A 191,740-nucleotide genomic window follows, 5' to 3' on the forward strand; every position below is an offset into this window, starting at 1 on the left:
CAGGGCATGGCTGTCTTCCAGTTCCTCGGCATTACCACAGGTTTCACACAGGAAAAAACAGGCCAGATGCTGGTGCGCCGGGTCGGCGCAGCCCATATAGGCATTGAGGGAAGCAATGCGGTGCACCAGTCCTTGTTCCAGCAGGAAGTCGAGCGCGCGATAGACCGTGGGCGGCGCAGGCTTGTGGCCTTCGGCAGTCAACCGGTCGAGAATGCCGTAAGCCCCCAGCGGCTGATGGCTTTCCCAGACCAGTTCCAGCACCCGGCGGCGGATGTCGGTCAGGCGTACGCCACGCGTACTGCACAGCTGCTCGGCGGCCTGCAGGGCGTCAACAATGCAGTGTTCGTGGGCATGCGGCTCAAAAGCGTCGGTTTTCATGGGTTGGTAATCCCGCGAATAAATGCAACAATATAACATCCGATTCTAGCACACGGTTGTCTGCCCCCGCATGATGAAAATCCGGACCGGTCTGCTGCTGGCCGCGCTCTCGCCGTTCGCCCACGCCGACATCGTTACCACCATCAAGCCCCTGACCCTGATTGCCGCCGAAGTCACCGCTGGCATCGAGCGGCCCGTACAACTGTTGCCGGACGGCCTCTCCGCTCACGACTACAGCCTGAGGCCGTCCGACCGGCAGTTGCTGCAGAAGGCCGACCTCGTTATCTGGGTGGGGCCGATGCATGAGCGTTTCCTGAGCGGATTGCTGAATGGAAAACCGCGTGTGCTGAACGTATCCGGGCTGCCGGATCTGAAACGCCTGCCGTTACGCCGCCTGGAAGACAGCACCGCCCTGCCCGGTTCCCTGGATACCCATGTCTGGCTGGACCCGGACAACGCCATCATCATCGCCAAGGCCATGGCTGACACTCTGGGCCGTCAGCAACCGGCGCTGGCGGCGCGTTATCAGGCCAATGCCGCCCGCTTTGCAACCCACCTGAAGCAGCAATGGGCTCCCTTGCGGCAACGGGTTGTCGCCCTGCCCCGCCGCGATTATGCCGCCTACCACGATGCCTACCAGTATCTGGAAAAAAGCCTGGGTCTGGGATTTGCCGGAAGTCTCAGCACCAGTCCGGAAAGCCGTCCGGGGGCAAAGCATCTCTGGGTGATGAAGCAGCGAATCAAGGAGCGCGGCATCACGTGCCTGGTGCGGGAACCGGCATCCAGCGCTGCGTTGCTGCAGCAAGTGGCAGCCAATGGGAGTGGTCTGGCCGTGCTCGATGAAACCTTCCGTTCGGCGGACAGTTTTGTGGCGGGGTTGACGGGGTTGGGGAAGACGATGGAAAGCTGTCTGCAACATTGAATCAGGAAGGCGCGAAGGTCTTGAACCCGCGGAATTTTGTAAATTTCCCTACTTGCCGATGCAGAACGACCCGAATATTTTCCCCAGCAAGTCATCCGCCGTGAATTCCCCCGTAATCTCCCCCAGCGCCTGCTGCGCGGCCCGCAGGTCTTCAGCCATCAATTCCCCCAGCGCCAGTCCGTGCAGCTGCGCATCGGCCGCCTGCAGGGCTTCCCGCGTGCGTTGCAGGGCATCCAGGTGCCGCCGTCGCGCAATGAACGGGCTGTGTTCCGCATCCTGATAACCCACCAGCGCCTTCAAGTGCTCACGCAACAGCGCCATGCCCTCCCCGCTGCGCGCCGACAAGGTCAGATGCCGGTAACCCGCCACCTCCCCCATTGCCACCGGTTGCCCGGCCAGATCACTTTTGTTGGCGACAAAACACAATTTGTCGGGCGGCGGCAAAGGATCGAAGAAGCGCCGCGCCAGTTCCAGCGGAATTTCACCTGTGGATAATTCTGTGGATAAGTCATAGACCAGCAGAATTCCGTCCGCTTGGTCGATCTCCCGGTAAGCGCGGCGAATTCCCTCCAGCTCCACCCGGTCTTCGGTTTCACGCAGCCCGGCAGTGTCTATGATGTGCAGCGGCAGCCCGTCCAGATGAATTTGCTCACGCAGCACATCGCGCGTGGTCCCGGCAATGTCGGTGACAATCGCCGCTTCATAACCGGCCAGTGCATTCAGCAGGCTGGACTTGCCCGCATTGGGCTTGCCGGCAATCACCACCCGCACTCCTTCGCGCAGCAGGCTGCCCTGCTTTGCTTCCTGCATCACCTGTTCCAGATGGACCATCACCGCCTGCAAGCGCCCCGCCACCACCCCGTCACTGAGGAAGTCGATTTCCTCGTCCGGAAAATCAATGGCCGCTTCCACATACAGCCGCAACTGGATCAGGCTGTCCAGCAAGGTGTGAATGCGGTTGGAAAACGCCCCCTGCAACGATCGTGTTGCCGACTTAACCGCCGCCTGCGACGCCGCATCAATCAGGTCGGCAATGGCCTCGGCCTGCGCCAGGTCCAGCTTGTCATTGAGGAAGGCGCGCTGCGAGAATTCCCCCGGCAGCGCCATGCGCGCGCCCAGTTCCAGTGTCCGCTTCAGCAGCATGTCCATCAGCACCGGACCGCCGTGACCCTGCAACTCCACGACATCTTCACCGGTAAAGGAATTCGGGCCGGGAAAATAGAGGGCAATGCCTTCATCCAGCACCTCGTCCGCCGCATCGCGGAACTGACGGAAATGCGCCTGCCGTGGTTTCAGCACACGATCCGCCCCCGTCATCTGCAAGGCCAGCTCCAGGGCGCACGGGCCGGACAGGCGGATGATGCCTACCCCGCCGCGACCGGCGGGCGTGGCAATGGCGGCAATGGTATCGGTGCTGGCAAAGGTTTTCATGAACCGGTTTCCGATCTGGTCTGTTCAGCAATGACTTCTACCCTAATAAAAAAAGGCCGTTCAGAGAACGGCCTTTTTCAGTCATCCCGCATGGCGGTCAGGCTTTCTTGACGCCATTTTCAATCTGGCGGGTAATGATCGCCTGCTGGATGATGGACAAGGTGTTGTTGACCACCCAGTACAGCACCAGGCCCGACGGGAACCACAGCATGAAGACGGTGAACATGATCGGCATCATCTTCAACACCTTAGCCTGCATCGGGTCGGTCGGTTGCGGGTTCAGCATCTGCTGCAGGTACATGGTGACACCCATCAGCAGCGGCAACACAAAGTACGGGTCCATGGCCGCCAGATCGTTGATCCACAACAGCCACGGCGCATGACGCAGTTCCACACTTTCCATCAGTACCCAGTACAGGGCCAGGAACACCGGCATCTGCACCAGGATCGGCAGGCAACCCGACACCGGATTGATCTTTTCCCGCTTGTACAATTCCATCATCGCCATCGACATCTTCTGGCGATCATCTCCGTGCTGTTCCTTGATGCGCTGCAGTTCCGGGGTCACACGGCGCATGTTGGCCATCGACTTGTAACTCTTGGCCGACAGCGGGAAGAACACCGCTTTCACCACCAGCGTCAGGCCCATGATTGCCCAGCCCCAGTTGCCCACCAGACCATGAATCGCCTTCAGCATCCAGAACAGGATCTGGCCGATGAACCACAGCCAACCGTAATCCACCGTCAGTTCCAGACCGGGAGCCAGATGCTTCAGTTTGTCCTGAACCTTGGGACCGGCGTAGAATTTCGCGGAAACCTGTTGCTGCTGTCCGGCCGGCACCACCACTTCCGGCGTTGCAAAACCAACGAAGTGGAAACGCTGGTCCGCCGACTGGCGGCTGGTTAGCTGGTTGGCGGTATGGGCATCCGGCACCCAGGCCGTCACAAAATAGTGTTGCACAATGGCAGTCCAGCCGCCCTTGACGGTCTGGTTCAACGGCTCATCCACAAAATCATCAAAGGCCAGCTTGTTAAAGGTCTTGTCCGGCGTCCCCCAGGCTGCACCCAGATAGGTTGCCATGCCCATCATCATGCCCTGATTGTTCTGACTGGGATCCGCCGTGTTGTCACGCTTCAACTGGCCGTACATAGAACCGCGCCACGGCTGGGTGGAACGGTTGATGATCTCGTAAGCCACGTTGACATCGTACTGACCGGCCTTGAAGGTGTAAATTTTGTGAATTTCCACCCCGGCGGCATCGGAAAATTTCAGCACCACCTTCATTTCAGACTGGCCCGCAACCAGTTCCCAAGAATTCTTTTCCACCTGATACAGAGGACGGCCTTCAGCCCGTGCATCCGGCCCATTGGCGCCGATCAAGCCAGACTGGGCGACAAAGACACGCTCCGGGCTGTTTTCCATTAAACGGAAAGCTTCGGCGCTGTTAACGGTGCGGGTATAGGTTGGCAACTCGACCCGCACCAGATCACCGCCTTGCGGATCAATATCCACGGACAGGACATCAGTCTTGACGTGAACCAGCCCGGTCGGAAGCGGCTGTGAAACCGCCAGGGGCTGCGCGGTTGCGGACAGCGGCGCCGGGGGGATGTCACCGGCGGCAACCGCTGCAGCGGCTGGCGCAGCGGGCAGATCCGAACCTGCCGCCGTTGTCACCGCAGCCGGAGCAGAAGCCGTTACCGGCGCCGTGTTGCCATAGTCTTTTTGCCAGGCAAGAATCAGCAGATAGCTGACAATCGCCAAGCCCACCAATATCAGGTTGCGAACCCATTGCATATTCAAGATTCCAAACGTGACCAGGAAAAGGTTTCAGGGACAGGGTCATAGCCGCTGCCTCCCCAGGGATGGCAGCGCAAGATGCGGCGCGTGGCCAGATAACCGCCATGAAGCGCGCCATGTTTCTGAATGGCTTCTTCGGCGTAAGCAGAGCAGGTTGGATAATAACGGCAGTTTGCGCCCATCAAGGGGCTAAGGGCGTACTGGTAAGCCCGAATCGGCAGGAGCAGCAGGATTTTCATGGCTGACCACTGGCTTGGGTGAAGCGCGAAAACGCCGGTTCAGCTGTTGCCAGGCCTTTTCAAGCAGGGCCAGAAAGGCGGCGTTGTCCAGCTGGTCCAGACCGTGCCGCGCCACGAACACCACATCGGCGGCGGGCAGCTCGTGCTGGTGCAGGCGAAAACTCGTTCTGACCAGACGTTTAAAGCGATTGCGTTCGACGGCAAGTCGCACTTTCTTTTTGGCGAATACCAAACCCAGTCGCGGATTTTCACCGGTATTGCCACGAACCAACATCAGGAAGGGGGGTTGCACCACCTTGCACTGCGGACTATCGAATACAGCCTGAAAATCACGCGGTGTTAGCAGGCGATGTTCAGGCCGGAAACGACAGGGGGTAACGGCACTCACACGGTCAAACGCTTGCGACCCTTGGCGCGGCGACGTGCCAGAACCAGACGGCCGTTCTTGTCGGCCATGCGAGCGCGGAAACCGTGAGTCCGTTTGCGTTTGATCACGCTGGGCTGGAAGGTACGCTTCATGATTTTTCACTCAAAAATTGTGGGCCGGGAAAAGGCCGGATATACAAAAGCCCGCCATTTTAGGCTTGGCCAAAGGGGGTGTCAAATGGATTCGCCGGAAATTTCCAAGGGCGGGGCAGGCCCGGAAATTTCGAATTCGGCTTATCCCCAGAACGGGTCGAAGCTTACTACAAGAATTTATAAATTTAAATTCAAATTTGAATTTGGAATTTATACTGGGATGTGGCAAATTCTGTGGACAAATGCGGGGCACAACGCAGGGCATTGAGAATTTGCTGTGGATAACCATGGGGACGGGATGTGGATAAGATTTTATTGAATTTCCCCGGGAAAGTTATCCACAGGCTTGTCCACAGAGGTTATCCACACAGTTATCCACAGGTTTTTATGTTTAACCCCTTGAAATACCGTAGTCCGGCTGAATTTCCAGGAAGCCGCCCTGACCGGTTGCCGGGAGTCCGCCGATGATCTGGGAACAATGCGCCGAAATCCTGCGGGACGAGATGCAGGTCCGGCTGTACGGCATGTGGATCCGGCCGTTGCAGGCCGAGGAGACGGGGTCGTCGTTGCGGCTGTTTGCGCCCAACCCGATTTTCCAGAAGCACATCGCCAAGGAATATCTGGGCCGGATTCGTGAACTGGTGCTGGAACGCAGCGGCGGCCGTATCCAGGATGTCCAGCTGGAGGTGGGGACCCGGCCGGTCCGGGCGGACGACATGCAACTGGCGGTGGCGCTGACTTCACCGACGGCCCGCAAGCCGAGGCCGTCGCTGAATCCGCAGTACACCATGGCCAACTTCGTGCAGGGCAAATCCACGCAGATGGCCCATGCCGCCTGCATGGAAGTGGTCCAGCATCCGGGGCAGGGCGGTTACAACCCCTTGTTCCTGTACGGCGCCACCGGTCTGGGTAAAACCCACTTGATGCAGGCCGTGGGCCACGCCTTGCTGGAAGCCAAGCCCCAGGCCCGGATTTTGTACTTGCCGGCGGACAAATTTGTCGGTGGCTTCGTCTCGGCGGTGCAGCGCGGGGCGACCGAGGAATTCAAGCAGTCCTGCCGCGAACTGGATCTGCTGCTGATTGACGACATTCACCAATTGGCCGGAAAAAAAGCGACGCTGGAGGAATTCTTTTATACATTCAATTCCTTGCTGGAAACCGGCGGCCAGATGATCCTGACTTCGCTGTACCATCCCAAGGAAATTCCGGATCTTGACGACCAGCTCAAGTCACGTTTTTCCTGGGGACTGGCGGTAGAACTGGAACCGCCTGAACTCGAATTGCGGGTCAACATCCTGCGCAAGAAGGCGGAAAACCAGAAGGTGGAATTGCCGAAAGCGGCGGCCGTCTTCATCGCCCAGCACATTCAGGCCAATGTCCGCGAACTGGAAGGGGCACTGAACAAGGTCATCGCCACCGCCAAATTCCGGGGACGGCCGATTGATATCGATGTCGTCAAGGATGCCTTGAAGGACATGCTGGCCATCCGTTCGCGAAAAGTGAACGTCGACAGCATTCTCAAGCTGGTGGCGGAGTATTATCGTATTCCGCCCCGGGAACTGACCGGCAAAAGCCGCCTGCGCATCTATGCCCGGCCCCGGCAAATGGCGATGGCTTTGTCCCGCGAATTGACCGATGAAAGTTTCCCCGATATCGGCGGGGCTTTTGGCGGTCGTGACCATTCAACGGTCATGCATGCCTGCGGTAAAATCGAGGAGTTGCGCAAGCTGGATAAGGAAGTAGCGCAGGACTATCACAATTTGTTGCGTTCACTTCAGGTTTAGGAACGCCAAGGAATAAAGATGAAGCTTTCAATCAGCCGTGAAATTTTACTGAAATGCCTGCAACAAGTGGCTGGCGTTGTCGAACGCAAGCACACCATGCCCATTCTGGCGAATGTACTGATCCGGATTCAGGACAATGAACTCTCCTGTACCGGCACCGATCTGGAAGTGGAACTGGTCGCCACCCATCGCCTCGAAGGCGGGCAGGTGCTGGAAGCCGGGGAAATCACCGTGCCTTGCCGCAAGCTGCTGGATATCTGCAAGTCCCTGCCGGCCAATGCCCGTATGGAATTGAGCCTGGAAGAGCAGAAGCTGCACCTGCGCTCCGGCCGCAGCCGTTTTACGCTGACTACCTTGCCGGCAGCCGATTACCCGAGCCTGGAGGACGATGAAGGCGCGTTCTCACTGAAGATAAGCCAACGTAACCTGAAGCACCTGATGGACCGTACAGCCTTCGCCATGGCCCTCCAGGACGTGCGTTACTACCTGACCGGCATGTTGTTCGAGGTCAATCACAACCAGTTGCGCGCCGTGACTACTGACGGCCATCGCCTGGCCTTGTTCGACGCCGCCGCCGAAGCCGCTCCGGCGGAACGCATCCAGGTAATCCTGCCCCGCAAAGGGGTGCAGGAACTGCAGCGTCTGGTCACTGACGATGACTCGCTGCTGCACCTGACCTTCGGGGCCGGCCACATGCAGGTGACCGTACCAGTGCTGGCCGCCAAGCCTGCGGAAGGCGAAGATCCGCATGAAGGCTATGTCGCTTTCACCTCGAAGCTGATTGACGGCAAATTCCCGGACTACAACCGCGTGTTGCCCAAGGGCGGTGACAAGGTGGTGCTGGTCAATCACGATGAATTCCGCCAGGCCCTTCAGCGCGCATCCATTCTTACCAATGAAAAGTATCGCGGTGTACGTATCTTCCTGAAAAACAACGAGTTGTTGATTCAGGCGAATAATCCGGAACAGGAAGAGGCGCGGGAAGAACTGCAAGCCGAATACCAGGGTGATACTCTGGAAATCGCCTTCAACGTGCAATACCTGCTGGATGTGCTGGCGGTGCTGCAGGGCGCCAATACCAAGTTGATCCTGAGTGATGGCAATGCCTCAGCGCTGATTCAGGAATCCGACAATCAGGACGCCCTCTATGTCGTCATGCCCATGCGTCTGTAACTGACTCATGGTCATCAGCCGCCTGGATTTTCATGGCGTCCGCAATTTGCAAGCGGGCACTCTGTCTCTGGCGCGGCTGAACCTGTTTTATGGCCTTAACGGCAGCGGCAAGAGTTCCTTGCTGGAGGCTGTTCATATCCTCGGACTCGGCCGGTCCTTTCGCTCCCCGCAAGCCCGTCACTATATTCAGGAAGGCAAGCCTTCGTGCACGGTTTTTGCCGAACTGTCTTCCACTGATACGTTGGGCATTGCCAAACTCATGGATGGCTCGCATCAATTGCGCCGCAATGGAACCACGGTGACCCAGCTGGCCGAATTCGCCAGCGACCTGCCGGTACAGCTGATTCATCCTGACGGCATGGATTTGCTGGATGGCGGTAGCCGACCCCGCCGGCAGTTGCTCGACTGGTTGGTGTTCCACGTGGAACATTCTTTCTACGGCTTGTGGATTCGCTATCAGAAAGCCTTGGCCCAGCGTAATGCTTTGCTGAAGCAGCCTGCCGCCAACGATGCCGAATTCCAGGTCTGGGAGGCCGAGATGGCGCGTACCGCCCTGCTGATTGATGCCATGCGCCAAAGTACGGTGGAGGCCTGGCGGCAACATCTGGACGCGGTATTGCCGGCGCTACTGCCTGAAATTGCCTTGAGAATGGAGTATAATGCGGGGTTCGCTGCAGACCGGGAACTGGCGGAGCAATGGCGTGAAACGCGCTTCCGCGACCGGGAACGAGGGCATACCCAACTGGGACCGCACCGCGCCGACTTGCGTCTTAAATGCGATTTGGGGCTGGTGGAGGCCGTGTTGTCGAGGGGACAGAAGAAGCTCCTGATTTGCGCCCTGAAACTGGCGCAGGTGGCCTTCCTGCATGCACAGGAACGACATTGCGTGGTGCTGCTGGACGACCTGGCCTCCGAACTGGATGCCGGGGCGCGGCAGCGCCTGCTGGCAATGTTATACCGTCTTCAGGCCCAGGTACTGATGACCTCTGTCGAGGCCGATGTGTTGTGGCCGTTGTTGCAACAGCTGGATTCGCAGGCGCGATTGTTCCACGTGGAACAGGGACAGATAACGCCCGCCCGTTTTACACCCGAGGAAACAACATGAGTGATGACAATAATTACGATTCCACCAGTATCAAGGTCCTGAAGGGCCTGGATGCCGTGCGCAAACGTCCGGGCATGTACATTGGTGATACCGATGACGGTTCCGGTTTACATCACATGGTTTTCGAGGTGGTGGATAACGCCATTGATGAGGCGCTGGCCGGGTATTGTACGGAAGTGACGGTCACCATCCATACGGATGAATCCATTACTGTCACCGACAACGGTCGGGGTATTCCGGTGGATATTCATGCCGAAGAAGGCATCTCGGCAGCCGAAGTCATCATGACGGTGCTGCATGCCGGCGGTAAATTCGACGACAACAGTTACAAGGTGTCGGGCGGCCTGCATGGCGTCGGTGTTTCGGTGGTGAATGCCTTGTCCACCCGCCTGCGCATGGTGATCCGCCGCAATGGCCGGGTCTACGAACAGGAATATGGTGACGGTGTTCCCCAGTATCCCTTGCGTGAAATCGGGGAGACCGAACGCCGCGGCACGGAAGTCCATTTCTGGCCGAGCCCGGTTACATTTACCAATATCCATTTTTCCTTTGATATCCTTGCCAAGCGTTTGCGCGAACTGTCGTTCCTGAATGCGGGCGTGCGTATCGTGCTGAAGGATGAACGCAGCGCCCAGGAAGAAATCTTTGCCTACGAAGGCGGTCTGGCCGCGTTTGTGGCCTATCTGAACACCAACAAGACAACGCTGAACAAGGTGTTCCATTTCAATGTGCCGCAAGGACCCGAGACCAACGGTATTGGCGTGGAAGTGGCCTTGCAGTGGAATGACGCCTATCAGGAAAACGTCTACTGCTTTACCAACAATATTCCCCAGCGGGATGGCGGCACCCACATGCAGGGTTTCCGGACCTCGCTGACACGCACGCTGAACAACTACATGGAGAAGGAAGGCTTCTTCAAGAAGGAAAAGGTTTCCGCCACCGGCGATGACATGCGTGAAGGCCTCACCGCCATTGTCTCGGTGAAAGTGCCGGACCCGAAGTTCTCCAGCCAGACCAAGGACAAGCTGGTGTCGTCGGAAGTGACCAATGTCGTGGCTTCCACCATGAACGAGAAGCTGGATGAGTACCTGCTGGAGAATCCCAACGTCGGCAAGACCATTGTCGGGAAGGTGATTGACGCCGCCCGCGCCCGTGAAGCCGCGCGCAAGGCCCGTGAAATGACCCGCCGCAAGGGTGCGCTGGATATTGCCGGTCTGCCCGGCAAGCTGGCGGATTGCCAGGAGAAAGACCCGGCGCTGTCCGAACTGTACATCGTCGAGGGTGACTCCGCCGGCGGCTCCGCCAAGCAGGGCCGCAACCGCAAGATGCAGGCGATCCTGCCGTTGAAGGGCAAGATCCTCAACGTCGAAAAGGCGCGCTTCGACAAGATGCTGTCCTCCGCCGAAGTCGGTACGCTGATCACAGCGCTGGGCTGTGGCATCGGTCGCGATGAATACAACCCGGACAAGCTGCGTTACCACAAGATCATCCTGATGACCGACGCCGACGTTGACGGTTCACACATCCGCACCTTGCTGCTGACCTTCTTTTTCCGGCAGATGCCCGAACTGCTGGAGCGCGGACATATCTACATTGCCCAGCCGCCGTTGTACAAGGTGAAGCGTGGCAAGCAGGAACAATATGTTAAAGATGATGACGCGCTGGAAAACTACCTGACCAACACGGCGCTGGATGATGCGGCGCTGTATGTGAATCCGGAAGCACCGCCCTTGTCCGGCGTGGCGCTGGCCAGCCTGATGACCGACTACCGTCGTGTACAGAACCTGATTCGCCGTATGGCCCGCCTGTATCCGGAGGTCATGCTGGAGCAATTGCTGGGGTTGCCGGTACTGGCCACGGAAGCCCTGAGCAACGAAGACGAAGTTAAGGTCTGGTGCGGTCATTTGCAGGCGGCCTTGGATAAGGCCGCCGACCCCAGCCAGCGTTTCCTGGTGGAAGTGATGGCTGATACCGAGCAACATCGTTTTATTCCCCAGATCGAGGTGGTGGCGCACGGCGTTCCGCATAACTACCGTCTCAGCTATGATTTCTTCGCCTCGCCGGAATATCGCCGTATTGCCGAATTGACCGCCCAGTTGCTGGGTCTGCTGGAAGAAGGGGCCTACATCAAGCGTGGCGAGCGCGTGCTGCCCGTTTCGCACTTCAAGGAGGCATGGATATGGTTGATGGCCGAATCACGTCGTGGCAGCGGCATACAGCGTTATAAAGGATTGGGTGAAATGAACCCCGAGCAGTTGTGGGAAACCACCATGGATCCCAACAACCGCCGCATGTTGAAAGTGACCATTGAGGACGCCATCGGCGCTGACCAGATGTTTACCTGCCTGATGGGAGATGCGGTGGAACCCCGCCGGCAATTCATTGAGCAGAATGCGCTGCTGGTGGCCAACCTCGATATTTGAGGCGCTGAATCCGGCAATTCAAGAAACCCTGGAAATTCTCCAGGGTTTTTTTTGCCTGAATTTTCTGGTTGGAACCCGTGATGTCATGAATTTATAAATTCGCAGAGTTTGTAAATTCGGCGAAGACCAACGGCGGTCTTGCCGGAAAATTCCGGGTTTGAATCACCAGACTGGACTTGCTGCGCAGTACATGAAAATTTTACAACAGCCTGAATGCTGCTGCTTCTTCTCAAAGGCCACTGCTGCCAGCATTTGCAGGCGTAAATTCATTCCGGTGACTCCGTGCAGACGGTACGGCAACGATGCCGGATGAATTTACTGAAACAAAGGACACAGACGTTACTGATGAATTTAAGAATGGTGTTATGAATTTTCATGATTTGAATTTGCGGAATTCATGCAAGTGCTTGCAAATGAATTTAGAAATTTACGAAATGATAAATTCTGATCTGGGGAATGGGTTGGTCATTCCGCACCGGGAACGGCGAATTTTCCCAATGAGGATATTTTTGTATTTTCAGTCAGCGGGATAAGGCGCTTGAATGCTGATATCCCAACCGATCTTTGTATTGTGTGTTTTATCGCCGGATTTTAACCTATCCCAGCGGCGGTGTGAAATTCCAGGTTTCACCCAGATACTCCTGTACTGCCAAGACCGCTTGAGCGAGGCAGGAAGCCGCATTTCCCTGCACAGGGCGCCATCGGTATCCTTCATCCTGCAAACGCGCCTTAAAACGCTCCTGCATCCATTCGCGGATGTGTTCGCCATCGCGAATGCCATCCTGTTCAAATGGCACGCTGTGCACATCCGTCAACAGGTACAGTCGGCGCGGATGATTTCCGGACATCACGGATTCCACGTCTGATGATCGTTGGCCCGTGTAGCGCTCATGCCAGATGCCGGTGGCGAAGGCATCGGTATCGGCGACCAGCAGCGGTCCGCTGAGACGCGCCTGGCGGTTTTCACGATCCTGTTGTTCGCGGGCGATGTCCATGAATTCAGCGCTCTGCCACTTCAGGTCCCCCAATTCCGGTTGCCATCCGTTCGGCTGCAGCTTCGCCTTCGCCATGGCCAGTTTTACCCAGGAGTATTCGCGTCCGTATTCCGCCACCCAATCGGTATTCTGGAATCCGGGCAGGTGTTGGCGGAAATGTTCAGCCAGATTTTGCGTCAGGGTGGTTTTGCCGGTGGATTCAGCGCCGACAATGATGATCCGCACCGACAACCATTCCTGCACTTCGGGAGCCAGAAAATTCCAGCAGGTTGCCGGGTTCTGCCGGACTCGGGTGCCGGAAACGGGATATACGGATCGCGCCTGATCGAGGCACACTGGGGCTGCATCAAAATACCGCGCCAGTTCCACGCCGTAATTTTCGGAACTGAAGACCGCATCAATCGGTAACGTTGATCCACGTTGTTGATCGGCGGCGACGATGGCTTGGTGCATCAAGCCGACATGGGCCTCCCAGATGGCGGCATTGTGATAATCGACCGGGATGTCATCCACGATGCCGTTGAACAGGATCTGTGGGAAATCCCTGAACGCCGCTCTGAGCCACTGCAGTCGCAGTTCCATCGCAATGTTTTCCCCGGAGGAGGGCATGACCACCACAGTCACCTGCCGGCAGTGACGGGCAGCGGTGCGGATCAGGAAGTGGTGACCGGCGTGCGGCGGATAGAATTTGCCGATAACCAGCCCGTGATTGAATTCGATCATAGGCCTGCCTTTGCGGATTCTTTGGAGACGTCCAGATCGTGTTTCCATGAGCGGTATCCACGGACACAGAGCAGCAGGAACACGGCGTAAAGTCCGGCAATCAGGTATAGCTGCTTGTAGGCATAAACCGGTACCGAAATCAGGTCGACACCGATCCAGAAAATCCAGTTCTCCAGCTTGCGCCGGTTGAGCAGCCATTGCGCCACCAGACTCAGTGCCGTAATCAGTGCATCGAAGACGGGAATGCTGCCTTTGGCCACCGTCAGAACGCTGAACAGGCTAAGGATGAGTAGACCGGTGATGATGGCGGTGTTCCTCCATTCCCGTTGGCTCAATGTTCCTACCGGTAACTCCGGTCCGGTTTTACCTTGCAACCACTGATGCCAGCCAAGCGCACCCAGCACGATAAACATGATCTGCAATCCGGCATCGGCAAACAACCTGCTTTCCCAGAACAGCCACAGCAATAGTGTGCAGTTGGCGATTCCGACTGGAAAATTCCAGATGCTTTTGCGCAGGGTCAGCCAGACACACCACAAACCGGTGGCGAAGCCGGCGATCTCACTCCCGCTCAGCCGGGTACCGGGAAAAATTTCGACGGACTGGTTAAGCCAGAGCAGCAGGTCATTCATGGGGGCCTTCAATTTCCGTCTATTGGGTGAGGGGGTAGTTGGTTTCCGTTAGGTATGCTAGGTCAGCATCCTGTTTTGTTCTAAGTTATCGGAACGTCGATAGTAATACACGATCCCGTTTTCTTCCCAGTTACTCTGCACAGTGACAGCGGGTCGATCATTTGGATGAATGTTCCACGTGGAACATCAGGTTGAAATCAGCAAGCCGAGTATGGGTGGGGGTGACTACATGTTCCACGTGGAATATTAAGAAATGGCAGCGATATTGCTCTTGAGTCCAGGCGGAAACCGGCAAACAATCAGCCATACCCTGTTACAGGCAACAAATCATGACAATGCCATTAATTCAACGGATGCCGGATCAAGGCTTGAAGTGGACCTTGCTTGCCTTGACCGTGGCGGTGTCGACCAGCTGCACCAGCCTGTCGCCGCAACAGCAAGCTGCCGGGAATACCGCGCAGTCTTCAACGGCGAGTCTTTCATCCGTTGCATTAAGTCAGGATGCCGCTGTCGACTGGATGTTGCAGCACAGCCCGCAGATGCAGGCGCTTCTGGCTGCCGAGATCCGTGAGCAGGGCGAGATCCGGCAGCAAGGACGTCTGGCCAATCCCGGCCTGACCCTGGCCCGCCTGAAGCGCGGCGGGGAAACCGAGACTGAACGCGCCATCAGTTTTGACCTGTTGGGAGTGCTGTCCTTGCCGGCGCGGATGAAGCTGTCTGACCGGCAGCTGGAGCGCAGCCGTTTGCAGTCGCGAATCAGTCTGATGCAGCAGGTGCTGAAGGTGAGGCTGGCCTGGACTGAGGCAGTAGCCGCCGAACAGCGGGCGCGGTATGCCGGAGATGTGGCTGAAACGGCACAGGCGGCCCATGAATTGGCGTTGCGCATGAAATCAGCAGGAAGCCTGAGTCAGCTGGATTCGGGCCGGGAAACGGCCTTCTGGCTCGAATCCGGGCTGATGAAGGAGCGAAGCCGGCAGCAAGCGCGATTGGTCAGGGAAAAGCTGGCGCTGGTGATGGGGGTGGCTGACCCATCAGGGCTGACGCTGCCGACGCAGTTGCCCGCCTTGCCGGAAGCCGCCATTCCTTCCGAATTACCGACGGACCTCACGGCGGAGCGGCTTGACATACTGGCGGCGCGCGCCGATACCTTGGCGCTTGTTTCCAACCTGAAACTGGGCAAGGCCACCCGGTTTGTGAATGTCATGGAGTTGGGGCTGAAGTCCAACCGTGCCGACGGGCAGCCGGAGCAGCGGGGGGCGGAAATCCGGCTGGAGTTGCCACTGTTTGATTTTGGCCGTACCCGCGTCAGGAATGCAGAATTGCAATACCGGCAGGTACTGGAAGAAGCGGCACAGACGGCGTTGAGCGCCCACAGTGAATACCGGTCGGCAAAGGCGGATATCGAATCCGGCTGGGCGGCGGCCCGTATTTACCGGGACGAATTGATTCCCTTGCAGAAGCACCTGCTCGACGAGGTACTGCTACGCTATAACGGGATGCTGGCGGACACTTTCACGGTGCTGACCCAGATCCGCGAACAAATCCGGACCCTCAATGACGGTTTGGACGCCCAGGAACGCTACTGGAAGTCCGCCGCCGTGTTCACTCATGTCAAAACAGCCCCCCTGCCTGCCGGAGAACAGCCATGACTTCACGACGCCGTTTACTGGGCGGCATGGGCGCCGCCCTGCTGGGTGCGGGGCTGGTATCCCGCAGCAAGGCCGATCAGATTCCGGCGCCCACCCGTCGCCACGATGCCGCCGCGCAGGCCAATCCGGTTTCCGGGCATCTGCCCTATCGCCCGGTGGTCACGCTGAACGGATGGACTTTGCCATGGAGGATGAAGGATGGCGCCAAGGAGTTCCATCTGGTGGCAGAGCCGGTGGAGCGGGAAATCGCCCCCGGCATGACGGCCCGGTTATGGGGTTATAACGGTCAAAGCCCGGGACCGACGCTGGAGTGCGTGGAAGGAGACCGGGTGCGGATTTTTGTCACGAACCGCTTGCCGGAACACACGACCATCCACTGGCACGGCATACTGTTACCTTCCGGCATGGACGGTGTTGGCGGCCTGTCGCAGCCGCAAATCAAGCCCGGAGAAACCTTTGTCTATGAGTTTGTAATGCGGCAATCCGGCACCTTCATGTATCACCCCCATGCCGATGAAATGCTGCAGATTGCCATGGGCATGATGGGTTCCATAGTCGTGCATCCGAAGAATCCCCGTTTCATGCCGGTGGACCGGGACTATATGTTTCTGCTGAACGCCTACGATATTGATCCCGGCAGTTCAGTGCCGCGTGCCTCCACCATGACGGAATTCAACCTCTGGACCTTCAACTCGCGGGTGTTTCCGGGCATCGACCCGCTGGTGGCGCGCAGCGGCGAACGGGTGCGTATCCGAGTCGGCAACCTCACCATGACCAACCATCCGATCCATCTTCACGGGCATATCCTGGAAGTGACGGCCACGGATGGCGGTTGGGTGCCGAAGTCGGCGCGCTGGCCGGAAGTGGTGGTGGATGTGGCGGTGGGCCAGATGCGGGTCATTGAATTCGTGGCGACGGCCGGGGACTGGGCGCTGCATTGCCACAAGTCGCACCACACCATGAACGCCATGGGGCATGGCATCCGCAGCACCTTGGGCGTATCGCAGGAAGGCATTGCCGACAGGATTGCTAAACTGGTTCCCGATTACATGTCGATGGGTGAAACCGGCATGGCGGAAATGAGTGAAATGCCGATGCCCCTGCCCGAAAACACCTTGCCGATGATGGCGGGGGAGGGCCCCCACGGGGCGCTGGAAATGGGCGGCATGTTTACGGTGCTGAAGGTGCGTGATGACCTCAAGCCCGGAGATTATGCCGATCCAGGCTGGTATGCGGCTCCGGCAGGCACCGTGGCGTGGCTGCTGGCGGATGAGGCCGGGATTCCGGAGCCTCAGTCCGCAGCACCCGCCATGCCGGAGAGTCCGACACCGGCTTTACAGGTGCGCAAACCGGGCGGGCATCAGCACTGATGCTCCTGATACGGGCATGGTGCCACCATGCCTGAGTAATTCTTACCTTCCCGCCATTACCGCAAAATCCCCGCAAATCCAGTCTGCACCTCATTCCCGCTACGCGGGAATGCCATTTTCGAATAAAAATTAATCACTTTTTGGGTTATAGGAGAAATCATTGGGACAGAAGTCCGCCTGCGTGTTTTCCAATCGCTTGTTTTGTCTGGATTTTTTGATTTGACGGATCAGGATTCAGGCTGGGGCCGTTGCCTGCGGACCCGGGTCTGGCACGTTTTTCAAGAATATTTTACGTAATACGTAACTGTAATATAAATTACATCATGGGTGTTTTTTGGTCGTTTTGGTGAGGCGCGGCATGATTGTGGCGGAATTCCGGCTATTCTCCAAAAAAACCGGCTTTTGCAACCGGACTTGTCCTGGATCAGCCCGGATGACCCAGCTGCCGGTAGAAATTGAAGGAAGCGCATTCCGGCTTCAGCCGGTAAAACGCAGCAGGACGTCCCGCGCCTTCCTGGGTGCTGTCCCCGGTGGCATCCAGAACCCCGGCTATTTCCAGTCGCCGCCGGAAGGCTTTCTTTTCCAGTTCCCGCCCCAGGACACTTTCGTAAGCGCGTTGCAATGTACTCAATGTGAAGCAATCAGTTGTGCCAGCATCACAGTGTACAACACCTTGCTGCGCAAGCGTTCCACGACTCTTGGCAATAATTCGGAATGGTCGAAGGCAAGGTTGAGCGCCAGCGCGTCGTCGAGGCTGAACCAGCGGGCGTCGTTGTCGGTGGGCGGATCAGCAAAAGGGCTCAGCGCAAAATAGAGCACGGTGATGGACCAGCTGCGCGGATCATAGGCGGCGAGAAATCAGGCTTCAGTCTGGCTGGCGGAGGTCATGGTTTTTTTCGCATGGATTCAGGGTGGCATTTTACCAGATACCCTACTCGTACACCCTGAACGGCAAGGGGCTGCGTTCACGATGCTCCCCTTTCAGCCGCATCATGCGTTGCAGGCCCACGACGATGGCGTAGGGAGCCGAACGCTGGATATAGTTGATGGCCCAGCCCGGCACCCGGCCGCCGGGATCCACATAGCCTTCAGCCTGAATGATGACTGTCTTTTCCGGAGTCGGGGTCAGCCGCACATACATGTCCTCGGCCTGCATCCGGATATAGCGGGGGGTGTCCGGCATCATGTCCGGAATGGCCTTGACCCGCAGGCTCAGGGAGCGGTTATCCGGAGTTTGCGGCTCGAAACGCATCAATACGGGAGCATCCCGGTCGGGCAAGCCGTGAGGCGCGCGATGCTTGAGATAGACATAGTAATCGGTGGCGGAAGATTTGCGGATCAGCCGGGAGTCGATGACCTCCCAGTACCATTTCTGGTAATTGCCGAAATCCAGCAGGATACGGATAGAGGACTCCATGGAGCCTTGCAGCACCGCCTCTACCTTGAAGGAACGGTAGCGTTTGCCATCCTCCTGCTTCACCCAGGTCTTGATGTTGTGCCGACGGTCATTCTTCACTAAATACCATTCGTTGGTCAGCTTTTGTTGCAAGGCATCCAGGTCATCCTCTTCATCTGCAGATGCCGGCAGGGACAGTGGCAACAGTGCGCCCATTAGCAACAGCGATGCGAACAATCTGGCTTTCATGAAGGCTCCTGAAAAAAATGGGACAGATTTCTGCAAGCGCTATTCTGCCAACAATGCAGGGTGATTACGTCATTAACCTGCTCCTCAATACCGACAGCGCCTATGAAACGGTGGGTGAAGAGGTGCTGACAAACCGCTGCAATCTATTACCGACGGTATACCGTAACGGGTAGCTGAGGGTGGAAGACAGCCTGGCGGTGATCCGGCAGCGGACGAGGTTTGATGTGTGAACCCCGGCCTCAGGAGCCGGGTTCCTGTGCCCTGATCTGTTGCAGCTGGTTGACGGTCTTGCCTAGTACGGATGTTTGTCCCTCCACCCGGACCCGCAATTTGTCCGGCCAGCGGAAAAACTGGTCCCGGGAAATGCAGAGGTAGAATGTTGCTCCCGACACCACGTCCGGTGCAGTCACCTGATAGTCACAACCGGCGGCAAATTCAGAACGTTGTTTGCTGACTTCCATTTCAGCCTGATAGGGGCGGCCGAACGTGCCGGTATAAAGCGCGGCAAAGCCATGCACAAAAGCCAGCCACAGCACGGTCAGGTAAAAAACAGACCGGATGCCCCCTGCCAGCAAGGTTTCAAAGGCACTGTCGGAGCTGACATAAAAACGCTGGGAGCCGTCTCGGTCTTCAATGGCCTTGGCCCCGATGACCAGGATAACCAGCAGGCTCAAGGCAAAAAAACCGCCGCCCTGGGTCCAGCCGTGATCCGGAATGAATTCCGCCTGCAGGCCGTATATGGCCAATATGAACGCAACCAGAATGATGCCGGTGATGATCTGGTGGATCGGCGTCGGTTCGCGATCCCCGTAGAGGAAGTGCCGCAGGGCCATGGCATTCAGCCTTGTTGATTTAGAAGTCGGTCTTGTTGTTGTGGATGCCGGCAAACGTGTCGCAGGTCACAGCTTTTATACGACAATTCCCGCCAAAAACAAACGGGAAGCCAACAATTCGGGCGGCCTTGAGCAGCCTTTCTTCCCCAACGACCGGAATTTGCAGACGAGCGGCAGCGCCGGGCGGCGGGGGTGGTAAGATGCGCTCCCGTTGACCAACCCCAGGTGCTGCTCATGGCGCTGAAATCGACTATTTTCAAGGCGGAACTGCACGTCAGTGATCTGGACCGGTCGTATTTCGCCAGTTTCAACCTGACCCTGGCCCGACACCCCTCTGAAACTGACCTGCGCATGATGCTGCGCCTGCTGGCCTTCACCTTATATGCCGATGAGCACCTGGAGTTCGGCAAGGGCCTCAGCAGCGAGGACGAGCCGGACCTGTGGCGCCTGAACTTGCGCAACGAAGTGGAACTGTGGATTGATCTGGGCCAGCCCGATGAAAAACGCATCCGCAAGGCCTGTCACCGGGCGCAGCAGGTGGTATTGCTGACCTATGGCGGCAGCGCGGCCGACATCTGGTGGAAGAAAAACGCTGACACCCTGACCCGTTTCGATAACCTGACCGTCATCAATTGTTCCCTGGCCGAGTCGGAAGCCTTGGGGGCGCTGGTGGAGCGCACCATGCAGCTGCAATGCACCGTCGATCACGGCCAGCTCTGGGTGTCCGCCGGTGACCGCACCGTTGAGGTGACGCCGGTGTACTGGAAAAAACCGGCGGCCTGACGCTTACAGGCTGTAGATCCAGCCTTTGTCGGCCAGTTCGGTCCAGTCGGCGGGAGCCTGCCAGTCCCGCACCCAGCCGGGGATGGCGTCGGCGGGCATGGGGCGGGCGATACCGTAGCCCTGCGCCAGGTCGCAGCCCAGCTTCAGCAGCGCCGTGCCGTGTTCAATGGTTTCCACCCCTTCCGCAATCACCTTGCGCCGGAAAGTACGCGCCAGCCCCACCACCGCTTCCACAATCGCCAGGTCGTCAGGATCTTTCATCATGTCACGCACGAAGGACTGGTCGATCTTCAGCACCCGTGTTGGCAGGCGGCGGAAGTAGGTGAGTGAGGAATAGCCGGTGCCGAAGTCGTCCAGCGCAAAGCTGACGCCCAGTTGTGAGCAGGTTTCGATGACGCCGGACACATGCTCGATGTTTTCCATGGCCGTGGTTTCCAGAATCTCCAGCTCTATCCATTCCGGCCGGATTTCCGGGAATTCCGCCAACAGCGCTTTCAGGCGGGGCACAAAGCCGTCCTGTTGCAGTTGCTCGCTGAAGACATTGATGCTGACCGGCAGTTCCAGCCCCTGCCGCGCCCACGTTGCACATTGGCGGAACGCCTCGTGCATCACCCATTCCCCCAGCGGCAGCGCCAGCTCGGAGTTTTCGATCATGGGCAGGAACAGGCCGGGCGCCAGCAGGCCTTTTTCCGGGTGCTGCCAGCGGATCAGTGCTTCGGAGCCGATGACAACGCCGCGCCGCATGTCCACCTTGGGCTGATAGTAGAGACGGAATTCGCCCGCCGCCAGGCCAGCCGAGGCCCTCGCCACCACGTCCCAGTAGGCGCGCAGCCGTTTGTCCTGTTCCGAGTCGAAGAGGTGGAAGCGGTTCTTGCCCGATTCCTTGGCGCGGTACATGGCCTGATCGGCATGGCGCAGCAAGGTGTCGGCATCGGTGTCGTCCTGCTGCGAAAAAAGCGCCACGCCAATGCTGGCCGAAACCGTGATGCTGGCCGTTCCCACGGGCTGTGGTTCGGCAATCACCGCCAGCACCCGTTCCAGCACCATCTGGCATTCTTCGGCGTTGCTGAGGTCATTCAGCAGCAGGACAAACTCGTCACCGCCCAGCCTCGCCACCGTGTCGTCGCCGCGCAGAACACTCAGCAACTGGCGGGTAATCTGTACCAGCAACTGGTCACCGGCGGCATGGCCCCAAGTATCGTTGACCGGCTTGAAACCGTCGAGGTCGAGATAGCAGACCGCCAGATGGCGGCCGCTGCGTTTGCTGCGGGCAATGGCCAATGCCAGGCGGTCGGCCAGCAAGCGGCGGTTGGGCAGGCCGGTGAGGGCGTCGTAATGGGCAATGCGGTCCAGCTCGGCCTCGTGCGCCTTGAGATGGCTGATGTCCGAAAAGACGGCGACATAATGACTGATGCCGCCTTGGTCATCGCGCAGGGCGTCGATGGCGATGCGTTCGGGATAGATTTCCCCGGATTTGCGCTTGTTCCACAATTCGCCGTGCCAGTTGCCTGCTTCGTCCAGCGTTTTGCGCAGTTGCCCGAAAAATTCAGGGGAGTGCAAACCGGATGACAGGATTTTCGGGGTCTGCCCGATGACCTCGTGACGCTCATAACCGGTGATGCGGCTGAAGGCCGGATTGACATCGACAATGCGTCGCCCGCCGTCGGTGATCATGATGCCTTCCTGGCTGCAGGCGAAGACGCTGGCAGCCAGCCGCACATGTTCCTCGGCCTGTTTGCGGGCGGTGATGTCCCGCGAGAGCATGATGTAACTGCGGGGTTTGCCGCTGACGGCCGCCTTGACCGAGGTGGAGAGTTCAAACCAGCATTCGCCGTGCGGCAATGACAACGGCATGATATGGCCATGCGATTGTCCGGCGGCGTCGACGTCTGCTTCGCGCAGCGCCGCCAGCACAATGCGGGCCGCCGTCGGCGGCAGCATCTCGGACACGGTGCGGCCGAGCAGGGCATGCCGCTTGGCGGACAGTTGCGCCGGGTCCCGAGCCCAGACGTTGAGGTAACGGCCCTCGGCATCCAGTTCGAACAGCAGGTCGGGAATGGCCTGCAGGGTGGCGTCCAGTTCGGCGTGGCTTTCCTGCAGGCGCTGCTCGGCCAGCTTGCGTTCGGAGATGTCCACGTCCAGGCAGTACATTTCCGGGTGGCCGTCGGCATTGGGCTGCATGGTGTGGCTGGAATAGACCCAGGCCGGGCTGCCGTCCTTCTTGCGCAGCACCAGCTCCCCGGCGGGTATGGGAATGCCCTGTTCCATCCAGCGCTGCACATCGGTGACGACGAGATCCCGCATTTCCGGGGGAATGATCAGTTCTTCCAGGGTGCGGCCCAGGGCTTCCTCGCGGGTATAGCCATAGAGCGCCGTGCTGGCGGGGTTCCAGTAGATGACCCGGCGATGACGGTCATAGCCCTGTACGGCAACATTGTTGACGGTTTCAAAAATGTCGCGGAAGCGGGCATCCTCCTGATGCGGGACAAAATTCTTGTAATTCATGGCTTATTGGAAGCTGACTGTCTCTACGCTAAACAATAGCACAAAAAAATCTGGGGATTGGCGAAGCTATCTTCCCTTCCCCTCAGCCGCGCCGGGATGCCGCTTGTCCGGGCGTGGTGTTTGCTGTTTGCGCCCCGACGGAAAAAACAGTATTTCTCTGACAGACAATCCGGGTGCACTCGCCTGCCGTTGCCGTGACAATTACAACAACCTGTCCTGAGACGCTGTCATGAAACCAGACCTGAGCCGCTTTCCCGGCGACAACGGCTTCCCCCTGATCGGTCACACGCTGGCCTTCGTCAAGAATCCCCGCGCCATGGCGGCCGACCGATATCGCCGTTATGGCGAGGTGTCGCGCATCAACATTGCCGGCAACAAGGGGGTGCTGCTGCTGGGGCCGGACGCCAACGAATTCCTGACCATGGACCGTGACAAGGTTTTTTCCTCACGCGCGGCCTACGAGCCCTTTCTCAAGGACACCTTCCCCGACGCGCTGGGGCTGTTCGATTTTGAGGAGCATGCTCACCAGCGACGCATCATGCAGTCGGCCTTCAAGAAGGACGCAATGCTGGATTACCTGAGCCTGTTGCAGCAGAGCGCGGCCGACGCCATTGCCGGCTGGACCGTGACTACACCCTTCCGTTTCGCGCCGCAGGTGAAGCTGCTGCTGTTCAACCAGGCGGCCTTGCTGTTCATGGGTGAAAGCCAGGGTGACGAGGCGGCGCGGTTGATCAACCATTACACCCAAGCGGCGGCGGGCACGGTGGCGCTGATCCGGCTGCTGATTCCGGGCACCAAATACTGGAAGGCGGTGCGCAGTTCGCTGCTGCTGCGGCAGATGCTGCGTGAGAAGATTCCCGGCAAGCGGGCCGATCCGGGCAAGGACCTGTTCAGCCATTTGTGTTTTGCCCGTTCGGAAGACGGTTAGCAGTTCAGTGACGACCAGATCGTCAAGCACATGCTGGGGCTGATGAGCGCCGCGCACGAAACCACCACCAGCGCCATTGTTGCCATGGCCTATGCGCTGGCGAAATACCCGTTGGTGCAGGAGCGGGTGCGGGCGGAAATGGTGTCCTTCGGCAAAGAGACACCCGCCTATGAGGACCTGGAGGCGATGAGCTATACCTCGCAGGTGTTCCAGGAGTGCCTGCGTTTGTGGGGTTCCTCGCACACCATGCCGCGCAAGGCAATCCGCGATGTGGACTACAAGGGGCATACCATTCCGGCCGGGGCGATGGTGTTCATCAGCCCCTCATTCGTGCATGTGATGCCGGAATTCTGGGAGCAGCCGGAGCATTTTGATCCCGACCGTTTTGCGGCAGAGCGCAAGGAGCACCGGCAGCACCGCCATCTGTACATGCCCTTTGGCGGCGGCGCACACAAGTGCATCGGCATGCATCTGGCGGAAATGCAGCTGAAGGTGTTTTTCTTCAACCTGTTGCGTCGTTACCGCTTGGCGCTGCCCGATCCCGATTACGTGATGAAGACCAAGTACGTGCCGGTGCCGGAGTCGGCGGACGGGTTGCCGCTGTTGCTGACGCCGTTGTAGGCAGGCGGCTCAGTCGTGGTGGAAGGTCTTGTTGACGATCCGCCACTCATCGTCGATTTTCATCATCGCCAGATATTCGGTATAGCGCAGGGCCTGGAACAGGTAGCGGGTGCGGACGCAGGCGATCTGCCCGATCTGGTCGATGCCGTCGATGCGCATGTCGTAGTCTTCATCCAGCATGATGGGCGGCGACATGTGCTTGAGGATGTTGAGGTATTCGTGCAGCTTGATGGTGACCTTGTCGCCTTCGTAGTAGCCGAAAATCTCCGCCGTGGGCAGGAAGACTTTCTGGATCAGGTCGATATTGCCTTCGTGCAGTCCCTTGAAATAGGCGTTGATCTGGGACTCGATGGCTGCAAGTTCTGACATGGGACCTCCGGAGTACCCGCCAGACAGAATCCGGGCGGGGAAACGCATCATTCAGGCAGTATCGCCCCGGAAGGCATCCGGCTCAATCCCCCTGAAGGGTTGACCGCAGGATTATCGGTGCGGACATCCGTGTCCCGTGAATCTACTCTTCATCCATGGTGCATTCATAACTGCCCGGCTCATAGCGGCAGCGCACCTTCTTCATCAGCGACATCATCCGTGTGTCGTAATAGCCTTCCCGCGTCAGCTGGATGCGGGAGTCGCGCATCATATGCAGGTATTTCTCCTGCTCGGCGGGTGGCAGGTCCAGCCAGTAGCCCGCCGGGATGGCCTGTTCCTGCTTACGGATGTAGCTGACCGCCTTGTCGATTTCCACCAAGGCGTATTCCCGCAAGCGGCTGATGCGGGCGTCCAGATCGGGAACTTCCTTCAGCAGGCGTGTACGATTGATCAGCAGTGTCCCGGTGACCTGAGTCAGTGGCAGGCGGTAGATGCCGCCGTATGCGCCCATGCCTTTGTCCAGCTCCAGCGGCTTTACCGCCAGCGCCGGGGCCATGATGATGTCCACCTCACCGTTGTTGAACCTGTTGCCGAAGCTGAAGTAATCGCTGGACACTGCCCGTGCGCCCAGGCGCTGCACAATCAGGCTTTGCGGCTTGTCGAAATCCAGCACCGCCACCTTTTTGCCCAGCGCCTTGTCAATGCTGTCGATGTGCCGGTTGTTGACCATGACATAGGATGCGCCCAGCGGCATGACGGTGACCGCCTGGAAGTCGCCGCTGATGGTGAGCGGATTGATGCGCGGGTGGTCCAGCGCGGCGGCAATGGCCTTGATGTGCCGGTAGTCCGGTGCTGCGCCGATGGAGTCGATGCTGCCGATGAACTTGTTGAACGGCCGCGCACGCAACGTCGACAGCGCGACGCCATCACACTGGCCGGCCTTGAATTCCTCGGCGGCGATGCGTTCGTCAGTATAAGAGCGGATGTTGAGGTGAATGTTCCATTGCCGGGCATCCAGTGCCAGGTCTTGGGCGTAGCGGCTGATGTCGCCGCGCGCACCCTGAATATCGAAGACGCACAGCGTCACATTCAGCGGTTTGAGGAGCGGCGTGTCCTTGCCGGCGGCGACCGCAGGTCCGGCGGTGAGGGCGATACTGGCGGCCAGCGCCAGACCGGCCTGCCACAGGGCGGGTTTCCGGGAAATTGAACGTACCATGATGCTTGACCTCGTTTTGCTATGGAGTCGCTTGCCGCAGCAAACGACGGAATCACCTTAGCACTGACATATGTCAAAACCGGGAATCCTGTCTTTTTGTTCGACAGGATGTGGCGTAAAAGGTCAAATTTTGGGAATTGGCGAGGAGAATGGAACGGGGGTGCTATTTCCCGAAGAGCTTGTGGAGCAGTCCTTTCAGCGGGTTGCTTGGGCGGGAAGCGGCCTTCTTGCGGTTTGGGGCCGGGTTACCGGAGCCGGATTCCGGACGGCTTTCCAGCACCTTGCCCAGTGCTTGCAGCGCCGGGTTGCCGGGTTCGGCGTCCAGACCGGCGCGCAACAGCGACCGGGCTTCACTGCGGTCCTGACGGTCCAGCGCCTGCTGCGCCAGCCCCCGGTAAACCTCGGCGATGCGGTGCAGGCCGGTCATGGCCTGCGGGTGTTGGGGCGACTGCGCCAGCACCTGCCGGAAATAATGCACGGCGTTGTCCTGAGCCGGTTGGGACAGCCGGTTTTCGGCAAAACGCTGTTCCGCCAGCGCCAGCCATTGCCGGATTTGCGCCTCGCGGACCTTCACCAGCCCGGCTTTGGCCGACGCATTGTCCGGGTCCAGTTGCAACGCCTGCCGGTAGAAATAATCAGCATTGTCGGCGGCCGGGGACACCAGCCGGCCTGCGGTCAAATGCTGATCGGCCTGATGCAGCGCCTGCCAGACCTTGACCTGCCGCGTCACGCCCGGCCCGCCGACAGCCAGCAGACCCGCCACCCCCACCGCCAGCAACGACAGCCGCGCGCGCCGTGACAGCGTGGGCAGACGTGCCGGGATGCCGATCCCGGATTTGGCCGGTGGCCGGTCCAGCGCATCCAGGGCGGCCAGCAATTCACGGCAACCGGCAAAGCGGTTGGCGGGCTCCTTGGCCAGCAGGCGGTCGAGCAGCGGCTGGTAGCGCTTCAGGGCGTCCGGCAGCCGCGGCGGTGTCAGGTGCAGGTGGTTGCCTACGGTCTGGGCATAGCTGTCGCCCCGGAAGGGGTTTGCGCCGGTCAGCATTTCCTGCAGCATGACGCCAAGGCTGTAGAGGTCGGTGCGCGCATCAACCGGCTGGCACTGCGCCTGTTCCGGGCTGCTGTAGGACGGGCTGCCGACGACAATGCCGTCCTGCGTCAGTTCGCTGTCGATGCCCAGGTCCTTGGCGATGCCGAAGTCGGAAATCACCACCCGTTCGGCGTCGCGGAACAGGATGTTGGCGGGCTTGAGGTCGCGGTGGATCAGTCCCTTGCCATGCACCACCTCCAGCCCTTCCGCAATCTGCCGCAGGATGGCCAGCGCCCGTTGCGGGGTGAATACCTGTCCCTTGAACTGCGACAGGTCGCCGCCGCCGACGAATTCCATGGCCAGATAATAACGTCCGTCCGGCAACCGGTTGATGTCGTGGATGGTGATGATGGCGGGGTGGTGCAGGGACGCCACCAGATGCCCTTCGTTGATGAAACGCCGGTTGAAGCTGTCGTCATCGGCGCTGAGCAGCACCTTGATGGCCACCTTGCGCTTCAGCGAATCCTGCGTGGCCAGCCAGACCTCGGCCATGCCGCCCCGGCCCAGCAGGCCGTGCAGGGTGTAGCCGGGAATGTCGGGCGGAGTGGCGTTCATGGGTCGGTCGGGCTGCGTGCTGTGGGGGTGGAACGGTCCGGGCGGCGTGAGGCCGGATTCAGCCGCGAACATTAGCAGGTTGACGGTCAAGAAGGAAACGGCGGCCGGAACTGAAGGCGGCTGACCCGGGAATTTTTCGGTCGCCGCCGACGCCGGGTGCTACCATACGCCGATTGATCCCGTCTTCATTTGTCCTCCGGAATGCCTGCATGATTGCCCTTGGCCAGTTCAATACCCTGAAAATTCTCAGCCAGACCTCCACCCATTGGTTGCTGGACGATGGTGACAGCGGAGAAATCCGCCTGTCGAAGCGGGATGCGCCGCGTGACTGGCGGGTGGGGGACGAGGTGCCGGTGTTTGTGTACACCGGCGAGGACGGTTATCTGGCCGCCTCGACCCGCACGCCGTTGGCCAAGGTCAACGAAGTGGCCAGCCTGACGGTGCTGGAAGCCAGCCGCGACGGCATCTGGCTGGATCTGGGACTTGAGGAGGCGGTGTTCATGCCCCGCGCCGAGCAGCAGCAGCGGCTGGAGCCGGGCTGGCGCAGCATGGTGATGATGACGGTGGATGAGCGGCTGGGACTGATTGCCTCGGCGCGGCTGAATGACTTCCTGGACGACGAGGCGACCGGGCTGGCCGCCGGGGAAAAAGTGGAGCTGGTGGTGGCGTTGCGCACCGATCTGGGTTTCAAGGCGGTGGTGAACAACCGCTATTGGGGCATGCTTTACGGTGATGAAGTTTTCGAGCCGTTGCGTATTGGTGACCGCCGTGACGGTTATATCAAGCGCCTGCGCAGCGACAACCGGCTGGACGTGTCGCTGGCGCCGCCGGGCTATGCCAAGGTGGACGGCGCGGCGGCGCTGGTGCTGCGGTGGCTGGAGATGGCGGGCGGCTTCCTGCCTCTGGGCGACAACAGTTCGCCGGAATCCATCCATGCGGAATTCGGCATCAGCAAGAAGGTGTTCAAACAGGCGATCGGGGCCTTGTTCCGGCAGCAGCGCATTGTCATTGAGGAAGACGGGATTTCGCTGCCGAATTGATTGGATTCCCCGTCACCGTTCGTCGGTCATTCGTCTGAGGGCGGCGCTGACACTTTGACAATCATCGAATTATTCTGTAATTTGACGGTCATCGAACTATGATGACCGCTCCGCCCCGGAGCGTCCGGAGGCAACCCCATGCAGCAATCCATCCTGATTATCGGCGCCGGTGCCGTTGGCCAAGTCTATGCCTGGCATTTCGCCCAAGCCGGCCATGACGTACACCTGTTCCTGAAAGCGAAGCATGTGGCGGAAGCCGAACGCGGCTTCACGCTCTATGACCTCAATCGCGACCGGAAGCGCCGCAATCCCATGTTGTTCAACCAATTCACCTGTCACAGCGACTGGTCGGCCGTGGCGGCGCGCCGGTGGGACCAAGTGTGGCTGTGCATGTCCAGCGCCGCCTTGGCGCAGACCGATTTGCAACCCTTGGTGCAGGCGATTGGCGACGCCACGGTGATGGTGCTTCAACCCGGCCCCGATGACATCCGCCGCGTGCAGCAAGCAGTGGGGGAGCAGCGTGTGGTGTCTGGCATGATTACCATGATGAGTTACCACGCCCCGCTGGCAGGCGAAACCGTGCCGACGCCCGGCATTGCCTTCTGGATTCCGCCGCTGGCGCCGATGGCGGTGGACGGCCGCCGTGACCGCGCCGATGCCGTGATTGCCACCCTGAAACATTCCGGCATCCGCGCGGCTTACCGGCCCGGATTCAATGACCAGGGCATGCACGCCACCGGCTTCCTGATGGTGTTCCTGGCGGCGCTGGAGTTGAGCGGCTGGAAGTTCCGGGCCATGGAGCGGACGCGTTTGCAGACGATGAAAGCGGCGCAGGCGGAGGTGCGGGCGGCGCTGGCGGGGCGTTACGGCGTCAAGGGGCCGTGGCTGCTGTCCTGCGTGCCCGCCGCGCTGATTCCCCCGGCCATGACGCTGTCGCGCCATATGACACCGGTGGATATCGAGGTGTTTCTGGAGGCGCATTTCTCGAAGGTGCGGCCGCAGACGCTGGCCTTGCTGGACCAGTACGCCGCGCATGCTGCCGAATTGGGCCTGCCGCACACAGCGCTGGACAGCCTGCGGGCGGAGCTGGCGGCGGTCAGCCACGGTCCGGATTGAACGCTCTCAGGGCTGCCTTTGTTCAATCACGGGTGTTTCCGCCCTTTCCACCCCGGAGGATGCCAGCTTGCGCAGCGTCCCGATCACATCGTCCGGTAGCAGTATGTCCGCCGCGAATAGACTGATCATCAGCACCGGCACCACGGCGGCGGAGTAACGGAAGCGCTGCTTCAGCCCGTTGAGGGGAGAGCCGCTAGCCGGAGGTTGGCTCCAGTCCCGCCACTGCTCAAGTTGGCGTTGCACTTCGCGCAGGTGCCAGCCGCCGATCAGCAGGAACAGCGGGATCAGCAGGTCCGTGAAATCGAGGCGCTCGTCGCGGCACATCAGTGCCAGCATCAGCACGGCGACCGCCGCCAGCACCGGCGGTATCTTGCCGAGGATGCCCAGCAGCTTCTCACGGTCGGCAGCGGAGACGGGCGGCCGGTCGAACCTGTCCGCCGGCACACCATCAGTGGCGGCCGTGTCCGTCGCCCAGGCCAGGGGGAAGCGCCAGCCGTTCTTTTCCGCGTCGCTCATGTGCAGTCGCAGTTCCAGACCGACCGCCTCGGGCCGGACGCCGGCGGGCAGCGGCGGCACCGACAGCGAGGAGGACCAGTGTGTGCCGTCGCGGCCGCTGTAGGTATTGCCGGGCAGGGGGACGGCCTGCAGTGAGGCCGGGACGCCGCGACCAGTGTGGCGGCTGACCCAGTGCAGGCTGCCTGTCAGCTTCTGTCCGGGCGGCCAGGTGCGGTTGAATTGCACCGACAGCAGGCCGGGCCGTCCCGGCAGCAGGTCACACGCAGGCTCCAGGAGCGGTTGGCCGAAGCGTTGCCGCAGGCGCTGGTGGCGCACCCAGATCACGATCATGAAACCGCCCACTGCAAAGAACACGCTGTAGAACAGCACCATGCCGAACAGCGCCGGCAGCGGCCAGCCCGCCCCCAGCATGAAGTAGGCGTGCAGGCTGATGAAGCCGTTCCAGACTAGGACAAAGGGCAGGGGCGGCGGCGGGGTCAGCGGCGTGGCGGCAGGGGCGGTCGGCTTCATGGCGGCGGATTCGGACGTGTGGGGAGGCGGAATGCCGTGTCCGGGATCATGGATAGTGCGGCCGCCATCGTCAATAGCGGCAGGCCTAGTCGCTGACCCGCCCGCGCAGTGCCTTGACCTGGCCGCGCTGCACCTTGCCTTCCACCCGCCGCCGTTGCGAGCCGCGCGTGGGCCGGGTGGGGGTACGGGGCGGTAGCACGTGCGTGGCCAGGGTCACCAGTTCCTTCAGGCGTTCCAGGGCGTCGTCGCGGTTCTGCTCCAGGCTGCGGAAGCGCTGCGCCTTGATGACGATGATGCCGTCGGCGCTGATGCGGTGGTCGCGGTACTGACGCAGCATCACCTTGACGCTTTCCGGCAGCGCCGAGGCATTGATATCGAAACGCAGGTGCACCGCATTGGACACCTTGTTGACGTTCTGCCCGCCCGAGCCCTGCGCCCGGATGGCGGTGAATTCGATGTCTTCCGGACGCAGCAGCTCGGCGGCGGGGCGGTGCAGGGGCATGGACGGGGAGTCTTGGCGGATATGGCCGGAATCATGCCTTGTCGTTCGGGGGAAAACAAATTGTATTGAAACGGCTGGCAGACCGCGCCGCTTTCCGCGATATTCGGTTATGGGATGAGACCGGTGTGTGCTTGATGCCCGTCAACCCTCAAAACAACAACAGCCAATATGAATATTCGGGAGCGTAGCGGATGCTAACGTGGCGTCAACGTCTGGCGGCGGTGCTGGAATGGAGCGTGGTGGACAAGAGCATCATCCTGATGGTGATCCTGCTTTCCGTCCTTTCAACCTATATGCTGGCCCTGGTGTACGTCCTGGCCCGGTCCGACCGTGAGCGTCTGGTGGATGTCCCGATCACGGAGCAGTTGCTGGCACTGGAATCCGGCATGGCCCTGGGTGCGCTGCTGATCATCGCGGCCGGCCTGTGGCTGCGCCGCCGCTTGCCGGACTTCCTGCCCCTGCAGCATCTGGCCACCCAGTATTACACCTTGACCCTAGTGTTCTGCAGTTACTTCGTGGGCACCATGACCTTCTGCACGGGCGTGGTGTTGCTGGGTGCACCGGTGTTCGGCTTCATTTTGCTCAACCGCCGCGTGGTGTGGTATGCCACGGCGTCGGGCACCGTGTCGTTGCTGGCGTTGAGCTATGCCGCCGGTTTCGGGTTCATTCCCTATGCGCCGATGGTGGTGCCGCCCACTGATGCCACCGGCAACCTGTTCTGGATCAATGCTGTCTTCCTGTTTACCGCGCCCCATTTCATTGTAATCATCCTCTTTGCCGACCTGACCCTGAACTGGTGGCGCAAGCGGGAAGACTATGTGCGCACGCTGAGCCTGACCGACCCGCTGACCGGAATTCCCAACCGCCGCAGCATTCTGGACATGCTGGACAAGGAGGTGGCGCGCACCACCCGTCATGGCCCGCCACTGAGTGTGCTGCTGCTGGATCTGGACCACTTCAAGCGCATCAACGACACCTGGGGGCACCCCGCCGGGGACCGCGTGCTGCAGGAAACCGCCAAGGTGCTGCGCAACGCCATCCGCCAGTGTGACGCCGTGGGGCGCTATGGCGGCGAGGAATTCATGCTGGTGCTGCCCGACACCCGGCTGGACGGGGCGGTGAAACTGGCGGAGCGCTGCCGGGTGCAGCTGGCGGCGACGGTGGTGACGGCAGACAACGGCGAGCCGATTCCGCTGAGCGGCAGTTTCGGGCTGGTGAGCAATGAACTGGACTTGGGCGTGGACGCCGAGGCGCTGATCAAGGCGGCGGACAATGCCCTGTACCGCGCCAAGGCCAACGGCCGCAACCGGGTGGAAGCGCTGGCGCTGCAAGCGCGGCCGACAACCTGAACCCGCTTGTTACGGGGCCGTCATGATGCTGCGCCATGGCGCCCTGTAAACATCCCTGAGTACCGTGCCCGTCCGTGATTTGGTCATCTGCGCTGCGTCAGCCGGGCATTTGCCCTCGGCCTGATAGCCCAGTGCGGTCGCCAGCATGGTTTCCTGGCGTTCACCCAGATCATGATTCAGGTCGTCGGCGGCATAGCAGGCCGGCATAAAGCCTTGGGTCGGCACGCTTTGCGACATGCTGTTCTCGCCCTTGAAGCGGATGGCGAAATACGCTTTGGCGCAATTGTCGGTCTGGTTAAACCCATAGGGCTTGCCACAGGTTTCACCGCCAATCCGGATAACGGGGATGAAAGGCGACAGTCCGTTGATGATGGCTTCGCTGGCCGAACAGGTGCCGGAAGCGGTCAGCACGAAGACGCGTTTCAGGTTCAGCATTGGCAGAGGCTGGTTATGGAAGTCCGTGGTCTGGAACATGAAATTCCGGTTTGAACGGGTGTGCTTGTCGTTGAAGATCAAGCGATTGAACACTTGGCCGGTGGTTGCCTGTCCGGCAATCATGGTGGCCAATTGTGAGGCGATGTACAGGTAGCCGCCGCCGTTGTAACGCAGATCCAGAACCAGATCATCAATCCCGGCAGCCTGGAACTGTTTCATCGCGCTGACCAAGGGGTCGGTGGCGGTGTAAATATGATCGTTGAACACCAGATAGCCGACTTTCTGTTTGCCGGCGGTGGTGATGACGCTGACATGGGAAACCGGCTTGTGCACGATTTCGGTTGAACTCAGGGTCACCGGCCGGGTGACCCCTTGATGCGGGTTATAGACTTCAAAGGTGTTCAGTGTATTGGCCTGCCGTGGATACAGGGCGGCAATGAAATCGCGTTGGGTAATGGTTTGCAGGGCATTGCCGTTGATGGCCGTCAGATAGTCGCCGCGTTCAATGCCCTGGCGGGCGGCGGGGGAGTCCGGTTCGACGTATGAGGCCCGCACCGCATTATCATGGCTGTCATTGACCCATTCCACACCGTAGCCGGTGTTGATGCCGGACTCCTGGAAGGCGTCCACTTCGGCCTGGTCGGTGACAAAACTGAACCGGTCCTTTGGGCTTACCAGCAGGGCGTAAAAGTAGTCGCTGGAGTTGACGAAATTACTTGGGGGCACATCCACAATTTCGCGGTACCACAAATAGGCGTCATCCAGATGCGCCCGCACCCAGGACTTTTCGTTTTCAGCCAAACAACTTTCGGTGGTGACACACATGCCGTTTTGCCAAGTTTGAGAAGCCGGGCAGCTCAGGGACGGGAAAGCGCCCGAGGCGTTGTTGCCGCTGGAGCCGCCGCCGCAAGCCTGCAACATCAGGCTGATACATAGCCACAATGCGGTTTGAAAAAAGCAGTGGCGCGAAAAGTCGTGATCAAGCGGCATGGGGGGAGTCCGTTCCGGAGACATGTCTTGGCATTTTATCATGTCATGGGGGTATCTTTCGCCTTTGCCGGGAAGTGACGTGGGTAAGTTGACGGTTATTCGGATTCCGGTAATGATCCGGGTTCCAGACCTTTTTCCCTTGCCGGAACGCCATGCCCCGAGTCAACCGCACCAACGCCGACAGCCCGCAACCGCCGCAGCAACGGGTGAAGCCGGTGCAGGCGCGTTCCCGACTGAAGATCGACGCCATTCTCGACGCCACCGCCGACCTGCTGCAACATCACGGCGTGGATGCCGCCACCATCCTGGCCATTGCCGCGAAAGCCGGGGTGCCGCCAGCCACGGTTTATCATTATTTTGAAAACCGGCTGGCTATTTTCGCAGCGCTGGCCAAGCGCATCATGGATGTGGTGGATGCCGACCTGCTGACGGTTCTGGCTGAAAAGCTGGACGAGCCGGAACCGGATTTCCGCACCATCCTGCAAGGGCTGTTCAACGCCTACTCGCAAGCGCCCGGTTATGTGCCGGTGCTGACCGCAATGCGGGCGGAACCGGCGTTGCAGGCGTTGGTGCGGGAGTCCAACCAGCGGTCGGCGGCGTTCATTGCCGGGCTGCTGCTGCACCGCACGCAGTTGACGCCGCAGCGGGCGCAGCGCATTGCCTGGATGATCAGTGAGAGTTGCGAGACGGTGCTGGAGGAGGCGCTGACCTCTGCTCCCGAAGAGGCGGTGGCGTTGCTGGATGAGCAGAGCGTTATGGTGGAGGTGTTGTTCCGGCATTATGCGCAGGTTTAGACCGCTTCCGCCTCCATCCCCACCTCCGCCGCCGGCTTCACCCGCACCACCCAAAACCACCCCAGCAAACTCAGCCCTGCCGCCGCCCCGAACACCGCCGGGGCCCCCAGCGAATTCCAGGCACAGCCTGCCGCCCAAGCCCCCAGCGAAGCCCCCACCCCCCACGCCATTCCGTAAACCGCCTGCCCCTGCCCCCGGTGCGCCTCCCCGAAATGCAGCGTCACCAACTGCACGCTGGCGGCATGCACGGCCGCAAAACTGGCAGCATGCAGCAACTGCATCGTCACCAGCACCCCCGGATGGTCCACCCCCAGCCCGATGCCCCACCAGCGCCCGGCCGCCAGCAGCATGGCCCCCAGCAATACCGGCCGCGCGCCCCAGCGCCCCAGCCAGCGGTGCAGCCGGGTAAAGGCCAGCACCTCCGCCGCCATGCCCAGCGCCCACAGCGCGCCGATGGACTGGTGAGAATAGCCGTGCGACTCCAGAAACAGGCTGTAGAAGGCGTAATACGGCGCATGCGCCGCCTGCAGCAAAAGGCCGCCGCCCAGAAACGCCGCCACCTCGCGACGGCGCAGCACCGCCCACACCGAGCCCCGCTGCCGCACGGGGCGGGGGCAGGGCGCATCCGGCACGCTCAGGCTTACCAGCCACGCCAGCAGCGCCGCGCCGCACAACACCAGCGGCAGCCATTGCAGCGAGACATGGTCGAAAACCACCCCCAGCCCCGCCACCATGGCCATGAAGCCCAGCGAACCCCACAGCCGGATGCGGCCGTATTGCGTGCGCCGTTCCGCCAGATGCGCCAGCGTCACCGCTTCGAACGGGGCCATCACCGCATTCTGGAAGAAGGTGCAGGCCAGCAGCCACAGCGCCAGCCACCGGTAGTCGGTGGTAAAGGCCAGCGCCAGCCACAGCAGCGCCAGCATGAACACACCCAGCCGCACCACCGCCAGCCCGCGCCCCGAACGGTCGGCCAGATGTCCCCAGAAACAGGGCGCCAGCAGCCGGGGGATTACCGTGACGGCCATCAGCTGCCCGATCAGCGCCGGGGAGAAATGCAACTCCCGCGCCAGATACAGGTTCCAGTAGGGAATGAAGCCGCCCAGCAGCGCCAGGTAGGCCAGATAGAAACCGGACAGCCGCCAGTAGGGAATGGCCGGGGGGGAATTCAGCACATCGTCGCCTCCTCTTCAAACCCGGGAGTTATGCGGCAGGTTGGATAAAGCTGACTGTATATCAGCTTTAAGGCGAAGGCATCCCTTGAGGGTTCAAAAAGCTGACCATCCGTCGGATTTTGTGGGGAAGGGGGCTCAGGCGGCGGTCATGATCCGGTTGCGCCCGGCGGCCTTGGCGGCATAGACCGCCTGGTCGGCGGCGGTAATCAGCTCGGCGTAGCGGATATCGGCGGAAGGAATCATGGCGGCCACTCCCATGCTGACGGTGATCTGCGGCGCCACGGTGGACTTGCTGTGTGGAATGGCCAGGGCGTTGATGGCCCCGGCAATGCGCTCGGCAATGGCGCAGGCTCCGGCCAGATTGGTGTCCGGCAGCAGCACCACGAATTCCTCGCCGCCATAACGGGCAGCCAAGTCGGCCGGGCGGCCCACGGCGGCGGCCAGCGCCATGCCCACCTGTTGCAACACGGCATCCCCGGCGGGGTGGCCGTAGGTGTCGTTGTAGGGCTTGAAGAAATCGACATCCAGAAAGATCACCGCCATTGACTCCTGACGGCGGCAGGCCAGCCCCCACTCCCGGTTGACGGTCTCGTCGAAGTGGCGGCGGTTGGCCAGCCCGGTCAGGGCATCCTGCCGCGACAGTTGCTCCACCTCGGCGGCGTATTCGTCCAGCCGGTCCTTTTCCAGCGCAAGCAACTGCGACTGCAGGAAGGTGACCCGGTCGCGGGATTCCAGCAGGAAGGACAGCAGGATGCCGATCACGTTCGCCAGCCCGCCATAGGCAAGGAGATAGCCGAAATTCAGCCATAGCCCCTGCTGCGCCACCGCCGCTACGGCAATAACCACCCCGGCGAGGCAGGCCACCGCCGTTTGCCGGGTGACCATGCCCGCCACGCCATAGGTGACAACAGTGGCCAGGATCACCACATAGCTGAGGAATACGTTGAAATACGGTTCCGGAAACAGCGACGCGCCGTAGATCAGCACGCCCACCGCGCCGCCACTGCTGATCGAGGCGTAAAAACGGTAAAAGCGTTCACGCCCCGGCAGGTAGGGAATGCTCAGCACGAAGGCCAGCAGCACCCCTTCCACCACCAGCAGCCAGCCCATGGCGGCCAGATTGCCGTCCCGGTATTGCGGCGCGGAGAAGCGACCCACCTGCGACCAGCCCATGACGGCGGTAATCAGGTACATCACCACCGTGATGCCCAGGCTGTCCCGCGACAGGCGCTGGGCGCGGTCGCGGACATGGGCGATGAAGCCCGCCTCCAGTTCCGGCCGGAAGCTGCGGAACTGCAGGTTGGACGCCAGCAGCGACTGGATGTCCTGAATCCTGGTTTCCCGGTCGGGGGCGGAGGGTGCGGCAGTCATGGGTGGGCGGGCCTGAAGGCGTTGTGGTCTTCAGGGAGGTTAGCGGAGGCGGGCGATCCCTGCAACGCGCACCGGACCGGCGCGACCGGCGGCGGTGCGGGCGGTGGCTTAGGGTTTTAAGGCTGGGTTAAGGGGGCCATGTTAGCGTGAAGCCATCACGTTCAGATGATTGTCGAAGGCCGCTGGGGTCTTATTACGTTGATGAACATTTTCCGACCTGCGCCATGGCCTTGGGGCGCAACGAGAGTTCACTGTCATGACCATAAAAATGAAAATCATGTTTTTGGCGCTGTTTGCAGCGCCACTGCTGCTGAGCGGTTGCAGCCATATCGGTGTTAAGCCCTGGCAACGCGATCTCATGGCCCGGAATACCATGCAGCCGGACAACGACCCGGTGGAGAGCGCCATAGATGCGCATGTCTACTTCAGCAAGGAAGCGTCCAGCGGTGGCCGCGGCTTTGGTGGCGGAGGTTGCGGATGCAATTAAATCAAGGTGGTATGATCCGGGAGGGTCTGGCTCTGGCCGTGTGTGTGCTGCTCACCGGTGCGCCGGCCCAAGCCTACGATATCGAGTCCGCAGCGGAAGACAGCGCCACCGGGAGCACCAATCTGGGAGTGCTTTCCTACCAGGAAGGCGATGGCCGGATTAAGGTCAGTAAATATCAGGCGAATGTCCGCAATGTCTGGTCGGAGGACAGTGAGTTCAGTATTGACCTGTCTGTTGACTCGTTAAGCGGCGGATCTCCCAACGGAGCCTTGCCCAGCCGCTCGGTACAGACGTTTGCCACACCTTCCGGCCGCAGCCTGCAAAAGCCGGTCAAGAAGGCGCCAACGGTGCAGACCTGCACCACCCCTTCCGGGACAACCTACAATTGCACCGCCGGCAGCTCGGAAAAAAGCAGCATCTATGATGTCAGCGCGGGTCAGTTGCCCATGGATAACTCCTTTAGCGATAAGCGCCAGGCGATTTCGATGTCATATGGCGGGTCTCTGGCGCCGTCAACCCGCTTGGCGCTGGGGGGTGCGTTTTCAACAGAAGCGGATTACCAGTCCCTGTCCGCCAATGTGGCGCTGACGCAGAGTTTCAACCAGAAGAACACAACCCTCTCACTGGGTGTCAATGTGGAGCGTGACAGCAGCAGCCCAGTGGGTGGAACGCCGCTACCGCTAAGCAATTATGCGCTTTTTCAGCGTCAGGGCGATCAGACCAAGGCCGTGAATGATGTGCTGTTGGGGGTGACGCAGGTGATGACCCGGCGTTGGCTGACCCGGTTGAATCTCTCGGCGGACAATGCCCAGGGCTATCATAACGACCCCTACAAAATTGTGTCCGCCCTGGATAGTACCGGCCGTGTGGTGGGTTACCTTTATGAAAATCGCCCGGACCAGCGTTCCCGGCGCAGCCTTTATTGGGAAAACCGCTATGCGCTGGACAGGGATACCATCACCGCTTCCGTTCGAGCCATGCGCGATGATTGGGGGATGAACTCAAAAACGGTTGATTTGCGCTACCGCTATGTCTGGTCGGATGGCGGATTCATTGAACCGCATCTACGTTGGTACACGCAAACGGCGGCTGATTTCTACCGCCTGTATGTGATGCAGGGCGATCCTTACCTGAAGGCGGTATCAGCGGACTCGCGGCTGGGCGGCTTCACGGCCAAAACTGTCGGGGTGAAGCTGGGTTACGAAATGTCGCGGGACTCGGTGTTCAGCCTGAGGTTTGAGCGATATCAGCAAACCGGGGAGGTCAACATGGCCGGACTGCCACAATTGCAGGGCCTGGATCTTAACCCGGGCTTGAGCGCCACCATAGTTTCGGCCGACCTTCAGTTCAAATTCTGAGCCGGCTTTTGGGGTCAAGGCCATGACATCATCGCGTTCTGTAAAGGTGGAGGCACGGGCCAACGGTATTATGGCGGTCAGTTTTCAGGCCATGGCCAGCCCCTGTGAAATTCTGTTCCATACCGCTGACGCTGCCTTGGCGGCCCGCACGGGCCGGGCGGCGGCTGACGAAGTGTGGCGTATTGAGGCCAAGTACAGCCGTTATCGCCCGGATAGCGTGATTGGCCGGATTAACGCGTCAGCCGGTCATCCTTTCAGCGTGGACGCCGAAACCGCAGGGCTGTTGGATTTTGCGCAAAACTGCTATCAGCTCAGCCAAGGGATGTTTGATGTGACCTCCGGGGTGTTACGTCAGGCCTGGCGTTTTGACGGCAGCGATGATGTGCCCGACCCGGCCCTTGTGGAGCGGATATGTCAGCGCGTGGGCTTTGGCCGGTTGGACTGGCGTAATCCGGTTCTGACTATGTTGCCGGGCATGGAAATGGATTTTGGCGGCCTTGGCAAGGAGTATGCGGCGGACATGGCGCTGGGAGTGGTGGATGCCATGGCCGGAGTTCCGGCGCTGGTTAATTTAGGGGGCGACTTGTGCTGCAACCGGCCGCCCCCCGGTGGCAGCTGGCAGGTGGGGGTGGAGCGGCCTGACCGTGAGCGGATGCCGGCCCGGGTTCTGGAGCTGACCGGCGGCGCGCTGGCGACCAGCGGCGATACTCACCGGTTCTTGTTGAAGGATGGTATTCGTTACAGCCATATTCTGAACCCGCAAACCGGATGGCCCGTGCCTGGCGGGCCGCGATCAGTGACGGTGGCGGCGCTGAGCTGCGTAGAGGCAGGCATGCTGGCCACGTTTGCGCTGTTGCAGGGTGATCAGGCGGAGGTTTTCCTGCAGCAGCAGGGCGTGCCATTCTGGTGCCTGTGGTAAAGCGGCGGGCGCCGCTGGAATAAGGGGGGCTCATCAGGACGCATACGCTTATGCCGGGAGCTTGCCGGTCCGGCGCACCGGCAGCGGCAGGCGGGTGCGCAAGGCCAGTTCGTCGGCGGGCGCGGATTGCGGGCGGGTCAGCCGGTCATGGCGGCGCTCCGCCTCCGGCCGGCACATCTCGGTCGCCAGCACGGCGAATTCGGTCTGGAAAGCCGCGCCGGTCCATTGCCCGAAGATGGTGTGGCCGCCTTCGTAAGCCTGCTGCTGGTATTCCTCGTTCGTAGTGACATAGCCCATGTAGTCGTTGCAGTAGGTGCAGATCAGCACCTGGGTCACCCCGGCGGGTTGCAGGGCTTCCTGCACCGCCTGCACCACGCGCCGCCCGGCCATGGTGGTGAATTCACCGGGGCAGCACACCAGCGCCAGCGGCCCCAGCCGGACGATCTGCAACGGCAGCACTGTCGGCACCATGGCGCTGCGGGTCATGGCGCCCTGTTTCGCCTGGCGCTTCATCTCCGCCACCAGCGGATCGGCAAAGCCCGGCACCATCAGTTTCGCAATCGGCTGCCCCAGGATCTGCTTGCGTCCGGCTTCCAGCAAGATGTCCTTCGGACCTTGCGCGGCATAGAGGCGGCGGTAATAGTCGCGGTCCTCGGGGCCCTGTTTTTGCGGATGGCCGAGGCGGTTCTGCTTCACCCAGCGCGCCACCTTCTTCGCCACGATGCCAATGGCCTGGGGCATGCCCGGGCCGTCCACCCGCGTGCCGGTGAAGAAGGCGACGCCATGACAGGGTTCGCTGGTGAAAGCATCATTGCGGCCCTGGGCGAAGCGCGGGTCGGCCTTGCGGGCGGTGAAGTCGAGATAGCTGAAGACGGCGTCGATGCCGCCGTCCACGGCGAGGCCGGGACCGGCGGCGAGGATGTCCAGCGCCTGAGTGCTCTGGTAACGGCCGTTGCGTTCGGCGTAGGCGTGTTCCCCGTCGCCCTGGAGGCGGCTGCGGCGGGCCACATCGCCGGGGCCCTGATAATGCGGTGAGACATCGCCGGCGGTGGCCTGCGCAAACAGCGCGACCGGGTTGGCGGCGCCTTGGGCTGCCAGTTGCGCTTCCGCCACCAGCGCCGCGTGGCCCTTGTTGTCGCCGGAGTAGCGGGTGTTGGTGTTGCCGATGCAGGTGGCATGTACGCCGAACAACGACAGCAGCGCCTGCACCTGTCCGTGGCGGCTAAAGGCCAGCACCGCCATGTCGCGGTCCAGCGCCAGATGGGTTTCACGGTCGGTGAGCGGCGTTACGTCGGGATTGCGGTTATAGGCGGCCAGCGAGCGGTTCCACGCCACGGGAACCGGTTCGTCAAAGCCGCCCCGGCCCAGCGTCAGTTCGGTTGCGGCGGCGCTCCGCCAGGCTTCGGTTATGGCGTCCACGGTGGCTGTGACTATGGCATCTACATGTTCAGGTACAAAGCCGGGCGTGACGACGTTGTACATGGCGTCGTGGCTGCAGCCGCCGGGGCCGGAGTGGGTGTGGGTGCAGGTCAGCACCAGCGCCGCCTCGTCAAAGGCGTCGCCCATCACGGCCTGCAGGTGTTCCACCACGCCGCTGCGCATGGCGTGGGTGATGTAGCCGAGGTCCAGCAGGCAGAACATCAGGCCGCGACCGGTGCCGTGCCGCAGGTAGACAGCGCGGGCATACAGCGCGGTGGCGTGGCCCCAGGCGCGGTTGTGCCACATGCCATAACCCATCATGGCGTGACCCTGCGCCTTGACCGTGATCTCACGTTTGCTCCAGCCGGCCTCGTACATCGTTCACCTCAGGTAATGGGGGTATTCCGTCTTAAAACCGATTATTGATCAGCTTTGACTGTGACAGGTCGTGCTCAACACTGTCAATCAACGGCGCTGTCACCGGGCGGATGCTGATTGACAGGCTTTTGCAAAAGCTGATATTTATTCAGCTATTGTCGGGTTTGTGCGATTTCAAGTCAATCAGGGCGGTCGGAAGACGCCGGGAGCGGGGATGGACATTCTGGTGGTGGGGGCGGGTGCAATCGGTCAGGTCTATGCACTGCATCTGGCGCGGGCGGGGCATGCGGTCAGTTTTTTTGTGAAGGCGAAATATGCGGAAGGGCTGAAGGCGGGCCTGAGCCTGCACCGGCTGCAGCGTCGCGGCCATGTCATCGAACGGCTGACGGGCTTCGGTATTCTGACCGATGCGGCGGAAGTGGCTGCCCGGCGCTGGGACCAGGTGTGGCTGACGCTGCCCTCCGACGCCCTGCGCGGCGAACTGGCGCAGCAGGTGCTGGCCGCCGTCGGTGACGCGACGGTGATCTGCCTGCAGCCTGATATCCACGACGGCGAATTCGTGCGCCGCCATGTGCCTGACCGGCAACAGGTGGTGCAGGCGCTGATTCCCTTCATCAGTTTCCAGTCACCGCTGCCGGGGCAGCCCGGCCCCGAGGGCATCGCCTTCTTCCTGCCGCCGCTGACACCGTCGCTGGCGGCGGGGGAAAAGGGCCGCGCCGCTGCCGTCACCGCGACGCTGAAACAGGCCGGGGTTCCCGCCCGGCAGGTGGCGGATTTTGCCCGCAGCACCGCCGCGTTCGTGGCCATGATGCAACCGCTGATGGCGGCGCTGGAGGCCAACGGCTGGGATCTTTATGGCCTGCCCGCCAGCCCGGCGCTGCGTGAGGGCTTGTCGGCTTCCCGCGAGGCAATGCAGGCGGCGGCGGCGGAAACCGGCGGCAGCACCTGGGCGCTGCGGCCGCTGGTGTGGCCCCTGACCTGGCGGCTGGTGCTGCCGCTGTTGAAGCACGTCTTCCCCTTTGACCTGCAGGTGTACCTGCGTTTCCATTATTCCAAGGTGGGCGTGCAGACACGGATGATGCTGGACAGCTATATCCGGCTGGGGACGGCGCGACGCTTGCCGGTGTCGTCGTTGCAGATGTTGCGGCTGTCGTTGCCGGAAACGGCCTGAGGTTCACCATGAAGAAGACTCTGTGGAAAGGGCTGCTGCTGTGCGGGCTGCTCGCCTGCCAGCCGGCGCAGGCCGCGTCCGGCGACGATGACGGGAGGCTGGACGAGTTCCAGACCCGGTATGGCAATGAATGGCACCAGATACGCCATGACAGCAAGCGCAACATCACCACCTGGATGCGGCAGGAGGACGGCAAGACTTTCCGGTCGTTCAAGGTGCAGGCCGAACTGGACGGCTCCATGGAGGCGGTGGCGCGGCTGATGCTGGACTTTCCCGGCTACGACAAGTGGTACTGGCAGGTGATGGAGGCGAAGCTGCTGAAGCAGGTGTCGGCCACCGAATACGTGGTGTATCTGGTGCATCGCGCACCGGCGGGTTTGCCGAACCGGGATGTGGTGTTGCGCGGGTCGGTGCAGCCGCAGACCCGCAGCCAGAAGACACTGACCCTGCGTATCGTTGCCGAGCCGGACTACCTGCCGCTGAAGCCGCCGATGGTGCGCATGCCTGCGCAGGAGGTCACCAGCCGCTTCATGCCGATGGAGAATGGCAAGGTGATGCTGGAAACCGAGGGCTATGTGGATCCGGGCGGCAAGATTCCGCTGTGGGCCGCCAACTTCGTGCAGCGCAGCGCGCCCTATGCCATTGTGCTGGCGATGCAGCGCCGCCTGCAATCGGGGGATTATGACAAGGGCAGGCCACTGCCGTTTCCGGTGTATGGGAGCGAGGACTATCGGCAGACCGTCAGCCGCTGAGGGTTGAGCGCGCTGACCACCGACCAGAAGGCGGTGTATCGTGAGCAGTTGAACCGGTTGAAGGTGGCGAGGATGTAAACATTTCCGCCATAAAAAAGCCGCTCCTTCGCCAGAGGGAGCGGCGTTTTGTAGAGTGTAGGTCGGGTTTCAACCCGACAACCGCCCTTCGATCGGAGAGTGTTGTCGGGCTGAAGCCCGACCTACAGGATCAGATGGAAGCCGCCAGCTCCGCCCCCTGCTTGATGGCATGCTTCGCATCCAGCTCCCGCGCTTCAAACGCACCGCCAATCAGATGCACCGACTGACCGGCCGCCTTCAGCCCGGCCTCCAGCGCCCGTAACGGGTCCTGCCCGGCGCAGACAATCACGTTGTCCACCGGCAGCACCATTTCCTTGTCACCGATGCTGATGTGCAGCCCGGCATCATCCACCTTGCGGTAGGTCACGGCCGACAGCATTTCCACGCGACGGTTCTTCAGCCCGGTGCGGTGAATCCAGCCGGTGGTCTTGCCCAGGCCGTCACCGACCTTGCTCGCCTTGCGCTGCAACAGGTACACCTGACGTTCCGACTTTTCCACCTCGCCATGGGTCAGGCCGCCGCGATGGGTGTAATCGCGGTCAATGCCCCACTCGGCGTAGAACTTGGCCGGGTTCTGCGTACCGGTCTCGCCCTCGTGGGTCAGGTATTCCGCCACGTCGAAACCAATGCCGCCCGCGCCGATGATCGCCACGCTCTTGCCTACCGGCTTCTTGTCGCGCAGCACGTCCAGATAGCCCAGCACCTTCGGGTGGTCGATGCCGTCAATCGGCGGGGTGCGCGGCTGGATACCGGTGGCCAGCACCACTTCATCGAATTCGCCTTGCAGATCCGCTTCGGTGACGCGGCGGTTCAGCACCAGCTTCACCCCGGTCAGCTCGATCTGGCGGCGGAAATAGCGGATCGTTTCGTAGAATTCGTCCTTGCCCGGCACCTGCTTGGCGACGTTGAACTGACCGCCGATCTCGGCCGCGCTGTCGAACAGGGTGACGTCATGGCCGCGCTGGGCGGCGACCGTGGCGAAGCTGAGCCCCGCCGGACCGGCGCCGACCACGGCAATGCGCTTGGCTTTGGCGGTCGGCAGGTAGTTCAGTTCCGTTTCATTGCAGGCGCGCGGGTTGACCAGGCAGGAAGTGACCTGACCTTTGAACACATGGTCGAGGCAGGCCTGGTTGCAGCCGATGCAGGTGTTGATCTCGTCGGCGCGGTTCTGTTCCGCCTTCACAATGAATTCGGGGTCGGCCAGCATCGGCCGCGCCATCGACACCATGTCGCAGAAACCGGCGGCCAGCAGTTCCTCGGCGGTTTCCGGAGCGTTGATGCGGTTGGTGGTGACCAGCGGAATCGACACCTGCCCCTTCATCTTCTGCGTCACCCAGGCAAAGGCCGCGCGCGGCACCTTGGTGGCGATGGTGGGCACGCGGGCTTCATGCCAGCCGATGCCGGTGTTGATGATGGTCGCCCCGGCGGCTTCGATGCCCTTGGCCAGCTGCACCACTTCGTCGAAGCTGGAGCCGTTTTCCACCAGATCCAGCATTGACAGGCGGTAGATGATGATGAAGTTCGGACCGACGCGCTCGCGGGTGCGGCGGACGATTTCCAGCGGGAAGCGGATGCGGTTGTCGTAGCTGCCGCCCCATTCATCGCTGCGGTGGTTGGTGGCGGCGACGATGAACTGGTTGATCAGGTAGCCTTCGGAACCCATGACTTCCACACCGTCATACCCGGCCTGTTGCGCCAGTTGCGCGCAGCGGGCGAAGTCCTCGATGGTCTGCTCGACTTCCTCGCTGCTGAGTTCACGCGGGGTGAACGGATTGATCGGTGCGCGCAGGGCGCTGGGGGCCACTGAGGTCATCTGGAAGGAATAGCGGCCGGTGTGCAGGATCTGCATCGCGATCTTGCCGCCTTCGCGATGCACGGCCTCGGTGATGACGCGGTGTTCGGCGGCTTCGTGTTCGGTGGTCAGCTTGCTGCCGCCGCCCATCACCGCTCCTTCAGGATTAGGTGCAATACCGCCGGTGACAATCAAGCCGACGCCGCCGCGCGCCCGCTCGGCATAGAAGGCGGCCATGCGTTCGAAACCGTGCGGAATTTCTTCCAGCCCCAGGTGCATGGAACCCATCAGCAGGCGGTTGCGCAGGGTGGTGAAGCCGAGGTCGAGAGGTTGAAGCAGGTGCGGGTAGGCGCTCATGGGTGTCTCCGGGGAATTATGCAACCAGTTGCATATATTTGTACGGCAATCCCGGTTACTATGCAACCAGTTGCATAACTTATTTCCATGACCCATCGTTCACGTTTGCAGGCGCCGCCATGTCCTTGCCCCATGCCCTGATGACCTCGCTGCTGGAGAAATCCTGTTCCGGCTATGACCTGACGCGCCGTTTTGAAAAGACGATCGGCTATTTCTGGCGGGCCAGCCACCAGCAGATCTATCGCGAGCTGGGGCGGATGGAGGAGGCGGGGTGGATTCGGTCGGAAGCGGCGGAGGATGCGGGCAAGTCGCGCAAGCGGGTGTACGAGGTGTTGGCCGCCGGGCGGGAGGAGCTGAAGCGCTGGGCGCTGGAGCCGGTGGACCCGCCGTCGCCGCGTGATGAATTCTTTGTGAAGCTGCGGACGGATGCGGTGATGGGGCCGTTGGGGCTGGAGACGGAGATTGAGCGGCGGATGGGGTTGCACAAGCTGAGGCTGGCGGCGTATCGGGCGATTGAGGTGAGGGATTTTGCGGGGAAGACGTTGTCGCGGTTGGGGGAGATTCAGTATTTGATTTTAAGGGCGGGGATTATGCAGGAGGAGGGGTTGATTAGGTGGTCGGAGGAGGCGTTGGGGGTTTTGGCGGGGGTTTCCGACCTCGCATGACGTAGGGGCGCACTGCGTGCGCCCTTCTTCGCCGGACAGGGTGGGGGTTTTGGGGAAACGGTGTGTTTGGGGGGAGCGGGCGCACGCAGTGCGCCCCTACGGCGGGGGCATCTCGAATTGTGCGGGGCTCTTTAAGTCCGTTAGGACAGCCACCGCAGTCCAAAAAACATATCCGTTGGTCAGAAGCCCGATTAGCATCAAAACTGACCAGAAAAACTGAGTTGCTTTGCGATGACGGCTGAAGTAGCCAGATTTAAATCCAGCATAAGCTGCAACCACAGAGATGATCCCGGCCAGTGTAAAAAGAGTGGGACCGGGGAAAATTTTTCGCCAAGCCTCGGCGAAAATCGGATCGAATAATCCCTCCGGAATAGTGTTCAGAATCAGGATGCCGAACCCAACAACGACAAAAAACCGCTCATCAAACGACTTAGGGGGCGATGCTAAACTATTCGACATTTTGTCTTCCTTGGTTTTGTATTTGCTTCGTAGGGTGGGTCTTGACCCACCACCGGTCTTCGATCAGAGGCCTGCCGGTGGGTCTTGACCCACCTTACAACCTGCGGCGTCAATCGGCCTGATTCACTCTCCCGCCAACACCACTTCCGGCCTTGCCCCCTCACGACCCGCGCGCGCCGCGAAACGCTCGTCAAAGGTCAGCATCGCCTCGCATTTTCCCGCCAGCGCCAAATGAAGCGCATCCGCTACATCCAGCCCGCCTTCCGCCCAAGCCAGAGCCTGCCGCCACTCCCCGGCGAACTGCCATGCCATGCCGGGCAAGGCCTGCGCATGGCGAAAGGCCGTGATGACATCAGTCTTGGCCACGCCTTCCGACCGCAGCACCCAGGCCAGCTCCAGCGCCACCGTGACCGGCACGAACCAGCGTTCTCCGGATTCCAGTAGTCGCGCGGCCGCTTCCGCCTGACGCAGGTCGTCGCCCAGCAGGTAACGCGCCAGGATATTCGTATCCAGTGCTTTCATGCGTGCGTGTCCCTATCCTGATCACGAATCAGCTTCAGGAGTTTGGCGTCGGGATCGTCATCGGCAATGGTTTCGCGTTTCGTCCCGGCCAGCATGCCCAACCCGGCGCGGACGTTGGTGGAAGCAGCCGCCGGTTTCAGGATGACTTCACCTTCGGCCGTGACCGTGACGTCGATTTCATCTCCGGCATGCCAACCGGTTTGCCGGATCAGGGCCGAAGGCAGGCGGACAGCCAGGCTGTTGCCCCACTTGGTGATTTGCAAGGACATGGTGTCAAGCCTCTGGGAGGGCGCGGAATGTATCACCCAATGTATCACTCTTGATTGCGGAGCGTAAAGGGTCTGGTTGTCACGCCATCCCCGGTTTTTGTTCCGCAACCATTTCCCCGCCTTCCTGCACCTTGCACCTGCCTCCGCCTGAGGCATAATCAACCCTTTCCCCATCCCCCACCGGAGCCACCCCATGACCCAGGAAATCGGCTTTGCCGGGCAACTGACGCCTGAGCAGATGCAGGAAGTCGCCGCGCGCGGCTTCAAGTCCGTGATCAACAACCGTCCCGATTTTGAGGAAGGCCCGCAGCAGCCCACCGCCGCGCAGGTGCAGGCCGCCGCCGAGACGCTGGGCCTGACCTATGTGCACCAGCCGGTGATCAGCGGCCAGATCACTCAGGGCGATGTCGAGACTTTCGCCGCCCACATCAACAGCCTGCCCAAGCCGGTGCTGGCCTTCTGCCGCACCGGCAACCGCTGCAACAACCTGTTCCAGCTGGCCAAGCAAATGGATCTGCTGGACGACTGACGCCGGGCGGGGCAGGCCGGTTCAGTCCGGCAAATGCCCCGTCTTCACCCAGATCAGGCATCCTTCCTCGCTGAACGGCGCATGCATTGACCCGTGCGGGCTGCGCAGCCAGCTCCCGGCCGGATAACGGCCGTGCTCGTCTTCAAACACGCCTTCCAATACCAGGATTTCCTCACCGCCCCAATGCCGGTGCGGGGTAAAGCGCGTGCCGGGCGCCCAACGCACCAGCGCCGCGTGTTCCGTGCCGAATTCATGCAGCGGCAATACCTTCAGACCCGGCACCATCCCCTGCCGCCACGGGGCGTTGTGGAGGTTGATCACCACCCGTTCGCGATCCTCCGCATCACTCTGATGGAGCTTGACGAAGATGGTGCAGCCTTCCCGGCTGAAAGGAGTGTGACGGCTGCCGACCGGGTTGCGGACATAGCTGCCCACCGGGTAGTCGCCCTGTTCGTCGGAGAACATTCCTTTCAGCACCAGGAATTCCTCACCGCCGCCATGTACATGCTCGCGGAAGGAGGAGCCGGCGGCGTAACGCACCAGCGAGGTGGCTCGCCCGACTTCGTCACCGATGCGGTCCAGCATCATCCGTTCGACGCCGGGCAGGGGGGAGGCGACCCAGCGGTAGTCATCCGGGCGGATCACCACGCGCTGGTTGAAATCGGCGTTGAGGCGCAGGCCCGCAGGCGGCGCGGAGGAGGGAGAGGGTGGCATGTAGTTTCCAGATTGGGTGGTCAGCGTCCAGTGTAGCGCTTAGCCGGTTGTTCACCCAGCAACAGCACCCGGACACTTTCGCACCGATCCGGTCCCGGCAATTTCCTCCTCGACACCCTGTTGATAAGGGTTCATTGTAAGGCCAGTGGCTTCTTAAAATTCTCCCCCTTGCCCCGCAGCCAAACCGGGGCGGCCGAAGACCCCCTTTATCCATCCACTCCTTCCTGATCTTTGCGGTTCGCAGACCCTGAAGAGCCTGCACAGGCCGGTCCAATAACGACAAAAACGGAGTTTCCCATGCCCGGTTTCCGCATGAATGCCTTGCCCGCCGTGATGGCGCTGACCCTGCTGGCCGGTTGTGGCGGCGGGGGTGGTTCCTCACCGCCGCCGCCAGGCGCCACCTTTACCGCCAGCGCCGGGCCCACCCTGCATGTCTCCACTCAGGCCGCCTTCCCGACCGTGCTGATGACATCGGTGGATTTCACCAGCACCACCAGCGGCGGCGTGACCACCTCGACGGTCAGCGCCGGGCCGGGCGGCACTAGCCAAAACGGTATTTTTACAGCGGTCAATCCGGCTCCCAACGGCGCCACTCTGGTCGGTGCGGTGGCCACCCAGCCTGGCACCATCCTGGTCGCCGGGACCCCGTTGGCGATGACCTCCGGTTCGCAGGCGTCAACGGTGGGCCTGACCGTCTCTGATTTCGGGATGTGGACCCTACGCGACCAAGTGCCCGCGCCGCTGCCCGCGAATTCGGTGGCGACCTACAGCGCTTATGCAGGCGGTACGCAGTTGACGACGGCCATGCCAACCACCGGACTGGGTTCCTATACCGGCCGCATGACCGGTGTGGTGGCCAAGACCACCGTCGGCGGTTCGGATGATGTCGGCGGTGTGGCGCTGCTGAACGTGGACTTTGCTGCCGGCACCATCAGCGGCACGTTACCGGCCTTGCTGACCGCGCCGGGTGTGACCACGGTAGTGGCTTATCCTGGCTATGCCGCCTCGGCGGACGTGCCGATCCGGGACATTGTGCTCAGCGGCGGTGTCATCAGCGGCAATTCCTTCACCGCCACCGCGACGTCACCGTCCTTTTCCGGGGCTGCCACGCAGACTATCAAGGGACAGTTCTACGGCACGAATGCCGACGAGATTACCGGAACCTTCACCATCAGCGATGTCACCCCCGGCCCGGCGCGCATCTTCATCGGTTCCTTCGGGTTGAAAAAGAATGCGGCGGATCTGTTTATCGGCTCCGGCGGCCCCACCCTGCGGGTGTCGACGGTCGGGATCATCCCCACGGTGCTGATGAGTCCGGTTAATTTCACCAGCTCGACAACGGGCGGTGTCACCACCTCAACCGTCACCGCCGGGCCCAACGGCACCCCCAACAACGGTGTGTTCACACTGGCTAACCCGCCGCCCAACGGCGCGTCGCTGGTCGGGGCGATTGCCACCCAGCCGGGCACCATATTCGTTGCCGGAACGCCGCTGGCGATGACCTCCATCCGTCTGGCCGGTTCGCTGGGACTGACGGCGGCGGACTTCGGTGTCTGGACCATCCGCGATGTGCTGGCCGCACCGATGCCCGCCAACGCCATCACCACCTACGGCGCGTTTGCCGGGGGCACGGCGTTGCCGGGCAGCATGCCCGGTTCGGGTACAGTGGTGTACACGGGAAGCATGGCCGGGGTAATTTCCACCACCACGGTGGGCGGTTCAGACGATGCAGGCGGCACGGTGACGCTGAACGTCAATTTTGCGGCGGGCACGGTTAGCGGCAGCATCTCGTCGATCCTGACCACCCCCGGTGTGTCGACGCTGACGCCCTACAGCATCTATGCCCCGGCCATCGACAACCCGTTCCGCGACATGGTGATCAGCGGCGGCGTCATCAGCGGCAACAGCTTCACGGCGACGGTGAGCTCTCCCACCATACCGGCGGCGACCAACACCACCATCCGCGGCACCTTCTACGGCGCCACGGCGAATGAGCTGGCCGGAACCTTCGTCCTCAGCGACCCGTCACCGGGACCGGGAAAGATCTTCATCGGTGCCTTCGGCGCCAAGCCCTGATCTGTAATCAGTAGTCTGCGCCATATATGCAACTAGTTGCATATATGGCGCTCAGGCTTTAAGCTCGGGCCCTGGCAGTTCACCGGCAGGGCGCCTCTTCCATGTCCACCCTTCGCAATACCTTCAGGTTCAACGCGGTCCGTCAGCGGCTGCAGGGCCAAATTCCCCGCGTGCATTGCCACGACAATCCGCAATCCCGGCAACTCGTGGGCCGCCTGCGCCAGCTGCACCAGCCGTTCCGCCCCACGCCCTGGCTGTTCAACACCCACCTGCAACTGGTGTTCCTCAACGCCCGTAAGAAACAGGCGGATCAGTTCTACGACCGTCTTGAACCGCTGACCATGAGCGACGGCGGCCACACCGTGCTGGCTTGGCGTGGCCATGACCTGCCTGCGGCGACGCCCACCATCGTGGTGCTGCATACCATTACCGGCAGCCCGCAAAGCATGCGCGAACTGGTGCAGGACCTGCATGAAAGCACCGGCTGGCGGGTGGTGCTGTGCGTGCGGCGCGGCCATGCCGACCTGCCGCTGCCCACGCCCAAAATCAACATCCTCGGCTGCACCGCCGACCTGCGCGAGCAACTGGCGGTAATCCGCGAACGCTTTCCCGATTCGCCGCTGTACGGCGTCGGCTCCTCGGCCGGGTCGGGCTTGCTGGTGCGTTATCTGGGGGAAGAAGGGCAGGCCGCCGTGTTCCGCGCCGCCTTTGCCTATTGCCCCGGTTACAACACCGACAACGCATTTGACAAGGCGCATCCGTTCTACAGCCGCCTGATGGCGAAGAAGCTGGTGAAGCAGTTCATCATCCCGCACGAACCCAAGCTCCGCCACCTGCCGACGGTGCAGCGGCTGGCGTCCGCCCGCAGCCTGTCCGATTTCCACGACCACATCTACGAACTGGCGGGTTATTCCAGCCTCGCCGAGTACACCGCCGCCAGCAACCCGATGCGGGTGTTCACCGCTATCACCAAGCCGATCATGATCCTGAATTCGGAAGATGACCCGGTGTGCCGCTTTGAAAACATTGACCCCTATCGTGAGGCCATGGCGCAGATGCCCAACGTCATCCTGGTGACGACGGCGCAGGGCAGCCATTGCGCGCATTACGAAGGCTGGTCGGCCAAGTCCTGGGCCGGGCGGTTGATGGGGGATTATTTCTTGACGGTCAGCCGGATGGCGCTTTCCCCCTCTCCCCTTGTGGGAGAGGGTCGGGGAGAGGGGTGCTGAGTCGGCCGATAAACTGACGGGGTGTTCGGGAGACTTTCCGCACCCCTCTCCCTAGCCCTCTCCCACAAGGGGAGAGGGAATTACCACGGTTACGTGGATTTTCAATAAATTGGAGGCTTTTTCCATGCCCGAATTCCAGACCCTTGACGTCAGCCTGACCGATGGCGTCGCCACCATCGCCCTCAACCGCCCCGACAAGCTCAACGCCATGAACGCCGAGATGTGGGCGGAACTGAAGATGGCCATGCAATGGCTGGACGAAACCCCCGAAGCCCGTGTCGGCATCCTCAAGGCCAACGGCCGCCTTTTCACCGCCGGCATTGATCTCAGCCTGCTGTTCGGGTTGCAGGGGAAAATCGCCGACGATTGCATCGGCCGCTCCCGCGAGAGCCTGCGCCGCCTGATCCTGGAGTTGCAGTCCAGCTTCAACGCCATTGAGCAGTGCCGCAAGCCGGTGCTGGCGGCGATCCACGGCGCTTGCATTGGCGGCGGCATTGACCTGACCACCGCCTGCGACATGCGCTATTGCTCGGCGGACGCCTATTTCACGGTGAAGGAAATCGATGTCGGGCTGACGGCGGATGTCGGCACGCTGCAGCGGTTGCCGCGCATTGTCGGCGAGGGCATGGCGCGCGAGCTGGCTTATACCGGCCGCAACGTCAGTGGTGCCGAGGCGCAGGCCATCCGCCTGGTGAACAAGTGCTATGACACGCCCGAGGCGCTGTTTGCCGGGGTGGAGGAGATTGCCCGTAACATCGCCGCCAAGTCGCCGCTGTGCATTCGCGGCACCAAGGAAATGATCAGCTACGCCCGCGACCACAGTACCGCCGACGCCCTCAACTACGTGGCGACGTGGAATGCGGCGATGCTGTTCTCGAAGGATCTGGAGGAGGCCGGGGCGGCCTTCATGCAGAAGCGCCCGGCGGTGTTTCGGGATTAACGGATAAGCCCCCTTCGCTTATTGCGGCGGCAGGGGACTGTTGCAGCGGGCACGGCTGACAGCCAACTCCGGGTGATCTGGTACGCTGTGGGTCAGGGAAAAGCTGAAGGCCCGTGTTGCCGCTGCCCGGTGGATGGTCAGAACGGAATTTCCGTCCGGCGTTTGGTAGCGGGCGCTGTCCAGCAGGCGCGGGTTGGGCGTGCCGCCCAGCAGCAGGCTGGAAATGTTTTCGGTAGGCTGTAAACCTTCATCGTCGCGGTCGCGCTGTACTTCTGCGCCATGGGTCAGGTTGGCCAGCGGCAGTGCCAGACTGTCCGCTTTCAGTATGCCGCCAATGACGGAAACCGGTGCATCCGGCCCCCCGTCGTCCTTGCGGCAGGCGTATTCGCCATCCGGCAGCCATTCCTGCACCCGTTTCTCGCTGCTGATCCGCGCCCGGTCGGGGAGGGCCGGGAAGCCGGTGCATTGCCACTCGTTACCGCCGCTGCGGACATGGCCGTTGCCGTTGCCGGTAAAGACCACCTCGGAAATGCGCGTGAGCCGGGCATAGAATGGAGGTAGGCAGTCGCCCAGCGCCAGCGAAATATTCACGCCGCTACGGTTGGCCGCAGCGTAGCAGGTGGTGAACAGAGCTTTGGGTCCAAACGCCGCGCCCGGAGGAGTGACTTGCGGCAGCAACCGTTCCTTGCGGCGGCCCAGCTGCCAGTATTCCGGAATGTCCCCGAGCTGTTTCCATTCCAGCAGGGCGTTGCGTCCGCCAAAGGCCATGCTGCCCCAGCCGCCTTCCATCAACCAGCCGCCGCCCTTGCCGATCACCAGCCGTGCGTTCGGTTCGCCGGTGTCCTGGGCAGCCGGGCCACAGTGCAGCGGATACTCTCCCTGCATGCTGCGCGCCAGCCAGCGCGCGGTCGGGGTGAAGCCGTATTCGGAAAAGTCCCGCACCCGTTGCGTCAGCGCGATGCGCAGGTTGTCGGCGCTGGCGCCGCCTGCATTGGCAGCATAAAAGGCATCGTCAATCATGGTAGCTGCTTTTTTGCCATTCAGCAGCCCGTCGCTGAAATCGTCCGCCATGCTTCGCACCATGTCCAGCAAGGGGTCGCAGGCGTTGTCCGCCGCGCAGTCGGGGTGTTGCGAGGTGGCGTAGTCGGCCAGCGCGGCCAGCAGGTAGGCGTGTTTGCCCTCCGGGGTTCCGGCGTCGGGGCGGTCATCCGGCGAGCCGACCAGCGTCACCGGTGCGGTGATGTCGGTGACGTTGTTGCCGCCCAGCGCAGCGGCGGTTTCATCGTTGGCCTGGCGGATCAGCGCGGCGGTCAGCGGCCTGCCGGTTCCGGCCAGGGCGCGGGCGCGCTCATGGGCAATGGTGGTCAGGGCGGTGACCGTCACCCGGCGGGAGCCGTCGGCAACGGCGGCGCTGAGCACGGCCCCGGCGGGGAACGGACGGTCCGAGCCCAGCGCTTCATCAAAATAGGTCGCCCCGGCCTTGCCGAAAACCTTGACCGTGAAGCCTTCGGGCAGCGGCTTATGGGGGTCGATGGTGACTTCCCCGAGGCTGTTCAGCATGCCTTGGCCGATTTCACTACCGGTGGCGTCATACAGCCGAACGTCCGCACCGGAAATACGCCCCAGTGACGGCGTGATGGTGACGGCGGTAGCCGGTGCGGAGTCCTTGTCGTTGCCGCCGCAACCGGTCAGGCCGAGCATGGCCAGCAACAGCAGGGGGGAAAGGGCGGAGGTCCTTGTGTTCATTGATTCTTCCTGAGGGTTTATTTCTGTCAGTGGAAATCCTAGCACAGGCCCTGTGATTTCGGGCCTCTGCCTGTCTGCATGATTCAGGCGACCCTGCCTTTTATGGCATGGGCGCGGGCGGTGCAGACGATGCGCCCGTCGCGCTCTTCGGACAGATGGGTGCGAACGAATTCGCGCATCGCCGCCACGTCGGCCGGAGCCATCTTCGCCAGCGCCGGGGCCAGCGACGGCCCCAGCAGCGCGATTTGCCAGAAGTCCTCAAAGTCGCGGAAGATGCGTTGCACGGTGATTACCGTCGTTGCTACGTCCTGCAGACCCGCGCCGGTCCACACCGCCTGCAGGGCGTCCAGTGCCGCCACGGCGGCCTGTGGCGGCATCACCGGCGAGCGGCCTTGGGCGCGCAAGGCGTCCTGCAGCATGGCGTAAGGGAAGCCGCCGCCGGGCAAGTCCCAGGCATAGGCGGAGACCGTGCCGCCCGGCCGGGTGACACGCACCATTTCCGCCACACCCACCGCTGGTTCCGGCACAAAGAAAATCACCAGCGCCATCACGCTCTGGTCAAACTGCGCCTCGGCATAGGGCAGCGCCATGGCGTCGCCCATGCGGAATTCGGCTGGGCAGGCCAGGGTGCGTTCGCGGGCAAAGCGGATTTGCGCCTCGGAAGGGTCGATGCCGTGCAGGGCGGACGGTTGCAGCCGGTCGGCCAGCAGGGTGCTGAACGCGCCGTTGCCGCAGCCGACATCCAGCCAGCGCTCGCCGCGTCCGGGCGACAGCCAGTCGAGGAAGGCGTCACCGGCCAGGCGACTCCATACCCCCATGAAGCTTTCGTAGGCGGCGCCGTCGTCAAAGCGGATGGCGGGTTCGGTCATGGCGTTCTCCGGGGCGGGAATTTGTGCGGGTATCCATCATACACGGCGGCGGCATTGCGTGAAGCGAAGCGCCGTTCATCCGACATAACATGACGTCCGTCAATTTTCAGGAATTAAATCTCATTCATTGTCTGACAATCATACCAATTGTAATTGAATTCCTGATCGAACCGGCCTAAGTTCAGGAAGGCGGCTGATTTGGCCGCCGCTGTCCCACTCTCTCCGCTGCACCCATAACCACAAAAAATTCCTGAGCATCAGCCCGGACCTCCACCCCGCCGGCCGCTGACATATTTCTGACGGATTGCCATGGCAGAGTCCGGGGGTGGATGGGTTAAACGATGAGGTGAATGACATGCGTATTTTCAGGAGTTCCTTGGGGTTGCTGACCCTGATCACGGCGTTTCACGGGGCTGCCGCGCTGGCGGTGGAAGTGAAGACCAAGCCGGAGGTGAAGCCCGAAGCCTTTCAGGCCCTGTCGTCCGCGCCGGACGGTGACTGGCGGCCGGTCAAGACCGATGCCCGGCGCGGCATCCGCACCTGGGCCAAGATGGAGGACGACAAGCCCTGGCGTTCGTTCCGGCTGGAGGCGACCCTCAACACCACCATGCCGGCACTGGAAAGCGTATTTTCCAACTTCGACCAATACCCGGCATGGTACTGGCAAGCCATGGAGGTGCGGTTGCTGAAGGCGGTCTCCGCCACGGAATTCTACCTGTACATGGTGCAGAACGAGCCGGTGAACCTGCCGGACCGCGATGTGGTGTTGCATGTCCAGATTGAACCGGTCACACAGAAGCACCCGTTTGCCAGCATCCGCATGAAGGCGGTGTCCGACTACCTGCCCGCCAAACCGCCGCTGGTGCGGATGAAGGACGAGGAATTGATGATCACGCTGCAGCCGCAGGCCGACGGGGTGTTGCTGAAGGCGGAGGGCTTCACGCATCCGGGTGGTGTCATGCCGTTGTGGGCCTCCAATTATGCCCAGCGCACCGCGCCCTTTGCTATGGCGGTGGCGCTGGAGCGCATGACGCTGCGTCAGGCGGCGTCCGGGGCGGGTACGGCTGCGACTTCAGGGCCGAAGCCATTCCGGCTGTCGCTGGCGCAATAGACCGGTGATATGCGCTGCCGGGTTCTCCCGGCGGCGCTGCATCAGTCTTGCAGGGCTTCTTCGCGCGGTGCCTGGCGAAAGACCCGGAACTGGCGGCGGCCGTTTTCCTTGGCCTGGTACAGCGCCTCGTCAGCCTGCCGTATGGCATCCTTCAGGGGCTGTCCCGGCACCGGCAACAGCGTGGTGATGCCAATGCTGACCGTGACGTGCGGAGCCGCCGAAGACGAGGCATGCGGAATGCCGCAGGCATCCACCGCCTGCAGGATGCGCTCCGCCACTTCTGCCGCCCCGGCCTCATCGGTATCCGGCATCAGCACCACGAATTCCTCACCGCCATAGCGAGCCGCCAGGTCGGCAGGCCGCAGCATGGTGTCACGGATGGCGTGCGCCACGGTCTTCAGGCACTGGTCGCCGCTCTCGTGGCCATAGGTGTCGTTGTAGCGCTTGAAGAAATCCACATCCAGCAGCAGCAAGGACAGCGCCCGTTGCTCACGCAGCGCAATTTCCCATTCCCGTTCGGAGGCGATGTCGAAGCTGCGGCGGTTGGGTATGCCGGTCAGTGCGTCATGGTGGGCAATGCGGTCCAGCTGCCGGTTCAGGTCCGCCAGTTCCTTCGACTGGTGGCTGACCATCAGTTCCTGAAGGAAGCCGAAGCGTTCCTGCCGTTCGGCAATGCCTGCCAGTGCAATGACCACAATGCCATACAACACGTAATAGTAGCCGAAGGCCAGCAGGTCAATCGGCAGGTGCATCAGCGCCCCCAGCGCCAGCCCACCCAGCCCGCTGAGGGCGTAGATCAGCGCCAGCACCTTGGTGGTGAAACGCAGGCCCAGCGCCACCAGCAACATGCTGATCATCTGGTTGAAGATGGCGTAGAGGTAATAGTCGGAGTCACTGGCGAGGAAGATGTGCAGATGGATGAGCGTGATCTGGAAGGTCGCGACCGGGAACATCACCCGGTGGAAGTGCTCACGCACGCCGGGGATGCGGTGGCCGTAAATAATGAAGAGGATGGAGACGCCCAGCGGGATTTCCACGAGCTTCAGCAGCAGGAAGTTGTCGGCGGCAAACAGCTCCCGGAACCAGGTCCAGGCCACGGCGGCAATCACCGCGAACATCAGCAGCAGCAGCCATTGCCCGGAGCGGATGTAGTACAGGCTGGCTTCCACCCGTTTGTTCAGGAACCCGGCCTTGATGGCGGGAGGAAAGATGCAAAACAACGGCCGTTCAGCCAGTGTCTGCCGGATAAATTGCTGGTCTGAGGCCCGGTTGGCGCGGATGGCCGATGTGCTCATGGGAAGTCAGGGTCTGTTCGTTGTGATTATTGTCCGGCAAGCATAGCAAGCGCCGCTATACTGCCGCCAGCCCTACTCGGAACGCCTGCCATGCCTCATCTCTTCAACTTCAGCTACCACAACCCCACGCAGATCCACTTCGGTCCGGACAGCTTTGCACTGCTGGCCACGCTGATTCCGGTGGAGGCGCGGGTGCTGCTGCTGTATGGCGGCGGTTCCATCAAGGCTAACGGGGTTTATGCCCAGGTCACGCAGGCGCTGGCGGCGCATGCGGTGGTCGAATTCGGCGGGGTGGAAGCCAATCCGACGCTGGAAACGCTGAACCGGGCGGTGGCGGTGGTGCGGGCGGAAAAACTGGATTTCATTCTGGGGGTGGGCGGCGGTTCGGTCAGCGATGGGGCGAAATTCGTGGCGGCGGCGGCGCTTTACGAGGGCGACGGCTGGGACATTGTCTGCGGTCGTTATGCGGTGACGGAAGCCCTGCCGGTGGGCGTGGTACTGACGCTGCCCGCCACCGGCTCCGAGTCCAATGCCGCTGCCGTGGTCACCCGTGCCGCCACCCGCGAGAAGCGGGTGTTCTATGCCCAACCGGCGCGGCCGCGTTTCGCCATCCTCAACCCCGGCGTCATGGTCAGCCTGCCCGACCGCCAGCTGGCCAACGGGCTGGTGGACGCCTTCGTGCATGTCTGTGAGCAGTACCTGACCGTACCGCTGGGGGCGCTGGTGCAGGACGGCTACGCCGAGGCGGTGCTGCGGGCGCTGAAGACGCTGGCGGACACCTTTGACCGCCGCCGCGAGCCGGATTGGGGGCAGAACCTGATGTGGGCGGCGAATCAGGCGCTGTGCGGCATCATCGGCGTGGGGGTGCCGCATGACTGGGCCACACACCGGATTGCCGTGCAGCTGACGGCGCTTTATGGGATCGACCACGGGCGCACGCTGTCGATTTTGCAGCCATGGTTGCTGCGGGAAAGCATCGGTGGCAAGCGTGCCAAGCTGGAGCAGATGGGGCGGAATGTGTTCGGGCTGGAGAATGCCTCGGCTGAAGCGACGATTGCGGCGATTGAGGCCTTGTATCGCCGCGTCAACATGCCGGTACACCTGCACGAGGCCGGGATCACCGATGCGGATGCCGCTGATCGGGTGCTGGCGGCGGCGCAGACGCAGGGTTTTGGTCGATTTGGCGGTGTGGCGCCGCTGAGCGAGGGGCAGGTGGAGAGAATTATCCGGGCGGCGTGCGGGGGGTGACGGGGTTCCTTATAGAATTGTTATGCGCCAACACAGGAACACACTTATCCAGTGCTGATATGAGCGCAATGCCAACCGACTCCGCGCCACTTGAACGGCTGATGGCCACCTTAAACTCGTTTCCTCTACCTTCACAAGCAGCACCCCTTCGCTTGATAGTTGGGGAGAACGTTATTACACCGTCTACTTCACTGGCACCACACAATTCTCTGGCACTCATGGTCTGTGCCCCAATGTAGCCAAAGTGATGACTAGAACCGATTTCGCTCAAGCCAGTTGACAAAATCCGGAGCATCCTCAGAGAACTGGTTGGTCTCGTGGTCCCACATAAAGATTGCTGTCGATTCTCCCACTGACCAGCAATATAGGTCACCGCAACCATTACTAGCGAAGGCGACATAGGCCCGGCTGTTAACGTAACTTTGATTTTCTAACAGTTCATGTGGAGAAAGGATTTCTGCACTGAACCTTAGATCGTTTAAACCGCCCAACCTGACAAACTCACGATACCAACCCTTGAGCTCGGTTTGCAGAGCAGCCTCTACCAGCGTGATCTCCCTTTCGGAGGGAATCGGTTCATCAAGCCGATACTTCTCGTTTTGGGCCAGAATGCTTTCAATTTGATCCATAGCTTTAGTCATAACGTAGAGTTCAGGCGTGTGCAGACGCCCTTGATTGTAGTAGTCGACCTGTCCCGCGTCGCCGAGACCTGGTCAGGCCGACTTTACTTCACTGCCCTATGAAACGCGAAACCGAAGAAGGCAAGCCGCCTTGGCTATTAATGGACTCTTCAATTGCGACCAGCCAAGGATCATTTGGTTGCCGGGCCAACGATTGGAGTTGGTGAACTAGAGCTAGAGCGTGCTGCCACGAAATTGAAGTGGAAGTACCTTGAAGCCGATCGACAATCTGGGGTGGCGAATAGCCCAGCCTTTCATTGCTACCCGGCTGACGAATCAGTTCCAGATAAAGCCAGTATTGAGCCCCATCTGCGCAGTGAAAGCTTGCCGCCAAAGATCCTCCATCTCGGATCATCTCTGCTGCAAGGAAGTTATCTATGGGAGGCAACATAAGAGGCCAACTTTGAATTCAACCCGCAATCGCGCGGCTTACTTTTTCCGGAGTGTGTGTACTGCCAACCCTGGCATCACTAAAGTGCTGATTTAATTGAAAATCAACCTACCACGGAAAGAAAACCCCGGCAACTTGATCCCTGACTTCACCCCAACCCCACTTGTTACAAGCCATTGCGCAACACCCACCACCCCGAAACGACAGCCATCCCCGGCCCGCCGCGTTGCAAGCCGTGGTAACGTTCAGTACAGTGCCTCAAAGAACCCGAACCCCTATCCCCCGCCCTGATATCCCTGCCGCCGGAGTCCTGATGCACAAACTGCTGCTCCCCCTGATCCTGCTGCTCACCGCCACCGGCGGCATCGCGGCCCTGAGCGGAGCCGGGGAGGCGGCCGACTGGCTGTGGCTGTTGGCCACCGCGCCAGTACTGCTGTGGCTGCTGCTGGAAAGCGTGCGCAAGTTGCGCCGCGGCGAGTGGGGCGTCGATCTGGTGGCGGGACTGGCGATGGCCGGTTCGCTGTTGCTGGGGCAGATGCTCACCGCCGCCGTCATCGCGCTGATGTTCGCCAGCGGCCAAGCGCTGGAAAGCTATGCCGCCAACCGCGCCCGCCGCGAACTGACCGCGCTGCTGGCGCGCACCCCCGCCACGGTGGAACGGCAGACGGCGGGGGCATGGCAGACCGTGCCGGTGGCCGAGGTCAAGGCCGGTGACCGGCTGCTGGTGAAAACCGGCGCGGTGCTGCCGGTGGACGGGCTGGTGGCGGCGGGCGGTCCCATCTCCCTGGACGAATCTTCCCTGACCGGCGAATCGCTGCCGGTCAGCCATCCCGACGGCGAGGCGGTGGCCAGCGGCACGCTGAACGTGGGGCAGGCTTTCGAACTGACCGCGCTGCGGCCCGCCGCCGACAGCACCTACGCCGCCATCGTGCGGCTGGTGCAGGAAGCGCAGACCGGCAAGGCCCCCTTCACGCGCATGGCCGACCGTTACGCCTTCTGGCTGGTGCCGCTGACCCTGGTCGTGGCGGGGCTGGCCTGGCTGCTGTCCGGCGACCCGCTGCGGGCGCTGGCGGTGCTGGTGGTGGCGACGCCGTGCCCGCTGATCCTGGCCGCGCCGGTAGCGATTGTCTCCGGCATCTCGGCCGCGGCGCGGCGCGGCATCCTGATCAAGAACGGCGCGGCGCTGGAGGCGCTGGCCGACGGCAAGCGCCTGCTGCTGGACAAGACCGGCACCCTCACCACCGGGCTGGCGCGGCTGGTGGATATTGAAACCGACAGCGGCTGGACGGCGGAGGAGGTGCTGACGCTGTGCGCTTCGCTGGAACAGGTGTCGCTGCATCCGGTGTCGGCGGCGCTGGTGCAGGTGGCGCGGGCGCGCGGGCTGGCGCTGTCGACGCCGACCGGGCTGGCGGATGCGCCCGGTCACGGCCTGTCCGGGACGGTGGACGGGCATCAAGTGGCGGCGGGTCAACCGGACTGGGTGAGGTCGGTGGCCGATGCGCCGGACTGGGCGCAGGCAGCGCTGGAGCGGGCGCTGAATGAAGGCGGCATGGCGGTGTTCGTGGCGGTGGATGGCCGGGTGGCCGGGGTGCTGCGCATGCAGGATGAAATCCGCCCCGACACGCCGCGCGCCATCCGCGCCCTGCGCGCCGCCGGTATCGAGCGCTTGTCGATGGCCACCGGCGACCGCCAGGACATTGCCGACAGCATTGGCGCGGTGCTGGGACTGGATGCGGTGTATGCCGGGCTGACGCCGGAAGGCAAGGTGGAGGCGGTGCGCCGCGAACGCGAGGGCGGGGTGACGCTGATGACCGGCGACGGTATCAACGACGCTCCGGCGCTGGCGCTGGCCGATGTCGGTATCGCCATGGGCGCGCGCGGGGCCGGGGCCAGTTCCGAGGCGGCGGACGTGGTGCTGATGGTGGACCGCCTCGACCGGCTGGCGGAAGGGCTGGCGCTGGCCCGCCGCACCCGCGCCATTGCCCGGCAGAGCGTGTTGGCGGGCATGGCGATGTCCGGCGTCGCCATGGTCGTGGCGGCGGCGGGATACCTGACGCCGCTGGCCGGGGCGGTGTTGCAGGAGCTGATCGACGTCGCCGTCATCCTCAATGCGCTGCGCGCCCTGAGGCCAATTTCACGTCCGGTTCCGGCGCTGTCGGTGGCCGAACAGGCGCGGCTGGCGGCGGCGCACCGCGACCTGCAACCCCTGCTCGACCGCCTGCGCACGCAGGCGGAAAGCCTGACGCCGGGCCGCGCGCCCAATCTGACCGGGCTGACCGACCTGACGCGGGTGCTGGCCGAGGAACTGGTGCCGCACGAGCAGGGCGATGAACGCCACCTGCACCCGGCGCTGGCGCAGCGCATGCCGGGGCAGGACCCGCTGGCGCTGTTCAGCCGCACCCACCGTGAAATCCTGCACCTGTGCGAGTTGATCCGCCGCGATGTCGATGCCCTGTCCGCCGACACCGCGCCCGACGAACGCAGCCGCCAGCGGCTGGTGCGGCAGCTGTTCGCGCTGGAGGCGATCCTGCGGTTGCACTTCGACCAGGAAAACGAGCTGTACGCCGGGCTGGCCGGGGAGGGCTGACCGTTTGTCCCCTTCCGGGGCGGTGTGCTTGCCGATAGACTGAATCCGAGATACTTGAGCGGCGGTGTTCCTGCCCCGTTCCTCATTCCCCCTGATGCCTTGACGGTTAACGATGACCCGACCATGAAAAAAACCGCTGTTGCCATCCTGCTGCTCATCCTGACCATCGGCGGCGTTCTGTTCTGGCGGCAACTGCCCGCCACGGTGCCGACCGAGCGCCTCAGCCCGCAGCCGTTCCGGCAGAGCATTGTCGCCACCGGCCGCGTGCAGACCGAGGCGACGCTGCCGGTTCGCGCCGAAACCGACGGCCTGCTGCGCAGTCTGGCGGTGGAAGGCCGGGCGGTGCAGGCGGGTGAGGTGCTGGCGGAATTGCAGGACCCCGACGGTGAAATCCAGCACGCGCAGGCCGACGCCGCCGTGCACGTGGCCGAACTCAACCTGCAACGTTTGTCGCAGCAGGAACGGCCGCAGGCGCTGTTGCGGCGCGATCAGGCGAAGGTGCTGCGGCAGCAGGCCCAGCGCCAGTTTGACTACCTGAATGAACTCAAGGCGACTCAGGATGTCTCGGCGGATGCGCTGGCCGCCGCCCGTGAAACTCTGGCCCTGCGCGACAACGACCTGAAGCAGGCCGAACTGACGCTGGCGGCGGTGCAGGAAGGCGGCATCGACACCCGCAGCCGCGCGGCGGCGTTGGCGCAGGCGCGCGAGCAGGCCCGCACCGCGCAATTGCGGCAGAGCCGCGCCCGTGTCACCAGCCCGGTGGCCGGGGTGGTGCAGCAACGGCTGGTGGAGCCGGGCGAGCGCGTGCGCGCCGGGGACAGCCTGCTGGAAATTTCCGCCGCCCAGGGCCGCGAGGTGGTGGCCGACCTCGACGAACGCTGGCTGCCGCAACTGGCGGTCGGCCAGGCCGCGACGCTGGTGGCTGATGCCTGGCCCGACCGGCCGTTCCCGGCGCAGATCACCCGCATTTCTCCCGGCATCGACAGCGTACGCGGCACCGTGCGCCTGCGGCTGGGCGCGAAGCAGTGGCCCGACTTCCTGCGTGAAGGCCTGACACTGTCGGTGCAGGTGGCCGGGCAGGACGAGGCAGCGGTGCCGACCGTGTCGGCGACCGCAGTGCAGCCACTGGCCGGTCAGAGCGGGGTGTGGCTGGTGCAGGACGGCAAGGCGGTGTTCCGGCCGGTGCGCACCGGCCGCAAGGCGGACGGACGGGTGGAGGTGCTGTCGGGCCTGACGCCGCAAGACGTTATCGTCAGCAACCCCGTCGGTCTTACGGCAGGCAAGTCGTTGCGCGCGTCGGGAAAGACACCATGAATTTCGAATGGCAGCTGGCCCTGCGCCTGCTGCGCGAAGGCCGGGCGCAAACCGCACTGATCGCCGCCGGCATCGGGCTGGGCGTGGCGGTGGTGGTTTTCCTGACGGCGCTGATCAACGGCCTGCAGGCCAATATCATCGCCCGTACGCTGGGCTCGCAGGCGCACATCACGCTGACCGCGCCTGACCGTGTCGTCATTCCCGCGCACCTGCCCGGCCCCTTTGAATTCCAGACGGTGCAGCCGCGCCCGCAGCGGGTTGCGCCCATCCTCAACAGCGCCTTGCTGCTGCGGCAACTGGCCGCCGAGCCGGAGATCACCGCCGTGTCACCGCTGGTGTCCGGAGCGGCGTTTGCCCTGCGCGGGGTCGCCGACAAGTCGGTGGCGGTGATCGGCATCGACCCGGAGGCCTATACCCGCATCATTCCGCTGCACACCCAGCTGGTGTCCGGCGAACTGCGGCTGGGCAGCGAGGAGGCAGTGATCGGCCGCCGCCTGGCCGATGAACTGGGCATCGGCACCGGTGACCGGCTGACGCTGCAAAGCGCGGGCGGCCGCAGCCTCAACGTCACCGTGCGCGGCATCTTCGAACTGGGGGTGAAGGACCCGGACCGGCGCTGGGTGTTCCTGTCGCTGCGCTCGGCGCAGAACCTGCTCAACCTGACCGGCGAAATCACCGGCATCGACCTGACCGTGCGCGAGCTGTTTGCCGCCGACACCGTGGCCGCCCGCCTGCAACAGCAGCACGACATCACCGCCGAAAGCTGGATGACCAGCAACCAGCAGCTGATGACCGGCCTGCGCTCGCAAAGCGCATCCAGCAGCGTCATCCGTTTCTTCGTGCTGGTGTCAGTGGCCTTCGGCATTGCCAGCGTGCTGGCGGTGGCGGTGGTGCAGAAGCAGCGCGACATCGGCATCCTGCGCGCCATGGGCATGCCGCGGCGGGCGGTGTTGCGGGTGTTCCTGATCCAGGGCGGCGTGCTGGGGCTGCTGGGGGCGCTGGCGGGCAGCGTCGCCGGGGCGGGGCTGGCGCGGCTGTTTGCCGGGCTGGTGCGCAACACGCAGGGTGACCCGCTGTTCCCCATTGCGCTGACGCCCGAACTGTTCCTGTCCGCCATTGCCGTGGCGGTGTTCACCGGCCTGCTCGCCGCCGCCTTGCCCGCCTCGCGCGCCGCCGCCCTTGACCCGGTCAAGGCCATCCGCAACAGCTAGGAGCGCCGCCATGACCCCCATCCTGCAACTGACCGATGTCTGCCACGCCTACGGCGAGGGCGAGAACCGGCAGCCGGTGCTGCACCACATCAGCTTCACGCTGGCCGCCGGGGAATTCGCGGCGCTGGTAGGGCAGTCCGGTTCCGGCAAGTCCACGTTGCTGAATCAGGTGGGGCTGCTGGAACACGCGCTCAGCGGCAGCATCCGCCTGAACGGGCAGGAAGTGACGACGCTGGACGACAATGCCCTGACCCGGCTACGCAACGAGCAGCTGGGCTTCATCTTCCAGTTCCATCATCTGCTGAATGCCTTCACCGCGCTGGAGAACGTGATGGTGCCGCTGAAGATTCGCGGCCGGCCGGAGAAAGCCTTGCGGGAACGGGCGCAGTCGCTGCTGGACCGGGCGGGGCTGTCCGGGCTGGAAAACCGTTTTCCCAACCAGCTGTCCGGCGGGCAGCAGCAGCGGGTGGCGATTGTGCGGGCGTTGATGGCGGGCCCGGCGCTGGTGCTGGCGGATGAACCCACCGGCAACCTGGACAGTGAAACCACGGGGCGGATTTTTGAATTGTTGCGGCAGATCAACCGCGAGGACGGCACCGCCTTCCTGATCGTGACGCATGACCACGGTCTGGCCATGTCGTGTGACCGGCAGCTGACGCTGAAGGACGGACGGCTGGTGGGGGATTCGGCCGCCGTCCGACCGGATCAGGCGGCGCGCTGAAGGGCTGGCTGATCGCCGCCGGTCACCAGTCGCAGCCACAGCAGCCCGGCCAGGGCGCTCAATACCGACGCCGCCATGATCGCAATCTTCGACGCCACCACCAGCGCCGGATCGTTGAACGCCAGCAGCGTGACGAACATCGACATCGTAAAGCCGATGCCGCCCAAGAGACCCGCGCCCAGCACATGTTTCCAGGTCATTCCGTCCGGCAGGCGGCTGAGGCCCAGCGTCACCGCCAGCAGGCTGAACAGGAAAATGCCCAGCGGCTTGCCCGCCATCAACCCCAGCATGATACCCAGGCTGTTATGACTGAACAGGCCCTCATACCAACCGGCCGGAATGACGATGCCGGTATTGGCCAGCGCAAACAGCGGCAGCACCCCGAACGCAACGATACCGGTGAGCCGGTGTTCCAGGATGTAGGACGGCGAGGCCTTGCCACCGTCACGGAACGGGACGAGGAAGGCGAGGATGACCCCGGTCAGCGTGGCGTGGATGCCGCTGTGCAGCATGCAATACCACGCGGCAAGGCCCGGCAGCAGGTATAGCCAAAGCTGACTGACACCCAGCCGGTTGAAGACGCCCAGCAGTGCAAAAATCCCGATGGCCGCCCCCAGCCAGCCCCAGGCCAGCCCATGGCTGTAGAAAATCGCGATCACGACGATGGCCCCGAGATCATCAATAATGGCCAGCGCCGTCAGGAATATTTTCAGGGCTATCGGCACCCGCTTGCCCAGCAGCATCAGCACACCCAACGCAAAGGCAATGTCGGTGGCGGTGGGAATGCCCGCGCCGCGCACCGTGGCCTCCCCGGCGTTGAACAGCCAGTGGATCAGCGCTGGAAAGGCCATGCCGCCCAGCGCCGCGAACACCGGCAGCAGCGCGGCCCGCAGGTCCGACAACTCGCCCTGATAGATTTCGCGCTCGATTTCCAGCCCCACCAGCAGGAAGAACAGCGTCATCAAGCCGTCATTGATCAGGTGCTCAACGGTATGATTGCCATGCACGGGGATATGCCAGAAATGAACCCAGGCTTGGCCGACGCCGGAATTGGCCAGCAGCAGCGACAGCAGGGTGCAGCCGATGAGGATAAAGCCGGATTTGCTTTCGCTGCGCATGAAGCGCCGCAGCAGGTCGGTGAGCTGCCAGGTTGGCAGTTTGACGGACGCCATGGTTTCTCCGGGGAATGCATGGGCCGGGCAGTCTATGGAGGAAAAAATGTTGCCCGGATCAGGCGGAGTATACCGATTTGGGTGAAAGGCCAGGTAGTCAGCGAGTCCACCGGCAAGATCTACAACGAAAGGGACGGATTCAATGGTGTCGGCAGGCCGTGAAGTCCCGCTGCGCGGGCATTCACGGCCACCGGTCTTACTTCTTCATCTTGATAGTTTCAGACTCGCCCTTGGCGGTGGCCACCACCCGGCGGTTCTTGGCGCGGCCTTCCTCGGTCTTGTTGTCGGCCACCGGCTGGGTGGAGCCGTAACCGACAGCCTTCAGGCGCGCACCGTCCACGCCCAGCTTCACCAGCGCCTCACGCACGGCTTCGGCGCGTTGCTGCGACAGGGTCTGGTTCTTGGCAGCCTGGCCGCGACTGTCGGTGTGCCCTTCAATGGCGACATTGGCATCGGGATACTTTTTCATGAAGTCGGCCACCTTGGCCAGTTCAGCGCCCGCATCCCCCAGAATCACCGACTTGCCGGTGGCAAACAGCACATTCAGGTTGATGCTTTCGCTGTTCTTCAGCACCACGTAGCAGCCCTTGTCGTCCACCACGGCGCCGGCCTTGCTGTCCGGGCATTTGTCCTTGTAGTCAGCCACGCCGTCATGGTCGGAATCCAGCGGGCAACCCTTGGCATCCACGGCCGCACCGGCCGGGGTGTTGGCGCAGGTGTCCCGGTCGTTGTTGACGCCGTCGCGGTCATCATCCAGCACCACTGGTGCTACGGGAGCGGCCGGTGCAACTGCCACCTGCTGTGGTGCAGGCTCGGCCATGGTCACGGGGGCGCTGTCTTCGTTCTTGGCGGCAAAACTGCCGAAACCGATTTCCACACCGGCCTGCGCAATCCAGTTGTTCCAGCTCTTGCCCGGCTCATGCTGATAGCGGGCCTCGGTGCGCAGGCTCAGGCGGTCGGCCACTTTCCACAGCAGGCCGCCGCCCACTTCGCCGAAACCGTTGCTGAAGGAGCCGGGACCGTTGTCCGCCTTGTAGATATTGCGGCCGACACCGGCCAGTACGAACGGTGACAGCGTGCTGTCGGCGTTGAAGCGGTACAGTGCATCCAGCGACTGCGGTGTGGCAGTGGCGCGGACATTGCCGAAGGGGGTTTCTTCATTGGTCTTGACGCGGGCCACCAAGGCCTCAATGCCGAAGGCCGGGTTGAAGCGGTAGCCGAGGCCCAGCGAGTACTGGCCATCATCCTGCATGCCCTTGGCGGGGGTGGTCAGGTCGGGCCGGGTGTCGCCATCAAAGACATGGTAACCGGCCATGGGGCTGACGGTAATGACACCGGCAACGGCTGAGCCGGCAACAGCGATCAGGCTGACTCCCAGGGCAAGGGCGTGAATACGGGACATGAAGACCTCCAGGGTTGAATCGCCCGCTTTCAGGCGGGGCGGGGGTTATGGCACGGCGGCGCATGCTAAGGTCAGACCCTGGAGCGGGCAATCGGTTTTTTGTAATGATTTTGACAAAAATATTAATATAATCAGTGGCCTATTGATATGTTGGCTGTGGGATTAACGCCATGCAAACGAACGCCGGACCCGTCCGGGATTGCCCGGCCGCCGCCGGTGCTTTATAACTTGGGGCGATATCCCTCTCCGCCAAAACTACTCCATGTCCCGCAAGCAACTCGCCCTCGGCGCCGCCCTTTCCGCCCTCCTTGCCGCCGGAGGTGCCGGTTACTGGTTCAGCCTTCACGGCGCCAAGGCCCCGGCAACCGTCACTGCGGCGCCGGGCAACCTGTCCGCCGCCGCGCAGCTGCTCGGCAAGCTGGAAGCCATCCTCGCCGACTACCGCAATATCATCGTGCTGCTGGCCCATGAGAAAGACCTGAAGGAGGACGAGCGCAAGCAGGCAGTCACCGTCGGTCAGGCGCTGTTCCACGACAAGCTGGCGCGCGAGGCGGAGCTGGCGCAGGTGCTGGAGAAACTGGTCGGCAGCGGCGGCAAGGAACGTTTCACCACGCTGGGCGAGATGCTGGACTATGTGGAATCCGCCGACGGCCTCTATGACGCCGACCGCCTCGCTTTCCGAGAAGTGCTGGCCGGCCTGCAGCAACAGGTGGCGCGTGACGGCAGCCTGCCCGCCATCCGCCTTCACCGTCGCATCGGTGACGACCTGGAGGCACTGACCGAGATCGAACGCCAGTACGACCAGGAAATCAGCCAGATCTTCAGCCGCTTCGAAACCCGCGCCATCGTACTGAAACGCGAGAAATGGGAGGACTACACCGCGCATCTCGACAGCCTCTACAACCGCGAGCAGATCCTCAAGGAATTCGGCGTCATCACCCCGTATCCCGCCGACACCGCCCCGGCGGCGGACAACGATCCCGACAAGGAGATCTTCGGCTACCAGCTGCCGCCGAAGACCGTGGCCCTGACCTTTGACGACGGCCCGCACGGCCGGTACACCGACGAGATCGTCGCCATCCTCAAGCAGTACAACGTGCCCGGCGCGTTCTTCGAGGTGGGGCGCAACCTCGGCACGGTGGACGGCAAGGGTCAGGTCAAGCTCGGTAAGTACGCCGCCATCAGCCGCCAGTTGCTGAAGGACGGTTACGCCGTCGGCAACCACAGCTATACCCACGCGCAACTGTCGAAGGCAACCGGCGATGCGCTGAAGGCGGAAATCGAGAACACCGACAAGCTGCTGCAGGCGGTGGACAAGAACCGCAGCCCCATCTTCCGTTTCCCCTATGGCGCGCGCAATGCCGAGGGCATGCAGCTGCTGGCGCAGTCGCACCTGCGCTCCATCATGTGGAACATCGACTCCATGGACTGGGCCGACCCGGTGCCGAATTCCGTGGCCGACCGCGTGCTGCGCGGTGTCGACAAGGAAGGACGCGGCATCATCCTGTTCCATGACATCCACGAGCGGGCGGTGAAGGCGCTGCCCGCCATCCTCGACCGGCTGGTGGCCGAGGGTTACCGGTTTGCCGGCTGGGACGGCCACGATTTCAGCGTGCAGGGCGAAGCCACCCCATCCGCCCGCCAGACCGTCACCACCGGCTATGCCGCTTCCTGGGCCATCGTCATCGGCATCAACGACTATGCCAAGTGGCCGAAGCTGCAATACGCCGTCAACGACGCGCAGTCGATCCGGCAAACGCTGACCGGCCGCTACGGCTTCGCCCCCGACCACGTCATTTCCCTCAGCAACGGCGAGGCCACCCGCAACAACATCCTCGCCGCCTTCCATGACCGGCTGGGGCATGACAACCTGCAGAAAAATGACCGAGTGTTCGTGTTTTTTGCCGGTCACGGGGCCACGCGCAAGCTCAGTTCCGGGCGTGATGTCGGCTACATCATCCCGGTGGACGCCGACCCGGCCGAAACTGCTACCGACGCCATCCCCATGACCGAAATCCAGAACATTGCCGAAAGCCTCAACGCCAAGCATGTCTTCTTCATGATGGACGCCTGCTACAGCGGCTTGGGGCTGGCGCGCGGTGCGGGCGGCGGTTATCTGCAGGAAAACGCCAAACGGCTGGGGCGGCAGATGCTGACGGCGGGCGGCGCGGACCAGATGGTGGCCGACGGCGGCCCCAACGGCCATTCCATCTTCACCTGGACGGTGTTGCAGGGGCTGGACGGCAAGGGTGACTTGAACGGCGACGGCTTCATCACCGCCACCGAACTGGCGGCCTATGTCGCCCCGGCGGTGTCGGGCGTGTCGGCGCAGACCCCGGCCTTCGGCAGCCTGCCCGGTTCGGAAGGCGGGGAATTCGTGTTTGAGGCCCCGGCCGCCAGCGAATTCCTCAGTGGCGACAGCCTCCAGCTGGGCACTGACGCCATAGCCATGAACCGCAAGCTCGATGCAGCCGCACCCGCCGTCACCCCGACATCCCCAGGCAAGGCGCTGACTGTGGCGCCGGTGAAGGTGGTGGACCTGCAGGGCAAGGAACAGACACTGAAGGCGACGCCGCTGGTGAACCTGTCGGCGCGGCAACTGGCGCAGCGCGCCAACGATCGCGGCCTGCAGCTGTACCGGGAAAAGAACTATGCGGCGGCGGAAGCGCAGTTCACCGAGGCGCTGAAGTTGCGGCCGGATTTTGCGCTGGCGGCAAACAACCTGGGTTTTGTGTTCTACAAGCAGCAGAAGTATGCGGAAGCGGCGCGCTGGTTCGAGAATGCGCTGAAGGCAGACCCGTCGCGGGCGGTGGCGTACCTGAATCTGGGTGATGCGTGGAACGGGGCGGGGGAGAAGGAAAAGGCGGTGAAGGCGTGGAAGACGTATCTGGCGCTGGCGCCGACGGGGGCCGGGGCGGGGTATGTGAAGAAGCAGTTGGGAGAGTAAGCGGGGCGGGGGATCACCGTCGCGGCGGTGATCGCGGGAAAGGCGGGTTATTTGCCCTGCTTTTCCTTTTTCTCGTCGCGTTTTTCCTGAGGGGTTTTCAGGGGCTTTTTCTTCGTTTCCTTTTTGCGTTCCATTCCCTTGCTCATGGCGTTCTCGGGTTTTGGTGGGTGTAAGGTCACTATACGCCTTGGCGGGGCTGGGCGGGGGGATTTCGTTTTTGGAGCGACGGGATTCTGATGGGCTGTGGCAGGTGGAAATCATGGGAGATATTCATATATGCAGTCTATACGTGTCACAACCGTTTCAAAGATAGCGTACATCCTACTTCTAGGACTGCTGATATCCGCTTCGGCGCTGGCCTATGAGCCGCAGGCGGGCGATATCGTCTTTCACACCTCCCGGTCCAGCCAGAGCCAGGCCGTCCAGGCGGCCACCCGTTCGCCTTACAGCCACATGGGCATCATTCTGCTCCGGCATGGCAAGCCCTATGTCTTCGAGGCCGTGCAGCCAGTCAAATACACGCCGCTGGAAGCCTGGCTCAATCGGGGTCAGGACAAGCATTACGTGGTCAAGCGGCTTCAGTCCCCCCTGTCCACGGCGGCGATTTCCCGCCTGCAACAGGAGGCCGCGAACTACGAAGGCAAGCCTTATGACCTCACGTTCGAGTGGTCGGACCACCGGATCTACTGTTCCGAACTGGTCTGGAAAATGTTCCAGTCAGTGAATATCGAGTTGGCGCCCCTGTCAAAACTGGGGTCCTTCAATCTGGACAGCCCGGTTGTCAAAGCCAAGCTCAAGGAGCGCTATGGCGCCCGCATACCCCTGAATGAGCCGGTGATCAGCCCGGCCGCCATCTTCGAATCATCGTTGCTGAAAACCGTGGCGGAGCGTTAGACAGTTTCAAAAGACTGCGATGGCGGTATGCCTCCCTGCCGCACCCATGTGACGCCCGGTTGTGTACGCTGCGCTCCGGGAACTCTATACTGAGTCATGGGTGCCGGTCTTTCATGCCCGGCAATGGACGATCTCATGACCGGGGAAGGATGGTGAAAGACTGTTGGCGCAATTGTACAAGGCGTGACCCATGAACAGCGGTCATGCAGCCCGGTTCTTGCTGTGGGCGCTCTGCCTGCTGGGTTTCTGGCTGGGCGCTGTGGCCCGGGCCGACGAGCTTGCCCTGCGGCAAGGCCAGTCCACCTACGAGCCCTACCCTCAAATTCGCTATTTCTGCAGCAAGCCGGAAACCGCACCCACGCTGGACCAACTGCCGGCCGACCCCGCCCGCCCGCCGTGGAAACCGGTGGGGAACACCGCCCCGACCTTCTTTACCGACGACATCTGCTGGTTCCACCTGACGGTGCGCAACCAGGATCATCCGGTGCGGGACTGGATGCTGGAAATCCCCTTCCCGTTCCTGAATGACATCCAGGTTCATATCCGCGATGAGCAGGGCCGCCGGGTGGCTGACTATGTTTACGGCCACATGCGGCCGGTCAGCCAGCGGGTCATTGCCGACCGCTACCCGGTGTTTCCCCTGACCCTGCCGCCCGGCAGCCATCAGGAGGTGTATTTGCGGGTGAAGAGTGATCACCTGCAATTACCGCTGACCGTGGTTGAACACAGCGTCCTTGACGCCCGGAACCGGGTTGTCACCCTGTTGCAGGGGATTTTCTTCGGCGGCATGGCGGTGATGTTTTTCTACAACCTCATGCTCTGGGCCTTTGTCCGCGACCGGGTCTACCTCTACTACGTGTTCATGGTCTTCGTGGTAACCCTGTTCCAGTTCGACCTGCAGGGCCTGGCCAAGCTGTACCTGTGGCCGGAAACCACGCAGTTCGCCTCCTATGCCACCCGCCTGGAACTGCCGCTGATCCTGATTGCCGACAGCCTGTTCTTCCTCAGCTTTCTGGAATTGCGGCGGCGGTCGCCGGGCTGGGCGCGCTGGATGCGCATGCTGGTGGCGATGGGAGTGGTGCAACTGCTGGCAGTGCCGCTGCTGCCCAATATCGTCACCACCACTGTGGCCTTGGGGTTCCTGCTGCTGCTGACCATCTCGGGCATGCTGGTGGGGCTGAGCCGCATGGCGGCGGGCGACCCCGAGGCGCGCATCTTCAGTGTGGCCTGGGGTTGCCTGATCTTCGGCGGCGCGCTGATGCTGTTCAACAAGATCGGCGTGCTGCCCCGTAATACGTTCACCGAGAACCTGTTCCAGCTGGGCAGCTTCCTGGAAGCCATCCTGATGTCCATGGCCCTGGCCAGCCGCATCAACCGTCTGGAAACGGCGCGGCTGGTGGCCGAGCAGGGGCATGCGCTGGCCCAGCAGAAAGCGCTGTTGGCCGACCAGCAAAACCAGGCCAAGGGCGAGTTTCTGGCCAAGATGAGCCATGAAATCCGCACCCCCATGAACGGGGTGCTGGGCTTTGCCCAGCTGATGCAGGAAACACCGCTGACGCCCGCGCAACGGAATTATATGGAGATGCTGCTGAGTTCCGGGGAAATCCTGCTCACCGTCATCAACGACATTCTGGATTACTCCAAGATCGAATCCGGCAAGTTGACGCTGGAAAGCATTCCCTACCACCTGCCGAATGTACTGGCGGAATGCGTGGCCATTTCCGGCCTCAGCGCCAGCCAGAAGTCGGTGGAGCTGGTGATTGACCTAGACCCCGACGTGCCGGTCTGGGTGCAGGGCGATCCCGTCCGCCTGCGCCAGATTCTGCTGAACCTGCTGAACAATGCCATCAAGTTCACCCCGCAGGGGACCATCCACTTGCGCGCCCGGGTGTTGTCGGCCGCCGGCGACCCGGTCGCGCAGTTGTCGCTGGAGGTGGAGGATTGCGGCATCGGCATGAGTCCCGAGCAGGTGGCCACCTTGTTCCAGACCTTCCGCCAGGCCGAGTCCTCCACCACCCGGCGCTATGGCGGCACCGGGCTGGGGCTGGCCATCTGCAAGCAACTGGTAGGCCTCATGGACGGCGAGATCGGGGTGGACAGCGTGCCGGGCCAGGGCTCCAATTTCTGGGTCAGGCTGTCACTGCCGCGCGCGCAGGCACCAACGCCCCGCAGCGAGGGCTGGGCGCGGGCGGAAATGGGGGCCATGCGGGTGCTGGTGGCCGAGGACAACCCGGTCAACCTGATGGTGATTTCCGGCATGCTGGGGCGTCTGGGCATTCAGCCGCTGGTGGCGGCGGACGGCCGTGAGGCGGTGGATCTGGTGCGCCGGCACGCCGGTGCGCTGGATCTGGTGCTGATGGATTGCGAAATGCCGGGACTGGACGGGTTTGAAGCCACACGGCAAATCCGAGCGCTGGAGCAGGCCAACCGCTGGCCGCGCCTGCCGGTGATTGCCCTGACCGCGCATGTGCAGAGTGACGAATCGCTGGCGGCGGGCATGGATGACCACCTCAGCAAGCCGTTGGTGCTGAAGGCGTTGGCGGAAAAACTGGCGAAGTGGAAGCCGCCCCAACGTTCAACCGAATAACGCCCTCCTTACCCTGCCCCCGTAGGGGCGCATCGCATGCGCCCTCGCGAACGAACAGAATGCCGGTTTACGGAATGAACTGCGTGTTCTGCGAAGAGGGCGCAAGCGTTGCGCCCCAACGCTCAGCCAAATGAAGCCCTTCTATTCCGTGTCCCTGACCCCCGTTGGGGCGCATCGCATGCGCCCTGGTGGACAAACAGGATATCAGTTTCGGAATGTGCGGCGTGTTCTGCGGAGAGGGCGCAAGCGTTGCGCCCCAACGCCATTATGTGGCGATCGTCAGGCTATTGAAGCAATCATGCTGCCAACGTGCCGGATTTTCCCGAATATATTCTGCAATCCGCCTGTATTCATCCTCATTGCGGATAACGCGGTCGTGATAATTCCGCTGCCAGATGCAGTCCAGATCGTGGATGCCGGAAACCCGTCGGATTGCGGCTGTCACGGTGCCTTTGTAGCCTCTGATGATATCCGTGATCGAAGATGGCGGAACCCCGGCCGGTGCTTCAATCAAATGGATGATGGCATGCACGTGATTGGGCATGACAATGAGGTCTGCTAACGTCACGTCCGGACGCAGGGGTGTGGTGCTATGCCAGGCTGTGTGAGCAATGGTTCCCCAGGAATTCAGAATCATCCGGTTGTCCCTGATATCTCCAAATAGCATTTCACGCTGACGAGTAACCAAAGTGATGAAATACGCCCCGCGATGCCGGTAATCATGACCGGGCCAACGGGTGCTGTTGCGGCGAAGGCGTTTTGGTTGATTCATGCTGGTTCCTCCCTGAACCAAATAACGCCATTGTAACTCCAGACCCCGTTGGGGCGCATCGCATGCGCCCTCTAGACCGAACAGGAAGCCGGTTTACGTAGTCAACAGCGTGTTCTTGCGAAGAGGGCGCAAGCGTTGCGCCCCAACGCATCTACCTGGCAACCACCCTCAAGGCTTCGCCTTCTCCTTGGCCTTCTCTTTCGCCGCCACCGCTTCCACCTGAATCCGCAACGTCACGTCCATCTTGAAGCCCCAGTCCTTGCCCGCGCTGATGCCGAAGTCATCGCGGTTGAGGGTGGCGATGGCGTCTGCGCCGCAGAAGTCACGCTTCAGCATGGGGTGCGGCATGCACTTGACGGAATTCAGGGTCAGGGTCAGCGGTTTGGTGACGCCGTGCAGCGTCAATTCACCGTCCACCCGCGACGGCACGCCGTTGGTGTAACCGGCAAAGGTGCCCTTGTAGTAGGCCTTGGGGAATTTCTTGGCATCAAACAGTTCCGGGCTGCGCGCCTTGGCGTTCATGGCGTCCAGGCCATAGTCGATGCTGTTGATGTCGATGGTGATGTCGACGCTGCCGCTGCCGCCTTCCTTGTCGATCACCAGCTTGCCGCTGGTCTTGTTGAACTTGCCGCGCCATACAGACATGCCGCCGAAATGGTCGGCTTCGAAGCTGGGGAAGGTGTGGGTGGGCTCGATGTCGTAGGTGACCGGGGCGGCGTTGGCGGTGGCGCACAGGCCGAGCAGGGTGAGGGGGAGCAGGTGTTTTTTCATGGGGTGGTCCTTGTCGGAGGTGGTTGTTGTTATGGGGGTGAACCGGTCCGATAGTACACCGGGGAAGGGACGCGCTGAAGCCCGACTACCGGTTCCGTGCCGTGGCTCCGCGCCGGGAGGTGGCGACGGCGATGGCGAACATGGTAGAAACGCTGGATTATTCTAACTTCAAGAGTCAGGTGGCGACGGTGCGGGGTGCGGGACGTGCGCATCTGCACCACGATGTCTGGCCTGTGCTGTAGGGACTTCAGAGGGATTAACGCCATGTACCATCCACGGAAAAATGACCAGGGCAAGCCGGTCACGTTGAACAAGCCGTCCACGCCCAGTGATCTGGCCACATGGCAGGACCCGGGGGCGGTTGCCTGTGTGATTCCGGACGGGGCCATGCCGGAGTCGGTCAACGGGACTCCGATCCTGTCCTGGCAGGCTCCGGCGACCACGACGGAGTGGGAGGCCTTGGCCGCCGCCATGCCGTTGGCGGAGCCGGAATTCGTGGCTCCCGGTGGTTTGCAGCGGGCGGCTGGTGTGGTGGTGCGGGAGCCGGACGGACGGGTGTGGGTGGTGGCACCCAGTAACGCGTTTGGCGGGTATGAGGCGACGTTTCCCAAGGGGCGGCTGGATGGGCGTTCGGCGAAGGCGGCGGCGCTGGTGGAGGTGTTTGAGGAGTGCGGGTTGCGGGTGCGCCTGACCGGGCATTTGCTGGATGTGGTGCGGTCAACGACATATACGCGGTACTACACGGGGGAGCGGTTGGGCGGGAATCCGGCGGATATGGGGTGGGAGAGTCAGGCGGTGTTGCTGGTGCCGATGGCGGCGTTGGCCAAGGTTGCTCATCATGTGAATGATGTGCCGATCATTCGGGCGCTCGATTGATCGAATAATCAAGTCTGCCCGTTTCCCCTGACCCTGTTTCCTCCCACCCGGATTCAGACGGTCTGCTTGAACCCACCCCTCTGAAATGACTCATAAAATTCCTGATCTTCCCAATCATCATCCAAAGCCGCCAGAATGGTTGAGGACGATGTGGTTATCAGGTTTGAGGTCCAAAGGTCTACAGGTGTGCCCTTGAGCGATTCGGCGATATTGTAGAATTCGTTCCAGCGTGTGGCGTGGATCAGATACCAGATGTAATCCTCAGGTACATAGTCCTTCGGCCTCGAGCCACCAGGCAGGCTAGTTCCGAAATGTTCCTTTAACGTGATTTCAATCAGTCCTAAAATCCATGACTTTAATGGCGGATGCTCCAGAATAAATTCGGTCGCCTTGATAAACAAAAATTCAGCATGATTGAGGCCCCACTGCTGGGTATGAAGCAGGTCAAACTGGTAGTCGAGCAAAACCCCAACGTATTTTTTGGCAGCTTCGATTTCCATGGCTTTTAAATTGCTCCTCGCAGCATGAGTTCAAATGCCTCCCATGACGAAGCCAGCTCCATTGCCACTTTTGGCTCCATTCCAATAAAGGGGAGACACACCACCGCACCATCAAGCGCAATCGCAAACATCTCGCCACCCCCGCTTGTTCCGAAGCCAAAGTAGCCGGGTGCCAGTACCGGAACTTCATACTCCTGATTGAACTGCAGTAGCTCATCCTGTTCCCAGAACTCACAGATAAATGGACTCACATCCAGTTCGCAAACCAAGGGCTTGCCATCGGCGAAATACGTCGCAAGTACTGAGGGAATATCATTCATTTCGGTTGGGCATCCGTGCAGTTAGGGCTACCCCAGTATCTTCGCGAACCGAAAGCAACTCAAGCCTTGGCACGGCGGCAAACGACACCTATCCCCCCGCATGCTATAAATCATTCCTCGGCAACCGGACCCAATCAACTTCCGATCGCCCCAAATAAACATTACAATGTAGTAACGCAAATTAATCCCGGTTTCCCTCCGCCGCCAAGTCGCCCCGGAAACCGCAAAAAACAACACCATCCCCCACACCCAAAGGGGAACCCCGGAGTCCGCATGTCTCTCCCCGCCATCCCCCCGCGCCCCGCCCGCAACAACCCCCTCACCACCCGCGCCGCCTGGGAAACCGCCCGACAGGCCTGCCAAACCGACCCCGGCCACTACCACGGCGCCATCGCCCGCCGTCAACTGCACTGGTACATCGAACAAGAAGGTCAGGAAGCCTGCTGGCTCACCGTCAACCCCGACACCCACCACTGGCAGGGCTACCACGCCCGCACCGGCGAACCCGTCCACCCCCAACTGCCGCCCGACTTCACCCCCTGGCACACCGCCCTCGACACCACCGACGCCCCGTTCTACCGCTGGTTCAGCGGCGGCCTCACCAACGCCTGCTTCAACGAAGTCGACCGCCACGTCCTCGCCGGACACGGCCACGAAGCCGCCCTCTGGTTTGAAGGCGACCGCTGGGACCAATCGCTGGACAACGGACGCGGCGGCCCCGTCGTCTCCTACCCGGTCAGCCGCCGCCAGCTGCTGCTGGAAACCGCCAAATGCGCCCTGGCCCTGCGCCGCCTCGGCCTCCAGGCCGGAGACCGGATCGCCATCAACATGCCCAACATCCCGGAACAGATCTACTGGACCGAAGCCTGCAAACGCATCGGCGTCGTCTACACCCCGGTGTTCGGCGGCTTCAGCGACAAGACCCTCTCCGACCGCATCCACAATGCCGGCGCGCGCATCGTCATCACCGCCGACGGCGGCTACCGCAACGCCCAGATCGTCGCCTACAAGGAAGCCTATACCGACCCCGCGCTGGACAACTACGTGCCCGCCGAAGTCGCGCTGGCCGCTGTCGCCGCCGCGCTGCAACCGCTGGCGCTGACCCCCGCCCAGCGCGACGCCATCCTCGACGGCGCGCAACAGGCGGTGGCGGCGGAAATCACGCTGGAACGCTCGGACGTGATGCGCGGCGTCGGCCAAGCGCTGGAAGCCTTGCCCGGACTGACGTCGGTGGAGGCCAGCCGCATCCGCACCGCCATCGCCTCGGCGCTGGTCAACACCCCGGCGCGGGTGGATACCGTCATCGTCGCCCGCCATGCCGCCCAGCCCGATCTGGTGTGGCGGCCGGAGCGCGACCGCTGGAGCGACGAGCTGACCGGCGAGGCGCTGCAAACCCTGCTCGCTGCCGCGCGGGCGCAGGGCTTCGACGTCGCGGACGAAGCCGCGCTGCTGTGGCTGGACGACCGGCAGCTGGTCGCCGCCATCTGGGCCTCCGTCCCCCCGGAACCGCTGGACAGCGAATTCCCGCTGTTCTTCATTTACACCTCCGGCTCCACCGGCAAGCCCAAGGGCGTGGTGCATGTGCACGGCGGCTACGTCAGCGGCGTCGCCCACACCTTCCGCATCGCCTTCGACGCGCAGCCGGGCGATGTCATCTACGTGGTGGCCGATCCGGGCTGGATCACCGGCCAGAGCTACATGATCTCCGGCGCGCTCGCCAGCCGCGTCACCACCGTCGTCGCCGAGGGCGCGCCTGTGTTCCCCGGTTCCGGCCGTTTCGCCAGCATCATCGAGCGGCTGAAGGTCACCATCTTCAAGGCCGGGGTCACCTTCCTCAAAACCGTGATGACCGACCCGCAGAACGTGCAGGACGTGCGCGCCTATGCGCTGGACTCGCTGCGCGTCGCCACCTTCTGCGCCGAACCGACCTCGCCGGTGGTGCAGCAGTTCGGCATGGAGCTGGTGACGCCCTGGTACATCAACTCCTACTGGGCCACCGAGCACGGCGGCATCGTCTGGACGCACCTCTACGGCAACCCCGATTTCCCGCTGCGCGCCGATGCCCATACCTATCCGCTGCCCTGGGTGATGGGCGATGTCTGGGTGGCCGACAGCGAGCCGGACGGGAAGGGCAGTGTCGTTGCACGGTCGGCGGAGGACGGGGAGAAGGGCGAAATCGTGATTGCCGCGCCGTACCCCTACCTGTGCCGCACCATCTGGGGCGACGAAGCCAATTTCAGGGTGGAAGGGCGGGTGGTGGCGCGCGACTGGCGCGGCGATTTCGGGCGCTATGAAAAGACCTACTGGCAGCGCTGGCAGGGCACACTGGCCTACACCCAGGGCGACTTCGCCATCCGTCATGCCGACGGCGGTTTCTCGCTGCACGGCCGCTCGGACGATGTCATCAACGTCTCCGGCCACCGCCTGGGCACCGAGGAAATCGAGGGCGCGATCCTGCGCGACAAGCAGGTGCGGCCGGATTCGCCGGTGGGCAATGTCATCGTCGTCGGTGCGCCCCATCCGCACAAGGGGCTGACGCCGCTGGCCTTCATCAAGCCGGTGCCGGGGGCGAAGCTGTCGGCGGAAGACCGTCGCCGCCTGATCGAGATGGTGCGGCAGGAGAAGGGGCAGGTCGCCATTCCCGAAGACTTCATCGAGGTGTCGCAGTTCCCGGAGACGCGCAGCGGCAAGTACATGCGGCGCATGGTGCGGGCGCTGGTGGAAGGGCAAGACGTCGGCGATACCTCGACCTTGCGCAACCCCGAATCCATTGCCGAACTGCGCCGCGCTATCGACGACTGGCAGGCGCGCCAGCGCGTCGCCGCCGAGCAGACGCTGTTCGAGGATTTCCGCTATTTCCGCGTTCACTACCATGCGCTGCCGGTGCAGCCGGATGGCGCGGTGGCGCGGCTGGCGCTGGTCACCATCAGCAATCCGCCTGTCAACGCTCTCAACGAGCGGGCGCTGGATGAACTGAACATCGTGCTCGACCATGTGGAGCGTCGTGACGACGTCAAGGCGGTGATCTTCACCGGTTCCGGCACCGCCGCCTTTGTCGCCGGGGCGGACATCCGCCAGTTGCTGGAAGACGTGCATACGCTGGACGAAGCGCTGCCGCTGCCGAACAACGCCCATCTCGCCTTCCGCAAGATCGAGGCGATGGCGAAGCCGGTGATCGCCGCCATCAACGGCGTGGCGTTGGGCGGCGGCATGGAATTCGCGCTGGCCTGTCATGTGCGGGTGGCCGACCGCGCGGCGGTGTTCGGCCAGCCGGAAGTGCGGCTGAACCTGCTGCCCGGTTACGGCGGCACGCAACGGCTGCCGCGCCTGCTGGAGCTGGCCGGGCACGCCGCGCCGCTGGTGCGGGCGCTGGAAATCATCCTCGGCGGCCGCACCCACGAAGCGGACGCCATGCAGGCGGACGGCCTGCTGCACGGCTTGGCGCAGGACGCCGAGGACGTGGTGCAGGTGGCGGTGCGGATGGCGATGGCCTATGTCGCCGATCCGGCCGGTGACAATCCGGTGGCGCAGGCCTTTGCCCGTCGCGTAGCGGCCCGCCCGCACTGGCAGCAGGCGGGGCAGGCCTCGTTTGCAGAGGCGCTGGTCGATGCCGAAGTCCGCCGCCTGCTGGCCCAGGCCGACGCCGTCGGTCGCGGGGCCACCGCCGCCCGCATCCTCGACGCCCTGCGCACCGGCTGGGAACAGGGCATCGCCGCCGGGCTGGCGCGTGAGGCGCACCTCTTTGCCGAAGCCGTGATCGACCCCTTGGGCGGCAAGGCCGGTATCCGCGCCTTCCTCGACAAGCAAAGCGCGCCACTGCCCACCCGCCGCGACACCGCGCCATCGCCGGAACAACAGGACGAACTGCTGCGCAACGGTCAACTGCTGCCGGTCGGTTCCCCGTTCTGGCCCGGCCTCACGCCCTTGCCGCTGTGGCAATACGCCCACGCCGTGGTGCGCGACCCTGCCACCGGCGCGCCCGCGCACGGCCTGCCGCGCCACAGCGAACGCCAGATCCTCGCGCCGGTGCCGCAGCCCGGCCCCAACGAGGCGCTAGTCTACGTGCTGGCCTCGGAAGTCAACTTCAACGACATCTGGGCGCTCACCGGCATCCCGGTCTCGCCCTTCGACAACCACGATCTGGACTATCAGGTCACCGGCTCCGGTGGCGTGGCGCTGGTCGCCGCGCTGGGCAGCGAGCTGCGGCGCGAGGCCCGGCTCAAGCTCGGCGATCTGGTGACGATCTATTCCGGCGAAAGCGAACTGCTGTCGCCGCTGGCCGCGCGCGATCCGATGTACGCCGGATTCGCCATCCAGGGTTACGAAACCGACACCGGCAGCCACCAGCAGTTCCTGCGCGTGCAAGGCCCGCAACTGCACCCGCTGCCGCCCGACCTGACGCTGGAAGCCGCCGGTTCCTACGTGCTCAACCTCGGCACCATCGTCCGCGCGTTGTTCACCACGCTGCGCATCCAGCCCGGCCGCACGCTGTTCGTGGAAGGCGCGGCCACCGGCACCGGCTTCGAGGCGATGAAGACCGCCGCCCGCCATGGCCTCACCACCATCGGCCTCGTCTCCAGCCCGGAACGCGCCGACTTCATCGCCACGCAGGGCGCGGCCGGAGCCGTCAACCGCAAGGACCCGCGCTGGGCGCAGGCCTACACGCCGGTACCGTCCACCCCGGAGGCCATCGCCGCCTGGGAGCAGGCCGGGGAACCCATCCTCGCCGAATTCCGCCGCCAGAGCGGCGGCCGCCTCGCCGATTACGCCGTCTCGCACGCCGGGCAGGAATCCTTCCCGCGCAGCTTCCAGCTGCTGGCCGAGCACGGCACGCTCGCCTTCTACGGCGCCACCAGCGGCTACGCCTTCAGCTTCGCGGGCAAGCCCGGCGCGTCTACCCCGGAAGAGATGCTGCGCCGCGCCGGCTTGCAGGCGGGGGAGGCGGTGCTGCTGTATTACGGCGTCGGTTCAAGCGAACTGTTGGACCCGGTGGGTCTGGAAGCCATTGAAGCCGTGCGCGCCGCCGGGGGACGGCTGGTGGTCGCCACCGCCCGTGACGCACAGCGTGAGTTCGTGCAGTCGCTGGGCTTTGGCGATGCGGTGAAGGGCGTGGTGTCGCTGGAAGAAATCCAGCGCAAGGAAGGGGCCGATTTCGAATGGCCGGAGTCCTTGCCCGCCATGCCGGACGCCAAGACCGACACCGCCGCCTTCAAGGAAGCCGTGCGCCGTTTCCAGGAACGCACCATGAAACCCTTCGGCACCGCCATCGGTCGCTGGCTGCGCTCCACCGACAACCCGCGCGGTTACCCCGATCTGGTGATCGAACGCGCCGGGCATGACGCGCTGGCGGCTTCGACCTCGCTGGTGAAACCGTTCACCGGTCGGGTGGTCTATTGCGAGGAACTGAAAGGGCGGCGCTACACCTTCTACGCACCTCAGGTGTGGACGCGCCAGCGCCGCATCCTGATGCCCACCGCCACCATCGCCGGGACGCACCTGTGCAATGCCTTTGAAGTGACGAAGATGAATGACCTGATTGCCGCCGGGCGGCTGGATGTCAGTCCGCCGTTGCTGGTGGACTGGGAGCAGCTGCCGCAGGCGCACCAAGCGATGTGGGACAACAGCCATGCCGGGGCGAATTATGTGGTGAACCATGCGCTGCCGAGGGCGGGGTTACGGTCGAGGGATGAGTTGTTTCAGGCGTGGGCGGGGGAGTAGGGGGATTCAACGGGTCACGTAGGGGCGCACTGCGTGCGCCCTTTTCGCAGAACACACACGTCGCTCTCAGAAATCCAGGAAGTTCATCAGCAGAATATACAGAATCCCCATCCATACAACCACCAGGCCGCCATAGCTGGTTAGCACCCAGAGAGCGTAAGCCTTCGAAAATGATGGCCTTGGCCTGAAAATGATGCCCAGCAAGTACCCGTAGCCAAAATAGTTAATGAGTACACAGAGGCAGGCAACAATCAGTCTTGAACTATGTCCACTAAACTCAAAACTTGCCAAAGCCAAAGGGGAACTAAACATGAGAGCCATCATCACGCCAACTTTCCAATGTTCCCCAAGCAAAGCGCTGAACCCGTAGAGCATGATATTGATCAGGACAAACAGGCTGCCTAATGCCAGACCGGCCTGATGCCGGGTGCAGGGGTGCGGGACGTCGGTGGAAGGCGGTTTCATGAGGGTAATCCGGTCAATCAGGAGACAGCGTCAGTTTGGAGTTTTGTCGGGAAGCCTGGGTGAAGCGGTGATGTGTGAGTTGTGAATTGGCGGTGAAGAATGGGAAAACCGTGACGGGAGCAGGATTTGTTGACGAACACTGATCACACCCGTCGATGTGTGACAACATCCATGCCGGGGCGGACTATGGGGTGAAACCTAAGCCCCCAACAACCGTCGCATCAGCAACGACTGCATATCCCGTCGCCCGTCCGCCATCAGCAGCACATAAACCCGCTGCCCGGACACCCGGTAAATCACCCGCCACGGCTTGAAGTACACCTGACGGTACTCCCGGATACCCAGCGCCGCCAGTTCCGGCGGCCAGGTGCCGCGTTCCGGAAAAGCCGCAATGCTGTCTGTCACCGCCAACAACTGATCCAGAACCTGATCCGCCTTTTCAGGGCTGTCGTAAGCCGCCAGATAGTCATAAATCGCCTCCAGATCCTGTTCGGCGCCCTTGGTCAGCAGTACCTGAAAGGGGGTTTCAGGCATCAGTCACGCACCCGCTTGGCGCGCAGCCGCGTGGCCACATCTGCAACCGGCGTCACTTCACCCATCTCGATCTCCCGGCTGCCCAAGGCCAGGATTTTCAGCAGCGCCAGCGTTTCCTGGGTCTCTTCATAACTGGCGATATCCTGCATCACCGCCCGGGCTTCCCCGTTCTGGGTGATGATCAGCGGACGGCGCTGTTCGGAGAGGTCACGCAGCACCTCGGCGGCATTGGCCTTGAGGTAGCTGACCGGTTTGATATCGCTGGCGTGGGACATGGCGGTTGCGTCAGGACTGAATAAAGACTGAATATAGTCCGAACTCAGGGCCGGAGCAATCTTGATCCCGATACATCTACCGCTTCAACGCCAGCATCCGCTGCTGCCGTTTTGCTGTGTATGCAGCGTACCGTTTAACGGTCTCGTAGGGGCGCACGGTGGGCTCCCTTTGGCAGAACACTCCGGTCTTCATGAATGATAGCCTGTTCGTCTGCGAGGGCGCATGCGATGCGCCCCAACAGTCAGTACCGGCATCAACAGCCGCAGCTCACCTTTTCATCATAAAACTCGTAGTGGCCCCGCAACTGCTCGCGACCCATCACCCAGCGCATGGAACGCCGCGTGCAGGTGCAGGAACCGCTGCTGACGTTCCCCTGTGAAGCATTGTTGCGCGCCTGTTCGGCCTCGCGTTTCCGCGCCGCGACCGCCTCTTTCGCGGCGGCTTCCTGGGCGGCAATGGCTTTAGTCGTCTCTTCCAGGAATTGGGCGTTCTTTCGGCCATAACTGGCGGCGGCCTGCAGGCTCGCGCCCTTGCTGATCAGGTATTCCCCCACCAGCCGGTAGTTTGCGCCCAGCGCGGTGTTGTCACTGTTGGTCAGGAAGTACAACGCCGGGCCGACATGCTCAGCCTCGTGGTTGACATCCGCCCCGGCCTCCACCAGCACCATCACCGCATTCAGTAAATTCTCCTCGCCGCGCTTGAGGACCTCCGGAGAGCCGCCAGCCCGGTTTTCCTTGACCAGCTGCTGCAGCGGCGCGGTGCCGTATTTCTCCAGAGCGTTGGGATTGGCGCCTTTCAGGATCAGGTACTGGATCAATTCGGCATTGCCCCGGTTGGCGGCTTGATGCAGCGCCGTTGTGCCGTAGTCGTTGGCGCCGTTCACCTTCGCACCCTTCTCCACCAGCAAGCGCACCATCTCCAGGTTGTTGTTGCCTGCCGCGGCGCGCAACTCCCGGCTGTCATTGCCGTCCACCCTGGCACCATGCGCCAGCAGCAGTTTCAAGGCTTCCAGGTTGTTTTCCTCGGCGGCATAGCCAGTGGGGTCAACATAGACATAACTGGTCGTTCGCGGGTCCTGAGTCTGTGCGTTGGCGCTCGCGCCGTGCTCCAGCAGCCAGACCATCAGGTCCATGTCCTTGCGCATCAGGGCCAGGATCACCGGCGTTCCCCGGCCGCCGCCGCTGCGGTCGGGATTTGCTCCGTGGGTTACCAGGTACTCGACGACCTCGCGGTGATCGTTTTCGATGGCCAGCTTGATGGCATTGGTGCCATTCCAGTCGTCATTGATGTCAACGCCGCTTTCTATCAGCTTCTGGACTTTCTTCAGCTTGCCTTTTTCAGCGGCGGCGATAATGTCGGGTTTGGGCGGGACCTTGGCGGCGGCCGGGGCACTGAGGCCCAGGCTGAGAATGAACAGCATCAACAATGACGTAAAGGCGGTCCTGACGGGGGTGAGGCAAGGTGCGTCCATGAGCATGCTCCAGGGGGAGGTTGGCAGGTTTTATTCGGTGATGTCGGGGGTATTCTCCATCGCGGGAAGCGGGGCAGGCAATAGGGGAGATCGGGGCAAAGCCGGAGCGGATTTTTCCGGGAAACAGATATTGTTCGTCCGCAAGGGCGCATGCGATGCGCCCCAACGACTGGATATTCAGCATTTCAGCGAGTCCATCCACCGCTTCCGCTCCGCCGTATAAAACCACCACGGCCGCGCCTCTTCTCCATCCATAAACCGGGTAATGGATATGAACGTATCCAGCATGCACGGATCGGCATGCACCCCGTCAATCTCCGCCAGCCGGTCATACAGCGCCAGCGGGCAGCAGCCCGCCAACTGCCCCGGCTCGGTAATGCCCAGGCGTTGAAGATCGCCTGCCACGGCCTTACCCACATTGGGCAGGTCGGTCAGTTTGCGCACCTGTTCGCGGATCACTTTCGCAGGGTTGATGGTATCGCCTCCCGGTAAAGCCTCGCCCGGTCCAGTTCCGCCTGCACCGCCGCCTCCACCGACGCCAGCGCCCGCCGGAACCGGACCTGTTCATCTTCGCTGCGATCATCCTCCCCCAGCAAATCCTGGATGGCCAGCGGTTCACCAATCTGCATGCGGATGGTCCACGGCACCCAGGGCAGGAACACCAGCGGCGACGACAACCAAAGCCACGTCAGCAGCAGGCGTTGACCCAGCGGCCGCTTGCCTGGCCAGAACAGGATGATGCCAGCGCCCGCCACCCCCAGCACCGTCAGCGCCCAGCGCTTCAGCCCGATCAGGCCGGGCAGCACCAGCAGCTTCGACAGCGACTTGGAGCGCCACAGGATGGGCGCGGTGTAGTGCGACCCGTAAATTCCCAGCGGCACAATGGGAATGCCCGCCTCGGCGGCAATGCGCAGGAAACCGGTACGACCGCCGAAGTCCACCCGGTTGGCCTGCCAGACCGGCCGCAACACCTCGTGATCGCCACCGGGAAAGACCAGGATCGGCACACCGGCCGCCAGCGCCTGCCGCGCGGCCTCGTAGGTGGAAGGGATGGCGCCGCCCGCCCGCAGCAATTGGGTAAACGGGAAGACATGGAAAGTCAGCGGCAGGGTGAACCCCGCCAGCGGACGGTTGACGCCGAATTCCTGAAGCCACAGCGTAAAGAAACTGCTGAGTTCGGCAGCCGCCACGCCGCCGGAATGGTTGGCGACCAGCAGGTAGGGGCCGTCGGTCGGCAGGTTTTCCAGCCCGCGCAGGCTGGGGCGGTGCAGCAGGCGCAGCAGGGGGCCGCCAACGCGGTTGGCGAGGGTGACCAGCGCCGGGGCAAAGCGGCCGGGGGAGTCCACCGTGATGCCGGCGGCCAAGTCGTTGAAGCTAAGCTTGTGGAAAAAGGGCATGGTATGGCTTCACGGCATGAGTGACAGCGTTGCTTTGAGTATATGCGTTATGGGCAGAGTCCGCCCTGACATCCCGGCAAACACCATGACATCTGTCACTTGCTCCGCAACCGCCGCTGCGCCAGCATGTCGCTTCATACTCAGGGGGCAAACCATGAACCAGACCCGTCAACTCGGCCTTGCCGGGATAGCGCTGCTCACCGCCGGCATGGCTTTTGCCGCCACACCCGCCGCTCCCGCTGCAGCTCGGCCCAAGGCGGCGTCCATGCCCGTCATCAACGCCCCCGAGAGCGGCTCCAGCCTGCTGGCCCGCACCAAGGCCCTGCTGGACAAGCCTTCCACCTGGGACCGCATTCCCGCCAAGGTGACCCTGTGCCTGTTCGCCCCCGGCGGCACCAACAGCCGCGCCTATGAATACGCCATGGGCAGCCTGTCCCAATTGCCCAAGTACACCAACATGGCCAAGGAAGTCGGCATCGACCTCAATGTCGCCTTCACCTCGCCCACCAGCCTGCGCATCGACATCGCTTCCGCCAAGCTGAAGCGCAAGGCCACCACCGACGTCAAGATCAACCTCTTCACCGACGAGCGCATCGCCTCCGAGGAATTCAAGGTCAAGCAATGCGACGGCGTGGCCATCAGCAGCCTGCGCGGCCGCCAGTACAACCCCTTTATCGGCAGCCTGGATGCCATTGGCGCCATCTTGTCCTACCAGCAACTGACCGAGGCCATCACCTTGCTGTCCCGGCCGGAAATGGCCTCTTACATGGTCAACCAGGATGTCGAGATCGTCGGTATTGTGCCGCTGGGAGCAGCCTATGTCATGGTCAACGACCGCCGCATCAACACCCTTGCCAAGGCGGCGGGCCGCAAGGTGGCGGTGCTGGATTTCGACAAATCCCAGGCCTCCATGGTGCAGAAGATCGGTGCGCAGCCGGTGTCGGTGGACCTGACCAGCGTCGGCGGCAAGTTCAACAACGGTCAGGTGGATATTCTGGCCATGCCCGCGCTGGCTTTCGAACCTTTGGAGCTGTACCGGGGCATGACCGACGACAAGGGCAACGCGCGCGGGGCCATCTTCAAGTTTCCGCTGCTGCAGGTGACCGGGATGATGATGATGCACCGGGGCAAATTCCCTGACGGCATCGGCCAGCTGATGCGTGAATTCATCGCCATGCAGCTGGCGCCGGCCTACCAGTTCATCCTGGAAACCGAGAGCGCCATTCCGGTGAAGTACTGGATGGACATTCCGGAGTCCGACAAGCCCGGTTATATCAACATGCTGCGCAGCGCCCGGCTGGCGGTGACCAAGGACGGCTTTTACGACCCGCGGATGATGAAGCTGCTGAAGAATGTCCGTTGCAAGCTGGAGCCGTCCAATTATGAGTGCAGCCTGAATGATGAGTGAGGACTAAATCCCCTTCAGCACCGCCATCGCCCCCGGCACATCCAGCCACGACGAGGCATAGGACCGGAACAGCAGCGCCTCCGGCAGCGCCCAGTCCCATTTCTCCTGCTGCAGGTTTTTCGCTTCCACCAGCAGCGATTGCACATCCGGTACCGGCTGGTGCCGCAGCGAGCGCAGCAGGCCGGGCAGTTCTTCCGGCGTGGCGCCGCGCACGGCAATGGCCACGCCTTCCGCGGTGGCCTTCAGCCCGCGCCGGTTCAATATCAGCGCCAGCGTGTTGTTGACGGCGTCGCCGCGCCAGGTCAGCCATAGCAGTTCTTCGCCCCCCGTCAGCCACGGCGTGGCGTGCAGCCCGGCTTCGCGGTAATAGGCGCGGGCTTCGGCCAGCAGCGCCTGCGCGATGTCGTCGAGAAAAATCACCGGTTCGTCACCCGCCAGCAGCGCCTGCATTTCCTGCCGCACGCGGTCATGCAGCCGGATGCCGCCGCTGTCGAAGGCGGGCGGGGCGCCGCCCTTGTCCGGGAGCACGCTGATCTTGCGCGCCTGTTCGTCCACATCAAGCACCCGCCAGCCGCGCCCGGCGAAAATCAGTCCCTGGTCCGGCAGCAACGGCCGGCTCAGCGGCAGCGTGCCCAGCACCTTGCCCTGGCATTCCACCCGGTATTCCTCCTCGGCCTCGAAGGAGGCATAGAAGGTGTAGTGGTTGATCAGTTTCTCGCCGCGTTCGCCGGGCAGCAGCAACCCGGCGCTGTCCTGCACCAGCAGGTCCAGTTCGCCCAGATACCGCAACAGCGCCAGGAAGTCATCGCGGCGCACGGCGTCAAAGGGACCGTTCTCCACCAGTGTCTGCCACAGCCGGGCGGCGCTGATGCCACCTTTTTCCGCCACCACGGACAAGATCTGCTGCACCAGTGTCGAGGCGTGCAGGCCGTGCGCCTGCGCCGGTTCGCACCAGCCGGCCAGCAGCAGCCGGATCATGGCGATGGATTGCAGCAGGCTTTCGTGGATGCGGTCGGAGAAGGCGGAATGGGCGGTGATTTCCGGTTCAATGTTGAAGGCGCGCAGGATGGCGGCTTCGCCGGGCCGCCGTCCGGAGCGGCCCAGCCGCTGCCGCAGCGAAGCCACCGACGACGGCGGCCCGATCTGCGCCACGCTTTTCACCGCGCCCAGGTCAATGCCCAGTTCCAGCGTGGTGGTGCAGATGGCGGTGGCGGGGCGCGAGCGGTCCTTCAGCGCGCGCTCGGTGTGTTCGCGCAGCTCCCGCGACAGGCTGCCGTGGTGCGGCCAGAATACATTGGCCACACCCTCGGCGTCGCAGCAGCGGCGCAGGTGGTCGGCATAGGCTTCCACCTGGCGGCGGCTGTTGGGAAAGACCAGGTTGTTGCTGTGGCGCAGCGCCTTGTACAGGTGTGCGGCAATGGCCAGTTCGCAGACGGAGGGCGGGTCCACGGCCTCCGGATCGGCAGTTTTCCGCACCGGGGCCACCACCGGTTCCACATAGCCCTTGAGCAGGATCTTCAGTTCCTGGCGGGCAGCGGTGGAGACAATCACCTGCACCGCCTCCGCGTCCTGCGGCCGCAGGAACAGCGCCGCCTGCCGCATGTCGCCCAGCGTCGCCGACAGGCCGACGCGCGGAATGCGCCGTCCGGCGGCGCGTTCCGCGCGGTGCAGCAGCGACTGCAACTGCTTGCCGCGCTCGCTGCCGATAAAGGCGTGCAGTTCATCCACCACCAGATAGCGCAGGCCCGCCAGCAACCCCGGTACGGCGCTGCCGCGATTGACGAACAACGCCTCCAGCGATTCCGGGGTCATCAGCACAATGCCCTGGCCATGCTTCAGGAAGTGCTGCTTGGCGGAGACCTTGCTGTCACCATGCCAGGCGATCACCGGCAGTTCCAGCGCCTCGCACAGGCGGTCCAGACGCTCCCACTGGTCGTTGATCAGCGCCTTCAGCGGGCTGATGTAGATCACGCAGCCCGGCGACGGTTGCGCCAGCAGGTGGCTGAGGATGGGGAAGAAGGCGGCTTCGGTCTTGCCGGTGGCGGTGGCGGCGGCAATGATCACATCGCGGTCGGCGGGCAGCAGCGCCGGAATCGCATGCTCCTGGATGTCACGCAGCTGCGTCCAGCCTTCGGCCCAGATCCAGCGGCGGATGCGTTCGTCCAGTTGCCCGAAGGCGGTGGACTCAGAGCTTGAAGCTGGCAAATTCGGCGTCCTCGTCGGCAGCGGCATCCAGCGCACCGCCGGTGTCCGCCTGCACCTCCACCGCACCGATCAGGTCCTGCCAGCGCGCCTCCGGGTTCTGGTCCAGCACCGCCAGCAGGTTGATGAAGGCGGTGATGGTGGTGCGCGGGGTGCGGAAGTAGGCGTCGCCCAGCCGTCCGGCGCAGTGGTTCATGAAGGCGGGAATGGCTTCGTCCGGCAGCAGGTACTTCGCCGGGTCGCCGCCCGCATAGACATGGCGCAGCTTCTGCAGCAGCACGAAGAAGTCTTCCGGCGTCAGCCCCGACAGCCGCAGCACCGGCCCGGAGAAGTCTACCAGCCCGGCCTGGCTGAAGGTGTTTTCGGTGAGGCGCGATTGCAGGGCGGTGTAGCTGTACAGGCCGCGCCGGGTGTCGAGCAGGAATTCCGGGGTGCCGCCGAGGATGAAGCCCAGCCCTTCCGCCGAGCCCTGCAGCGAGTCGTTGAGCATGCGCAGGATCTGCTCGTAGTTGGCGTTGCGCGCCTGGGTGTTGGCCAGCTTGTAGAGGTTGACCATTTCATCCAGGCAGATCAGCAGGCCGCTGTATCCGGCCAGCCGTACAAAGCGCGCCAGCAGCTTCAACTGGTCGTACACTGCCGCGTCGTCGATGCAGCTGCGCACGCCCAGCGCCTGGCGGGCGTCGGTCTTGGTGGTGAACTCGCCGCGCAGCCAGCGGATGGCGTCGGCCTTGAGCTGCTCGTTGCCGTCCTCGAAACCCTTGCAATAGGCGGCAATCACTTCCGCGAAGTCATAGCCGTTGACCATTTCGGTCAACTGCGCCAGCCGTTCGTGGATGATGCTTTCGCTGCTGCGGCCACTGGCCTTGGCTTCGGTCTTGGCCTGCGCCACGAATTTTTCCACCACGCCCGCCAGCGCGCCGCCATCAGGCTTGGTGCGGGTGGACATGTTCTTCACCAGCTCGGCATACAGCGAGCGCGCCTGCCCGCCGGAGGCATGCAGACGCCGGTCGGGGTTGAGGTCGGCGTGCAGCGTCACCAGCTTCTTTTCCATGCCGATGGCGCGCACCAGGTTCAGGAAAAAAGTCTTGCCCGCGCCATATTCGCCCACCACCACCCGGAACGCCGAGCCGCCGTCGGCAATGCGGTCGATGTCGCGGATCAGGGCCTCCAACTCCTTCACCCGGCCCACCTGGATCAAGTGCTGGCCGCTGCGCGGCACCACCCCGGCGCGAAGGGACTGGATCAGGGCGTCACGGTCTTTGCTGCGGATCAAGCTCATTCGGGCGGGTTCTCCAGGATGTCGGGATTAATTTCCAGCGGGTCGTCGCCTTCAGTCAGCGGACCGTCGGCATGGTCGAAGGCAGCCTCGTTCAGGTGCTCCAGCGCGCCGTCGGTCATCAGCCCCAGCGCAGCGGCCAGCGCCTGTACCTCGGCGCGCGCCCAGGACGGGCGAGTCAGCAGGCGGCGCAGCAGGGTGGAGTGGTCTTCGTCGAGGCCCCACAAGGTGTCGGCCTCGTCCGGCGCGGTCGCGGTGACTGCGGCCGGAGATTCAGGGCCGGGCGTCGCGGCCGCTTCCGGTTCGTCTTCCACGAACACATCCGCCAGCAGCGCCGAGACCTGCGCCGTTTCCAATTGCAGGCGGGCAATGCGCTCAGGGTCCAGCGTCAGCACCGCACCGGGGGCGGTGGCGGGCCGGTGGCTGCCGGTCGGGGCCGGGGCGTGCAGGTCGCTGTAGAGCAGCGCCCTGTCCACCCCCAGATGCTGGTAGCACTTTTCCAGCAGTTTCACGGTGGCTGCGGAAGGCATGTCCGCCTGGCACGCCGCCTGCGCCAGCAGTTGCGCCACCGGACGGCGGGCGGCGGCGGGCAAGGCTTCCAGCCGAGGCTTGAGATTGGTCAGCGTCGCGGGGCGTTCGCACTGCGCGCGGAAGCGGGCCTGCAGGCGGCAACGGTGGTCGGGATGCAGGTGCACCCAGGCGTCAATGCGGCGGTCCAGCCAGCGCTGCGTGGCGGCCGGATCGCTTTCAGCCGTGATCGTGACGCGCGCAGCAGCATCTATCGTCGTCATGGCAGCGAGGAAGGCCGGGGTTTCCCGCGCTTCACGGGCTTCCGCCGATTCACGGAACAGGCAGACAGTGTCATCCGGGTTGGTGAGCCTGCCACCGTGCAGCGGGTCCGGTTCCATGCCGATATGGGCGTGGTGCAGGGCCTCGGCCAGCCCTCGTAATTGCGTCGGCGACAGCTTGTCCTCCCCATGCAGGCGGCTGACCAGCGCGGCCAGCGGCAAGGCCAGCACGCCGTCGCCCAGATCCTCCGCCAGCGCCGCCAGCGTATCCGTCAGCGTATCCGGCCATATCTCGGGCGGCAGCAGCAACAGGTTTTCCAGCGCCATCGCCTTGTCGGGGTTGCGGCTGACGGCGCGGCTGTAGGACTGCAATTCCGCCACGCAGCCGTTCACCAACTGCTGCAGGGATTTGACCGGCGCGGTAACGCGGCCCATGTCCGGCAGGTCCAGCTGGCAACGCACACCGCTGATGGTCTGCGACAAAGGCTGATAGTAAAAATTGATACGGCTCTTGTTGACCGGCAGAGGAATGCCTTTGGGAAAGTGCAGCACAAACAGCAGCCGGAACAGCTTGCGGAAGGCGTCGGGGCAGTTCCAGACCGGTTTGTAGCGGGAAATGCGGCTGTCCGCCAGCGCCCAGGCCAACGCCCAGTCCGGGGTCAGCGGTTTTTTGTCTTTCGCCAGTTGCCCCAACGGTATGCGGATGCCCGGCGACAGGCCGCGCGCCGCATAGTCCAGGTCCGGGGCGCTCAGGTATTGCCGTTCCCGCAGCTGCACGGCTTCCAGTACGGTGATCAGCTCCCGCGCCTTTTCCCGGAAAAAGTCGTGGCTGCTGTAGACGTCCAGCAAGCGCCACAGCTCGGCGAGGATGACCGGAAAATCCGTCCGGACTTTTTCATGCAGCGCGCGGCGCTCCAGACCCATGCAGAACAGCAGCAGCAGGCGCTGGTCGACGTCCGGGTCGCTGCGCCCGCCCGCCAGCCATTCCAGATAGCGGCGGCGGTTGCCGGGGGTCAGGGTGGCGTAGGCGTCGGGGTCATAGTGGTAGAAGCCCCAGTCCTGATAAATCGACGGCAGGCGGCCGTCCGGCGTGGCCGCCACAGCCAGTTCCGGATTGATCAGCGAGGGCTCGTCATGCCAGCTGCCGTTTTTCAGCTTGTGGCCGACATAGAACAGGCCGCCGCGCAGGGGCAGCCCCGCCACGATGACAGTTTCATCCGGCTCAATCCAGCGGCCGTTGAGTACAGCCTTCGACTTGGCCGTTTTTGCGGGGCGGGTGGCTGGCTCCGGTGGAGGAATGAGCAGGGATGCCTGAACCGGGGCGGAGGAGCTTTCCCGGCTTGATGCGTTATCCACGGACTGCCGCCGCATGTAATCCATGAATTCGGGGATGGAGTAGCCCTTGATTTCCAGCCCGGTCTCCCGGAGCAGGAAGCTGACCAACCGCTCGTCGTCGTCCGTGCCGGACAGCAGCGTCTGCAGCAGGTCGGCGGCGTGTTTCGGGGCGGAAGGGTCGCGGCTCAAGGTTCAGTGTCTCGGTAACGGGGAGGGCGGCGGAATTATACGCGATAGCCTGCCCTTGCCGGGAAGTTCCGGTGCGGGAAAGCGACCGGACGTCAGCCCTGCGCCACCCCCAGCAAGGCTGTTTCCGCTGCCGCCACCAGCGCTGTTGTCTCCTCTTCTCCGCCGTCTCCGCGTGACAACTGTACCGTCAGCCCCTCAATCAGCGCAATCATCAGCCGCGCCCGTCGCGCCAGTTCCGTCTCGCCCAGCCCCGGGGCCACGCCCTGCACCAGCCGCATGAACTGCTTGCGCTCACGCTGGCGCACCTGGTCAAGCACTTGCGCCGCCGCCGGGTGGCGGTTGGCCAGCGACCAGATTTCCATGAACACCCCCCCGACTTCCGGCCGCCGCGCCTCGGCCAGGAACAGCGCCATCGCCGCCCGCAGCCGCGCTTCCGGCCCGGCGTCCGCCAGCGAGCCGCTCAGCTCCGCCACAGCGGCCTGATACAGGTCCATCTGCACCATCAACACCGCTTCCACCAGCGTGTCCTTGTCGCGGTAATAATGCTGCACGGTGCTCAGGCTGACCCCCGTTTCCGCCGCCACGCCGCGCATGGAGAGCCCGGCATAACCCTCGCGGGCAAACAGCCGCCGCCCGGCGTCGAGGATTTCCTGAGCGCGGCCCATGCCTTTGCCGGTGGTGCCGGAGTCTTTCTTCTTCAATGATTCAATCACGGTGTCGCGCATGCGGAAACGGCCGGTCACAGGAAATTCGGGTGTCTATTCTCCAACCGGTTGACGAATCGGTCAACTGACCGATAGTATCCGCGCCAATTAGGTCAACTGACATAGACCCCTCGCCAAGTCCCGGAGAACACCATGAACACCGCCAAAAAACGCTGGATGGATTCTGACCTCGAACTTTATCGCGACAATGTCCGCCGTTTCGTGCAGACCGAAATTGCCGCCCACGGCGAGAAGTGGGCCAAGCAGCAGCATGTGGACCGGGAGGTATGGCGCAAGGCCGGGGAGCTGGGCCTGCTGCTGGCCGACGTTCCGGACGATTTCGGCGGCAGCGGCGGCAACTACGCACACATGGCGGTGCTGTTCGAGGAACTGGCCTACGCCGGTGACCGCGCCTTCGGCGCGCATGTACACGCCATTGCCGCGCACTACATCCTCAACCTCGGCACCGAGGAACAGAAGGCCAAATACCTGCCGTTGCTGGCCAGCGGCGAGATGATCGGCGCCATTGCTATGTCCGAGCCCAATGCCGGTTCCGACCTGCAGGGCACCCGCACCCGCGCCGTGCGTGACGGCGACGAATACGTGATCAACGGTTCCAAGATATTCATCTCCAACGGCTATCTGGCCGACCTGATCGTGGTCGTCACCAAGACTGATCCGGACGCCGGTGCCAAGGGCGTGTCGCTGATGCTGCTGGAAACGAAGAACGCCCCCGGCTTCAAGGTTGGCCGCATTCTGGAGAAGCTGGGCCAGAAAGGTCAGGACACCTGCGAGCTGTTCTTTGACGATGTGCGTGTGCCGGTGGCCAACCTGCTGGGCGGCGTGGAAGGCAAGGGTTTCTACCACCTGATGAGCGAACTGCCCTACGAGCGGCTGATGCTGGGCATCGGCGCTATGGCGATCATTGAGCGCGCGCTGGATTTGACGGTGACCTACACCAAGGAGCGCAAGGCTTTCGGCAAGCCGCTGTTCGAGATGCAGAACACCCGTTTCGTGCTGGCCAACCTGCAGTCGCAGGCGGTGATGGCGCGGGCCTTTGTGGACGACTGCATCCAGCGCATGATTGACGGTGAGCTGGATACGGTGACGGCGTCGATGGTGAAGCTGAACCTGAGCGAGCTGGAGTGCAAGGTGATGGATGACTGCCTGCAGTTCTTCGGCGGTTATGGCTATATGCTGGAATATCCGATTACGCAGATGTATGCGGATGCGCGGGTGCAGCGGATTTATGGCGGCACGAGCGAGATTATGAAGGAGATTATTGCGAGGTCGATGTAAGCATTAGCGGGACTTGGGCCCTCCTGCCTGGCAGGGGGGCTGCCTGCAGGGCCGGGGGGTAACGGCGGTGCGTTGAACGCTGCTACAATGCACCAAATGCGTTGGAGAGCCGTCCATGTATGCCCACCGTCAAATTTATGATAGCCCGCAAGATACGATTCCCGTGCCTGAGTCGATGCGTCATCAGCGTATGGAAGTCATTTTCATTCGGCTGGATGACCCCGCCCCGGCACCCGCCGCTATGGGCTTGGGAACGCAAATGGCCGGTTTTTTCAAGGGCATCCCTCCGGCTGCGAGTCCGGATGAAGAGTTGAGCCTGCCTGCCAAAGAATACCCGTCGGCAGTGACGTTTGAATGATTGTCCTCGACACCAATATCATTTCGGCATTGATGCAGCCGCAGCCGAACGACAAAGTCATTGCCTGGCTGGATATCCAGCAACCCCGTGATTTGTACCTTCCCAGCATTGTCATTGCGGAAATCCGGTATGGACTGCAGCGTATGCCTGTTGGGGTGCGGCAGGTCGCTTTATCACAGCAATTCCTGTTACTGGTGCATTCACTGTTTGCAGACCGGATCTTGCCTTTTGGGCAACACGAAGCTGACGCGTATGCGGTTTTGCGCGCCGCCCGCGAATCCATGGGGCGCCCGATGAGTATGGGGGATGCGCAAATTGCCGCCATTGCTCACGTACATCACTACGCTGTTGCCACGCGCAACATCAAGAATTTTGAAGGGTGCGGTATCGGGTTGATCAATCCGTTTGAGTAGTTGGGTCAGGCCGTAGGGTGCGTCAAGACGCACCATATTCCACCTCCGCACCAGCAACCGAATATTCTGTGAATGGAGAGCGTATGTATCAGGTCCCACCGGAAGGGAACGCCTGGCTGGTCATCATTGTGACATGTCTGGTCGCGCCTCTATCCCATGCCGGCATTGACTGTTCCCGGCAACTGACCGCGATTGAATCCCAAATCTGTGAAGAGCCTTTGCTGAGTCAAGACCGGCAATTGAACCAGCAGTATGCGGCAATCCTGAAACTGCCTGACGTGGACAAGGCCCGTGTCCGGGCCGGTCAAAAGCGGTGGCTGTCCACGGTGCGTGATGCCTGCAGCGATTACACGTGCCTGAGCGAAGCCTACAGCAAACGTCTTCTGGAGCTTTGGGAATTGCGCATGACGCTGACGGAAATTGAGGATAAACCCTTGTCTTCCGCTGTCGCGCGCCGGGACTGTCAGGCCATTGCTGCGCTGGCGGACCGTCGGGCGCTGGCTCCTTACCTGATTCCCGGATATGACCGGCAGGACACCGGCATCAAATTGGCTGAATGGGAAGTTACGGCTTCTGAAGCCGGGAAATACGAAGATCGGATGCTTTCGGATGCCTACCGCATATACCGACTGCGCACGGGCAAGCAAAACAGGCTACAGAGATTCGGTGAGTTTGCGAGTGGAGGAACGTGCTCCTGGCGCCATATTTTCAGCATCGACCGGCTGATCTCCGGCAAACCGGTGCCCATTCTGGATGAGCTGAATGAACAAGAAGGGAGCCTTTCCTACGATACGGATACGCCCATCTTTTTTCATCAAAGAAACTACATCCTGAATTCCTCCACAGTGAATTTTGAACGCTCTCTCGTGGGCATCAGTTGGGTGCGTCCGGACGGCGGTATGACGCCCGTCTGCCATGTGTCAAATGCTCGCGAGCCGCGCATCATGGAAAGCCGGTTGCCGGAACTGTGTGAAGGCATCCTGAGCGGCGTCATCAAGCCCCTTGAAGGTCAGTTGCAGCTGCTGCCGAGCAAGGAAGACCAGCCAGATGTCATAGCCAGGTTTTTTCATGACCCGCCTAATGCAGAGGATTTTCGCTTGATCAGGATCGATCTGGAGGGTGATGGCAAGGAAGATCAGCTTGGCGTTTTCGAGGAGTCCAGAATGGCAGGGTGGGGCTTTACCTTCCAATGGCTCTATGCCCTGGACCGACCCGGCGAGCCGGGTAAACAGAAATCCTTGAATGCCCTGCTTGACCGCTCCGAAGCAAATACGATTTACAGCTACCGCGGGCAGGCTTATTTCCAGGGCACTGACTTGGTGTATGACTGGAAGATCTTCCGGATACGCGATGGACAAGTCGAGCCTGTTTGCCGGTTCCAGAATCCCAATACGGTTGAACTGGTGCATCCCTGAGCGAGTGGCTCCTGACAAGTTTTATCAGCACGATGCTTTGCGGGCGTGTCTGGCGGGGGCAACCCCCCGATGCCTTCGCATCGCCCCCTGTTGCACAGGAGGGAAGAATTTATCAGGGGGATAATCAAAACCCCTCAATCCGTCGGTGTCCCCGCATCCAGCGTCAACGTAAACCACCCCCCGGCAATATGCTTGTGGGTCCACACCCCCAGCAACACCACCCGGCCGTTGTCATCGCTCAGCAGCTTGAAATAATCCTTCCACGGCTGGTGGTCATAGTTCATCGTCGCCGTGGTTTCACCCCGCCAGCGGATGTCCGTCATGCCCACATTGCCCCACAACGGCACCGGCGAAAAAAACCGGTCCTTCCAGCTGAACAGCAGTGGATCACCCTTGTCAGCCGTGCGGTAGCGCTTGCCCCAGGCCAGCCCCAGCTTGGTCAGCGGCCGCACAATCGCCCATTCCGCCAGATCCAGCACCGAACGGTTGGTGCGCACAATGCGGCCTTTCCAGGTGTGGCCGATCAGGTCGTCGCGGGCGCTGACGGCGGGCAGGGCGTCATAAAGCCGCACCAGGTCCTGCTCGTGAAAGGCGATGTCGGCCCCGCCCAGCAATTCCTGTTTCAGCGCGTCCACGGACTTGCCAGTGCCGCTGACATCCTGCGTGTCAAAGCCGTGTCCGTTCCACACCGACTTGTCCGGTTGCAGATAGCACAGGCCACCGATGGCGTAGTTCAGCGGAAACATGGCCAACTGGACCAGGTCATAGGCCACGGGCGGGAAGTAAAGCACGACACGGTTGTTGGCGATTCGCATGGACAATGCTCCGGTGAGACACGTGGGAAACCATATTAGCAAACGTTCGATAATTAGGAATGAACGTTCATTCATTTATGGTAGAAGTGTGTTCACCGGCTGTCAATACCTCCCTGTCGGGACTTTGGCGCTTGGCCGCTTAAAATTCACTCTGTGACTGAACGGACCACTGGAAGCTCTTCACCCGCCCGCGATCGGTCAGTGGCATGGCAAAGTCCAGGTGCATGACATGGGTCGGCCGCGCCTTGGAGGAATTCACCCGCAGGCCGAAGCCCACATCGGCCAGCACCTTGTCACTCTGCACCGTGGCGCCGGTGGTGTCCCAGGCCTTGCCTGCATCCACAAACGCCGCCGAACCCAGCCGGAACAGATGCCAGACATGCTTGTTGTAGAAGTGCCGGCGCTCCACGTTCAGCAGGACGCGGCGGTCGCCGCTCTGCCATCCGGACGGGTAGCCGCGCAGCAGGGTGTCGCCGCCGGCCTTGAGTACCTTGTCGCCCGCCAGATTGTTGCCGGCGTCAACGCCCAGATGGGCATGCCAGCGATTATTGTCGTTGATGAAGAAGTCGTAGTTTGTCGAAAATCCATACACGGAATTGATGAAGGAGCGCTGTTGTTCGTCCCAAAAGAGGTCGGCCTGCGCCGAGGTGCGCAGCAGGTGGTGCGTGCCATAGCCGATGGTGTTGTCATAGTTCATCAGCGTCCGCAGGGCGTCGCGGTTCGAGCGCATCCAGCCGTTGGTGGCCCCGACGCGCACCCGCCATTCCTCGCCGATGTTGACGTCTTCGTTGCGGAACAGCTGCGTCAGGTTGGAGGTGGTGACATAGGCGTTCTCGCGCCGCTCGTATTCAATCCAGGGGTAGGAAATCTGGTTGTCCGGCGGTATCGGCGCGGTGAATGCCGGGTCCTGGTTGCCATAGGCCTCATGGTCGTAGGTGACGCCAAGACGCCAGCGCCGCACGGCGCCGTCGCGCGGCGGCCGGGCAAAGCCGACATGGGCCTGCACGTATTTTCGCCGGTCATCATAACGGTTGGTGATGACGCCGCCGGGGTTCTCGGTTTCGGCGCGCAGATCATCCGCGCCGTCGATGCCCGCCGCCCAGCGAGTGTCGAAGGCATAGAACGGTCGCTCCAGCTTGAAGTCCATGCGGCGGCCGTCATCGTTCTTGGCATAGCCCAGACCCAGTTCGGTGTGGCCGTCCATCAGGTGCTTGCTGTTGAAGGACAGCACGATCCCGCTGCGGTCGGCATTCTTGTCCCAGGACAGGTTGATGCTGTGGCCATAGCCCAGGATGTTGTCGTCGGTGATGCCGATGGAGGTGCTGTTCTGGCCGCCGGCGCGCTTGAAGGAGGCGGTGGGCTGCAGTGTCCAGATGTCGCGCCCCACCACCCGCAGGCTGATGGTGTCGCCGCAGACACGTTCAGGAACAATCATGGCGTCGTACAGGTAGCCCGCACCGCGCAGGATGCGTTCGCTTTCGTGCAGGCGGTCGACATCGAGCGGCTCACCCTCCTTGATCAGCAGTTGCTTGCGCAGAACTTCCGGGCGGGTGGGCACGTGCAGGCGGTTGGCGCTGCGGTACAGCAGGTTGTTTTCGTGTTTGTCGGCTTCGTTGAAGATGGGCAGCGTCTGCACTGAGATGTGATCAATGGTGCGGCCTTGCCACGGGCCGAAGTCGATCGATTTCCGGGTTTTCACGAATTCAAACAGACGTGGGTCTTCCGGGGTGAACAGCGGTGCACAACCGTCCTCAGCCCCGGCGGCCAGGCCGGACGAGCCGCTGACGAGGGTCGCGAGGACGGCTCGTTGCAGGGTGGTTGCCAGGGCGTGGCGCATGGCGGGGAAAATTACCGGAATCCAAGGATTGCACCATCGTAACAGGGTTGACTTAAGGGAATCTTATGGGTTGGTGTGGCGAACGTAACTGGCGGGAAGCGGTCATCAGGGCGGGAAAAAGGGCGCAGACGTGTGCCGTGGCCTGATTCGCTCAGTATTCGTTACCCGGCGCTTTATTGAGATGCATTTTGTCTTCCAGCATTTTGGACATGCCGGTGGCCTGGGGCGCAGGCGAAGGCGTATCCGTGCGCAAATAGCGGTCCCAGAAGCCATAGGCCAGGGCGCCCCACAGCAGGAACATGATGACGAGCTGGAACATCGTCTTCGGCTCCTTGTCATTGATGGCCTGCCGTGTGCTGGTTTGCGTGCTCTTGATGTTGAACGAGTCGCAGGCGGGACACTTTCCCCCCGGAAATTTCTGGCTGGATTTGTTGCCGCAGTCGTTGCAGATGTAGGCCATGGCGGTGCTTGCAGGCGGTGGATGTCTAACCGGAAACATACATGGCTTCCCGGCTGAAAGCCAATGGAAGGCTAGCGGTTTGGCGGTTGCAGTAGGCTGAAGATCATTTTCCTGTGGCACAAGTCCGGACGCCCGGCAAACACATCCAGACGCCCAGTCAAGTCACCGCCCTGTGAATTCCCTAAGTTAGGCGATAGCAGACCCGGATACCCGGGCCGTCCCTGTCCCCGACACAAGAACAAACCGGGAGTTCCACCATGATCTACGCCAACCCCAACCACGAAGGCTCCGTCATCCACTTCAAGGGCCGCTACGACAACTACATCGACGGCGGCTGGGTGCCACCGGTCAAGGGCCAATACCTCGACAACATCAGCCCGGTCAACGGCGAGGTGTTCTGCCAGGTGCCGCGCTCCACCGCCGAAGACATCGAACTGGCGCTGGACGCCGCCCACCGCGCTTTCACGCTGTGGGGCAAGACCTCCGCCACCCAGCGCAGCAACATCCTGCTGCGCATTGCCGACCGCATCGAACAGAACCTGGAAATGCTGGCCGTGGCCGAAACCTGGGACAACGGCAAGGCCGTGCGCGAAACGCTGGCCGCCGACATTCCGCTGGCTGCGGATCACTTCCGCTACTTCGCCGGCTGCATCCGCGCCCAGGAAGGCAGCATGGCCGAAATCGACGAGCACACCGTCGCCTACCATATCCACGAACCGCTGGGCGTGGTCGGCCAGATCATCCCGTGGAACTTCCCGTTGCTGATGGCGGCCTGGAAACTGGCCCCGGCGCTGGCGGCGGGCAACTGCGTGGTGCTGAAGCCCGCCGAGCAGACCCCGGCCTCGATCCTGGTGCTGATGGAGCTGATCAACGACCTGCTGCCGCCGGGCGTGGTCAACGTCGTCAACGGTCTGGGCGAGGAAGCCGGACAGGCGCTGGCCACCAGCAAGCGCATCGCCAAGATCGCCTTCACCGGTTCCACCCCCATCGGCCAGCACATTTTGCGCTGCGCCGCCGACACCCTGATTCCCAGCACTGTCGAACTGGGCGGCAAGTCGCCCAACATCTATTTTGCCGACGTGATGCAGCACGAGGACGACTACCTCAGCAAATGCGTGGAAGGCATGACACTGGCCTTCTTCAACCAGGGCGAAGTCTGCACCTGCCCGTCGCGGGCGCTGATCCAGGAAAGCATCTACGACGACTTCATCGGGCTGGTGGTGGAACGGTCTTCCCGCATCATCCGCGGCAACCCGCTGGACACGACAACGCAGGTGGGCGCGCAGGCCTCCGCCGAACAGTTCGACCGCATCATGAGCTACATCGCCGTCGGCAAGGCGGAAGGGGCGAAGGTGCTGCTGGGCGGTGACGTGGCGCGGTTGGGCGCGGAATTCGACCAGGGTTTCTACGTGCAGCCGACCCTGCTGCTGGGCACCAACAACATGCGCGTCTTCCAGGAGGAAATCTTCGGCCCGGTGGTGGGCGTCACCACCTTCAAGGACGAGGCCGAGGCGCTGGCTATCGCCAACGACACCGAGTTCGGTCTGGGTGCAGGCCTGTGGACCCGCGACATGAACCGCGCCTACCGCATGGGCCGAGCCATCCAGGCCGGGCGGGTGTGGACCAACTGCTACCACGCCTATCCCGCGCATGCGGCCTTCGGCGGCTACAAGAAATCCGGTATCGGCCGCGAAACGCACAAGCGGGCGCTGGAGCATTACCAGCAGACGAAGAATCTGCTGGTGAGTTACAGCACCAGTCCGTTGGGGTTCTTTTAAGTATTACTCCCTCGCCCCTTGTGGGAGAGGGCCGGGGGTGAAGGCGGGGTTTCAAGCAGCGCTGCTGCTTGCCGCCTGAACGCCCGAAGGGCCGGAGAGGGGTGCGGAAAGCCGACAAGACACACCGTCGGTTCAAGCCCAACCGCCGTACCCCTCTCCCTAACCCTCTCCCACAAGGGGAGAGGGGACTAAAACCACCACTTATCCCCCCGCGCTAGCCAACCGCCCGCCACCATGCCTACACTCTCCGGAAACCACAACAACACCCCTCGCTCCGAGGTTGTCATGCTGGATTCCGGACTAGCGTCACGCGCCGCCTTCAACCGCCGTCGGCAAACCCCGGCGCAGCTGGTGGAAAACCGCACCATTTACGAGCGCCACGGCGCCGAACTTTCCATTTACGACACATTTACTCCCGCCGAAAAAGTGCGCCTCGATGCCGAGGAAGTGCTGTATTGCGGCATGATCACCGGCAAGAAGGTGCTGCACGGCCAGCAGCAGTTCCGATCCGATTTCCTGCCGCACGAGTCCTTTGTGATGGGGGCGGGCGAGACGGTGGACATTGATTTCCCGGAAGCCAGTCTGGATGCGCCGACCAGTTGCCTGACGCTGGGCATCAGCCGTGAACGCCTGCGTCAGGTCTGTGACCAGTTGAACCGCGACGAGCCGCTGCCACCGTCGCTGGGCGAGCGCGATGCGCATCGGGAGCAGATGTTCCACATCTGGCATACCGAGGCGACGCAGCGGCTGCTGGTGCGCATCGTCGACAGTTTTCTCGGCCAGGATGATGAGCGTGACCTGGTGCTGGATCTGGGCGTCACCGAGCTGCTGTCGCGCATGCTGCGGCAGCAGGGGCGGCAGTTCCTGCTGGCCTGCGCCTCCAGCGATCCCACCCGCCATGCGCTCACCGCTGTGCTGCGCTACATTGATGACCATCTGGATCAGCCGCTGGAGGTGGATCAGCTATGCCGCCTCGCCTGCATGTCGCGCAGCAAGTTCTACGAGCAGTTCCGTGCGGCGGTGGGGTGCGGGGCGATGGAATATATCCAGCAGCGGCGGCTGGAGCGGGCGCGGGAATGGCTGGCGGCGGGGCGCGGGGTGACCGAGGTTTGCTATGCGGTCGGTTACGTGAATCCCAGTCACTTCACGCGACGGTTCCATCAGCAGTACGGGATGTCGCCGAGGGAGTACGGGCAGGGACGGCGATAGGCCGTCTGGGTTTCCCCCCGGACCTGTGCGGAAAGCTTGCGCCGCGCGGATAATTTCAGTATCAACAGCCCATATCCCACGTGAAGGATCGCCCATGAAACATCTCCCCGTTCTCCTGAGCCTGCCGCTGCTATTCACGGCGTTGCCCGCCCTGTCCGATAGCGCCGAAAGCTTCGGCCGCGCCCAGACCGACAAGAACAGCTACGAAGCCCAGCGCGAGTGGCGGCAGCGCAACAGCAATTCCGTGCAGTTGCAGCAGGTCATCTTGCCGCAGCCCGACGGCCGCCCGCGCAGCAGCGACGAAGTTCAGGCCGAGCATGAACAGAAGCTGAAGGCCATGCTCGGCAAGTGGGATGACGGCCGCACCGCCCAACAGATGTCGGATGATCGTGACCGCGCTGATGCCGATGCCGTCAACCAGTGGGTGCGCGACGAGTATCCCAAGTTCATCCGCAAGGCGCGCAAGCTGGTGCTGAAGGGCGAAGATAAATGGCAGTCTTTCCTGGCGGAGCTGGACCGGAACGAGCGGAATTATCTGGAGTCAGGGAGTGTCGTCGTTCGGGATTCGCCGATGGCTGACTTTGGCTACGAGCTGTATGCCGGCGATGGCAAGCATCCCGGCGAGACGGAAAAGGCCCTGCTGGTATGGAAGCGGGGTTCGGGTATTGATGATATGTGGTCGGCGTACGCCCTGGGCATGTACGAGGAAGGCAAGGGAACGCCCGAAGGTCTGGCGCAAGCCCTGCAATATTATCAGGAGTGTTATACCCGCAAGACCACGATGTTTTCCGCGCGCAATGCCTGCCGCCTGAAAGTGATCCGCGCCCACGCCTTCGGTCTGGGCACGCCGGTCAATCCGGGCCACGCCGCCGAGCTGTTGAAACGCATGCGTCAGGACGAAGAAGGGCTGTTCAATCCCCGCAGGAGCCTTCGGAGCAAACCCTGGGCGGATGCCATCATGCTGGGCGCCCTGATGAACCGGTTGGGCATCGGCATGCCCAGAAACGAGGACTATGCCCGAAACCTGCTACGCACGGCGGTGCTGCCGGAAAGCCCCGACTCCTGGAGGCTGCTGACTGCGCTGCTGCGCGCCGGCGGTGATATCGAGGACAAGGCCGTCTCGTGGAACCTGCTGAAACAGGCCTATGTGGCCGGGCATACCGACGTGGGCGGCGAGATGGCGCTGAAACTGCTGGCAGGTGAAGGGGTCCCGGCAGATGTGGATGGTGCGTATGCGCTGGCGATGAGCCAGGCCGGGCTGGATCCGGCCGTGACCGCCCGTCTGGCGCGCGGCCTGATGGCGGCGGCCCCGGCCAAGGCCGTGGCGTTGCTGGATCGCCATGCGCTGCCGGAAGATGGTGAGTTGCAGGCCATGCTGACCGAGGCCAGGGCAGCGGCTCGCTGAGCAGTGGTGCCTTGCGCAACGGTCATGATGCCCGGCCGTCCGCGTCTTGCTTGGCCGGGCATCATTTCAGGAGAAAGTCATGACCGCCTATTACGGCTTCATCCCCACCGATGTCGTCCGCGCGGAAATCCTCGACCTGCTGGCCAAGCTGGCGAAGTCGTCTTCCACACCGCTCTACCCGCAGTCCAACCGCTTGGCCGGGGTCCTGACAGACGATGTCATCGACAACCTGCTGTTGTTGTTGGTCAAGGCCCTGCAGCAAGCCGGGGGCGAGGGGCATGGCCTGATGCTGTTCCTGGGCGGTTTCATCAAGACCACCATGCACGGCCTGCTGAAGGTGATGCTGGGCAGTCCCGGCAATGCCGAGGTGGACCGCCGCACCGACTTCATCCGCGCCGTGTTCCTGAGCCTGCCGCAACAGCCGCCGCGCATCGGTTTTGCGATGCCGGAAGACCTTTACCGGCGCTTCATGAACGCCTTTGACGAAATTGACGCCGGACGCGGCAAGGCACAGACGGCCGTCTTGGTGCAGGCGTTCGCGGAATTCACCGACCAGGCGCTGATCCATTTCTACGACGGCTTTGTGGACCGGCTGAATCTGGGTTTCCTGCTGAAGAAGGGGGCTTCGGTGGCGCGGGGGCAGATGAAGGCGCAAAGCACGGCCACCTTCGGCAAGATGATTCCGGCCCTGAGCCAGGCGGAGCTGAAGGCGCTGAGCGACTACCTGCGGCAGCGGATGGTCAACAGTTAGTGATTCGGCAATCGGGGCCCTTGATCGGAAAACGGCCTGAAAGTTGCTAGGAATATCTGTTGGCGGTCTTTCCGGCCGCCGGCGATTCCTTCTTCAGGGTACCGACCACATGGCGCATTCCCCCTCGTTAATGGCGAAACTTCCCGCCAGGGCAACGGATGCCACCCTCACCCCGGCCTTGGCGATGCAGCTGCCGCAGGCCCAGAACCCTGACGCCGCCGAGCAGGCGGCCGGTTTTGGCCGCTGGTGGCTGGATGTGCGAAGCGGTCAGTTCCTGTTGTCCTCAGGTGCGGCGCAACTGCTGGAAGTGATGGCGGGATGGTATGAGCATCTGGACAGCGCCCTGACCCATGTTGTGGCTGACGACAGGGCCAAAGTGCTGTCTGCGCTCCACGGTGAGGCAGCCGGGCCTGATGATTGTGAATTCCGCATCATCCACGCGCTGGACGGCCTGCGCTGGCTGCGGCTGACACCCTTGCCGCCCATCCCTTTACAACCCACCCTCAAAACCGGCGTGCTGGTGGATGTGACCACGGCCCGTCTGGCGCAAATGCGTGAGCACTTCAGCCTGGAGTCCAGCCGTTTCCTGGTGGGGGCGAATTCGCTGGGCAAGGCCATCACCAAGGTGATCCAGCTGGTGTGCGAGAACCTGGGCTGGGAATGGGGGGCGTACTGGGCGCTGGAGCAGCACCCGATGGGCGCGCACAAGCTGGTCTGCAAGTACTTCTGGCACTCCCCGGAATACGATCTCACCGCGTTTACCCGCGCCAGCAGCATCCTGCGCATGGGGCCGGGAGAAGGGCTGATCGGCAATGTCTGGCGCACCGCCCGGCCCACCTGGGTGGAGGACATGGCGAATGACCGCCATTTCCTGCGGCGTGACGGCGCCCGTAGTTGCGGACTGATATCGGGTTATGCCTTCCCGGTGTCGTACATGACCGCCGACGGTCGCCGCCACAGCCCCGGCGTCATGGAGTTCTTCAGCCAGTGCTCGCGGCAGCGGGAAGCGCAGCTGCCCGCGCTGGCCTCGGTGATTGGCGCGCTGGTGGCGCAGGCCGTGCAGCGTCTGGAGCAGCAGGAAAGCATCCGCAAGCTGTCCCAAGTGGATGACCTGACCGGACTGGCCAACCGCAACCATTTTAACCAGCGGCTGGATGCGGCCTGCCTGGACGCCACCGCCACCGGCGTGCCCTTCGGCGTGCTTTTCATTGACCTGGACCGCTTCAAGCCCATCAACGATGCCTTTGGCCATGACGCCGGTAACGCGGTGCTGCGCGAATTTGCGCAGCGTCTGCAAAAGCTGGCCCCGGAGGGCTGTACGGTGGGGCGGCTGGGCGGTGATGAGTTTGCCATGGTCTCCGGGCCTGCCGAGTCGGTGTCGCTGTTGCGGGTGCTGGCGGAACGGGTTCTGCTGGCGGCCTGCACCCCGTTCTGGTTTGGCGGGCAGGAGCTGACGGTGTCCGCCAGCGTTGGCATCAGCCTGTTTCCCGACAACGGCTGGACCGGGGCGGAGCTGATGCGCAGCGCCGACGCCGCCATGTACCGCAGCAAGCAGAACGGCCGCAACGCCCTGAATTTTGTCTCCGACCGCGCCTCCGCCGACCTGGCCGAACAGCAGTCTTCGCTGGCGCAACAATTGACCATGGAAGCCGAGCTGCACCATGCCCTGATCAAGCAGGAATTCTTCCTGGAGTATCAGCCGGTGTTCGATTTCGGCCGCTCCGGGCAGCGCATGGTGGCGGTGGAGGCGCTGATCCGCTGGCGGCGCGCCAACGGTGAGCTGGTGTCGCCGGAGGTGTTCATTCCCATTGCCGAGCACAGCCGCCTGATTCTGCAGATTGGCCGCTGGGTGATGGAGCAGGCCTGCCGCGACCTGGCCCTGCTGCACCGGGCCGGGTTTGCCGACCTGCAGGTGAACATCAACATGGCAGCGCCGGAATTCGTCAACGGACGGCTGCCGTCGGAACTGATGGTGTTGACCGAGGCCTGCGGCATTGCCCCGCATCAGGTGTGCCTGGAGATGACCGAGGGCATGGTGATGAAGCAGCCCGACAAGCTGATTCCAGTGATGGGCCTGTTGCGGCAGCTGGGTTTCAAGATCAGCCTCGATTCCTTCGGCATGGGCCATTCGTCATTGTCGCGGCTGAAGGAGCTGCCGGTGTCGTACCTGAAGATTGACCGCTCGTTCATTCGCGGCATTCCCCAGGACCGGGGGGACAAGGCGATTGTGCGGACGCTGCTGGACCTGGGCCGCCATATGGGGGTGCCGGTGATTGCGGAAGGCGTGGAGACGGATGCGCAGTTCGGGTTCTTGCGGCAGTTCGGCTGCACGCTGATTCAGGGTTTTGTGCTGAGCAGGCCGAAGGGGGTGGCGGAGCTGGCAGATGAGTGTTCCCGCTAACGGGCTTGCGCTATAGTACCCGGCAACCCCACTTTTCAGGATGGAGCCTCCCATGACCGATCATCGCGCCGCCGCACTGCTGCTGGGCGTTTCCCTGGCGTTGCATGCGCCGTCATCCCCGGCGGCTGAAGAGGCGGCGGAATCCAGCGGCGACAAGGGACTGCCGATGATGGTGCTGGGCTTGGTGGCCAAGCCCTTCATCGACGGCATGATCGGCAAGTTCTACAACTGGTTCGGCCAGAAAACCGGCGTGCCGATGACCGGCCCGCTGCCCGGTGACTGCGGCGACGCCTGCATCAGCGGCTTGCAGCCCGGTCAAGCCAACGCCGGTTTTGCCCCCTCCGCTTCCACGCCGAACACCGGCGCCTCCGATCGCGGATACAACAGCGCCAATACCGCCAGCCGCCAGGCCGCCTTTGGCATGGCGGTGGGCGCGTGGGTAAAGCCGCCGCGCATGCCCGCCGCCGAGGCCGACCTGGAACTGCCGCAGTTGTGGAAAAAGTCGTCGAGCGGGCAGGGCACCGAGTACACCCAGGTCAAGCTGTCGATCCTGCTGACCGACGGCGGGCTGGTGGCAGTAGGGGTGCAGGATGAAGGCCGCCCGGTGCAACTGCGCGATACCTTCATTGTCGGCAAGGGCCATGACGGCAACGGCCCCACCGTGGCGCTGTTCCCGATTCCCGGTGAGAAGCGCGTCGAGGTGATCCGCATCAAGCCGACGCTGCCGCGCGAGACGTTGCAGGTCTATGTGCTGCCCTGCCAGGTCAGCAACGACACCCGTGGCGCGGATGTCGGCGAGGGCAGCGAGGAATGGCAGGACTTGCAGACGCAGCTGCCTTCCGCCCCGCCGCAGTTCCGCCTCAGCCGGGTGAGCGCTTGCCCCAACACCGGCGATGTCAGCTGGCCCGAGATCTACGCGACGGCCAAGCCGCTGGCGGCCTCCGCCCATGACAAGCGCCTGTACGGCACGATTGGCGTGGTGGAAGCGGGGCAGTGGTACCGCCTCGACATTCCCTACGCCACCGGACTGTAAGCATGCAGCGCCTATTTCATCGCCGGGCGGCGCTGTGCGCACTGGCCCTGCTGGTTTCCGGCTGGCAAGCCCCCGCCCAGGCCGCCGCGCGCGCGCTGGTGGTGGGCATCAAGGATTACGCCTACTGGAGCCGCTTGCAGAACTCGCGCAATGACGCCGAGGACATGGCGCAGACCTTGCGTGACCTGGGTTTCGAGACGACGCTGCTGGTGCGCGACGGGCAGGGCGAAGTGGACAGTGAGCGTCTGCGCGCCGCCGTGGCGCAATTCAGCCGGGATCTTCGCCCCGATGACCGGGTGGTTTTCTTCTACTCCGGCCATGGCGCGGCGGTGCCCGACGGCGCGGGCAGCACGGAAGGTTACCTGATTCCCGCCAATGCCCCGGCCCCCGGACGCAGCAACAAGCAGGCCATCCGTGACAGCGCGGTTGCCCTCAAGGGTATCGCCGAGAGCCTCGGCAACCGCATTGACCCCGACACCGGCTCCATCCTGTTCCTGATTGACGCCTGCCGCAACGAGGTGGTCAACAAGGGCGCCGACGTGGTGGAGGAGTCCACCCCCAGCCAGCCGCTGACCAAGCAAGTCGAGGTGATCTACGCCACCTCCAACGGCAGCACCTCGCTGGACAAGCTGCCCGGCGACAACGCCCCGCGCAACAACGGTGTGTTCACCCGTGTCGCCATCGAAGAGCTGCGCCGCCACAAGGATAATCCGGGCTACTCCTCAGATGCCTTTTTCCCGGCGGTGAAGAGCCGGGCGCTGCAACTGGCCAAGGCGGCAGGTAAAAGCCAGGTGCCTGCGTGGATGAACGACACCGGCAAGGAGTCCTTTGTCTTCGTGCCCTGTCCTGCCGGGCAGGCCTGCAATGTGCTGGTGGATAACCGGGTGACGGTCAACGCCCCGCCGTCGGCGGACCAGCTGTTCTGGGAATCGGTCAAGGACTCCACCGACGCCGGAGACTACGCGGCCTACCTCAAGCAGTACCCGCAGGGCGCGTTTGCGGCGCTGGCCGAGGCGCGCCGCGACAAGTACCAGCCCTCATCCGGCCACTCAGTGCTGGACTCGCTGCGCCTGCCGGAAAAGCCGTCGGTGCAGGACTTGCAGCAGGAGCGCGAACGCAACCCCGGCGGCACCAGTATTTATGACGCCCTCAGCCTGAAGACCGACAAGCCGGGCAGCCGGGTGGAAGCCTTGCGCCTGCCGGAAGGCGACGGCTGCAGCAAGTTGGTGCTGGACCTGAATCGTGGCCGCCTGAACGGCCTGCCGCCCACCCTCAGCCAGTCGCAGGTCAAGCAGGCGCTGCCATGTTTCACCGGCGACACCCCTGACGGCGAGGTCTACAACTACGGCGGCGGCGTGTTCTTTCTTGACCACGACTTCTTCATGTACACCGGCAAGGATTTCATCGAGGTGCGCGCAGACTTCAAGGGCAGCATCACCCCGGCGCTGCTGGGCAAGAGCGACGACGAAGTGACGGCGATCTACGGCCAGCCGTCTGCCGTGGAGTCAGGGCGGCTGTATTTCACCACGGCCTACGGCTGCCTGCGTTTCACCTTCGGCAGCCAGGGCGTGCGCGAAATCCGCGTGCATGCGGCCTCGTGCGAGGCGGCGGGGAATATCTAGGGAGTAGGGTGACGGGGTCAGGGCGGCGTCGGCTGCCCCCTGATCCCGGTTGGCAAACCTTACAAGCCCAGCAGTTTTTCCAGCTTCGCCAGCAACTTCGCCCCCATGCCTTTCACCTTCAGTAAATCGGTCAGCGCCGCGTAGGGGCGCCCGGCCACAATCGCCGCGGCCAGCTTCGCCCCCACACCCTTCACGGTTGCCAAGGCCTCAAGACTGGCGGTATTGATCGAAACCCTGGCTTTCTTGACGGGAACATCGGCCTCAGCCTGTTCCGGCGCGGTCGTCGAGACGTTGACCGCCGCCACCTCGGCCTCTGCCTTGACCGGCAAGGCCGTTTCGGATTCAGCCGTTGCGGCCACAGGCATCACGACCGGCAGTGTCTGGTAATCCCGCGTCAGCAGGCCGCCGCCGGTCCATTCCCGCAGCATCGCCGTCAGTTCCCATTCGCCTTCCAGCTCAAGCGCCAGCGGCAGCGTCACCACCTGTTCTGCCAGGGCGGCCTGACCGGCCAGCTGCCCCAGATCATGGTGCCCCAGCAGCACGCCGGTAAACGCGCCGCCCTGATAAGGCTGCGGCAGGGCCCACAAGGCCACGCTCAGGCTGCCGCTGAGCGAGCCGTCCGGACGCGGGTTGAAGACACCCGGCACCGTCAGCCGGATTTCGCCGTCGAGAAGCTCCGCACTGACCGTACCGGTCAGTTGCGGCAGGTCAAACACGGTCGGGCTGGGAAACAGGATCTGGTCATGTTCAATCAGGCCGGGACCGCCCATTTCGACCACAAGCAGGCTTAGCACATAGGAAAAACCTCCGGCCGGGAGCGAGAGCGGTGCGTATCCCTGCACCGTCATCAGGCCGCTTCCGTCGGGGGAGGACGCCAAAACGGGCAGCTCGGCCAGCTTGATGGTGATGGCTGCGTCATCTTCGCGCTTGGCCCACAGTTGCAGGGCCAGCGGGGAGCAGGCGCCGGAGGTTGGCAGGGACAGCTCGGCCTGCAGGTAAACCTGATCGTCCTGGAGGGCATAGGACTGTTGGCCTGCAAAGCATACCGCGAACGGAGTGATGGTCATGTCGGGGATTCCAAAGTGGTGAAAACGGGGATTCAGCCCGCCGGATGACTTGTCCGGGGACCAATATTGTTGAAAGCGGCCTGAGCCTTGACGGGGTAAGCAGGGCTGGGTTGATGAGATGAAGCAAATGTTGTGCCGGGGTGGCCAGTGCTTTGAAAAGGGGAGGCCATTTGCTTAGGCGGCGGTTCTCTGCTGTAAGCGGTCTGCGTTTCCCTGCCGTTACACAAAAAACAAAACGTATAGCTTTTGTCCACCACAAATGATGCGACATCGCTCTATTGTGTATAGGACAAACGGTGAATAAATTCTGTATTCACTGTCTTTTTCCCATAAGCAATTGAGGTAGCCATGTCCCTTGTCCGTCTGTGCTATGTAAGCCGCGCCACCTTCAAACCGTATACGGTGGACGGAATGGACCAACAAGTCGCAGGGATTCTGTCGCAGTCACGCACCAACAACCAGAAGCGTGATCTGGTGGGTGCGCTTTATTACGCCAACGGCGTGTTCTTTCAGTGCCTGGAAGGCGAGGAGTCGGCGGTCAGCCATTTGCTGGAGAGGCTGCGTCAGGACAGCCGTCATCAGGATTTGCAGGTGTTGAGCAAGACACCCATCAAGGTGAGGGAATTTCAGGATTGGGAAATGAAATTTGCGATGCTGGACCGGGAGATCCGCCAGTTCATGCGTGAGCAGCAATTGGGCAAGTTTGACCCTTACAAGTTCACGCCCGCGATGACCGAAGCGCTGGTGAAGGTGCTGCTGGCGGCGCAGGATGTGGACAGCGAGCGTCTGGAAAGCGTGGCCGGGCAGTTGCCGCCGCCGCAGGCGGTGAGTGTATTCCGGCAGCCGGTGTTTTTGCTGATGGCGGGTTTTCTGGCCGGAGCGTCAGTGGTGGGGATTTTCGGGGGTTGAGCGCTGCGGCCTTCGATGGGGCGTCAGCGCGGTTGCCTGATCACCCCTCCCGGTTGCATGCTGACCGCCTTCCTTACTCCTGGTCGAAACGGCGCAGGGTTTTGGCCAGTTCCAGCCGGATTTCATCATCCCCTTCCGCCAGCAGCTGAAGGGCGATGGCGGGGGGTAGCGCCGGATTCATGGCCAGCCATTTACCGCGATCAGTTTCGTTCTTATCCTCCATCAATTGCATCAGGGTGGCTGCCGGTGTCAGCGGATTCGCCGTCACAAAGTGCCTGACAGAGTCCGAAGGGTCATTTGCCAAGCGGGAAAGAATGTCCGGTGAAATGTTCTCCCTGAGGAGGGCCAGGATTTCCCGCACATCGGGGTTGGCATCCCGGGCCAGTTGTTCAATCAGCGCCGGGGTCAGGAAGGGGTTTTGGGCCAGCCAGCACCGGATCAAAGGCTCCGGGTGTTCGGCCAATGCCTGTATGGTGTCTTCGGGCAAATCCGGCCGGTTGACCAGGCCGGATGCGATGAGGATCCGGCCTGCTTCATCGGCGTTTGCTGACAGCCGCAACAGCACCTTCAAGGGCACTCGGCCATTTTGCATCGCTTGCTTGCGCACATCCTCATCGTCATCGTGGCAAAGCGCTTCCAGAACGTGTACCGGTGTCCGGTCATGCCCGGCGACATGGTGACGGATGCCTTCGCAATGATCGCCGGCCAGCCGGGTCAGGGCCTCCTCCGGGGCGTGGGGATGCATGGCGATAGTGGCGCGTACTTCGTCATCGTCATCTTCCGCCAGCCTTTCCAGCAGGTCAGGCGGGGTATTCGGATTTTCAGCCACCGCCTCGCGCACCTTGGCTTCCGCATCCCGCGCCAGTAGTCTCAACAGCCGCACCGGCGAGTACTGACAGGCCGCGACATCCCGCCGGACCCACATCACGTCGTCTTCCGCCAGCTCGTCCAGACATTCCTCCGGGCAGGCGGCGTTCTCGGCGGCATGGCCGCGCACCCAGCCGTGTTCGTCTGCCGCCAGCGCCCGCAGCAGCGTGGCGGGCGCGGATTTGTTTTGCGCCAGTGACCAGCGCACACAGTCTTCGTCATCCCCGACCAGTTCAGCCATCATATTGGTTGGGCAGCGGGGGTTGAGCGCCACGGCAGACCTGACACTGGCCACGCTGTCGCCGGCCAGACGCCACAGCAGGGCGGAAGGTGCTTCGGGATGGCCGGCAACGGCCTGTCGAACCTCATGATCGGTGTCTTTGGCCAGCCAGCCCAACAGGTCTTCGGTGGCTTTGTGGTTGCCGGCCACCGCCCGGCGAACCTCGTGGTCAGGATGATTCGCCAGACATTCCAGTAGCTGGATGGAAGTCCCGGTGTGTTGCGCCACGCTCGCCACGATATCGTAATACTCATCCCGGGCCAGCAGCGCCAGCGCCTCCGCCGGGGCCAGCGGGTGTTGGGCGGTGATGGCGCGCACGGCGGGGTAGGGGTCCCGCGCCAGTTGAAGGAATACCGCCTTCAACAAAGCGGAGTCGTTGGAGCTTGCATCGTTGGAGGTGAACAGGTTCATTTGCAGGTCTCACCGTCATGCCTGTTGTTCATGGGGCCGGACGCAGATGTTGGGCCAGGTTCGCGCGCACTACTTCGTTATCGTCTTCTGCCAGGATCATTTGGGCTTCCACCGGCGTTCCGGGATGGGCGGCAACCAGCCAGCGGGTCCGCGCATCGTCGTCCGAAGCCAGTACCTTCAAGGTATCCGGCAGGGTGTGGGGATGAGCGGCCACCGCCTGGCGGACTTCTTCTTCGGCATCCGCAGCCAGATGGGCCAGACTTTCTCCGGTGACATTAGGGTGCTTGGCGATGCAGGTCCGGGTGACCTCATTCTGGTCCGTCACCAGGATAGACAAGACCGCCGCTGTTGATGCCGGATTTTCCGCCAGCGCGTAGGCGATGCCGGAGTAGTCCTCCGCATGCCGTACAGCCAGCGTCAGCAGCAGCTCCGGCGGCGCAGCCGGGTTGGCGGCTACCCCGACGGGTGCTTCATCTTCGCTGCCGGCTTCCCGCACCCATTGCGCCAGCCATGTCTGAGGTATCGACGGATTCGCCATCGCGGCGGACCGGATGCGCCGGGGGTTGGATTTCCGGGTCAGGGCTATCAGCGCGACCAATGGTGTTGAAGGGTTTCCGGCCACGGCGATCCGGACTTCTTCTTCCGGATCAGCAGCGAGCAAGGAGAGGGCTTCGGCGGGCAATGCGGGGTTCGCCCCGACGGCTTTTCTCACATTTTCTTCAGGATCGCGGGCCAGCCGCATCAAAACAGCGGCAGGTGTCCGGAGATTTTTGGCAACATCGTCGCGAACCCACGACTCGTAGTTGGTCGCCAGTTGCTCCAGCACCGGCACGGGGGTGGCGGGTTGTTTGGCGACGTACCCCCGCAAGAGGGCATCACTGTGCCTGCTGAACTTTTCCAGCAGGGCGACGGGGCAGCGGGGGTGTTCCACCACGCCGATGGCCAGTTTTGGGTCTCGGGCAAAGTCGGCCAGCAGGTGATCCGGCATATGCGGATGGCGGACGGCCAGGCCCGCAATATAGCCATCCTCATCTTTCGTCAGGCGCAGGAGGGCGGTTAAGGGAGTTTCCGGAGCCTCGGCCAGAGCGGTCTTGTACATGGTGTGCATGTAACCCTCCAGCTCCTCGGAAGGTTCTTCTATGCACGCATACGGGTCAAATTCCGCCGCTTCTTCATCCCCGGCAAGACGTTTCCGGAGTGCTTCGGGAAGATGCGGGTTGAGGGCCAGCGCATGCCTGACGGCAGGGGCATCGTCCTCAAGCAGTTGTTCCAGCATACGAAGTCGGATTTTCTCGGTCTGTGACAACAACGTGCGCCCTCCCTTTCCGTTGGTTTGCGGGGCCGGCTGTTCAGGAGCCCCGGTAATATGAGGGGATATTGCCTTAGGCTGATGCGAAATGAAAGGCTGGGGGTGGGGTGCAGGATGGCGGGTGTATTCATGGCGTTGTCCATACTGAATCCCGGCGTCACCAGCCGTCGCTCTGACGATTCTTCGTGGTTCACAGGCGGTACTCGTGCCCTATAATGGCGGAAATTTCCCACCCGGATGATGGCGGACCGCCCCGATGGAATTCGAACTCGAATCGCCTGATTATTATGTTGCTCCCGCTGCCCCGGATGCCGTCGGAAGCATCGGAAAAATTCCCTTTCTGGAGTTTTTTGCCGGGAGTGGTCTTGTCGCGCAGGGCATGAAGGACAACTTCCGACCGGTGTGGGCGAATGACATCTGCGCCAAAAAAGCCATCGTCTACCACGCCAATCACGGCGTCGGTCATTTCAAGTTGGGTTCCATTACCGATGTCAAGGGACGACAGTTACCCGCCACTCCCATGGCCTGGGCCTCCTTTCCTTGTCAGGATCTCTCGCTGGCCGGTCTCACCGGCGGCATTCACGCCTCGCGTAGCGGGCTGGTTTGGGAGTGGTTGCGGGTGATGGATGAAATGCCGCAACGGCCGCCGGTGCTGGTGGCGGAAAATGTCGCCGGGCTGGTGTCCTCCGCCAACGGCGCCCACTACCGGGCTTTGCATGAGTCTTTGCGTGAGCGTGGTTATCAGGTGGGTGCGGTGTTGATGGACGCCCGCCATTGGGCGCCGCAATCGCGCCCGCGTGTATTCGTGATTGCCGTGGATAAGCGCGTCGCCATTCCCGCCGAACTGACCGGCACCCAGCCGAACTGGTTGCATACCGGCGCTGTCCGCAAGGTATCTGAAGGGCTGAACGATTGGGTGTGGTGGAATGTGCCTGAACCCGTCGCCAGTCCGTTATCGCTGGATGATGTGATTGAGTGGGATGCTCCCTTCCATGCTCCGGACACTGAAGCCCGCACGCTGGCGCTGATTTCGCCCAAGCATCGTGAACGACTGGACGCCATGGGAGACAATGTCCGCTTCGTAGCGCCGGGTTACAAGCGCACGCGCAACGGCAAGCAGGTGCTGGAGTTGCGTTTTGACGGGCTGTCCGGCTGCCTGCGCACGCCGGAAGGCGGCAGCAGCCGTCAGGTGATCGTGATCAAGCAGAATGGCGTTTTGCGCAGTCGATTGCTGACTGTGCGCGAGGCGGCCCGGCTGATGGGCGCCCCCGACACTTATCGAATTCCCGGCTCTTATAACGATGGCTACAAGGCCATGGGAGATGCGGTGGCGGCCCCTGTGGCCGGTTGGCTGGCGCAGCATTTGCTGAAGCCGCTGGTGGAGGCGTCGAGCCGTGGATGACCTGCAATCCAGACTGCAAGCCTTCAGTCATCATAAGAAAATCCGGGGCAAGGGAGCCTTGGCGGTTGTCATCCATATCACCCGATTAGCCAAGGAAAAGGGCTTACCGCTGGAAGCAGTGCAACTGGTGACGGAAGGCTCCGGTCAGGTGCTGGGGCTGGGTAAAGGCGCAGTGCAGAAGGTGCTGAACGATTACGGCATCACCCTTGTACTGGCCGAAGAAGGCGGTCGCACCAGCCGTGGCAGCATGGGAGTAATGAAGGACTATGTTACCTGCCTGAACGCCTTGCATGCTGACGGGTTGGCCGATATGGCGGCGGTTGAAGGCTGGTGGATTGAACGGGTTAAAGAGCATTTTTCGGCCAAGCCTTTCCGTTTGAAGTTTGACCCTGCCAAGAGTATGCAGGCAATCATTCAGGATTTGCTGGCGCAGGCGAAGAAGCGGCAGCAGGAAGCCACCGGAACGATGTATCAGGGAGCCATGTTGCAGCATCTGGTGGGGGCCAAGCTGGTGTTGGCGATGCCCGAACTGACGATTGAGCATCATGGTGCGTCGGTGGCCGATCAGGTGAGCGGTCGGTCCGGTGATTTCGTGATTGATAATACGATCATCCACATTACGACCTCGCCTGGTGAGGCGGTGGTGCGTAAATGCCTGGACAACATTGAGGCTGGAGCGAAGCCGATTATTTTGACGCTGGCGAACAATGTGGCGGTTGCCAAAGGGCTTGCGGCGAATCTTGATCTGGAAAATCGCATCGACATCATGGATGCGGAGCAGTTTCTGGCGGCCAACCTGCATGAGCTGAGCCTGTTCAGGACGGCGGCCCGGCGGGAGACCTTGCAGAAGCTGGTGGAAGTTTATAACCAGATTGTGGAGGAGCATGAGACCGACCCCAGTCTGAGGATTGATTTGGGGTAGCAGCAATGACCGATACCTTCGCGCCGGAAAAGCGGTCGTCGATCATGCGGCGGGTGAAGAGTCGCGATACCGGTGCGGAAATGAAGGTACGTAGGCTGGTGTGGGGGCTGGGTTTCCGGTATCGCTTGCACGTCAAGGATTTGCCGGGGAGGCCGGATCTGGTTTTCCGGGGTCGGCGGAAGGTGATTTTTGTTCATGGGTGTTTTTGGCATGGGCATGATTGCAAGCGCGGGGCGCGGGTACCGGCGACGAATACTGAGTATTGGCGGGCGAAGGTGGCCGGGAATGTGGCGAGGGATGCGGAAAATTGCCGGAAGTTAGGCGAGCAAGACTGGCGGTGGTTGGTGGTTTGGGAATGTCAGTTGAGGGATATGAGCCCGTTACAAGAGAGGCTCATGCAGTTCTTGGGGAAGTAAATCCGAGTCGGGCTCTTTCATCTCACTCCATGATCCTATACCCCATCGCTGCATATCCCCGCCGCCGTTTCTCCCACATTCTCAGCAATGCCGGATGATCCTGATCAACCAAATCCACAATCCGCACATTCGTCTTGGTGGCGCATTCCCGGTGCAAACGCCCCGCATACTGCTGCAAGGTTCCCCGCCACGAAACCGGCATGGCCAGAATCAGCGTATCCAGCGCCGGATGGTCGAAACCCTCGCCGACCAGTTTCCCCGTCGCCAGCAGCACATGCGGAGTATCTGGCGCGAGGCCGTGCAACTTATCCATGATGATTTGCCGCTGCTTCCTGGGTATGCGGCCATGCAGGACAAACAGTTCTGGTATCCGGCTTTCCAGCGCACCCTGGATCGCCGCCAGATGATCGGTGCGCTCGGTCAACACCAGCACCTTTCGCCCTAGTTCATAAGCATTCACGATTTCCGCCACCAGCGTTTCGGTTCTTTGCGGATCGGACGCCAGCAAGCGGAAAATGTCCTGAATACCGTCGTCTGCCGGGAGCGGGACCGATGAGGTGATAAACCGGGGAGCCACTTCCAGATCGTGTGGCGCGCCCATGGGTTTGGCTGCCGTGTAGCGAATCGGCCCGCACTGCATGAAGATAATTGGTTGCAGCCCGTCCCGCCGGATCGGGGTGGCCGTCAGCCCCAACACGTATTTGGCCTTGATCCGTTTCAGAATGGCGTCAAACGACGCCGCCCCGATGTGATGGCACTCATCCACAATGACATGGCCATAATTGTCCACCAGGGCGCTGACTTCACCCTGACGCGAGATGGACTGCATCAGTGCAATATCAATGTTGCCAGTGGGTTTGCTCTTGCCGCCGCCAATGGTGCCGATCACCTCCTTGCCCGCGCCCAGAAAAGCCTGCAAGCGTTCCTGCCATTGCTTCAGCAATTCAGAACGGTGAACCAGAATCAGGGTGTTCACTTTTCGCTCGGCAATCAGGGCGGCGGCGGTTACGGTTTTGCCGAAAGCGGTGGGTGCGCACAGGATGCCGAAGTCCTCATGCAGCATCGCCGCGACCGCCGCTTCCTGATCCAGGCGTAATGTGCCGTTAAATGTGATGTTCAGCGGCTCCCCCCGGCATCGCTCGTCCTGGATATCCAACCGGATGCCTTGGGATTTCATCAGCGTTTGGACAGCATCCAGACAGCCGCGAGGCAGTGCGATGTGACGGGGGAAGTTCTCGGCGCAGCCTATGACGCGCGGTTTGTCCCAGACCGACAGCCGCAGGGCTTGGGCTTTGTAAAACTCCGGATTCTGGAAGGCGGCCAAGCGAATCAACCGGTTGGCCAGTGGCTGCGGCAACTGCGTTTTATCAAAATAAATCATGTTTGCCAGTGTTGCCGTCAGCGTTGCCGGGAGTTCGATCGTGAGTTTGCCAACGGGTTCGGCGGCGCGTTTCCACGGAGTCGCTAGGTCTTCATCAGCCACAAATGTGACATCCAGCGGGTGTCGGTTCCCGGTGGTTTTCAGAACAGTTATTTCCAGCGCCAACAGGGACATGGGCCGGATCGAAGCCAGAAAGGCCCATTGGTCGGCGTATGGCTGAAGTTGGCGGTCAACAAAGACACTGTAGCCGTGATCACGCGGTTTCTTCTGCAAGGGCAGGGCGATCAGGTTGCCAAAGCCGCCCTTGGGCATCGTATCCTGATTGGGAAACAGGCGGTCATAGGAGGTCAGGGTGAGCTGGCGGGTGCGTTCGCAGGTGTGACTGATCAGCGCGGTTCCCAGCCGCCGCGCCTCCCGCGCCGGGACCTTGTCGGAAAAGAAGATCCAGACGTGAGCGCCCTGGCCGGATCGGGAGATTTCCAGCGCGCAGGGCACGTTCAAGGACTCACAGCTTTCCACAAAGGCCCGTGCATCCTCCCGCCAATCCGCTTCGTCAAAATCCACGGCCAGAAAATAACAACGGTCATCGTCAAGCAGCGGATAGACGCCGATGGTGTGTTTGCCTGCCAGATGGTCGTAGATCACGGCATCGGTGAGGGGTTTCAGTTGGCGATGATTGCAGTCGCCGCATTTGATGCGGGGCTTCTCGCAAACACCGGAGCGCCATTCGTTGCCGCAGGCCGGGGCGTAGCCGGACTTGCCCGTGGACTGGCTTTCCCAGCGAATGGGATAGGTATCGGTACGGCCGTTGAACAGACGGCGGAACAGGGCGATCTTGTCCTGGGGTGAAAGTTGCAACGGAGAGGGGGGAGCCGGAACTGGTAAGCGCCATTCGATGCCGTGGGCTTCCAGCAGGGCAGTGAGGCGGGCGTTTTCGGATTGCAAACGATGCAATTCGTCAGTCTCGGCTTCAGAGGCGGTGTTGCCTTCAGTACTGATCGGGGGGGCTACCATGGTGCTCGCCATCCATCTTAACCATGCACCACCAGCAGTTTCATGCCACCAGCAACTCCATGCGGTTTACATGTGACAGCCGTGCCGCATAGGCCAGCACCGCCAGAATATCAGCGTGCTCCAGGTCTTCGTAATCGGCCAGAATCTCGTCAGCTGACATCCCGCTGGCCAGCCATTCCAGCACCGTCTCCACCGGATAGCGTAACCCTCGGATACAGGGCTTGCCGTGGCAAACCGCCGGGTCAATCGTAATGCGTTCGATCATGATGAAATACCACTCAATGTCGGGAGAGTATCGCCCCGATTCCGCCAAGGCTCAATGGGCTTCGCCCCAATTCCCGAGTCAGCTCTTTATCATCTCATTCCATGACCCGATCCCTCATCGCTGCACCCCCCTTTTTTTTCCTTCAGCCTGCGCCGGGTCGGACTCCGCCAACAGCAGCACCAGATTCCGGAGCCAATCCCGCATCATCCCCGGCCGCAAACCGTTTTATACTCCGGTCGATTACGCAAGGGGAGACACGAACATGGGACATTCCAGACGGGGACGCGGTTATCGCCTGAGTGCGAGCTTGTTGGCGCTGTGGCTGCTGTTGCCGTCCGCCGCCCGGGCCGAGCAGATGTTCAGCACCGCCCAGCAGGGCGGTGCTGCCCCCATTGAAGCCATCCGCGCCGACTACCACGCCGCCATCGACTTCCTGCGCCGCGCCGATGCCGGTTTGGAGCGCCTGCCGGCAGGCAATGCCTGCGCGGACATGCAAAGCGCCGAAAGCCTGTTCCGTTCGGTCGCCGCCGACTCCCGCAGTCTCTGGCGCAATTTCTCGCTGCCGGAGGAAGTGCGGCGCAACATGCTGGAGATTTCCACCGAGTCGCTGGCTTACAGCCGCGAGATCCAGTCGGCGCATACCGCCTATTGCACGCCCCAACGCACCGTCGAAGAACAGCAGCAGGACCGGCTGGCAGCGCAGGCAAACTCCGCCTACCTGTCGGGCCTGTTCGAGAAACTGGAAGTGACCGAGGACGTCTGGAAAGCCCTGAACGGCTGGGGCGCGCCGGAGGAGCCGGTGGCGGTCCGCCAGTTCATTGCCTCTATCCATCCCGGTAGTCCGTATTACGACAAGGCGGTCAAACTGCTGCAAAAGCTGGAAGCCAAACAGGCCGCCCGCGTGCTGAAGAACACCCCGGTTGCAGCCAACCCGGCGGCGGTGTTGCCGGAACCGGGCGGCGCGTTCCGCGACTGCGCCTTCTGCCCGGAGATGGTGGTGGTGCCTGACGACCAGCAAAACACCGGTTATCAGCGACATCCGGTGCCCGTGACGCTGCGTCATGCCCTGGCCATCGGCGTCAGCGAAGTGACGCGCGGCCAATGGCGCGCCTGCGTGGATGACGGCGCTTGCCCCTCCGCGCCGCTGGACGACGAAGCGCCGGGGCTGGCGACCGACCAGCACCCGGTCACCCGCGTCACCTATCAGGAGGCGCTGGACTACGCCGCCTGGCTGACCAGGGTCACCGGCCAGCCTTACGACATTCCATCCGAAATGGAGTGGGAATTCGCGGGCGGGGGCATGGGCGAGAAGAATTCGGGCGAGGGGAACGGCTGGAACTATTCCGGCAAGACCGGGAAGGACATCTGGCTGAAAACCTCGCCGGTCGGCTATTTCGGCAAGGACAAGAACGGCACCGTCGACATGCTGGGCAATGTGGCGGAATGGGTGCAGGGCTGTTATTTCCCGAACTATGACAATGTCACCGGCGACGGCAAGGTTCGCGGTGATCCCGCCACCTGTGACACCGCTCCGGTCAAGGGCTCGGGCTTCGGCATTGAGGAGCCCCTGAGACTTTCCGGCAGCGTGGAAGGGGCCAAGGACATCCGCCATCCGGGCGTCGGGTTGCGGGTGGTGCGTCGCGGCCCCCGGGCGGCCAAACACTATCCGCGCGTGGCGGCTCCCGAGTTGATGCCGGAGTTCGAAGCCTTCAGCATGGAGCTGCCGAAGACTGACCGCTTTGAACTACCCCCAAAGCAGCATGCCTGGAAGACTCCAACGGTCATCATCAAAGGTGCGCGCCTGGATTGCCGGATCTTCATGCTGGCCAACTACTTTGGCGGCGGGCCCGGTGATCCCTACTTCACGCTGGCCAGTAACCAGGCTTTTTACCGGATTCACGGCAACGGCTATACCTTCGTGTCGAAACCGGGCAAGGTGATTGATGGCGCCAACACCTGGTCGGGCACCATGAACTGGCTGAACACCCCGTATGTGTTCCATATCCGCCATACCCCGGGCAAACCCACCCTGGCGGGCTATTGCGAACCGGGCGGCGACCCGCTGGAAACGGAGGCCATCCTGTCCACCCTGCGCTGGAAAGGGGAGTCCACCGCCGGGGTGGCGGGCGTTGCACTGGACAGCCTGCCCGATATCAGTCCGGATGTGGCGGAAGGGTGGAAGCGGTTGACGTTCAAGGGCGATCTGCTGCTGTTCAAGTGGTCGCGATCCAAATCGAACATCCCGGCCGAAGCGCTTGAAACACGCGGTTTCAGCCTGGTGGTACCCGGCGCTGACTGGGCCGGTTACCGGGATTTGTTGATGAAGGTGGGGAAAATCAGCGAACAGAGTCTGCCGGAATGTGCGGTTTATGACACGCCGCCGTTAACGCAGGCGCAGATTGACGCCAAGCTGGCGGCGCTGCCGCCGGGCACGGAGTACCGGGTGATTGATGGCGGGGTGACGGTGCTGGCGGCTGACGGCGGCAGCGGCGAGCGCTGGATTGCCGGGGGGCGGGGTTTGCATATTTCGTGCTGGCCCCGGGGGGAGAAGGCGGTGATTCCCGGTATGCGGACCATGATGGCGACGCTGCGCTGGGCGGATGAAGCGGCGACGGATGGGGAGCGGTGGTGGCGGAAGGAATAAATCAATGACCCAGAGAGCTTACAGGGAGGATGGTAAATGCTGATTGCCCTTGATTACGACGGCACCTACACCGCCGACCCGGTGCTGTGGCTGGATTTCGTCAAGCGTGCGCAGTCGCGCGGCCATACCGTCATCTGCGTCACCATGCGCTACGAGCATGAAACCCTGGATATGTGCCTGAAGCTGCAAGGTCTGGTGGAGGTGATCTGCTCTTCGCGCCAGGCCAAGTTGCCGTTTCTGAACGGGCGGGGGGTGTTTCCGGATATCTGGATTGATGACAGCCCGAACTGGCTGTTTGAGGATGCGGGGTGAGGGGATCCGCCGCCGGGGATGGGCATGTCACACCGTCGAAATGGCCCAATTCTCCACCTGCAATCCCTCAATCCGTTCAAACTCCCGCACATTGTTGGTCACCAGCACCGCCTTTTCCGCCAGTGCATGACAGGCAATCCACAGGTCGTTGCCGCCAATGGGGGTTCCGGCGGTTTTCAGGCGGGTGGCATGCCGGGCGTATTCTGCACAGATCGCCGGACCGGAGGGATAGGTCACTGGAATTTCGCGCGCCAACACTTCCATCTGCCGTAATACATCGGCCTTGCGGGTGCTGCGTTCGGCGCCCTTCAGCAGTTCGGCCCAACTGACGAAGGACATGCACAACCGGCTGTCCTCGGGCAGGGTGTTGATGTGTTCCGCGACGCTGGCGGGGTTGTTCCGGATCAGGTAGATCAGGATGTTGGTGTCGAGCATGTAGTTCACAGGGGCTCCCGTTCCTGGGGTGGATCCTGGTGGCGCAGTTCGTGTTCCAGTTCGTCCAGCAGGTCATCGCCAAGGGCATCGCGCAGGCCTTGCAGGGCGTTGAGAATGGCGGTGCCCCGTTGTTCGGGGACGGGGTGGATGAGGAGGTCGCCGTTTTCGGTGCGGGTGATTTGGACGTTGCGGCTGTCCAGACGGAATTCCTGCGGGATGCGCACGGCCTGGCTGTTGCCATTCATGAAGACGCGGCTGGTAAGGGTGGTCATGGCGACCTCATTGTACATACGGGAATGTGTGTATTTTAGGCGCATGGGGGCGGGGAGGCAAGCCTGTGTGGGTTTAAAGCTGTTGATGGTTCTGCTGTCAGTTAGTCCAGCGTTTTAAACATCATCCCGTGCATTTATCCGCCCGGGATGATGTTGTGTGTGGATGAATTCAACGTACAACAGGTTTCTTGGTTAAGGGTTCCAGAACGGGTTGTGGTTTTGGCCCGTTGCCGTTCGTGCCATCATTGGTCTTCGTCGCATCGGGCGCAGCGATGGGTTTTGCCGTTGCAGGAAGTGGTGTTGTCTCCGTTGCAGGCTTTTTCTTGCCTCCTGCCTTCTTCTTGCCCTTGGCTTCTTTATCGGCAGCTGTTGATGTTTCAGTGAATGCAGGCGTTTCTGGGGCCGGGGGTTTCGCTCCGTTGAGTGCAGATAGAGCAATGGCGAACTCCTGGGAGCTCATTTTGTTGCCAAGTTTCGAGACAAGGCTATTCATCGTTTCCCAGTATTTTGTGGCATACAAGTTGGCGTTGTTAACATTGGCTTGAGCGGTTGAAATGTCTTCCTTGAGCAGGTCGATGCAGGTGAGCGTGACAGGATTGATGAATCCAGTTCCATTCAGGATTTGTGTTTGGAGACTGTCATGCCGCCCCTTGAGCAGCTTTATGAGGGTATCTTCCTCGGTCTTGTAACCATCACCCTTTTCCTTCTTGAGTCGTGCTGTTTCTTTTTCGGTCAGCTTGCTGACGGCCGATAATTGGTTTATCTGGTGTTCCAATCCCATAACTGCATTCTGGTCGAGTTGATCAACACTGCGCCCGAGTATGGACGTACAGAGCTCACGCCCAAAACCCAGCACCAAGGTATCCTTCGTGATCTGCTGTACTGTGGCCGCCAGCTTCTCCATGGTGGCGTCGGACACCCGTGAGCCGCCGCCGTTGCCGATATTAGCCGCCAGCGCCTGGCTGGTGGCATGGGAGGAAGGCGTTAGCTTGGTCATGGCTGTTTTCAACGAGTCCAGTTCGGCTTGCCCCGTGTCCAGCTTTTCCTGCGCTTGTTTCAGTGCTTTCTCGGCGCTGTCGGTTTTGTCCTTGTTGTTGTCCTTCTTTTTTTCATCTTCGTAATCGGTATTGGCCTTGTCCCGTGCGGCCTTCAAGGCGGTGACTTCGGTTTCCTTCTTGTCCACAAGGCTTGCCAGGGTGGCGTAATCGGCGGTGTCCATGGCCTCGGCCTTGCCTGTCAGCGCTACGGTGGGCGGGGTTACGGCTCCGGTCAGTTGTTCAATGGCCAGGATGGAGACCATGGTGCTCTGGAATCGGCGTTGCAGGGTTTCCAGGCCGATGGGGGAAATACCGCCGTTGGCGAAGCCTTCGCAGTTGCGGTAGGTGATGTCCCGCAGGGTCTGGATGGCGGCGGTGCGCAGGCCGATATTGGTGGCGCTGATGTTCTGGGCGACGGACATGCCCAGTTTCAGTTTGTCTTCAGCCTGCAGGTTGAGTCCCAGGCTGGAGGCGAGGGCATTCATGGCGTCGGGGCTGGGTTCGGCACAGAATGCGCTGTAGCTTTCGGTGAACGTGTTGTTCTGCGTGCCGGTTGTTTGGTTGCCCAGACGGTATTTGGGGATGGAATAGACCACCCGGTGCTGGGCTCCCAGTGCTTCTGCCTGAACGTTGCCGAGGGTGAAGGATTTGGGGGGGGTGGGGTGGGTTTGGCAGGCGGTGAGTCCGACAGCCATGGGGATAAGCACAAGCAGTTGCCGTGTTTTCATGTTCTCAACTTCCGTGTTGGTTGAATTACGTCCAGAACAAAGGGTAGACAGGGGGCGTAATACTGTCAAGCCGGGGTGTTGAGATGGAAATTGGCGGTTGTTGTGTGAGGTGCGTCACGTTCTCGCGCGTGATTTGCCGTCAGTGTGCATTTAGGGTTTCCCCTACTTTACAGTTGTCTTTTCTTCTTCTACAAATGGGTAATGCTCGGGCTTTGTCCGATGCTGTCCCCTGACTGGATTGGCTTGTTGCCGGGCTTTACATGGAGTGTTTTCGCGGATGTTCCGATTTTCCCTGTCCTGTGTTTCTGCGCGTGTCTGGCGGCGGCATTTTGCCGTATAGCTGGTGTATCTGCCGGTATGTTCCGCATTGGCTGAGTACAGTGGTGATCCGTGACGATGATCCGCAGGTGAAGAAGCGGGAGGCGGCGCTGAAGATCGGAGTTGTGCATTCCCAATGATGCACGAATGAAAATAAAGGGGCGGCCGGCCCCGCCAAATGAGCATTCATCCGTGATATGCCGGTTTCGCGGCTGGCGGCAGGATGCTGTTTGTACAGGAATCAACATACCATGCAGGAATCGACCAGAAACCTTCTGTTAGGGCTCGCCGTCGGCGGAATCGTGGGCACCGTGGCCTACTATCAGGCGGATAACCGGCAGAAGGAGCAAAAAGTTCAGGCAGCCAAGGTTGCCATACAGGACAACGAGGCGGCGATCCGCAATGTGGACAAGATGGTCACGGCCATCATGGACCAGCCGCAATCCACGGCCGGTACTGACCGGTCCGAGATCAATAACCGTTTCGCTGCAGCAATGGTGACCGCCAAGGCCAGCGCGCCAATAGGCGAATTCAATGCGGTCTATTTTGATACTCGCTTGGGGAAGGTGCTGGACAAGACAAGAACGCCCAAGATTGGAATCAGTTATTCGTGGCATGACCTGCATGAGACCCCGTCCGAGGATTTCGGGGCATACTGGGCCGGGAAAGCGAGTTTCGACCAGGACAGCCTCAAGTATTTCAAGGTGGATATTTCGCAGGGCATAGTCCGCATTACGGTGGACGGGGTGGTGGTGTACGAGGGGGATGACAAGGCGGAATTCCCCTACCATTTTTCCCAGGGTGACCATCTGGTTGAAGCCCGCTTCTTCAACAATTGGCATACCACCGAATTGGCGGTATCGATTGTGAACGAAGATGAGGTGCAGGAGGAAAACCGGCACCCGGTCTCCCTGCCCATCATGCATTCCTCGCCATCGGACCCCTATGAAGACAGTAACCAGGGCCTGGCTTTCCTGTCCCAGCAAACCGCCACCCTGTCCGTGGGCAGCCTGCCGCCGGAATTTGCGGCTAATCCGCCCCAACTTCTGCTGGCGGGCGTTTACGAGTCCACAGCAAAGGACTCCTCAGTCACGGTCGTCCTGAACAAGGCGCCCACGCCGCTCATCCTGATGCTGGACGCAGGGACTCCGGTACACTGGATGATCAAGAACCCCGCCAATACCCCGATTGCCAAAGTCATTCATTCCCACCGAACCAGTGTCAGTCTGGAAACGCCCGGCACGATCCCGGTGGAGGCGAAGGAGTTTCCGGGGTTGATCAGCTTCAGCGGCGATAACATGGACTGCCATTGTTCCGGTACCTATTTTCATTGTGAAAACCGGCCGTTGTTGCCCTTGATCAATGCCTTGCAGTTGAAAACCGGCCTGCCGGTATATGGCTACTCCATGGAATCCGAAGCCCCCATGCTGGAAGCGCCGAAGAATATCCTGACCGGAACCCTGAAGGCATTGGGCGGTCAGCTGCAGCAATTCCAGGACGAGAGCCGTCAGTGCCGCGCGAAGGCAAGCCCCGATTTCGACGCCATGCTGGATACCCTCTGACGACAACGATTGACCGGAGGAGCCCGGGATGCGCCAAAGTGTTCTGCCGTTGTTGTTCGGGCTTGCCGCCGGTGCGGGCCTCGCATTTATGGGACTGGCCAGCTTCAACATGATGCGGGGTAGTCAGCTCATGCCGGATGTCGCGGTCTTTCAGACCCCCGGCGGCCGGATCAGGGCGCTGGACGAGTTTGTGCATGAAGATATCGGGAAAGTAGCGGCGCGTGATGTGGTGGCGGCGCAAGTGCCTGCAACCCGGGCAGCCGGTCCGTCCGCAGGCATTTCTGTGGGAATGAGCCCTGCATCGGCAACCCTGCCGTGGCCGGATGTCTTTCCGGTGAGCGTGACGCTTGGGGAGTTGCCGCTTCGCTACCGTTTCACCCCGCCACGCCTGCTGGTGGTGGGCCTCACCCGTCCGTTGTACGGGCACAAGGAGGTCTCGGTGATTCTGGACCGGATTCCGGTTCCGGTCATTCTGGTCATGATTTCCGGCGAGCCCGTGGATTGGCGGCTCCGCAATCCGGCGGGCAATACGTTGCTGAAGGTGATCCACGGCCCCGGATCCCGGGTGTTGCAGGAGCCGGGAAGCGCTGTGCCGGTGGAGCAGCAGGCTCTGGGGCGCCTTGGCACACATCTGGACGGTGACCCTGTATGTCAGTGTCTGAGGGGCTTTTTCTATTGCCACAGCAAGCCGGCGCTCCCATTGCTGAACGAGCTGCAGGTCAAGACCGGGGCGCTGGTGTACGGTTATGCCTTCAGCCGCGACACCACCGCCATGATGGTTCCGACCACGTTATTGGAGCCTTCGCTTTCGAGGATGATGTCGGAGTACCGGGATTATCGGCTGGCCAAGGAGGCCTGCCTGGCTTCGGCTGTGCCTGATTGAGTTTTTGGGGCTGCGCTTGCCGGGTCTGGCCTGTGATTTACGTCACGTTTCCTTCATCGGCGGGCTGATGGTTTGAAATTCAGGGATTTCCCTACTTTACAGTTGTCTTTTCTTGTTCTACAAAGGGGTGATGCTCGGGCTTTGTCCGATGCTGTCCCCTGACTGGATTGGCCTGTTGCCGGGCTTTACATGGAGTGTTTTCGCGGATGTTCCGATTTTCCCTGTCCTGTGTTTCTGCGCGTGTTTGGCGGCGGCTTTGTGCTGTGTTGCTGGTGTGTCTGCCGGTCTGTTCCGCATTGGCGGGGACGGTGGTGATCCGGGATGATGATCCGCAGGTGAAGAAGCTGGTGGCGGTGTATGAGCGGTTCCGGGAGGCGGTGCTGAAGGATGATGAGGCGGGGGCGCGGCGTTTGCTGGCGGGGTATTCGGCGGGGGCGATTGATAACTGTCTGAAGGAGTACCGGTGTGCCCAGGCGAACGGGGGCAGTTTTACGGCGATGCTGCGGCGGCAGATGAAGGATGGGTTTTATCCGGATTTGAAGGGGAGTGTGCACTGGGTGTTTGACGGGGGGCGCTGGGATGCGCAGACGGCGCGGTTGCGATGGACGTCGCGGGAGGATTTGGGGCAGATGCGGTCGTCGGGGTCTTTTGCGGTGGATTTTGTGATGATGGATAAGGGGTGGCGGGTGTTGTCGTCGGGTGGGGTGTCGAGGTTGGCGCCGGTGGGGATGTGAGAGTGGGTAAATATGTTGCTCTGCCCCCTATTCGGTCCTTCAAGGCTGTTAGAGCAAAGTGGTACGATACAGCTTACTTTATTGGTTAATTTTAGGATCATAATCATGCCAATGCTTGAGTCAATAAGGGTTAGAAACCTGCGGGGCATTAGTGATAGCGGGTCAATTGAGATGAAACCAATCACGGTACTGGTTGGTAGGAATAGCTCGGGTAAAAGTACTTTTGCAAGAGTATTGCCTCTTCTTCGGCAAAGTATTGAAGCAAAGAAGAAGGGGCCTATTTTGTGGTTTGGCCCTATGGTTGATTTTGGGACATTCAACAATTCGGTAAACAGAATTTCAGCCAATAAGGTGATTGAATTCGATTTTAGTATAAGGCTTTTTGGCGATGTTAAAAATGGGCAGATGTTTGATTATTATCAGCGAGGTTTCTCGCCGCGCCTTGCATCAGATTGTCTTATAAACGTATCAGTTAGGGTTGAGTCTAACGATAATGATAATGATAAGGGTAGCTTTGCATCGAATATCAAGTTTGAGCTATTTGGTAATGAATGTGAGGTTGTCTTTAATGGTGGGGATAGGATTAAAAGTATAAAAGCAAATGGTTATATGTGGGAGCCTAAAGAGGGTGCTAAAACGATAGTCACACAAGGCGCTTTGCTCCCAAAAATTAGTTTTATTAAGCAAGTTAGTCAAAGACTAGGTGACACTGAAAGAAAGGTTTGGGTCCAATATAATCCTCTCTTTGACCAATTAGTCGATAGATTGAGAATATTCGCACATGGTAGAACATATCGTGATACTGTAGAACAGATGGCAAGATATTTGTTTATAAGTGATAGAAAGACGTTCTTGCATAGGATGAGTGAGCTGCCTGGGTCTCCTTATTCATTCATGCAGACAATTTCACTGTTAAAAATAGGATCGCTAGATTTCGAGCGGGTTAATGATGCCTTTTTCGCGGCTGCAATTCCAAGTTTGCTAGACAGAATTGATTCAGCCATTGAGGCGTGTATGAGTGGCGTTAGATATATAGAGCCACTACGCGCCACTGCTCAGAGATATTATAGAAGGCAAGATCTAGCTGTCGATGAAATCGATCCGAAAGGTAATAATGTAGCTGTGTTTGTGGATAGCCTCGATTCTAATTATATGAGTGATTTGAATGAGTGGCTTGGAAAATATTTTGGGTTTCATGTCGCTGCTAAAAAGTCAGAAGGCCATATTGCTCTTGCAATCAAAAGCTTAAGTTCAACTTCCGAGGAATATACAAATATGGCTGACTTGGGCGTCGGTTATTCGCAGGTTCTACCAATTGCAATTCAGCTTTGGATGTCATCCGACTTTTATTTTAATGGCAGACGTAGAAGTCACATTAAAGGCTTTTTCCCTTGCGTAGTGATTGAGCAGCCAGAGCTTCATCTTCATCCTGCATATCAGGCTCAGATTGCCGATGTATTAGGGGCTGCTTTAGAGCGCTCAAGGGAGCAAGAGGTAAACTTTACGGTTTTTGTGGAGACGCATAGCCCAAACCTAATAAATCGGCTGGGCCAACTAATTGAGAGCGGTAAAATTCGTACGGATGATGTCCAGGTTTTAATGTTTGAGCAAGATGAAGATAATGGTGCGACTAAAATATCAAAATCTGTTTTCGATGATAGTGGTGTACTTTTAAATTGGCCATATGGTTTTTTTGAGGCTTAAGTTTATGTATATTCAGTTAGAGGATACTTTGGCTGACGCAAGCTTTAATTTTGATGATTTGGATAATCTTCATGCGCTTGAGAATATATTTTCGGCTGGATTTTCTGGAGATCATTTGGTTCGATGCTCAAAGAAAGTGCTACTCATTCTTGAAGAAAATCGGAATCGATTCGGTTCAAGAACACAAAGGGTTATTGAAAAACTCAAGGCTCTCTCTTTTCAGGGAATGGCACCTGATTTTCTTCGTGGGGTTATGTCCAAGATCTATATCAATCATACTGTTTCGACAGTAACAAAGCTTGATGATGGGTGGCGTGTGCCGCTTAATATTTTCTATGACAATTCTCTGGTTGTTAGACCATTATTGCTTTGTGAGGATTTAACAGATGCGGAGGTTTTGGAGTATGCTGCGAAGCACTATGTGTTAGTAAACAAGATTCGCGGTTGTAAAATTTCTGTCAGACTTGAAGGTGGAGGTGGTTCTTGTATAACGGATCGGCTTGATTATATATTAAGAGCGCAAAGAGATTTTGTATTGTGTATTACTGATAGCGATAAATTATCACCGAGCGATAATCTTGATGATACTGCTGGTAAGTGTGCTAATTTGATAAAATCTTCAAATTGGGTTGCTAGGTATCTACCCACTCCTGGTAGGGAACTCGAAAATTTGATTCCTTGGAGGTTTATTGACCAAGCGCTTAATGTAGATTGTACTAGAAGGTGGGAAGTAATTAAACGATTATGCAATATTGCAGGGTCTAGTGTGGCTGATTATATTGACATTAAGGAGGGGGTAAGAAATCGATGGGTGCTAGAAATGCCAGATGGGTCGCCTAATAGAATGTATTGGGAGGCAATAATTGATTTACTAAAAGAAAAGGATCCTCAATTACAGGCTTTATTGGACAAATGTAATCACTCAAGCAAGGATGCTTGTGAGTGTTATGTTTTTCCGAACGTCGCCAAGAGGACTGCTGATCAAGTATTGGGCTGGCTGAAAATAAACACCCCTCATAAATCTGCTGAATCTTTAGAACGTCGATTGGATGATGATTGGGTTAATATTGGTCGCGAAATATTCGATTTTTGCTGTGGTGATGATAAGATTCGCTTATGAAGAATGGAAAAACTTCTACATTTTTTGGCATGGTTTATTGGGAAGTTAGGGACAGAGCGGAATGGCACTTACTTAAGCATAAAGACTTTCAAAAACATGGTGTTACGAAACATGGGCTGTCAGACCAGAAGGCATCTTTGCGAGCGTTATGTGACATTACTTCTGTCTCCCCGTAAGCTTGGGCTGTTTCCACAAGCCTGCAACGCTATGTTTTGTTTGGTTTTTTCTTAAGTAAGTGCCATTCGGGACAGAGCGATATTTCAGCTCGCATGTCCCAACAACGCCGTCACCTAAACATTCTCATCAATCTCCGGCCAATACACCCCTTCGCCATGCCCAATCAACCGCCATTTCGCCCGCTGGGCAGGCGTCGCCTGCTTCAGCACAGGAAACCATGACAACGGCACGGAAGCTCCCGTCCATCCTTCAGAAAAACATGGAGCGTATCGGCATCAATTGAGACGGAGAGTGCCACCACCTCAATGCGCCTCATCCCAATTCCCTCCAACCCCCACCTCCACTAGCAGGGGAACCGCCAAACTCGCCACCCCACTCATCGCCACTTTGAGCATGGCAGAAACCGACTCCACCTGATCTTCCCTCACCTCCATCACCAATTCATCATGCACCTGCATCAGCAGGGAGGCATCAAACTGCTGCAACTTCAACTGCGCATCCACCGCAATCATCGCCCGCTTGATAATGTCCGCCGCCACCGTCTAGTGATACGAAGAGACAAGATATTCTGGAAAGGCTTACCGCCACAAAAAATCAGCATGCCCTCGTTCAGGCCAGCAACTGCAACAACAGATACAGGGCAAACGCCGGACGCGATTGGCTGAAAACAGCCTCCCGCACCGGCTCTGGCCACAACAATGCCATGTCCGCCAGCAACTGCCGTGCAGCCGGCAGCTGCAGATGCCCCGCAAGCAATGTCATGGAGGCAGCGCTGGGTATAGTAGGCAGGAATTTACGCAGCAGGCCTTCCTCCGCAAATTCACCATAGGTATCCGGTTGCGCCAGCCAGCTGGCAAAAAGCGGTAAGGTCTTCGTTCCATTTTCCAGAATTCTCAACACCACTTCCGATTCGCTCCAGGGCAGAGCGGCCATACTATGCAAGCGGATTGCCTGTGGCAGCGGGCAGGCACAGCTTTGCAGGAGGGCCAATATGGGCACTGCCGCCGCCGGTGCGGTCTGCAGCTTCTCCATCAGCAATGCTTCACACCAGTCCGCCTGCTCGGCAAACAGGTACTGCACCACGACAGCCATTTCCAGTTCGGTCTCCTGGGCAGGGGGGAGAATGTCTGCCCGCAATGCGGCATGCTCCGCCTCTGGCAGCAAGGCCAGCGCATGTCTCAGCACAGACAAGGCTTCGAGCAGGCTGCCCGGCTCCAAGGGATGAGGTGCGGTCACAAAGTCACGGAGCTCCGGCATGAAAACCCTCAACGTCGCTTCTGCTCCCAGAACGGTCAGTGCCGCACGCATGACAATACCGGCTTGTTCGCAAAGCTGGACATGAATGCCATGCATTCGTGTCTTGGCCAGCAACTGCAGGGCTGTCCGAAAGATGGCCGACCACGAAGAGGGCTGGCTCAGTGGGCCAAGCTGTTGCGGATCGGACCCGTTCTCCAGCCATGCCTGCAAAGGCAGCCAGCCTACCGTCATGGGTTGCAAGTCGCGATAGGCAATGCCGTATTCGAGCTGCAGGGGTTGAAGCGTCAAGGTTTGTTCGGGCACATGCAGGCCGCGCACCACAGGCAGCAACGAGCGTGCCGCTTTACTCAAGGTCGGTATGGCGGGTGGCACAGACCCGGCCTTGGCTTTGATTCTTCCTGCGGTGCGTAAGGCGGACACCTGCGCGTCAAACTGAGCGGCAGCCGCCTGTGCGTCACCCAGCTGCTGCAGAACTGCCGCCATATCCTGAGGCACGCCATCGAGTACCTGCCGCAGGTGCGCACTCAAGACCCGCATCGCTTCATTTTGGTCACTGCGGTCAAATTCACGGCGGAATTCGAGCAACAGATTCTGCATGAACAACGGCCATTGCACGCAGCATACAGCCAATATATCCACCACCAGCGGATAGTGCATAAAGCGGCAGAGTGTCCGTACAGCTCGAGCACTGCCCAAAGTCAGTAAATGCAGGCAGGTAGACCGGGCGTCTCGCCGCGCCGCGCTTTCATTCAGGTAGGGTTCGAATTTGCGCAGACATGCGGTGAAAAGCCCTACGGAATCATCGTCGTGCAGGCGAAGCCACACAGCCTGCATGGCCTCGTCGTAGTGGCTGAACGTGTTTTCGTACAACCAGAGGTGATCGCCTGGCCGGCCAGCACAGTACAGCAATAGCGACGCATTGCTCCGCAGTGACTGGAAATTGCGGCGGTCGGCATAATCACCCAAATTGGCTTTCTGCTGTAACAGCGGCGCTATTTGCTGATATTCAAGCGTTAGTTCCTGACTCCAGTCGGACTCGGTCCCCAACAGATAGATACATAACGCCCGTAACCCGAAGTTGGCGTGTGGATGCTCGAAAGAATGCCGCAAGCAGTCGGCGGCGGCGGCTTGTTCGTGGTCGGGCAAGCTGGCCACTCCATGGCGCAACAGGTGCAGAAAAGGCATGAAGCTACGGTGGTCAATCACGTGCGTGTCCTGAAGGCGCTGCATCAGGGACAGCCAGACCGGCAAAAAACGCGCCGCCCCCAGTAGCAACAGTCCCGCCGTGGCCAGGCTGCGATACACCTCGAAGGAATTCGAAACGTAGAAGTTCCACGAGGTGGGGCTGGACAGGATCACCCATAACATCTCTTCCCAAGCGGCGGGGTCATCCAGCCAGACGGGTGCGGTACCTGGCTCGCCTGCAAGACGCTGTCTGACCAGCGTGTCCAGCTCGCGTACTTGCGATTCGACTGAAAAAAACAGCCGGTTCTGATAACCGTAAGCCAACACCAGCGCCTGCAATGACGGCTGATACGGTGCCACGGCTACACCACGCAATGGCGGCATGGCCGCCGTCAATTCGGCGGGCCAGGCTTCCGGCTGGGGGTTGGCCCTTGGGATTGGGAAAAGATAGCCCTTGCCGATTTTCTGACGCATCTGTTTCTGCAGGTCAGCTTGTGCTTGGACGGCGTTGTCGTAACGTTTGCGGCTGACCGTCCCTTCACTGCCGATACGACCATAGAGTGTGTGGAGCGTTTCACCCTGCTGTTCGATTTGCCAGAATTTACGGGTTGAAGCGGATACTTGGTATAAATAAGGCATTATTCATCCCTGTTGGTTTGATGATAATGAGACGAGGGCGATCGGTTGTCTGGCGATAACTCTGTCACTTCAGACCGGTGCCGAGGTGGTGGGTAAAATCTGCTTGCGAACCCATTCCCATTCGATCTCATCCTCGTGCACCAGCAGGCGCACCTTGGCAAAAATCCGGTCGCTCCATTCGTGGATCAAAGGCCAGTACATGGCCTGCAGGTCAAGGTTTCGGCGCATAATGCCGAACAACTTGTCTTCATCACCCCACACGCCAGGCTCAAAGCCAGTGAGTGTTCTGCCATCAGTTTCGATACGAACAGTTGGCCAACTGTCCAGTGCACTTAGCAAGCTGAGGCTGTACTCGTGATAGTCGCCACGCACATAAAGCCGGTCGCGGGTAAGGCGCACTCGATCGGCAAAGCTGCTCTGTTGCAGAACATACCTCAGCGAACCCATAAGCAACTGGCGGAACAGCATTGGCGTGGCATCCTCCGCGCTGCTTTCCTCTACGGTCAAGGCGGCCATGCGCAGTCCTTCTGAATAAATGACCGGAGGTACTTGCCCCAGCGTCATGACCTCCTCACCTAAGCGGAATTGCAGGTTTGAAAAGTGCCGTGCGCTAACATGGAGGCGCACCGACCAGCCTGCTGCTAGTGTTTTGCTGTAGGGGCTATCGGGGTCTTCATTATTCAGTTTCTGCCAATAGAAGCGTTCCAGCAGACGATAACCGGCAAGGTGCTGTGCGGCGGTTTGTCCGGCCTCGGCAGGGGGCAGTCGGTACACCACGCGCCATGCCTGCTGGCCCTCGGTTACGCGGTGATCTATCAAGCACTGCCGCCAGCGTTCGGCCAGAGTATCATCGGGCTCCATGGCCGGATGCCAAAGCCACAGTGTGGATGCGACTGCAGGTGAATCCGCCGCTTTTCCGTCTACGTCGCACCATTGTCCGTTCAACCAGCGTATTTGCCGTAGCGTTTCGCCATCCTGAACGCACCAGATACGCTCGCGCGCCAGATCATAGCCCAGACGTTGAGGGTCATCGAACAGCGCCAGCCAGCGGCTGCCCTGCCAGCAGCGCTGGCTGAGCGTGGCGCGCTCCATGGTGGCAAACAGTTCGGACAACTGATTGCGCATGGCACCGAGGCGGGTATCTACCGCACTGCGTGTCAGGGCATATTGCTTCCACAACTTGCGCGGCTCTTTGGTGATGGATTTGCCTTTGGCATCGACAAACTGCGGACGATAAAGATTGTCGCGCTGGTAGGTGAGGGTAGCGTCGTTGCCAAACCGGATCACCCACTGGCCTTGGGCATCAAACGGCGAGGCGAAAGGAAGTTCTTCGTACAGTAGATCGAGTTGGTCGGCGCTGAAGGGCTGTAATATGCCGTAGGTGAACTCTAAGACACTCTGTGTTTTCAGCCACAGCGTGGCCATGACGCCCGCACTGCCGAAGCCGGACAGAGTCCAGAAGCCGCCTTCGCTCACCAGTTCCGCTTTGCGAAACTTTCCGTCGAGGTCCAGCCGCCAGATATGCCCGTAATGCATCAGCCGCGCTACGGGCATGGCCAGCAGTTCGGCCTCTCCCAGACTGGCCAGCCAGAGAAGTGCGCGGATCAGTGGCTGGTTGTTCTGCCACCACGGCGTAGCAAAGAGCTGGCCCTGTGTGACGATCATGTCCAGCCAGCGCGCCAGCGTCGAACTGAAATCCGCCATCACCGGCTCCGCCAGAATTCTCGCTTTTTTCAGCCAGGCCGGAGCCGGCGTCTTGCCCTTGCTGCCTGCACAGTGCAGCCATAGCGCGCACCAGGCCGCGCCCTGTTCGGCCGGCAAAGTGCGCAGTTCTGTTCGAACCTGTTTTTGCCAAGGAGAGGGCAGCGGCACGTAGCCCTGGCCAGTTTCGTCATAATCGCTGCAGGCGTAGCTGTCAAAACTGAACGGCAGATGGTCGGGGCTGAACGTAGCGGTCATGGGCAAAATCCTTGCGCATTATGGTATGAATGCCTGCAGGGCAAGCTAACGAATGTCTGAATATTGCCTTGCCTGTGCCACTGGAGACAAGAGGAGCAACAACCCGCCTGAATTTTAACTACTCCAGTTGCCCAGCCTTCCCGATCAGTAGCCCATCCAGTCCCGATAAATCGAAAATACCCGTCAAAACTCAACACTCGGCAAACCAGTCCGAATAGGGCATTCCCGGATCAATCCGGCCATACTTCATCAGCCAAGCCTTCTCAAAACAGGAAATAGCCGATACCAGCACCTCATCTTCCTGTTCAATTCGGTTAATTAACTCCGGTGAAAGCTTGCCCGGAATCTGGCTCACCCATCAATGCCAAATGTGAGTATCCAGCAAAATCACGAATTCATGCCCCAGTCTTCTGCCGACACTGATGACATCACATTCCTGGTTTCCTTCACCTTGCCTGCCAGCGGGGCAGGATGTTGCCGTCGAACTCTGGATTGCACCAGGGACGGCAACATCGACACAATCACCCGCACATGATCGAGAGGCTGAGCTTGATCCAGCAAGCGTAGTTGACCGTGTTCCAGAGTCGCTTCAGAACGGTTCTGCATTGTTTTCGTTCTCATGGACGTTATGGCCGAATATCAACTCGATTGAGTCTAAGCTTAGTGCGCCTCATCCCAATTCGACCCGACACCGACTTCCACAAGCAGGGGAACCGCCAAGCTAGCCATCCCACTCATCGCCACCTTCAACATCGCACTCACCGACTCCACCTGATCCTCCCTCACCTCCAGCACCAATTCATCATGCACCTGCATGAGCAGGGAGGCATCAAACTGCTGCAACTTCAACTGCACATCCACCGCAGATTTCATGATGAAGCAAGGGGCATTGGACACGTTCTTTCAAATACTGATTAGAGGCTATAGCTTTGATTATAAATAACAAAGTCATACTATGTTTCTCATAGCCTCTTATAATCTCTCATCGTCCAGAAAAATCGACGGAGCTAAATTGAAGCTAAGTTCGCCGCCATGCGCCGCCAGCGCTACTGCAGCTTCCAGTCTTCAAGCGGCATAGAGTCCATAACATTCCCGCACTCCGTAACTCGCCCGACCAACGCCGCCGGCGGCTGCCGCTCTGGACAGGTAACAGCCACCTCATCACTCTTTCGGAAACTACCATCCGTCAAACGATCCAACGCCAACTGAATCGCCCGATCATCAAACAACCGGCATTTCCGCTCCCCGGAACCCGCCGCCGGCCACTGCCGCAACCCCTCCCGAATCGACAGCACATCCGGCGAAACGCCCTCACGCACCAACAGCCAATCCACCGTCGCCAGCAACTCCATCCCGAACGGCGATTCAAAACCGTCAATCAACGCTGACGTCTGCTCCAGCGCATCCAGATACGGCTTGGCTTCCGTTTGCAAATAAGTCCGCAACTGCAGCTTGCGGCTATCGTCAAACCAGATCAGATCAACCGGCCTGGAATCACTGATGCGCTTGTCGGCATGCAGATAACTGCCATCCAGGTTATGCAGCAGATGATCCAGCCGGTTGGCATAAGGGCCGTATTTATGCGCCAAAAATTGCAGGTCCAGCACCTTGTTGCCGGGCATCAAGCGGGAGATCGTGCGCTCCAGAAACCAGGCCAGCTTCTGGATTTCCAGCAAACTGCATTCCAGCCCCAACACCTCATACCGGCGCACCAGCTCGGCGATCAGCGCGCGGGCAGGGGTCAGCTCTTCCACACCGTTGCGCTTGGCAACATTCTGGTATTCGCGGGTTGGCTCATAGATCAGAATGTTGACGTCAAGATCGGCCAAAGCAGACTCAATGTGCGGACGCACTTCCGACCAGTTCAGGCCGCCATTGCCTGCGCCAAGCGGCGGTATGGCGATCGATTTCACCTGATGTTCCACTAGAAAACGCCGCAAATCAGACAGGCCTTCGGTGACCCAGACCAGTTGGGAGGGCGAACGCCAGTGCTGCTTGGTGGGAAAGTTGATGACCCAGCGCGGGCCGCCAAGTTCATGGACTTCGGTGACAAACATGCGGCCGGTTTTTACCTCGCCGGATTTGCAGGCTGCCGCATAGCGCCGGAAATTATCGGCAAACCGTTCCTTGAACATCAGCGCAATACCCTTGCCCATCACCCCGACAGTGTTGACGGTGTTGACGAGGGCTTCGACATCGGCTTCCAGCAGATTGCCCTGGGTATAAGTGATCATTAGAAATACAGTCCCGGTCGGGTGGTAACAGGCAGCTTCAAACCAGAAGTATTAATGAGCTGCTCCGCGAATTCTTTCTGTGTATCGGTATAGCACACGATGCCTTGAATGGCATGCATCGGACAATGCCAGTGGACTAATGCTTCTGCCTGATACCGCTCGAAACGCACCGGATCATCGGCGTCACGCCGGAAATCACGGCTTTGTAGCAACGGCCAGTCAATCCTGTCAAGGCTACTGGTATCGCTGTAATAATGAGCATGATGGTAATAGGCGTGTGTGTCGGTGAACACGAACGGCAGGCCTTGGGCGGCAATGTGATGCAGGCTGCTGACAAGGATCAGCAATTCGTCCTTGTCTCGCCGGGTGACACCTCCGCGCCCGGTCAGAATGTTTCTCATCATCACCGACCATGGCGTGAAATAGAACGGGACGTAATCGTTCAGAACCCCGCCGGGCGGCACCGGAACAGGATGTCGGGCGCGCTTGCTGATCAACTCGCTGTTGCCGATGCTGATCCAGTCAGGCGACCGCGTGGCGCTATTGGCGCAGTGCAGGCCGTTTGCCAGCGTCCACGGCAGGTTGTCCCGGTGGATGATGCGCCATATCCGGGCCTTGTTCGGGTCGATAATTGAGGTGCTCATCTTGTGAACATGTGGCGATTAGAAATCACATTTATATTCAGTCCCCTAAGCTGTGCCATTTCCCAGACGATAGCTTTTATCTCATCATTTCGAACAAAAATAATAGCAAAATCCGTAGGGCGCACGATTCTTGGCGACAGGCACTCAGCCATGCAAATACTTTTGCATTCAGGGTCGTGATAGTCTCTCTGATTCATCACTTCCCAATCAATGGCGTTAAAGCCTGGTTCGTAATCGTGTAGTTCGAGCTCCTCATTTGATAACGGGTGTCTTGGAATAATCCTCCATTTTTGCCGTGCGGCAAAAAGGCGATTCACCGTTATTAAAACAAACTCCTTATCAGGATGATCTGTTTGCACCCTGCCATCAAACGGATTGCGGGCAAACCAGTGGAAAGGAACGTGACTATCGAGGTTGTGTCTTCTGCGATGGTCAATGATTTCAGGGTCTGCTATGTCATGAAACCTATCAAGCTGGTTTCTTGGTAACAAGCCAGTGTTCAGAATTGACTCCAGATTTTCTAAGTCTGTTAAGTGGTAGAGCAGTTGCTGTGTCCGGATGTCAGTCATTTTGTCTGCATCTCCATCAATGCGCCTCATCCCAATTCGATCCAACGCCGACTTCCACGAGCAGAGGAACCGCCAAACTCGCCACCCCACTCATCGCCACCTTCAACATCGCACTCACCGACTCCACCTGATCCTCCCTAACCTCCAACACCAATTCATCATGCACCTGCATGAGCAGGGAGGCATCAAACTGCTGTAACTTCAACTGCGCATCCACCGCAATCATCGCCCGCTTGATAATATCCGCCGCCGACCCCTGTAACGGCGCATTAATCGCCGCCCGCTCCGCCCCCGCCCGCATCGCCGCATTCTTGCTGTTGATCTCCCGCACCGGCAACTTCCGCCCAAACAGCGTCTCCACAAAACCCTGCTTCTTCGCCAGCTCCCGCGTCTCCTCCATATAACGCCGCACCCCCGGATACCGCGCAAAATACAGATCAATGTACGCCTTCGCCTGCGGCATCGACGACCCCAGCTGCTTCGACAACCCAAAGGCCGACATCCCGTACAACAGCCCGAAATTGATCGCCTTCGCCGCCCGCCGCATCTCGTGCGTCACCTCCGCCAACGGCACCCCCATCACCTCCGCCGCCGTCGCCTTGTGCACATCCTCACCCAGCGCAAAGGCATCCAGCAACCGCGCATCGCCGCTCAGGTGCGCCATCAACCGCAACTCAATCTGCGAATAGTCGGCCGCCACCAGCTTATAGCCCTTGGGCGCAATAAAGGCCTGGCGGATCATCCGGCCTTCCGCCGTGCGCACCGGAATGTTCTGCAAATTGGGATCGGACGACGACAACCGGCCCGTCGCCGCCACCGCCTGGTGATACGAGGTATGAATGCGCCGCGTCACCGGATCGGCCAGCTGCGGCAGCTTGTCGGTATAGGTGCCTTTCAGCTTGCTCAGGCCGCGATGCTCCAGCACCAGCTTCGCCAGCGGATGGTCAATCTGCTCCAGCACATCCTCGCCCGTCGCATACTGGCCGCTGGCGGTCTTCTTGCCGCCCGGCAGCATCAGCTTGTCATACAGGATTTCCCCCAGCTGCTTCGGCGAGGCCAGGTTGAACGGCGTTCCGGCAATGTCGTGGCCTTCGGTTTCCAGCTCCGCCAGCCGCTTCGCCATCGCCACGCTCAGCTTCTGTAACTGGTCAAAGTCCAGCAGCGCGCCCTTGGCTTCCATCTGCTGCAGAATGGGCGCCACCGGCATTTCCAGGTCGTGGAACAGGTGGTTCAGCTTCGGCTGCGCCAGCAGCAGCGGCTGGAAGTGTTCCTTCAGCCGCAGCGTGATGTCGGCGTCTTCACAGGCGTAGGCGCTGGCGGTTTCAATTTCCACGGCGTTGAAGCTGAGTTGCTTCACCCCCTTGCCGGCGATTTCCTCGAAGGTGGTGGTCTGGTAGTTCAGGTAGTGCCGCGCCAGGTCGTCCATATTGTGGCGGGTGGCGGTGGCGTCCAGCACATAGCTGGCCAGCATGGTGTCGAAGACGATGCCGCGCAGGGTGATGCCATGGTTGGCCAGCACGTGCGTGTCGTACTTCAGGTGCTGGCCGATCTTGCCGATGTGCTCGTTTTCCAGGATCGGTTTCAGGGCGGCGAGGGCGGTGTCGCGGTCCAGCTGTTCCGGCACACCCAGATAGTCGTGCGCCAGCGGCACGTAATAGGCTTCGCCCGCTTCCAGGCTCACCGAGAAACCGACAATGCGCGCTTCGCGGTAGTTCAGGCTGGTGGTTTCGGTGTCGAAGGCGAAGCCGCGGGCTTCGTGCAGGCGCTTCAGCAGCGCGTCATAGGCGCTCTGGGTGAAGACCGTATGGTAGCGGGTGGTCAGCGGCGGTTCGGAGGGCGCTTCGTCCTCCTCGACGGTGGGCAGGGCGGTGGTGTCCAGCGAGGCCAGCAGGCCGGAGAATTCCAGCGTCTTGTACAGTTCGGTCAGCGCCTCGCGGTCGCTGTCGCGGCGCTTCAGGTCGTCCATGCCCAGCTGCAGGTGCAGGTTGCTGTGGATGGTGGCCAGCTTCCGCGCCAGCGCCAGCGTTTCCTGGCTGTTGCGGAAGGTCTCGCCCACCTTGCCGGTCAGCTTGTCGGCGTTGGCAATCAGGTTGTCGAGGTTGTCGTAGGTCTGCAGCCACTTGGCGGCGGTTTTCGGGCCCACGCCCTGCACCCCGGCAATACCGTCGCTGGCGTCGCCCACCAGCGCCAGGTAGTCAATGATCTGGTCCGGCCGCACCCCGAACTTCTCCAGCACCCCGGCGGCATCCTGGATCGGCGTCTTCTCCGAGAAGGGGTTGATGATGGTGATGCGGTCATTGACCAGCTGCGCCATGTCCTTGTCGCCGGTGGAGATCAGCACGTCGTGGCCGTGGCTGGCGGCCATCACGGCCAGGGTGCCCAGCAGGTCGTCGCCTTCCACGCCTTCCAGCATCACCACCGGAATGCCCATCGCCCGCACCAGGTTCTGCAACGGCTCGAACTGCGACTTCAGGTCATCCGGCGTCGGTGGCCGGTGCGCCTTGTAGTCGGCGGACATTTCATGACGGAAGGTGGGGCCGCCGGTATCGAAGATCACCGCGCAGTGGGTGGGCTGGTACTGCTTCAGCAGCTTCTGCAAGGCGTTCAGCGCCCCTTTCACCGCACCGGTGGGCTGGCCGCTGCGGGTGGTCAGCGGCGGCAGCGCGAAGTAGGAGCGGTAGATGTAGAACGAGCCGTCGACCAGCATCAGGGGCTTGGTTGTCATGAAAGGGGTGTCCGGGGTGCCAAGGGGAACGAATGGGGGGAAGTTTATTACATCTTGCGCCTGAAGGGCGCAGTAAAACTCCCTCTCCCCTTGTGGGAGAGGGCGGGGGAGAGGGGTACTGCGGTTGAGCTTGAACGGCTGTTTGTTCGGGCCACTTTCCGCACCCCCCACCCTAACCCTCCCCCACAAGGGGGAGGGGACTAAAAGCGGTCAAGCCCGTGTAGAATCCCCCTTATCAAACCGTTTCCGCTGGATCACCCCCATGTCCGTCTATACCGAACTCACCCTCGACGAAATCCGCGCCTTTGCCGCCGACCATTACGGCCTCACCGTCACCGGCTGCGACCCCATCGCCAGCGGCATCGAGAACACCAATTACTTTGTGCGCGGCGATGACGGCCGCGAGTTCGTGCTGACGCTGTTTGAGGAACTGAATGCCGCCGAAGCCGCTTTCCTGCCGCCGCTGTTGCAGCACCTGCAGCGTGAAGGCGTGCCGGTGGCCGGGCCGTTGGTGGCGAAGGACGGCAAGTCGCTGCTGACCCTGCGTGACAAGCCGGTGCAACTGGCGCCGCGCATTATCGGCGGGCATCCATCGCCGGTCACGGTCGCGCATTGCGCCGCCATTGGCGAGGCGCTGGCAAAGCTGCATCTGGGGCTGGAGGAATACCCGCTGCACCGCGAAAACACGCACGGGCAGGAGTGGTGGGAGGCCGAAGCCAACAAGGCCCGCAAGACCATGGGCAAGACCGACCAGCTGCTGCTGGAAACCATCCTGGAGGACTTCGAGGAAACCGTCGAGGACTACGAAGACCTGCCGATGGGCCTGATCCACGGCGACCTGTTCCGTGACAACACCCTGTTCGAAGGTGAAGCATTGCGCGCCATCCTCGACTTCTCCGAGGCCGGGGAAGACTACTGGCTGCTGGACGTCGCCATCACCATCAACGATTTCTGCAGCGCCTGGCCCTCGGTGAAGCTGGACCAGGACCTGTACCACGCCTTCCTGCGCGCCTACAACAACGTCCGCCCGCTCACCGCCGACGAACAGGAAGCCCTGCCGGCTTTCCTCGGCATGGCCGCCACCCGCTTCTGGCTGTCGCGCCTCAGTGTTGCCGCGCGCAACGCGGCGGAAGGGCGCACCGGCGAGGCCATGACCCAGAAGGACCCCAATGAGATGAAAAAGATGGTGGCGGCGCGGATGATGGGGGAATAAAGTCATGACAGGGCAGGACCAGCCGCTGTATCAACAGATTCTGGGCGACGTCTGGCCGCAGTTACCGGCCCCCGTCCGTGAACTGCACACCGTCACCGACCGATTGACCGTCGCCGGGCAGGCCGACATCGACCGTGGCCGCCATCCGCTGTCCTTCCTGGTCGCCGCGATCATGGGTTTTCCGCCCGCCGGTCACAATGTCCCGTTGACGGTCACTTTCACGGTCAAGGATGGCGTGGAACACTGGCAACGCGACTTCAACGGCGTGCGTTTCCACAGCTGGCAATATGCCGACGGTCAGCCAGGCCGCATCCGCGAACGGTTCGGGCCCTTCGTTTTCACCATGGCGCTGGTGCTGGAAAACGGGAGGATGAACCTGATCGTCAAACGCTGGACCTTCCTCGGAATCCCGCTGCCGGTGGCCTTATCGCCGAATGGCGAGGCGTGGGAAACCGGGGAGGAAGGGCGGTTCCGCTTCCATGTGGAAATCCGGTTGCCGCTGGTGGGGTTGATTGTGCGGTACCGGGGCTGGCTGAAGCCGGTTTCCCAACCCGGCCGTCCGCAGCCAACTGTCTGAGCCAACGGACGGGTCAGCGAAGCCAAGGAAGCGAGGTGGTGGGCGGAGGCAACCCGGCCAGCGAGTTTTGGCGGAGGACACGGTTTTGGTGACTTTTGCCAAGACAAAAGTCGCTCCCGCGGAAGGCGGATGAAAGTCGCCACATCATTGTCGTAGTATAAGAGCTGCTTTACGCACCTCTCAAGCCTCCCGAATCACCAGCAACCGAATCTCCGTCATGTCCTCCATCGCATAACGAATCCCCTCCCGCCCCAAACCGCTGTCCTTCACCCCCCCGTAAGGCATATGGTCCACCCGCCACGACGGCACATCACCAATCACCACGCCGCCCACCTCCAGCGTATCCCAGGCCTTCATCGCCTTGTACAGGTCGCGGGTGAAAATGCCCGCCTGCAGCCCGAACCGGCTGGAATTCACTTCAATCAATGCATCGTCGAAGTCCTCGAATGCGCTGAGAACCGCCACCGGGCCGAAAGCCTCCTCCTGGTTCAGCGCACAGCCCGCCGGTACGTTTTCCAGCAGCGTCGCTTCCAGCATGGCCCCCTCGCGGTTGCCGCCGCACAACACCTTCGCCCCGGCAATCACCGCCTCGGTCACCCACTGCTGCAGCCTTTCGGCTTCTTTCACCGAGATCATGGGGCCAATGAAGGTGGATTCGTCGTGCGGATTGCCCATCACCAGTTTTTGCGTGGCGGCCACCAGCCGCGCCTTCAGGTCGTCATAGATATCCTGATGCGCCAGGATGCGCTGCACACTGATGCAGCTTTGCCCGGACTGGTAGAACGCGCCGAAAATGATGCGGGTGACGGCGTCGTCGAGATCGGCGTCCTTGTCAACGATGCAGGCGGCATTGCCGCCCAGCTCCAGCACCACCTTCTTCTTTCCGGCCTTCGCCTTCAGCGCCCAGCCCACTTCCGGTGAGCCGGTGAAGCTCAGCAGCTTCAGCCGTTCATCGGTGGTGAACAGGTCGGCGCCGTCGCGGCTGCAGGGCAGCACCGAGAACGCCCCCTTGGGCAGGCTGGTCTCGGCCAGGATTTCGCCCATGATCAGCGCGCCCAGCGGCGTCAGGCTGGCCGGTTTCAGGATGAAGGGGCAACCGGCGGCAATGGCCGGGGCCACCTTGTGCGCGGCCAGGTTCAGCGGAAAATTGAACGGGCTGATGAATGAACACACCCCGATCGGCACCCGCTTGCTCATGCCGCGATAGCCCTTGGCGCGCGGGCTGATGTCCAGCGGAATGGTTTCGCCGCCCATGCGCGTGGCTTCTTCCGAGGCAATGCGGAAGGTGTCGATCAGCCGCGTCACTTCACCCCGGGCATCCTTGATCGGCTTGCCCGCCTCGATGCACAGGCTTTCCGCCAGCTCATCGGCGCGCTCGCGAAAGCGGCGCACGCAATGGTCCAGGATCTGCTGGCGCTCATAGGCAGGCATGCGCGCCATGGCTTCCTGCGCCTTGACGGCGGCGGCAATGGCAAGCTCAATCACGGACGCATCCGCCAGCGCCACGCGAGTGGCGATTTCCCCCGTGTACTTGTCGGTGACCGGCAGGTCGGTGTTGGCGTAAACGGCTTCGTTGGCGAGGTAATAGGGGTAGGCGGCTTTCAGCATGGAAATTCTCGGCGAGGGGTCCGGTCGGGAAAATGGGGATAAGGGGGCAGACGTGACGCGGATGGCGTCAGCCTTTGTCCAGCACGGCTTTGATGAAGTCCGATTTGGAGCGCGTATAGGAATCGCGGTCCTGTCCGTAACGGCCCGCCATTTCCTCCTTCAGACGGGCATAACGCGCCGTCAGTTCAGGGTTGTGCAGCAGTTCATCCCGGAATCGCAGCAGTCGCAGCCATTCAGGGCCGCCATGCTCCACCAGATGCAGGTGATGGGTGCGGTGCCCGCCGTGATGGCGCAGCAGCCAGCGGCGTTCGGGCAGGTTTTCGTTGAGGTCGGGCAAATACAGGTATTCTGAGGCGCGCAGCGGCGTCACCAGCTGCAGCACCTGCTCCATGGACCCCACGCCCGCCATCAGGTCGATGATGGGCTTGGCCTGCAGGCCGGGAATGGCCGTGCTGCCGATATGCTGCACTTCGATGAGGTGATCGGGAAACAGGCGCAGCAAGCGGCCCTTTTCCTCGGAAAAGCGCTTCGGCCATGCCGGGTCATAGGGGTGCATACTCACCCCTTCGGCAATGGCTTGTTGTTGTAATTCTTCTTCTGTCAGCGCACGGGTCATGTCCTTGCCTCGCCGGGTTGTCAGACCGCTATTTTTCCATTGTAGGTCAAACTGTCATCAGAAATCAGGATTTTCGTGCGGCTGCGTCAAGCCAAAGCTTCCAGAGCCAGCCGTAACGGTTCCGGTATAGGTACGGGCGCGTTGGTGGCCTTGTTGACGAAGACATGCACGAAGTGGCCTTCCGCCACCGCTGTGTCTTCTCCGGCCTTGAAAATGGCAATGCCGTATTCCACCGACGACTTGCCGAGCTTGTTCACCCGCAGCCCGCCGTCCAGCTTGTCCGGGAAGGCGATGGGCGCAAAGTAGTTGCAGCCGGAGTTGACCACAAAGCCTACGGTGTCGCCGTGGTGGATGTCCAGCCCGCCCTGTTCAATCAGGTAGGTGTTGGCGACGGTGTCGAAATAGCTGTAGTAGGTGACGTTGTTGACGTGGCCGTAGATGTCGTTGTCGTGCCAGCGGGTGGTGATGGGGCAGAACCAGCGGTAGGCGTCGCGGGTTGAGGGAACGGGACGGGACATCAGTAGACCTCCTGGTAAATGGCCAGCGCATCGGCTTCGCTGACGGTGCGCGGATTATTCACCAGCAGCCGCTGCTGCGCCATGGCGTCGCGGGCCAGCATCGGCAGGTCGGCTTCCGGCACGTTCAGGTCGCGCAGGCGCACCGGCAGGCCAACGGCGGCAATCTGCGCAGTCATGGATTCCACGAAGGCGCGGGCCAGTTCGGGCTCGGTGCCTTCCGCTTCCGGTTCCAGCACCGTCATCAGTTCGGCGTACAGCGGCGCGGCGGCGGGCAGGTTGAAGCGCAGCACGGCGGGCAGCACCAGCGAGTTACTCAGCCCGTGCGAGATGTGGTAATGCCCGCCCAGCGGGTAGGCGAGGGCGTGGACGGCGGCGACCGGGGCGTTGGCGAAGGCCTGTCCGGCCAGCATCGCGCCGAACAGCACGGCTTGCCGCGCCTCACGGTTTTGTCCGTCTTCGACGACGGTGACCAGGTTGGCGGCCAGCAGGCGCAGCGCCTCGCGCGCCAGCACGTCGGAGTAGGGGTTCTTGCGGATCTTGCTGGTGTAGGCCTCGATGGCGTGCACCATGGCGTCAATGCCGGTGGCGGCGGTGACGGCGGGCGGCAGGCCCAGCGTCAGGTCGGCGTCCAGCAGCGCTACGTCGGCGTAAAGCAGGGGGGAAACGATGCCGGTCTTGGTGGTTTCGCCGGTGGTGATGATCGCAATCGGCGTCACTTCCGAGCCGGTGCCCGCCGTGGTCGGCACCTGGATCAGCGGCAGGCGCGTCCCCTTGGCGTTGCCGACGCCGTAGACCTCGGGCAGCGTCTGAGCCGACTTCGTCAGCAGCGCGATCACCTTCGCCACATCCATCGAGCTGCCGCCGCCCAGACCGATGACACCGTCAATGCCCGCGTCACGCGCCAGTTGCAGCGAGTCCAGCACCTTGGCTTCGGGCGGGTCGGCCACCACGTCGCTGTAGATCGTCACCGGGATGTTGGCCGCCTGCAGGCTGGCCAGCGCCGGTTCCAGCAGGCCGAATTTGACGATGCCGGGGTCGGTGACGATCAGCGCGCGGGTGATGCCCAAGCCCGCCGCGATCTCGCCCAGACGGGCGCTGGAGCCGCTTTCGCTGATGACGGTCTTGACGGTGGTGAAGGTGAAGGGGTGCATGAGGCGGCTCCGTTTTTGTTTTATTCCCTCTCCCCTTGTGGGAGAGGGTTAGGGAGAGGGGTACGGCGGTGGTTCTTGGGCTGACTGTGTTCAGGCCGCTGTCCGCACCCCTCTCCCCGGCCCTCTCCCACAAGGGGAGAGGGAGTTGATGTCGCTATTCTAACGCTTCACTTCTGCAACAACATGGCCGCTTCTTTCGCAAAATACGTCAGAATGGCATCCGCCCCGGCGCGCTTGATGCACAGCAGCGACTCCAGGATCACCGCATCCCGCGCCAGCCAGCCGTTCTGGATGGCGGCCATGTGCATGGCGTATTCGCCGCTGACCTGATAGACCAGCGTCGGCACCGAATAGGTGTCCTTCACTTCGAGCACGATGTCCAGATAAGGCATGCCCGGCTTCACCATCACCAGATCCGCGCCTTCAGCGAGGTCCAGCCCCACTTCGTGCAGCGCTTCCTGCCGGTTGGCGGGATTCATCTGGTAGGTCTTCTTGTTGCCGCCCTTCAGGTTGCCCGCCGAACCCACCGCGTCGCGGAAGGGGCCGTAGTAGCTGGAGGCGTACTTGGCGGCGTAGGACAGGATGCAGACGTTGGGGTGGTTGTTCTCTTCCAGCGCGCGGCGGATGGCGGCGATGCGGCCGTCCATCATGTCGGAGGGGGCGACGATGTCGGCCCCGGCCTCGGCGTGCGACAGCGCCTGCTTGACCAGCGCCTCGCTGGTGATGTCGTTCAGCACATAGCCGTCGACGTCGATGATGCCGTCCTGACCGTGGGTGGTGAACGGGTCCAGCGCCACGTCGGTGATGACGCCCAGCTCCGGCACGGCGGCCTTCAGCGCGCGAACGGCGCGTTGCGCCAGCCCGTCCGGGTTCCACGCTTCCTCGGCCAGCAGGCTTTTCGCTTCCTGCGGCGTCACCGGGAACAGCGCCACGGCGGGAATACCCAGCTTCGCCAGCACTTCCGCTTCCTTCACCAGCAGGTCGATCGACAGCCGCTCAATGCCGGGCATCGAGGCAATGGCCTCGCGGCGGTTTTCGCCTTCCAGCACGAACATGGGGTAGATCAGGTCGGCGGGGGTCAGCAGGGTTTCCTGCACCATGTTGCGCAGGAATTCCTGCGAGCGCAGGCGGCGCAGGCGGGTGTGAGGGAAGGCGGCGCGGTTGAAGGTGAAACGGGACATGGGAGGCTCTCGCGACAAATTCTTTGACGGAAGAATACTCCAGAACGCGCGGGGATGGGGCGGGATTCGGCGTCGGGCGTCACCGGTCCCGCCCGGCGGTTCAGCCGCAGTTTTTCAGGGTCAGGATCCTCTCCAGGGCGGCGCGGCGGCGGCTGATGCCTTCCTGCTGCGCCTTGGCGGTGGCGGCGCGGGTTTCGTCGGCCGCTTGGTCGCGGGCGTTTTCACTGTTCAGCTTGGTGGCTTCGCTGAGAGAGGCGGTGTCGCCCGCCGCCGCCGCCATGCCCGCCACAAAGGCGCCCAGGCCGCCAATGGCGGAACTGGTGCCCGCATTCTTGTCGTGATAGCTCTTCTCGGCAGCGTAGTAGTTTTCCCAGGTCTGTATCGAGGCCAGTTCGTTGCGCACTCCCTGGCAGTCCAGCGCCGGGTAGGCGGTAATCGGCGACATGGCGGTCATCGGCTGGGTCGGGGCGACGGCGCAGCCGGTCAGCGCGAAGAAGCCGGTCATCAGGGCGGTCAGGGGCAGGGCGTTTTTCATGGGGACTCTCCGGTGGGTGTTCTCAAAAGTGTCGTTTGGGCGCACAGCGCCGTCCGCCGGACTGCACGGCGTTGCAGGCATCCTCGGCACCCTTGCGCGCCTCGGTCAGTTCGCGGCGCGCCCTTGCGTAGTCGGGGGAACCGGCGCACTCGCTCTCAAGCCTGGCCAGCGCCTGGTCCAGCCGGTACATCAGGGTTTCGGTACTGGCGGTGATCGTAGCGTTGGCGGGCGTTTGGTCCGGCGGATCGCTGGCGACGCGGCAGGCTTGCCCTGCATCTTCAGTCGCGGGCAACGGCACGCCTTCCGTGGCGGCGGGGATGCTGGCGCTGTGCGCCGGTTCGTCGGCGGCGCGGCGGTATTCGACGCGGCCGGATTCGTCCGCTTCCTGCGGTTCGCCGGTCACGGCGCGGGCGATTTCGCCGCCGGAGCTTTCAACCAGCCCCTGCAACGTGCCGATCGTCTGGCCCAACGGTGATTTGGCGATATCCGCCTTGATCTCGCGCACGGCGCGCGGCGCGGCCTCCATTTTCGCCAGCATCGCGGTCAGCATCGACTCTTCATCGGCATTGGCGGCGGTCACGGCCTCGTGGTTCTCGCGGGCGTTGTCCAGGCGCTCCTGCGCTTCCCGGCCGGACTTTTCCAGCAGGCCCATGCGCAGGTCATGGATGGCCTGCTGCTGCTCGGCTTCGGCCTGTGCCTGGCGCGCGGCCTGTTCCGCCCGGATTTTAGCCTGACGTTGGGCTTCGGCCTGACGGGCGATGGCGGCTTGCTGCTGGGCCTGTTGTTGCGCCTGATATTGCTGCTGTGCCTGCCGGTTGCGTTCCTCGGCGGCGCGGTTGTAGGCGTCGCGTTCGGCCTGCCCCCGGCGCATCTCGGCGTTAAACGCCTCGGTGCGAAGTTGCTCCTGCTGGCGCTCCGCCTGTTCATTCAGGCGGCGTTGCGTTTCGGCCACTTTCTCGCGGGCCTCCAGCTCGGCCTTGTTCTGGCTGGCGATGCCCAGGCATTGCTCGCGGCGCTGTTCGTAAGCGGCTTTGATGCGTTCGTATTCGGCTTCAGCCTTGGCATGGTTGGCTTCGTACCACTCATGCGCCCGGCGGGAGCAGGCAAATCCCTCGTTTGACATCGAACCATACCGGGAACATTGCTGGTAGTTGGCGTTGCTCTGGTCGGAGACGGCCTGATAGGTACGGCTGAACGTCTCGGCGCGTTCATTCGAAATTTGCCAGTGCGTCGGGCATTGCGAGGGGTTGGTCGGTCCCGGTGTGAGTCCCGTCGCCGCGAATGGCCAGGCTGCGAGTAACACGGTGCTGAGCAGGTAAACGCTGGCTGTTCTCATTATGAATGCTGCGCCCCGGGTTTTGAGGCGGCTCCAGGAACTGATAGTTGTCCCAAATTATCATAGGCATGTCGGTGTAGAAATACCCTCATTCAGGGGTATGGAAAGCTGGAATTTTCTGGCAGGAGGGAGTGACAAAGACGGTTTTCCCGGCGATGCTCTGTCGGTCAAGGGCGGCCGGGTATACCAAGGGGAAAGGGAGGATGAACAGGCAAGCACTGGAATACCAACTGATCGGGGATATTTACGAAGCCACGCTTGCGCCGGAGCGCTGGGCAGAGGTGCTGCAAGGCATCAGCGACCTGTGCGGTGCGGAAAAGAATGCCTTCCTGTCCACCGATCTGCTGAATCCGGCGGCCAACCTGCTGTTTTTCAGCGGCCATACCGAGGAGGCCGGGCGGGAATACCGCGAAGGCGGTTTCGATGTGCTGGAGTTCGAGCACACCGGGCGCTGGATGCAGCAGATCGGCGTCGGCGTGCCGTCGTCGTCCGATGAATTCTTCGGCGGCCCGGACGGCTATGCCGCGTCGGGCGGACGCTATGTCACCGATTACCTGAACCGTCACGGCACCTACCGCCAGCTGATCGTTGCGCTGGAACTGGCCGAATTCCGTTTTGCCGGTTTCGGCCTCAGCAACGGCCTGGACCGTCCCTTCACCCCGGACAATGTGGCGATGCTGGGCCGGATGACGCCGCACATGCGCCGGGCGCTGCAGATCCATCGCCAGTTGCGCCTGGTCGAGTCGAACAACGCCTCGCTGTACCGCATCCTCGACCGGATGACCACCGGCGTGCTGCTGCTGAATGTGGCGGGGGCGGTCGCCTATGGCAACGACGCCTCGGCGCGCCTGCTGCGCGAGCATCCCGCCATCAGTGTCACCCGCCAGGAGGGGCTGCGCGCCGCCGATTTCGCCGAGAACCAGCAGTTGCAGACCCTGATCAAGGGCGCGCTGCAAACCGGGCAGCGCGAGGGCCGGGGCGTTCCAGGCGGCGTGATCGGGCTGACGTCCCCGCTCAGCGCCTCGCCGCTGATGTTGACCATCGCGCCGCTGTCGGCCTGCGGCGAATACCGCGACCTGGCGCTCGACCAGATCACCGCCGTAATCTTCCTCAGCAATCCCGACGCCGGGCACCAGTTGTCCGCCCGCCTGCTGGAGGCGTCCTACGGTCTGACCGCGCGCGAGACCGAATTGTGCCAGCGTTTCGTGAACACGCCGGTGCTGGAAGCGGTGGCGGAGGAGGCGGGCATAACGCTGAGCACCTTGCGCAGCTACCTGAAAAGCATTTATGAAAAGACGGACTGCCATTCCCAGGCGGAACTGATGCGCTTGCTGATGGGCTTGCGCGTCAATTTCGAGCATATTGCCTGAAGCCTGCCTGCCCCGCCGGGGCGGGTTTATCTGACGAAGGAAATGACCATGAACCCGAAAAAAGTTGCAGTGATCCTGTCCGGCTGCGGTTTCAAGGACGGAGCTGAAATCTACGAAGCCACCCTGACCCTGCTGGCGCTGGATGAAGCCGATGCAGAGGTCCAGTGCTTTGCGCCCGACATGCCGCAGATGCATGTGGTCAACCACCTGACCGGTGAGGAAATGGCGGAAAGCCGCAACGTATTGGTGGAGGCGGCGCGGCTGGCGCGGGGCAACATCAAGCCGGTGACAGCGGCGCAGGTGGCGGATTTTGATGCACTGATCATCCCCGGCGGTTTCGGCGCGGCCAAGAACCTGTGCGACTTTGCGGTGAAGGGCAGCGACATGAGCGTTCAGCCGGATGTGCTGGCCTTCGCCAAGGGCATGCATGCGGCGGGCAAGCCGGTGGGCTTCATCTGCATTGCCCCGGCCATGGCGCCGAAGGTGGGCGGGGCGGGCACGCAGTACACCATCGGCAATGATGCCGGGACGGCGGCGGCAATCAATGCCATGGGCGGCAAGCATGTGGAGTGCGCGGTGGATGACTGCGTGGTGGATCGTGATCGCAAGATCGTGACGACACCGGCCTATATGTATCCGGCGCGGATTCGGGAGGCGCGGGCGGGGATTCAGAAGCTGGTGGGTGCGGTATTGGGAATGGCTTGACGTTGCAGTTGTAGGTCGGGCTTAAGCCCGACAATCATCCTTCGATCGGAGAGTGTTGTCGGGCTGAAGCCCGACCTACAGGGGTGGTGCTTGCGACGCGTTCGGCCATCTGTTCCGCCCAGTTCAGGATCAGCAACGATCCGTCGGCCTGTTCGGCCAGCGCTGTCAGGCTCTCCACCCAATCGCCGTCGTTGGCGTAGAGGATGCCGTCGATGTCGCGCAATTCGGCGTGATGGATGTGCCCGCACACCACACCCTGTACACCGCGTTTGCGGGCCTCGCGTGCGACGGCGTTTTCAAAGTCGCTGACATAGCTGACCGCGCGCTTGACTTTAAGCTTCAGGTACTTCGACAGCGACCAGTAGGGCAACCCCATCCGCGCGCGTTGTGAATTGAGCCGCCGGTTGAGCTTTAACGTCAATTCATACAGCGAGTCACCGAGATAGGCGAGCCACTTCGCGCACTGAACGACACCGTCGAACAAATCGCCGTGGGTGATCCAGAGTTTGCGGCCGTCTGCGGTATGGTGGATCCATTCGTCGACCACCTCAATGCCGCCGAAGGTGTTGTGCAGGTATTTGCGGGCAAATTCATCATGGTTGCCGGGGATGAATATGACCCGCGTGCCTTTGCGGGCCTTGCGCAGCAGCTTCTGCACCACATCGTTGTGCGTTTGCGGCCAGTACCATTGCCGGCGCAGCTGCCAGCCGTCAACGATATCGCCGACCAGGTACAGCGTTTCGCATTCAGTATGTTTCAGGAAGTCGAGCAGCGCATCCGCCTGGCAACCCGGTGTACCCAGATGCAGGTCGGATATCCACAGGGTACGGTAGTGCTGCGATGGCCGCATGATGTCTTCTTCGGACATGTCCTGAGGCTGTGCGGTCTGGTCGCGCCATGCGCGAAGGGGGGCGTTGTCGTAGTGCATGAGTCTGAAAATTAGAGACTCCATATGACCATGCGGCTGCGCCGGCGTGAAGCTTCCGTGACAGTCGGTTCCGGATCTTCATCATGCAGGGCGCCTCACACCCCCGGCATGTCTCCGGTTTCCGCATCCCTCCGGCACTGTTCCCGCAGCGCGGCCCATCCCTCCGGCCCCAGCCGCTTCAACGTCTCCATGTTCTCCTCATAAATACGGTCCGGGTTCTCCATCGACGCCACCGCCTTATCAATACTGCTTTCCCGCAGCAAATGCAGCGTCGGATACGGCGAACGGTTGGTGGCGTTGGTCACATCCTCGAACGGGGTTCCGGCAAACTGGTAATCCGGATGGAAGCTGGCAATCTGGAACTCCCCCTCCAGCCCGGCCCGCCGCAACAGCAACTCGGCCAAGCCCAGAAAATCATTGAAGTCGAGAAAATCTGCAAATCCCTCCGTCAGGATCAGCAGCGTGGTCTCGGTTTCCTCTACCGGCGTGTCGGCCAGCAATAGCAGTTCCGCCATCATCTGCTCCAGCACCCGCGCCGGCTCCGGGCTGTCGCTGACCACATAACGCATCCGGTCCTTCGCCTCCACAGCGCGCGCAAAAGGGCACAGGTTGAGGCCGATGACGGCGCGGCGCACCCAGGCGCGGGTTTCATCAATCACGGGGTCGGGGAGGGTGGTCATGGTGCACGGGCATCCGGAGGCGGAGAGTCTGGTTGAATTCTAGCATTCCCGACGGGCCAATGGCGGACTTGACCGCAGGATCGTGATATGTCCGACAATCCAGCCATTGGCAAGCAAGCGTTCGATAGGTTACAACTGACGCCTGATCACTTTTCTCAGCCCGAATCCCGGATGCCCCCATGAGCGAACACCCCCATACCTCCCATGACAGCGACGCCGAGGCCGAAGCCAAGGCGCGCGTGCTGAAAGAACGCATGCAGATGGGTTTCAACATGATTCCCTTCAACCAGGTGATCGGTTTGCAGATCACGGATATCAGCCTGGAGCGGGTGGCGGCGGAATTTACGATGAAACCGCAGCTGATCGGCAACATGACGCACCAGATCCTGCACGGCGGCGTCATCGCCACGGCGCTGGACACCATTGGCGGCGCCATGGCCATGTCGGCAGTCTATGCCGCCATGAAGGGCATGCCCAAGGAGGAGCGCACCATGCGCATTCTGAAGCTGGCGACGCTGGATATGCGCGTGGATTACCTGAAGCCGGGTCGCGGCAAGCTTTTCACGGTTTCGTCCACGGTGCTGCGGGTGGGCAAGAAAGTCTGCGTGACGCGCATGGAGCTTGAAAACGAGGACAAGGAACTGATTGCCGTGGGTACGGCGACCTATATGTACTGATGCCCTGCGGTCGCGCATAATGTGGCATCCCAATTCAAGCGACCGGAGCATGCACGTGAGAGGAACCGTTATCAGGGTTACAGGATGGGCGTTGGCGGCCGCGCTGGCTACGGGTCTGGCCGGTTGCGGCGGCAGCGGTGAGAGCGCCACAACGGAATTCTACCGGCTGAAGGAAATCAACCGTTTTGCCCCGAAGGCCGGATCGGCCGATCTGCAAAAAATTTCCCGGCAGGCGTTTCTTTATCAGGAAAGCAGTAATCCCGACCGCACCATCCTTTACTCCGGCAGTGGAGCGGACACCCTCTGGGGCACTGCCGACGACGTGATTGCCTATTACGTCACCTGCGCCTACAGCGGCAAGGCCGTGACCCAGCCGCTGGACCTGGAAACGGAGATCCGTGACGGTCTGGGCGGGCTGTACAGCAGCCATACGGCCGCCATGACCGGTATCGGCCTCGATGAGCTGGCCCGCAGTTGCGCCATCAATTACAACAAGCAGGGCGCGCTGGCGATGAAAGTCTACAGCGCTGCCGGTGCGGATAACGTCTGGCAGAATGCGGATGATACGCTGTTGCTCAGCGTGGACTGGAAGCAGCCGGGTACGTCCGGTGATGCCTCGGTGGCGGTGACGGCGCCGGGTATTCCGGCTTTTGCCGGGGTAACCCTGGCCCATTACTATTATGGCTCACTCAGCGGCGCCGAACGCGACTTGGTGCGGACCGGCAGTTATTATGCCTACACGCGGGACGGGTCCGACCGCCTGACACGCCGCAGCCGCTACAACTTTGCCGGAAATCCCGCCGCATGGCCGGGAGCCCAGGCCGGGGATGTGCGCCTGGATTACACCGAATACCAGTACAACACCGATGAATTGCTGAAGTGCACCCGCAATGACGCGGAAACGGCGTTATCGCTGGTGCGCGACTCCTACCAGAATAACTTTCTCAACATGCGGCAAACGTTCAGAGCCGGTGTGGACAGGGATTTTTGCACCCCTGATGACGTCCTGATGCTGGCGGACGGCTTTGTATTCGAAAAGATCTGAGAAACAGGGGGACGCCGCTGCGTCCCCCTTCCTGCCGCCGGGAATCAGAAATTCCCCATGAACAACCGCCGCATCACCCGCTCCTTCAGGCCGTGCGCCTCTTCCAGCCCCATGCGTTCCAGATAACTGTGCGGCACTTCGTGGTCCTTGAACACCGAATTGATCACCGCCTTCATCAGGCTGAGCGGGTTCTCGGTGCTGGCCTTCAGCGCCATCAGCGCCTTGACGATGGCCAGCTCGTCCTTGGTGAAGTCTGTGCCGAAGGGGAAGGCGGGCAGGCTCTGCTGGAAGGGCTCCAGCCGCGCCGCCAGTGACTCCGGGGTGTTGTCGCAGTGGACCCGGGGAATCATGTAATCCGCCGACAGCTTGCCCTGCGCCACCGCCCATTCCCGCAGTTCTTCCTGGCAGCGCGAGTCGGTGACGTTGAGCAGCGCCTTGATGATGTCGCTGTCGTTCTTGGCGCGCAGGTCGGCCACGCCGTATTCCGTCACCAGCATGTCGCGCAGGTGGCGGGGAATGGTGATGTGGCCGTAATGGGTGACAATGTTCGATTTCACTTCGCCGTCCACCATGCGGTGGCTGCGCATCATCAGGATGGAGCGCGCATCCGGCAGCTCGTGCGCCTGCGCCACAAAGTTGTACTGGCCGCCGACACCGCTCACCACCTTGCCGTTTTCCAGCCCGTCGGAGACATGCGCCCCGGACAGCGTGGTCATCATGCAGGTGTTGATGAAGCGCGCCTTGACACGTTGTGCGCGCTTCAGGGCCTCGGTGCCATAGCGGTCTTCATAGAGGTGGTTGATGAAGGTGATGGAGGTCATGCAGATGCGTTCGCGCTCGGCTTCGCTCATGCCGCGCAGGGTGTCATAGAAGTCACGCGGGCCCAGGAAGAAGCCGCCGTGCATAATGATGCCGCCCGCCAGTTGCTGGCCCAGGCAATGGGCAATGATGCCCTGCAGCACATCGCTGTCGTCGAGGTCGTTGCCGACCACGGCTTCCCCGGCGTGCAGCTGGCCGTCCTCGAACGAGCAGTCCTCGTGGAAGATGCCGTGGCGGATCAGGAAGCTGACGTCATCGCCGTCCAGCGGGCTGCCGATGAGGCCGTGCTCGCGCAGGATGCGCAGTGTGTGCGGTGTCACCTTGTCGGTGAGCAGCCCCTGGTTCAGCAGTTTTTGCAGCCCGGCATGGCCATAAACCGGCTTGCGGACAATGCCTGCCTGCATCAGCTTCAGGAAGCCGTTGACGAACATTTCGCTGCAACCGTACAGGCCCTTGGTGAAGGGGGTGGTTTCCTGGTCGGGCTTCATCGGATTGCCCTGGTTGAGGCGGCGGATCAGCGTCGTGTAGTTGGCGTTGTCATGCTGGCGCATGATCAGCGAGTGGGCGATGGCGTCGCCCAGCGAGCCGATGCCGATTTGCAGCGTGCCGCCGTCCTGCACCAGGGTGCTGGTGTGCAGGCCGATGGCGTAGTCGGCCTGGGTCACCTTCATGTTGGGGGTGGAGAACAGCGTGTGGGTGCCGGCCGGGTCGTCAATGATGATGTCGAACAGGTCTGGCGAGACTTCGGCATCGTTGACCATGTACGGCAGGTTGTGGTTGATCATGCCCACGGCGAAGATTTTTTCCCCGGCCTCGCGGCGCGGCTTCAGCAGTTCGAACAGGTCGGTCGGTACATCGGTGTTGCAGGCCAGGCTGATGCGCAGCCCGGCTTCGTCCTCGCGCGCGGCCACGGCCTGCGCCACCACATTGACGCCGTTGTGCGCCATGTCGCGGGCAATATGAGTGTAGTTGCTGTTGATATAGTTCTGCTGCGCCACCGGATTGCCCAGCCAGTCGCCGGACTTGAGGAAGAATTCGTTGACGGTGATGTTCGGCGGCAGCGTGCCGTCGCGCAGGTCACTGAGGTAGTCCAGGTCGGGGTAGTCGGCGAATACGCGCTCCACGAACGGGTTCAGGAAGCGGCCTTCCAGATCACTGTGCGCCTGCGGCTTGTTCAGCGACAGTGCGGTGTAGATGTTGAGGCGGCGCTTGCCGTCGGCCTTGATACGGCGGTAAAGCGCATTGACGAAGGGATTGGGCTTGCCGATGCCCAGCGGAATGCCCAGCGTAATGTCGCCGTCGATTTCATCGATGATTCTGCTGACGGCCTGGTCAATGGCGGAGTAACGGATGTGGCTCATGGAACGCTCCCGGGAACAGTTTTGATGCGGGTTTATTGGTATTCTGGCAATATTCGGGTAGAGCGAATACTCTCGCTTTGGGCTGTGAGCATAAGCCAAAGCGCGTCGGCGACAAAGATTCCTGATACGCTAATACCCTTAACTTTGTCAGGTTTTTTGTCCGTTGAAGCCTATCCCCAGCCGTGAGCCTGAAATTCCCTGCCGGCCCCGCTGTTCGGCCTGCTGCATTGCACCGTCCATCAGCTCGGCCATTCCCGGCATGCCGCAGGGAAAACCGGCGGGTGTGCCCTGTGTGCAGCTGGACGGGCAGGGATTTTGCCTGATTTTTGGCCGTCCGGAACGTCCGGCGGTGTGTACCGGCCTGCGTCCGGTCGCAAGTATGTGTGGTGAAAACCGGGAACAGGCCATGGCCTATCTGGCGGAGCTGGAACGTTTGACCTGCTGAGCCTGTATTGAGGAATTATTATGTGCCAGCTGCTGGGCATGAACTGCAATGTTCCGACGGATATCTGTTTTTCCTTCAAGGGCTTTGCCTGTCGCGGCGGTCGCACCGACCATCACAGCGACGGTTGGGGCATTGCCTTTTTTGAGGGCAAGGGTTGTCGCCTGTTCCTGGACTACCTGCCGTCCGCCGAGTCGCCCATTGCCGAGCTGGTGCAGAACTACCCCATCAAGTCCACCAATGTCATTGCCCACATCCGCAAGGCGACTCAGGGTGTCACCAGCCTGGCCAACACCCATCCCTTCCAGCGTGAGCTTTGGGGCCAATACTGGATCTTCGCCCACAACGGCGATTTGAAAAACCTGCCGGAGGCGGTCGGGAAATATTACCGGCCGGTCGGCTCCACCGACAGCGAGCAAGCGTTCTGCCTGATCCTGGAGCGTTTGCGGCAACGCTTTGCCGCCGCGCCCGCACTGCCCGAGCTGAGCCGGGCGCTGGCGGAAGTGGTGCGCGAGATTGCCGGTTGCGGGGTGTTCAACATGATGCTATCCAACGGCGAGTGGCTGTTTGCGCATTGCGCCACCAAGCTGCACTGGCTGGTGCGGCAAGCGCCGTTTGCCGTGGCGCAGCTGCGTGATGAAGACCTGAGCGTCGATTTCAGCGCCCTGACCGGCCCGGAAGACCGGGTGGCGGTGATTGTCACTGAACCGCTGACCGCCAACGAGCCTTGGCAGGCCATGCAGCCCGGGGAGCTGTTGTGTTTTCAGGACGGAATGCCTCACCCCGTCATTTTCTGAGCGATCCGGCGCCAGAAGCGTTATGATTCCGTTCCCATGACACCTAACCGACTCCAGCCCGATGGATACCCTGCTTCAACGACGCCGTCTGACCCTGATCCTCTGTATCCTGCTCAGCCTGTCGTTTGCCGCCGTTTCGCTGATCAGCTACAAAGCCTCTCGGCGCACCATTGAAGTGGCGCTGGTGGAAAAGGAGTTGCCGCTGACGTCGAACGCCATCTATGCCGAGTTGCAGAAAGACCTGATCCGTCCGTATTTCATTTCCTCGATGATGGCCACCAACACCTTTCTGCAGGACTGGGTGTCGTCCGGCGAAAAAGATCACCGGTTGATTAACCGCTATCTCCAGGAAACCAAAGGCAAGTATCAGGTTTTCACCAGTTTTTTTGTCTCGGAATCCAGCCGGAATTACTACTATCCGGACGGTATCCTCAAGCGGGTATCCCCCGATGTGCCGGTCGACAAGTGGTATTTCCGGGTGCGGCAAATGCCGGAAAGCTATGAGATCAATATCGACTACGATATGGCCAACCAGGCGATGGCCATCTTCATGAATTTCAAGGTGCATGACCGGCAGGGCAAATACCTGGGGGCCACCGGCGTGGGGCTGAGCATGGACCGCCTGCACCGCCTGCTGGGGGAGTACGGACAACGCTACCAGAAGAACATCTATCTGGTGGACTCTCTGGGCGAGATCCGACTGAGCGGCCACGCCATGCCGCATCGCCGCATCCAGGAGGTGCCCGGTTTGGCTGACGCGGCCGGGGCGATTTTGCAGAACAAGGTCGAAAACCTTCAGTACCGGTCGGCGCAGGGCCAGACCTTCCTCAATGTGCGTTACATGCCGGAAGTCCGCCTGTTCCTGTTTGTGGAAGGGCGCGAGGGCGACGCCGTAACCAAGGTGAAGCAGGCGCTGTACCTGAATATCGCCATCTGCATTTTTATTGTGTTGCTAACCATCCTGATCACTGACCTGACGGTGCGCCGCTTCCGCAAGCGTCTGGAGGTGATGGCGACGGTGGATCACTTGACCGGACTGATGAACCGCCAGGCCTTTGAACTTATCAGCGACAAGATGCTGGCCGAGAGCCGCCGTGACGGGCGGCCGGTAACGCTGGTGATGGCGGATCTGGACTATTTCAAGGCCATCAATGATCGCTTCGGCCATTTGACCGGCGACCGGATATTGCGTGAGGCGGGTGCGTTGTTGCAGGCCTCGGTGCGGGATTCGGATGTGCTGTGCCGCTGGGGCGGCGAAGAGTTCCTGCTACTGCTGAAATGTGATGCGATTGAGGCGGAGCGGCTGGCGGATGCCATGCGTTGCCGCCTGCTGACTCACGAATTCGCCCACGAAGGCCGACTGTTACGGATCACCATGAGTATGGGCATGGCGGCGTTGCAGCCCGGCGACACCCTGCAGACCATGGTGGACCGCGCCGACCGGGCCTTGTTCATTGCCAAGGACTCCGGCCGCAACCGGGTGCAGGCGGGGGGGTAGGGTTTTCCTGCTGTCAGGCCGGTTGCCCGAGCTGATTGACGGCGTGGCGCCGCGCCGCATGCTCCAGCTTGTCCACCGGCAGGGCGCAGAACAACATGATCCGGTTGCGGATCTGCTGCAGCGCCTGGTGCCAGGCCTCATGCACGGCTTCAGGTGAGCCGGTTTCCAGCGAAGGATCGGGGAAGTGCCAGTGCGCCGAGACCGGGTGCCCGGGCCATGCCGGACACGGTTCACCCGCCGCCGCGTCACAGACGGTGATCACGAAATCCATGACCGGCGCGTCCGGCACGGAAAACTCCTCCAGCCCCTTGCTGCGCAATCCTTCCAGCGAATATCCGACATGGCCCAGAATGGCCAGGGCATCGGGGTGGATATCGCCCAGCGGTTCATAACCGGCGCTGCAGGCGCGGAAGCGGCCATGGCCGAGATGGTTCAGCAGGGCTTCGGCCAAAATGCTGCGTCCGGCGTTCTGGCGGCAGATGAACAGGACCTGGTAAACCTTGTCGGTCATGGAAAAAGCCTCGGGCAAATTGATATAACTTCCCAGTTTATCGCAACGCCGTGACCGTTCAATGAAATTCCCCTCACCTGTCTGTGATTAATATTGGTCCGGCTTGGCACGACTTCTGCTTGTATCCAAGCGTGGCATTGCGCCACATCACCGAATCCGGGCGGCTAGGGTTCCGGCAGCAGGGTTTTGCCCGCTGTGACTGGTCCGAGAGCCGCCCGACCTGATGGGGTTTTGCCCCGTCATGGTGCACGGAGGGATAAAAGCCCGGGAGATTCTTCGGTGATTGCCCGTTCATGTGAACGGATTAACCGTGCCTTGATGAGGAGTCTCTCATGTCCTTGAACCGCCGTTCCTTTTCCCGCCTGATGCTGGGCGTTGTCGCCGCCACCGCCCTCAGCACGACTTTTTCCGGCCAGGTGCTGGCCGCCGAGAAGAAAACCTACAACATGGCCTGGAGCATCTACGCCGGTTGGATGCCGTGGCCCTATGCCCAGTCCAGTGGCATCCTGAAGAAGTGGGCCGACAAGTACAACATTGTCATCAACCTGAAGCAAATGGACTACATCGAGTCGATCAACCAGTTCACGGCGGGCAAGTTTGACGCTTGCCTGATGACCAACATGGATGCGCTGACCATTCCGGCGGCGGGCGGCGTGGACACCACGGCGCTGATTGTCGGCGACTATTCCAACGGCAACGACGGCCTGATCCTGAAGGGCAAGACGGCGTTGAAGGACATCAAGGGCCAGAAGGTGAATCTGGTGGAGTACTCGGTGTCGCACTATTTCCTGGCGCGGGCGCTGGCCAGTGTCGGGCTGAAGGAAAAGGACGTGAAAGTGGTGAACACCTCGGACGCGGATATTGTCGCCGCGTGGAAGACGCCGGGTGTGACCGCCGCCGCCGCCTGGAACCCGCAGCTGGCCGATATCCGCAAGCAGCCCGGCACCACGCTGGTGTTTGATTCCTCGAAAATTCCCGGTGAAATCCAGGATATTGCCGCCATCCGCACCGATGTGCTGAAGAAGAGCCCGGAGCTGGCTAAAGCCTTGACCGGGGCATGGTTTGAAACCTTGAAAGTGATGGCCGCGCAGGATGCGAAGGGCAAGGCGGCGCGCACCGAGATGGCGAAGCTGTCCGGCACCGACCTGCCGGGTTATGAGGCGCAGTTGAAGACGACGAAGATGTTCTATACCCCGGCGGAGACGCTGGCGTTTACCGCCAGTCCGCAGATGGTCACCATTACCGACAGCGTGCGCAAGTTCTCGTTTGATCACGGGCTGCTGGGACAGGGGGCGCCGAATGTGAATGTGATCGGTATCCAGTTTGCGGATGGCAAGGTGCTGGGGAATGCGAAGAATGTGAAGCTGCGTTATGACACGTCGATTTTGAAGATGGCGGTGGAGGGGAAGCTTTAAGCGGCCTTTATCTGGTTGATGCGTAGGGGCGCAGTGCCTGCGCCCTGGTCGCTGAACACGGCGGTGGTTCACTCTCAAATTACTTTCGTGTCCGGTCGAGAGGGCGCAGGCACTGCGCCCCTACGACTAATTGCCAAGCTGACCGATTTCTCCCGGACTTCGTCTGTTTTAACCCTGTCACCGCCCGCTGCCGGATGATTCAATATCTTTTTTTCCGGAGCCCATCATGCCCCACGTCCTCATCATCCACGAAGTCGAATCCTACCCCGCCTGGAAAACCGTCTTCGATCAGGCCGCCGGCATCCGCAAGGCCGCCGGAGAAATCCGCTACCAACTCCTGAAATTCGACCGCGACGCCAACCAGATCGTCCACTTCTCCGTCTGGACCTCCCTGGACAGCGCCCGCCGCTTCTTCGAATCCCCGGAACTGGTGGAAGTCCGCCGCCAGGCGGGGGTCAAAGCCCCGGAATTCCTCTATCTGGAGGAAATCGAGCATGGCGAACTCTAAACCCAACCGCCCGCGCAGGCCGTGTCATGACCGTGCTCGCCAATGGCCTTCCTGACGGCCTGTACCTGCCCTAGAATCCGGCCAGCAGGGCGATGCCAATGCTTGTTTCGGTCTGAAAAGCACGTGTAGCTGAATGAAAACGATTACTTTTCATTAAAATTTAGAAAAATGATTATTAATGTTCATCCCGCCTCCTCAAAAGCCTCACGAATCACCTCTGACACCCGTTCAGCCAGCCCCGGCCGCGCCCCAAACACCGGATACAGCTTCAGCAACTTGTTGGAAACCGTCCCGCCATTTTGCTGCACACTGCGAATAATCCTGTCCAGTTCCGGATCCGGCATTTCCAGCACACACTTCACCGCTGTCCGCGCGCGGTCATGCGCTCGCAGGAACGTCGCTTCCTCACGCATCTCATGTTCCAGTGTTTCTTCGACCACGCGCGCCAGATATACCGCATGACGCGTCAGATCCGGATAGCGCCATGCCGGCAGGGCTTCGTCATACCCGTCGAAATGAAAGTTATACGGAATCCCGTCTTCACCAGTCGTCATTTCCCCGAAACGAAAGCGGTCGGCAAAACGCTGCATCAGCGGACGCGAAAAAACCTCCAGCACCCGGTCATAATCCGCGCGGTTACGGGTGCTGTGTGTGATTGTCGCCGACACGGGTAAAATCCATGGCGGCTGAAGCATGCCGTCCCGTCGCAGGATGTCGTTAACCAGGAACCGCGAAATACGCCCGTTCCCGTCCGCCATCGGATGCAGGTAGACAAAACCGAAAGCAGCGGTCGCTGCGCGGATGAGTGAAGATGCGCCTTGCGTACGGTGCAGATGGCAGGACAGTCCCGACAGCATGGGGTTCACCTGTTCCCAGTGCGGCGCAATGTAGTCCACGACCGGCTGATAACGGCTGCTGTGACCGACATACACCGGCGAGCGGCGGATGCCATATCGCAGTGCCTGCTCGCCTAGGATACCGCGTTGCAACAATTCCAGCGTCGCCGCAGCGAAGGGGTCGTCATGGCGGCCGCATTCAGTCTCCATGACCACCGCAAACCGGCGGATGCGGTCTTCCTGTTCCTGTTCCCGCTCGATCAGGAAACTCGCGCGGCTTTCCTTGATGGTGAGCCACACGGTGCTGCGTTGCAGCAGGTCCGCGCCGAAATCGTTTTCCAGCCTGCGGATGGCCGCGTCGAGATCATAGCGTTCAGCACCCTTGACAGCCTCGTCACGGCGAACCAACGGGCAGAAATCGCGGTTGCCGGGAAGGTTGTCGCGAACCCGCCAGCGCGGGTTGTTGATCGTTGCGCCGGTGAGAAAGTCGTCCGGGTTGAGTGCATCGACGTAATTGCTCCGCGTCAGGTCCGGAGCATCCAGCCGGTTAGCGGTCAGCCATTCGTAAAGGAAACCGGCCCGGCGCGCATAGGCGCCGGTCGGCTCGCGGCGGACCCAGGCCTCCAGTTCGGGTTTGACAGCGGGGAGTCCGAACAGCCTGCTCAAAAACTCCAGGTGAATCCCTTCATAACGGAAGGCGAAGGTAAGCTGTCCGGCCAGCGTTGCCTCCGGCCGGTAACTTTCCGTGTAAATCTCATGTTTTACGTCCATAGTCTGAATGCTGCTGCGGGTTCGACCGATAGCGCTCCGGACGTTGAAGGGCTGTATTGGCTGGCAGGCGTAAGTGTGGGCTAACCACTGATAACCCAGGGTGGGCATGGAATGACTTACTCCTAATGAAAATCAGTTATAAATTGTCTAATTTATTGAGAAATGATTATTTTGGCAAGGAGTGGTGCCATTGATCACTCGATCATCGTCTGTTCCCCATCTGGAGTTCAAAGGGCAACGCCCGGTTTACAGACCTACCGCAACCCCGCCGGACTCTCCTGATACCCCTTCTTCATCAACCGCCGCAACGCCGTCGCATCCTGATAGCCCACCGCTTCCGCCACCTGATCCACCGTTAGCCGCGACCCCTCCAGCAGCTTGCGCGCCCGCCGCAGACGCACGCTCTGGATCAGCGCCAGCGGACTGCGGCCGGTTGCCGCGCGCACATGCCGCGCCAGTGTCCGTTCCGACATTGCGAATTCCGACGCCAGCGCCGCCACCGACGGACAATCGGGCAGGGCGCTTTCCACCCGCGCCACCAGCCGCGACGCCAGCGCATCGCCGCCCGCCAGCATCTCCGGGATGATGTAGTCCGCCTGCGCCTCCCTCCCGTCGATCAGCAACACCCGCGACACCCGCTCCGCCAGTTCCGCGCCACCGCGTTGACGCAGCACATGGATCATCAGGTCCACCTGCGCAAACGCAGCCCCGCCGGTAATGACAGGGCCGTCCGTACAGACCATGCGGTCGCTGTCGATCCGGGCCTGTGGTGCGCAGTGTTGCAGGTGCGCCGCCAGCCACCAGGTGGTGGTCACCCGCCGTGATGGCAGCACCCCGGCCGCCGCCAGCAGGAACACCGCTGAGCACACCGCAGCCACTTCGCCGCCCGCCGCTACATGCGCCGCAATCCGCGCCACTGCGGCCTGTGCGTCCGGCTGTTGCAGGCGCTTGTCCACCCGCGACGGCGTATCGGTCGCCAGACCGGGGATGATCCACAGCGAACGGTCGGCCGCACCCGGTTCCGGCAAGGAGGTGGTGTCGATGCGGAAGCCGTTCTGCAGGCTCACCGTTCCGCCTGTGACCGAGCACAATCGCCACGTCGGCACCGCCACACCCATGCGTGCGGCCACTGTCGCGGCAGTGGTCAGAATGTCCACGGCGGCGGACACCCCGCTGGCAAAGGCACCGTCCAGCGCCAGGATCGTGAAATCAGCCATTGTCGTAAAACGCCCGTTAACTGTCATATCAGACACTGCGAGCCTATCCCGGATCGTGGTGGAATACCAGCAGACAAAAGGAGAATGACCATGAATACCCCGATGCTGGCCCCGATGACCGCACTGGTGGCGTGGACCGCCGTGATCTGGCTGATTGCCGTCCGCCACCGCGTGGCTGAAATCCGCTTGCAGCGCCTCCGCGTGCAGGCGCTGGCCCGCGCCAAGGATGTCGCCGCGCTGTTGCAGGATACGGCGGCGATGGACAACTTCAACAACCTGTTGCAGATGCCGGTGCTGTTCTACGCTGTCTGTCTGGCGGCAACGCAAATCCGGGCGGATTCCCTGGCAATGACAGGGCTGGCGTGGGGCTATGTGCTGTTGCGGGTGCTGCACAGCGCCATCCAGCTAGGGGAAAACCGTGTGATGCGCCGCTTTCCGGTCTGGATGGCCAGCAATATCCTGTTGTTTGCGCTCTGGGGAAGCCTGGGATTTGCGCAGATCTTTCACTGAGTTCACAAGGAGTTTTCACCATGTCCGCAGATGATGAATCCCGGTTTCCCGATGCACTGGCAGCGCGGGATGTGCCGCCCAACACAGTGCGTTCCAACTACCCCGAACCTTTTGCCAGCCGTGTCGCCGCCCGCACCAAGCGCAAGCTTGGCGACCGTTTCGGCCTGACGAATTTCGGGGTGAACCTGACCTGCATCGAGCCGGGCGGAGTGTCTTCCATGCGGCACAGTCATGCCTTGCAGGATGAGTTCATTTATGTGCTCGAAGGTTGCCCGGTGCTGCATGCCAACGACGGGCCGGTGACGCTGGCCCCTGGCATGTGTGCGGGTTTCAAGGCCGGGACGGGGAGGGCGCACAGCCTGAGCAACCCGACGGAGGAGCCGGTCTGGTATCTGGAAATCGGTGACCGTACCCCGGGAGATGAAGTGGTTTATCCGGATGATGATCTGGATGCCCGGCAGGAGAACGGAGTGTGGGTGTTCCGGCACAAGGACGGGCGGCTGTACTAGTCACGAACAGCACAGGCTAAGACATGCGCCAGGGCCATCTGTACCAACGTGACGGTGGCTGGCTGGGCCGTTGCCGGAGTGAGTGAGGGGTCGTGCAGGTGGTTGGTTCATGGCAATGGGGAACAGTAATCATTTTCATCGGAAGACTCATGCGCATGGCGGCCATCCCCCTTACAATCACGACTTTAACAGCCGGACTCCCCATCATGCGCCTGATAGCCTTATCGACCCTTGTGCTCGCCCTGACCGGCTGTGCCGCCAAAACCGTCGTTATCAACACCTATGAGGGTACGCCGCAGGCCGTTGCCACCATCAAGCCGGTGGCGTTCATCGTGATTCGCAGAATTGATGGTCGCGATTACTACATCAACCCCAGTAGCCTGACTCCCAAGGAATATGAGTTGGGCGTCCTTCCTGGTGAACACACCTTTCTGCTCGACTATGCGGATGGCACGGCGTCCTCAAGCCGCTCCACGGAATTGAAAGTAGAAGTGGCTGCCGGCCGCCGCTATATCATCCGGCCCATGACAGGCAAGTACGACTGGATGCCGAGGCTGATCGATGTGACCGACCGGCCGGAGTGCTGGACGCTGGGTGTTGGCACCGGCCTGGGGCCGAAGGGCTGCAATTGAGCGCTATCGACGTCAACTGTCCCGTTTTTGTCCTGCTGTAAAATCCCCCCGCAGGGCTAGACTCAAAACTCCTTTCTTGCACATCGGCCCGGTTTTCCCGGGCCCGTTCCCGTATATGGAAAACTCCCCGCCTGTCCGCCTCAACCCGCGCAAGCTACTGCTTAGCAAGTGGACGGCGGTGCAGCCGCAGCGCAAGGAAAAGCATTTTCTGGTGATCCGCGTGCTGTTGCCGGACGACCCGGCGCAACCGATTACCGAGGTGGAACTGGAGGCGGTGTACAGCCACCGCCGTTTTGTATTGCCGTGGAAGTTACTGACCGATACCGCCGTTTGGCGGCAAGGCTGGCATTAAGAGATTGTGTGATGAACGATGCAAAGGCGATAGCGGTGATCGGCGCCGGGCTGGCGGGTTTGTCCTGCGCCCGCGTGTTGCAGGAAGCCGGGGTGGCAGTGACGGTGTTTGACAAGAGCCGGGGCGTGGGCGGCCGTCTGTGCACCCGGCGCGGAGACGGCTGGCAGGCCGATCACGGCGCCCAGTACTTCACCGCACGCAGCCCGGAATTCCAGTCCCAGGTGGCGGGCTGGCTAGAAGCCGGGGTGGTGGCGGAATGGCAGCCGCAGCGGGCGGTTTTCGGGCCGCATGAGGCGTCGGCGGGCGAACCGGTGGTGCGTTATGTGGGGGTGCCGGGCATGTCGGCTCCGACCAAGGCGCTGGCGGAAGCGCTGCCGGTGCGCACCGGACATACGGTGCGGCGACTGCTGCCGGTGGATGGCGGCTGGCAGCTGGAGACGGTGGAACACGGCCTGCTGCCGGAAGTTTACCGGGCGGTGCTGCTTGGAGTTCCGGCAGCACAGGCGGGGCCGTTGCTGCAGCCGGTAAATTCGTCGCTGGCAGAGGTGGCGGCAGCACATCACATGCTGCCCAGCTGGACGGTGATGGCGCAGTTCGCCGCCCGGCCGGACTTGCCGTTTGAGGCAGCGTTCATCAATGACGGGCCGCTGCGCTGGGTGGCGCGCAACAGCAGTAAGCCGGGGCGCACCGGGCAGGAAAGTTGGGTGTTGCAGGCGACGGCGGCCTGGAGCGCGGCGCATCTGGAGGAGGAGCCGGAGGCGGCGGGACGGTTGCTGGTGGAGGCTTTCCGGCAGCTGGGAGGGCCGGAACCGGAGCAGGTGTCGGTGCATCGCTGGCGCTATGCGGATTGCGAGGCGGCGGATACCGGCAGTGTCTGGGAAGCGCAGTACGGACTGGGGTTGTGCGGGGACTGGCTGCTGGGCGGTCGGGTGGAAGGGGCGTGGGTGTGCGGACGGGAGTTGGCGGGGAAAGTGCTCGGGTCGGGTCATTCCCATTGAGGCAGGGAAACCCGGCCCGGTGAAAAAACCCTCCCCGGTTGCGGGGGAGGGAAGGGAGGTTACCGCTTTACCTGAATTCGACCACCTGCGCCTGTTGGGTATTTAGCCGGGTCGTCTGGATATGCAAGGTCTGCGTCGCTGCCTCGTAATACCAGCCGGGGGTGGCTGCGTCCGGAACGCCGGCCAAGGCTGGCAGCGCATTCCCTGAAGCCGTCACCGTCCCGGGCTGACTGGTCTTCAGCACGTTCAAGCGATACGCTCGCTGCGCCAGCTGCTTGTCAAACCGGCCCGAGGCTGCGGCGATGCCGAGTTGCTTCTGGCTGTTATTGAGGCTGAACCGGGTCCAGGCAAAATGGCCCTGCAAGTAGCCGTTACCGGCGCCATCGTCTTCATAAAGCCGGTATTCACCATCCTGGCCCGCAATCACCGTCAGCTTCAGGTTGTCCAGCGGCTTCTGGTCGCTGAAATCCATGTACGGCGCCCACGGCACGATCGCTCCCGCGCGGGCAAAAACCGGCATGCGCTCCAGAGGAACCTTGACCGTCACTTCCGTCCCGCCCGCATAGACCTCACCGGTGAAAATATCCACCCATTGGCTCTCCGGCGGGAACCACACTTTCTTGCTGGCCAGCCCGGTCGCCTTATCGGCAGCCGTCCCGATCGGGGCCACCAGCAGCTGGCTGCCCAGCAGGTACTGGCGGTCATAGCGGTACGCGGCTTCCTGCTGCGGCCAGTCCAGATACATAGCGCGGGTGATTGGCAAGCCGGTGTCGTGCGCTTCACGCGCCGCGGTGTACAGATAGGGCACCAGCGCCCCCCGCAAGCGCAGGAAATCCGCGGAGACGGCCCGGGTCTTGCCGTTGAACTCCCAAGGCAGGCGCTGCGACCCGGACTTGCTGGAGGAATGCAGCCGCAATATCGGCTGGAACGCCGCCAGTTGAATCCAGCGCACATACAGCTCTTCATCGTAGGGCGTGTTGGTATCGATCAGCACCCCGGACTGAAAACCGCCGACATCATGCGACACGTATGACATGCCGACCGCGCCTTCGGCTGCCGCAAAGCGCGCCTGGAAATTCAGCATCGGCCACGTGGCGACGGTGTCACCCGTAAAATGAATGGTGGAGCGTTGCGAACCCCAAGGCCCCGGCCGGTTGCCGTGCCAGTCCTGAAAGCTGCCGCCGCTGCGCGCCAAGGGCAACCAGCGGCTGCCCCGCGCAAAATTCCGTTGCGCATACTGCTGGTTGATCCAGTTGTCCCCGGCAAACTCGCCCTTGTTGATCTGCCCGCCCACCGACGAGTCGTCACAGCACCAGTCCAGCCAGAAGCCGTCCACGCCGTCCTTTTCGAAATCCTCATGCAGGTTCATGTAGGCCTGAAGGTGCGAGGGCTTCTGGAAATCAAAGACAAAGGGAATGCCTACCACGTTTTCCATCTTTTGCCGGGTGCCATCCAGCAGTCCGGTGCCCCACTGGAAGAACGAGGCAAAGCCACCGCCGCGCAACAGATCCGGGCCGGCGGTTTTCAGGGTGGCGGGCAGTTTGGGGTCCAGGGCCGAAATGGAGGGATGCGTGTTCAAAATGACATTGACGCCCTGCTGGTGCAGCCAGCTGACGGTGTCCTTGGGATTGGGCAGCAAACCGGTATTCCACTGCCAGCCATTCCAGGCTACCGGCGCCTTGGCATCCGTATCAATCGCCAGCACATCCAGCGGCACCCTTTCATGGCGAAAGGCGGGGAAAACCGTGTTTCGGAGGTCTTGATCGGAATACGGATAATAGCGGCCAAACCAGACGCCGAAGGCTTTGCGTGGCAGCAACGGAACGGCGCCCGACAGCAGGCGGTAATCCTGCAGGGCCGCCTTGTAATCGGCGCCATAGGCAAACAGATAGCCGTCCTGATACGCGCCCGCCAGAGGAGCAGACAGGTTGACGGGTTGCTGGGTGAAATAGCCCGGGCTCCAGCGGGCGGTGTGGAATGGCCGGCTCTCATACCGGTCAGGACCGGCAATCACGGCGCTCTTGGTGTCGTCAATAAAGTAGTAGCCGTCGCGCGACAGCAGGCCGTTATGCAAGGGCACGGCGTCCGACTGCGAATCCAGCGAACGGTGCCACCCGCCCAGGTTTCCGGACGTCCGGGGGGCGTTGTTCGCCTCGGCGGACACATTTTTCAGATAGCCCGGCAAGCCGAAGTTCGTCGGGTCGGGGGCGTAGCTGGCGGACAACCAGGTCGGGCTGGCGGTGATTTGCCGTGCACCGTCATTGAATTTGATGGTCAGGTTCTTGTCATTGAACGGTCCCGAGTTCTTGACATAGGTCAGGGTGACCTTGGCGGTCTTGAGGGTAAAGATTTTTCCGTCATCACTCACCGTATAGGCTGGCGGCGTCACACTCCGGTTATAGGCCAGCATCGTCGGCCGATCTTCAAACTGGCTATCCTCGGCATATTCCACCCGGATCAGGCCGGGGGTAATCACCTGGAAGCGGGCCTGCCCGACGATCAGTCCTCCAACCCCGGAAGTGCTGTTATCCAGCCTTGCAAACGCGAGGATGCGCCCCGGAATCTGCGGCAGGGTTTGCAGGGTCTTTTTGGCCTCATCAACGGGAATCGTGACCAGTTCCCCCACCACCAGCACGCCCACGACGGCAGCGCCTGACACCGCATAGACGGTCGTCTTTGCGGCGCCCTTGACTGCACTGGCGATCGATTTGATCGCGCTATTAAAAAACCCCATGATGAATCCTCCGGGCAGCTTGCTGAAAAATGCAGATATGAGTCGCGATCCAGATCCCGAAACCCCGGCGTTGGCCGGGGGTTGTCAGGGACGGGTAACTACAAGGGATTGACGTGATTCAGGTTGCGGTTGGCCGCCGCCCGTTCCCACATCTGCAGGTAGCCTTCCGCCGACTTCATGACGGCCTCGTAGACCGCCGGGCCGCTGCGTTCGCGGATGTCCTGGATCTGGTCGGCCAGCATGCCGTAGTGCGCCATGCCGTCGCGGTTGAGGTCAAAGGTGCGGTTGCCGGACACCTGCCGGTCGAACACCAGCCCGAACTCGCTCATGAAGGGATAACGCAGCGGATCGGTCGCGGCATTGCCGCGCGGGCCGGGCTGGCCGCCCAGGCCGGACATGTCGGTGCCGATACCCACGGCGGGGAGGTACGGGGTTTGCTTCACGGCATCCAGATAGCGCTGGTAGCCGTCGCGGGCCCCATCGACTCCCTGACCGTAATGCGCGGCAAAGCCGCCGGCGTTCAGCATGCGCCGGAAGTCCCGGTGCAGCGAACCGTCCTTGGCCGGACGCATGAAGCTGTGGGAGCTGACCACACCGCTGTAACGGCGCGCTTCGACGATGTCCATTACCTGCTTGGCCGCCTTGTCGCTCATGTGGTCGATTTCAATGATCATGTTCAGGTCGATCATGCGGTTGACCAGATAAACCCCCTTGTCCGTCAGGCCGCGCCAGTTGCAGAGGTCATCGCTCTTGGAGTAGGTCGGGGTTACGCCGATCTGGCCCGTCAACGTGCTGATGGGCGGTACTTGGCCAACGAGCGGGATGCCGCTGGTCATGGGCTTGCCCCGGGTCTCGGCGTTGCAAGGCTCGGCCTCGTAATAATGGCCGGTCGACAGGGCTTCACCGACATTGATGAAGCCGTCTTCCAGAACAGCGCCGCTGAGCTGGTTGTCGAACTTGTGCGCCGGGAACATGCCGCGGATGCCGAGGTTGTAGAGTTCGTTGAGGCCGGCCTCAATGCTGGCGATGCTGCAGAAGTCATGCACGCCGCAGTTCAGCGTTTCGGAAGCCTCGATCCCCATCACCACGGCGAGCTTGCCATCGGCAATCACCAGGCGGGCTTCGGCGGGCGAGGTCACGATGCGGAAGAAGCCCTTGCCAGGACCCCCGTATTGCGCATCGATATAGCTCTGCATCTCTCGGAGCCGCTTGACCTGCAGGCGGATACTGTCCATTTCATTGCAACTGTTGTGGCCCACCCAGCCGACCGGGTTGATGACGGACTGCGCGTTGCACAGCACCTCGTTTTCCACCACCTGCGCCACGGTTATCCGCAATCCCGACAGCCAGGCGCGCTCCATCCACTTGTAGTAATAGCCGGAGTGCGTCAGCTGTTCGGGATTCGGCCACCAGGGGAAATCCGGCCAGCCGCGGGTGTCGTACTGATGGGTCGGGGTGCCGTAGACAAAAATGTTGCCGATCAGGTCGAGCGAGCCGTTGATGCCGTGGGTGCGGCGGCTGTCGTCCAGCGCATAGGGCACGCCCCAGCGATGGAAGGGTGATCCGTGCATCACCCGGCCGCCCATGAACTCGTAGGAGGTGATGTGCGTGTGGGCATCGACATAGCCGCGTACCGGCGCGCTGACGTTACCCTTCAGCAGGTTGCGGTCGCCGCGCACGTTGGAGGTGATTTCCGGGTAGGGGCGGCAATCGCCTTGTGCCACCAGCCGGAACTGGGTGTCGACTGCCGGTGTCACCACAGGGTAGCTGCCCCACCAGGCTTTGACCCAGGTGGTCTTGAGATACGGGTAGCTGATGACTTGCTGGGTCAGGCGGTTCTTGAACTGGTAGAGGAAATTACTGGGTGAAACCTCCTTGGCAGTGATCATCCACTCGGATGCCAGGCTGGGGGCGGGAGCCGGGGATTGCACCGTGGGGACAAGGCTGGACAGATAACTGCCCTTGCGGTCCGTCAGCATGAATTCCCTGAGGGAGGCCGGTTTGACGAAGAAATGCTCGGCTGCGGCGGGCGCGAGTTTCTGGAAGCGGAATGCCAGGTCGCTGGTCAGCAGGCCCTGGTGCCGCGACAGGGTATCGCCGCTGCCCGGCGACTGGATGGCGTAGCAGCCTTGCGCCAGGCCGCTGGCGGCTTCCGCCGCCGTGATGGCCCGGGCCTGAGCCGGCGCCAGCAGGGAAAGCAGCAGGGCGGCGCCGGATATGGCGGTCAGGGGAGGCTGTCGAAAGGCGCGGCTGAGGTTGTGTCCGGTTGGGACCGTCAAGTGCGTGAGGCGGTGCAGGCTGTTCATGGTCAGTGGTGTCCCTGGGTTTTCGTTGTTGTGTATGCCGGGGCGGGTGCTGCCGTTCCTGGCGTCATGGCCGTTCTTTTCCGGCCGCGAGCTTCTTCAGGAAGGCCAGTTTTTCTGCGGCCTCCGGATCCTGATAGGGCTCATGGCTGTAACTGTCGAGCGGGAAACCCCGCACCGCAAAGGATTCCACGGCGGCAGAACCGAAGCCGGTGAGATCGCCCGGGGCATCCGGCATGCGGGTGATATCGAAATCCTTCAACACATAGGGGCCGGCCGCCCGCTTGGCCCGCAAGGTCACGGCGTGCACCTTCAGCAGGCCGGACCGGTTCTCCGGCGACAGTGCCAGCTCCGCGGTCAGATGGCTGACCGGCGCGTTACCAGCGGCATCGAACAGGTTCGCAGCCACCAGGAAATGACCGGGGCGGCTGACCTCGAACGAGGCGGGAATGACCAGGTCGGCGCCATCGACACGGGTGTCGCCCAGCCGCACCAGGCGCGCCTCGGGCTCGTAAAGCCTGACCATGGCGTTCACGTTGGAGCGTTCGCCATTACTGAGCTCCAGTTGCGCCACCACCGCCGTTTCACCGGGGGGCACAGAACGTAATGATGACGCGGGCAAGACGCCCTGGAATGACTGACCCGTACCTGCCAGGGTCAGCACCGCACTGCGCTTTCCGGACTGTTGCAGCCAGACAGTGACCCGGTTTACCGAAACACTCCCTCCGGTTCCCGGCTCGGTCGTCAGCTGCACCTGCACCGGTTGGTCAAGGTTGCGGTCGAGGATGTAGCGGTCGAGGACCACCGTGGCCGAGAGACCGGGCGCATTCGCCAGCGCCGCCTTGCGCGGAACCAGGGCTTGCGGGTGCAGCAGGCTCCAGTCGTTGGCGTTGAGCGGTTTGGCGTAATCGGGGTAGCGCGCATTTTCGGCATAGGCCGATGCAATATCCGTCATCTGCGCACCCATGGCCGCCGCTTCCTCGGTTGCAGGGCGGGCATCATCCCCCGGCAACGTGGCCCCGGTCGCCGGGGGGACGCCATTGTCACCCTGACGGGCGGATAATCCAGCGCGAACATCGTTGCTTGCCTGCACATCGGAACCCGCCGGCAAACTCGGGACGGGGTCGCGCACCAGCAGGACGAAGGCACCCGCCACGGCGGTTACCCCGATCAGGTAGCGGATTCGCTTGGATATCCTCATGGCTGGCCCCGTCTGCTGTGCCTAGTTGTTGAACGTGTCGTAGATCAGGCTGGACAGCGACTTGGTGTCGGAATTCGCGACGTACTGCCAAGTGCCGGTTTCTTTCCAGAATTCCCACCAGTTGCGGGTAACCGTCTGGGTGAAGGTCTGGAAGTCGACGCCGAGCCCGGACATGAAATTGTTGAGCACATAGGTCACCCGTCCGTGCTGCTCGTCCTTGACGATGTTGAAATGGTCATAGCCTGACGCCATCAGCACCGGGAAATGGTTGTAGAGCAGCCCGCTCGGCCCATAGACCGTGGTGCGCTTGCCGCTGTAGGCGATCTTGCCGGAGCAGCTTTCAATGGCGAAGGGTGCCGACGCGCCACAGCTGGAATGCGCGGGAACCACGGTGTCATCGGCTCCCCGGATCATGGTTTTGGTGATGGTGCGCACCTGGCCCATGCCGATTTCCGCCAGATCGCCGCCACTGGCAGAGAAACGCAGGCGGGGAACACTGTTCGGAGCCATGGCGTGCGAGCGCGCCACCGAGGTCTGCAGGTCAATGACCACCCCCAGATCCTTGTAGTCCGTCACATTCAGATCCAGCCCCAGCACGGCGCCCGCAGCCCATTTCAGCGGCTCGGGCACGTATTCGCTGTTGGCCGCCGCCACGGCGACGTCGGCCAGGTCGGTGCCGCCGCCGGCGCCAGCATAATCCAGAGTGCCGATAATTTTCAGAGGCTTGAGACCGGCATTGCGCATCCAGTTGGCCTGGTTCTGCATGAAGTAACGCGCGACCATGTCGCCGGTGCTGTGCGTGACCAGCACACAACCGTTGTCACACAAGCCCTGCGCGGCATAGCCCTTCGCTTGTTCGAACACCATGCGGGCAATACCGCCCTCCAGGCGATCAGCGCCGGACCAGTTCAGGTAGCCTTCGGCCCTGTCCTGCCAGTACGTTGACATCTTCCGGCGCGTCAGGATTTCAGCGGTGGTGGGCGGTTTCACCAGGTCGGTGATGACGAAGCCGTGTACCAGAATGACGTTGTGACCGGCGATCTGCGCCTGCGCCGCAGCAGGAGCCAGCGCGGCGGCCAGGGTCATGGCTATCAGGCCGGTCAGCTTCCCGATCATGGTTGTTATTGTCATGAGATGATCCTTTTCGTGGTTTGTCAGGGCTGGAGCGGTCCTGCATGTTCTTGGCTGCGCCTGAGATGGCATGGGGAGCGTTTCCTGCAGCAACTTTAGTCGGCATTGATCATCCAAATTCGCCAGAGAGGGAGCAAAAATGGACAACATCGCCGCTGGCGCGTGTTGCCAATGGCTTGAGGAGGACAGAAAGCGGGGAAAGAGCCGGTCAGGTCACGGATTCAGGCCGCAATTCAAACGGCTGTAAATCCTGAAAAATTAAAGGGCAGGGAATCACTCAGCGTTATGCTTTGAGTAATCAGTGGGTATTTCAAAAAGAGATTGTTCCTGTTTTCCAAATTGAAGGTGCTCAAGGCTGACGGTTGCTTTGGGCTTGCCATTAAGGATGTCTTCAAAAATCTCTGACTTCAACACAACACCGTTATCTGTTACCCAAGCCACGACAACCTCACGGCCACTGGCATCGCTGTAGATGTTTTTAAGAGTCTGCTGTCCGTCCAAGGATTCTTTGCCAACCAAACGCTTCTTCAGCGCTGAAAATCGTGGCTGTATCGACGCAGAATCCGCCTCATCCAGCGTAACTTCTTGATATTGCTTTTGGCTTGGAATCAGCAACCAGGCAAGGCCTTTGTCACGGCGAATGATGGTAGTCACCACTCCGCCACCCATGGAGGCATCCTGACGCTCTTTATCGCCAGAGACGAAGATTTTGCTGAAAAAAGGCCCTGGAGTGGTGTCAATTATCTGGTTGGCGGAATAACTGACGGGCGCCTTGACTTCACCTTTCTGGAAGGCGGGGGTACAGGCAGGAAGAAATAATGCATGCGCCATCAGCAGCAGTATCCGAAAGAGGATGGGTGTCTTGCTCCAGCTTGCTATATTCATCAAAAAGCGCACTCCAATATACTGAATCAGGACTGATGCCGCTGCGCGCAGCACCACATGCCAGCGACAACGCATCAGTCCGGAATGAGTTAATTCATCCAGAATTCAGGCACAAAACCTTCGCGAATGCGTTGCGGGTGGTTGCCGACATTGACTCTGGTCAGCTCTTTGCCGGTCGTAAAAGAAATCACCGACATCTGATCGGTGCCACTCCAGGAGACATAGCAGCGATCGCCCGCTTTGTTGGCGGTAACCCAATAAGGCTTTGTGCCAAGGCCTGTGAGCAAGGTGTAGGTAAAGGTGTCGCGGTTAACCAGTGCAACGTAGTCATCCATCGTGCCCGCTACGCACAGCTTGTTTCCATCACCATTCATGGCGATTCCGTGATGTGCTGAGTCGTTGACATATTGTTCCAGAGGCAACTTGGGAACAAAGTTGGGCAGATTGGCCAGTCGCGTCACTTTGTCATCGATCATGTCGTATTCAACAAAGCCATGCAGAAATGACAACTGGAAATAGAAAAACCTTTCATCGGGGGTGTGCGCCATTGGCCGTACCGCAGGACTCAAATGACCAAGCCCCACGGCCTTCAGTTTATCGGCCATGTTGAATTTTTTGAGAATCTGGTACGAGGAAGCATCAACCACCTGAAAAACACGCGTCCCCTTCGTGGCATCTAAAAAGTTAGGGTCGAGCGGCGTGAACACATAACCGATACTCGCGTGATAAATCTTCGAGCCATCTTTGGAATAGACATTTTCGTGCGGGGAATTGCCCGAGGCAAATTTGCCGACTTGTTTCCCCGTGTTGACATCAAGGACATGAACCACGTTTCCCGTTGAGGCAGACACTGCCACCTTCGAGCCATCGGGAGAAAGCGCCATATGGTCAGAGCGATAACCATCCACTTTGAAACGCCAAACGATTTTTCCAGTCGCGATATTGATACCCACGACATCCGCAAAACTGGGTCGCGATGCGATGAGCAACTTGCCGTCATTCGTGCTGTACATATCATCAACGAGTTGGTCATAACCCTCGCCAATCAGGTTGCGTACCGCCTGGAAAGCAAGCAGCTTAACGGGATTAAGCACGACCTCCATCATGCGCTGCGATTTATCAGGGACGACATTGATCATGCCAACCTTGTTATAGGTTGTTGTATCAAAGACATTGACGGTTCCATCCCAGTTGTTACCCACAAAAACGACGGATTTGGGAGCTGCGTACGCAAAATTGGCACTGATGAGCCCACCACCAAGCAGCAATGCCAAAAAAGCGTGACCGAGGCGATCATGCGTTTTAGATATCATTATTTTTCTCCTGCTTATGGAGTCTCTCGACCCGTCCGGTTTCACGACCGGAGCCGCAGCAGCCAGGGTCTTGGCCATCAGGCCGGTCAGCTTCCCGATTGTGTTTGTAATTGTCATGAGTCTTTCCTTTTCGTGGTTTGTCAGGGCTGGTACGGTCCTGCCAGACCATGGCTATGTCAGACATGGCTGGGTAGCGTTACCTGCAGCAACCTTAATCGGCATTGGCGATCCAACTTCGCCACAGAGGGAGCAGAAACGGACAACATCGCGACCGGCGTGTGTCGACAACCGTTTGAGGGGTGGAGTAGGATAGCGATCGAAACGTGTTCAACATCCAGCGCCCCTTGGCGGCGGGACTCGCGTTGCACGCGGCTATCACAAGGCCATAAAAATAATGAAAGTGGCAGCCTTCCAGATGGATTTGATGCCGATGAACTCTTCCCGAAAAGACCTGCGTTTCCCGAAAACCGTTATCGAGCCGATTCGGCATGTGCTTGAAAACAGCGATCTGGGTATCGGTTTCGATGACGTCCTGCATCACTTGCGCATTACGCGTGCACAGTATGATGAGGCGACCTACACCGTTGACGGTGACACCTTTCTGTCGCTGCACCACTGGATGAAGGCGCGGACCCTGAAACAGATCAAACTCAAGCAATGGCTGGAGTATTACTCGGCGACCAGCATCGGCTTTGCCGGACTGGCAGCCTTGAGCGCCTTCACCGGCCGCGATGCGCTAACCGTGGCCATCCGCTACATGCCGCTGTTTGTTCCCGCGATCAAGGCGGAACTGGTAGAAGGCCCGGTCACCAGCCGTCTGGAGCTGGAAATGGTGGCCGACATGGAAAAAATGAACCGTTTCCTGCTGGAACTGACGGTCGGGATCGTCAATACCATCAGTCGGGAAACCATGCCGGAAGGTATTCCCCGCACGGTCCATTTCCGTCACGACGCCGGGTTGGATGCCACTGGAAAGTCCCGGCTGGAAGAGTACCGCGAGGCTTTTGACTGCGAGGTGGTGTTCAACAGTTCCTTCAACGGCTTCATCAGCCAGTCCAGGTATCTGGATATGAAGACACGCCGCCCGAACGAAGTGACGCACCTGATGGCGAATTCCATTCTGGACACGGAAGTCCAGGCCAGGATGGCCTCGCAGTCCTTTGCATCCTTTGTGGGCAGCGAGTTGATGCAGATGGCAAACGAAGGGCGATTTCCCTCCCTGGAGGAGTTCGCCGACATGATTCATGTGTCGCCGAGGACGTTGAACCGTAAGCTGGCCAACGAACAAACGTCGTTCAAGCAGCTGACCAACGAGGCCTGGTTCAGGCTGGCGAGGGAGTTGCTGGCCAACAAGAAGTTGCCGATTGCGCAGGTGGCGAGCCGATCGGGCTTTACCTGCCGAAATGCCTTCAGTCGCGCCTTCAAGACCATGGCCGGGGAAACACCGTTGCAATGGCGGGAGGCGAATGGGGATGGGAAGAAGGTGTGAAAGGGGAAGCGTCCCTCTTTTGGCTGTCCCGCAGGTCGGGCTTCAGCCCGACAACTGGTTGATCCCCTGTAGGTCGGGCTTCAGCCCGACAACACTCTCCGATCGGAGGACATTGTCGGGCTGAAGCCCGACCTACATTTGGCGGTTCAACCCGCGCCCCCGTTTTAGCGCTTTAATCCCGCCAGCAACGGTTCCATCGCCTTCGCCACCGCCAGCAGATGCCAATCCTCAAACCGCCTGCCCACCAGCTGCAGGCCAATGGGCAATCCTTCCGAACTTTGAGCAACGGGCATGGCCACCACCGGCCCCTCGGTCACGCTGAACAGGCTGGTGTACGACTGGGTCGCGTTGTAATAGGGCACGGGCTTGCCATCCACCAACAGCGGTTCATCGTAGACATTGAAAATGCCAAAAGTCCGGCTGTGCTTATGGTGCGCAAACGCAGGCACCGACGACACCGGAACGATCCACGCGTCATAGCCGCTGAGGAAGCGCTCCAGTGCGTTGGTTTGCCGCGCCTGCTCGGTCAGCGCCTGCATGTAGCCTTCCACCGTGATCGGGTCGAGGATGCGGCGCTGGTGCGGAATGTCCCGCACCGATTTCCCGGCGAAGAAGCGTCCGATGCGCCGCGCCAGGTTGGAACGCTCGTAGCCGCCCTGCATCCCCACCAGCGCCCCCCAGGTCTCCCACGTGCGCTGGTAGGAAAAGTCCTTGGGTTCCGCCCGCTCGACCGTAGCGCCCGCCGCCCGCAGAGCGTCCACCACCTGCCGCATGGCCTGCTTGATCTCCGCACTGACCGGCATGCCCCCCAACTCCTCCGCATAGGCAATCTTCAACCCGGCCACCGCCACCGGCTCGGTCGACCGGGGGCGCAGCGGCGCGACCGTGGCATCTTCGGGTGAACTTTGCGCCAGTACCGACAAGGCCAGTTCCAGATCGCCGACGCTGTTGGCCAGCGGCCCCAGCACCGCCATGGTCTTGATGCCGTCCGTTTCGTCGGGTTTGGGCGGAATGTGGCCCTGCATCGACACCACGCCATGCGTGGGCCGCAAGCCCCAGACGCCGGTGTAGGCGGCGGGCAGGCGGATGGAGCCCGCCAGATCGGAGCCGAAGGACAACGGCGACAGGTGCGCCGCCACCGCCGCCGCACAGCCACCGCTGCTGCCGCCGGTGGTCCGGGTCACATCGTGGGGATTATTGGTGGTGCCGAACAGGACGTTGGTGGTCTGCATGTCCATGGCCAGTGTGGCGGCATTGGTCTTGGCCAGCAGGATGGCCCCGGCCCGGCGCAACAGGCTGACCGCCACGGCATCCTTCTCGGGAATGTAGTCGGCCAGTTCGGCGGCGCCCGCCGTGGTGCGCAGCCCGCGGGTGGCGTAGGTGTCCTTCACCGTTACGGGAACTCCGTGCAACGGGCCCCAGACCTCGCCGCGCGCCAGCGCCTGGTCGGCTTCAAGGGCGCGTTCGAGGGCGGCATCGAGATCCAGCAGCACGATGGCGTTGAGGTCCGGATTGCGGCGGGCGATCTGACCGGCAAAGGCCTGCACCACCTGCACCGACGTCAGTTCGCGTGCCTGGATCTTTCGCGCCAGTTCGGAGGCCGTCAGAGTGACGATCCCGGCGTCTTGCGCCGATTCCGGGAAACCATTGGCCTGGGGAATGCCGCGATCGAGGGTGAAGGTTTTCATGGGGAGAGCCTCGTCAGATAAGTGCTTGATGGGCTCATCATCGCCGTCTAGTATCAATGCGTCTAATGCATAATTGGCATGAACCCATGCATACAATGAAACTGTCCGGGCTGGACCTGGATCTGCTGGTGGCGCTGGATGCGCTGCTGGATACCGGTTCCGTCAGCGCCGCCGCTGCGCAACTGCATCGCTCGCAACCAGCGATGAGCCGGATGTTGGGACGCCTGCGTGATTGTTTCGATGACCCGCTGTTTGTGCCGCATGGGCGTGGACTGGCCCCCACTCCGCGCGCGCTGGCCCTGCGGGGGCCGCTGAAGTTGAGCCTGAGTGAGGTGCAGCAGTTGCTGAGCCCGCCGCGCGCCTTCGATCCCGCGCGGGACACGGCGCATTTTCGCATTGTGAGTTCGGACTATGCGGCGGTGGCGCTGATGGGAACCATCGTCAGTTGGATGCACGATCACGCGCCGGGCGTATCGCTGTCGCTGCTGCCGGTGACGGGGAACCCCGAGCACCTGCTGGCCAGTGGCGAGGCCGACCTCATGTTTGGTCCCAAAGCCTTGTGCCCTTCCTGGTGTGCAAGCGCCCCGTTTATTGAAGATGCCTGGATGTGTGTGCGGCGGAAGGGGGAGGTGCTGCCAACCACTGTGTCGGAGTATCTGCAAATGGCGCATGTGGCCGTTCATTTGGAGCGGGCGTTTGGCAACCAGATTGATGAGGCCTTGCGAAAGGAAGGAGGGGCAATGCGCCGGGTGCAGGTGACGGTGCCGGATTTTGCGGCGGCGGTGTTCATTACCGCCAACAGTCCGTTGCTGGCGACCTTGCCCAGTCCGGTGGCGCGGGCGGCGGCAAGGCTGTTGTCATTGGAGGTGGGGGAGGTGCCGTTGAGTTTGTGCGGGTCATTCGTGTCGATGATCTGGCCGCGTCGGCTGGATCGTGATCCGGGGCATGAGTGGTTGAGGAGGGCGGTGATGGAAAGCGTGGGGGTGGAGGCGTAGGGGCGCACGGCGTGCGCCCTTGGCTGAACATGAGGGGTGTTTGTAATCAGCGCCCCAGCAGCGAATTCACGGCCTTCAGGCTGCCTTCATCGCGGGACAGTTCTTTCTGGGCAAAGGCTTCAATGGCTTTTTCATGCGCATAGACATAGGCGAAAAACTCCTTTTCCGCGCTGTCGGCATGATTTTTCAAACGCAGGAATTTTTCCTGAAAAGGGAGCGTGCCATCGCGCAGTAGCCGCATGGCCAGTATCCAGGGCATGAGGCCGAGGGCGGCGCCTTCCGCATAGCCTTTCAGCTCCCAGATACGGGGCTCGACCACCCGCTGGCCGGTCTTGTTCATGTAATCCAGATAGCGGTTCAGCGTTTGCTCTTCCAGTGCCTTGAGCGCCAACCACTTCTGCTTGCGCCCGGCATTGCGGGTAACCCGGGCGGCGGTTTCAAAGACGGCAATGCCGTACACCTCGGACTCATGGATTCGCTGCAAGTCTGCTTTGTATTCAGGATAATTCATGGGCTGTCACCTGTGTTCTGGACTGTGGAAAATGGGTTTGGCGGGCTATGTCACGCAAAGCCTGCTCCAGGGCTGCAAAAAAAGCATCGGGGCATTCCATGAACGGCATATGGCCGACATGGCGGAAAACCACCAACTTGGCATGGGGAATTTCGCCCGCCAGCACCAGTGATTGCCCGGCGGTCACGACCGGGTCGGCAGCACCGGCCAGGATATGGCAGGGCATGGTAATCCGGCGCAGTTGATCCGCAATTTCCAGACGGCCGATGCCGTTGAACAGGGTGAACAAGGCAACCGGGTCTTGCCTTACGGTATCCCCCTCGATGTTGGCCAGCATCCGCCGGCTTAAAGGGTTGGCTCGGTAAGCCCGGTGATCGTAAGCCAGCAGACTGGCAAAAATGCTCCGCACCAGACGGCTCTTTTGCGATATCCGGATATTGGCGACAAACAGGCCTTTCGCCCAGTTACCCAAGCCTGCCAGCCTGACGAGCAGGCCTTCGACACTTCCCCATTGTCCCCGGTGAAATCCGGCAACGCTCACAATCCCCAGGACATTCGGGGCATGGTGAATGGCCAGATTCAGCGCACTGAAGCCGCCGGTTGAATGACCGACAACAATCGCCTTTCTTTCGACCAGCAGTGCCTGCAAGGCTTGGTTCATGATGCGGAAGAACCAGTCACTGTTGACCTGCCCGGGCGAGAAATCCGGCGGCACCGTGGAGGGAAAATGGGCAGGCAGGCTCAGCGCATACCACGCCCGGTCGTCCTTGAAGCCCGGCGGCACACAGTCACGCCAGAAGTTGACCGACGCCAGCACGCCGTGGATGAACACGATGGCCGGTTCATCCTCACGGGCCAGATGCTCGTTGACCGCCAGATACGCCAGCCGATGACCTTCCGCTTCTACAAACCCTTCTCGAACGTTCATGCTCTGGCTCCTGTCACTGGTTGACAGGCTAACAGGCGGCACAACGGCCGTATTGAACGAAAGAGCTAGAGTTGGTTGGATTGTTCCAGTGCTCGCTGGGCATCCAGATAGGTGAGGCCGAAGGATTCCGAAAACGCGCGACCCATATGCGCCAGATCGCTGAAGCCGGCAATCATCGCGGCTCCCCCCGGCGGGGTTCCATCCAGCATCTCATCCATGGCCGTCCGCAGCTTGAGCCACTTCTTGTAGCTTCTGACCGGGACGCCGGTACGCTCGACAAACCAATGCGAGAAGCGGGTGGGGGAGAGATTGACGATGGCGGCCAGCGAGTCGCGGTCGACATCCTCGCCATTGCCCAACTGTGCCTTGATTTCACGGATGACGGCTTTGAATTTGTCGTCCAGGGACGTGGTCAGGTCGGTTGTGTCGAGCGCCCCGGAATTCAACAACGCCCGAAGGTCTGTTTCCGCAGTAATGGACGCGAGGGCGGGGGGGAGTTCTTCTTGGGACAATGCCCGCCAACCCTCCGGTGCGTCCTTGTTGAGGGTCTTGAGGATGGACTCACAGAAGGGATCAAAATAGAGGGAACACACAAAGCCCGACAGTAAACGATGCGTGGTTTTCGAGGTGAAATAGGCGGCTTTGGATCGCATCAGCCCGCCCGCGGTTTCGAACTCCAGCTCACCTTCCAGGGCAATGGTGATTTGTGAGGCCCAATGCCCATGCGCTTTGTTTTCGCCAACGTGCCCGCGAAAGATCGCCACGCTATCGGAGAAAACAATGTCACCTTTCCAGTCTTTAGGCATGACTCACCCGCTCCGCCAGTTTCACCTTGAAACTGCGTTCCAGCGCCTCTATCGCCAGCCAGCGGCCGATTTCCTCCGGATCGCGGAAACCCTTGTCGTTATAAATCTGCCAGAGCCTTGCCAGTGTTGCGAAGTCATGCGGACGCTCCAGCAATTCGCAGGGATCACCCACCCGCAGGTCGCCGGGCTGCAGGACACGGTAATACCAGCCGACACAGCCGTTGTCCTGCAGGAATTTGGCTACGCCGCGCTGGTTGAGTTGGGCGTCGATTTTCCAGCAGGGGCGGCGCGGTCGGGTGACTTGCAGGTGGACGGTGCCGATCCGGTAGATGTCGCCGATGCAGACCCCGGGCTCCGCCATGTCGGAGACGATCAGGTTTTCCCCCAGACCACCCTCGTAGACCACCACGTCGGGAAAGGCCTGACGGATCAGGGTGTACACCTGGAGCGGCATCTGGTGGACGGCCTGCAGCGGGCCGCCGTGAAAAAACGGGTCGGCCTGTTCGTCGCCGACGAGGCCGTCGGTAGTGACCGTGGCGCAGTCGACGCTGGACTTGTTGATGGCGCTGGTTTGTTCTCGGGCGAAGGGCAGGGCTTCGCCGATCTGGAGGCGGAGGACGTGACCGAGGGTGGTCATGGAAGGTGATCCGGATTGTATTTCAAGGATCTACGCATTGGGGTCTCCCTGCTTGGGGCGTGAAAACGCGGGGCATTGGGGGCGGGCCTTTGTTCGATTCGCGCGCAGCCTGTGTGATGCTAGGGGACGATAGAGGGTTTGTCTATTAGTCGCGGGGTCGACATGCTGGTTGAGGCGCATCACCGCAGTAGGTGCGACTTGCGCTGCTCATGGCGGTCATCCAGAAATAGGCCGGCGATGTGCTCGTTAGCGCACAGACCCGCCATGACGGCCATCCTACTCTAGCCGTAGAGATGAAAACTGTTTACGAAATTGCGGCGGGGGTTGCCGGAGTTTTCGTATTAATCGCTTTGGAACTGGCTACGCCAATCTGGAACTTCGTCAAGGTGACTGAAGTTGCAAACGCACGCAAGGTTAATATCTGTTTAACTGGAATCGAAATCCTCCCGATCTCGATTTTAGAACTGGAAGCATAGAATGATGCTAAAAAGAAAGATATTGCCAGCTGGCAATGCTGGCATTAAGCCGGAATGTATTTACTGACCCTGTAAGCCAGACAGAAATTACCAAAAGTTTCTGCGGATATGCCCGGTCAACTGCAATTGGTTGGCTTCATTGATACTGGACGCGTCAATATTGATAAAACCCCCTGGAGCGCTGGCGATAACACCCGAGCCCTGAGTGGCGCAGGCGTTGGTATTAATTGGTCGGATTATAACAATTTTGAGGTGAAACTTGCTTACGCGCAAAAATTGGGTAGTGAAGACGTGACCTCAGCACCCGAGTCAAGCGGTCGCTTCTGGGTGAGGCTGGTCAAGTGCTTTTAAGCTTCTGAATCAAGCAGCAAGCAA

170 protein-coding genes, 2 pseudogenes and 1 riboswitch (1 of these 173 only partly in view) are annotated in these 191,740 nt (G+C 61.3%); of the genes and pseudogenes, 79 read left to right on the top strand and 93 right to left on the bottom strand.

The features are described 5' to 3' along the window. Positions 1-378: the 5' portion of a Fur family transcriptional regulator gene (locus Q7T36_RS16310; protein WP_304851134.1), read on the bottom strand. 117 nt of this gene lie to the left of the window's left edge; 378 of the gene's 495 nt are visible here — the first part of the coding sequence; its start codon is at positions 376-378; its stop codon lies off the left edge, out of view. A gap of 70 nt (positions 379-448) precedes the next feature. On the opposite strand from Q7T36_RS16310, the gene Q7T36_RS16315 reads away from it, so the two are divergent. Continuing rightward, entirely contained in the window at positions 449-1,300 is an 852-nt protein-coding gene (locus Q7T36_RS16315) for a zinc ABC transporter substrate-binding protein (RefSeq protein WP_304851137.1), read from the top strand. Between the two features lie 48 nt (positions 1,301-1,348). On the opposite strand, the gene mnmE is transcribed toward Q7T36_RS16315, so the two are convergent. From mnmE to rpmH, 5 genes are all read right to left on the bottom strand, one after another. After that, positions 1,349-2,731, bottom strand: coding sequence for a tRNA uridine-5-carboxymethylaminomethyl(34) synthesis GTPase MnmE (mnmE, locus tag Q7T36_RS16320; RefSeq protein ID WP_304851140.1), 1,383 nt, complete (start codon positions 2,729-2,731; stop codon positions 1,349-1,351). A 97-nt stretch (positions 2,732-2,828) separates the two neighbouring features. Beyond that, positions 2,829-4,526, bottom strand: a complete 1,698-nt coding sequence (gene yidC / locus Q7T36_RS16325; protein WP_304851143.1) for a membrane protein insertase YidC — start codon at positions 4,524-4,526, stop codon at positions 2,829-2,831. A gap of 2 nt (positions 4,527-4,528) precedes the next feature. Further along, on the bottom strand, positions 4,529-4,768 hold the full coding sequence (yidD, locus tag Q7T36_RS16330; RefSeq protein ID WP_370690144.1) for a membrane protein insertion efficiency factor YidD: 240 nt from the start codon (positions 4,766-4,768) through the stop codon (positions 4,529-4,531). Continuing rightward, the gene (gene rnpA / locus Q7T36_RS16335) at positions 4,719-5,156 is read right to left on the bottom strand and encodes a ribonuclease P protein component (protein ID WP_304851147.1); all 438 of its coding nucleotides are present in this window, start codon (positions 5,154-5,156) and stop codon (positions 4,719-4,721) included. Before rnpA ends, yidD begins: the two co-directional genes overlap by 50 nt. Further along, a complete protein-coding gene (gene rpmH, locus Q7T36_RS16340) occupies positions 5,153-5,287 on the bottom strand; it encodes a 50S ribosomal protein L34 (RefSeq protein ID WP_304851150.1) in 135 nt (44 codons plus the stop codon). Before rpmH ends, rnpA begins: the two co-directional genes overlap by 4 nt. A 464-nt stretch (positions 5,288-5,751) precedes the next feature. Here rpmH and dnaA point away from each other — a divergent pair, with 464 nt between their 5' ends. From dnaA to gyrB, 4 genes are read left to right on the top strand one after another with little or no spacing between them, the layout of a single operon-like run. Continuing rightward, positions 5,752-7,071, top strand: a complete 1,320-nt coding sequence (gene dnaA, locus Q7T36_RS16345) for a chromosomal replication initiator protein DnaA (RefSeq protein ID WP_304851153.1) — start codon at positions 5,752-5,754, stop codon at positions 7,069-7,071. Positions 7,072-7,089: 18 nt separating this feature from the next. Further along, positions 7,090-8,244, top strand: coding sequence for a DNA polymerase III subunit beta (gene dnaN, locus Q7T36_RS16350; RefSeq protein ID WP_304851156.1), 1,155 nt, complete (start codon positions 7,090-7,092; stop codon positions 8,242-8,244). A 7-nt stretch (positions 8,245-8,251) separates the two neighbouring features. Beyond that, positions 8,252-9,349 carry a DNA replication/repair protein RecF gene (gene recF / locus Q7T36_RS16355; protein ID WP_304851159.1) on the top strand — a complete coding sequence of 366 codons (1,098 nt, stop codon included), beginning with the start codon at positions 8,252-8,254 and terminating at the stop codon, positions 9,347-9,349. Next, positions 9,346-11,772 carry a DNA topoisomerase (ATP-hydrolyzing) subunit B gene (gene gyrB, locus Q7T36_RS16360; protein ID WP_304851162.1) on the top strand — a complete coding sequence of 809 codons (2,427 nt, stop codon included), beginning with the start codon at positions 9,346-9,348 and terminating at the stop codon, positions 11,770-11,772. Before recF ends, gyrB begins: the two co-directional genes overlap by 4 nt. A gap of 596 nt (positions 11,773-12,368) precedes the next feature. On the opposite strand, the gene Q7T36_RS16365 is transcribed toward gyrB, so the two are convergent. Further along, on the bottom strand, positions 12,369-13,490 hold the full coding sequence (locus Q7T36_RS16365) for an AAA family ATPase (protein WP_304851165.1): 1,122 nt from the start codon (positions 13,488-13,490) through the stop codon (positions 12,369-12,371). Then, entirely contained in the window at positions 13,487-14,122 is a 636-nt protein-coding gene (gene pnuC / locus Q7T36_RS16370) for a nicotinamide riboside transporter PnuC (RefSeq protein WP_304851168.1), read from the bottom strand. The genes Q7T36_RS16365 and pnuC overlap by 4 nt, the downstream gene beginning before the upstream one ends. A gap of 329 nt (positions 14,123-14,451) precedes the next feature. Here pnuC and Q7T36_RS16375 point away from each other — a divergent pair, with 329 nt between their 5' ends. Beyond that, the gene (locus Q7T36_RS16375; protein ID WP_304851171.1) at positions 14,452-15,771 is read left to right on the top strand and encodes a TolC family protein; all 1,320 of its coding nucleotides are present in this window, start codon (positions 14,452-14,454) and stop codon (positions 15,769-15,771) included. Beyond that, positions 15,768-17,141: a multicopper oxidase family protein gene (locus tag Q7T36_RS16380; RefSeq protein ID WP_304851173.1), complete on the top strand. Its 1,374-nt coding sequence runs from the start codon at positions 15,768-15,770 to the stop codon at positions 17,139-17,141. The genes Q7T36_RS16375 and Q7T36_RS16380 overlap by 4 nt, the downstream gene beginning before the upstream one ends. 424 nt (positions 17,142-17,565) lie before the next feature. Here Q7T36_RS16380 and Q7T36_RS16385 read toward each other — a convergent pair whose 3' ends face one another. The 4 genes from Q7T36_RS16385 to Q7T36_RS16400 all read right to left on the bottom strand — a co-directional run bounded on the left by Q7T36_RS16385 (position 17,566) and on the right by Q7T36_RS16400 (position 19,619). Then, positions 17,566-17,772 (bottom strand): hypothetical protein, encoded by a 207-nt coding sequence (locus tag Q7T36_RS16385; RefSeq protein WP_304851176.1) that lies wholly within the window; start codon positions 17,770-17,772, stop codon positions 17,566-17,568. Then, positions 17,769-17,960 (bottom strand): hypothetical protein, encoded by a 192-nt coding sequence (locus Q7T36_RS16390; protein ID WP_304851180.1) that lies wholly within the window; start codon positions 17,958-17,960, stop codon positions 17,769-17,771. The genes Q7T36_RS16385 and Q7T36_RS16390 overlap by 4 nt, the downstream gene beginning before the upstream one ends. Before the next feature lie 112 nt (positions 17,961-18,072). Next, on the bottom strand, positions 18,073-18,786 hold the full coding sequence (locus Q7T36_RS16395) for a hypothetical protein (protein ID WP_304851183.1): 714 nt from the start codon (positions 18,784-18,786) through the stop codon (positions 18,073-18,075). 239 nt (positions 18,787-19,025) lie between these two features. Then, positions 19,026-19,619 (bottom strand): hypothetical protein, encoded by a 594-nt coding sequence (locus Q7T36_RS16400; protein WP_304851186.1) that lies wholly within the window; start codon positions 19,617-19,619, stop codon positions 19,026-19,028. Here Q7T36_RS16400 and Q7T36_RS16405 point away from each other — a divergent pair. Beyond that, positions 19,618-19,818, top strand: a complete 201-nt coding sequence (locus tag Q7T36_RS16405; protein WP_304851189.1) for a hypothetical protein — start codon at positions 19,618-19,620, stop codon at positions 19,816-19,818. The two genes, Q7T36_RS16400 and Q7T36_RS16405, sit on opposite strands and share 2 nt — an antisense overlap. Positions 19,819-19,853: 35 nt before the next feature. Beyond that, positions 19,854-20,402 (top strand): YaeQ family protein, encoded by a 549-nt coding sequence (locus Q7T36_RS16410; RefSeq protein WP_304851192.1) that lies wholly within the window; start codon positions 19,854-19,856, stop codon positions 20,400-20,402. Positions 20,403-20,405: 3 nt separating this feature from the next. On the opposite strand, the gene Q7T36_RS16415 is transcribed toward Q7T36_RS16410, so the two are convergent. Beyond that, entirely contained in the window at positions 20,406-22,907 is a 2,502-nt protein-coding gene (locus tag Q7T36_RS16415; protein ID WP_304851196.1) for an EAL domain-containing protein, read from the bottom strand. A gap of 229 nt (positions 22,908-23,136) precedes the next feature. Here Q7T36_RS16415 and Q7T36_RS16420 point away from each other — a divergent pair, with 229 nt between their 5' ends. After that, positions 23,137-23,835, top strand: coding sequence for a cytochrome P450 (locus Q7T36_RS16420; protein WP_304851200.1), 699 nt, complete (start codon positions 23,137-23,139; stop codon positions 23,833-23,835). Between the two features lie 15 nt (positions 23,836-23,850). Further along, positions 23,851-24,456 (top strand): annotated as a pseudogene (locus tag Q7T36_RS16425) (cytochrome P450); the annotation flags it as partial. A gap of 9 nt (positions 24,457-24,465) precedes the next feature. On the opposite strand, the gene Q7T36_RS16430 reads toward Q7T36_RS16425, so the two are convergent. The 3 genes from Q7T36_RS16430 to Q7T36_RS16440 form a co-directional block, all read right to left on the bottom strand. Continuing rightward, entirely contained in the window at positions 24,466-24,825 is a 360-nt protein-coding gene (locus tag Q7T36_RS16430; RefSeq protein ID WP_304851203.1) for a nuclear transport factor 2 family protein, read from the bottom strand. 142 nt (positions 24,826-24,967) lie between these two features. Then, entirely contained in the window at positions 24,968-26,041 is a 1,074-nt protein-coding gene (locus Q7T36_RS16435) for a putative solute-binding protein (RefSeq protein ID WP_304851206.1), read from the bottom strand. Between the two features lie 163 nt (positions 26,042-26,204). Then, positions 26,205-27,686, bottom strand: a complete 1,482-nt coding sequence (locus tag Q7T36_RS16440) for a serine/threonine-protein kinase (RefSeq protein WP_304851209.1) — start codon at positions 27,684-27,686, stop codon at positions 26,205-26,207. 209 nt (positions 27,687-27,895) lie between these two features. Between Q7T36_RS16440 and Q7T36_RS16445 the strand changes: the two genes are divergently transcribed. Both Q7T36_RS16445 and Q7T36_RS16450 read left to right on the top strand, forming a co-directional pair. Next, positions 27,896-28,726, top strand: coding sequence for a S1 RNA-binding domain-containing protein (locus tag Q7T36_RS16445; RefSeq protein WP_304851212.1), 831 nt, complete (start codon positions 27,896-27,898; stop codon positions 28,724-28,726). 138 nt (positions 28,727-28,864) lie between these two features. Next, positions 28,865-29,842 carry a ketopantoate reductase family protein gene (locus Q7T36_RS16450; protein ID WP_304851215.1) on the top strand — a complete coding sequence of 326 codons (978 nt, stop codon included), beginning with the start codon at positions 28,865-28,867 and terminating at the stop codon, positions 29,840-29,842. Positions 29,843-29,848: 6 nt separating this feature from the next. On the opposite strand, the gene Q7T36_RS16455 is transcribed toward Q7T36_RS16450, so the two are convergent. After that, complete coding sequence (locus Q7T36_RS16455; RefSeq protein WP_304851218.1) at positions 29,849-30,868, bottom strand: hypothetical protein; 1,020 nt, start codon at positions 30,866-30,868, stop codon at positions 29,849-29,851. Between the two features lie 85 nt (positions 30,869-30,953). Continuing rightward, entirely contained in the window at positions 30,954-31,370 is a 417-nt protein-coding gene (arfB, locus tag Q7T36_RS16460; RefSeq protein WP_304851221.1) for an alternative ribosome rescue aminoacyl-tRNA hydrolase ArfB, read from the bottom strand. Positions 31,371-31,561: 191 nt separating this feature from the next. Here arfB and Q7T36_RS16465 point away from each other — a divergent pair, with 191 nt between their 5' ends. Then, entirely contained in the window at positions 31,562-32,719 is a 1,158-nt protein-coding gene (locus tag Q7T36_RS16465; RefSeq protein ID WP_304851225.1) for a diguanylate cyclase, read from the top strand. A gap of 9 nt (positions 32,720-32,728) precedes the next feature. Here the strand turns inward: Q7T36_RS16465 and Q7T36_RS16470 are convergent, their stop codons facing one another. Beyond that, on the bottom strand, positions 32,729-34,144 hold the full coding sequence (locus Q7T36_RS16470) for a S41 family peptidase (protein WP_304851228.1): 1,416 nt from the start codon (positions 34,142-34,144) through the stop codon (positions 32,729-32,731). A 152-nt stretch (positions 34,145-34,296) separates the two neighbouring features. Here Q7T36_RS16470 and Q7T36_RS16475 point away from each other — a divergent pair, with 152 nt between their 5' ends. After that, positions 34,297-34,938 carry a TetR/AcrR family transcriptional regulator gene (locus tag Q7T36_RS16475; protein ID WP_304851232.1) on the top strand — a complete coding sequence of 214 codons (642 nt, stop codon included), beginning with the start codon at positions 34,297-34,299 and terminating at the stop codon, positions 34,936-34,938. Here Q7T36_RS16475 and Q7T36_RS16480 read toward each other — a convergent pair. Together Q7T36_RS16480 and Q7T36_RS16485 are read right to left on the bottom strand one after the other, a co-directional pair. Next, complete coding sequence (locus Q7T36_RS16480; protein ID WP_304851235.1) at positions 34,935-36,113, bottom strand: MFS transporter; 1,179 nt, start codon at positions 36,111-36,113, stop codon at positions 34,935-34,937. The genes Q7T36_RS16475 and Q7T36_RS16480 overlap by 4 nt on opposite strands. A 135-nt stretch (positions 36,114-36,248) precedes the next feature. Further along, positions 36,249-37,484: a diguanylate cyclase gene (locus Q7T36_RS16485; RefSeq protein WP_304851238.1), complete on the bottom strand. Its 1,236-nt coding sequence runs from the start codon at positions 37,482-37,484 to the stop codon at positions 36,249-36,251. 268 nt (positions 37,485-37,752) lie between these two features. Between Q7T36_RS16485 and Q7T36_RS16490 the strand changes: the two genes are divergently transcribed. From Q7T36_RS16490 to Q7T36_RS16500, 3 genes are read left to right on the top strand one after another with little or no spacing between them, the layout of a single operon-like run. Then, entirely contained in the window at positions 37,753-37,971 is a 219-nt protein-coding gene (locus tag Q7T36_RS16490) for a DUF4266 domain-containing protein (protein ID WP_304851241.1), read from the top strand. Then, positions 37,962-39,329, top strand: a complete 1,368-nt coding sequence (locus Q7T36_RS16495) for a DUF3570 domain-containing protein (RefSeq protein WP_304851244.1) — start codon at positions 37,962-37,964, stop codon at positions 39,327-39,329. The genes Q7T36_RS16490 and Q7T36_RS16495 overlap by 10 nt, the downstream gene beginning before the upstream one ends. Positions 39,330-39,351: 22 nt before the next feature. Continuing rightward, positions 39,352-40,248: an FAD:protein FMN transferase gene (locus Q7T36_RS16500; RefSeq protein WP_304851247.1), complete on the top strand. Its 897-nt coding sequence runs from the start codon at positions 39,352-39,354 to the stop codon at positions 40,246-40,248. A gap of 48 nt (positions 40,249-40,296) precedes the next feature. On the opposite strand, the gene Q7T36_RS16505 is transcribed toward Q7T36_RS16500, so the two are convergent. After that, positions 40,297-42,045, bottom strand: coding sequence for a neutral/alkaline non-lysosomal ceramidase N-terminal domain-containing protein (locus Q7T36_RS16505; RefSeq protein ID WP_304851250.1), 1,749 nt, complete (start codon positions 42,043-42,045; stop codon positions 40,297-40,299). A gap of 214 nt (positions 42,046-42,259) precedes the next feature. On the opposite strand from Q7T36_RS16505, the gene Q7T36_RS16510 reads away from it, so the two are divergent. Both Q7T36_RS16510 and Q7T36_RS16515 read left to right on the top strand, forming a co-directional pair. Further along, positions 42,260-43,216 carry a ketopantoate reductase family protein gene (locus tag Q7T36_RS16510; RefSeq protein WP_304851253.1) on the top strand — a complete coding sequence of 319 codons (957 nt, stop codon included), beginning with the start codon at positions 42,260-42,262 and terminating at the stop codon, positions 43,214-43,216. A gap of 8 nt (positions 43,217-43,224) precedes the next feature. Further along, positions 43,225-43,968 (top strand): START domain-containing protein, encoded by a 744-nt coding sequence (locus tag Q7T36_RS16515; protein WP_304851257.1) that lies wholly within the window; start codon positions 43,225-43,227, stop codon positions 43,966-43,968. Between the two features lie 208 nt (positions 43,969-44,176). Here the strand turns inward: Q7T36_RS16515 and Q7T36_RS16520 are convergent, their stop codons facing one another. Continuing rightward, positions 44,177-46,195: an NADPH-dependent 2,4-dienoyl-CoA reductase gene (locus tag Q7T36_RS16520; RefSeq protein WP_304851260.1), complete on the bottom strand. Its 2,019-nt coding sequence runs from the start codon at positions 46,193-46,195 to the stop codon at positions 44,177-44,179. A gap of 119 nt (positions 46,196-46,314) precedes the next feature. On the opposite strand from Q7T36_RS16520, the gene Q7T36_RS16525 reads away from it, so the two are divergent. Further along, positions 46,315-46,860, top strand: coding sequence for a PadR family transcriptional regulator (locus Q7T36_RS16525; protein ID WP_304851263.1), 546 nt, complete (start codon positions 46,315-46,317; stop codon positions 46,858-46,860). A 96-nt stretch (positions 46,861-46,956) separates the two neighbouring features. Here Q7T36_RS16525 and Q7T36_RS16530 read toward each other — a convergent pair whose 3' ends face one another. The 3 genes from Q7T36_RS16530 to Q7T36_RS16540 form a co-directional block, all read right to left on the bottom strand. Beyond that, complete coding sequence (locus Q7T36_RS16530) at positions 46,957-47,319, bottom strand: hypothetical protein (protein WP_304851266.1); 363 nt, start codon at positions 47,317-47,319, stop codon at positions 46,957-46,959. Between the two features lie 123 nt (positions 47,320-47,442). Next, the gene (locus Q7T36_RS16535; protein ID WP_304851269.1) at positions 47,443-47,841 is read right to left on the bottom strand and encodes a type II toxin-antitoxin system VapC family toxin; all 399 of its coding nucleotides are present in this window, start codon (positions 47,839-47,841) and stop codon (positions 47,443-47,445) included. Then, positions 47,838-48,110: an AbrB/MazE/SpoVT family DNA-binding domain-containing protein gene (locus tag Q7T36_RS16540; RefSeq protein WP_304851271.1), complete on the bottom strand. Its 273-nt coding sequence runs from the start codon at positions 48,108-48,110 to the stop codon at positions 47,838-47,840. Before Q7T36_RS16540 ends, Q7T36_RS16535 begins: the two co-directional genes overlap by 4 nt. A gap of 193 nt (positions 48,111-48,303) precedes the next feature. Here Q7T36_RS16540 and Q7T36_RS16545 point away from each other — a divergent pair, with 193 nt between their 5' ends. After that, the gene (locus tag Q7T36_RS16545; protein WP_304851273.1) at positions 48,304-48,639 is read left to right on the top strand and encodes a TIGR01244 family sulfur transferase; all 336 of its coding nucleotides are present in this window, start codon (positions 48,304-48,306) and stop codon (positions 48,637-48,639) included. Positions 48,640-48,660: 21 nt separating this feature from the next. Here the strand turns inward: Q7T36_RS16545 and Q7T36_RS16550 are convergent, their stop codons facing one another. Next, the gene (locus tag Q7T36_RS16550) at positions 48,661-49,353 is read right to left on the bottom strand and encodes a cupin domain-containing protein (RefSeq protein WP_304851276.1); all 693 of its coding nucleotides are present in this window, start codon (positions 49,351-49,353) and stop codon (positions 48,661-48,663) included. A gap of 297 nt (positions 49,354-49,650) precedes the next feature. On the opposite strand from Q7T36_RS16550, the gene Q7T36_RS16555 reads away from it, so the two are divergent. The 3 genes from Q7T36_RS16555 (at position 49,651) to Q7T36_RS16565 (ending at position 53,598) form a co-directional block, all read left to right on the top strand. Then, positions 49,651-51,429 carry a transferrin-binding protein-like solute binding protein gene (locus Q7T36_RS16555; protein ID WP_304851279.1) on the top strand — a complete coding sequence of 593 codons (1,779 nt, stop codon included), beginning with the start codon at positions 49,651-49,653 and terminating at the stop codon, positions 51,427-51,429. A 101-nt stretch (positions 51,430-51,530) separates the two neighbouring features. After that, on the top strand, positions 51,531-52,658 hold the full coding sequence (locus Q7T36_RS16560) for a YheT family hydrolase (RefSeq protein WP_304851282.1): 1,128 nt from the start codon (positions 51,531-51,533) through the stop codon (positions 52,656-52,658). Between the two features lie 124 nt (positions 52,659-52,782). Then, entirely contained in the window at positions 52,783-53,598 is an 816-nt protein-coding gene (locus Q7T36_RS16565) for a crotonase/enoyl-CoA hydratase family protein (RefSeq protein WP_304851285.1), read from the top strand. Positions 53,599-53,616: 18 nt separating this feature from the next. Here Q7T36_RS16565 and Q7T36_RS16570 read toward each other — a convergent pair whose 3' ends face one another. Continuing rightward, the gene (locus Q7T36_RS16570) at positions 53,617-55,344 is read right to left on the bottom strand and encodes a hypothetical protein (RefSeq protein WP_304851288.1); all 1,728 of its coding nucleotides are present in this window, start codon (positions 55,342-55,344) and stop codon (positions 53,617-53,619) included. Between the two features lie 83 nt (positions 55,345-55,427). Next, positions 55,428-56,213: a class I SAM-dependent methyltransferase gene (locus tag Q7T36_RS16575; RefSeq protein ID WP_304851292.1), complete on the bottom strand. Its 786-nt coding sequence runs from the start codon at positions 56,211-56,213 to the stop codon at positions 55,428-55,430. A 355-nt stretch (positions 56,214-56,568) separates the two neighbouring features. Between Q7T36_RS16575 and Q7T36_RS16580 the strand changes: the two genes are divergently transcribed. Further along, positions 56,569-57,324 (top strand): hypothetical protein, encoded by a 756-nt coding sequence (locus Q7T36_RS16580; RefSeq protein WP_304851294.1) that lies wholly within the window; start codon positions 56,569-56,571, stop codon positions 57,322-57,324. A 41-nt stretch (positions 57,325-57,365) separates the two neighbouring features. On the opposite strand, the gene Q7T36_RS16585 is transcribed toward Q7T36_RS16580, so the two are convergent. Then, the gene (locus Q7T36_RS16585; RefSeq protein WP_304851296.1) at positions 57,366-58,619 is read right to left on the bottom strand and encodes a diguanylate cyclase; all 1,254 of its coding nucleotides are present in this window, start codon (positions 58,617-58,619) and stop codon (positions 57,366-57,368) included. A 90-nt stretch (positions 58,620-58,709) separates the two neighbouring features. Here Q7T36_RS16585 and Q7T36_RS16590 point away from each other — a divergent pair, with 90 nt between their 5' ends. Continuing rightward, the gene (locus Q7T36_RS16590; RefSeq protein ID WP_304851298.1) at positions 58,710-59,867 is read left to right on the top strand and encodes an iron-containing alcohol dehydrogenase; all 1,158 of its coding nucleotides are present in this window, start codon (positions 58,710-58,712) and stop codon (positions 59,865-59,867) included. Between the two features lie 251 nt (positions 59,868-60,118). Here the strand turns inward: Q7T36_RS16590 and Q7T36_RS16595 are convergent, their stop codons facing one another. Continuing rightward, a complete protein-coding gene (locus Q7T36_RS16595; protein ID WP_304851299.1) occupies positions 60,119-60,496 on the bottom strand; it encodes an SMI1/KNR4 family protein in 378 nt (125 codons plus the stop codon). 755 nt (positions 60,497-61,251) lie between these two features. Between Q7T36_RS16595 and Q7T36_RS16600 the strand changes: the two genes are divergently transcribed. From Q7T36_RS16600 to Q7T36_RS16615, 4 genes are all read left to right on the top strand, one after another. After that, positions 61,252-63,525 carry a heavy metal translocating P-type ATPase gene (locus Q7T36_RS16600; protein ID WP_304851301.1) on the top strand — a complete coding sequence of 758 codons (2,274 nt, stop codon included), beginning with the start codon at positions 61,252-61,254 and terminating at the stop codon, positions 63,523-63,525. Between the two features lie 123 nt (positions 63,526-63,648). Then, complete coding sequence (locus Q7T36_RS16605; protein WP_304851303.1) at positions 63,649-64,839, top strand: efflux RND transporter periplasmic adaptor subunit; 1,191 nt, start codon at positions 63,649-63,651, stop codon at positions 64,837-64,839. After that, a complete protein-coding gene (locus Q7T36_RS16610; RefSeq protein ID WP_304851305.1) occupies positions 64,836-66,050 on the top strand; it encodes an ABC transporter permease in 1,215 nt (404 codons plus the stop codon). Before Q7T36_RS16605 ends, Q7T36_RS16610 begins: the two co-directional genes overlap by 4 nt. A gap of 10 nt (positions 66,051-66,060) precedes the next feature. Then, a complete protein-coding gene (locus Q7T36_RS16615) occupies positions 66,061-66,771 on the top strand; it encodes an ABC transporter ATP-binding protein (RefSeq protein WP_304851308.1) in 711 nt (236 codons plus the stop codon). Here Q7T36_RS16615 and nhaA read toward each other — a convergent pair. After that, complete coding sequence (gene nhaA / locus Q7T36_RS16620; RefSeq protein WP_304851312.1) at positions 66,756-67,943, bottom strand: Na+/H+ antiporter NhaA; 1,188 nt, start codon at positions 67,941-67,943, stop codon at positions 66,756-66,758. The genes Q7T36_RS16615 and nhaA overlap by 16 nt on opposite strands. 196 nt (positions 67,944-68,139) lie before the next feature. Beyond that, positions 68,140-69,345, bottom strand: coding sequence for an OmpA family protein (locus tag Q7T36_RS16625; protein WP_304851315.1), 1,206 nt, complete (start codon positions 69,343-69,345; stop codon positions 68,140-68,142). A gap of 262 nt (positions 69,346-69,607) precedes the next feature. On the opposite strand from Q7T36_RS16625, the gene Q7T36_RS16630 reads away from it, so the two are divergent. From Q7T36_RS16630 to Q7T36_RS16640, 3 genes are all read left to right on the top strand, one after another. Next, the gene (locus tag Q7T36_RS16630; protein WP_304851318.1) at positions 69,608-72,292 is read left to right on the top strand and encodes a polysaccharide deacetylase family protein; all 2,685 of its coding nucleotides are present in this window, start codon (positions 69,608-69,610) and stop codon (positions 72,290-72,292) included. 276 nt (positions 72,293-72,568) lie between these two features. Continuing rightward, complete coding sequence (locus Q7T36_RS16635; RefSeq protein WP_304851321.1) at positions 72,569-73,186, top strand: YiiX family permuted papain-like enzyme; 618 nt, start codon at positions 72,569-72,571, stop codon at positions 73,184-73,186. A 190-nt stretch (positions 73,187-73,376) separates the two neighbouring features. After that, positions 73,377-75,773: a hybrid sensor histidine kinase/response regulator gene (locus Q7T36_RS16640; RefSeq protein ID WP_304851324.1), complete on the top strand. Its 2,397-nt coding sequence runs from the start codon at positions 73,377-73,379 to the stop codon at positions 75,771-75,773. A gap of 265 nt (positions 75,774-76,038) precedes the next feature. On the opposite strand, the gene Q7T36_RS16645 is transcribed toward Q7T36_RS16640, so the two are convergent. Together Q7T36_RS16645 and Q7T36_RS16650 are read right to left on the bottom strand one after the other, a co-directional pair. Next, the gene (locus Q7T36_RS16645; protein WP_304851327.1) at positions 76,039-76,545 is read right to left on the bottom strand and encodes a transposase; all 507 of its coding nucleotides are present in this window, start codon (positions 76,543-76,545) and stop codon (positions 76,039-76,041) included. 168 nt (positions 76,546-76,713) lie between these two features. Next, positions 76,714-77,316 carry a YceI family protein gene (locus tag Q7T36_RS16650; RefSeq protein WP_304851330.1) on the bottom strand — a complete coding sequence of 201 codons (603 nt, stop codon included), beginning with the start codon at positions 77,314-77,316 and terminating at the stop codon, positions 76,714-76,716. A 101-nt stretch (positions 77,317-77,417) separates the two neighbouring features. Between Q7T36_RS16650 and Q7T36_RS16655 the strand changes: the two genes are divergently transcribed. Further along, positions 77,418-77,558, top strand: coding sequence for a hypothetical protein (locus tag Q7T36_RS16655; RefSeq protein WP_304851333.1), 141 nt, complete (start codon positions 77,418-77,420; stop codon positions 77,556-77,558). Between the two features lie 22 nt (positions 77,559-77,580). After that, positions 77,581-78,192, top strand: a complete 612-nt coding sequence (locus tag Q7T36_RS16660; RefSeq protein WP_304851336.1) for an NUDIX hydrolase — start codon at positions 77,581-77,583, stop codon at positions 78,190-78,192. 53 nt (positions 78,193-78,245) lie between these two features. Here the strand turns inward: Q7T36_RS16660 and Q7T36_RS16665 are convergent, their stop codons facing one another. After that, positions 78,246-78,692, bottom strand: a complete 447-nt coding sequence (locus Q7T36_RS16665) for a hypothetical protein (protein WP_304851339.1) — start codon at positions 78,690-78,692, stop codon at positions 78,246-78,248. Between the two features lie 5 nt (positions 78,693-78,697). Beyond that, entirely contained in the window at positions 78,698-79,012 is a 315-nt protein-coding gene (locus Q7T36_RS16670; RefSeq protein ID WP_304851341.1) for a hypothetical protein, read from the bottom strand. Between the two features lie 273 nt (positions 79,013-79,285). Between Q7T36_RS16670 and Q7T36_RS16675 the strand changes: the two genes are divergently transcribed. Further along, positions 79,286-84,730: an AMP-binding protein gene (locus Q7T36_RS16675; protein WP_304851344.1), complete on the top strand. Its 5,445-nt coding sequence runs from the start codon at positions 79,286-79,288 to the stop codon at positions 84,728-84,730. 66 nt (positions 84,731-84,796) lie between these two features. On the opposite strand, the gene Q7T36_RS16680 is transcribed toward Q7T36_RS16675, so the two are convergent. The 6 genes from Q7T36_RS16680 to Q7T36_RS16705 form a co-directional block, all read right to left on the bottom strand. Beyond that, positions 84,797-85,195 carry a hypothetical protein gene (locus tag Q7T36_RS16680; protein WP_304851348.1) on the bottom strand — a complete coding sequence of 133 codons (399 nt, stop codon included), beginning with the start codon at positions 85,193-85,195 and terminating at the stop codon, positions 84,797-84,799. A gap of 198 nt (positions 85,196-85,393) precedes the next feature. Continuing rightward, positions 85,394-85,729 carry a type II toxin-antitoxin system RelE/ParE family toxin gene (locus Q7T36_RS16685; protein WP_304851351.1) on the bottom strand — a complete coding sequence of 112 codons (336 nt, stop codon included), beginning with the start codon at positions 85,727-85,729 and terminating at the stop codon, positions 85,394-85,396. After that, positions 85,729-86,004, bottom strand: coding sequence for a type II toxin-antitoxin system Phd/YefM family antitoxin (locus tag Q7T36_RS16690; protein WP_304851354.1), 276 nt, complete (start codon positions 86,002-86,004; stop codon positions 85,729-85,731). Before Q7T36_RS16690 ends, Q7T36_RS16685 begins: the two co-directional genes overlap by 1 nt. A 254-nt stretch (positions 86,005-86,258) precedes the next feature. After that, positions 86,259-87,476: an ankyrin repeat domain-containing protein gene (locus Q7T36_RS16695; RefSeq protein WP_304851357.1), complete on the bottom strand. Its 1,218-nt coding sequence runs from the start codon at positions 87,474-87,476 to the stop codon at positions 86,259-86,261. 177 nt (positions 87,477-87,653) lie between these two features. Next, a complete protein-coding gene (locus Q7T36_RS16700) occupies positions 87,654-87,920 on the bottom strand; it encodes a helix-hairpin-helix domain-containing protein (RefSeq protein ID WP_304851360.1) in 267 nt (88 codons plus the stop codon). An 11-nt stretch (positions 87,921-87,931) separates the two neighbouring features. After that, positions 87,932-88,873: a 1-acyl-sn-glycerol-3-phosphate acyltransferase gene (locus tag Q7T36_RS16705; protein ID WP_304851363.1), complete on the bottom strand. Its 942-nt coding sequence runs from the start codon at positions 88,871-88,873 to the stop codon at positions 87,932-87,934. Positions 88,874-89,027: 154 nt separating this feature from the next. Between Q7T36_RS16705 and Q7T36_RS16710 the strand changes: the two genes are divergently transcribed. Beyond that, entirely contained in the window at positions 89,028-90,281 is a 1,254-nt protein-coding gene (locus Q7T36_RS16710) for a putative solute-binding protein (RefSeq protein WP_304851366.1), read from the top strand. Positions 90,282-90,284: 3 nt separating this feature from the next. On the opposite strand, the gene Q7T36_RS16715 is transcribed toward Q7T36_RS16710, so the two are convergent. The 4 genes from Q7T36_RS16715 to Q7T36_RS16730 form a co-directional block, all read right to left on the bottom strand. Then, entirely contained in the window at positions 90,285-92,486 is a 2,202-nt protein-coding gene (locus tag Q7T36_RS16715; protein ID WP_304851369.1) for a DEAD/DEAH box helicase, read from the bottom strand. Then, positions 92,467-93,762 (bottom strand): ATP-binding protein, encoded by a 1,296-nt coding sequence (locus Q7T36_RS16720; protein ID WP_304851372.1) that lies wholly within the window; start codon positions 93,760-93,762, stop codon positions 92,467-92,469. The genes Q7T36_RS16715 and Q7T36_RS16720 overlap by 20 nt, the downstream gene beginning before the upstream one ends. After that, positions 93,759-96,071 (bottom strand): TerB N-terminal domain-containing protein, encoded by a 2,313-nt coding sequence (locus tag Q7T36_RS16725; protein ID WP_304851376.1) that lies wholly within the window; start codon positions 96,069-96,071, stop codon positions 93,759-93,761. The genes Q7T36_RS16720 and Q7T36_RS16725 overlap by 4 nt, the downstream gene beginning before the upstream one ends. Positions 96,072-96,163: 92 nt before the next feature. Next, on the bottom strand, positions 96,164-96,814 hold the full coding sequence (locus tag Q7T36_RS16730; RefSeq protein WP_304851380.1) for a TetR/AcrR family transcriptional regulator: 651 nt from the start codon (positions 96,812-96,814) through the stop codon (positions 96,164-96,166). 114 nt (positions 96,815-96,928) lie between these two features. On the opposite strand from Q7T36_RS16730, the gene Q7T36_RS16735 reads away from it, so the two are divergent. From Q7T36_RS16735 to Q7T36_RS16750, 4 genes are all read left to right on the top strand, one after another. After that, positions 96,929-98,074 carry an acyl-CoA dehydrogenase family protein gene (locus Q7T36_RS16735; protein ID WP_304851383.1) on the top strand — a complete coding sequence of 382 codons (1,146 nt, stop codon included), beginning with the start codon at positions 96,929-96,931 and terminating at the stop codon, positions 98,072-98,074. Positions 98,075-98,189: 115 nt separating this feature from the next. Then, a complete protein-coding gene (locus Q7T36_RS16740) occupies positions 98,190-98,432 on the top strand; it encodes a hypothetical protein (protein ID WP_304851386.1) in 243 nt (80 codons plus the stop codon). Continuing rightward, a complete protein-coding gene (locus Q7T36_RS16745; protein ID WP_304851389.1) occupies positions 98,429-98,845 on the top strand; it encodes a type II toxin-antitoxin system VapC family toxin in 417 nt (138 codons plus the stop codon). Before Q7T36_RS16740 ends, Q7T36_RS16745 begins: the two co-directional genes overlap by 4 nt. A 17-nt stretch (positions 98,846-98,862) precedes the next feature. Then, the gene (locus Q7T36_RS16750; protein WP_304851392.1) at positions 98,863-100,260 is read left to right on the top strand and encodes a lysozyme inhibitor LprI family protein; all 1,398 of its coding nucleotides are present in this window, start codon (positions 98,863-98,865) and stop codon (positions 100,258-100,260) included. A gap of 134 nt (positions 100,261-100,394) precedes the next feature. On the opposite strand, the gene Q7T36_RS16755 is transcribed toward Q7T36_RS16750, so the two are convergent. The 3 genes from Q7T36_RS16755 to Q7T36_RS16765 all read right to left on the bottom strand — a co-directional run bounded on the left by Q7T36_RS16755 (position 100,395) and on the right by Q7T36_RS16765 (position 103,411). Then, complete coding sequence (locus Q7T36_RS16755) at positions 100,395-101,075, bottom strand: DUF4334 domain-containing protein (RefSeq protein WP_304851395.1); 681 nt, start codon at positions 101,073-101,075, stop codon at positions 100,395-100,397. 139 nt (positions 101,076-101,214) lie between these two features. Further along, positions 101,215-102,912 carry a BamA/TamA family outer membrane protein gene (locus Q7T36_RS16760; RefSeq protein ID WP_304851398.1) on the bottom strand — a complete coding sequence of 566 codons (1,698 nt, stop codon included), beginning with the start codon at positions 102,910-102,912 and terminating at the stop codon, positions 101,215-101,217. Positions 102,913-103,063: 151 nt separating this feature from the next. Further along, the gene (locus Q7T36_RS16765) at positions 103,064-103,411 is read right to left on the bottom strand and encodes a hypothetical protein (RefSeq protein WP_304851402.1); all 348 of its coding nucleotides are present in this window, start codon (positions 103,409-103,411) and stop codon (positions 103,064-103,066) included. 218 nt (positions 103,412-103,629) lie between these two features. On the opposite strand from Q7T36_RS16765, the gene Q7T36_RS16770 reads away from it, so the two are divergent. From Q7T36_RS16770 to Q7T36_RS16800, 7 genes are all read left to right on the top strand, one after another. Then, a complete protein-coding gene (locus Q7T36_RS16770) occupies positions 103,630-105,150 on the top strand; it encodes an aldehyde dehydrogenase family protein (protein ID WP_304851405.1) in 1,521 nt (506 codons plus the stop codon). Positions 105,151-105,435: 285 nt separating this feature from the next. Continuing rightward, positions 105,436-106,359, top strand: coding sequence for a helix-turn-helix domain-containing protein (locus Q7T36_RS16775; protein WP_304851408.1), 924 nt, complete (start codon positions 105,436-105,438; stop codon positions 106,357-106,359). 94 nt (positions 106,360-106,453) lie between these two features. Beyond that, positions 106,454-107,764, top strand: a complete 1,311-nt coding sequence (locus Q7T36_RS16780) for a hypothetical protein (RefSeq protein WP_304851411.1) — start codon at positions 106,454-106,456, stop codon at positions 107,762-107,764. 79 nt (positions 107,765-107,843) lie between these two features. Next, positions 107,844-108,515 (top strand): hypothetical protein, encoded by a 672-nt coding sequence (locus tag Q7T36_RS16785; protein ID WP_304851414.1) that lies wholly within the window; start codon positions 107,844-107,846, stop codon positions 108,513-108,515. A 109-nt stretch (positions 108,516-108,624) separates the two neighbouring features. Beyond that, entirely contained in the window at positions 108,625-110,916 is a 2,292-nt protein-coding gene (locus tag Q7T36_RS16790) for a bifunctional diguanylate cyclase/phosphodiesterase (RefSeq protein WP_304851416.1), read from the top strand. Positions 110,917-110,968: 52 nt separating this feature from the next. Beyond that, the gene (locus Q7T36_RS16795; RefSeq protein ID WP_304851419.1) at positions 110,969-111,949 is read left to right on the top strand and encodes a hypothetical protein; all 981 of its coding nucleotides are present in this window, start codon (positions 110,969-110,971) and stop codon (positions 111,947-111,949) included. Positions 111,950-111,951: 2 nt separating this feature from the next. After that, positions 111,952-113,571 (top strand): caspase family protein, encoded by a 1,620-nt coding sequence (locus tag Q7T36_RS16800; RefSeq protein WP_304851422.1) that lies wholly within the window; start codon positions 111,952-111,954, stop codon positions 113,569-113,571. 59 nt (positions 113,572-113,630) lie between these two features. Here Q7T36_RS16800 and Q7T36_RS16805 read toward each other — a convergent pair whose 3' ends face one another. Next, positions 113,631-114,638 (bottom strand): helix-hairpin-helix domain-containing protein, encoded by a 1,008-nt coding sequence (locus tag Q7T36_RS16805; RefSeq protein ID WP_304851426.1) that lies wholly within the window; start codon positions 114,636-114,638, stop codon positions 113,631-113,633. Between the two features lie 348 nt (positions 114,639-114,986). Here Q7T36_RS16805 and Q7T36_RS16810 point away from each other — a divergent pair, with 348 nt between their 5' ends. Next, entirely contained in the window at positions 114,987-115,547 is a 561-nt protein-coding gene (locus Q7T36_RS16810; protein WP_304851429.1) for a BLUF domain-containing protein, read from the top strand. Between the two features lie 73 nt (positions 115,548-115,620). Here Q7T36_RS16810 and Q7T36_RS16815 read toward each other — a convergent pair whose 3' ends face one another. Further along, positions 115,621-117,105 carry a hypothetical protein gene (locus Q7T36_RS16815; protein WP_304851432.1) on the bottom strand — a complete coding sequence of 495 codons (1,485 nt, stop codon included), beginning with the start codon at positions 117,103-117,105 and terminating at the stop codon, positions 115,621-115,623. A 28-nt stretch (positions 117,106-117,133) separates the two neighbouring features. After that, the gene (locus tag Q7T36_RS16820; protein ID WP_304851435.1) at positions 117,134-118,381 is read right to left on the bottom strand and encodes a hypothetical protein; all 1,248 of its coding nucleotides are present in this window, start codon (positions 118,379-118,381) and stop codon (positions 117,134-117,136) included. 289 nt (positions 118,382-118,670) lie between these two features. On the opposite strand from Q7T36_RS16820, the gene Q7T36_RS16825 reads away from it, so the two are divergent. Genes Q7T36_RS16825 through Q7T36_RS18035 form a run of 3 tightly spaced genes read left to right on the top strand, consistent with a single transcriptional unit; the run spans position 118,671 to position 121,154 of the window. Further along, a complete protein-coding gene (locus Q7T36_RS16825) occupies positions 118,671-119,816 on the top strand; it encodes a DNA cytosine methyltransferase (RefSeq protein ID WP_304851438.1) in 1,146 nt (381 codons plus the stop codon). Next, positions 119,809-120,738 (top strand): DUF4928 family protein, encoded by a 930-nt coding sequence (locus tag Q7T36_RS16830; protein WP_304851441.1) that lies wholly within the window; start codon positions 119,809-119,811, stop codon positions 120,736-120,738. Before Q7T36_RS16825 ends, Q7T36_RS16830 begins: the two co-directional genes overlap by 8 nt. Positions 120,739-120,743: 5 nt before the next feature. Beyond that, positions 120,744-121,154 carry a very short patch repair endonuclease gene (locus tag Q7T36_RS18035; RefSeq protein ID WP_370690145.1) on the top strand — a complete coding sequence of 137 codons (411 nt, stop codon included), beginning with the start codon at positions 120,744-120,746 and terminating at the stop codon, positions 121,152-121,154. A 22-nt stretch (positions 121,155-121,176) separates the two neighbouring features. Here the strand turns inward: Q7T36_RS18035 and Q7T36_RS16835 are convergent, their stop codons facing one another. Together Q7T36_RS16835 and Q7T36_RS16840 are read right to left on the bottom strand one after the other, a co-directional pair. Further along, complete coding sequence (locus Q7T36_RS16835) at positions 121,177-123,549, bottom strand: DEAD/DEAH box helicase family protein (protein ID WP_304851444.1); 2,373 nt, start codon at positions 123,547-123,549, stop codon at positions 121,177-121,179. A 40-nt stretch (positions 123,550-123,589) separates the two neighbouring features. Then, complete coding sequence (locus Q7T36_RS16840; RefSeq protein WP_304851447.1) at positions 123,590-123,814, bottom strand: DUF433 domain-containing protein; 225 nt, start codon at positions 123,812-123,814, stop codon at positions 123,590-123,592. Positions 123,815-124,076: 262 nt separating this feature from the next. Here Q7T36_RS16840 and Q7T36_RS16845 point away from each other — a divergent pair, with 262 nt between their 5' ends. Beyond that, positions 124,077-126,458 carry a formylglycine-generating enzyme family protein gene (locus Q7T36_RS16845; RefSeq protein ID WP_304851450.1) on the top strand — a complete coding sequence of 794 codons (2,382 nt, stop codon included), beginning with the start codon at positions 124,077-124,079 and terminating at the stop codon, positions 126,456-126,458. A 36-nt stretch (positions 126,459-126,494) separates the two neighbouring features. Next, positions 126,495-126,770 (top strand): hypothetical protein, encoded by a 276-nt coding sequence (locus Q7T36_RS16850; protein ID WP_304851453.1) that lies wholly within the window; start codon positions 126,495-126,497, stop codon positions 126,768-126,770. 27 nt (positions 126,771-126,797) lie between these two features. Here the strand turns inward: Q7T36_RS16850 and Q7T36_RS16855 are convergent, their stop codons facing one another. The 3 genes from Q7T36_RS16855 to Q7T36_RS16865 form a co-directional block, all read right to left on the bottom strand. Continuing rightward, on the bottom strand, positions 126,798-127,205 hold the full coding sequence (locus Q7T36_RS16855) for a type II toxin-antitoxin system VapC family toxin (RefSeq protein WP_304851641.1): 408 nt from the start codon (positions 127,203-127,205) through the stop codon (positions 126,798-126,800). Positions 127,206-127,210: 5 nt separating this feature from the next. After that, positions 127,211-127,477, bottom strand: coding sequence for an antitoxin (locus tag Q7T36_RS16860; protein ID WP_304851457.1), 267 nt, complete (start codon positions 127,475-127,477; stop codon positions 127,211-127,213). A 169-nt stretch (positions 127,478-127,646) separates the two neighbouring features. Then, on the bottom strand, positions 127,647-129,242 hold the full coding sequence (locus Q7T36_RS16865) for a hypothetical protein (RefSeq protein WP_304851460.1): 1,596 nt from the start codon (positions 129,240-129,242) through the stop codon (positions 127,647-127,649). Between the two features lie 629 nt (positions 129,243-129,871). Between Q7T36_RS16865 and Q7T36_RS16870 the strand changes: the two genes are divergently transcribed. The 5 genes from Q7T36_RS16870 (at position 129,872) to Q7T36_RS16890 (ending at position 135,563) form a co-directional block, all read left to right on the top strand. Next, complete coding sequence (locus Q7T36_RS16870) at positions 129,872-131,122, top strand: hypothetical protein (RefSeq protein WP_304851463.1); 1,251 nt, start codon at positions 129,872-129,874, stop codon at positions 131,120-131,122. 28 nt (positions 131,123-131,150) lie between these two features. After that, positions 131,151-132,005 carry a hypothetical protein gene (locus Q7T36_RS16875; protein WP_304851466.1) on the top strand — a complete coding sequence of 285 codons (855 nt, stop codon included), beginning with the start codon at positions 131,151-131,153 and terminating at the stop codon, positions 132,003-132,005. A gap of 206 nt (positions 132,006-132,211) precedes the next feature. After that, complete coding sequence (locus Q7T36_RS16880) at positions 132,212-132,739, top strand: hypothetical protein (protein WP_304851469.1); 528 nt, start codon at positions 132,212-132,214, stop codon at positions 132,737-132,739. A gap of 105 nt (positions 132,740-132,844) precedes the next feature. Beyond that, positions 132,845-134,443, top strand: coding sequence for a DUF3696 domain-containing protein (locus Q7T36_RS16885; RefSeq protein WP_304851472.1), 1,599 nt, complete (start codon positions 132,845-132,847; stop codon positions 134,441-134,443). 4 nt (positions 134,444-134,447) lie between these two features. Then, positions 134,448-135,563 (top strand): hypothetical protein, encoded by a 1,116-nt coding sequence (locus Q7T36_RS16890; RefSeq protein ID WP_304851475.1) that lies wholly within the window; start codon positions 134,448-134,450, stop codon positions 135,561-135,563. 290 nt (positions 135,564-135,853) lie between these two features. On the opposite strand, the gene Q7T36_RS18040 is transcribed toward Q7T36_RS16890, so the two are convergent. From Q7T36_RS18040 to polA, 11 genes are all read right to left on the bottom strand, one after another. Then, complete coding sequence (locus Q7T36_RS18040) at positions 135,854-135,970, bottom strand: DUF2442 domain-containing protein (RefSeq protein WP_370690146.1); 117 nt, start codon at positions 135,968-135,970, stop codon at positions 135,854-135,856. A 72-nt stretch (positions 135,971-136,042) separates the two neighbouring features. After that, a complete protein-coding gene (locus Q7T36_RS16895) occupies positions 136,043-136,279 on the bottom strand; it encodes a DNA polymerase (RefSeq protein WP_304851478.1) in 237 nt (78 codons plus the stop codon). Between the two features lie 70 nt (positions 136,280-136,349). Then, on the bottom strand, positions 136,350-138,821 hold the full coding sequence (locus Q7T36_RS16900) for a WGR domain-containing protein (RefSeq protein WP_304851481.1): 2,472 nt from the start codon (positions 138,819-138,821) through the stop codon (positions 136,350-136,352). Between the two features lie 69 nt (positions 138,822-138,890). Then, positions 138,891-140,780 carry a DUF4132 domain-containing protein gene (locus Q7T36_RS16905; protein WP_304851483.1) on the bottom strand — a complete coding sequence of 630 codons (1,890 nt, stop codon included), beginning with the start codon at positions 140,778-140,780 and terminating at the stop codon, positions 138,891-138,893. 190 nt (positions 140,781-140,970) lie between these two features. Further along, positions 140,971-141,135: a hypothetical protein gene (locus tag Q7T36_RS16910; protein ID WP_304851485.1), complete on the bottom strand. Its 165-nt coding sequence runs from the start codon at positions 141,133-141,135 to the stop codon at positions 140,971-140,973. Positions 141,136-141,167: 32 nt separating this feature from the next. Further along, a complete protein-coding gene (locus Q7T36_RS16915; RefSeq protein WP_304851488.1) occupies positions 141,168-141,386 on the bottom strand; it encodes a hypothetical protein in 219 nt (72 codons plus the stop codon). Positions 141,387-141,440: 54 nt separating this feature from the next. Next, complete coding sequence (locus Q7T36_RS16920) at positions 141,441-141,677, bottom strand: DNA polymerase (protein WP_304851491.1); 237 nt, start codon at positions 141,675-141,677, stop codon at positions 141,441-141,443. Positions 141,678-141,826: 149 nt separating this feature from the next. Further along, positions 141,827-143,014 (bottom strand): macro domain-containing protein, encoded by a 1,188-nt coding sequence (locus Q7T36_RS16925; RefSeq protein ID WP_304851494.1) that lies wholly within the window; start codon positions 143,012-143,014, stop codon positions 141,827-141,829. Continuing rightward, complete coding sequence (locus Q7T36_RS16930; protein ID WP_304851497.1) at positions 143,014-143,658, bottom strand: DUF4433 domain-containing protein; 645 nt, start codon at positions 143,656-143,658, stop codon at positions 143,014-143,016. The genes Q7T36_RS16925 and Q7T36_RS16930 overlap by 1 nt, the downstream gene beginning before the upstream one ends. Further along, positions 143,655-144,257, bottom strand: coding sequence for a DarT ssDNA thymidine ADP-ribosyltransferase family protein (locus Q7T36_RS16935; RefSeq protein WP_304851500.1), 603 nt, complete (start codon positions 144,255-144,257; stop codon positions 143,655-143,657). The genes Q7T36_RS16930 and Q7T36_RS16935 overlap by 4 nt, the downstream gene beginning before the upstream one ends. Further along, complete coding sequence (gene polA, locus Q7T36_RS16940; protein WP_304851503.1) at positions 144,244-146,952, bottom strand: DNA polymerase I; 2,709 nt, start codon at positions 146,950-146,952, stop codon at positions 144,244-144,246. The genes Q7T36_RS16935 and polA overlap by 14 nt, the downstream gene beginning before the upstream one ends. 262 nt (positions 146,953-147,214) lie before the next feature. Here polA and Q7T36_RS16945 point away from each other — a divergent pair, with 262 nt between their 5' ends. Next, entirely contained in the window at positions 147,215-148,165 is a 951-nt protein-coding gene (locus Q7T36_RS16945) for a homoserine kinase (protein WP_304851506.1), read from the top strand. Between the two features lie 4 nt (positions 148,166-148,169). Further along, positions 148,170-148,742, top strand: coding sequence for a DUF4166 domain-containing protein (locus Q7T36_RS16950; protein WP_304851509.1), 573 nt, complete (start codon positions 148,170-148,172; stop codon positions 148,740-148,742). A 180-nt stretch (positions 148,743-148,922) separates the two neighbouring features. Here the strand turns inward: Q7T36_RS16950 and Q7T36_RS16955 are convergent, their stop codons facing one another. From Q7T36_RS16955 to Q7T36_RS16985, 7 genes are all read right to left on the bottom strand, one after another. Then, positions 148,923-150,350 (bottom strand): aldehyde dehydrogenase family protein, encoded by a 1,428-nt coding sequence (locus Q7T36_RS16955; RefSeq protein ID WP_304851512.1) that lies wholly within the window; start codon positions 150,348-150,350, stop codon positions 148,923-148,925. 67 nt (positions 150,351-150,417) lie between these two features. Beyond that, positions 150,418-150,966 (bottom strand): GrpB family protein, encoded by a 549-nt coding sequence (locus Q7T36_RS16960; protein WP_304851514.1) that lies wholly within the window; start codon positions 150,964-150,966, stop codon positions 150,418-150,420. 86 nt (positions 150,967-151,052) lie between these two features. Further along, entirely contained in the window at positions 151,053-151,484 is a 432-nt protein-coding gene (locus tag Q7T36_RS16965; protein WP_304851517.1) for a thioesterase family protein, read from the bottom strand. Next, entirely contained in the window at positions 151,484-152,635 is a 1,152-nt protein-coding gene (locus Q7T36_RS16970) for an iron-containing alcohol dehydrogenase (protein ID WP_304851520.1), read from the bottom strand. The genes Q7T36_RS16965 and Q7T36_RS16970 overlap by 1 nt, the downstream gene beginning before the upstream one ends. Positions 152,636-152,802: 167 nt before the next feature. Next, on the bottom strand, positions 152,803-153,816 hold the full coding sequence (hemB, locus tag Q7T36_RS16975; protein ID WP_304851522.1) for a porphobilinogen synthase: 1,014 nt from the start codon (positions 153,814-153,816) through the stop codon (positions 152,803-152,805). Between the two features lie 100 nt (positions 153,817-153,916). Further along, positions 153,917-154,351 carry a hypothetical protein gene (locus Q7T36_RS16980; RefSeq protein ID WP_304851523.1) on the bottom strand — a complete coding sequence of 145 codons (435 nt, stop codon included), beginning with the start codon at positions 154,349-154,351 and terminating at the stop codon, positions 153,917-153,919. A 22-nt stretch (positions 154,352-154,373) separates the two neighbouring features. After that, a complete protein-coding gene (locus Q7T36_RS16985; protein ID WP_304851525.1) occupies positions 154,374-155,687 on the bottom strand; it encodes a hypothetical protein in 1,314 nt (437 codons plus the stop codon). A 203-nt stretch (positions 155,688-155,890) separates the two neighbouring features. On the opposite strand from Q7T36_RS16985, the gene Q7T36_RS16990 reads away from it, so the two are divergent. Both Q7T36_RS16990 and elbB read left to right on the top strand, forming a co-directional pair. After that, positions 155,891-157,057: a hypothetical protein gene (locus Q7T36_RS16990; protein ID WP_304851527.1), complete on the top strand. Its 1,167-nt coding sequence runs from the start codon at positions 155,891-155,893 to the stop codon at positions 157,055-157,057. A gap of 48 nt (positions 157,058-157,105) precedes the next feature. Continuing rightward, positions 157,106-157,762 (top strand): isoprenoid biosynthesis glyoxalase ElbB, encoded by a 657-nt coding sequence (gene elbB / locus Q7T36_RS16995; protein WP_304851529.1) that lies wholly within the window; start codon positions 157,106-157,108, stop codon positions 157,760-157,762. 34 nt (positions 157,763-157,796) lie between these two features. Here elbB and Q7T36_RS17000 read toward each other — a convergent pair whose 3' ends face one another. Together Q7T36_RS17000 and Q7T36_RS17005 are read right to left on the bottom strand one after the other, a co-directional pair. Then, complete coding sequence (locus tag Q7T36_RS17000) at positions 157,797-158,690, bottom strand: UDP-2,3-diacylglucosamine diphosphatase (RefSeq protein ID WP_304851531.1); 894 nt, start codon at positions 158,688-158,690, stop codon at positions 157,797-157,799. Between the two features lie 95 nt (positions 158,691-158,785). Further along, positions 158,786-159,370, bottom strand: coding sequence for a DUF1415 domain-containing protein (locus tag Q7T36_RS17005; protein WP_304851534.1), 585 nt, complete (start codon positions 159,368-159,370; stop codon positions 158,786-158,788). A 179-nt stretch (positions 159,371-159,549) separates the two neighbouring features. Between Q7T36_RS17005 and Q7T36_RS17010 the strand changes: the two genes are divergently transcribed. After that, positions 159,550-160,047, top strand: a complete 498-nt coding sequence (locus Q7T36_RS17010) for a thioesterase family protein (RefSeq protein WP_304851537.1) — start codon at positions 159,550-159,552, stop codon at positions 160,045-160,047. Between the two features lie 55 nt (positions 160,048-160,102). Beyond that, entirely contained in the window at positions 160,103-161,092 is a 990-nt protein-coding gene (locus Q7T36_RS17015) for a hypothetical protein (protein ID WP_304851540.1), read from the top strand. A 44-nt stretch (positions 161,093-161,136) separates the two neighbouring features. Here the strand turns inward: Q7T36_RS17015 and Q7T36_RS17020 are convergent, their stop codons facing one another. Continuing rightward, a complete protein-coding gene (locus tag Q7T36_RS17020) occupies positions 161,137-163,272 on the bottom strand; it encodes an acetyl-CoA hydrolase/transferase C-terminal domain-containing protein (protein WP_304851543.1) in 2,136 nt (711 codons plus the stop codon). Positions 163,273-163,435: 163 nt separating this feature from the next. Here Q7T36_RS17020 and Q7T36_RS17025 point away from each other — a divergent pair, with 163 nt between their 5' ends. The 3 genes and pseudogenes from Q7T36_RS17025 (at position 163,436) to Q7T36_RS17035 (ending at position 166,009) form a co-directional block, all read left to right on the top strand. Further along, complete coding sequence (locus Q7T36_RS17025) at positions 163,436-163,717, top strand: YkgJ family cysteine cluster protein (protein ID WP_304851547.1); 282 nt, start codon at positions 163,436-163,438, stop codon at positions 163,715-163,717. A 20-nt stretch (positions 163,718-163,737) separates the two neighbouring features. Beyond that, positions 163,738-164,493: pseudogene (locus Q7T36_RS17030) on the top strand (class II glutamine amidotransferase); the annotation flags it as partial. Positions 164,494-164,572: 79 nt separating this feature from the next. Further along, positions 164,573-166,009: a sensor domain-containing diguanylate cyclase gene (locus Q7T36_RS17035; RefSeq protein WP_304851550.1), complete on the top strand. Its 1,437-nt coding sequence runs from the start codon at positions 164,573-164,575 to the stop codon at positions 166,007-166,009. A gap of 13 nt (positions 166,010-166,022) precedes the next feature. On the opposite strand, the gene Q7T36_RS17040 is transcribed toward Q7T36_RS17035, so the two are convergent. Beyond that, positions 166,023-166,520, bottom strand: coding sequence for an arsenate reductase ArsC (locus Q7T36_RS17040; RefSeq protein WP_304851553.1), 498 nt, complete (start codon positions 166,518-166,520; stop codon positions 166,023-166,025). Positions 166,521-166,673: 153 nt separating this feature from the next. Then, positions 166,674-166,793: riboswitch (guanidine-I (ykkC/yxkD leader) on the top strand. A gap of 59 nt (positions 166,794-166,852) precedes the next feature. Here Q7T36_RS17040 and Q7T36_RS17045 point away from each other — a divergent pair. Both Q7T36_RS17045 and Q7T36_RS17050 read left to right on the top strand, forming a co-directional pair. Then, positions 166,853-167,935 carry a putative urea ABC transporter substrate-binding protein gene (locus Q7T36_RS17045; RefSeq protein ID WP_304851556.1) on the top strand — a complete coding sequence of 361 codons (1,083 nt, stop codon included), beginning with the start codon at positions 166,853-166,855 and terminating at the stop codon, positions 167,933-167,935. A gap of 226 nt (positions 167,936-168,161) precedes the next feature. Further along, positions 168,162-168,443: an antibiotic biosynthesis monooxygenase gene (locus tag Q7T36_RS17050; RefSeq protein WP_304851558.1), complete on the top strand. Its 282-nt coding sequence runs from the start codon at positions 168,162-168,164 to the stop codon at positions 168,441-168,443. 182 nt (positions 168,444-168,625) lie between these two features. On the opposite strand, the gene Q7T36_RS17055 is transcribed toward Q7T36_RS17050, so the two are convergent. Next, positions 168,626-170,050, bottom strand: a complete 1,425-nt coding sequence (locus Q7T36_RS17055) for a Fic family protein (RefSeq protein WP_304851561.1) — start codon at positions 170,048-170,050, stop codon at positions 168,626-168,628. 254 nt (positions 170,051-170,304) lie between these two features. Continuing rightward, the gene (locus Q7T36_RS17060; RefSeq protein ID WP_304851565.1) at positions 170,305-171,267 is read right to left on the bottom strand and encodes a GlxA family transcriptional regulator; all 963 of its coding nucleotides are present in this window, start codon (positions 171,265-171,267) and stop codon (positions 170,305-170,307) included. A 90-nt stretch (positions 171,268-171,357) separates the two neighbouring features. Between Q7T36_RS17060 and Q7T36_RS17065 the strand changes: the two genes are divergently transcribed. From Q7T36_RS17065 to Q7T36_RS17085, 5 genes are all read left to right on the top strand, one after another. After that, a complete protein-coding gene (locus Q7T36_RS17065; protein ID WP_304851567.1) occupies positions 171,358-171,777 on the top strand; it encodes an MAPEG family protein in 420 nt (139 codons plus the stop codon). Positions 171,778-171,797: 20 nt separating this feature from the next. Next, positions 171,798-172,286: a cupin domain-containing protein gene (locus Q7T36_RS17070; RefSeq protein ID WP_304851570.1), complete on the top strand. Its 489-nt coding sequence runs from the start codon at positions 171,798-171,800 to the stop codon at positions 172,284-172,286. Positions 172,287-172,492: 206 nt separating this feature from the next. After that, positions 172,493-172,918, top strand: a complete 426-nt coding sequence (locus Q7T36_RS17075) for a hypothetical protein (RefSeq protein ID WP_304851574.1) — start codon at positions 172,493-172,495, stop codon at positions 172,916-172,918. Positions 172,919-173,033: 115 nt separating this feature from the next. Beyond that, positions 173,034-173,270 carry a TIGR02450 family Trp-rich protein gene (locus Q7T36_RS17080; RefSeq protein ID WP_304851577.1) on the top strand — a complete coding sequence of 79 codons (237 nt, stop codon included), beginning with the start codon at positions 173,034-173,036 and terminating at the stop codon, positions 173,268-173,270. An 11-nt stretch (positions 173,271-173,281) separates the two neighbouring features. After that, positions 173,282-174,268 carry an NAD(P)/FAD-dependent oxidoreductase gene (locus tag Q7T36_RS17085; protein WP_304851580.1) on the top strand — a complete coding sequence of 329 codons (987 nt, stop codon included), beginning with the start codon at positions 173,282-173,284 and terminating at the stop codon, positions 174,266-174,268. A gap of 67 nt (positions 174,269-174,335) precedes the next feature. Here the strand turns inward: Q7T36_RS17085 and Q7T36_RS17090 are convergent, their stop codons facing one another. The 6 genes from Q7T36_RS17090 to Q7T36_RS17115 all read right to left on the bottom strand — a co-directional run bounded on the left by Q7T36_RS17090 (position 174,336) and on the right by Q7T36_RS17115 (position 183,952). Then, positions 174,336-177,002, bottom strand: coding sequence for a TIM-barrel domain-containing protein (locus tag Q7T36_RS17090; RefSeq protein ID WP_304851584.1), 2,667 nt, complete (start codon positions 177,000-177,002; stop codon positions 174,336-174,338). 98 nt (positions 177,003-177,100) lie between these two features. After that, positions 177,101-179,308, bottom strand: coding sequence for a membrane dipeptidase (locus tag Q7T36_RS17095; protein ID WP_304851588.1), 2,208 nt, complete (start codon positions 179,306-179,308; stop codon positions 177,101-177,103). Positions 179,309-179,372: 64 nt separating this feature from the next. Continuing rightward, positions 179,373-180,506 (bottom strand): hypothetical protein, encoded by a 1,134-nt coding sequence (locus Q7T36_RS17100; RefSeq protein WP_304851591.1) that lies wholly within the window; start codon positions 180,504-180,506, stop codon positions 179,373-179,375. 21 nt (positions 180,507-180,527) lie between these two features. Next, positions 180,528-181,637 carry a hypothetical protein gene (locus Q7T36_RS17105; RefSeq protein ID WP_304851594.1) on the bottom strand — a complete coding sequence of 370 codons (1,110 nt, stop codon included), beginning with the start codon at positions 181,635-181,637 and terminating at the stop codon, positions 180,528-180,530. A 273-nt stretch (positions 181,638-181,910) separates the two neighbouring features. Then, the gene (locus Q7T36_RS17110; RefSeq protein WP_304851597.1) at positions 181,911-182,522 is read right to left on the bottom strand and encodes a DUF4412 domain-containing protein; all 612 of its coding nucleotides are present in this window, start codon (positions 182,520-182,522) and stop codon (positions 181,911-181,913) included. Positions 182,523-182,611: 89 nt separating this feature from the next. Beyond that, positions 182,612-183,952 carry a YncE family protein gene (locus Q7T36_RS17115; RefSeq protein ID WP_304851600.1) on the bottom strand — a complete coding sequence of 447 codons (1,341 nt, stop codon included), beginning with the start codon at positions 183,950-183,952 and terminating at the stop codon, positions 182,612-182,614. Positions 183,953-184,265: 313 nt separating this feature from the next. Between Q7T36_RS17115 and Q7T36_RS17120 the strand changes: the two genes are divergently transcribed. Further along, on the top strand, positions 184,266-185,324 hold the full coding sequence (locus Q7T36_RS17120; protein WP_304851604.1) for an AraC family transcriptional regulator: 1,059 nt from the start codon (positions 184,266-184,268) through the stop codon (positions 185,322-185,324). A gap of 164 nt (positions 185,325-185,488) precedes the next feature. On the opposite strand, the gene Q7T36_RS17125 is transcribed toward Q7T36_RS17120, so the two are convergent. Beyond that, positions 185,489-187,012 carry an amidase gene (locus tag Q7T36_RS17125; protein ID WP_304851607.1) on the bottom strand — a complete coding sequence of 508 codons (1,524 nt, stop codon included), beginning with the start codon at positions 187,010-187,012 and terminating at the stop codon, positions 185,489-185,491. 86 nt (positions 187,013-187,098) lie between these two features. Here Q7T36_RS17125 and Q7T36_RS17130 point away from each other — a divergent pair, with 86 nt between their 5' ends. Then, on the top strand, positions 187,099-188,007 hold the full coding sequence (locus tag Q7T36_RS17130; RefSeq protein WP_304851610.1) for a LysR family transcriptional regulator: 909 nt from the start codon (positions 187,099-187,101) through the stop codon (positions 188,005-188,007). A 46-nt stretch (positions 188,008-188,053) separates the two neighbouring features. On the opposite strand, the gene Q7T36_RS17135 is transcribed toward Q7T36_RS17130, so the two are convergent. From Q7T36_RS17135 to Q7T36_RS17150, 4 genes are all read right to left on the bottom strand, one after another. After that, entirely contained in the window at positions 188,054-188,518 is a 465-nt protein-coding gene (locus Q7T36_RS17135) for a hypothetical protein (protein WP_304851613.1), read from the bottom strand. Then, entirely contained in the window at positions 188,505-189,446 is a 942-nt protein-coding gene (locus Q7T36_RS17140) for an alpha/beta fold hydrolase (RefSeq protein ID WP_304851616.1), read from the bottom strand. The genes Q7T36_RS17135 and Q7T36_RS17140 overlap by 14 nt, the downstream gene beginning before the upstream one ends. Positions 189,447-189,511: 65 nt before the next feature. Beyond that, positions 189,512-190,252 (bottom strand): helix-turn-helix domain-containing protein, encoded by a 741-nt coding sequence (locus Q7T36_RS17145; RefSeq protein ID WP_304851619.1) that lies wholly within the window; start codon positions 190,250-190,252, stop codon positions 189,512-189,514. Then, entirely contained in the window at positions 190,245-190,889 is a 645-nt protein-coding gene (locus Q7T36_RS17150; protein ID WP_304851622.1) for an MOSC domain-containing protein, read from the bottom strand. Before Q7T36_RS17150 ends, Q7T36_RS17145 begins: the two co-directional genes overlap by 8 nt. A 584-nt stretch (positions 190,890-191,473) precedes the next feature. Between Q7T36_RS17150 and Q7T36_RS17155 the strand changes: the two genes are divergently transcribed. Then, complete coding sequence (locus tag Q7T36_RS17155) at positions 191,474-191,716, top strand: hypothetical protein (protein WP_304851625.1); 243 nt, start codon at positions 191,474-191,476, stop codon at positions 191,714-191,716. Positions 191,717-191,740 lie beyond the last annotated feature (24 nt).

The sequence above is a fragment of the Fluviicoccus sp. genome (assembly GCF_030646115.1).
Classification (GTDB): Bacteria; Pseudomonadota; Gammaproteobacteria; order Pseudomonadales; family Moraxellaceae; genus Fluviicoccus.

What these genes read in the sequence shown, in the direction of transcription:
- Q7T36_RS16315 (WP_304851137.1), top strand. Translation starts at nt 449, where the DNA reads ATGATGAAAATCCGGACCGGTCTGCTGCTGGCCGCGCTCTCGCCGTTC.
- mnmE (WP_304851140.1), bottom strand. Translation starts at nt 2,731, where the DNA reads ATGAAAACCTTTGCCAGCACCGATACCATTGCCGCCATTGCCACGCCC.
- yidC (WP_304851143.1), bottom strand. Translation starts at nt 4,526, where the DNA reads ATGCAATGGGTTCGCAACCTGATATTGGTGGGCTTGGCGATTGTCAGC.
- yidD (WP_370690144.1), bottom strand. Translation starts at nt 4,768, where the DNA reads ATGAAAATCCTGCTGCTCCTGCCGATTCGGGCTTACCAGTACGCCCTT.
- rpmH (WP_304851150.1), bottom strand. Translation starts at nt 5,287, where the DNA reads ATGAAGCGTACCTTCCAGCCCAGCGTGATCAAACGCAAACGGACTCAC.
- dnaA (WP_304851153.1), top strand. Translation starts at nt 5,752, where the DNA reads ATGATCTGGGAACAATGCGCCGAAATCCTGCGGGACGAGATGCAGGTC.
- dnaN (WP_304851156.1), top strand. Translation starts at nt 7,090, where the DNA reads ATGAAGCTTTCAATCAGCCGTGAAATTTTACTGAAATGCCTGCAACAA.
- recF (WP_304851159.1), top strand. Translation starts at nt 8,252, where the DNA reads ATGGTCATCAGCCGCCTGGATTTTCATGGCGTCCGCAATTTGCAAGCG.
- gyrB (WP_304851162.1), top strand. Translation starts at nt 9,346, where the DNA reads ATGAGTGATGACAATAATTACGATTCCACCAGTATCAAGGTCCTGAAG.
- Q7T36_RS16365 (WP_304851165.1), bottom strand. Translation starts at nt 13,490, where the DNA reads ATGATCGAATTCAATCACGGGCTGGTTATCGGCAAATTCTATCCGCCG.
- pnuC (WP_304851168.1), bottom strand. Translation starts at nt 14,122, where the DNA reads ATGAATGACCTGCTGCTCTGGCTTAACCAGTCCGTCGAAATTTTTCCC.
- Q7T36_RS16375 (WP_304851171.1), top strand. Translation starts at nt 14,452, where the DNA reads ATGACAATGCCATTAATTCAACGGATGCCGGATCAAGGCTTGAAGTGG.
- Q7T36_RS16380 (WP_304851173.1), top strand. Translation starts at nt 15,768, where the DNA reads ATGACTTCACGACGCCGTTTACTGGGCGGCATGGGCGCCGCCCTGCTG.
- Q7T36_RS16395 (WP_304851183.1), bottom strand. Translation starts at nt 18,786, where the DNA reads ATGAAAGCCAGATTGTTCGCATCGCTGTTGCTAATGGGCGCACTGTTG.
- Q7T36_RS16405 (WP_304851189.1), top strand. Translation starts at nt 19,618, where the DNA reads ATGGCATTCAGCCTTGTTGATTTAGAAGTCGGTCTTGTTGTTGTGGAT.
- Q7T36_RS16400 (WP_304851186.1), bottom strand. Translation starts at nt 19,619, where the DNA reads ATGGCCCTGCGGCACTTCCTCTACGGGGATCGCGAACCGACGCCGATC.
- Q7T36_RS16410 (WP_304851192.1), top strand. Translation starts at nt 19,854, where the DNA reads ATGGCGCTGAAATCGACTATTTTCAAGGCGGAACTGCACGTCAGTGAT.
- Q7T36_RS16415 (WP_304851196.1), bottom strand. Translation starts at nt 22,907, where the DNA reads ATGAATTACAAGAATTTTGTCCCGCATCAGGAGGATGCCCGCTTCCGC.
- Q7T36_RS16420 (WP_304851200.1), top strand. Translation starts at nt 23,137, where the DNA reads ATGAAACCAGACCTGAGCCGCTTTCCCGGCGACAACGGCTTCCCCCTG.
- Q7T36_RS16430 (WP_304851203.1), bottom strand. Translation starts at nt 24,825, where the DNA reads ATGTCAGAACTTGCAGCCATCGAGTCCCAGATCAACGCCTATTTCAAG.
- Q7T36_RS16435 (WP_304851206.1), bottom strand. Translation starts at nt 26,041, where the DNA reads ATGGTACGTTCAATTTCCCGGAAACCCGCCCTGTGGCAGGCCGGTCTG.
- Q7T36_RS16440 (WP_304851209.1), bottom strand. Translation starts at nt 27,686, where the DNA reads ATGAACGCCACTCCGCCCGACATTCCCGGCTACACCCTGCACGGCCTG.
- Q7T36_RS16445 (WP_304851212.1), top strand. Translation starts at nt 27,896, where the DNA reads ATGATTGCCCTTGGCCAGTTCAATACCCTGAAAATTCTCAGCCAGACC.
- Q7T36_RS16450 (WP_304851215.1), top strand. Translation starts at nt 28,865, where the DNA reads ATGCAGCAATCCATCCTGATTATCGGCGCCGGTGCCGTTGGCCAAGTC.
- Q7T36_RS16455 (WP_304851218.1), bottom strand. Translation starts at nt 30,868, where the DNA reads ATGAAGCCGACCGCCCCTGCCGCCACGCCGCTGACCCCGCCGCCGCCC.
- arfB (WP_304851221.1), bottom strand. Translation starts at nt 31,370, where the DNA reads ATGCCCCTGCACCGCCCCGCCGCCGAGCTGCTGCGTCCGGAAGACATC.
- Q7T36_RS16465 (WP_304851225.1), top strand. Translation starts at nt 31,562, where the DNA reads ATGCTAACGTGGCGTCAACGTCTGGCGGCGGTGCTGGAATGGAGCGTG.
- Q7T36_RS16470 (WP_304851228.1), bottom strand. Translation starts at nt 34,144, where the DNA reads ATGCCGCTTGATCACGACTTTTCGCGCCACTGCTTTTTTCAAACCGCA.
- Q7T36_RS16475 (WP_304851232.1), top strand. Translation starts at nt 34,297, where the DNA reads ATGCCCCGAGTCAACCGCACCAACGCCGACAGCCCGCAACCGCCGCAG.
- Q7T36_RS16485 (WP_304851238.1), bottom strand. Translation starts at nt 37,484, where the DNA reads ATGACTGCCGCACCCTCCGCCCCCGACCGGGAAACCAGGATTCAGGAC.
- Q7T36_RS16490 (WP_304851241.1), top strand. Translation starts at nt 37,753, where the DNA reads ATGAAAATCATGTTTTTGGCGCTGTTTGCAGCGCCACTGCTGCTGAGC.
- Q7T36_RS16495 (WP_304851244.1), top strand. Translation starts at nt 37,962, where the DNA reads ATGCAATTAAATCAAGGTGGTATGATCCGGGAGGGTCTGGCTCTGGCC.
- Q7T36_RS16500 (WP_304851247.1), top strand. Translation starts at nt 39,352, where the DNA reads ATGACATCATCGCGTTCTGTAAAGGTGGAGGCACGGGCCAACGGTATT.
- Q7T36_RS16505 (WP_304851250.1), bottom strand. Translation starts at nt 42,045, where the DNA reads ATGTACGAGGCCGGCTGGAGCAAACGTGAGATCACGGTCAAGGCGCAG.
- Q7T36_RS16510 (WP_304851253.1), top strand. Translation starts at nt 42,260, where the DNA reads ATGGACATTCTGGTGGTGGGGGCGGGTGCAATCGGTCAGGTCTATGCA.
- Q7T36_RS16515 (WP_304851257.1), top strand. Translation starts at nt 43,225, where the DNA reads ATGAAGAAGACTCTGTGGAAAGGGCTGCTGCTGTGCGGGCTGCTCGCC.
- Q7T36_RS16520 (WP_304851260.1), bottom strand. Translation starts at nt 46,195, where the DNA reads ATGAGCGCCTACCCGCACCTGCTTCAACCTCTCGACCTCGGCTTCACC.
- Q7T36_RS16525 (WP_304851263.1), top strand. Translation starts at nt 46,315, where the DNA reads ATGTCCTTGCCCCATGCCCTGATGACCTCGCTGCTGGAGAAATCCTGT.
- Q7T36_RS16530 (WP_304851266.1), bottom strand. Translation starts at nt 47,319, where the DNA reads ATGTCGAATAGTTTAGCATCGCCCCCTAAGTCGTTTGATGAGCGGTTT.
- Q7T36_RS16535 (WP_304851269.1), bottom strand. Translation starts at nt 47,841, where the DNA reads ATGAAAGCACTGGATACGAATATCCTGGCGCGTTACCTGCTGGGCGAC.
- Q7T36_RS16540 (WP_304851271.1), bottom strand. Translation starts at nt 48,110, where the DNA reads ATGTCCTTGCAAATCACCAAGTGGGGCAACAGCCTGGCTGTCCGCCTG.
- Q7T36_RS16545 (WP_304851273.1), top strand. Translation starts at nt 48,304, where the DNA reads ATGACCCAGGAAATCGGCTTTGCCGGGCAACTGACGCCTGAGCAGATG.
- Q7T36_RS16550 (WP_304851276.1), bottom strand. Translation starts at nt 49,353, where the DNA reads ATGCCACCCTCTCCCTCCTCCGCGCCGCCTGCGGGCCTGCGCCTCAAC.
- Q7T36_RS16555 (WP_304851279.1), top strand. Translation starts at nt 49,651, where the DNA reads ATGCCCGGTTTCCGCATGAATGCCTTGCCCGCCGTGATGGCGCTGACC.
- Q7T36_RS16560 (WP_304851282.1), top strand. Translation starts at nt 51,531, where the DNA reads ATGTCCACCCTTCGCAATACCTTCAGGTTCAACGCGGTCCGTCAGCGG.
- Q7T36_RS16565 (WP_304851285.1), top strand. Translation starts at nt 52,783, where the DNA reads ATGCCCGAATTCCAGACCCTTGACGTCAGCCTGACCGATGGCGTCGCC.
- Q7T36_RS16570 (WP_304851288.1), bottom strand. Translation starts at nt 55,344, where the DNA reads ATGAACACAAGGACCTCCGCCCTTTCCCCCCTGCTGTTGCTGGCCATG.
- Q7T36_RS16575 (WP_304851292.1), bottom strand. Translation starts at nt 56,213, where the DNA reads ATGACCGAACCCGCCATCCGCTTTGACGACGGCGCCGCCTACGAAAGC.
- Q7T36_RS16580 (WP_304851294.1), top strand. Translation starts at nt 56,569, where the DNA reads ATGCGTATTTTCAGGAGTTCCTTGGGGTTGCTGACCCTGATCACGGCG.
- Q7T36_RS16585 (WP_304851296.1), bottom strand. Translation starts at nt 58,619, where the DNA reads ATGAGCACATCGGCCATCCGCGCCAACCGGGCCTCAGACCAGCAATTT.
- Q7T36_RS16590 (WP_304851298.1), top strand. Translation starts at nt 58,710, where the DNA reads ATGCCTCATCTCTTCAACTTCAGCTACCACAACCCCACGCAGATCCAC.
- Q7T36_RS16595 (WP_304851299.1), bottom strand. Translation starts at nt 60,496, where the DNA reads ATGGATCAAATTGAAAGCATTCTGGCCCAAAACGAGAAGTATCGGCTT.
- Q7T36_RS16600 (WP_304851301.1), top strand. Translation starts at nt 61,252, where the DNA reads ATGCACAAACTGCTGCTCCCCCTGATCCTGCTGCTCACCGCCACCGGC.
- Q7T36_RS16605 (WP_304851303.1), top strand. Translation starts at nt 63,649, where the DNA reads ATGAAAAAAACCGCTGTTGCCATCCTGCTGCTCATCCTGACCATCGGC.
- Q7T36_RS16610 (WP_304851305.1), top strand. Translation starts at nt 64,836, where the DNA reads ATGAATTTCGAATGGCAGCTGGCCCTGCGCCTGCTGCGCGAAGGCCGG.
- Q7T36_RS16615 (WP_304851308.1), top strand. Translation starts at nt 66,061, where the DNA reads ATGACCCCCATCCTGCAACTGACCGATGTCTGCCACGCCTACGGCGAG.
- nhaA (WP_304851312.1), bottom strand. Translation starts at nt 67,943, where the DNA reads ATGGCGTCCGTCAAACTGCCAACCTGGCAGCTCACCGACCTGCTGCGG.
- Q7T36_RS16625 (WP_304851315.1), bottom strand. Translation starts at nt 69,345, where the DNA reads ATGTCCCGTATTCACGCCCTTGCCCTGGGAGTCAGCCTGATCGCTGTT.
- Q7T36_RS16630 (WP_304851318.1), top strand. Translation starts at nt 69,608, where the DNA reads ATGTCCCGCAAGCAACTCGCCCTCGGCGCCGCCCTTTCCGCCCTCCTT.
- Q7T36_RS16635 (WP_304851321.1), top strand. Translation starts at nt 72,569, where the DNA reads ATGCAGTCTATACGTGTCACAACCGTTTCAAAGATAGCGTACATCCTA.
- Q7T36_RS16640 (WP_304851324.1), top strand. Translation starts at nt 73,377, where the DNA reads ATGAACAGCGGTCATGCAGCCCGGTTCTTGCTGTGGGCGCTCTGCCTG.
- Q7T36_RS16645 (WP_304851327.1), bottom strand. Translation starts at nt 76,545, where the DNA reads ATGAATCAACCAAAACGCCTTCGCCGCAACAGCACCCGTTGGCCCGGT.
- Q7T36_RS16650 (WP_304851330.1), bottom strand. Translation starts at nt 77,316, where the DNA reads ATGAAAAAACACCTGCTCCCCCTCACCCTGCTCGGCCTGTGCGCCACC.
- Q7T36_RS16660 (WP_304851336.1), top strand. Translation starts at nt 77,581, where the DNA reads ATGTACCATCCACGGAAAAATGACCAGGGCAAGCCGGTCACGTTGAAC.
- Q7T36_RS16665 (WP_304851339.1), bottom strand. Translation starts at nt 78,692, where the DNA reads ATGGAAATCGAAGCTGCCAAAAAATACGTTGGGGTTTTGCTCGACTAC.
- Q7T36_RS16670 (WP_304851341.1), bottom strand. Translation starts at nt 79,012, where the DNA reads ATGAATGATATTCCCTCAGTACTTGCGACGTATTTCGCCGATGGCAAG.
- Q7T36_RS16675 (WP_304851344.1), top strand. Translation starts at nt 79,286, where the DNA reads ATGTCTCTCCCCGCCATCCCCCCGCGCCCCGCCCGCAACAACCCCCTC.
- Q7T36_RS16680 (WP_304851348.1), bottom strand. Translation starts at nt 85,195, where the DNA reads ATGAAACCGCCTTCCACCGACGTCCCGCACCCCTGCACCCGGCATCAG.
- Q7T36_RS16685 (WP_304851351.1), bottom strand. Translation starts at nt 85,729, where the DNA reads ATGCCTGAAACCCCCTTTCAGGTACTGCTGACCAAGGGCGCCGAACAG.
- Q7T36_RS16690 (WP_304851354.1), bottom strand. Translation starts at nt 86,004, where the DNA reads ATGTCCCACGCCAGCGATATCAAACCGGTCAGCTACCTCAAGGCCAAT.
- Q7T36_RS16695 (WP_304851357.1), bottom strand. Translation starts at nt 87,476, where the DNA reads ATGGACGCACCTTGCCTCACCCCCGTCAGGACCGCCTTTACGTCATTG.
- Q7T36_RS16705 (WP_304851363.1), bottom strand. Translation starts at nt 88,873, where the DNA reads ATGCCCTTTTTCCACAAGCTTAGCTTCAACGACTTGGCCGCCGGCATC.
- Q7T36_RS16710 (WP_304851366.1), top strand. Translation starts at nt 89,028, where the DNA reads ATGAACCAGACCCGTCAACTCGGCCTTGCCGGGATAGCGCTGCTCACC.
- Q7T36_RS16720 (WP_304851372.1), bottom strand. Translation starts at nt 93,762, where the DNA reads ATGAGCTTGATCCGCAGCAAAGACCGTGACGCCCTGATCCAGTCCCTT.
- Q7T36_RS16735 (WP_304851383.1), top strand. Translation starts at nt 96,929, where the DNA reads ATGAACACCGCCAAAAAACGCTGGATGGATTCTGACCTCGAACTTTAT.
- Q7T36_RS16740 (WP_304851386.1), top strand. Translation starts at nt 98,190, where the DNA reads ATGTATGCCCACCGTCAAATTTATGATAGCCCGCAAGATACGATTCCC.
- Q7T36_RS16745 (WP_304851389.1), top strand. Translation starts at nt 98,429, where the DNA reads ATGATTGTCCTCGACACCAATATCATTTCGGCATTGATGCAGCCGCAG.
- Q7T36_RS16755 (WP_304851395.1), bottom strand. Translation starts at nt 101,075, where the DNA reads ATGCGAATCGCCAACAACCGTGTCGTGCTTTACTTCCCGCCCGTGGCC.
- Q7T36_RS16760 (WP_304851398.1), bottom strand. Translation starts at nt 102,912, where the DNA reads ATGCGCCACGCCCTGGCAACCACCCTGCAACGAGCCGTCCTCGCGACC.
- Q7T36_RS16765 (WP_304851402.1), bottom strand. Translation starts at nt 103,411, where the DNA reads ATGTTTCCGGTTAGACATCCACCGCCTGCAAGCACCGCCATGGCCTAC.
- Q7T36_RS16770 (WP_304851405.1), top strand. Translation starts at nt 103,630, where the DNA reads ATGATCTACGCCAACCCCAACCACGAAGGCTCCGTCATCCACTTCAAG.
- Q7T36_RS16775 (WP_304851408.1), top strand. Translation starts at nt 105,436, where the DNA reads ATGCTGGATTCCGGACTAGCGTCACGCGCCGCCTTCAACCGCCGTCGG.
- Q7T36_RS16780 (WP_304851411.1), top strand. Translation starts at nt 106,454, where the DNA reads ATGAAACATCTCCCCGTTCTCCTGAGCCTGCCGCTGCTATTCACGGCG.
- Q7T36_RS16785 (WP_304851414.1), top strand. Translation starts at nt 107,844, where the DNA reads ATGACCGCCTATTACGGCTTCATCCCCACCGATGTCGTCCGCGCGGAA.
- Q7T36_RS16790 (WP_304851416.1), top strand. Translation starts at nt 108,625, where the DNA reads ATGGCGCATTCCCCCTCGTTAATGGCGAAACTTCCCGCCAGGGCAACG.
- Q7T36_RS16795 (WP_304851419.1), top strand. Translation starts at nt 110,969, where the DNA reads ATGACCGATCATCGCGCCGCCGCACTGCTGCTGGGCGTTTCCCTGGCG.
- Q7T36_RS16800 (WP_304851422.1), top strand. Translation starts at nt 111,952, where the DNA reads ATGCAGCGCCTATTTCATCGCCGGGCGGCGCTGTGCGCACTGGCCCTG.
- Q7T36_RS16805 (WP_304851426.1), bottom strand. Translation starts at nt 114,638, where the DNA reads ATGACCATCACTCCGTTCGCGGTATGCTTTGCAGGCCAACAGTCCTAT.
- Q7T36_RS16810 (WP_304851429.1), top strand. Translation starts at nt 114,987, where the DNA reads ATGTCCCTTGTCCGTCTGTGCTATGTAAGCCGCGCCACCTTCAAACCG.
- Q7T36_RS16815 (WP_304851432.1), bottom strand. Translation starts at nt 117,105, where the DNA reads ATGAACCTGTTCACCTCCAACGATGCAAGCTCCAACGACTCCGCTTTG.
- Q7T36_RS16820 (WP_304851435.1), bottom strand. Translation starts at nt 118,381, where the DNA reads ATGCTGGAACAACTGCTTGAGGACGATGCCCCTGCCGTCAGGCATGCG.
- Q7T36_RS16825 (WP_304851438.1), top strand. Translation starts at nt 118,671, where the DNA reads ATGGAATTCGAACTCGAATCGCCTGATTATTATGTTGCTCCCGCTGCC.
- Q7T36_RS18035 (WP_370690145.1), top strand. Translation starts at nt 120,744, where the DNA reads ATGACCGATACCTTCGCGCCGGAAAAGCGGTCGTCGATCATGCGGCGG.
- Q7T36_RS16835 (WP_304851444.1), bottom strand. Translation starts at nt 123,549, where the DNA reads ATGGTAGCCCCCCCGATCAGTACTGAAGGCAACACCGCCTCTGAAGCC.
- Q7T36_RS16840 (WP_304851447.1), bottom strand. Translation starts at nt 123,814, where the DNA reads ATGATCGAACGCATTACGATTGACCCGGCGGTTTGCCACGGCAAGCCC.
- Q7T36_RS16845 (WP_304851450.1), top strand. Translation starts at nt 124,077, where the DNA reads ATGGGACATTCCAGACGGGGACGCGGTTATCGCCTGAGTGCGAGCTTG.
- Q7T36_RS16850 (WP_304851453.1), top strand. Translation starts at nt 126,495, where the DNA reads ATGCTGATTGCCCTTGATTACGACGGCACCTACACCGCCGACCCGGTG.
- Q7T36_RS16855 (WP_304851641.1), bottom strand. Translation starts at nt 127,205, where the DNA reads ATGCTCGACACCAACATCCTGATCTACCTGATCCGGAACAACCCCGCC.
- Q7T36_RS16860 (WP_304851457.1), bottom strand. Translation starts at nt 127,477, where the DNA reads ATGACCACCCTTACCAGCCGCGTCTTCATGAATGGCAACAGCCAGGCC.
- Q7T36_RS16865 (WP_304851460.1), bottom strand. Translation starts at nt 129,242, where the DNA reads ATGAAAACACGGCAACTGCTTGTGCTTATCCCCATGGCTGTCGGACTC.
- Q7T36_RS16875 (WP_304851466.1), top strand. Translation starts at nt 131,151, where the DNA reads ATGCGCCAAAGTGTTCTGCCGTTGTTGTTCGGGCTTGCCGCCGGTGCG.
- Q7T36_RS16880 (WP_304851469.1), top strand. Translation starts at nt 132,212, where the DNA reads ATGTTCCGATTTTCCCTGTCCTGTGTTTCTGCGCGTGTTTGGCGGCGG.
- Q7T36_RS16885 (WP_304851472.1), top strand. Translation starts at nt 132,845, where the DNA reads ATGCCAATGCTTGAGTCAATAAGGGTTAGAAACCTGCGGGGCATTAGT.
- Q7T36_RS16890 (WP_304851475.1), top strand. Translation starts at nt 134,448, where the DNA reads ATGTATATTCAGTTAGAGGATACTTTGGCTGACGCAAGCTTTAATTTT.
- Q7T36_RS16900 (WP_304851481.1), bottom strand. Translation starts at nt 138,821, where the DNA reads ATGCCTTATTTATACCAAGTATCCGCTTCAACCCGTAAATTCTGGCAA.
- Q7T36_RS16905 (WP_304851483.1), bottom strand. Translation starts at nt 140,780, where the DNA reads ATGACCGCTACGTTCAGCCCCGACCATCTGCCGTTCAGTTTTGACAGC.
- Q7T36_RS16915 (WP_304851488.1), bottom strand. Translation starts at nt 141,386, where the DNA reads ATGCAGAACCGTTCTGAAGCGACTCTGGAACACGGTCAACTACGCTTG.
- Q7T36_RS16925 (WP_304851494.1), bottom strand. Translation starts at nt 143,014, where the DNA reads ATGATCACTTATACCCAGGGCAATCTGCTGGAAGCCGATGTCGAAGCC.
- Q7T36_RS16930 (WP_304851497.1), bottom strand. Translation starts at nt 143,658, where the DNA reads ATGAGCACCTCAATTATCGACCCGAACAAGGCCCGGATATGGCGCATC.
- Q7T36_RS16935 (WP_304851500.1), bottom strand. Translation starts at nt 144,257, where the DNA reads ATGAGGCGCATTGATGGAGATGCAGACAAAATGACTGACATCCGGACA.
- polA (WP_304851503.1), bottom strand. Translation starts at nt 146,952, where the DNA reads ATGACAACCAAGCCCCTGATGCTGGTCGACGGCTCGTTCTACATCTAC.
- Q7T36_RS16945 (WP_304851506.1), top strand. Translation starts at nt 147,215, where the DNA reads ATGTCCGTCTATACCGAACTCACCCTCGACGAAATCCGCGCCTTTGCC.
- Q7T36_RS16950 (WP_304851509.1), top strand. Translation starts at nt 148,170, where the DNA reads ATGACAGGGCAGGACCAGCCGCTGTATCAACAGATTCTGGGCGACGTC.
- Q7T36_RS16955 (WP_304851512.1), bottom strand. Translation starts at nt 150,350, where the DNA reads ATGCTGAAAGCCGCCTACCCCTATTACCTCGCCAACGAAGCCGTTTAC.
- Q7T36_RS16960 (WP_304851514.1), bottom strand. Translation starts at nt 150,966, where the DNA reads ATGACCCGTGCGCTGACAGAAGAAGAATTACAACAACAAGCCATTGCC.
- Q7T36_RS16965 (WP_304851517.1), bottom strand. Translation starts at nt 151,484, where the DNA reads ATGTCCCGTCCCGTTCCCTCAACCCGCGACGCCTACCGCTGGTTCTGC.
- Q7T36_RS16970 (WP_304851520.1), bottom strand. Translation starts at nt 152,635, where the DNA reads ATGCACCCCTTCACCTTCACCACCGTCAAGACCGTCATCAGCGAAAGC.
- hemB (WP_304851522.1), bottom strand. Translation starts at nt 153,816, where the DNA reads ATGTCCCGTTTCACCTTCAACCGCGCCGCCTTCCCTCACACCCGCCTG.
- Q7T36_RS16980 (WP_304851523.1), bottom strand. Translation starts at nt 154,351, where the DNA reads ATGAAAAACGCCCTGCCCCTGACCGCCCTGATGACCGGCTTCTTCGCG.
- Q7T36_RS16985 (WP_304851525.1), bottom strand. Translation starts at nt 155,687, where the DNA reads ATGAGAACAGCCAGCGTTTACCTGCTCAGCACCGTGTTACTCGCAGCC.
- Q7T36_RS16990 (WP_304851527.1), top strand. Translation starts at nt 155,891, where the DNA reads ATGAACAGGCAAGCACTGGAATACCAACTGATCGGGGATATTTACGAA.
- elbB (WP_304851529.1), top strand. Translation starts at nt 157,106, where the DNA reads ATGAACCCGAAAAAAGTTGCAGTGATCCTGTCCGGCTGCGGTTTCAAG.
- Q7T36_RS17000 (WP_304851531.1), bottom strand. Translation starts at nt 158,690, where the DNA reads ATGCACTACGACAACGCCCCCCTTCGCGCATGGCGCGACCAGACCGCA.
- Q7T36_RS17005 (WP_304851534.1), bottom strand. Translation starts at nt 159,370, where the DNA reads ATGACCACCCTCCCCGACCCCGTGATTGATGAAACCCGCGCCTGGGTG.
- Q7T36_RS17010 (WP_304851537.1), top strand. Translation starts at nt 159,550, where the DNA reads ATGAGCGAACACCCCCATACCTCCCATGACAGCGACGCCGAGGCCGAA.
- Q7T36_RS17020 (WP_304851543.1), bottom strand. Translation starts at nt 163,272, where the DNA reads ATGAGCCACATCCGTTACTCCGCCATTGACCAGGCCGTCAGCAGAATC.
- Q7T36_RS17035 (WP_304851550.1), top strand. Translation starts at nt 164,573, where the DNA reads ATGGATACCCTGCTTCAACGACGCCGTCTGACCCTGATCCTCTGTATC.
- Q7T36_RS17040 (WP_304851553.1), bottom strand. Translation starts at nt 166,520, where the DNA reads ATGACCGACAAGGTTTACCAGGTCCTGTTCATCTGCCGCCAGAACGCC.
- Q7T36_RS17045 (WP_304851556.1), top strand. Translation starts at nt 166,853, where the DNA reads ATGTCCTTGAACCGCCGTTCCTTTTCCCGCCTGATGCTGGGCGTTGTC.
- Q7T36_RS17050 (WP_304851558.1), top strand. Translation starts at nt 168,162, where the DNA reads ATGCCCCACGTCCTCATCATCCACGAAGTCGAATCCTACCCCGCCTGG.
- Q7T36_RS17055 (WP_304851561.1), bottom strand. Translation starts at nt 170,050, where the DNA reads ATGGACGTAAAACATGAGATTTACACGGAAAGTTACCGGCCGGAGGCA.
- Q7T36_RS17060 (WP_304851565.1), bottom strand. Translation starts at nt 171,267, where the DNA reads ATGGCTGATTTCACGATCCTGGCGCTGGACGGTGCCTTTGCCAGCGGG.
- Q7T36_RS17065 (WP_304851567.1), top strand. Translation starts at nt 171,358, where the DNA reads ATGAATACCCCGATGCTGGCCCCGATGACCGCACTGGTGGCGTGGACC.
- Q7T36_RS17070 (WP_304851570.1), top strand. Translation starts at nt 171,798, where the DNA reads ATGTCCGCAGATGATGAATCCCGGTTTCCCGATGCACTGGCAGCGCGG.
- Q7T36_RS17075 (WP_304851574.1), top strand. Translation starts at nt 172,493, where the DNA reads ATGCGCCTGATAGCCTTATCGACCCTTGTGCTCGCCCTGACCGGCTGT.
- Q7T36_RS17080 (WP_304851577.1), top strand. Translation starts at nt 173,034, where the DNA reads ATGGAAAACTCCCCGCCTGTCCGCCTCAACCCGCGCAAGCTACTGCTT.
- Q7T36_RS17085 (WP_304851580.1), top strand. Translation starts at nt 173,282, where the DNA reads ATGAACGATGCAAAGGCGATAGCGGTGATCGGCGCCGGGCTGGCGGGT.
- Q7T36_RS17090 (WP_304851584.1), bottom strand. Translation starts at nt 177,002, where the DNA reads ATGGGGTTTTTTAATAGCGCGATCAAATCGATCGCCAGTGCAGTCAAG.
- Q7T36_RS17095 (WP_304851588.1), bottom strand. Translation starts at nt 179,308, where the DNA reads ATGAACAGCCTGCACCGCCTCACGCACTTGACGGTCCCAACCGGACAC.
- Q7T36_RS17100 (WP_304851591.1), bottom strand. Translation starts at nt 180,506, where the DNA reads ATGAGGATATCCAAGCGAATCCGCTACCTGATCGGGGTAACCGCCGTG.
- Q7T36_RS17105 (WP_304851594.1), bottom strand. Translation starts at nt 181,637, where the DNA reads ATGACAATAACAACCATGATCGGGAAGCTGACCGGCCTGATAGCCATG.
- Q7T36_RS17110 (WP_304851597.1), bottom strand. Translation starts at nt 182,522, where the DNA reads ATGAATATAGCAAGCTGGAGCAAGACACCCATCCTCTTTCGGATACTG.
- Q7T36_RS17115 (WP_304851600.1), bottom strand. Translation starts at nt 183,952, where the DNA reads ATGACAATTACAAACACAATCGGGAAGCTGACCGGCCTGATGGCCAAG.
- Q7T36_RS17120 (WP_304851604.1), top strand. Translation starts at nt 184,266, where the DNA reads ATGAACTCTTCCCGAAAAGACCTGCGTTTCCCGAAAACCGTTATCGAG.
- Q7T36_RS17125 (WP_304851607.1), bottom strand. Translation starts at nt 187,012, where the DNA reads ATGAAAACCTTCACCCTCGATCGCGGCATTCCCCAGGCCAATGGTTTC.
- Q7T36_RS17130 (WP_304851610.1), top strand. Translation starts at nt 187,099, where the DNA reads ATGCATACAATGAAACTGTCCGGGCTGGACCTGGATCTGCTGGTGGCG.
- Q7T36_RS17135 (WP_304851613.1), bottom strand. Translation starts at nt 188,518, where the DNA reads ATGAATTATCCTGAATACAAAGCAGACTTGCAGCGAATCCATGAGTCC.
- Q7T36_RS17140 (WP_304851616.1), bottom strand. Translation starts at nt 189,446, where the DNA reads ATGAACGTTCGAGAAGGGTTTGTAGAAGCGGAAGGTCATCGGCTGGCG.
- Q7T36_RS17145 (WP_304851619.1), bottom strand. Translation starts at nt 190,252, where the DNA reads ATGCCTAAAGACTGGAAAGGTGACATTGTTTTCTCCGATAGCGTGGCG.
- Q7T36_RS17150 (WP_304851622.1), bottom strand. Translation starts at nt 190,889, where the DNA reads ATGACCACCCTCGGTCACGTCCTCCGCCTCCAGATCGGCGAAGCCCTG.
- Q7T36_RS17155 (WP_304851625.1), top strand. Translation starts at nt 191,474, where the DNA reads ATGCCCGGTCAACTGCAATTGGTTGGCTTCATTGATACTGGACGCGTC.